General features: G+C 66.3%; 216 protein-coding genes, 1 tRNA gene, 6 pseudogenes and 2 riboswitches (2 of these 225 only partly in view). Of the genes and pseudogenes, 96 read left to right on the top strand and 127 right to left on the bottom strand.

Annotated features, from left to right (window positions below):
* The 5 genes from A7X12_RS03475 to A7X12_RS03455 form a co-directional block, all read right to left on the bottom strand.
* Positions 1–186, bottom strand: the 5' portion of a protein-coding gene (locus tag A7X12_RS03475) for an acyl-CoA dehydrogenase family protein (RefSeq protein WP_064310228.1). 990 nt of this gene lie to the left of the window's left edge; 186 of the gene's 1,176 nt are visible here — the first part of the coding sequence; it begins with the start codon at positions 184–186; the stop codon falls past the left edge of the window.
* Between the two features lie 2 nt (positions 187–188).
* On the bottom strand, positions 189–1,178 hold the full coding sequence (locus A7X12_RS03470) for an ABC transporter substrate-binding protein (RefSeq protein WP_064310227.1): 990 nt from the start codon (positions 1,176–1,178) through the stop codon (positions 189–191).
* A gap of 111 nt (positions 1,179–1,289) precedes the next feature.
* Positions 1,290–1,796 (bottom strand): RidA family protein, encoded by a 507-nt coding sequence (locus A7X12_RS03465; RefSeq protein WP_064310226.1) that lies wholly within the window; start codon positions 1,794–1,796, stop codon positions 1,290–1,292.
* Positions 1,797–1,823: 27 nt separating this feature from the next.
* Positions 1,824–3,329 (bottom strand): flavin monoamine oxidase family protein, encoded by a 1,506-nt coding sequence (locus A7X12_RS03460; protein WP_064310225.1) that lies wholly within the window; start codon positions 3,327–3,329, stop codon positions 1,824–1,826.
* Between the two features lie 4 nt (positions 3,330–3,333).
* Entirely contained in the window at positions 3,334–5,853 is a 2,520-nt protein-coding gene (locus A7X12_RS03455; RefSeq protein ID WP_198161855.1) for a TonB-dependent receptor plug domain-containing protein, read from the bottom strand.
* A gap of 498 nt (positions 5,854–6,351) precedes the next feature.
* Here A7X12_RS03455 and A7X12_RS03450 point away from each other — a divergent pair.
* Positions 6,352–6,953 (top strand): annotated as a pseudogene (locus tag A7X12_RS03450) (chromate transporter); the annotation flags it as partial.
* Positions 6,954–6,971: 18 nt separating this feature from the next.
* On the opposite strand, the gene A7X12_RS03445 reads toward A7X12_RS03450, so the two are convergent.
* The 3 genes and pseudogenes from A7X12_RS03445 to A7X12_RS26125 form a co-directional block, all read right to left on the bottom strand.
* Entirely contained in the window at positions 6,972–7,925 is a 954-nt protein-coding gene (locus tag A7X12_RS03445) for an ABC transporter substrate-binding protein (protein ID WP_064310284.1), read from the bottom strand.
* Complete coding sequence (locus tag A7X12_RS03440; RefSeq protein WP_064310223.1) at positions 7,915–10,500, bottom strand: TonB-dependent receptor plug domain-containing protein; 2,586 nt, start codon at positions 10,498–10,500, stop codon at positions 7,915–7,917. Before A7X12_RS03440 ends, A7X12_RS03445 begins: the two co-directional genes overlap by 11 nt.
* Before the next feature lie 86 nt (positions 10,501–10,586).
* Positions 10,587–11,273, bottom strand: a pseudogene (locus tag A7X12_RS26125) (IS5 family transposase); the annotation flags it as partial.
* Positions 11,274–11,583: 310 nt separating this feature from the next.
* A riboswitch (cobalamin riboswitch) is annotated at positions 11,584–11,800 on the top strand.
* Positions 11,801–11,971: 171 nt separating this feature from the next.
* Between A7X12_RS26125 and A7X12_RS03430 the strand changes: the two are divergent.
* Positions 11,972–13,996, top strand: a complete 2,025-nt coding sequence (locus tag A7X12_RS03430; RefSeq protein WP_084445019.1) for a TonB-dependent receptor domain-containing protein — start codon at positions 11,972–11,974, stop codon at positions 13,994–13,996.
* Between the two features lie 235 nt (positions 13,997–14,231).
* On the opposite strand, the gene A7X12_RS03425 is transcribed toward A7X12_RS03430, so the two are convergent.
* From A7X12_RS03425 to A7X12_RS03395, 7 genes are all read right to left on the bottom strand, one after another.
* Complete coding sequence (locus A7X12_RS03425) at positions 14,232–15,332, bottom strand: PepSY-associated TM helix domain-containing protein (protein ID WP_064310222.1); 1,101 nt, start codon at positions 15,330–15,332, stop codon at positions 14,232–14,234.
* Entirely contained in the window at positions 15,332–17,464 is a 2,133-nt protein-coding gene (locus tag A7X12_RS03420) for a TonB-dependent receptor (protein ID WP_064310221.1), read from the bottom strand. The genes A7X12_RS03425 and A7X12_RS03420 overlap by 1 nt, the downstream gene beginning before the upstream one ends.
* Positions 17,465–17,807: 343 nt before the next feature.
* Entirely contained in the window at positions 17,808–18,068 is a 261-nt protein-coding gene (locus A7X12_RS25845; protein ID WP_064310220.1) for an FAD-dependent oxidoreductase, read from the bottom strand.
* Positions 18,069–18,087: 19 nt separating this feature from the next.
* On the bottom strand, positions 18,088–18,699 hold the full coding sequence (locus A7X12_RS25840) for a hypothetical protein (RefSeq protein ID WP_064310219.1): 612 nt from the start codon (positions 18,697–18,699) through the stop codon (positions 18,088–18,090).
* A gap of 52 nt (positions 18,700–18,751) precedes the next feature.
* Complete coding sequence (locus tag A7X12_RS03405) at positions 18,752–19,936, bottom strand: thiolase family protein (protein WP_064310218.1); 1,185 nt, start codon at positions 19,934–19,936, stop codon at positions 18,752–18,754.
* 84 nt (positions 19,937–20,020) lie between these two features.
* Positions 20,021–20,827 carry an SDR family NAD(P)-dependent oxidoreductase gene (locus tag A7X12_RS03400; RefSeq protein ID WP_084445017.1) on the bottom strand — a complete coding sequence of 269 codons (807 nt, stop codon included), beginning with the start codon at positions 20,825–20,827 and terminating at the stop codon, positions 20,021–20,023.
* Positions 20,828–20,851: 24 nt separating this feature from the next.
* Positions 20,852–22,018: an HlyD family secretion protein gene (locus A7X12_RS03395; protein ID WP_232318329.1), complete on the bottom strand. Its 1,167-nt coding sequence runs from the start codon at positions 22,016–22,018 to the stop codon at positions 20,852–20,854.
* A 103-nt stretch (positions 22,019–22,121) separates the two neighbouring features.
* On the opposite strand from A7X12_RS03395, the gene A7X12_RS03390 reads away from it, so the two are divergent.
* Genes A7X12_RS03390 through A7X12_RS03380 form a run of 3 tightly spaced genes read left to right on the top strand, consistent with a single transcriptional unit; the run spans position 22,122 to position 25,732 of the window.
* Positions 22,122–23,723: a DHA2 family efflux MFS transporter permease subunit gene (locus A7X12_RS03390; protein WP_232318327.1), complete on the top strand. Its 1,602-nt coding sequence runs from the start codon at positions 22,122–22,124 to the stop codon at positions 23,721–23,723.
* Positions 23,724–23,735: 12 nt separating this feature from the next.
* Positions 23,736–25,139, top strand: a complete 1,404-nt coding sequence (locus tag A7X12_RS03385) for an efflux transporter outer membrane subunit (RefSeq protein WP_064310215.1) — start codon at positions 23,736–23,738, stop codon at positions 25,137–25,139.
* Entirely contained in the window at positions 25,139–25,732 is a 594-nt protein-coding gene (locus A7X12_RS03380) for a TetR/AcrR family transcriptional regulator (protein WP_064310281.1), read from the top strand. The genes A7X12_RS03385 and A7X12_RS03380 overlap by 1 nt, the downstream gene beginning before the upstream one ends.
* 66 nt (positions 25,733–25,798) lie before the next feature.
* Here the strand turns inward: A7X12_RS03380 and A7X12_RS25375 are convergent, their stop codons facing one another.
* From A7X12_RS25375 to A7X12_RS26740, 9 genes and pseudogenes are all read right to left on the bottom strand, one after another.
* Entirely contained in the window at positions 25,799–26,092 is a 294-nt protein-coding gene (locus A7X12_RS25375; RefSeq protein WP_232318325.1) for a hypothetical protein, read from the bottom strand.
* A 235-nt stretch (positions 26,093–26,327) separates the two neighbouring features.
* Positions 26,328–27,563, bottom strand: coding sequence for an FAD-dependent oxidoreductase (locus A7X12_RS03375; protein WP_064310214.1), 1,236 nt, complete (start codon positions 27,561–27,563; stop codon positions 26,328–26,330).
* 458 nt (positions 27,564–28,021) lie between these two features.
* Positions 28,022–28,453 carry a HipA domain-containing protein gene (locus tag A7X12_RS03370; RefSeq protein ID WP_232318333.1) on the bottom strand — a complete coding sequence of 144 codons (432 nt, stop codon included), beginning with the start codon at positions 28,451–28,453 and terminating at the stop codon, positions 28,022–28,024.
* A gap of 297 nt (positions 28,454–28,750) precedes the next feature.
* Positions 28,751–29,506: an arsenical resistance protein ArsH gene (gene arsH / locus A7X12_RS03365; RefSeq protein WP_064310213.1), complete on the bottom strand. Its 756-nt coding sequence runs from the start codon at positions 29,504–29,506 to the stop codon at positions 28,751–28,753.
* Positions 29,506–30,585, bottom strand: a complete 1,080-nt coding sequence (gene arsB, locus A7X12_RS03360; RefSeq protein WP_064310280.1) for an ACR3 family arsenite efflux transporter — start codon at positions 30,583–30,585, stop codon at positions 29,506–29,508. The genes arsH and arsB overlap by 1 nt, the downstream gene beginning before the upstream one ends.
* A 4-nt stretch (positions 30,586–30,589) precedes the next feature.
* On the bottom strand, positions 30,590–31,018 hold the full coding sequence (gene arsC / locus A7X12_RS03355; RefSeq protein WP_064310212.1) for an arsenate reductase (glutaredoxin): 429 nt from the start codon (positions 31,016–31,018) through the stop codon (positions 30,590–30,592).
* Between the two features lie 11 nt (positions 31,019–31,029).
* Positions 31,030–31,362, bottom strand: a complete 333-nt coding sequence (locus tag A7X12_RS03350; RefSeq protein ID WP_064310211.1) for an ArsR/SmtB family transcription factor — start codon at positions 31,360–31,362, stop codon at positions 31,030–31,032.
* 221 nt (positions 31,363–31,583) lie between these two features.
* A pseudogene (locus tag A7X12_RS26745) lies at positions 31,584–31,700 on the bottom strand (TrbI/VirB10 family protein); the annotation flags it as partial.
* A gap of 18 nt (positions 31,701–31,718) precedes the next feature.
* Positions 31,719–31,850, bottom strand: a pseudogene (locus A7X12_RS26740) (insulinase family protein); the annotation flags it as partial.
* Here A7X12_RS26740 and A7X12_RS26735 point away from each other — a divergent pair.
* From A7X12_RS26735 to A7X12_RS03335, 3 genes are all read left to right on the top strand, one after another.
* Entirely contained in the window at positions 31,825–32,049 is a 225-nt protein-coding gene (locus tag A7X12_RS26735; protein WP_198161848.1) for a helix-turn-helix domain-containing protein, read from the top strand. The pseudogene A7X12_RS26740 and the gene A7X12_RS26735 overlap by 26 nt on opposite strands.
* A complete protein-coding gene (locus tag A7X12_RS25825) occupies positions 32,007–32,258 on the top strand; it encodes a LysR substrate-binding domain-containing protein (protein ID WP_198161857.1) in 252 nt (83 codons plus the stop codon). Before A7X12_RS26735 ends, A7X12_RS25825 begins: the two co-directional genes overlap by 43 nt.
* 614 nt (positions 32,259–32,872) lie before the next feature.
* Positions 32,873–33,619: an SDR family oxidoreductase gene (locus A7X12_RS03335; RefSeq protein ID WP_064310208.1), complete on the top strand. Its 747-nt coding sequence runs from the start codon at positions 32,873–32,875 to the stop codon at positions 33,617–33,619.
* Between the two features lie 12 nt (positions 33,620–33,631).
* On the opposite strand, the gene A7X12_RS03330 is transcribed toward A7X12_RS03335, so the two are convergent.
* The 15 genes from A7X12_RS03330 to A7X12_RS03260 are packed head-to-tail and all read right to left on the bottom strand — an operon-like array spanning position 33,632 to position 48,125.
* Positions 33,632–34,819, bottom strand: coding sequence for a helix-turn-helix transcriptional regulator (locus tag A7X12_RS03330; protein WP_232318317.1), 1,188 nt, complete (start codon positions 34,817–34,819; stop codon positions 33,632–33,634).
* 29 nt (positions 34,820–34,848) lie between these two features.
* Positions 34,849–36,057, bottom strand: coding sequence for an acetyl-CoA C-acyltransferase (locus tag A7X12_RS03325; RefSeq protein WP_064310206.1), 1,209 nt, complete (start codon positions 36,055–36,057; stop codon positions 34,849–34,851).
* Positions 36,054–36,524, bottom strand: coding sequence for a MaoC family dehydratase (locus A7X12_RS03320; RefSeq protein ID WP_064310205.1), 471 nt, complete (start codon positions 36,522–36,524; stop codon positions 36,054–36,056). The genes A7X12_RS03325 and A7X12_RS03320 overlap by 4 nt, the downstream gene beginning before the upstream one ends.
* Entirely contained in the window at positions 36,521–37,303 is a 783-nt protein-coding gene (locus A7X12_RS03315) for an SDR family oxidoreductase (RefSeq protein ID WP_064310204.1), read from the bottom strand. Before A7X12_RS03315 ends, A7X12_RS03320 begins: the two co-directional genes overlap by 4 nt.
* Before the next feature lie 11 nt (positions 37,304–37,314).
* Positions 37,315–38,484, bottom strand: coding sequence for an acyl-CoA dehydrogenase family protein (locus tag A7X12_RS03310; RefSeq protein ID WP_064310203.1), 1,170 nt, complete (start codon positions 38,482–38,484; stop codon positions 37,315–37,317).
* Positions 38,481–39,503 carry an acyl-CoA dehydrogenase family protein gene (locus A7X12_RS03305; RefSeq protein ID WP_064310202.1) on the bottom strand — a complete coding sequence of 341 codons (1,023 nt, stop codon included), beginning with the start codon at positions 39,501–39,503 and terminating at the stop codon, positions 38,481–38,483. The genes A7X12_RS03310 and A7X12_RS03305 overlap by 4 nt, the downstream gene beginning before the upstream one ends.
* A gap of 4 nt (positions 39,504–39,507) precedes the next feature.
* Positions 39,508–40,410, bottom strand: coding sequence for an SDR family oxidoreductase (locus A7X12_RS03300; RefSeq protein ID WP_232318315.1), 903 nt, complete (start codon positions 40,408–40,410; stop codon positions 39,508–39,510).
* A gap of 2 nt (positions 40,411–40,412) precedes the next feature.
* The gene (locus tag A7X12_RS03295) at positions 40,413–41,564 is read right to left on the bottom strand and encodes an acetyl-CoA C-acetyltransferase (RefSeq protein WP_064310201.1); all 1,152 of its coding nucleotides are present in this window, start codon (positions 41,562–41,564) and stop codon (positions 40,413–40,415) included.
* An 11-nt stretch (positions 41,565–41,575) separates the two neighbouring features.
* Complete coding sequence (locus A7X12_RS03290) at positions 41,576–42,565, bottom strand: acyl-CoA dehydrogenase family protein (protein ID WP_064310200.1); 990 nt, start codon at positions 42,563–42,565, stop codon at positions 41,576–41,578.
* A 6-nt stretch (positions 42,566–42,571) separates the two neighbouring features.
* Complete coding sequence (locus tag A7X12_RS03285; RefSeq protein ID WP_064310199.1) at positions 42,572–43,723, bottom strand: acyl-CoA dehydrogenase family protein; 1,152 nt, start codon at positions 43,721–43,723, stop codon at positions 42,572–42,574.
* The gene (locus tag A7X12_RS03280; protein WP_064310198.1) at positions 43,723–44,478 is read right to left on the bottom strand and encodes an enoyl-CoA hydratase family protein; all 756 of its coding nucleotides are present in this window, start codon (positions 44,476–44,478) and stop codon (positions 43,723–43,725) included. The genes A7X12_RS03285 and A7X12_RS03280 overlap by 1 nt, the downstream gene beginning before the upstream one ends.
* Positions 44,478–45,560 (bottom strand): NAD(P)H-dependent flavin oxidoreductase, encoded by a 1,083-nt coding sequence (locus A7X12_RS03275; protein WP_064310197.1) that lies wholly within the window; start codon positions 45,558–45,560, stop codon positions 44,478–44,480. Before A7X12_RS03275 ends, A7X12_RS03280 begins: the two co-directional genes overlap by 1 nt.
* The gene (locus tag A7X12_RS03270) at positions 45,557–46,453 is read right to left on the bottom strand and encodes an enoyl-CoA hydratase (protein ID WP_064310196.1); all 897 of its coding nucleotides are present in this window, start codon (positions 46,451–46,453) and stop codon (positions 45,557–45,559) included. Before A7X12_RS03270 ends, A7X12_RS03275 begins: the two co-directional genes overlap by 4 nt.
* On the bottom strand, positions 46,453–47,253 hold the full coding sequence (locus A7X12_RS03265) for a CoA-transferase subunit beta (RefSeq protein ID WP_064310278.1): 801 nt from the start codon (positions 47,251–47,253) through the stop codon (positions 46,453–46,455). The genes A7X12_RS03270 and A7X12_RS03265 overlap by 1 nt, the downstream gene beginning before the upstream one ends.
* An 11-nt stretch (positions 47,254–47,264) precedes the next feature.
* Entirely contained in the window at positions 47,265–48,125 is an 861-nt protein-coding gene (locus A7X12_RS03260) for a CoA transferase subunit A (protein WP_064310195.1), read from the bottom strand.
* Positions 48,126–48,281: 156 nt separating this feature from the next.
* On the opposite strand from A7X12_RS03260, the gene A7X12_RS03255 reads away from it, so the two are divergent.
* Together A7X12_RS03255 and A7X12_RS03250 are read left to right on the top strand one after the other, a co-directional pair.
* Complete coding sequence (locus A7X12_RS03255) at positions 48,282–49,823, top strand: AMP-binding protein (RefSeq protein ID WP_198161846.1); 1,542 nt, start codon at positions 48,282–48,284, stop codon at positions 49,821–49,823.
* Positions 49,820–51,511 (top strand): FAD-dependent oxidoreductase, encoded by a 1,692-nt coding sequence (locus A7X12_RS03250; RefSeq protein WP_064310194.1) that lies wholly within the window; start codon positions 49,820–49,822, stop codon positions 51,509–51,511. Before A7X12_RS03255 ends, A7X12_RS03250 begins: the two co-directional genes overlap by 4 nt.
* On the opposite strand, the gene A7X12_RS03245 is transcribed toward A7X12_RS03250, so the two are convergent.
* Positions 51,463–52,317, bottom strand: a complete 855-nt coding sequence (locus tag A7X12_RS03245) for a LysR family transcriptional regulator (RefSeq protein ID WP_232318313.1) — start codon at positions 52,315–52,317, stop codon at positions 51,463–51,465. The genes A7X12_RS03250 and A7X12_RS03245 overlap by 49 nt on opposite strands.
* A gap of 70 nt (positions 52,318–52,387) precedes the next feature.
* Between A7X12_RS03245 and A7X12_RS03240 the strand changes: the two genes are divergently transcribed.
* On the top strand, positions 52,388–53,458 hold the full coding sequence (locus A7X12_RS03240) for a Rieske 2Fe-2S domain-containing protein (protein WP_064310192.1): 1,071 nt from the start codon (positions 52,388–52,390) through the stop codon (positions 53,456–53,458).
* A 22-nt stretch (positions 53,459–53,480) separates the two neighbouring features.
* Here the strand turns inward: A7X12_RS03240 and A7X12_RS03235 are convergent, their stop codons facing one another.
* Genes A7X12_RS03235 through A7X12_RS03200 form a run of 8 tightly spaced genes read right to left on the bottom strand, consistent with a single transcriptional unit; the run spans position 53,481 to position 61,136 of the window.
* Positions 53,481–54,392 (bottom strand): alpha/beta hydrolase, encoded by a 912-nt coding sequence (locus A7X12_RS03235; RefSeq protein WP_064310191.1) that lies wholly within the window; start codon positions 54,390–54,392, stop codon positions 53,481–53,483.
* The gene (locus tag A7X12_RS03230) at positions 54,385–54,894 is read right to left on the bottom strand and encodes a flavin reductase family protein (protein ID WP_064310190.1); all 510 of its coding nucleotides are present in this window, start codon (positions 54,892–54,894) and stop codon (positions 54,385–54,387) included. Before A7X12_RS03230 ends, A7X12_RS03235 begins: the two co-directional genes overlap by 8 nt.
* Entirely contained in the window at positions 54,891–56,363 is a 1,473-nt protein-coding gene (locus A7X12_RS03225) for an FAD-dependent oxidoreductase (protein WP_232318311.1), read from the bottom strand. The genes A7X12_RS03230 and A7X12_RS03225 overlap by 4 nt, the downstream gene beginning before the upstream one ends.
* Entirely contained in the window at positions 56,360–57,394 is a 1,035-nt protein-coding gene (gene dmpG, locus A7X12_RS03220) for a 4-hydroxy-2-oxovalerate aldolase (protein ID WP_064310189.1), read from the bottom strand. Before dmpG ends, A7X12_RS03225 begins: the two co-directional genes overlap by 4 nt.
* On the bottom strand, positions 57,391–58,335 hold the full coding sequence (locus A7X12_RS03215; protein WP_064310188.1) for an acetaldehyde dehydrogenase (acetylating): 945 nt from the start codon (positions 58,333–58,335) through the stop codon (positions 57,391–57,393). The genes dmpG and A7X12_RS03215 overlap by 4 nt, the downstream gene beginning before the upstream one ends.
* 12 nt (positions 58,336–58,347) lie before the next feature.
* On the bottom strand, positions 58,348–59,124 hold the full coding sequence (locus A7X12_RS03210) for a fumarylacetoacetate hydrolase family protein (RefSeq protein WP_064310187.1): 777 nt from the start codon (positions 59,122–59,124) through the stop codon (positions 58,348–58,350).
* Positions 59,117–59,926, bottom strand: coding sequence for an alpha/beta fold hydrolase (locus A7X12_RS03205; RefSeq protein ID WP_064310186.1), 810 nt, complete (start codon positions 59,924–59,926; stop codon positions 59,117–59,119). Before A7X12_RS03205 ends, A7X12_RS03210 begins: the two co-directional genes overlap by 8 nt.
* Before the next feature lie 7 nt (positions 59,927–59,933).
* Positions 59,934–61,136, bottom strand: coding sequence for an acyl-CoA dehydrogenase family protein (locus tag A7X12_RS03200; protein WP_064310185.1), 1,203 nt, complete (start codon positions 61,134–61,136; stop codon positions 59,934–59,936).
* Positions 61,137–61,329: 193 nt separating this feature from the next.
* On the opposite strand from A7X12_RS03200, the gene A7X12_RS03195 reads away from it, so the two are divergent.
* From A7X12_RS03195 to A7X12_RS03170, 6 genes are read left to right on the top strand one after another with little or no spacing between them, the layout of a single operon-like run.
* A complete protein-coding gene (locus tag A7X12_RS03195) occupies positions 61,330–62,223 on the top strand; it encodes an SDR family NAD(P)-dependent oxidoreductase (protein WP_064310184.1) in 894 nt (297 codons plus the stop codon).
* A 25-nt stretch (positions 62,224–62,248) separates the two neighbouring features.
* Positions 62,249–63,148 carry a VOC family protein gene (locus A7X12_RS03190; RefSeq protein WP_064310183.1) on the top strand — a complete coding sequence of 300 codons (900 nt, stop codon included), beginning with the start codon at positions 62,249–62,251 and terminating at the stop codon, positions 63,146–63,148.
* On the top strand, positions 63,145–63,531 hold the full coding sequence (locus A7X12_RS03185) for a nuclear transport factor 2 family protein (RefSeq protein ID WP_064310182.1): 387 nt from the start codon (positions 63,145–63,147) through the stop codon (positions 63,529–63,531). Before A7X12_RS03190 ends, A7X12_RS03185 begins: the two co-directional genes overlap by 4 nt.
* Positions 63,528–64,265: an SDR family oxidoreductase gene (locus tag A7X12_RS03180; protein WP_064310181.1), complete on the top strand. Its 738-nt coding sequence runs from the start codon at positions 63,528–63,530 to the stop codon at positions 64,263–64,265. The genes A7X12_RS03185 and A7X12_RS03180 overlap by 4 nt, the downstream gene beginning before the upstream one ends.
* Positions 64,266–64,311: 46 nt before the next feature.
* Positions 64,312–64,830, top strand: a complete 519-nt coding sequence (locus tag A7X12_RS03175; RefSeq protein WP_084445053.1) for an Lrp/AsnC family transcriptional regulator — start codon at positions 64,312–64,314, stop codon at positions 64,828–64,830.
* Positions 64,827–65,294 (top strand): Lrp/AsnC family transcriptional regulator, encoded by a 468-nt coding sequence (locus A7X12_RS03170; protein WP_064310274.1) that lies wholly within the window; start codon positions 64,827–64,829, stop codon positions 65,292–65,294. Before A7X12_RS03175 ends, A7X12_RS03170 begins: the two co-directional genes overlap by 4 nt.
* A 142-nt stretch (positions 65,295–65,436) precedes the next feature.
* Here A7X12_RS03170 and A7X12_RS03165 read toward each other — a convergent pair whose 3' ends face one another.
* Positions 65,437–66,243, bottom strand: a complete 807-nt coding sequence (locus A7X12_RS03165) for an SDR family oxidoreductase (RefSeq protein ID WP_064310180.1) — start codon at positions 66,241–66,243, stop codon at positions 65,437–65,439.
* 91 nt (positions 66,244–66,334) lie between these two features.
* Complete coding sequence (locus A7X12_RS03160) at positions 66,335–67,807, bottom strand: flavin-containing monooxygenase (protein ID WP_064310179.1); 1,473 nt, start codon at positions 67,805–67,807, stop codon at positions 66,335–66,337.
* A 326-nt stretch (positions 67,808–68,133) separates the two neighbouring features.
* Here A7X12_RS03160 and A7X12_RS03155 point away from each other — a divergent pair, with 326 nt between their 5' ends.
* The 3 genes from A7X12_RS03155 to A7X12_RS03145 are packed head-to-tail and all read left to right on the top strand — an operon-like array spanning position 68,134 to position 71,673.
* Complete coding sequence (locus tag A7X12_RS03155; RefSeq protein ID WP_157105487.1) at positions 68,134–70,524, top strand: TonB-dependent receptor; 2,391 nt, start codon at positions 68,134–68,136, stop codon at positions 70,522–70,524.
* A 40-nt stretch (positions 70,525–70,564) separates the two neighbouring features.
* Positions 70,565–70,912, top strand: coding sequence for a hypothetical protein (locus tag A7X12_RS03150; protein WP_064310178.1), 348 nt, complete (start codon positions 70,565–70,567; stop codon positions 70,910–70,912).
* Entirely contained in the window at positions 70,909–71,673 is a 765-nt protein-coding gene (locus tag A7X12_RS03145; protein ID WP_064310177.1) for an SDR family NAD(P)-dependent oxidoreductase, read from the top strand. The genes A7X12_RS03150 and A7X12_RS03145 overlap by 4 nt, the downstream gene beginning before the upstream one ends.
* Positions 71,674–71,799: 126 nt before the next feature.
* On the opposite strand, the gene A7X12_RS03140 is transcribed toward A7X12_RS03145, so the two are convergent.
* The 6 genes and pseudogenes from A7X12_RS03140 to A7X12_RS03115 all read right to left on the bottom strand — a co-directional run bounded on the left by A7X12_RS03140 (position 71,800) and on the right by A7X12_RS03115 (position 76,428).
* Positions 71,800–72,564, bottom strand: a complete 765-nt coding sequence (locus tag A7X12_RS03140; protein WP_157105493.1) for a LysR substrate-binding domain-containing protein — start codon at positions 72,562–72,564, stop codon at positions 71,800–71,802.
* Positions 72,446–72,745, bottom strand: a pseudogene (locus A7X12_RS03135) (transposase); the annotation flags it as partial. The gene A7X12_RS03140 and the pseudogene A7X12_RS03135, both read right to left, overlap by 119 nt.
* A gap of 403 nt (positions 72,746–73,148) precedes the next feature.
* Positions 73,149–73,233: transfer RNA gene (locus A7X12_RS03130), tRNA-Leu, on the bottom strand.
* Positions 73,234–73,283: 50 nt separating this feature from the next.
* Positions 73,284–74,123, bottom strand: a complete 840-nt coding sequence (locus A7X12_RS03125) for a formate/nitrite transporter family protein (RefSeq protein WP_084445013.1) — start codon at positions 74,121–74,123, stop codon at positions 73,284–73,286.
* Between the two features lie 660 nt (positions 74,124–74,783).
* Positions 74,784–74,912 carry a hypothetical protein gene (locus A7X12_RS26550; RefSeq protein ID WP_269747794.1) on the bottom strand — a complete coding sequence of 43 codons (129 nt, stop codon included), beginning with the start codon at positions 74,910–74,912 and terminating at the stop codon, positions 74,784–74,786.
* A 7-nt stretch (positions 74,913–74,919) separates the two neighbouring features.
* Entirely contained in the window at positions 74,920–76,428 is a 1,509-nt protein-coding gene (locus tag A7X12_RS03115; protein WP_064310175.1) for a YifB family Mg chelatase-like AAA ATPase, read from the bottom strand.
* 239 nt (positions 76,429–76,667) lie between these two features.
* Between A7X12_RS03115 and rpmH the strand changes: the two genes are divergently transcribed.
* From rpmH to A7X12_RS03085, 6 genes are all read left to right on the top strand, one after another.
* The gene (gene rpmH, locus A7X12_RS03110) at positions 76,668–76,802 is read left to right on the top strand and encodes a 50S ribosomal protein L34 (protein ID WP_010545931.1); all 135 of its coding nucleotides are present in this window, start codon (positions 76,668–76,670) and stop codon (positions 76,800–76,802) included.
* Positions 76,803–76,816: 14 nt separating this feature from the next.
* Positions 76,817–77,176: a ribonuclease P protein component gene (gene rnpA / locus A7X12_RS03105; RefSeq protein ID WP_084445011.1), complete on the top strand. Its 360-nt coding sequence runs from the start codon at positions 76,817–76,819 to the stop codon at positions 77,174–77,176.
* Positions 77,173–77,385, top strand: coding sequence for a membrane protein insertion efficiency factor YidD (gene yidD, locus A7X12_RS03100; protein WP_064310174.1), 213 nt, complete (start codon positions 77,173–77,175; stop codon positions 77,383–77,385). The genes rnpA and yidD overlap by 4 nt, the downstream gene beginning before the upstream one ends.
* Before the next feature lie 22 nt (positions 77,386–77,407).
* On the top strand, positions 77,408–79,126 hold the full coding sequence (gene yidC / locus A7X12_RS03095) for a membrane protein insertase YidC (RefSeq protein ID WP_064310173.1): 1,719 nt from the start codon (positions 77,408–77,410) through the stop codon (positions 79,124–79,126).
* Positions 79,127–79,341: 215 nt separating this feature from the next.
* A complete protein-coding gene (yihA, locus tag A7X12_RS03090) occupies positions 79,342–79,977 on the top strand; it encodes a ribosome biogenesis GTP-binding protein YihA/YsxC (protein WP_064310172.1) in 636 nt (211 codons plus the stop codon).
* A gap of 7 nt (positions 79,978–79,984) precedes the next feature.
* On the top strand, positions 79,985–80,311 hold the full coding sequence (locus tag A7X12_RS03085) for a gamma-glutamylcyclotransferase family protein (RefSeq protein WP_064310171.1): 327 nt from the start codon (positions 79,985–79,987) through the stop codon (positions 80,309–80,311).
* 41 nt (positions 80,312–80,352) lie between these two features.
* On the opposite strand, the gene A7X12_RS03080 is transcribed toward A7X12_RS03085, so the two are convergent.
* The 3 genes from A7X12_RS03080 to A7X12_RS03070 form a co-directional block, all read right to left on the bottom strand.
* Positions 80,353–81,510, bottom strand: coding sequence for a tetratricopeptide repeat protein (locus A7X12_RS03080; protein ID WP_198161844.1), 1,158 nt, complete (start codon positions 81,508–81,510; stop codon positions 80,353–80,355).
* 233 nt (positions 81,511–81,743) lie between these two features.
* The gene (locus A7X12_RS03075; RefSeq protein ID WP_232318301.1) at positions 81,744–82,205 is read right to left on the bottom strand and encodes a hypothetical protein; all 462 of its coding nucleotides are present in this window, start codon (positions 82,203–82,205) and stop codon (positions 81,744–81,746) included.
* Between the two features lie 149 nt (positions 82,206–82,354).
* Entirely contained in the window at positions 82,355–84,316 is a 1,962-nt protein-coding gene (locus A7X12_RS03070; protein WP_064310168.1) for an alpha/beta hydrolase family protein, read from the bottom strand.
* A 132-nt stretch (positions 84,317–84,448) separates the two neighbouring features.
* Between A7X12_RS03070 and A7X12_RS03065 the strand changes: the two genes are divergently transcribed.
* Complete coding sequence (locus tag A7X12_RS03065) at positions 84,449–85,111, top strand: glutathione S-transferase family protein (protein WP_064310167.1); 663 nt, start codon at positions 84,449–84,451, stop codon at positions 85,109–85,111.
* A 50-nt stretch (positions 85,112–85,161) separates the two neighbouring features.
* Here A7X12_RS03065 and A7X12_RS03060 read toward each other — a convergent pair whose 3' ends face one another.
* The gene (locus A7X12_RS03060) at positions 85,162–85,623 is read right to left on the bottom strand and encodes a cupin domain-containing protein (protein ID WP_064310166.1); all 462 of its coding nucleotides are present in this window, start codon (positions 85,621–85,623) and stop codon (positions 85,162–85,164) included.
* Between A7X12_RS03060 and dapE the strand changes: the two genes are divergently transcribed.
* On the top strand, positions 85,623–86,765 hold the full coding sequence (dapE, locus tag A7X12_RS03055; RefSeq protein ID WP_064310165.1) for a succinyl-diaminopimelate desuccinylase: 1,143 nt from the start codon (positions 85,623–85,625) through the stop codon (positions 86,763–86,765). The two genes, A7X12_RS03060 and dapE, sit on opposite strands and share 1 nt — an antisense overlap.
* 4 nt (positions 86,766–86,769) lie before the next feature.
* Here the strand turns inward: dapE and A7X12_RS03050 are convergent, their stop codons facing one another.
* The 4 genes from A7X12_RS03050 to A7X12_RS03035 form a co-directional block, all read right to left on the bottom strand.
* Entirely contained in the window at positions 86,770–88,419 is a 1,650-nt protein-coding gene (locus tag A7X12_RS03050) for a putative bifunctional diguanylate cyclase/phosphodiesterase (RefSeq protein ID WP_064310271.1), read from the bottom strand.
* 114 nt (positions 88,420–88,533) lie between these two features.
* Positions 88,534–89,139, bottom strand: coding sequence for a Smr/MutS family protein (locus A7X12_RS03045; RefSeq protein ID WP_064310164.1), 606 nt, complete (start codon positions 89,137–89,139; stop codon positions 88,534–88,536).
* A complete protein-coding gene (locus A7X12_RS03040; protein WP_084445009.1) occupies positions 89,136–90,488 on the bottom strand; it encodes a murein transglycosylase A in 1,353 nt (450 codons plus the stop codon). Before A7X12_RS03040 ends, A7X12_RS03045 begins: the two co-directional genes overlap by 4 nt.
* A gap of 8 nt (positions 90,489–90,496) precedes the next feature.
* Positions 90,497–91,141 (bottom strand): Tim44/TimA family putative adaptor protein, encoded by a 645-nt coding sequence (locus tag A7X12_RS03035; RefSeq protein WP_157105486.1) that lies wholly within the window; start codon positions 91,139–91,141, stop codon positions 90,497–90,499.
* A gap of 162 nt (positions 91,142–91,303) precedes the next feature.
* On the opposite strand from A7X12_RS03035, the gene secB reads away from it, so the two are divergent.
* The 3 genes from secB to trpS all read left to right on the top strand — a co-directional run bounded on the left by secB (position 91,304) and on the right by trpS (position 94,587).
* Complete coding sequence (gene secB / locus A7X12_RS03030) at positions 91,304–91,813, top strand: protein-export chaperone SecB (RefSeq protein ID WP_064310162.1); 510 nt, start codon at positions 91,304–91,306, stop codon at positions 91,811–91,813.
* A 79-nt stretch (positions 91,814–91,892) separates the two neighbouring features.
* Positions 91,893–93,461, top strand: a complete 1,569-nt coding sequence (gene murJ, locus A7X12_RS03025) for a murein biosynthesis integral membrane protein MurJ (protein WP_064310161.1) — start codon at positions 91,893–91,895, stop codon at positions 93,459–93,461.
* Positions 93,462–93,597: 136 nt separating this feature from the next.
* Positions 93,598–94,587: a tryptophan--tRNA ligase gene (gene trpS, locus A7X12_RS03020; protein WP_064310160.1), complete on the top strand. Its 990-nt coding sequence runs from the start codon at positions 93,598–93,600 to the stop codon at positions 94,585–94,587.
* Positions 94,588–94,626: 39 nt separating this feature from the next.
* Here the strand turns inward: trpS and fliP are convergent, their stop codons facing one another.
* From fliP to A7X12_RS03005, 3 genes are read right to left on the bottom strand one after another with little or no spacing between them, the layout of a single operon-like run.
* Positions 94,627–95,382, bottom strand: a complete 756-nt coding sequence (gene fliP, locus A7X12_RS03015) for a flagellar type III secretion system pore protein FliP (RefSeq protein WP_064310159.1) — start codon at positions 95,380–95,382, stop codon at positions 94,627–94,629.
* The gene (locus tag A7X12_RS03010; protein ID WP_064310158.1) at positions 95,375–96,040 is read right to left on the bottom strand and encodes a flagellar biosynthetic protein FliO; all 666 of its coding nucleotides are present in this window, start codon (positions 96,038–96,040) and stop codon (positions 95,375–95,377) included. The genes fliP and A7X12_RS03010 overlap by 8 nt, the downstream gene beginning before the upstream one ends.
* On the bottom strand, positions 96,040–96,276 hold the full coding sequence (locus A7X12_RS03005; protein ID WP_010545357.1) for a FliM/FliN family flagellar motor switch protein: 237 nt from the start codon (positions 96,274–96,276) through the stop codon (positions 96,040–96,042). Before A7X12_RS03005 ends, A7X12_RS03010 begins: the two co-directional genes overlap by 1 nt.
* Before the next feature lie 115 nt (positions 96,277–96,391).
* Here A7X12_RS03005 and flgC point away from each other — a divergent pair, with 115 nt between their 5' ends.
* The 9 genes from flgC (at position 96,392) to A7X12_RS02960 (ending at position 103,552) form a co-directional block, all read left to right on the top strand.
* On the top strand, positions 96,392–96,799 hold the full coding sequence (gene flgC / locus A7X12_RS03000; RefSeq protein ID WP_064310157.1) for a flagellar basal body rod protein FlgC: 408 nt from the start codon (positions 96,392–96,394) through the stop codon (positions 96,797–96,799).
* Positions 96,800–96,811: 12 nt separating this feature from the next.
* On the top strand, positions 96,812–97,135 hold the full coding sequence (locus A7X12_RS02995) for a flagellar hook-basal body complex protein FliE (RefSeq protein ID WP_064310156.1): 324 nt from the start codon (positions 96,812–96,814) through the stop codon (positions 97,133–97,135).
* An 18-nt stretch (positions 97,136–97,153) separates the two neighbouring features.
* Positions 97,154–97,417, top strand: a complete 264-nt coding sequence (locus A7X12_RS02990; RefSeq protein ID WP_064310155.1) for a flagellar biosynthetic protein FliQ — start codon at positions 97,154–97,156, stop codon at positions 97,415–97,417.
* Entirely contained in the window at positions 97,414–98,172 is a 759-nt protein-coding gene (gene fliR / locus A7X12_RS02985) for a flagellar biosynthetic protein FliR (RefSeq protein WP_064310154.1), read from the top strand. Before A7X12_RS02990 ends, fliR begins: the two co-directional genes overlap by 4 nt.
* A complete protein-coding gene (flhB, locus tag A7X12_RS02980; protein WP_064310153.1) occupies positions 98,172–99,251 on the top strand; it encodes a flagellar biosynthesis protein FlhB in 1,080 nt (359 codons plus the stop codon). Before fliR ends, flhB begins: the two co-directional genes overlap by 1 nt.
* 101 nt (positions 99,252–99,352) lie before the next feature.
* The gene (locus tag A7X12_RS02975) at positions 99,353–101,443 is read left to right on the top strand and encodes a TonB-dependent siderophore receptor (RefSeq protein ID WP_064310152.1); all 2,091 of its coding nucleotides are present in this window, start codon (positions 99,353–99,355) and stop codon (positions 101,441–101,443) included.
* Positions 101,444–101,451: 8 nt separating this feature from the next.
* Positions 101,452–101,751, top strand: coding sequence for a hypothetical protein (locus A7X12_RS02970; protein ID WP_064310151.1), 300 nt, complete (start codon positions 101,452–101,454; stop codon positions 101,749–101,751).
* Entirely contained in the window at positions 101,748–103,238 is a 1,491-nt protein-coding gene (locus tag A7X12_RS02965; RefSeq protein WP_084445007.1) for a PepSY-associated TM helix domain-containing protein, read from the top strand. Before A7X12_RS02970 ends, A7X12_RS02965 begins: the two co-directional genes overlap by 4 nt.
* Positions 103,235–103,552, top strand: a complete 318-nt coding sequence (locus A7X12_RS02960; RefSeq protein ID WP_064310269.1) for a DUF3325 family protein — start codon at positions 103,235–103,237, stop codon at positions 103,550–103,552. Before A7X12_RS02965 ends, A7X12_RS02960 begins: the two co-directional genes overlap by 4 nt.
* Positions 103,553–103,559: 7 nt before the next feature.
* Here the strand turns inward: A7X12_RS02960 and A7X12_RS02955 are convergent, their stop codons facing one another.
* The 7 genes from A7X12_RS02955 to mutM form a co-directional block, all read right to left on the bottom strand.
* Positions 103,560–104,054, bottom strand: a complete 495-nt coding sequence (locus A7X12_RS02955) for a nucleoside deaminase (RefSeq protein ID WP_064310150.1) — start codon at positions 104,052–104,054, stop codon at positions 103,560–103,562.
* Positions 104,055–104,170: 116 nt separating this feature from the next.
* On the bottom strand, positions 104,171–105,052 hold the full coding sequence (locus tag A7X12_RS02950) for an N-acyl homoserine lactonase family protein (RefSeq protein ID WP_064310149.1): 882 nt from the start codon (positions 105,050–105,052) through the stop codon (positions 104,171–104,173).
* A gap of 286 nt (positions 105,053–105,338) precedes the next feature.
* Positions 105,339–105,530, bottom strand: a complete 192-nt coding sequence (locus A7X12_RS02945; protein ID WP_064310148.1) for a hypothetical protein — start codon at positions 105,528–105,530, stop codon at positions 105,339–105,341.
* Positions 105,531–105,670: 140 nt separating this feature from the next.
* The gene (locus tag A7X12_RS02940) at positions 105,671–106,159 is read right to left on the bottom strand and encodes a GNAT family N-acetyltransferase (protein ID WP_064310147.1); all 489 of its coding nucleotides are present in this window, start codon (positions 106,157–106,159) and stop codon (positions 105,671–105,673) included.
* The gene (gene dnaA, locus A7X12_RS02935) at positions 106,156–107,541 is read right to left on the bottom strand and encodes a chromosomal replication initiator protein DnaA (protein ID WP_084445005.1); all 1,386 of its coding nucleotides are present in this window, start codon (positions 107,539–107,541) and stop codon (positions 106,156–106,158) included. Before dnaA ends, A7X12_RS02940 begins: the two co-directional genes overlap by 4 nt.
* A 435-nt stretch (positions 107,542–107,976) precedes the next feature.
* Positions 107,977–108,240 (bottom strand): 30S ribosomal protein S20, encoded by a 264-nt coding sequence (gene rpsT, locus A7X12_RS02930; RefSeq protein WP_010545371.1) that lies wholly within the window; start codon positions 108,238–108,240, stop codon positions 107,977–107,979.
* Positions 108,241–108,337: 97 nt separating this feature from the next.
* The gene (gene mutM / locus A7X12_RS02925; RefSeq protein WP_064310146.1) at positions 108,338–109,147 is read right to left on the bottom strand and encodes a bifunctional DNA-formamidopyrimidine glycosylase/DNA-(apurinic or apyrimidinic site) lyase; all 810 of its coding nucleotides are present in this window, start codon (positions 109,145–109,147) and stop codon (positions 108,338–108,340) included.
* Between the two features lie 89 nt (positions 109,148–109,236).
* Between mutM and A7X12_RS02920 the strand changes: the two genes are divergently transcribed.
* From A7X12_RS02920 to A7X12_RS02875, 10 genes are all read left to right on the top strand, one after another.
* Positions 109,237–109,968: a class I SAM-dependent methyltransferase gene (locus tag A7X12_RS02920; RefSeq protein WP_064310145.1), complete on the top strand. Its 732-nt coding sequence runs from the start codon at positions 109,237–109,239 to the stop codon at positions 109,966–109,968.
* A gap of 130 nt (positions 109,969–110,098) precedes the next feature.
* Positions 110,099–111,631, top strand: coding sequence for a 2-polyprenylphenol 6-hydroxylase (ubiB, locus tag A7X12_RS02915; protein ID WP_064310144.1), 1,533 nt, complete (start codon positions 110,099–110,101; stop codon positions 111,629–111,631).
* Positions 111,628–112,746 (top strand): hypothetical protein, encoded by a 1,119-nt coding sequence (locus A7X12_RS02910; RefSeq protein ID WP_064310143.1) that lies wholly within the window; start codon positions 111,628–111,630, stop codon positions 112,744–112,746. The genes ubiB and A7X12_RS02910 overlap by 4 nt, the downstream gene beginning before the upstream one ends.
* On the top strand, positions 112,743–113,915 hold the full coding sequence (coaBC, locus tag A7X12_RS02905; RefSeq protein ID WP_064310142.1) for a bifunctional phosphopantothenoylcysteine decarboxylase/phosphopantothenate--cysteine ligase CoaBC: 1,173 nt from the start codon (positions 112,743–112,745) through the stop codon (positions 113,913–113,915). Before A7X12_RS02910 ends, coaBC begins: the two co-directional genes overlap by 4 nt.
* On the top strand, positions 113,905–114,726 hold the full coding sequence (locus tag A7X12_RS02900) for an alpha/beta hydrolase (protein WP_232318299.1): 822 nt from the start codon (positions 113,905–113,907) through the stop codon (positions 114,724–114,726). The genes coaBC and A7X12_RS02900 overlap by 11 nt, the downstream gene beginning before the upstream one ends.
* Positions 114,727–114,728: 2 nt before the next feature.
* The gene (gene dut, locus A7X12_RS02895) at positions 114,729–115,175 is read left to right on the top strand and encodes a dUTP diphosphatase (protein WP_064310140.1); all 447 of its coding nucleotides are present in this window, start codon (positions 114,729–114,731) and stop codon (positions 115,173–115,175) included.
* A complete protein-coding gene (locus A7X12_RS02890) occupies positions 115,172–115,549 on the top strand; it encodes a hypothetical protein (protein ID WP_064310139.1) in 378 nt (125 codons plus the stop codon). The genes dut and A7X12_RS02890 overlap by 4 nt, the downstream gene beginning before the upstream one ends.
* Positions 115,546–116,310 (top strand): HesA/MoeB/ThiF family protein, encoded by a 765-nt coding sequence (locus A7X12_RS02885; RefSeq protein WP_064310266.1) that lies wholly within the window; start codon positions 115,546–115,548, stop codon positions 116,308–116,310. The genes A7X12_RS02890 and A7X12_RS02885 overlap by 4 nt, the downstream gene beginning before the upstream one ends.
* 47 nt (positions 116,311–116,357) lie before the next feature.
* Positions 116,358–117,377 (top strand): SDR family NAD(P)-dependent oxidoreductase, encoded by a 1,020-nt coding sequence (locus tag A7X12_RS02880; protein ID WP_064310138.1) that lies wholly within the window; start codon positions 116,358–116,360, stop codon positions 117,375–117,377.
* A 46-nt stretch (positions 117,378–117,423) separates the two neighbouring features.
* A complete protein-coding gene (locus A7X12_RS02875; RefSeq protein ID WP_064310137.1) occupies positions 117,424–118,770 on the top strand; it encodes a nucleotide sugar dehydrogenase in 1,347 nt (448 codons plus the stop codon).
* A gap of 4 nt (positions 118,771–118,774) precedes the next feature.
* Here A7X12_RS02875 and A7X12_RS02870 read toward each other — a convergent pair whose 3' ends face one another.
* Genes A7X12_RS02870 through galU form a run of 3 tightly spaced genes read right to left on the bottom strand, consistent with a single transcriptional unit; the run spans position 118,775 to position 120,231 of the window.
* The gene (locus A7X12_RS02870) at positions 118,775–119,095 is read right to left on the bottom strand and encodes a type II toxin-antitoxin system RelE/ParE family toxin (protein ID WP_084445003.1); all 321 of its coding nucleotides are present in this window, start codon (positions 119,093–119,095) and stop codon (positions 118,775–118,777) included.
* Positions 119,052–119,306 (bottom strand): type II toxin-antitoxin system ParD family antitoxin, encoded by a 255-nt coding sequence (locus tag A7X12_RS02865; protein WP_064310136.1) that lies wholly within the window; start codon positions 119,304–119,306, stop codon positions 119,052–119,054. Before A7X12_RS02865 ends, A7X12_RS02870 begins: the two co-directional genes overlap by 44 nt.
* Positions 119,307–119,361: 55 nt before the next feature.
* Entirely contained in the window at positions 119,362–120,231 is an 870-nt protein-coding gene (gene galU, locus A7X12_RS02860; protein ID WP_064310135.1) for a UTP--glucose-1-phosphate uridylyltransferase GalU, read from the bottom strand.
* Between the two features lie 113 nt (positions 120,232–120,344).
* Here galU and wecB point away from each other — a divergent pair, with 113 nt between their 5' ends.
* The 3 genes from wecB (at position 120,345) to A7X12_RS02845 (ending at position 123,606) form a co-directional block, all read left to right on the top strand.
* Positions 120,345–121,484: a non-hydrolyzing UDP-N-acetylglucosamine 2-epimerase gene (wecB, locus tag A7X12_RS02855; protein WP_084445001.1), complete on the top strand. Its 1,140-nt coding sequence runs from the start codon at positions 120,345–120,347 to the stop codon at positions 121,482–121,484.
* 67 nt (positions 121,485–121,551) lie between these two features.
* The gene (gene wecC, locus A7X12_RS02850; protein WP_064310134.1) at positions 121,552–122,850 is read left to right on the top strand and encodes a UDP-N-acetyl-D-mannosamine dehydrogenase; all 1,299 of its coding nucleotides are present in this window, start codon (positions 121,552–121,554) and stop codon (positions 122,848–122,850) included.
* A 3-nt stretch (positions 122,851–122,853) separates the two neighbouring features.
* Positions 122,854–123,606, top strand: coding sequence for a metallophosphoesterase family protein (locus A7X12_RS02845; RefSeq protein WP_064310133.1), 753 nt, complete (start codon positions 122,854–122,856; stop codon positions 123,604–123,606).
* Between the two features lie 222 nt (positions 123,607–123,828).
* Here A7X12_RS02845 and A7X12_RS02840 read toward each other — a convergent pair whose 3' ends face one another.
* Positions 123,829–124,413, bottom strand: a complete 585-nt coding sequence (locus A7X12_RS02840; protein ID WP_064310132.1) for an FKBP-type peptidyl-prolyl cis-trans isomerase — start codon at positions 124,411–124,413, stop codon at positions 123,829–123,831.
* An 86-nt stretch (positions 124,414–124,499) separates the two neighbouring features.
* Positions 124,500–124,706, bottom strand: coding sequence for a 30S ribosomal protein S21 (rpsU, locus tag A7X12_RS02835; protein ID WP_010545388.1), 207 nt, complete (start codon positions 124,704–124,706; stop codon positions 124,500–124,502).
* A 222-nt stretch (positions 124,707–124,928) separates the two neighbouring features.
* On the opposite strand from rpsU, the gene A7X12_RS02830 reads away from it, so the two are divergent.
* From A7X12_RS02830 to A7X12_RS02820, 3 genes and pseudogenes are all read left to right on the top strand, one after another.
* A complete protein-coding gene (locus A7X12_RS02830) occupies positions 124,929–125,666 on the top strand; it encodes a response regulator (RefSeq protein WP_064310131.1) in 738 nt (245 codons plus the stop codon).
* Positions 125,663–126,943, top strand: coding sequence for an ATP-binding protein (locus tag A7X12_RS02825; protein WP_232318296.1), 1,281 nt, complete (start codon positions 125,663–125,665; stop codon positions 126,941–126,943). The genes A7X12_RS02830 and A7X12_RS02825 overlap by 4 nt, the downstream gene beginning before the upstream one ends.
* A gap of 191 nt (positions 126,944–127,134) precedes the next feature.
* A pseudogene (locus tag A7X12_RS02820) lies at positions 127,135–128,419 on the top strand (MFS transporter).
* Positions 128,420–128,422: 3 nt separating this feature from the next.
* Here the strand turns inward: A7X12_RS02820 and A7X12_RS02815 are convergent.
* From A7X12_RS02815 to A7X12_RS02805, 3 genes are all read right to left on the bottom strand, one after another.
* Complete coding sequence (locus A7X12_RS02815) at positions 128,423–128,809, bottom strand: response regulator (protein ID WP_064310130.1); 387 nt, start codon at positions 128,807–128,809, stop codon at positions 128,423–128,425.
* Positions 128,810–128,878: 69 nt separating this feature from the next.
* The gene (locus tag A7X12_RS02810) at positions 128,879–131,344 is read right to left on the bottom strand and encodes a tetratricopeptide repeat-containing sensor histidine kinase (RefSeq protein ID WP_157105485.1); all 2,466 of its coding nucleotides are present in this window, start codon (positions 131,342–131,344) and stop codon (positions 128,879–128,881) included.
* Positions 131,341–132,585: a putative bifunctional diguanylate cyclase/phosphodiesterase gene (locus A7X12_RS02805; protein WP_232318295.1), complete on the bottom strand. Its 1,245-nt coding sequence runs from the start codon at positions 132,583–132,585 to the stop codon at positions 131,341–131,343. Before A7X12_RS02805 ends, A7X12_RS02810 begins: the two co-directional genes overlap by 4 nt.
* A 581-nt stretch (positions 132,586–133,166) precedes the next feature.
* Here A7X12_RS02805 and A7X12_RS02800 point away from each other — a divergent pair.
* The 4 genes from A7X12_RS02800 to A7X12_RS02785 all read left to right on the top strand — a co-directional run bounded on the left by A7X12_RS02800 (position 133,167) and on the right by A7X12_RS02785 (position 138,170).
* Positions 133,167–134,483 carry a UDP-glucose dehydrogenase family protein gene (locus A7X12_RS02800; protein ID WP_064310128.1) on the top strand — a complete coding sequence of 439 codons (1,317 nt, stop codon included), beginning with the start codon at positions 133,167–133,169 and terminating at the stop codon, positions 134,481–134,483.
* 119 nt (positions 134,484–134,602) lie between these two features.
* Positions 134,603–135,523, top strand: a complete 921-nt coding sequence (cysD, locus tag A7X12_RS02795) for a sulfate adenylyltransferase subunit CysD (RefSeq protein ID WP_064310261.1) — start codon at positions 134,603–134,605, stop codon at positions 135,521–135,523.
* A complete protein-coding gene (gene cysN, locus A7X12_RS02790; RefSeq protein ID WP_064310127.1) occupies positions 135,523–137,436 on the top strand; it encodes a sulfate adenylyltransferase subunit CysN in 1,914 nt (637 codons plus the stop codon). Before cysD ends, cysN begins: the two co-directional genes overlap by 1 nt.
* Positions 137,418–138,170, top strand: coding sequence for a 3'(2'),5'-bisphosphate nucleotidase CysQ (locus tag A7X12_RS02785; RefSeq protein WP_064310126.1), 753 nt, complete (start codon positions 137,418–137,420; stop codon positions 138,168–138,170). The genes cysN and A7X12_RS02785 overlap by 19 nt, the downstream gene beginning before the upstream one ends.
* Positions 138,171–138,438: 268 nt before the next feature.
* Here A7X12_RS02785 and A7X12_RS02780 read toward each other — a convergent pair whose 3' ends face one another.
* Positions 138,439–141,216: a TonB-dependent receptor gene (locus A7X12_RS02780; RefSeq protein WP_064310125.1), complete on the bottom strand. Its 2,778-nt coding sequence runs from the start codon at positions 141,214–141,216 to the stop codon at positions 138,439–138,441.
* A gap of 231 nt (positions 141,217–141,447) precedes the next feature.
* Here A7X12_RS02780 and A7X12_RS02775 point away from each other — a divergent pair, with 231 nt between their 5' ends.
* On the top strand, positions 141,448–142,662 hold the full coding sequence (locus tag A7X12_RS02775) for a histidine-type phosphatase (protein ID WP_232318293.1): 1,215 nt from the start codon (positions 141,448–141,450) through the stop codon (positions 142,660–142,662).
* Between the two features lie 105 nt (positions 142,663–142,767).
* Here the strand turns inward: A7X12_RS02775 and A7X12_RS02770 are convergent, their stop codons facing one another.
* The 3 genes from A7X12_RS02770 to A7X12_RS02760 are packed head-to-tail and all read right to left on the bottom strand — an operon-like array spanning position 142,768 to position 145,292.
* Entirely contained in the window at positions 142,768–143,307 is a 540-nt protein-coding gene (locus A7X12_RS02770) for a GNAT family N-acetyltransferase (protein WP_064310124.1), read from the bottom strand.
* A 39-nt stretch (positions 143,308–143,346) separates the two neighbouring features.
* The gene (locus tag A7X12_RS02765; protein ID WP_064310123.1) at positions 143,347–144,516 is read right to left on the bottom strand and encodes a glycosyltransferase; all 1,170 of its coding nucleotides are present in this window, start codon (positions 144,514–144,516) and stop codon (positions 143,347–143,349) included.
* Positions 144,516–145,292 carry a polysaccharide deacetylase family protein gene (locus A7X12_RS02760; protein ID WP_064310259.1) on the bottom strand — a complete coding sequence of 259 codons (777 nt, stop codon included), beginning with the start codon at positions 145,290–145,292 and terminating at the stop codon, positions 144,516–144,518. The genes A7X12_RS02765 and A7X12_RS02760 overlap by 1 nt, the downstream gene beginning before the upstream one ends.
* A gap of 318 nt (positions 145,293–145,610) precedes the next feature.
* On the opposite strand from A7X12_RS02760, the gene A7X12_RS25820 reads away from it, so the two are divergent.
* From A7X12_RS25820 to A7X12_RS02750, 3 genes are read left to right on the top strand one after another with little or no spacing between them, the layout of a single operon-like run.
* Positions 145,611–145,895, top strand: coding sequence for an alpha/beta fold hydrolase (locus A7X12_RS25820; protein WP_198161841.1), 285 nt, complete (start codon positions 145,611–145,613; stop codon positions 145,893–145,895).
* Positions 145,862–146,410 (top strand): alpha/beta fold hydrolase, encoded by a 549-nt coding sequence (locus A7X12_RS02755; RefSeq protein ID WP_198161839.1) that lies wholly within the window; start codon positions 145,862–145,864, stop codon positions 146,408–146,410. Before A7X12_RS25820 ends, A7X12_RS02755 begins: the two co-directional genes overlap by 34 nt.
* 10 nt (positions 146,411–146,420) lie before the next feature.
* The gene (locus tag A7X12_RS02750; protein WP_064310122.1) at positions 146,421–147,257 is read left to right on the top strand and encodes an alpha/beta fold hydrolase; all 837 of its coding nucleotides are present in this window, start codon (positions 146,421–146,423) and stop codon (positions 147,255–147,257) included.
* A gap of 45 nt (positions 147,258–147,302) precedes the next feature.
* Here A7X12_RS02750 and hemA read toward each other — a convergent pair whose 3' ends face one another.
* The 13 genes from hemA to A7X12_RS02690 form a co-directional block, all read right to left on the bottom strand.
* Positions 147,303–148,532 (bottom strand): 5-aminolevulinate synthase, encoded by a 1,230-nt coding sequence (gene hemA / locus A7X12_RS02745; protein WP_064310121.1) that lies wholly within the window; start codon positions 148,530–148,532, stop codon positions 147,303–147,305.
* Positions 148,533–148,545: 13 nt separating this feature from the next.
* Positions 148,546–148,668 (bottom strand): DUF2474 domain-containing protein, encoded by a 123-nt coding sequence (locus A7X12_RS24915; protein WP_084444999.1) that lies wholly within the window; start codon positions 148,666–148,668, stop codon positions 148,546–148,548.
* A complete protein-coding gene (gene cydB / locus A7X12_RS02740) occupies positions 148,668–149,675 on the bottom strand; it encodes a cytochrome d ubiquinol oxidase subunit II (protein ID WP_064310120.1) in 1,008 nt (335 codons plus the stop codon). Before cydB ends, A7X12_RS24915 begins: the two co-directional genes overlap by 1 nt.
* Entirely contained in the window at positions 149,665–151,071 is a 1,407-nt protein-coding gene (locus A7X12_RS02735) for a cytochrome ubiquinol oxidase subunit I (RefSeq protein ID WP_064310119.1), read from the bottom strand. Before A7X12_RS02735 ends, cydB begins: the two co-directional genes overlap by 11 nt.
* A gap of 62 nt (positions 151,072–151,133) precedes the next feature.
* Entirely contained in the window at positions 151,134–152,516 is a 1,383-nt protein-coding gene (locus A7X12_RS02730) for an aminotransferase-like domain-containing protein (protein WP_064310118.1), read from the bottom strand.
* Between the two features lie 57 nt (positions 152,517–152,573).
* Positions 152,574–152,891 (bottom strand): hypothetical protein, encoded by a 318-nt coding sequence (locus tag A7X12_RS02725; protein WP_084444997.1) that lies wholly within the window; start codon positions 152,889–152,891, stop codon positions 152,574–152,576.
* A 3-nt stretch (positions 152,892–152,894) separates the two neighbouring features.
* Complete coding sequence (locus tag A7X12_RS02720) at positions 152,895–153,326, bottom strand: DUF983 domain-containing protein (RefSeq protein ID WP_064310117.1); 432 nt, start codon at positions 153,324–153,326, stop codon at positions 152,895–152,897.
* A 76-nt stretch (positions 153,327–153,402) separates the two neighbouring features.
* Positions 153,403–154,455 (bottom strand): HoxN/HupN/NixA family nickel/cobalt transporter, encoded by a 1,053-nt coding sequence (locus A7X12_RS02715; protein WP_064310116.1) that lies wholly within the window; start codon positions 154,453–154,455, stop codon positions 153,403–153,405.
* Positions 154,452–155,153 carry an aquaporin gene (locus tag A7X12_RS02710; protein ID WP_084444995.1) on the bottom strand — a complete coding sequence of 234 codons (702 nt, stop codon included), beginning with the start codon at positions 155,151–155,153 and terminating at the stop codon, positions 154,452–154,454. The genes A7X12_RS02715 and A7X12_RS02710 overlap by 4 nt, the downstream gene beginning before the upstream one ends.
* A gap of 1 nt (position 155,154) precedes the next feature.
* Complete coding sequence (locus A7X12_RS02705) at positions 155,155–155,490, bottom strand: SH3-like domain-containing protein (protein ID WP_064310114.1); 336 nt, start codon at positions 155,488–155,490, stop codon at positions 155,155–155,157.
* Positions 155,490–156,173: a nitrile hydratase subunit alpha gene (gene nthA, locus A7X12_RS02700; protein WP_064310113.1), complete on the bottom strand. Its 684-nt coding sequence runs from the start codon at positions 156,171–156,173 to the stop codon at positions 155,490–155,492. The genes A7X12_RS02705 and nthA overlap by 1 nt, the downstream gene beginning before the upstream one ends.
* On the bottom strand, positions 156,173–156,502 hold the full coding sequence (locus A7X12_RS02695) for an SH3-like domain-containing protein (RefSeq protein ID WP_084444993.1): 330 nt from the start codon (positions 156,500–156,502) through the stop codon (positions 156,173–156,175). The genes nthA and A7X12_RS02695 overlap by 1 nt, the downstream gene beginning before the upstream one ends.
* Positions 156,503–156,607: 105 nt before the next feature.
* The gene (locus tag A7X12_RS02690) at positions 156,608–158,071 is read right to left on the bottom strand and encodes a catalase (RefSeq protein WP_064310112.1); all 1,464 of its coding nucleotides are present in this window, start codon (positions 158,069–158,071) and stop codon (positions 156,608–156,610) included.
* A gap of 319 nt (positions 158,072–158,390) precedes the next feature.
* On the opposite strand from A7X12_RS02690, the gene A7X12_RS02685 reads away from it, so the two are divergent.
* Positions 158,391–159,326: an MBL fold metallo-hydrolase gene (locus A7X12_RS02685; RefSeq protein WP_198161837.1), complete on the top strand. Its 936-nt coding sequence runs from the start codon at positions 158,391–158,393 to the stop codon at positions 159,324–159,326.
* Positions 159,327–159,364: 38 nt separating this feature from the next.
* Here A7X12_RS02685 and A7X12_RS02680 read toward each other — a convergent pair whose 3' ends face one another.
* From A7X12_RS02680 to A7X12_RS02645, 8 genes are all read right to left on the bottom strand, one after another.
* Entirely contained in the window at positions 159,365–161,032 is a 1,668-nt protein-coding gene (locus A7X12_RS02680; protein WP_064310110.1) for an ATP-binding protein, read from the bottom strand.
* A 19-nt stretch (positions 161,033–161,051) separates the two neighbouring features.
* Positions 161,052–161,588: a DUF302 domain-containing protein gene (locus tag A7X12_RS02675; RefSeq protein WP_064310109.1), complete on the bottom strand. Its 537-nt coding sequence runs from the start codon at positions 161,586–161,588 to the stop codon at positions 161,052–161,054.
* A gap of 81 nt (positions 161,589–161,669) precedes the next feature.
* Entirely contained in the window at positions 161,670–162,014 is a 345-nt protein-coding gene (locus A7X12_RS02670) for a response regulator (RefSeq protein ID WP_232318291.1), read from the bottom strand.
* Between the two features lie 231 nt (positions 162,015–162,245).
* Positions 162,246–163,115: an SDR family oxidoreductase gene (locus A7X12_RS02665; RefSeq protein ID WP_064310107.1), complete on the bottom strand. Its 870-nt coding sequence runs from the start codon at positions 163,113–163,115 to the stop codon at positions 162,246–162,248.
* Positions 163,116–163,144: 29 nt separating this feature from the next.
* The gene (rclC, locus tag A7X12_RS02660) at positions 163,145–163,771 is read right to left on the bottom strand and encodes a reactive chlorine resistance membrane protein RclC (protein ID WP_064310106.1); all 627 of its coding nucleotides are present in this window, start codon (positions 163,769–163,771) and stop codon (positions 163,145–163,147) included.
* Between the two features lie 37 nt (positions 163,772–163,808).
* A complete protein-coding gene (locus tag A7X12_RS02655; protein ID WP_064310105.1) occupies positions 163,809–164,978 on the bottom strand; it encodes a M48 family metalloprotease in 1,170 nt (389 codons plus the stop codon).
* 75 nt (positions 164,979–165,053) lie between these two features.
* The gene (locus A7X12_RS02650) at positions 165,054–165,818 is read right to left on the bottom strand and encodes an SDR family oxidoreductase (RefSeq protein ID WP_064310104.1); all 765 of its coding nucleotides are present in this window, start codon (positions 165,816–165,818) and stop codon (positions 165,054–165,056) included.
* A gap of 42 nt (positions 165,819–165,860) precedes the next feature.
* On the bottom strand, positions 165,861–166,664 hold the full coding sequence (locus tag A7X12_RS02645; RefSeq protein WP_064310103.1) for an SDR family NAD(P)-dependent oxidoreductase: 804 nt from the start codon (positions 166,662–166,664) through the stop codon (positions 165,861–165,863).
* 107 nt (positions 166,665–166,771) lie between these two features.
* On the opposite strand from A7X12_RS02645, the gene A7X12_RS02640 reads away from it, so the two are divergent.
* Complete coding sequence (locus A7X12_RS02640) at positions 166,772–167,716, top strand: GlxA family transcriptional regulator (RefSeq protein ID WP_064310102.1); 945 nt, start codon at positions 166,772–166,774, stop codon at positions 167,714–167,716.
* Between the two features lie 220 nt (positions 167,717–167,936).
* Positions 167,937–168,188 (top strand): hypothetical protein, encoded by a 252-nt coding sequence (locus tag A7X12_RS02635; protein ID WP_064310101.1) that lies wholly within the window; start codon positions 167,937–167,939, stop codon positions 168,186–168,188.
* Here A7X12_RS02635 and gstA read toward each other — a convergent pair.
* On the bottom strand, positions 168,172–168,795 hold the full coding sequence (gstA, locus tag A7X12_RS02630) for a glutathione transferase GstA (protein ID WP_064310100.1): 624 nt from the start codon (positions 168,793–168,795) through the stop codon (positions 168,172–168,174). The genes A7X12_RS02635 and gstA overlap by 17 nt on opposite strands.
* On the bottom strand, positions 168,792–169,202 hold the full coding sequence (locus A7X12_RS02625; protein ID WP_157105482.1) for a hypothetical protein: 411 nt from the start codon (positions 169,200–169,202) through the stop codon (positions 168,792–168,794). Before A7X12_RS02625 ends, gstA begins: the two co-directional genes overlap by 4 nt.
* Before the next feature lie 189 nt (positions 169,203–169,391).
* On the opposite strand from A7X12_RS02625, the gene A7X12_RS02620 reads away from it, so the two are divergent.
* The 4 genes from A7X12_RS02620 to A7X12_RS02605 all read left to right on the top strand — a co-directional run bounded on the left by A7X12_RS02620 (position 169,392) and on the right by A7X12_RS02605 (position 174,097).
* Complete coding sequence (locus tag A7X12_RS02620; RefSeq protein ID WP_064310098.1) at positions 169,392–169,853, top strand: (2Fe-2S)-binding protein; 462 nt, start codon at positions 169,392–169,394, stop codon at positions 169,851–169,853.
* On the top strand, positions 169,850–171,994 hold the full coding sequence (locus A7X12_RS02615) for a xanthine dehydrogenase family protein molybdopterin-binding subunit (protein ID WP_064310097.1): 2,145 nt from the start codon (positions 169,850–169,852) through the stop codon (positions 171,992–171,994). The genes A7X12_RS02620 and A7X12_RS02615 overlap by 4 nt, the downstream gene beginning before the upstream one ends.
* Before the next feature lies 1 nt (position 171,995).
* Positions 171,996–173,330: a c-type cytochrome gene (locus tag A7X12_RS02610; protein WP_064310096.1), complete on the top strand. Its 1,335-nt coding sequence runs from the start codon at positions 171,996–171,998 to the stop codon at positions 173,328–173,330.
* 122 nt (positions 173,331–173,452) lie between these two features.
* A complete protein-coding gene (locus A7X12_RS02605; protein WP_064310095.1) occupies positions 173,453–174,097 on the top strand; it encodes a response regulator transcription factor in 645 nt (214 codons plus the stop codon).
* Here A7X12_RS02605 and A7X12_RS02600 read toward each other — a convergent pair.
* Complete coding sequence (locus A7X12_RS02600) at positions 174,084–176,054, bottom strand: PAS domain-containing sensor histidine kinase (protein ID WP_064310094.1); 1,971 nt, start codon at positions 176,052–176,054, stop codon at positions 174,084–174,086. The two genes, A7X12_RS02605 and A7X12_RS02600, sit on opposite strands and share 14 nt — an antisense overlap.
* 213 nt (positions 176,055–176,267) lie before the next feature.
* Between A7X12_RS02600 and A7X12_RS02595 the strand changes: the two genes are divergently transcribed.
* Both A7X12_RS02595 and A7X12_RS02590 read left to right on the top strand, forming a co-directional pair.
* A complete protein-coding gene (locus A7X12_RS02595; RefSeq protein WP_064310093.1) occupies positions 176,268–177,281 on the top strand; it encodes a zinc-binding alcohol dehydrogenase family protein in 1,014 nt (337 codons plus the stop codon).
* Between the two features lie 105 nt (positions 177,282–177,386).
* Complete coding sequence (locus A7X12_RS02590) at positions 177,387–177,728, top strand: carboxymuconolactone decarboxylase family protein (RefSeq protein ID WP_232318289.1); 342 nt, start codon at positions 177,387–177,389, stop codon at positions 177,726–177,728.
* A 42-nt stretch (positions 177,729–177,770) separates the two neighbouring features.
* Here the strand turns inward: A7X12_RS02590 and A7X12_RS02585 are convergent, their stop codons facing one another.
* Positions 177,771–178,643 carry an aldo/keto reductase gene (locus A7X12_RS02585; protein ID WP_064310092.1) on the bottom strand — a complete coding sequence of 291 codons (873 nt, stop codon included), beginning with the start codon at positions 178,641–178,643 and terminating at the stop codon, positions 177,771–177,773.
* A gap of 3 nt (positions 178,644–178,646) precedes the next feature.
* A complete protein-coding gene (locus A7X12_RS02580) occupies positions 178,647–180,089 on the bottom strand; it encodes an aldehyde dehydrogenase family protein (protein ID WP_064310091.1) in 1,443 nt (480 codons plus the stop codon).
* A 216-nt stretch (positions 180,090–180,305) separates the two neighbouring features.
* On the opposite strand from A7X12_RS02580, the gene A7X12_RS02575 reads away from it, so the two are divergent.
* The 3 genes from A7X12_RS02575 (at position 180,306) to A7X12_RS02565 (ending at position 183,038) form a co-directional block, all read left to right on the top strand.
* Positions 180,306–180,677: a response regulator transcription factor gene (locus tag A7X12_RS02575; protein WP_064310090.1), complete on the top strand. Its 372-nt coding sequence runs from the start codon at positions 180,306–180,308 to the stop codon at positions 180,675–180,677.
* A gap of 212 nt (positions 180,678–180,889) precedes the next feature.
* Positions 180,890–182,527, top strand: a complete 1,638-nt coding sequence (locus tag A7X12_RS02570; protein WP_064310089.1) for a PAS domain-containing sensor histidine kinase — start codon at positions 180,890–180,892, stop codon at positions 182,525–182,527.
* 172 nt (positions 182,528–182,699) lie between these two features.
* Positions 182,700–183,038: a hypothetical protein gene (locus A7X12_RS02565; RefSeq protein WP_064310088.1), complete on the top strand. Its 339-nt coding sequence runs from the start codon at positions 182,700–182,702 to the stop codon at positions 183,036–183,038.
* A 157-nt stretch (positions 183,039–183,195) separates the two neighbouring features.
* On the opposite strand, the gene A7X12_RS02560 is transcribed toward A7X12_RS02565, so the two are convergent.
* A complete protein-coding gene (locus A7X12_RS02560; protein WP_064310087.1) occupies positions 183,196–184,290 on the bottom strand; it encodes a Zn-dependent alcohol dehydrogenase in 1,095 nt (364 codons plus the stop codon).
* 229 nt (positions 184,291–184,519) lie between these two features.
* Between A7X12_RS02560 and A7X12_RS25365 the strand changes: the two genes are divergently transcribed.
* The 5 genes from A7X12_RS25365 to A7X12_RS02540 all read left to right on the top strand — a co-directional run bounded on the left by A7X12_RS25365 (position 184,520) and on the right by A7X12_RS02540 (position 190,093).
* Complete coding sequence (locus A7X12_RS25365) at positions 184,520–184,669, top strand: hypothetical protein (protein ID WP_157105481.1); 150 nt, start codon at positions 184,520–184,522, stop codon at positions 184,667–184,669.
* A 55-nt stretch (positions 184,670–184,724) separates the two neighbouring features.
* A complete protein-coding gene (locus A7X12_RS02555) occupies positions 184,725–185,444 on the top strand; it encodes a hypothetical protein (RefSeq protein ID WP_064310086.1) in 720 nt (239 codons plus the stop codon).
* A 3-nt stretch (positions 185,445–185,447) separates the two neighbouring features.
* Positions 185,448–187,076 (top strand): FAD-dependent oxidoreductase, encoded by a 1,629-nt coding sequence (locus tag A7X12_RS02550; RefSeq protein ID WP_064310085.1) that lies wholly within the window; start codon positions 185,448–185,450, stop codon positions 187,074–187,076.
* 87 nt (positions 187,077–187,163) lie between these two features.
* A complete protein-coding gene (locus A7X12_RS02545; RefSeq protein ID WP_064310084.1) occupies positions 187,164–189,185 on the top strand; it encodes a PAS domain-containing sensor histidine kinase in 2,022 nt (673 codons plus the stop codon).
* 74 nt (positions 189,186–189,259) lie between these two features.
* The gene (locus A7X12_RS02540) at positions 189,260–190,093 is read left to right on the top strand and encodes an alpha/beta fold hydrolase (protein WP_064310083.1); all 834 of its coding nucleotides are present in this window, start codon (positions 189,260–189,262) and stop codon (positions 190,091–190,093) included.
* A 63-nt stretch (positions 190,094–190,156) separates the two neighbouring features.
* Here A7X12_RS02540 and glmS read toward each other — a convergent pair whose 3' ends face one another.
* Complete coding sequence (gene glmS / locus A7X12_RS02535; protein ID WP_064310082.1) at positions 190,157–191,980, bottom strand: glutamine--fructose-6-phosphate transaminase (isomerizing); 1,824 nt, start codon at positions 191,978–191,980, stop codon at positions 190,157–190,159.
* A gap of 164 nt (positions 191,981–192,144) precedes the next feature.
* Here glmS and A7X12_RS02530 point away from each other — a divergent pair, with 164 nt between their 5' ends.
* On the top strand, positions 192,145–192,897 hold the full coding sequence (locus A7X12_RS02530) for a hypothetical protein (RefSeq protein WP_064310081.1): 753 nt from the start codon (positions 192,145–192,147) through the stop codon (positions 192,895–192,897).
* Between the two features lie 17 nt (positions 192,898–192,914).
* On the opposite strand, the gene A7X12_RS02525 is transcribed toward A7X12_RS02530, so the two are convergent.
* Complete coding sequence (locus A7X12_RS02525) at positions 192,915–193,226, bottom strand: hypothetical protein (RefSeq protein WP_064310080.1); 312 nt, start codon at positions 193,224–193,226, stop codon at positions 192,915–192,917.
* On the bottom strand, positions 193,223–194,575 hold the full coding sequence (gene glmU / locus A7X12_RS02520) for a bifunctional UDP-N-acetylglucosamine diphosphorylase/glucosamine-1-phosphate N-acetyltransferase GlmU (RefSeq protein ID WP_084444987.1): 1,353 nt from the start codon (positions 194,573–194,575) through the stop codon (positions 193,223–193,225). The genes A7X12_RS02525 and glmU overlap by 4 nt, the downstream gene beginning before the upstream one ends.
* 84 nt (positions 194,576–194,659) lie before the next feature.
* Between glmU and A7X12_RS02515 the strand changes: the two genes are divergently transcribed.
* Positions 194,660–195,340, top strand: a complete 681-nt coding sequence (locus tag A7X12_RS02515; RefSeq protein WP_064310254.1) for an HAD hydrolase-like protein — start codon at positions 194,660–194,662, stop codon at positions 195,338–195,340.
* Positions 195,341–195,368: 28 nt separating this feature from the next.
* A riboswitch (glycine riboswitch) is annotated at positions 195,369–195,458 on the top strand.
* Positions 195,459–195,560: 102 nt separating this feature from the next.
* On the top strand, positions 195,561–196,946 hold the full coding sequence (locus tag A7X12_RS02510; RefSeq protein WP_064310253.1) for an L-serine ammonia-lyase: 1,386 nt from the start codon (positions 195,561–195,563) through the stop codon (positions 196,944–196,946).
* 6 nt (positions 196,947–196,952) lie between these two features.
* Here the strand turns inward: A7X12_RS02510 and A7X12_RS02505 are convergent, their stop codons facing one another.
* From A7X12_RS02505 to A7X12_RS02475, 7 genes are all read right to left on the bottom strand, one after another.
* Positions 196,953–198,263, bottom strand: coding sequence for an alpha/beta hydrolase family protein (locus A7X12_RS02505; RefSeq protein ID WP_064310079.1), 1,311 nt, complete (start codon positions 198,261–198,263; stop codon positions 196,953–196,955).
* A gap of 57 nt (positions 198,264–198,320) precedes the next feature.
* On the bottom strand, positions 198,321–200,603 hold the full coding sequence (locus tag A7X12_RS02500; protein WP_232318288.1) for a TonB-dependent receptor: 2,283 nt from the start codon (positions 200,601–200,603) through the stop codon (positions 198,321–198,323).
* A gap of 289 nt (positions 200,604–200,892) precedes the next feature.
* Positions 200,893–203,208 (bottom strand): TonB-dependent receptor, encoded by a 2,316-nt coding sequence (locus A7X12_RS02495; RefSeq protein WP_232318286.1) that lies wholly within the window; start codon positions 203,206–203,208, stop codon positions 200,893–200,895.
* 116 nt (positions 203,209–203,324) lie between these two features.
* Positions 203,325–205,709 (bottom strand): glycoside hydrolase family 31 protein, encoded by a 2,385-nt coding sequence (locus tag A7X12_RS02490; protein WP_064310077.1) that lies wholly within the window; start codon positions 205,707–205,709, stop codon positions 203,325–203,327.
* On the bottom strand, positions 205,706–206,962 hold the full coding sequence (locus A7X12_RS02485; RefSeq protein ID WP_064310076.1) for an MFS transporter: 1,257 nt from the start codon (positions 206,960–206,962) through the stop codon (positions 205,706–205,708). Before A7X12_RS02485 ends, A7X12_RS02490 begins: the two co-directional genes overlap by 4 nt.
* Before the next feature lie 87 nt (positions 206,963–207,049).
* A complete protein-coding gene (locus A7X12_RS02480; protein ID WP_064310075.1) occupies positions 207,050–207,832 on the bottom strand; it encodes a DeoR/GlpR family DNA-binding transcription regulator in 783 nt (260 codons plus the stop codon).
* On the bottom strand, positions 207,832–209,358 hold the full coding sequence (locus A7X12_RS02475; protein WP_064310074.1) for a glycerol-3-phosphate dehydrogenase: 1,527 nt from the start codon (positions 209,356–209,358) through the stop codon (positions 207,832–207,834). Before A7X12_RS02475 ends, A7X12_RS02480 begins: the two co-directional genes overlap by 1 nt.
* Before the next feature lie 113 nt (positions 209,359–209,471).
* Here A7X12_RS02475 and glpK point away from each other — a divergent pair, with 113 nt between their 5' ends.
* The 3 genes from glpK (at position 209,472) to A7X12_RS02460 (ending at position 211,994) form a co-directional block, all read left to right on the top strand.
* Complete coding sequence (gene glpK / locus A7X12_RS02470) at positions 209,472–210,956, top strand: glycerol kinase GlpK (RefSeq protein WP_064310073.1); 1,485 nt, start codon at positions 209,472–209,474, stop codon at positions 210,954–210,956.
* 209 nt (positions 210,957–211,165) lie between these two features.
* Positions 211,166–211,528, top strand: coding sequence for an ArsR/SmtB family transcription factor (locus tag A7X12_RS02465; protein ID WP_064310072.1), 363 nt, complete (start codon positions 211,166–211,168; stop codon positions 211,526–211,528).
* Positions 211,509–211,994 (top strand): SRPBCC domain-containing protein, encoded by a 486-nt coding sequence (locus A7X12_RS02460; RefSeq protein WP_064310071.1) that lies wholly within the window; start codon positions 211,509–211,511, stop codon positions 211,992–211,994. The genes A7X12_RS02465 and A7X12_RS02460 overlap by 20 nt, the downstream gene beginning before the upstream one ends.
* A gap of 49 nt (positions 211,995–212,043) precedes the next feature.
* On the opposite strand, the gene A7X12_RS02455 is transcribed toward A7X12_RS02460, so the two are convergent.
* From A7X12_RS02455 to A7X12_RS02440, 4 genes are all read right to left on the bottom strand, one after another.
* Positions 212,044–213,501 carry a carbohydrate porin gene (locus A7X12_RS02455; RefSeq protein WP_064310070.1) on the bottom strand — a complete coding sequence of 486 codons (1,458 nt, stop codon included), beginning with the start codon at positions 213,499–213,501 and terminating at the stop codon, positions 212,044–212,046.
* A gap of 537 nt (positions 213,502–214,038) precedes the next feature.
* Positions 214,039–215,124: a helix-turn-helix domain-containing protein gene (locus tag A7X12_RS02450; RefSeq protein WP_064310069.1), complete on the bottom strand. Its 1,086-nt coding sequence runs from the start codon at positions 215,122–215,124 to the stop codon at positions 214,039–214,041.
* An 81-nt stretch (positions 215,125–215,205) separates the two neighbouring features.
* Positions 215,206–216,147 carry a VOC family protein gene (locus A7X12_RS02445; protein WP_064310068.1) on the bottom strand — a complete coding sequence of 314 codons (942 nt, stop codon included), beginning with the start codon at positions 216,145–216,147 and terminating at the stop codon, positions 215,206–215,208.
* Positions 216,148–216,212: 65 nt separating this feature from the next.
* Positions 216,213–217,220, bottom strand: a complete 1,008-nt coding sequence (locus A7X12_RS02440) for a LacI family DNA-binding transcriptional regulator (RefSeq protein WP_064310067.1) — start codon at positions 217,218–217,220, stop codon at positions 216,213–216,215.
* Positions 217,221–217,346: 126 nt separating this feature from the next.
* Here A7X12_RS02440 and A7X12_RS02435 point away from each other — a divergent pair, with 126 nt between their 5' ends.
* The 9 genes in view from A7X12_RS02435 to A7X12_RS02395 are tightly spaced (at most 32 nt apart) and all read left to right on the top strand, a layout consistent with a single transcriptional unit that may run on beyond the window.
* Complete coding sequence (locus A7X12_RS02435; RefSeq protein WP_084444982.1) at positions 217,347–218,594, top strand: MFS transporter; 1,248 nt, start codon at positions 217,347–217,349, stop codon at positions 218,592–218,594.
* On the top strand, positions 218,591–219,655 hold the full coding sequence (locus tag A7X12_RS02430) for a sugar phosphate isomerase/epimerase family protein (RefSeq protein ID WP_064310065.1): 1,065 nt from the start codon (positions 218,591–218,593) through the stop codon (positions 219,653–219,655). Before A7X12_RS02435 ends, A7X12_RS02430 begins: the two co-directional genes overlap by 4 nt.
* Positions 219,652–220,797 carry a Gfo/Idh/MocA family protein gene (locus A7X12_RS02425; RefSeq protein WP_064310064.1) on the top strand — a complete coding sequence of 382 codons (1,146 nt, stop codon included), beginning with the start codon at positions 219,652–219,654 and terminating at the stop codon, positions 220,795–220,797. Before A7X12_RS02430 ends, A7X12_RS02425 begins: the two co-directional genes overlap by 4 nt.
* A complete protein-coding gene (locus A7X12_RS02420) occupies positions 220,794–221,159 on the top strand; it encodes a c-type cytochrome (protein ID WP_064310063.1) in 366 nt (121 codons plus the stop codon). Before A7X12_RS02425 ends, A7X12_RS02420 begins: the two co-directional genes overlap by 4 nt.
* Positions 221,156–222,058 (top strand): hydroxypyruvate isomerase family protein, encoded by a 903-nt coding sequence (locus A7X12_RS02415; RefSeq protein WP_064310062.1) that lies wholly within the window; start codon positions 221,156–221,158, stop codon positions 222,056–222,058. The genes A7X12_RS02420 and A7X12_RS02415 overlap by 4 nt, the downstream gene beginning before the upstream one ends.
* Before the next feature lie 14 nt (positions 222,059–222,072).
* On the top strand, positions 222,073–222,903 hold the full coding sequence (locus tag A7X12_RS02410; RefSeq protein WP_064310061.1) for a 3-keto-disaccharide hydrolase: 831 nt from the start codon (positions 222,073–222,075) through the stop codon (positions 222,901–222,903).
* Positions 222,900–223,463 (top strand): gluconate 2-dehydrogenase subunit 3 family protein, encoded by a 564-nt coding sequence (locus A7X12_RS02405; protein ID WP_064310060.1) that lies wholly within the window; start codon positions 222,900–222,902, stop codon positions 223,461–223,463. The genes A7X12_RS02410 and A7X12_RS02405 overlap by 4 nt, the downstream gene beginning before the upstream one ends.
* Positions 223,460–224,305, top strand: a complete 846-nt coding sequence (locus tag A7X12_RS02400) for a sugar phosphate isomerase/epimerase family protein (RefSeq protein ID WP_064310059.1) — start codon at positions 223,460–223,462, stop codon at positions 224,303–224,305. The genes A7X12_RS02405 and A7X12_RS02400 overlap by 4 nt, the downstream gene beginning before the upstream one ends.
* Positions 224,306–224,337: 32 nt before the next feature.
* Positions 224,338–225,886: the 5' portion of a GMC family oxidoreductase gene (locus A7X12_RS02395; protein ID WP_064310058.1), read on the top strand. It continues 125 nt past the right edge of the window; only the first 1,549 of its 1,674 coding nucleotides appear in the window; it begins with the start codon at positions 224,338–224,340; its stop codon lies off the right edge, out of view.

Genomic DNA, 225,886 nt, shown 5'->3' with positions numbered 1-225,886 from the left:
GAGATACGGCGCGACGGTGAGGCCGATCAGTCCTTCGCGCGCCAACAGGTCGAAACTGCCGCGCGGGAATTCGCCACTGCGATCATAGGCTTCGGCCCGTTCTGCAAGGCCGCGCGTGACGCGATCGAGCACCTCCTGCGGCACCGGGCCCGGGGCACTTTCGGGGGCGATGGCAAGTGTGGCCATGGTCAGGCTCCTTGGGCGAGAAGGTCGTGGAAACGGGTATCCCAGAGCGGCCGGACATCGACCTTGGGGACCAGTCCCGCAGCGGCGAAGGTGTCCGCCACCTGCTGCTGGGATCGGATCGCGGCATCGGTTACCGGCACCAGCTTCATCGGTTCGCTCTGATGGTTGAGCGCATCCTCCACGAACGGCAACGGTACGCCGACCGCCCCGGCGACGATCTTCGCCCATTCGGCGCGATGTGCCTCGGTCCAGTCGCGGGCGCGGCGCAGTAGCTTCAGATAGCTGCCGATCTGGGCGACGCGCTCGGGATCCTCGAGCGCCTTTTCATGCGCGGTGACGATGTAGTTGCCCGACAGGAAGCCCAGCGCGGTCTTCAGCACCCGCGCGCCATCCTTGGCGACCGCCCGCTGGATCGGATACCCAAAGATCGCCCAGGCATCGAGCGCACCTTGCGAAAACGCCGCCGCGCCATCGCTGACGTTCATCGCGATCGGTTCGATATCCCGCCACCCCAGCCCGACCGATTGCAGCATCCGAATCAGGAAATAATGGGTGGTTGTGGCGCGCACATAGCCGACACGCTTCCCCTTGAGGTCGGCGAGCGAGCGAATCGACGATCCGCGCGGCACCAGCACTGCCTGGCTGTTCACGTCGCCACGCAGCACGGCGATCTGGCGAAAGCTGTGGATTGGCGAGGCCGCGGCGAAGATCGGCGGAATTTCGCTCATCGACCCGAGGTCCAGCGAGCCGCCGTTGAGCGCTTCGACGACCAGGTTGCCCGCCTGGAACTCGCTGTAGCGGATCGCAAAGTCGGGCTTGATGCCCGCAGAGATGAAAGCCAGCCGGGCATCGGCATCCCCCTTGCCGGTGATCGACACCCGCAGCGGCCCGCCACCGCTTCGGCGATGGCAGCCGGCAAGGGTCATCGCCCCCAGCCCGATCAGAGCAGCACGACGCGACAGAGACGGAAACAGCGGGCGGGAAGACGACATGCAAACCTCGATTAAATGCCTACTGTATCGATAGGCATTAGGTCGTTCCAAGGAGGATTGCTTGGGCGCATATTAGCCAGGCTCAATCGCCCGCACCCGCGCCCACCGGAGCTAGGGCGCCTTGGCGGCGATCGCTTCGATCTCCACCAGAAAGCCAGGACTGGCGAGCCCCGCCACCTGCACGGTCGAGCGAGCGACCTTGTTCGGCTGGTCGGCGGTTGCGAAGAACTGCGCATAGGCTTCCGAAAAGCCCCTGAAGTCCTGCTTTCCGCCCAGCCTCGGATCGCCGACCAGGAACACGGTCAGCTTGACGACGTCCTTCAGGCCATAGCCCTGCGCGGCTAGCAGTGCCTCGATCTTGCGGAACACGCCGATCGCCTGGGTTCTGGTGTCGCCATAGGCGGCAGGGGTCAGGGGGTCGGCCTTGGCGTCGATCACCGGTGGCACCTGTCCGCTCAGATAGAGGGTCTCGGCCGAGGCAGGCAAACGAACGCCGGTCAGGATCGGCGCGCTGCCCTCGGCACCGAGGCGCGTGATCGCCGACTGTGCATGCGCTGCGGTGGTGCAGGCCAACGACAATGCGAGGGCTGCGAATTTTTGGGGAAGGGAAATTGCCATGGCGTTGCTCCTGTTGCGAGATTTGGTTCAGGCAGCCTGTGCTTGTGCGGCAGGCGCGGTGGCGAGGAGATCGGCGGCACGACGGCCGGAGAGGACTGCGCCTTCCTGCCAGTGCCCCGAATATTGCGAGAGATGGCTCCCTGCGAAGAGGAACGGCCCGTCCGGCTGGTTGAGCAGCCGGAATCGTTCCAACGTGTTGCCGTCTTGCTCCCATTCCAGCCAGGGCCCGAGCGTGTGGGGAATGCGGCCCCAATTGACCACCACCGGGCGGGTGAGCTCGGCACCGTGACCGGGATGGACCTTTTCCACCGCCGCCCGCGCTAGCCTGATCTGCTCGGCGACCGGCCGATCCTTGAAGCCGCCGCTCCAGGGTCCCGCGCTATAGGCGGCGAGCAGGATCGCCTGGGGCTGCTGAAAGCCATCGGAGGGATACCAGAGAACACCGGTCTCGCCGCCGACGAACGACGTGCCACCATAGATCTGGTCCTCCTCCCAGAAAGGCCGGGTCTGGAAGGCGACCTTGACGGCATCCTGGTAGCGGGTTGCCGCGATCGCCTGGGCCACGGGCTTGCTGAAGTCGCTGGGGATCCCCGCCAGTACGGACAGCGGCAGGGTGATGATCGCCCGGTCGGCGGTGAGCGCCTCGGGCACCCCGGCAGCGTTCCGATAGACGATACGCACGCCCTCGGCGGTCCGCTGGATCGCGCGCACCTCGGCGCCGGTGATCACCGGCTTGCGGAGCGCGGCCGCGATGGCCTTGGGAATCCGGTCCATGCCGCCGCTGGGCGCCAGCATGGTAGCCTGCATCAGGATGTCTTCCTCGAACAGGATCGCGGCGAGATAGGGATTGGCGAGCAGCTGCTCCAGGCTGCGGGGTGCTACCGCCTGCTGCACCTGGTCGAAGGCGCCGGGCGCGCGAGCGAGCCCGGACCGGGTGGTGCCGGCAAAGCGGCCATCGGCCTGCAGGTCGCCATAGCGGGTCAGGAAATCGGCGAGCGCCCTGCGGGCGGCGGGATCGAGCGTCTGGTCGAAGCTGCCGGAGCGCAGCGCCGTCTCCAGCAGCGCGGAGAGATGCCCGCGCAGATCGTTCGCCGCCTGCCGCAGCCGCAGCCGGCCGTGGTCGTCCGCCAGAAACGCGCTGTGGCTGGCGTTGACCAGCACCTCCAGCGGCACCTTGAGCTCGCGGCACAGGCCCAGCACGCCGTCATGATGGCTCGGCAGCCGCGCCGCCCCGGCGTTGAGATAGAGGCCCGGATCGAAGGTGACGGGCTGGACCACGCCATCGCTATGGACGACCTGGTCGCCGCCCCGCAGCGTCCAGACCCGGCCGCCCACCCGCTGACGAGCTTCGAGCACGGTGACGTCGACGCCCCGCGCCTGTAGGGCATAGGCGGCGGTGAGCCCCGCAATGCCCGCGCCGAGGATGACGACGCTTCGGGCGCGATCCGCGGCGCGGACCGGGGTGGAGAGGAACGGCGCCGACAGGGCGACACCTCCCAGTGCGCGCAGGAGCGCGCGACGATCGAACGCCATGGGATCAGAAGCTCGCACTGGCACGGAGATACCAGAAGCCGCCCAGCACACCGAGCGGCGAGGCATCGGGATAGACAAACCCGCTCGCCGGCGCGCCCGTCGAGGGAAAGGTCAGCCGGGTCTCGCGATCTGGGTAATTGTCGAACAGGTTCTCGCCGCCCACCGCGATCCGGTAGCGCTGCGCGACCTTGACGCCGACTTCGAGGTCGAAAGACACCTCCGATCCGAAGCGCTTGTCGCCGCCGTTCGACGCCAGCTGGTTGTTGGTGAAGTTCCCATAATAATTGGCCCGCGCGGTCACATCGACCGGTCCGGACTGGAGCGTCTGGGTCAGCACCCCGCGCCATTGCGGCAGCAGCGTCTCGATGTCGCGCTTCCGCACATCGTCGATCAGCACATTGGTGCGTCCGTCGCCCAGGCTGATGGTGCGCCGATCGATCAGCCGCGTCTTGTTGTAGTTGACCGCCAGCGCGGTGGTGAGCCGACCGATGGCGGTGACGGCGCGATAGCTCGCCACGATGTCCACGCCCTGGGTCCGGGTCGCGAAGCCGTTGGTGAAATAACGCACCACGCCCAGCGAATTGGGGTCCACCACACCGAGCGCGGCAAGCTGGATGCGATCGGCGTCGGTAACGATGAAATTGCTGGTGAGCCCGATCCGGTCGGTGACCTTGATATTGTAATAGTCGACGGTGAAGGTGAAGTTGGACGCGGGCGTAAGCACGATGCCCGCACTCAGATTCACCGATTTCTCCGGCTTAAGCGACACCGCGCCATAATAGCGTGCAGCCGGATCGTTGGCCGCGAGTGTCGCGACCTGCACCGGCACCGGATTGGTGCCGATGAACGCGGTCTGCAGGTTGCGCAGATAGAGCTGGCCCGGCGTCGGCGCGCGAAAGCCCGTGCTGGCCGCGCCGCGGATGGCGATTGCCTCGCTGACGGCATAGCGCGCGGTGCCCTTCACGTTGGTGGTGCCGCCGAAATCAGCAAAATGCTCGTAGCGGACCGCGCCACCCAAGGTGAACGCCTTGGTGACGTCGACTTCGAGATCGAGATAGCCGGCATAGCTGCTGCGCGAGCGATCGACGATCGATGTCGGACCATAGCCGGGAAAGCCGTTCGATCCGACCGGATGGGTGACGAGGAACGTCGTCCCGTCCGCCCGCCGGACCGTCTGCGACGCATAGATGCCCTGGGCATAGGAGGCGGCATCCCCGGCCCCGATCAGGAAGCTCTCGGTACGGAACTCGCCTCCACCCGCGATGTTGAGCGGGCTCGCCAGGCCGATGTCTAACGGGTAGCGGAGATCGAGATTGGCATTCAGCTCGCGCTGTTCGAGCGAGCCATCGTAGAAGCTCGTCGGCGAGGTCGGCCCAAGCGACGGGTTGAACGTGTCGGACAGGTAATATTTGATGCGGTTCTGACCATAGCCGAGGCTCAGGTCATAGCTCACCCCCGCGCGTTCGCCCTTGTAGCCTGCCAGTGCCGACACATCCACATTGGTGCTGCGGAAGCGCGGCGTGAACCCGTTGGGGAAGAGCGTCGCGTCGCTCCATGTCCGGCCATTCGCATCCCAGCTGCCGTCGGCGTTGCGATCGAGATAGAAGAGGTTGATCGACTTGCCGAACGTGAACGGTGCCCCGGACGGACCCGCCGCGACAGTGACCGAGACTGGACGGCGATAGTTGAAGTCGATGACTTGGTCCGAATTGCCGTAATTGCCGAAGAAATAGAGCGTGTCGTCGCCCAGCGGCAGCTCGCCATTGACGAAGAAGCGATAGGATTTCGCATCCGGGCTGCCGAACTTGGTGACCGGCTGTTTCACCGCATAGCCCTGCGACTGGAGCACCACCGCATCCGGGCGCTGCACCGCGCGGTTGGTGTCCTTCGACCGCGCATATTCGCCGGTCACGTTCAGGAAACCGCCATTGCTGCCGAGTTTCAGGCCGAGATTGGCGGACAGCTGCAGATCCGCACCGTCGCCCGCATAATATTGGCCATAACGCGCGGTGACGTCGAGGCCCTTGTCCTTCCGCTTCAGCCCGAAATTGAGCACGCCGGCGATCGCATCCGAGCCATATTGCGCGGCGGCACCGTCGCGCAGCACTTCGATCCGTTCGACGGCCGCCGACGGGATCTGCGAAAGATCCGCGCCCTGCGCCCCCGCCGCCAGCGACCCGCCACTCACCTGCACCAGCGCCGAGCGATGGACGCGCTTGCCGTTGATCAGCACCAGAGTCTCGTCGGGCGGCAGGCCACGCAGCGTCGGCGGCCGCACGAACGCAGAGCCGTCGAACAGGGCGTTGCGCTGCAGATTGTAGGACGGGACGAGATTCTTCAGAATCGCGTTCACGTCGGTCTGCGCCTGCGAGGCGAGGTCCGAGGCCGAGAATACGTCGATCGGCACGGCGGATTCGGACACGGTCCGATCGGCGCGGCGAGTGCCGGTGACAATCAGCAGGTCGTTGCCGCTAACCTGGGTATCTGCTGCGGATGCAGACTGATCCTGTGCATACGACGGCATCGTTACTGCAAGGGCAGCAACCACCGCACCGGACCGTACGAAAACTACCAATGGAGCGCTGGAATCGTGCATTTCACCCCCAAGAGCTGATCCGCCGAAGCGCCCCATCAGGGCAGGACTTCTTCAACGGCACTCTTGGGATAGGTCAGCCTCCCGCACACACAATCAACATTCCCTTATATGCGGATCCAATCCAAACAAAACTTGACTATGTGCAATGAAATTCATCTTGAACCCTAGAAAATAGGAATTTTGCATTACTTGCGTAAATATATTTACGACGATAATTGATAGCTATAAATCGGATTAACGTTCTGAAAAATATCAAATTAATAATTTCAACACAAACTTCGTCAATCTTTCAGATATTTCAAATCACAAATAATTGAGACTATTTAATGCGAGTTTTCCAATTCTCATATCCGCATATCGGTGGCACCGCTGCCCCGGCCCTGCCCTGCCGGCTGCGCGTTAAGGCCCGGCAATTGAGCGTCGCCTGCGAACATGGCCACCGTCACGTTCGGCGGTGCCTATGCGGTGCTCGCCTATGTCGCGCAGCAGGCGGGACAGGGCTATGGCTGGCCGACCCCCAAGGAGCTGCAGGACGGCCTCGGTACGGGGGAGACGACGCCGGGCCGCTGATCATGGTCCTGCAATTCGTCGGGTTCCTCGGTGCCTATCACGACGCCGGAGGCCTGCCGCCGCTGCTCGCGCGAACGCTCTGCGCGCTGCCCGCCACCTGGGTGACGTTCGTGCCCTGCTTCCGGTGGATCTTTCTCGGCGCGCCGTTCATCGAGCGACTGCGCGGCAACGTCGCGGTCAATGGGGCGCTGCCCGTGATCACGGCCGCCGTGGTCGGGGTGGTGCTCAACCTCGCGGTCTGGTTCGCGCTCCACACGCTGTTTCGCACGACGACGCCCGTATCCGCCGGGCCGAGCCGGTTCGACGCACAGATCGTGCACCGTCTCGATCCCGCGGTGCTAGTACTCGCCCTGGGTGCAGCTTATGCGATCTTCAGGGCTCGTGCGGGCGTCATCACGGCCTTGCTGGGGGCGTCGATCGCCGGCCTCGCGCTCCACGCCCTGGGTCTGATCGGATGATCGACCGCACGACGCCGCTCAGGCCGGGAAGATACCGGCATCGACGATCGAGGCGACATCGACATGCGCCGGCAGTTCGCCATCGGCATGGAAGCGGTCGACCACGCGCTGGAGCGGGCCGACGACCATGGCACCCGGCGCCACCAGCAGCGGATTCTGGCGATCGACCACCAGTTGCGCCAGCTTGGGATCCATGCCGGTCGCCTTGGCGAGGACGCGGACATAGTCCGCCGGATGCGCCCGCGCCCACAGGCTTGCGGTGCGGAAGCGCGCGAGCACGTCCTTGAGCGCCGCACGCTTTCCGGCATCCGCCAGCGCCGATTCCGATGCCGCGATCACCGAGAGGCCGGTATTGATCCCCTGCCCGTCGCGCAGCAGCCGGGCGCCGCGCTGCTCGGCGGCGACCTGATAGGTACCGAAGGTCGCCCACGCGTCGATCCGCCCGGCCGCGAATGCCGCCGCGGCATCATTGGGCAGCATGAAGCCGATATCGACCTTGCGCCGATCGAGCTTCGCTTCCTTGAGCGCCTCCAACAGCAGATAATGCGCGATGCTGCCGCGCGCGCTGGAGACGATGACGCGGTGGCCGGCAAGGCCTGCGACCGAACGGATCGGCGAGCCGGGCGGCACGAGGATGCCGATGTCGCTGGCGGGTGAGACCGACGCGGCGATGATCTTGAGCGGCACCTTGGCCGCCGCCGCCAGCACGACCGGCAGATCGCCCGCCGGCGCGGTATCCACCGCCCCGGCATTGAGTGCTTCGAGCAGCGGCGCCGCGCCGACGAAATTGGCCCATTCCACGTCATAGGGGAGGTTGCCGAGCGCCCCGGCCGCCTCTGCCTTCGACTGAAGCAGATGGACCTGATCGCCGAGTACCAGTCGCGCACGACCGCCCTTCGCACCACCGGAGCCGCAGGCGGAGAGTGCGAGCGCCCCGGCGCCGACGAGGAAGGCCCGGCGATCAGAATGCAAGCGCGATCCGTCCATAATAATAGCCACCTGCGGGGTTGAAGGGGGACGGGCCATAATAGCCCTGCCCCGTCTGAGGATTACCGGGCCCGTTGGTTTCGGGGCGCACGTCGAACAGGTTGGTCGCGCCTATCGACAGCGTAGCGAACCGCGTCACCTTGGCGCTGATACTGGCATCGGTGATAAACTTGGCGCCGAAGGAACGATCGTCCCCCGCTGCGGTGCGCTGCGTATAGGCGCCGTAGCGGGTGCCGGTGACGTTGACGGCGAAAATGCCCTTCTGCCAGCCCAGCGTGCTGACCAGCTTGGTATGCGGCTGCAGCACTTCCAGCTCACCGATCTTGTCCCCGCCGAAAAAGGCCGATCCTGCGCCCAGCAGCGACGCGCCGTTGGCACCGAAGAGCTGCGACGGCGTGGCGACGACATCGGTGACCTTGGTCCTGGAATAGTTGAACGCCAGCGTCGCGCCGAGCTTGCCGAACCGCCCGAGCGTGCGGCTATAGTCGGCGACGAGATCGAAGCCCTTGGTTTCGGTGTTGGCGGCGTTGATGAAATATTCCGCCTGCTCGATGTCCGAAAGTCCGTTGGCCGCGAGGATCGCCGAAATGCCCGGGCCGAACAGGCGGCCGGTGCGCTCGATCCGGTCCCGGATGCGGATGTAATAGCCATCGAGCGTGACCGACAGCGCAGGTGCGGGGGTGAACACCAGGCCCAGCCCGGCATTCAGGCTCTTCTCGGCCTTAAGCGGTTTCGCACCGAGCAGCCGGCCGACCGCCGAGGTGGCGGTGACCAGCTTGGCCACGGTCGGCCGCAGTTCGGTCTGCCCGGTCGCGGCGTTGAAGAAGGAGGAGGTACGCCCGTCGGTCTGCGCATAGCCGATCTGGGTCAGCGAGGGCGCGCGGAAGCCGGTGCCGACGGTGCCGCGGAACGCCAGCGTTGGCGTCACCTCGTAGCGGCTGTTGAGCTTGAAACCGGTCGGGCTGCCAGATCCGTCGCCATAATGTTCGGTACGGACCGCGACGCCGATATACCAGGCATCCACGGGATAGATGCCGAGATCGACATAGCCGGCATAGACCTTGCGGCTGATATCGGCCTGGTCCGCAGGCGACAGGACGATCGCGCCCTGCACGACGGGCGAGGCGACACGCCCGACATTCCAGTCATATTGCTGGTCGCCGGGCCGGAAAGTGTAGGTCGCAGGCTGGTAGGCGAGCGGATCGCCGGCAAAGGTGCGGAAGCGATCGAGCCGATATTCGCCGCCGATCGATATCTCCAATGGCTTGGCCAGGCCGATGTCGATGCTGCGGTGCAGATCCACATTGTGGGTCCATTGGCGAAACTCGAAATTCGCCAGGTTCGGCCATTTCGTTGGGCTGGCGGCCCCGAGCGACGGACGGACCGACAGGTTGGAAAACTGGTGGCTGAAATTCCGGCCGAACGAGGTGGAGGCGTCGAAATCCCAGCCCGCCAGCGTGCCGCGCACGCCGGTGACGAACTGGAAGTCGTCCTCGGCGATGTTGTTGAGCGGATAATAGCCGTCGGGGAACAGCGCGGTGAAGTTCGCGGTGCTGTTCGGCCGGCGGAAATTGTTGCCGATCTGGGCATCGCGCTCGCCGTACGTGCCGAAGCTGTACAGGCTGACGGTGGCGGACAGAGGCAGCTTGGCGTTGTAAGCCAGATTGAACGCCTTGATCTGCGGGTCACCATTATGGGCGCCGTCGCGATTCCATTGCGCGTTGCGGGCATTGGCGGCGGCGACATTCGCCTCAACCTGCGCACGGGTGAGGCCGCTCGTCGCGACTACCTGGTCGATGGTGCGCCCGGCGGGCAGGCCATAAAGGTTGATGTCGGTGGCCGCGAGATTCCACCAGGCGCCACCCCGCTTGCGGAGGTCGCCGCTCACCGTCAGGAATCCGCCCGCGTCGCCAAGCTTGGTGCCATAGCGCAGCGTGCCCTTCCAGCTGTCGGGGTCGCCTTGGGCATCGTAGAGCGTGCCATAGGTGAAATCCGCGGCGAGCCCCGGCTTTTCCGCCAACTGGATGTTGATGACGCCGGCAATGGCGTCGCTGCCATATTGGGCGGCGGCCGAATCCTTCAGCACCTCGATCCGGTCGATCGCGCTGGTCGGGATCAGATCCAGATCGACCGGATTGGCGCCCGAGGTGTCGGTCGGGCTGTTGTTGAGGAAGGCGCCGTTATGCCGCCGCTTTCCGTTGACCAGCACCAGCGTATAGGCCGGGGAAAGTCCACGATTGGTGACCGGGCGGCCGATCGAGAAGACCCCGGCATTGGTGGCGCCGAAATTGAGCGAGGGCAGCAGCTTGGTCAGCGCCTCGCCGAATTCGGCCGCACCGGTGGCCTGGAGCTTGTCCGCGCCCACCACATCGATCGGCGCGGGGCTTTTGGCGATCGTCCGCGGCGCGCCGCGCACCCCGGTCACGATGATGGTGCCGGTATCGGCCCCGCCGGAGTCCGACGACCCGCCCGCCAGGACCTGCTGCGCATTGGCAGGTGCGGTCGCGAGCAGGACGGCGGCCATTGCCGTCGTTGCGAGAATGAAGTTCTTTCTTGGCATGCTTGCGACCCCCGACTTTCCGGGACCCGCTTATTTCCTACCTAATCAGTAGAGAAATAAGTTCGACCAACGAACGATGATAATCGCTAAACTGAAGCCAGGCTTCCCAGGCCTGGGACTCGCAAAAACCACATGACGCTGGCGGCCAAGTGTATGCTGCCGAGGAAGATGGCGGCGGTGCGGTCATAGCGCGTGGCGAGGCGCCGGCAGTCTTTGAGGCGGCAGAACATGCGTTCGATGGCGTCACGTCCCTTGTAGAGACTGCGGCTGAAGCAGCTTTTCCAGCGTCGATTGGCCTTGGGCGGGATGTTGGGGACAGCGCCCTGCCGCTCGATGAGATGTGGTTGGTGTCACGGGCGCGGTCGGCATGGGCGATGCAGCGGGCCGGCAGACCGTCGAGCAACGCTTCCGCTGCCCGACAGTCGGCCGCCTGGCCGGGCGTCAGGAGGAAGGCGAGCGGCTTGCCTCGCGCGTCGGCAACGGCGTGGATCTCGGCGTTGCGCCCGCCTCGGCTGATGCCGCTTGCCTGAGCGTACGCCCCCCGCTTCCACCGGCAGCCGAACGCTGCGCCTTCCTATGCGTGCTGTCGACCAGGACCTCAGCCCGTGGCCCGCCGGCAGCGGCCAACGCTTCAGAAACGTCTGCCCGCCGCCCTTTTACGACCAACGTTTATGCCGGTTGTACAGCGTCTTATACGGACCATGGGCGCTCTGCGCGTCCTTCCAACGGCAGCCTGGCTGCAGCACATGGACGATGCCGCTGATCACCCGACGACCGCGATCTGGCGGTGCCCAATTGGCTGGGAAGAAATCCTGACCATGCCTTCCCACCGACTTGAACGTGAGTTGCCCGAACGGTACCTTTTGTCAGGACCGGACATTGACCGCGAATGATCTGAATAACGAGGTGCGGTCGGCAGCCGTTGGTGCGTAATTTCGCATGCTGGTGGAAAGCGGACCGGCAGCTCCCCGGCCAGCATCGTGCCATTCCAGCCAAACCGCCCGCCGTTCCGCTAATCGAGACTTGTTGCGATTGCGATCTCTTATCGCTAACGCCGCTGCATCCGGGAGAATACCTCTTCTGCCGGACCATGATCGCGCTGGTGCTCCGAGAGGAGCTTAATAGGGAACGCGGTGTGGGCGCTTGCGCCCGAAGCCGAGGCTGTCCCTGCAACTGTAAGCGGCGAGCGAGATGCGCGGGCTTCCTCCGATGGAAGCAGCCACTGGGCCTTTGGCCTGGGAAGGTGTGCATCGAGTGACGACCCGTGAGCCAGGAGACCTGCCAGCGAGAGGTCGCTCTTGCCCTGGCCCAGGGGATGGCCGTGGCACGGTTCTCCGTCTGAGCGACGAACGAGCGGTGGAGGCCGCATCGGTTCGTCTCGTGGCGCTCTCGGCGTCCGCGCTCGGTACGCGCTGACCGTTCGCGAACGGCACGCCTCCACCGGCAGTCGCATGACGCCAGGAGAAGACGTTTGAGACCTATCTTTTTGTCCGGCCTCGCCGCGTTGTCCGTTTGCGGTTCGCCTGCGGCCTTCGCCCAATCGGGAACCTTGCCGCCTGCGCCCGCCAAGGAGGGGGACGAAATCCTCGTGTTCGGGCGCGGAGAAAGCAAGATCGGCGTCGCGCAGGCCGCGAGCGAAGGCTCGATCACCGGCGCCGACCTGCTGGTGCGCCCGCTGCTGCGGGTTGCCGAGCTGCTGGAGGCAGTGCCCGGCATGATCGCCGCCCAGCATTCCGGCAGCGGCAAGGCCAACCAGTATTTCCTGCGCGGCTTCAATCTCGACCACGGCACCGATTTCACCACCTATGTCGACGGCGTGCAGATGAACCTGCGCAGCCATGGTCATGGGCAGGGGTATCTCGATCTCAATGGATTGATTCCGGAGATCGTCGGTCGCGAGGACTTTCGCAAAGGCCCCTACCGTGCCGATGGCGGCGACTTCGCGCTCGCAGGTGCCGCATACATGACGACGATCGATGGGTTCGAAAGTCCCTGGCTGTCGATCGAAGGCGGGTCCTATGGCTATCGCCGGATCGCGGCGGGTGGGACGACGGATGGCGTCGGCCCAGGCACGCTGACGCTGGTGGGTCAGCTTCGCGCCTATGACGGCCCGTGGCAGGAGCCGGAGCATTTGCGGCATGCTTCCGGCTTCGCCAAATACGCGGCGCCGCTCGGGACCGGCGCGATCGCCGTGACGCTAAACGCCTATCACGCGACCTGGCGCCCCACCGAGCAGATCCCCGAACGGATCATCGGCACCGCCGTCTGCCCGGACGTGTTCTGCTCGCCCGATCCCAGCGCACGCGGCCGCACCACCCGGCTGATCGGCAGCGTCGCCGTGCATCAGCAGGGGTGGGACGCGAACCTGTATGGCCAGTTTTACGATTGGTCGATGTACTCGAACCCGACCTATGCCGATCCGGATGGCACCAGCGCGCAGATCCGCCAGTTCGACAAGCGGTGGATCGTCGGCGGACGCGCCGAGAAACGCTGGCAGGTGGCGCCAGCGCTCGCCCTTTCGGTCGGCAGCGAAGGCCGTTACGACCACATCGGCAATGTCGGCGTCGCCCGTACCGCCGATCGCGCGCCGCTCTTCTCGCTCGGGCGCTATCACGTCGAGGAAGCGTCGGCCGCACTGTACGGCGAGGCGACCTGGAAACCGCTGGCGGGGCTCCGCATCATGGCTGGGCTGCGCGGTGATGGCTACCGTTACGCCGTACGCGCTCGCGATGCCGCCGCGGCTTCATTGGGTGAGGGCGCCGGCAGCGACAGCATCGTCTCGCCCAAGGCTTCGGTAGCCTACGCCCTGACCCCGCAGATCGAGCTCTATGCGAACTGGGGTCGCGGCTTCCACTCGAACGACGTGCGGGGGGCCGTCAACGTCGAGACGCGAGTGCCGGTTCTGGTCCGCGGTACGGGCAAGGAGCTGGGCGCGCGCTGGCAGCACGGCGGGGTGACCCTCACCGGCACCTATTGGTGGCTGGACGTCGGCAGCGAACTCCGGTTCGTGGGTGACTCTAACGCGGTAGAGCCCACCGGCGCGAGCCGGCGACATGGCTACGAACTGGTTGCCTTCTGGCGGCCTGCACCCTGGCTGGCGCTCGACGGCAACTATACGGCGAGCCGATCGCGTTATGACAATGGCGACCGCATCCCGAATGCCTTCGAGAACGCCGCATCCGCGGGCGTGGCGGTGGTGCTGGCGCCTTGGGAAGCCAGCCTCCGCGTCCGGCACCTCGGGCGGTACCCGCTGATCGAGGACAACAGCGCGCGCGATCACGGCAGCACGGTGGTCAACCTTCGGGCAGCACGGAAAATCGGGCGCCTCGAAGTCTATGGCGAGGTGCTGAACCTGCTCGACAGCCGGGACAAGGACATTGCCTATTTCTACGAATCCTACATCCCGTCGGTCGATCGTGACGGTCCCACCGAGGGGCGGCTAAGTCGCGTCGTCGAGCCGCGTACGCTTCGGATCGGCGCGCGCGTGTCGTTCTAGCAATTCGGGCCGCTTGCGCAGCGCTAGCTGTGCCGGCGGCCGCAAGATCTGCTTCTGGATGCGGCAGGCGGGGATGTTCCGCGTCCGCCGGTGGAGCAGGAGCCGCCAGTCCGGGAACAAGAATTCTGGGCGCACCTGCGGATCAGGTGATTGGTACCGCCGATCGCTGCTTTCGGCCCGACCCGTCGTTCTCACCCGGTGATGAGAACGGCTTACGCTAGTCGCTAGCCGTCGCTCACCGCCTGATGGGAGCCATGTTCTGCCCCGCCGCTTGAGACCTATCCTTCGACTTCCTGCGTTTGGCACTAAGAATATTCCACTGCGTCCGCCAGAATGCATACACTGCCAAGCTGCCGAGCAGAGCCAGTGCGACGCCGGACACGCTCATGGCTAGCTTCCAGAGCACACCTCCGGTCTTGGCGGCGTGGATCGGATAGAGCTTCTCGCGGATCGAAGCCCCAGTGCCTCCCTCAGCGGGATTGGCGCGGCCCAGGATCGCCAGCGTGACGGGATCCGCATAGACGAAGGTACGCCCGTTCGGGGTCCATTCGAAGGACTGCCGCAGCCGGAGAACGATGGGCGACCCGATCTTTTGCGGCCATTGCAGGCGGCGGAACTCGGCACCCGGAAACATCACCGATGCAGCCCGGAAAAGCGGCGCCAGATCGCGGTGAGCCGGGGCCGCGCGGTGCCCCTCCACCTTCGGCGGGCGCAAGCGCGCTTCGACGATCAGGCCGCCGCCCAGGGCGGGAAACACCATCAGCACCCCCGTTACCAACGAGACGAGCAGCAAGGGCGCAGCCACCACGCCCATATCGCGGTGATGGTGGACGATCGCACCGGACTTCATCGTCACGGGCCAAGCCCGCAGGCGAAAGCGACGCCGGGTTCGCCACCACAGCACCAACCCCGTGACGACGAAGAACAGCCCGACCAGGCCGGCGATGCCGGTGATCGTCTCCCCCGCGTCGCCGATCAGCAGGCGATGGTGGAGATCGAACAGCCATAGCTCAGGCCGCTGCCACGCCGCCGACCAGCGGGCGACCGTCTCCCCAGCCTGGCTGAGATAGGCCCCGCCGCCGTCCCGGAACAGCACCTGATGGACGCCGAGCCCGTCACCCGCGAACGTGATGCGGTCGATCGGCCTTCCTCCCTCCGATACCAAGCCGACAACTCTCCCCAGCGCCACCGGATCTGCCCGGACGGGATCCCCGGCATGCGCGACGAAGGTGAGTTCGTCGCGCCACACGAGCAGCGTCCCCGTCAGCCCTAGCACCGCGAGCAACAGGCCGCCGATCGCGCCGATCCAGCGATGCAGCAGGGCCAGAACGTGCATCAGAACCCGGCCTGCCAGCTCAGCGTGAAGTTGCGGCCGCGCCCCGTATAGAAGCGGGCGTTGTCGGTCGGCCCCTGCGTGTCGCTGTAATAGGTGACATAGTCGGTGTTGCCGAGGTTCTGGACGCTCAGCATCATGCGGCCGATCGGCAGGTCATAGGCAACATAGGCGTCGAACAGCCGGTAGCCGACGAAATCATTGGCGATCGGCTGCCCCTGGAACCGGCGTGACAGATAATAGCGGCCCTGGAGGCGTGCGCTGAAGCGTCCGCGGGCATAGTCGATGTTCAGGTTGAGCCGGTCTGGCGAGATGTTGGCGCCGTCGAGATCGGCGTCCATCCTGCCGTCGCCATTGGTATCCGTGCGCCCACTCACATGCGCGAAGCCGGTCCCGAGCTTCAGCCCCGGCAGCGGGGTGCGGACGTTGAGGTTCACTTCCAGCCCCTCGATGTCGATCGGCTGGCGCATCACGTTGAATATGCCGTCGCTGGCGCGCACCAGCACCTGGCCCAGATCGCTCGACGACCAGTAATAGGTGGCGCTCGCCTCCAGCGGCCCCTGGTTCACCTCGACGCCGAGCTCGCGGTTGTTCGAGACGACCGGCGTCAGGTCGAGAAAGTCGGCGATGCGGATATTGGGCTGGGTGATGCCGCGCAGGACGCGCCCGATATCGGCAATCGTATAGCCTTCCGCATAGCTGCCATAGGCGCGGATGCCTTTGACCGGCTCCACCACCACGCCGCCGTTCCACAAGGCCCGCGCGAACGACGGCTTGCCGCCGGTAACCGCCCGCGCCCCCGCGCTGGCGAGCGTCGTATAGTCGGGAATGTCGAGCTGGACGTTCTCGTAGCGCACGCCCCCAGCCAGCCGCACGACGCCGCCGAACAGCTTCAGATTAGCCTGCCCGACCGGCGCGAGGCTACGGAAGTCGGTCTGCGGCACCCAGGCGCGGCCGGTCTGGACGAGATCCTGCTTGGTGCGATCGATCAGCGCGTCGAACCCTGCGGTCAGCGTCAGCGCCTCGAACCCGGGCACGGCACGCTCGTAGCTGACCTTGCCGCCGATCTTGCGCGATACGTTGCGCGACTGGTCGAACAGCGTGCCCACCGGCGCTATCCGCGCGTCCTGGAACGTCGCCAGGATACCGCCGGCAAAGGTATCGCTGGTGCGGTTGTAGAAGCCCTGCAGCGTGAACGCCCCGCCCGCCAGATCGCCGTCGGTGAGCGAGGCCGACACCATCTCGGCCAGGCCGGTCGAGGGCTGCCCCGGCGTCTGTCCGCGCCGGCTGGTGGCGGGAATGCCCAGCGCCCGGTTGCCGTCGACGGGCAGGTAATGGTTGTTGCCCTCCAGCCGGAAGCGATTGGCGATCACCTCGATACGGGCGGTATCGGAGAGGTCGAAGCCTGCCCGGCCGAAGAAGGAAAGGCTGTCGGTATCCTGGATCTCACTCTGGTTGCCGTCGAGCCCGATGCGGCGCCCGCGCCCGTCGAGAAATACCCCGCGCCGCTCAAACGCCGCGCCCGCGGTGGCATCGAACCGGCCGCTGCGGACGCTGACCAGACCGGCGACCTTGCCGCCCAGCGAATCGCCGGAGAAATTGTCGCCGCTATTCCCCTGAAGCAGGGTCCGCCCGCTCCAGCCATTTTCCTTGGGCGCACCGACGGTGACCTGATTGACCACCCCGCCCGTCGCCCCGATGCCCTGCAGGGCGTTGGAGCCGTAGATCACTTCGACCCGGTCGATGAAGAAGGGATCGATGGTATAGCCGTCACGCGCGCCGTCGCGGATCGGCGTCGTCTGCGGGATGCCGTTGATCGCGTAGAGCGGCGATCGGCCCCGCAGCGTCTCGCCGAAGCCGGTGATCTTCTCGCGCGTCGGCGAGAAGGACGGGAGCAGCGCCGACACTGCATCGACGGTGGAACCGGACACCGCGACTTGGCGCGACAGCGTCTCGCGATCAATCACGTCGACCGTCAGCGGTAGCGCGCTGGCCGGCAATTTGGTCCGCGCGGCCGTCACCACGATATCCTCGCGCGCGGTCTCGAGCGCATCCTCGTCGGCGCGGCTGTCCTGCGCCTTCGCACTTCCCGTCCAGATGGTAGCTGCGGCGATCACGCCGATGGCGAATTTCATCAACTTCCCCTTTCGGCGCCCGATAGAAAACAATCGCGTAATTTGCAACAGCTTCGCATTAGCACGGGTTGTGTGTGTCCTGCTTTCTGCTGCCGAGCGCCGATAGGGTGCCATCCTTTGCGATCGCCGCTGGGCAGCCGATCAACCTACTGAAGGGCTGAAATCGGGCGCAAAAGCCGGCTGCTTGGGTTTCGCGACCATTAGCGGGTCTCAGCGAAAGCCGACGTTCCCATCAACGGCATTCAACCGCTTTGAGCTGGTCGCCGACTTTCGTGACCGAGCGGGATCCGGTTAGTCGACACCGCCGATCACGGCCCCGGCATGGATCCAGCCTTGGAACCAATCAGGTGCCGACCTCCCGGGAAAGAAATCGACGAGTGCACGTGGTGCGCGCGCGAAGCAGTAGCGCCAGCATCTCGTGCCCCTCCTTAGCCGCCTGTGTGCCGCGCGGAGACATCGCGGCTTCGTAGGTCGCCAGTTCCGTTTCGATGTCGCCAGGATGTGCGGCGATCGCTTGGCCGAGTTCGGCGCCATCGAGTAGCGCCAGGTTCGCGCTTTCGCCGGCCGGCGGCGCAAGGTGCGCGGCGTCGCCGAGCAGGGTCACGCCTGGGATCCGGTCCCATCTATGTCCAATCGGAAGCGCGTGGAGCGGACGCGGCCGGTGCCGTGTCGCTGTCGGCCATCAGTGCTGTCAGAGCAGGCGCCCGGCCGTCGAACTCGGGCGCCAGCCGCTCCGTCGCGGCGGCAGCGTCGCCGGAATCCATGCCTGCGCTCCAACCGAGCGGACAGTTCAATGCGGCATATGTGTGAAGGATACCTCCCGCTTCGCGATGTGCGAAGATGCCCAGGCCGGGTGCGAGCGCAAACAGCGCGCCCGCCCCTGCCGCGATGGCTGTCGCGGGATGCAGGACATCGACGTCGTGAAGATAGGTCTCGACAAAGGTGGTGCCGATATATTCGGCCGTCGCGCTCGATAGCAGCGGCCGAATCTTCGACCAGGCGCCGTCGGCACCGACGAGGAGATGGGTGGCCGTGGTCGATCCATCGGTGACGCGCAGTTCGTGCCACCCGCCGCCCAGTGCGATGACACCGTCGAGCTTTTTGCTCCACTGGACGGCCTCTTCAGGCTGCGATTCCAGCAACATGCGCCGCAGATCGCTGCGCAGCGCTTCCGGGCGGCCGCCCGTGCCATTGCTGGGAAGGTCGAGCAGCACGGCACCGTGGCGACCGAGCACGCGCGTAGCTTCCCCGCCCGGACGCAGCCCATGCGGAGCGCAGTGGCGATTGTCACTCGACGGATTCCAAGGCCAGAGCGATGCCCTGACCGCCGCCGATGCACAGCGTCACGATGCCGCGCCGCACGCCGTCGCGCCGCATCGCATGCAGCAGGCGCGTGACCAGCACCGCGCCGGTGGCGCCGATCGGGTGGCCGTGCGCGATTGCCCCGCCCTCGACATTGACGATGTCGAGCGGCAGCCCGAGCCCCTGCGCGACCGCCAGCGGCACCACGGCAAAGGCCTCGTTGATCTCGACGCGCTCGACATCGCCCAGCGCCCAGCCCGCCCGCTCCAGCGCCTGCTCGACCGCCGGCACCGGCGCCATGCCGAAGCGCGCCGGCTCGATCGCGCACAGGCCATGCGCGACCAGGCGGCCGATCGGCGCCAGCCCGGAAGCCTCGGCCGCCGCCCGATCGGCAACCAGCATCGCCGCCGCGCCGCTGTTCAGGCCGGGCGCGTTGCCCGCGGTGATCGTGCCGTCGGGCCGGAAGGCGGGCTTCAGCCGCGCGAGCGCCTCGATCGTCGTCGCAGGTCGCGGCGCCTCGTCGCGATCGAAATGCGTGACGCCCTTCCGGCCGGCGACCTCCACGGCAACGAGCTCGGCGTCAAAATACCCCGCTTCCTGTGCGGCAGCGAATCGCGCCTGCGAACGGGCCGCCCAGGCGTCCTGCGCCTCGCGGTCGATCTTCGCCTCGCGCGCCAGGTCCTCGGTATGCCAGCCCGAATGCTCGCCCGAAAAGGCGTCAACCAGACCGTCGCGCAGCATCGCGTCGTGGATCTCCGCCGGGCCCATCCGGTAGCCCCAGCGACCGCCGTCCATCAGATAGGGCGCGCGGTCCATATTCTCCATCCCGCCGGCGATCGCGAAGGCGTGACGACCGAGCAGGATGTCGTCCGCCGCGGAAACAATGGCCTGCGCCCCCGATCCGCACACCCGGTTGACGGTCAGCGCCGGGACGGCGACCGGCAGGCCGCCGCCGATCGCCGCCTGACGGGCCGGGTTCATGCGGTTGCCGGCCTGGATGACGTTCCCAAGCACGACCGCCCCGACGCGCGCCGGATCGATCCCCGTGCGGCGCAGCGTCTCGCGGACGACCGCAGCGCCGAGGTCGGTCGCCGGCACGTCCTTCAACGAACCTCCATAGGTGCCGATCGCCGTGCGGACCGGCTCGCAGATCACGATATTCCGCGCCATTGCCTTCACTCCATCATCCATTTCTGAAAGACTGGCAGCGGCCGGCCAGTAAGGTTCGCAAACCGGCCGCTGCGATCCCTGGTCTCAGGCCGCTACGGTCTCCGCAGCGACGCGATAGCGCGGTGCCACCTCGCGGCGGGAGAGCTCGGACGCCATCGCAAGCCGCGCCTCCTGCATCGCCTGCCACCTGCCCTCGTCCGCCAGCGGCGGGATGGTGACCGTCTCACCCCGGTCGAAACCGACCAGCGCGGCGTCGACCAGGTCGCCCGCGTCCATCACCCATTCAGCCGGAAAGGCATCGACGTCCTTGCCCGAGCGCGCCCAGATCTCGGTGCGGGTCGCACCCGGCAGCACCGCCTGGACGCGTATGCCCTTGTCGCCGACTTCCTTGGCGAGGCCCTGCGTAAGGTTGAGCAGGAAAGCCTTGGTGGCGCTATAGGTGCTGTCGAACATCTCGGGCGCGAGCGCCAGCACCGACGACAGGTTGATGATCCCGCCCTTTCCGCGCGGCGCGAACGCGCGCACCGCGGCCCCGGCCAGCAGCGTCGGCGCGGTGACGTTGATCGCGATCAGCTGCTCGATCGTCGCCACCGGCGTGTCGATCAGCGTGCCCTCCAGCGAAATGCCGGCATTGTTGACGAGCAGGGTCAGCGTCTCGTCATCGGCGATGCGTGCCTCCACCTGGGCCAGCTGGGCGCGGTCGCTCAGGTCGGCAGGCAGCACGTCGACGCGGACGCCAGCATCCGCGCGCAGCCGGGTGGCGAGAGCGTCGAGCCGCGCGACGTCGCGCGCGACGAGGATGAGGTCATAGCCGCGATGGGCAAGGCGATCGGCATAGATCGCGCCGATGCCGGTCGAGGCGCCGGTGATGAGCGCAGTTCCTTGGGACATTGCCATTCTCCTTGATGGGGGGGGTCAGTGGGACAGCCGCACCTTGGCGGTGACGGAGAGGCCGGGGCGCAGCGCCTGGTCGATGGCCTGGCCGGGATCGAAGCGGATGCGCACCGGCACGCGCTGGACGATCTTGGTGAAATTGCCGGTGCCGGGTTCGAACGGCAGCAGCGAGAAGCTGGCGCCGGTGCCCGGCGCGAAGCTCTCGACGCGGCCGGTCAGCGGATGGTCGAGCGCATCGACGCGGATGGTCGCGCGCTGGCCCACGCGCATGTCGCGGGTCTGCGTCTCCTTGAAGTTCGCGGTGACGTAGAGCGCGTGCATCGGCACCAGCGTCAGCAGCCGCGAGCCGGGCTGGACATAGTCCCCGACCCGTACCTGCCGGTTGCCCACCACGCCGTCCACCGCCGCGCGGATCAGCGCATGCCCCTGATCCTGCCGGGCGAGATCGAGCGCGGCGACGGCGCGCAGTCGCGCGGCCTGGGCCTGTTCGAGCGCGGCCATCAGGCCGGGGCGCCGTGCCGCCGTGACCGCCGCCTGCTGCTGCGACACGGCGAGCAACGCCTGCGCCTTCGCAGCTTCCTGGGCACCCCCGATAGCTTTGGTGCGGTAGGTCTCGGCATCGCGGGTGGCGACCGCCCCGGTCGCGACCAGCGCATCATAGCGGCGGCCATCGGCTTCGGCGCGCGCCGCCTCGGCGGCGGTCGAACGAATGGTCGTACGCGCGGCGGCCACCTGCGCGGCAGCGAGCCGCTCCTCCGCATCGAGGCTGGCGAGCGCGGCGCGTGCCGAAGCGATGTTGGCATCGGCATCGGCCAGGTCAGCGCGGGCGCTCGCCGCCTTGGCATCGAACTCCTCGGGGTCGATCCGTACCAGCGGGTCGCCGGCATGCACGACCTGATTGTCGCGCACATACACCGCGCCGACCAGCCCGCGGACCTTGGGCGCAACGGTGGTCGAATCGGCCGCGACATAGGCGTCGTCGGTCGCCTCGACGGAGGGCCGCGCCGTGATCCACAGCGCGCCGCCGCCCGCAACCGCCAGTGCCAGCGTCGATACGAAGATCGCGCGCCGAGCGGGCCGGCGGCGTCGCGGCGGTGCGGTCGGCACCGACGACGTTTCCGCCGGCCCGCTCGCGTCGACCGGTCGTCGCAGTTCCACCACCTGTTCCCCGATCGGTTCCGCGCTCACTGGGCGCCTCCTTGCAGAAATGCCTTGTCTATATGACGTGCATCATATTATATGACAGTCATCATATGTCGAGTCCGAAATTGCTGGTTCGAAAGGAAGCGGGTTGGCCGGGTGGTTGCAGGCATTGGGTCAGGACTGGTCGGCCAACCCGTCGGCCATGCCGACCGTGCGCAAGTTCCTGATCTTCGGCGTAATGGCGTTCGGCCAATTCATGGCGCTGTTCGACATCCAGATCGTTTCCGCGTCCCTCAGCGATGTGCAGGCGGGGCTCGCCGCCGGTCCGGATGAAGTCAGCTGGGTGCAGACCGCCTATCTGATGGCCGAACTCGTGATGATTCCGCTGTCCGGCTATCTTGCGGGCGCGATGTCGACACGGTGGCTGTTCGTGCTCTCGGCCGGCATGTTCACCTTCTCGAGCCTGATGTGCGGGCTGTCGTGGAACATGGAATCGATGATCGCCTTCCGCGCGCTGCAGGGATTCACCGGCGGCGCGATGGTGCCGTTGGTCTTCGCCGTCGGCTTCACCATTTTCTCGGGCAAGCAGCGCGCGCTGATCCCGGCGATCCTCGGCACAGTCAGCGTACTGGCCCCGACGCTCGGGCCGAGCGCAGGCGGCGCGATTACCCAGGCGCTCGACTGGCGCTGGCTGTTCTTCATCAACATCCTGCCCGGCGTGATCGTGACGCTGCTCGCTTCGCAGATCCTGCGCATCGACCGCGCGACGCCGTCGATGTTCGCGCGGATCGACTGGAGCCATTTCATCGCGATGGCAGTGTTCCTGGCCGGGCTCGAATATGTGCTGGAGGAAGGCCCACGAAACGACTGGTTCGGCGATCCGGGGATCGCCGTGGCGGCGTGGTGCTCGGCGGTGGCGTTCGCGCTGTTCCTCGAACGCTCGTTCCGCTCGACCAACCCGCTGGTGCGCCTACAACCCTTCCGCCGCCCGACCTTCGCCTTTGCCTGCACTTTCAACTTCGTGATCGGCATCGGCATGTATTCGGCCATCTATCTGGTACCGGTCTATCTCGCCCGGATCCGCGGCTATGAGGCGCTCCAGATCGGCACCACGGTGTTCGTGGTGGGGGTTACCCAGCTGCTCAGCGTCGTCATCAGCGCCTATCTGAGCCAGCGGGTCGACATGCGCTGGATGATCACCGTCGGGCTGTCGCTGTTCGCCTGGAGCCTGTGGCTCACCTCCGGCATGACGAGCGCCTGGGGCTTCTGGGAGTTCTTCGTCCCCCAGGCGATACGCGGGCTGGCGCTGATGCTGTGCATCGTCCCCAGCGTGAACATGGCGCTGGCCGGTTTCCCGCCGACGGAGCTGCGCTATGCCTCGGGCCTGTTCAACCTGATGCGCAACCTGGGCGGGGCGATCGGCATCGCCGTCGTCAACACGCTGCTGCGCGACCATGCCCGCATCGCCTCGACGCGCCTGGGCGAGGCGCTCGGCACGCACCCCGGCGCCGCGACCGACGCCGTGGCGACGATCGCGCGCCGTCTCGGCCAGATCGCCCCCGATCCGCGCGAAGCCGCCGCAATGGCGCAGGGCCTGTTCGCCCAGTTGGTGGGCCGCGAGGCACTGACGATCGCGTTCGACGACGTATTCCGGCTGCTTGCCTGGATGTTCATCGCCGCGCTGGTGATGGTGCCCTTCTGCCGCCCGCCCGCCAACGCCGCCACGCCGCCGCCCGACGCGGCGCACTGAGGAGTCCGCGCCATGCGCCTTGCCCCCGCCCTGCTCGCCCTCGCCACGCTGTGCGGCTGCGCCGCCGGCCGGGACTATGCCCGCCCCGAGATTGCGCTGTCCGCCACCTATCACGCACCACTGCCCATCGCCGAGTCCGACGCGCAGTGGTGGCGTCGCTTCGGCGATCCGGTCCTCGATACGCTGGTGGAAACGGCGCTGGCGCAGAATCTCGACGTCGCCGCCGCCGCCGCACGGGTCGATCAGGCCCGCGCGGTCGCGGGTGCGAGCGGCGCGGCCCTCCTGCCCCAGATCGATCTCGCCGCATCGGGCGAGCGCACCCGCCAGTCGTTGCGCACCCCTGTCGGCGCGGTGGCGAACCGCCTGGATCTGCCGCGCGACTATTCGCTCTACACGGTCGGACCGCAGGCATCCTGGGAGCTTGACCTGTTCGGGGGTCTGCGACGCGGGCGCGAGGCGGCCCGCGCCGATTTTGCCGCCGCCGCTGCAAGCGCCAACGGGGTGCGGCTGAGCATCGCGTCGGAAACGGCCGACGCCTATCTCCAGCTCCGCGGGCTGCAAGCGCGGTACGCCGTCGTCGCACAGCAGCTGGAGACCGAGCGGAAGCTCGCCGCGCTGGTCCGCCAGCAGGCCGACCAGGGGCTGGTCGCTGAGCGCGAACAGCACCGCGTGCTGGGCGAAAGCGCCGGCATCGAGGCCAGCCTCGCGCCGCTCCGCGCCGCAATCGCCGGCCAGATCCACCGCCTCGACGTGCTGACCGGACGCCAAGCGGGATCGGACCCGCTGCATCTGGCGACCGCGCAGCCGGTACCCGATGCACCAAATCCCAGCGGCAGCGCCATCCCAAGCGAGCTCATGCGCCGCCGACCCGATCTCGTCGCCGCCGAACGCCGCCTCGCCGCCAGCAATGCGCGGATCGGGGTGGCGCTCGCCGATTATTACCCGCACCTCGCGCTGAACGGCCTTCTCGGCTTCGCCAGCATCGGCACCGGCGGCCTGTTCACCGGCACCGGGCTGCAGGCGAGCGGCGGGGCGGGGCTGCGGTGGCGCTTGTTCGACTTCGGCCGCGTCGATGCCGAGGTGGCGCAGGCCCGCGGCCAGGAGGCGGAGGCACTGGCGCAGTTTCGCGGCGCGGTGCTAAGGGCCAGCGAAGAGGTGGAAACCGCCATCGTCCGCCTTGCCGAAACACGAACCGAAATCACCTTGCGCGAAGAACAGGTCACATCGCTTACCCGCTCCCGCGACCAGGCGCGGCAGGGCTATGCGGGCGGTGCGCTGTCGCTGGTCGACGTGCTCGATGCGGACCGCGCACTGCTGGAGGCGACCGACCGCCTCGCCGCTGCGCGCGCGGAGGCCGCCCGCGCATCCGTCGCGGCCGCTCGTGCATTGGGCGGAGGATGGCAAACGAGGAGCTGATGAGCGAAGCAATGACCCCCAAGGCGCGCACCCGCGCGCGCATCCTCGATGAGGCGGCGAAGGCCATGCGCGAAAAGGGCGCGGACGGAATCGGCGTTGCCGCGCTGATGAAGCGCGCGGGCCTGACGCATGGCGGCTTCTACGCCCATTTCGAGAATCGCGACGATCTGGTGGCACATGCCGTCGACAGGATGTTTCAAGACAGCGATTTCGTGCTGAAGCGCCATCTCGCCGGGAACGAGGCGGCCAAGGGCCTGTCCGAGCTCATCGACTATTATCTTTCGGAAAAGACGCGGGCGCGCACCGATCGGGGCTGCCCGCTCCCGAGCCTCGGGGGCGAAGCAAGCCGGATGCCCGCCGCGGCGCGGCAACGCTTCTCGGACGGCATCCATGCGTTTCGCGCCGCGTTGGCAAAGAGCCTGGCGGCGTTCGGGTCGCCTGAGCCCGAGTCCCTGGCAGCCTCCGTCCTGGCCGAAATGGTGGGCGCGATGACATTGGCACGCACGCTCGATGACGATGCGGCGGGGGTCGCCTTGCGAGCATCGAGGGACCAGCTGAAGCGTCGGATCGGCCTGCCCGCCAACTATTGTTGATATGCGCCAATGAGCGGGTCGGAGCGGATCGCGCGCCTCTGTCGAAACCGGACGTCCGGCGGTTGTCTAGGCGGAATGGTGCGCCGCCGGCTTGTATCCGGTCATCACGGAGAAGCGCGTATTCTCGACGGGAGAGGAAAAGCGCGCCCGGAACTGGGTTCGCGTCGCGCCGGTAATGATCGTATAGAGCTTGGACGCCGGATACTTCTCCGTTATAAAAATTGCGAACATATAGGTCCGGTAAACAATGTCGTCTTGCGCAACGATTCGCTGGCGACGACACCCAGCAACAGAGCCGCGCATGCCATGGGATGTTGGACCTTTGTTCATGGCTTGGTCATGCTGGCCCTCGACAATCAACTAAGGGTACGCCTTCCAAGCGAAGACGACGAGAGCGTATTGGAAGTTCTTCAGCCCCTCCCGGAGGCGCCCATCGGGACAGCAACCACTTGATCCAGATCCTGCGTCTCAAGCGCTACGCGTCCCAATGGTCGGTTCCGGCGGGAGCCGACATCTTTGCCACCGAACCCGAACGGCGCGAGTTGATCGAAAGCGCCGGCCTCCACCGGCAGTCGCCACCGATAGATCGGGGGGATTAAGGCGCACCTGCCAAGGGTACGATGGCATTAAGGTCATCATCACACAGCCCCAGCGACTTCAACGGATTGCCAACCAATCCACTAACCATGGATGCTTGGATCGCCGTGACTGGCCATAATTTCGCCAGCGGACCTACCACACGGTCCCGGACCAGGGGGAGCAATCGGCTGTCGGACTGATAGACGGGCGTGAACAACGCGGTGAGCCATTGATACGTCAGGACGTGGCGACGACGCAGGCGGATACCCTGCCGCACACCTTCATCAATGTCGCCCGCTTGGCTGAGCCCCTGCGCGAGTGCCCACGCGTCCAGTAATGCCATGTTCGCGCCTTGCCCGAGCTGGGGGCTGGCGGAGTGCCAGGCGTCGCCGATATGCGCCAACGCCGGCTCCGCTGGCGAGGCCAGGGTTCGATGCGCATAGCGGGCGAACGTCAGCTGGTGCGGGTCGGTGATTTGGTCGAGCAGCGTGGCACATTCGGGCCAGAGTGCGGTTACCTCGGCCTTCCATGTCGCCAATCCAGCCGCCCGCCATGCCTCCAGTCGGTCCACCCTGAGCGACCAGAAAAAAGCCGCCTTTGGCGTCGTCGCGCCCGGTGGCACGCCGATCGGAAGAACGCCTGCCATTTTGCTCGCCCGCGCATAGCGCTGCGCCAGGCTATGCGGATCAAAGGTCGCCCCCGAAGGCCAGTCGAGGCTGGCCCATAGCGCTCCATACCGCAGTGCTCGGCCAGTGGGCGGCGCCAACGGCGTCCGCGTCCCCAGCGCGTCGACGACAAGATCAAACGGGACACTCGTCTGACCATCGGCAAAGCACAGCGCGCGCTTTTCCCCCACCAGCACACTGCCAGCCAGAGCGCGGCCGGAATGGATCGGTATTCCCGATCGTAAAACGGCCTCGTGCAGGATCGCGAACAGGCTGGCGCGGTGGATGCCGATACCAAAAGTGCCGGGACGACCCAGCGCCGCATATTGCACGTCAAGGACCACCCGCTTGCCCGCTTTGCCGAACAACCGATCTACCCGCGCGCCGCGTGCCAAAGCGGCATCCAGCAAGCCGAGTTTGCCGAGAACTGCCATTCCCGTCGGCTGCAACATCAGCCCGGAGCCAAGGGGCTTTGGCGTCTCGAATCGCTCGAACAGGGTGACCTGATGGCCACTGCGGTCAAGCAACAGCGCGACCGCCAATCCGCATGGCCCACAGCCGGCAACAGCAATGTTCAGTCCCCGCATACCTGCTGTTTATTCGGCGCCATGGCGATATCCAATAGCCGGGCCGGACAGATGCGATCGGAGATGGAATAGCGAAGTTCAGCCGCACACCGACAATCTGGTCGCCAACCGAATGATGACGCCAGGCATCGCCCCACCTGCTCGCGTTCATGCTTCGAATCCGATGTACGAAGAAGGGTATAAGGCCCGACCGCTGAAGCTCAATTTTTGCTGCAATGCGGTAAGTATTTATTCCGGATGGCGTATTCTAATCCGTTGGATTCCCTTCGCCCCGATCAGGCTGACTTGATCCGCGCTCTTCGAACTTCGCCATAACCCAATTGGTACTTCTGGGCGCGAGTCGCAGTACGCTTTTGGGCAGGTCCGGTCAGTCATTCAGCGTCGCTCCTGCATGTTCCCGCAGAGTGATTTCTAAGCGGAGCTGGCCGCGAGATCGCGTCGCATGCCGGCGAAGTGGATCAGCGCTTGCCGCATCCCTCGAGGATCGGGGTCATCGCCCTGACATGCGCATCGATGCGCTCAAGGACGTTCAACGGAACAACCTCACGCTCCGGCAACTTCCACCAGTGCGCATGGACGCGAGCCACCGTCTCCACCACGGCGTCGAGAACTCCCGGTTCGGGGAGGCGCGCGCGATTGGCAAAGACCTTCCAGCGATCTGCCGTCAGCGCCATGAACGAACGTTCGCCACCGAGCGACAGCGCCAGAGTGTCCGCGGGAAGATAGGGGACGGTCGACAGCACGTCGTAGACTGGTGCCAGCGCGGCAAGGTTGCCGTCTCCGGGATAGAGTAGCGACCAGTTCTTGAGGTGCATATCGCCATTGCCGGTGATCACGGCCAACACCAGCCGGCGTACGAATTCGAGCGCGGCCGCCGGAGAGATCGCCACACCCAAGGCAGCGGCGATACCCGGCGCATTTCAAGCAGATTGAAACGTTTTCGTATCATAAATCGCAGAATGAAATGAAAACGTATCTTTTTAGCAAGGGCATAGTCGGCTACGAGCTCGTTACGATCTGCGTCCGCACACCCGCACGCCGTGGACATAGCTTCGACACGGGCAGCCATCTCGTCGATCGACGACGGCACCTCTTCGAATAAAATCACCTTATGCTCGACGACGGGCCATAGATGGCGTGTTCGTCGGCGGCATCAGCTACCGTGGCAGGTCGCACGGACACAGCGCTCACGCCCGCTCCCCCAGTGGCGCGATGGCAATGCTCGACAGATCAGCGGCCGGATCGATGGCGACGCCCGCCTGCTTTCGTTCCGAATAGCGATCGACGAGCTGCGGCGCGTGCGGGCGGAGCAGGACGGTGAAGCGGACCAGCTCCTCCATCACGTCCACGATCCGGTCGTAATAGCTCGACGGCTTCATTCGCCCCGCCTCGTCGAATTCCTTGTAGGCCATCGCGATCGAAGACTGGTTGGGGATGGTGAACATCCGCATCCAACGGCCGAGCAGGCGCAGTGTGTTGACCGCGTTGAACGACTGCGAGCCGCCCGACACCTGCATGACGGCCAGCGCCCGCCCCTGCGTCGGGCGCATGCCTCTCATTTCCAGCGGCAGATGGTCGATCTGCGCCTTCATGATGCCGGTGATCTGGCCGTGCCGCTCGGGACTGCACCAGACCTGCCCCTCCGACCACAGCGCCAGTTCACGCAGCTCGTGAACCGCCGGGTGGTCGTCGCCGGGCACCTGATCGGGGAGCGGCAAGGTGGAGGGGTCGAAGATGCGCGTCTCCGCGCCGAATAGGCGAAGCAGGCGGGCCGCTTCTTCGACAGCAAGGCGCGAGAAGGAGCGCTCGCGCAGCGAACCGTAGAGCAACAGGATACGGGGCGCGGGATCGAGCGGCCCCAGGCCCAATGCCGGCCGCGAACGGACATAGGCGGCATCAAGTGCCGGCAGCGTGTCCGGATCTTCCAGCATGCGTAGCGGCATCAGGCAGCAGTTCCCCGTTCATACCAGCCCCGCGAGGCCTTCACGATCGAGACGACCGAGAGCATCACCGGGACCTCCACCAGCACGCCAACGACCGTCGCCAGCGCCGCGCCGGACTTGAGCCCGAACAGCGAGATGGCGGCGGCTACCGCCAGTTCGAAGAAGTTGGACGCCCCGATCAGCGCCGCGGGCGCCGCAACGCACCAGGCCACGCCAAACCTGCGGGACAGCCAGTAGGCGAGGCCGGCGTTCAGATAGACCTGGATGAGGATCGGCACCGCCAGGAGCGCGATCACCAGCGGCTGCGCGACGATCGCCTCGCCCTGGAAGCCGAACAGCAGGACCAGCGTCGCCAGCAGCGCGACCAGCGACACGGGACCAAGGCGCGCGAGCAGCCGATCGAGCGCTGCCTGCCCGCCGCGCGCCAACACGGCGCGGCGGACGAGCTGGGCGGCGATCACCGGCACGACGATGTAGAGCAGCACCGAGATCAGCAGCGTGTCCCATGGCACCGTCACCGACGCCACGCCGAGCAGCAGCCCGACCAGCGGCGCGAAAAGAAACACCATCAGCACGTCGTTGAGCGCGACCTGCGACAGCGTATAGGTCGGCTCCCCCTCGCAAAGGTTAGACCACACGAACACCATCGCCGTGCAGGGCGCCGCCGCGAGCAGGATCAGGCCCGCGATATAGGAAGGCCCTTCTCCGGCAGGCAGCAGCGGCGCGAACAGCCAGCCGATGAATAATGTGCCCAGCGCCGCCATCGAGAAGGGCTTCACCGCCCAGTTGATGAACAGCGTGACGCCGACGCCTTTCCAGTGCTGCCGCACCGAGCCAAGCGCGCCGAAGTCGATCTTGAGCAGCATGGGGATGATCATCAGCCAGATCAGCATGGCGACGATCAGATTGACGCGCGCGACCTCGGCCGCCACGATCGATGCGAAGACGCCCGGCAGCAACTGCCCGAGGCCGATGCCGGCGGCGATGCAGAGCAGCACCAACAGCGTCAGATAGCGCTCGAAGGTGCCGATACCGGGACGCGCAGGGGCTGCGTCCAGCGTAGGGGAGACCGTCGACATCGCGTCAGCGCACCCGTTCGCCGGCGGCATCGACCACCTGCTCGCCATCCTCCTTGGCGAACGCACCACGCTGCCCGGCAGGCAACAGGTCGAGCACCACTTCGGAGGGCCGGCACAGCTTCACCCCCAGCGGCGAGACGACCAGGGGGCGGTTGATGAGGATGGAGTGCGCCATCATGGCGTCGAGCAGCGCATCGTCGGACAGCGACGGTTCGCCTAGGCCCAGCTCGGCATAGGGGGTGCCCTTCTCGCGCAGCAGGTCGCGTGGGCGCATCCCGGCGCGGGCGATCAGGTCGACGAGCATCGCCCGCGAAGGCGGGGTCTTCAGATACTCGACGACATGCGGCTCGATGCCGGCATTGCGGATCATGGCGAGTGCGTTGCGCGACGTGCCGCATTCGGGGTTGTGGTAGATGATGATGTCGACGGCCATGGCGCGTCCTTTCAGCAGCAGGGAGCGAGTTCGGCGACGAGGGGCGCGCACAACTCGGCGCTACCCGCACAGCAATCCTTGACGAGGAACAGCGTCAGCGCGCGCAGGCCCGCCAGGTCGGCACGGTAGATGATCGAACGGCTTTGCCGCTCGGAGCGGACAAGGCCAGCGCGCGCGAGGATGCCGAGATGCGCCGACATGGTGTTCTGCGGCACGTCCAGCTGGCGCGCGATCTCCCCCGCCGCCATGCCGTTTGGCTCGTGCCGCACCAGCAGGCGAAACACATCGAGGCGTGTTCCTTGGGCAAGGGCACCCAGCGCAGCGATGGCTGATTCGTTTTCCATATATCCGGCATAACGGATATATTGACCTGACCGCCAGTGTAGAGTTCAGCCTGCGACGGTATCCCAGCTCAGCGCGCACGACGGGCATTAGGATTGGCACGTGTGCGGAAAAGCCGAGGGGACTGCTTGGAGACCGCCCAAGCCCCTCTCCAATTGCCCCGCGACTAAACCGTCTTGGCGCCTGAGTATCTGTTCAAGCGAGGAAGCGGTTCCGCTACCCCCTGCGCGACATTCTGCTGCGTCGACTGCCGGATCGCCCGGACCAGATCGCTATCGCCGGAAACGGTCAGCTCCGAGCCCACCCCGAGCAGGGTCGAAAGCGCGATCCCCTTGAGCAGTACCGCCTGCTTCCAGTCGCCGAATCGCTTCTCTATTAACGTCGTGACCGCGCCTGCATCAATATTGCCAACGACGACGATCATCATGTTCTGGGGCTGATATAAACGATGATAGAGGGCACGAATGTCGTCGATGCTTGCACTTGGCACATCAGTCGAGTTTTGGGAGTTCGGTGCCTTGCGCGCCTTTGCGGCCGTGGCCGAACAGCGGAGTTTCAGCCGGGCGGCCGAGCAGCTGGGGGTATCCTCCGGCGCTGAGCCAGCTGATCCGCGGGCTGGAGGAACGGCTGGGAATCCGGCTGCTCCATCGCATCACCCGCCCCGCAGATCACCAGCAGCCGCGCGGTAATGGTCGACGCGGCGCTGGCCGGCGTCGGCATCGCCTTTCTCAAGGAAGAGTCCGTGGTCGACGCCTTCGCCCGGGGCGATCTCGTCCCGCTCCTGACGGACTGGTCGGTCCCCTTTCCGGGCTATTATCTGTGTTACCCCCAGCAGCGGCAGATGGCGCCGGCCCAGCGCGCGGTGATCGACACGATCCGCGCGGCTGCGCCCGATTAGCAGCAGCGTGCTTGATCGCGGGCTTCTTCGACCGCTTGATGTGGCTGCCGAGGCCTGCCCGCCCGAGCCCTCCAAATGCCCGCCCCTCCTTCGCAGAAATCTTCGTGGCGCAGACATGTTGCGTCGATCTCGCTAGGTGTTTGGCCCCAGCATGTGATGGCGCGACATGGTCCTCGTCCCAGCGGAGGGAGCCATGGGCAAGACTCTTCATGGCAGGGAGAAATCACCGGGTTTCGGCCGTCTGGCGCAGAGACCGTTTGGGAATTCGGCGGCGGAGGGCTGACGCCAGAGTTTTTGTCGTCCGCGAGGAGGCGACCGCCGCCGACGCCGGAAGCATCGGCGACGCTGCGGCGATGGAAACGACCCGGCCGACCGACCCGATCGAATTCTCAAACTGCCTCTCAGCAACTTGCCGATGGATGGCATATCACAGAGCGGGCGTCCGCTCTGGCGCAGCTCGGCTTCCCCGCCCAAGGCGAGCGATTCCCATTGCCACTCTCTACGCATTGCGACAGCATTTTCCGATATTGCTCATGGTTTGCTTATCTGATCAGTATTTCATCACCGACAGCCGAAGCTGACGAAGCAGCACACCAATCGAATAGGGAAGCGAAATGCAGCAGAAGATCGCGATCGTGACGGGGGGCCATAGCGGCATCGGGCTTGCCATCGCCGCGACACTTCGATCCGATGGATACAGGGTGATCACCTGCGGTCGATCCGCCGTGCCGGAGGACGAGGATCACATGGTGTGCGACATCCGTGATCCCTCCGCCGTCACCGCGCTGGTCGAGACGGTACATCGTCGTCATGGCGGGCTCGACCTTCTGGTCAACAATGCCGGAGGATCTCCCGAGGCCGACGCCGCGTCCGCGTCGCCGCGGTTCAGCGAGCGCATCATCGCGCTGAACCTATTGGCGCCGATCAATCTCGCACAGGCCGCGCTGCCGCTGCTGCGCGAACGCCGGGGATCGATCGTCAACATCGCCAGCATATCGGCGCTCCGCCCTTCCCCCGGCACCGCGGCCTATGCCGCAGCGAAGGCGGGGCTGATCGCCTATGGCCGCAGCGTCGCCCATGAATGGGGGCCAGAGGTCCGCGTGAACGCCATCGCGGTCGGCTATGTCGAAACCGACAATGCCAGCGACACCTATGGGGACGAGGCGACCCGCGCCCGCATCGCTGCCACGCTCGCCGCGCGCAGGCTGGCCGATCCCGAGGACATCGCGCATGCGGTGCTGTTCCTCGCCTCGCACGCGGCATCCTACATCACCGGGACGACCCTCAGCGTCGACGGCGGCGGCGAGCGACCGTCGTTCCTCGACATCGTGCAGGCCGGTTCCGCCCGACCGCCGTCCTGACGCCCCGCCACGTCATCCCAGCACGGCAACGCTCCGCAGGATCAGCGCGACAAGATCGGCCTGGCGACCCACGCCGACCTTGTTGAGGATCGTCTTGCAATAGGTGCGCACGGTATTCTCGGTCAGCCCAAGCTTCGCGGCCGCATCCGCCAGGCTGAAGCCGGTGGCGAGCAGCGTCGCGAGATGCGCTTCGGACGGCGTGAGATCGAACAGCTGCATGACCAGCCGCTCGAGCGGTTGGGTAGCCCGCCCGGTGGACACGTACACGACCGCGGTCGGCACCGTCCCGCCCCCCTGCAGCGACGAAGGCTCGATCGACCGGACCAGCAGGCCGCAATGGCGGGCGCCCGATGTCTCGACCCGCATCGCCTGCACGAAGGGGGGCTGGGGGCGCCCCGCCCCGCGCTGCGCCGGAACCGCGGCCAGGATTTCCTGCAGTTCAGCGTTCGCCGCGCGATCCGTGAGGAACAGGCGCTCCTCCCGCTCGCCGACGATATCCCGCACATCGGTGAGCCGCCGCGCGGCGTCATTGCGGCGCAAGATCCTGCCATCGGCGCCGAGGATGAAGGTGGCGATGGTGAGGCGGTCCAGCGTCTCGATCAGCGCCTTTACCTCCGTCTCCTCCCGTCGGAGCCGTGCGAAGATCGCGAGCGATTGCTCGATATGCGGCGCCAGGCCGCGCAGCAGGTCACGCGCGTCCTCGCCGAAGTCCGGCCGGTGCATGCCATCGACGACGCCGACATTGCATTCCCAGCCGCCCGGCTCGCAGACATACATGCCCAGCATGCGCTCGAAACCATAGGGCGCCAGGATTTCCCGATAGAACCGGTTTTCGGCAAGTTGCTCGCGGGTCAGTATCTCGTCCAGCGACCGGATCGCGCCCGGCCGATCGAGCATGTTGCGCAGAGGATCGAGATGGCCGATCTCGGCATGGACCGCCTGCAGCCGCCGTGCCTCGCCGTCGCTGACCCCGACGGGGCGGCCCCAGATCGCGATTGGCGGCATGCCCTCGCGGCTGAGCCGCAGCACCAGGCCCGCATTGCGACAATCGAGATGCGCGGCAAGCGCCCCCAGGAATCCCTGCCACGGCATCGGCTCCAGCGGCCCGGCGTAGATCAGCCGGAGGAGCGCATCGCGGTTCACCGGCGCCGCTGCACCGGTGGGGAGGAGTGCGGGCCCGGCCATGTCCGCATCATGCACGACGTCAGCTCCTTGCCAAGGCGATATGATCAGCCCGGAAGCTCGAACAAGCCCGCCGCCCCCATGCCACCGGCAATGCACATCGAGGCCACGACCCAACGCGCGCCGCGGCGCCGCCCTTCGAGCAGCGCATGGCCGGCGATCCGGCTGCCGGTCATGCCGAACGGATGGCCCAGCGCGATGCCGCCGCCGTTGACGTTCAGCTTCGCCGGATCGATGCCGAGATGGTCCCGGCAATAGAGCGCCTGGCTCGCAAAGGCCTCGTTGATCTCCCACAGATCGATGTCGTCGACGCGGAGCCCCGCCCGCGCCAGCAGCTTCGGCATCGCGAAGACCGGTCCGATGCCCATCTCCTCCGGACGGCACCCCGCCACCTGAAAGCCGCGATAGATGCCCAGGATGGGAAGGCCTTCGCGCTCGGCGATCGCACGTTCGACAAGAAGCTGCGCCGACGCGCCATCGGACAGCTGGCTGGCATTGCCGGCCGTGATGCAGCGCCCTTCGGCGACAAGCTCGCCGCCCTTGAAAACCGGCTTCAGCGCCGCGAGACCGTCCACGCTGGTATCCGGCCGCACGCCTTCGTCCCGGTCCAGCGTCACGCGCTCGGTCCCGATCCGTTCGCCGGCCTTGTCGAGCACCGCCTTGTCTACCGCGATCGGGACGATTTCGTCCGCGAACCGCCCCTCGCGCTGCGCCGCCGCAGCGCGGCGGTGGCTTTCCGCCGCAAAGCAATCCTGCGCCGCACGGTCGATGCCATAGCGCTCGGCCACGATCTCCGCCGTCTCGATCATGGCCATATAGGCATGGGGTTCGGCCGCGAGCACCGCTTCGGAACGATTGCGGAATGTCATGGCATGTGCGTTGAGCGTCAGGCTGATCGATTCGACGCCGCCCGCCACGGCGACGTCGATGTCGTCCGCGATGATGGATCGGGCAGCCAGCGCGATCGCGGTCAGCCCGGATCCGCATTTCCGATCGAGCGCGAACCCCGGGGCATCGGCAAGCCCCGCCGTTGCGGCGGTCAGCCGGCCGATATTGTAGCTTTGGGTTCCAGACTGCGTACCCGCCCCCAGGAAGATGTCCTCCACCCTGGCAGGGTCGATCCCGGCGCGCGCGACGGCGGCGCGGACGACATGACCGGAAAGGACGGGCGCTTCGGTGTCGTTGAACGCGCCCCGATAGGCGCGACCGATCCCGGTGCGCGCGGTGGAGACGATGACGGCTTCTCGACGGCTCATGACATTTGTCCCGGATAATAGCGGCTGATGGTGTCGACGACGCAGGCAGGCTTGTCGGCGCCTTCGATCTCGACGGTGACCCGCAGCGTCGACTGGATGCCGCCCTTGGTCTCTTCAACCGCGATCAGTTCGCCGCGGCCGCGGATGCGCGCGCCGACCCTGACCGGGTTCAGGAAGCGCAGCCGGTCCGCACCGACATTGACCCCCATCGCGACGCCGCGCACGTCGATCAGTTCGGGCAGGAAGCGATTGACGAGGCTGAGCGTCAGGTAGCCATGCGCGATCGTGCCCCCGAACGGGCCGCTGCGCGCACGATCGGGATCGACGTGGATCCACTGATGATCGTCGGTCGCGGTGGCGAACCGGTCGATCCGATCCTGCGCGATCTCCATCCAGTCGGTGGGCCCGAACTGCATGCCGATGACGTCGAGCAGGGCCGATGGCGCGGGGAAGACGCGCGCGCTCATGCGTGCTGGCTCGACACGGCCACCACCTCTCCCGTCATGTAGGAGGAAAGGTCGCTGGCGAGGAAGATCATCACGTTCGCGACTTCCCAGGGCTCGGCATATCGCCCGAACGCTTCGCGCCGGGTCAGCTCCTCCAGCAGGCCGGGCGGCGTTACTTTGTCCAACGCGGCGTGCATCGCCAGGCTGGGACTGACGGCATTGATCCGAACGCCATGCTCCGCCGCCTCCATCGCCGCGCAGCGGGTAAACGCCATCACCCCCGCCTTCGCCGCGGCATAATGGGCCTGCAGCTTCTGTGCCCGCCAGGCGAGAACCGAGGCATTGTTGACGATCACCCCGCCGCGCTGGGCATATAGGTGGGGTAGCACGGCACGGGTCATGCGGAAAACGCTGGTCAGCGTGACGTCGATCACCTTGTCCCACTGGTCGTCGGTCATGTCGACAACGGCAGCCGTGCCGCCCAGGCCGGCATTGTTCACCAGCACATCGATTCGCCCGAGCTGTTCCACGGTCGCGGCGACCAGCGCCCGGACCTGAGCTTCGTCGGTCACGTCGCAAAGATGGGTCGCCGGCCGGGCAAAACCGGCGGCGGCGATGCGATCCGCCGTCTCGCCCAGGCGTCGCTCGTGCGTGTCTGACAGCATCAGGACGGCGCCTTCCTCCGCGGCGCGCAGCGCAAGCGCACCACCGATCCCGCTGCCTGCCGCAGCGGTGATGAGCATCGCCTTGCCGATCAGCAAGTCGCGGGCAGGCGGATACGCAGGCGTCGACGTCGCCATGGCGGTTCTCCTCAGGATAAATCGCCGCGGGGCTCGCGCGGCAGTCCCAGCGCCCGCTCCGCGATCAGGTTGCGCTGGATCTGGTTGGTGCCGCCATAGATCGTATCGGCACGCGAATAGAGGAACAGATGGGCCAGCTGGGCGCTGGTGGCCTGCTCGGCGTCGGCCACCTCGCCTGCGACGCCGAGAACCGTCATGGCAAGCGCCCCAAGATCGCGACGCCAGGTCGCCCATTGGATCTTGTAGGTCATCGCCGCAGGGCCTGGATCCCCGCTCAGCATGCGAAGCGCACCGTAGCGCATCAGCCGCAGGCCGATCTCCGCCTGCGCGATCCGCTGTCGGATCAGGGGATCGCGCGCCGCACCATTGGCGCGCGCCGCCGCGATGACCGCGTCCAGTTCGTTGCGGAAGCCCATCTGCTGCGCCAGCGTCGAGACGCCCCGCTCGAACCCGAGCAACGCCATCGCGACCTCCCACCCTGCCCCTGGCGCGCCCAGGATATGGTCCGCCGGGGTCCGCGCGCCGTCGAAGAAGGTCTCGTTGAATTCGGCCTCGCCGGTGATCTGGTGGATGGGCCGAACGGTCACGCCCGGCTGATCGACGGGAACCAGGAGGAAGGACAGGCCCTTCGGCCCCCGCGAACCTTCCTGCGTTCGTGCGACCACGAAAATCCAGTCAGAAAACTGCGCAAGGCTCGTCCAGACCTTCTGGCCCTCGATCACCCATGCGTCGCCGTCCCGCCACGCACGCGTCCGCACATTGGCGAGATCGGAACCGGCGTTCGGCTCCGAATAGCCCTGGCACCAGATCGCTTCGCCCGCCGCGATCGGGGGCAGGAAATGCTGCTTCTGCGCGTCCGTACCGAAGGCGAGGATCGTCGGCCCGGCAAGTTCGACCCCGATGTGGTTGAGCCGCGGCGGCGCGCCGGCACGCGCATATTCCTCGGCAAACAGCACCTGCTGGCCCAGCGTCGCGCCGCGCCCGCCGAACGCGGTCGGCCAGCCCACGCAGCTCCAGCCCGCCTCGCCCAACCTCCGCTCCCAATCGCGACGCCGGTCGGGCATGGCGGTCAGGCTCGTGATGCCGCGCAGGTCGGCGAAAGGCCCGGTCAGCTCCGCCTCCAGCCAGGCGGCGGCCTCGGCGCGGAACGCCTCTTCGTCCGGATCGAACCCCAGCTTCATGCCGCCAGATCCAGTCCGATCAGGCGCGCGACCTGTTCGCGGTGCCAGTCGGGCGTGCCGAGCAGCGTCCGATCGGCCTGTGCGCGCCGGAAGAACAGGTGGGCGTCATGTTCCCAGGTGAATCCGATGCCCCCGTGCAACTGGATCATGTCCCCCGCACACCGGGCATAGGTGTCGGTTGCGAACGCCTTGGCGGCGTGCGCCGCCAGATCGGCGTCGCTCGCGGCCTCGTCCTGCGCGCAGGCGGCCCAGTACACCGCGGAACGGGCCTGTTCGATCGCTACCATCATATCCGCCAGCCGATGTTTCACCGCTTGAAAGCTGCCGATCGTCCGCCCGAACTGGACCCGCTCGCCGGCATAGCGGACCGTGCGGTCCAGGCAGGACTGCGCCCCGCCCAGTGCATCGGCCGCGATCGCGATGGCGCCGATCCGGCGGATGGCCGCCCGCGCCGCCTCGGGATCGGCCAACGGCTCCGCCGCCGTGGGATCGAACCTGAGGCGGCCATAAGGCCGTGTCGCATCCATGGTCGCGAGCGTCGTCACCTGCGTCGCGGGATGATCGCGGCGCACGATCAGCATGGCGCTGCCGGTATCGACGACGAACAGATCCGCCACGCCGCCATGGGGCGCGAGCAGATCCAGCCCCGCAAATGTCGCGATGACCTCCCCGGATGCTATCCGGGGAAGCCATGCGCGCCGCTGTTCGTCCGTTCCACCGGCCAGGATCCCCGGCGCCGCCAGGGCGCATCCGGCAAGGAGCGGCAAGGCGGCGATATGGGCGCCGGCCGCCTCCGCGACGATGGCCATCTCGACCATCCCCAACCCCGCCCCGCCATGGGCCTCGGGCAGGTTCACGCCACCGAGCCCAAGCTCCTGCGTGAACGCCTGCCACAGCGACGCATCGACCCCATTGTCCGCCATCGCGGCCCGGGTCCGCGCGCTCGTCGCGTGCTCGGCGAAAAAGCCGGCAGCGGTTTCTGCGATCATCGCCTGTTCGTCGGTGAAAGCGAACTGCATCGCCTCAGCTTCCCCAAACCCGCCGTGGCGCCGGACGTTCCGCCAGCAAGAGGTTCACCGCATCGCCCACCTCCCTGGGGCGCCAGCGGCAGTCACGCTCGACGGTGGGGCCAAGGTTCCAGCCGGTCTCGATCGTGATGCGTCCGCCTTCGAGTTCGAAGACACAGCCGGTCACATGCGCCGACTGCGCCGACCCGAGCCAGACGACGGTCGGCGCGATATTGTCCGGGTCCTGCTTGTCGAAGCCCGTATCGACCTTGGCCATCTTGTCGGCGAAGGCACCTTCGGTCATCCGGGTCCGCGCCGCCGGCGCCAGCGCGTTGGCCGTGATGCCGTAGCGGCCAAGTTCCGCCGCCTGGACCAGCGTCAGCGCCGCGATGCCGCCCTTCGCCGTCGAATAGGCCGCCTGGGCGATCGAGCCCTGCAGTCCGGCGCCGCTGCTGGTGTTGATGATCCGCGCGTCGACCGCCTTGCCCGCCTTCTGCTGGGCGCGCCAGTAATCGACGGCATGGCGGCTCAGGCAGAAATGGCCGCGCAGATGGACGTGCATGGTGGCATCCCATTCCTCGGGCGCTGCCGAGACGAACATCCGGTCGCGCACGATGCCGGCATTGTTGACGACGACGTCGAGGCCACCGAACGCGGCAATGGTCGCGTCGACGATGCGTTTGGCGGCATCCCAATCGGCGATGTCCTCATGATTGGCGATCGCCCTGCCCCCGGCCGCCTGGATCGCCGCGACGACGGCGTCCGCAGCGCTCGTGTCGCGCCCCTCGCCGGTCAGGCTGGTGCCGATGTCGTTCACGACGACATTCGCCCCCTCCGCGGCAAAGGCGAGCGCATAGGATCTTCCCAGGCCGCGGGCAGCGCCCGTGATGATGACGGTTCGTCCGGTGCAGATGCCCACGATCACAGCCTTTCGATGATGGTCACGTTGGCCAGGCCGCCGCCTTCGCACATGGTCTGAAGACCATATCGGCCGCCGGTACGTTCCAGTTCGTGGAGCAACGTCGTCATCAGCTTAGCGCCGGTTGCGCCGAGCGGGTGACCGAGCGCGATCGCGCCGCCGTTGACGTTGACGCGCGCCATATCGGCGTCGAGTTCCTTGGCCCAGGCCAGCACGACGCTCGCAAACGCCTCGTTGATCTCGATCAGATCCATGTCGGCAAGCGTCAGCCCGGCTTTCGCCAACGCATGGCGCGTCGCCGGGATGGGGGCCGTCAGCATGAAAATCGGGCAGTCGCCGCGCACCGTCAGATGGTGGATGCGGGCGCGGGGCCTAAGGCCATGCACCTTCAGCGCCGCCTCGCTCGCGATCAGCACCGCGGCGGCACCATCCGATATCTGGCTCGACACGCCCGCCGTGACGATGCCGCCGTCGCGCACTGGTTTCAGCCCCGCCAGGCCTTCCGGCGTGGTGCCGCGACGCACGGTTTCGTCCATCGTGAAATCGCCGACCGGCAGGATTTCCCGATCGAAGCGGCCCTCGTCTATCGCCCGCTCGGCCCGCGCGTTGGACTGGACGGCGAAGGCTTCCATGTCCTCGCGCTCGATACCCCAGCGCCGCGCGATCTTTTCGGCCGCATAGATCTGGTTCACTTCCTCGTCGCCGTAGCGGGCGGCCCATGCCCTAGACGTCGAGAAGGGGGTGTCGAAGCCATAGGCCTGGCCGGCATACATGGCGGCGCTGATCGGGATCGCGTTCATGTTCTGCACACCGCCGGCGATGACCAGGTCCTGCGTGCCGCTCATCACGCCTTGTGCGGCGAAATGGATCGCCTGCTGCGACGAGCCGCACTGCCGATCGATCGTCACCCCCGGCACCGCCTCCGGCAGACCGGCCGCAAGCCAGCAGCTGCGGCCGATATTGCCCGCCTGCGGACCCACCGCATCGACGCATCCCCAAATGACGTCGTCGACGGCGAGCGGATCGAAGCCGTTGCGCTCGACAATGGCTGCAATCGGCAGCGCGCCCAGGTCGGCGGAGTGCCAGCCCGCAAGGCTGCCCTTCTTACGCCCGGTGGGCGTCCGGATCGCATCGACGATATAGGCTTCAGGCATATCCCTGTCCTTCAGACGAATGTGTGGGAGGGGCCGGTCGACAGCGTACCGCGCAATATGGCGGCATTGATGCGGCCAAGGTGCAACGCACGATCGCCCCAAGCGCCGGCCAGCGCCCAGGCACGCTTCATCCAGAAGTGAAGATCGACTTCATAGGTGTAGCCCATCGCGCCATGGATCTGGATGGCCGTCTCCGCCGCCTGGATCGCAGCGTCGCCAGCAGCAAGCTTGGCATGGCTCACATGGATCGACGCGCTCCGGCTCCCATGCTGCACGGCGTCGGCCGCGCGGAGCAGCACGGGCCGCGCAAACTCGATCGCCACCGCAACGCTTGCAAGGTGATGCTTGACGGCCTGGAAGGCCCCGATGGGCTGGCCGAACTGTTGGCGCTGACCGGCATAGGCGACGGCCTGCGCCAGCATCGCATCCGCGAGACCCCTCAACTGCGCGGCGGCCATCAACGCGCCCAGGTCGAGCAGCAGGTCGTCCCCTTCCCCGATGTCGCCCGACGCGAACAGGCGCCGCAACGGATCCACGCTTTCCCATGCCGCCCCGGCGTCACCATGCCGCGCCAGCAACGATCCCCGCGCGATCACGTGGGTGGCGTCGTCGAGATCGGCGATCCAAGGGTTGACGGGATGGGCCACGGCGATCCTCGCCTCGCCGGCGACGATGGCAGCATATGGTGCCGGCACCGCGCGCGCGACCAGCCACGGCACGGCGACCAGCGCGGTGTCGACGATCGGCTCCGCCACCGCCGCACGCCCCAATTCCTGGGCGATCAGGACAGCCTCGACGAGTCCGAGCCCCAATCCCCCCTCCGCGACCGGCACGAGCAGGCAAGGCAATCCCATGGACGTCAGTTCGGCCCATAGCTCGGGCGATCGTGGCGGATCGCGCATATCCAGCCTGCGCAGCCGCTCGGCACCGTGCACCCCGGCGAGGAAGTCTCGAACACCCTCGACGAGAATTGCCTGGTCTTCGGTAAGGCGAAAGTCCATCTGCAGCTACCGGGGCAGGCCGAGCAGGCGCTCGGCGATAATGTTGCGCTGGATCTCATTCGATCCAGCGTAGATCGGTCCTGACAGCGAGAAGATATAGCCCTCGAGCCAGGCGTTGACGCTCCCGTCGTCGAAGTGCTTCAGCTCCGCCCAGGCGCCGAGCATCTGCATCGCGGTGCGATGCATGGCGCGATCGAGCTCGGACCAGAAGATCTTGTTGAGGCTGGCCTCCGCACCGATATGCCCTCCGGCGATGATCTTCGATGCCACCGCATAGGTATTGTAGGCATAGGCCTGCGCGCCCATCCAGGCCGCCAGCACCTGTTCGCGAACCACCGGCGACAGGCGCTGCTCGTGCTTGCGGAACAGGGTGACCAACCGCGCGGCAGTCGCCTGAAAGCGCGCCGGGCTCCGCAGCATCAGTCCACGCTCGAACCCTGCGGTCGCCATCGCGACGTTCCACCCTGCGCCTTCGTCGGCGATCCGGTTCGCCACGGGAACGCGGACCTCGTCAAAGAACAGCTCGGCAAACCCCGGATCGCCGTGCAGCTGGCGGATGGGTCGCCGCGTGATGCCCGGCGTGTTGAGGTCGAAAAGGAGAAAGCTCAGCCCGTGATGGCGCTTCGACCCCTCCTCCGTGCGGAACAGACCGAAGCCCCAGTCGGCGAAGGACGCGCGGCTGGACCATGTCTTCTGCCCGCTGATGCGATAATGGTCGCCGTCGCGGACCGCGCGAGTCGTGATCGCCGCCATGTCCGATCCGGCATTGGGCTCGGACCAGGCTTGCGCCCACATGACCTCGCCGCGCGCCATCGGCATCAGGAAACGGGCCTTTTGCGCTTCGGTCCCATATTCCATGATCGTGGGCCCCAGAAGGAAGATGCCGTTCTGGTTGGCGCGGAGCGGTGCGCCCGCCGCCCAATATTCCTCCTCGAAGATCAGCCACTGGATCAGGTCCAGGCCCCGGCCGCCATAGGCCTCCGGCCAGGTCACCATGCCCCAATTGCCCGACGCGAGCGTGCGCTCCCACGCCACGTGCTGATGATAGCCGTCTTCCCGCTCCAACGTCACCAACGGCTCTGGCGGCACATGGGCACGCATCCAGGCCCGAACCTCCTGCCGGAACGCCTGCTGCTCTGGGGTGAAGGTCAGGTCCATCAGAAGGCCGCCGCCGTGCCCGTCGCGACAAAGGCATCGCGTGCCTTCTGCGAATCCGCATGCATGTACATTTCGAGCGTGAAGCCCTGCTCCCATCGATAGCCGCGATCGACGTCGCGCGGCTCCAGGCCGTTGAGCGCCTCCTTTGCGATCACGAGCGCCTTACGGCTCTTGCCCGAAATCGTGGCGCAGAAGGCACGCGCTTCCGCGAGCAGCCGAGCCCGAGGTACCAGCTTTTCGACGGCGCCCAACCGGAAGGCGTCTTCCACCGGAATGATCCCGCCGGTGAAGAACGCCGCGCGCACCTTGTGCAGCGGCAGCATCCGCGAAAGATGGCTTGCACCGCCCATCGCGCCGCGATCGACCTCGGGCAGCGAGAAATAGGCGTCGTCGGCGGCGATGATCGTGTCGCTTGCGCCGCAAATGCCAATGCCGCCACCGATCACGAAGCGGTGCACCGCGGTGACGACCGGCACCTCGCATTCGCGGACCGCCTTGAAGGTCTGGTAGTTGCCCCGGTTGAGCAGCGTGATGCGTTCCGGATGCGCCTGCATTTCCTTGATGTCGACGCCGCCGCAAAAGCCGCGCGCATCCTCTGCCGCCCGGATCAGGACGACGTTGACGTCCGGGTTGCGGCCGGCCGCCGCGATGATCGCGGGCAGCGCATTCCAGGTCGCGCTGTCGAAAGCGTTGACCGGCGGGACGTCAAAGACGATTTCGGCGATCCGGTCGGCGATATGGGTGGTGATCGGCATCACGCGGCCTGCCTTGCAACGGGGTTGGAGAGCGCAGCGATGCGCGCGCGCGCCTCGGCTTCGATCGACGCCACCAGCGCCTCGCACGAGGGCAGGTCGACGAGCCGACCGGCGACGAGGCCGGTCGCCATGATCCCGCCCGCCGCGTCCCCGGCAACGACCGCGCGCTGGATCAGCATCGGCGCCGCCGCCGCCATCATCGCCTGCGGCAGCGACAGCCCGCCATGGCCGGCCATCCCCTTTGCCGATCGATACAGCTCGACAAACGACGCGCCGGTTGCACGCTTCATCGCCAGCCCTGCTTCGATCGCGCGCACCCAGCGCCCCACCCGGCCCGCGCGCTCGATGCGGGCAAGCGCCTCGTTCCGGATCATGCGCTGCGGCATGCCGTCGACCTTGGCCGATACCAGGATGTCGTCGGTCCCCGCGCGGAGATAGCGATCCTTCGTCACCGCCGGCACCGGGCTTTCCACGGTCATCAGGAAGCGGCTGCCCATCGCGATACCGGCGGCGCCAAAGGCAAGCGCCGCGGCCAGCCCCCGACCGTCGGCAAACCCGCCCGCTGCAACCACCGGCACGTCCACCGCATCCAGCACCTGCGGCAGCAGCACGGTGGACGCGACCGAGCCGGTATGGCCGCCGCCCTCTCCCCCCTGCACCGTGACGAAGTCGCAGCCCATCGCCACCATCTTGCGAGCGTGCTTCACCGCCCCCACCGTCGGGATGCACAGGATGCCGGCATCGCGGAACCGTCCGATCATCTTGGCGTCCGGCCCGCGGCCGAAACTGACCGCCCGCACCCGGTCCCGATTTGCCAGGATGATCTCGACGATCTCTGCGGCGCCGGGCTGAAACATGTGAAAGTTGACGCCGAACGGTCGGTCGGTTCCGGCGCGCACCGCCTGGATCGCCCCTTGCAACTCGGCAGGCGTCATCACCGCCCCGGCCAGAAAGCCGAAGGCGCCGGCCTCGCTCGACGCGATCACCAGGGCCGGCGTCGCGACCCAGCCCATTGCGGTCTGGAGCACGGGCACGCGGCATCCCAGGCGTGCGGTCAGAACGGTCGCAAGCGGATCGCTCATTCCCCCGTCGCCTGCTTCTTGTTGGCCGCCGCCATGCCCTTGCCGTCGAGACCGCCAAGCGAATCGCCGGTCGTCAGGTCGTTCTGCGCATGAGCAAAATGGTGCATGTGGAAAACGGCATCCATCGCGGCACGTTTCCCGCGCAGATCCTCCACGTGATTCAGCGCCTGCTTGACCAGCCAGTTGCCCAGCCGGGGTCGGGTGGCGATCTCGTCGGCGATGCGCTTGATGTCCGCCGCGAGCCCTTCCCGCGTCGACAGCCGGTTGACCATGCCGAACTGATAGGCCCGCTCCGCAGACATCCGCTCGCCGAGATACAGGAATTCCTTCGCGACGCGCGGCGGCAGCTCGAAACCGTGCGCGAAATATTCCACGCCCGGAATGCCCATGCGCGCGACCGGATCCTGAAAGAAGGCGTCATCGGTCGCCACGATCAGATCGCATACCCAGGCCAGCATCAGGCCCCCCGCGATGCAGGCGCCCTGTACGGCAGCGATCATCGGCTTGGGAATGTCGCGCCAGCGCCGGCACATGCCAAGATAGACCTCGTGCTCCCGCGTATAGAGCAGCTCGGCGGCCGGCTTGTTCACATGATCGGGCAGCAGATGCGCGCGATCGAACGACTTGTGCAGGTCGCGCCCCGGCGTGCCGATGTCGTGCCCCGCCGAAAAATGCTTGCCTGCGCCGCGCAGCACGATCACCTTGACGGCATCGTCTTCCGTCGCGCGGCGAAAAGCGGCGTCCAGCGCATAGGTCATCTGGCTGTTCTGCGCGTTGTTGAACGCAGGACGGTGCATCGTGACATAGGCCACCGCCCCGTCGCGTTCCCAAAGGACCGGCTGGTCGGTTTCATAGACGATGTCGATCGTCTTCGGCGCGACAAGCTGGTCCATTATCGGCTCCGGTCGGCGGGCGGATTGCCCTTGATGACGGCGGCCCGCAGGTCGTGCGGATCGAGGCGCCGGATGATCGCCCGCTGCGCCTCGGACGGCAGCGGCGTGACGGCGGAATCTGCCGTCATCGCGACGGCAAAGCCCGTAGCCTCGCGAACCTGCTCGGCCGAAACGCCGGGGTGCAGCGACACCAGGCGGATGGCATGCTCCGGGCCGCCGAAATCCAGGATGCAGAGGTCGGTGACGATGCGGCGAAGGTCGACATCGGCGAAATTGGCACCGGCGATACGCCGGTCGGGATTGTAACCGACGCTGGAGACCATATCGACTTCGCCGTCGACGAACACCCGGCGCGAATGCGACGGGACGAACATCGAATTGACGTGGTGGATCGAATTGCCGGGGAAGCCGCGCACGCCCAGCATCTGCGTCCTTGGGCGATCATAGGTGCCGCCCAGATAGGATAGGTTGGTTTGGCCGAACCGATCGATCTGCGTCGGCGACACCATCGCGTGGCGCCTCCCCGTCCAGACGGCGCTGTCGAAGAAGCGGGAGAAGGGCAGATAGCCGGCCGGGCGTCGCGCGTCATAGGCCCGCGGGCCGATCGGCACGGGCTCCTCGACGAGGAACGCCTCGCCATCGGTCATCATCAGTTCCGGTGAATGGGTCAGCTTGGCAAGGCTGGCGCCCAGGCGCGGGATCGGCCCGATGCCCGTCGCGATGACTTCGCCATTGTTCCGATACGCTTCGGAACAGGCGACGATCAGAAGCTCGGCAAGCGTCACGTTGGTGTCCGGCATCGTCGTCACCCTCAGAAGATCGGGAGCGGGAGGGCGCGGACGGCATCGGCACCACCCATGCGGGCGAGATACGCCGTCTCGTCGGGGCCGATGACATCGGCCATGTAGCGATCCCAGCCGCCGTCTTCCTGCGCGGTCGCGGCATAGGCCTGGAGCGCCTGCATCGACCAGCCATAGTCGGGTGGCAGCGACGTCGGGTGCGCGCCCATCGGCGCGTGGATCACCTTGTGGACGAAGCACCGCTCGACGATATTGGCACGTGCATCCTCGGGGTGGGACAGGTCCATCCGCTCCACCACGTCCTCGGCGGAGACATAGGTGCGGGCCGCCGCCTTGGCGAACCATTCGTCATAGTAGACGTCGGGACCGAGCGCCTGGATGTTCCCCCGCCAGTCGGCGCGCTGGACGTGCAGCAGCGCGGCGTCGAGCGGGATCGCCGGCATCGCGAGCAGCACTTCGCCGTCGTCGTATGGCGACGTGACGGTGCGGAAGTCGCCATGGGTCACCACATCGGTGCCGAACCCCACGCGGGTCGGCAGGAACGGCAGGCGGAGCGCAGCCGCCTTCAGCCCCCATTGCAACATGCCCTCATCGAGTTCGACGACATCCCCCAGGGCACCGGCTTCGCGAACCTTGCGGAACCAGGGCTCGAGCGGGATGGCGTCGAGCGACACGAAGCCGAAGGTCAGCTTGCGGACCTTGCCGGCCGCGCAGAGCATGCCCACGTCCGGGCCGCCATAGGCAACGATATGCAGATCCGTCAGCTTGGAGCGGAGGATCGCGCGCACCAGCGCCATCGGCTTGCGGCGCGGCCCCCAGCCACCGATGCCGATGGTCATGCCGTCGTGGAGGCTCTCAACGAAACCCTCCATGTCGACTCGCTTGTCAAATCCTGGCTGCACGCCGCCGCCTCTCCTGCCCGTCTCTCGGTGCTCGGAGGGAGTATCGGCGGCGCTTCCTCGCGATAATTACCAGATGGTGATGGTAAGTTCGGCCGTCCCGCGGCACGCACGCAGCAGGAGAGGCCGGTGATCAGACAAACCATTCCCCACGCTGTGTTCGCCGCTGCAGCGCGCCACCAGGGCGCGATCGCGATGCGCGGAGAAGACGGAACCGAGATCGCATATCAGGATCTGGAACCGCGTGTGCTCGCCGCGGCTGCAGGTCTCATCGATCAGGGGATCGTGCCGGGCGACACGGTGGCGCTATGGGCACCCAACTGCCCCGGATGGATCATCGCCGCTCTGGCGATCCAGAGCGCAGGCGCGGTGATGGTGCCGCTGAACACACGGCTGAAGGGTCGCGAGGCCGCGCACATCCTTTCAACCGCCGGTGTCCGTCTGTTGCTGACCGTGCCGGAATTTCTCGGAGCCCGCTTCGCGGATATGATCGCGCCCTTCCCGATCGAGACGCTGTCCCAGATCGTGATGATCGATCCCGTCGACGGGCCGCCTCCCCTTGCCGCAGATAGCGCGGTGAGCCGACTGGACCTGCTGCTGCCAGACCATCCGAGCGACATTCTCTTCAGCTCCGGGACCACCGGGGCGCCCAAGGGCGCGACGACGACCCATGGCCAAAATGTCCGTTTGTTCTCGATCTACGGCGAACGCCTGGGATTGGGTTCCGGGGATGTCGGTTTGGGGGCCAATCCCTTCTTCCACAGCTTTGGGTACAAGGCCGGCTGGCTGGTGGCGCTGCTGCGTGGGGCGACCATCCTGCCGCATGCGGTCTTCGACGCGGCAAAGGTGCTGGACCGGATCGAGCGCGAGAAGATCACCTGGCTCCCCGGCCCGCCGACAATATACCAGTCCCTGCTGGCCGAACCCTTGGAGGACCGGAACACGACGTCGTTGCGCCTCGCGATCACCGGGGCTGCCAAGGTGCCGGCCACCCTGATCCGCGACATGCGCGACATGCTCGGATTTCAAACCGTTCTCACCGCCTATGGTCTTACCGAGAATTGCGGGCTCGTCACCATGTGCTCGCCGGACGACCCGGTGGAGGTTGTCGCGAACACCGCGGGTAGACCGGTCGAAGGGGTCGAGATACGCCTGGTCGACGAAGCCGGCAGCCCCGTCGGCCCCGGCACGCGGGGACATCTGCAGGTCCGGGGCATCGGCGTGATGCGCTGCTATATCGGCGACCCGGCCGCAACCGCGCGCGCGATCGATGCCGAGGGCTGGCTGCGCACGGGCGACGTCGCGGTTGCGGACGAGGCGGGCAACATCGCGATCACCGATCGATCGGACGACATGTTCACCGTCGGCGGCTTCAACGTCTACCCGGCCGAAGTCGAGGCCATCCTGGCCGCGCATCCCGCGATCGCCCAGGCCGCAATCGTCGAACAGCCGGACGAAAGGCTGGGACATGTCCCCGTCGCCTATTGCCGGCTGCGCCCGGCAACGCGCATCGGCGCGGAGGAACTGATCGCCTGGGCGCGGGCCGAGATGGCCAACTACAAGGTACCGCGACGGATTGTCTTCGTCGAGCAGCTGCCTCTCAATGCGGCAGGCAAGGTGCAGAAGTTCGTCCTGCGTGCCTGGGCGTCGCAAGAAGGGGAAGCGGCATGAGACACGAAGCATTCGATCTGCTGATCGTCGGCAGCGGCGCCGCCGGCCTCGTCGCCGCGGTTCGCGGCGCAACCCAGGGCGCGCGCGTCCTCGTGGTCGAAAAGGGCGCGCTCTGGGGCGGCACATCGGCCACGTCGGGGGGCGGTATCTGGATCCCCGGCAGCAACCTCGCCGCGGCGGCCGGCCACCCCGACGATCCCGAGTCCGCGTTCGCCTATATCCGCGCGCTGACCGCCGACAATGTCACCGATGATCAGATCCGCGGCTTTGTCGATGGCGCGCCGCGCATGCTCGACTGGATCGGGCGCGCGATCGGCATCGGCTACGTTCCCCTTCCCTATCCCGACTATTACCCGGAAGTCGCCGGCGCGCGCACGGGCTATCGGACCCATTTGCCGACCGACTATCACGCCTCCAGGATGCGGCGCGCTGCCTTTGATACGATGCAACGCGCCTCCCCTGCCGCGAGCCTGTGGGGACGCATCAACTGGAACTTCGCCGAAACCAATGTCGTCCTGTTCCGGCCCAAGGGCTGGGCCAAGATCCTGATGAAGGTGATGGCCAGCTATTGGCTGGACTTTCCCCAGCGGCTGCGCAGCCCGCGCGACCGGCGATTGACCCTCGGCACCGCCCTGCTCGGCCAATTGCGCACCGCGCTGGACGACGCCGGGGGGCAGCTCTGGCTCGATACGCGACTGTCGTCGCTGACGATGGCCGGGGGCCGTGTGACCGGTGCGGTGGTCGAGCAGTCGGGCGAACCCGTGCAGATCTCGGCACGCCGAGGCGTGATCCTGGCGGCGGGCGGCTTCGAGCGCAATCGCGCGCGCCGCGCCGCGCACCTGCGCAGCGACGCCGATCCCGCGGCCAGCGGTTCGCAGGTCAACAATACGGGCGACATGCTCGACATCGCGGGCGCGGTGGGCGCCGCCACCCGCAATCTCGATGCAGCCTGGTGGGCGCCGGTGCTGCGCATTCCGGGAGAAGAGCGCGCCCGTTTGTCGACCATCGAGCGTGCGCTGCCGCACTCGCTGGTCGTGAACCAGGCGGGCCTGCGCTATGTCAACGAAGCGCTTGCCTATCACCGTTTCGGCGAGGCGATGGCGACAAGCAGCGTCGCTGGTGCCGGAACGGAGCCGAGCTGGATCGTCTTCGATTCGACCTATCGCGCGCGCTACCCGATGGGGCCCATTCTACCCGGCGTTCCCGACGCGCTGCTGCCCCGGGCGGCGCGGGAAACGCTCCGCAAGGGGGCAACCATCGCGGCGCTTGCCGGCAGGATCGGCGTGCCGGCCGGCGCCCTGTCGGCCACCGTCGCCCGGTTCAACGACTTCGCGCGCCGAGGCAAGGACGAAGACTTCCATCGGGGCGACGCCGACTACGACCGGCTTTATGGCGATCCGCGCCACGCACCGAATCCCACGCTGGGTACGATCGAGAAAGGGCCATTCTATGCCATGCCGCTGTATCTCGGCGACATCGGCACGAGCGGCGGCCTGGTCACGGACGAGCGCGCCCATGTGCTTCGCGCCGACGACACGCCCATCGCCGGCCTCTATGCCGTCGGCAACTGCGCGGGTTCGGTAATGGGCTATTCCTATCCTGGCGCGGGCGCGACGCTGGGGCCGGGTATGACCTTCGGCTATCTGGCAGCCATGGACGCGCTCGGGATCAACGACGACAACGCCTGAAGGCTGTCGACCAGCGCATCGCGCAGCGCCAGCAACGCCGGCGATGGCGGCGGCTCCGCGCGATGCAGAACCCAAAGGTCCGCAGTCGCGGCACCCCCTGCACGCGCCTCGATCCGCTTCAGGCGCGGGTCCGCGTCGCCCATTACCTGCCAAAGCCACCCTGAACCAAGGTCGGCGGCAACGGCTTCCTTCAGGACCGCGTAGGACGACACTTCCAGCGGTGCATCGTCCACCGCATTCAACCGCGCCCACCCCTGCGGATTCGCCAGCATCAGTGCGTGCGACCAGCCCAGCGCGGTCCGGTTGTCCGCCGGGCCGACATATCGCCCCTGCTCGAACGGCCCGACCCGTCGTCCGTCGAGCCCGGCCGGCAGGTCGCGGACGATCACGATCGCCAGATCAGCGAGCCGCGACTGCAGCGCCGCCACGCCGTCAAGCGCCGGCACCGATTCCAGCCTTGGCGGGACAGTCGCCTTCAACCGGGTCAACGCCCAGTCCGCCAGGCCGGCGGTGCCCGCCACACGGATCACGTTCGGCGGCGGCAACATGCCGTCCAGCTGCCCCAGCGCCTGCTCCGTGCGCGTGGCGATCCTCAGCAGCGCGCGCCCCAGCGCGGTCGGTCGATAGCCCGCCTCGGTCAATTGCCAGATCTCGTTTCCGACCGCCCGCTCCAGCCTGGCCATGCGCCGCCCGATCGTCGTGCGATTCATGCCCAGCTTGCGCGCCGCGGACGAATAGTCGCCGGAACGCACCGCCTCCTGAAATATCCGAAGATCGTCCCACTCCAGCATTGTGCGTTTCTGCACCGTTACTGTGCACTCTTCAACCGCGCACGGGATCGTTATCGTTTGCGGACAAAGAATCAGGAGAGACGCCTTGGCACAAACTGCCGATTATCGTTTGGGGCCGCACACCTTCGCCCGGGGCTGGCACATGATCGCCGACGCCTCGACCGTGCAGGCAGAGCCCGTCGCCATCCGCTTCTTCGCGCGCGACATGGTGCTGTACCGTGGCCAGTCAGGCACCCCCCATCTGGTCGACGCCTATTGCCCGCACATGGGTGCGCATCTCGCCCGCAACGAGACGTCCTATATCGTTCGCGACGCGCAGCGCATTGACGGGGAATCGATACGATGCCCGTTCCATGGCTGGCGGTTCGGCCCCGACGGCGTCTGCAACCACATCCCCTATTCCGACCAGCGAATCCCGCAGGCCGCCCGGATCGCGTCATGGCCGGTCATCGAGCGGGCAGGCGTGATCTGGATGTGGCACGATGAAGAGGGCAATGCCCCCGATCACGAACTGCCCGAATTCGCCGCTTGGGACGACCCGTCCTGGGTTCGCTGGGTCATCGACGATCTGGGTGAGTTGCCGCAGCACCCACAGGAGGTGTTCGACAACATGACCGACTTCGCCCATTTCGTGCCGATCCACGGTTCATGCGACGTCGAATATTTCGTCAACGAATTCGACGGCCACATCGCGTGGCAATATTTCGGCGCGGGGCATCGCACGCTGGTGTCGGCGCCCGGTCAGTTGCTCAAGACCGACACCTGGTACACCGGCCCGGCCATCCTCCAGTCGAAGATGCTCGGCGATTATCCGACGCATATGCTGATCGCGCACACGCCGGTGGAGGATGGGCGGATCCGGGTCTGGCATGCCCTGATGGTCAAGACGGACAAGGCCCAGGCCACCGATGCCGATGTGCCGGCGGCGCGCGCCTATCAGCAAGCGAGCCTCGACGCCTTCGCCCAGGACTTCGAAATCTGGAAGTACAAGCGGCCCGCCCTTTCGCCGCTGAAGGTGCGCGGCGACGGCCCGGTCGAAAAGGGCCGCACCTGGTATCGCCAATTCTATAATCCCATCGCCGAAGCGCCGCGGATCCAGACGAACGTCAACGGCATCTATGCGACGGTCGACAAGCGCACGCAGGCAGCGGCCTGACCCAGGCGGCGCTGCCTGCGCGTCAGCGGTGCAGCGCCGCCCGCAAAGACCCGGTGGCGGTGGCCAGCGCGTCGTCGGCGAGCGGAATCATGCCGAACAGGCTGACATAGCCATGCACCGCCCCGTTATCGTCGCGCAGGGTGACGGCCGTGCCCGACGCCCGTAGCGCATCGGCATAGGCCAGCCCCTCGTCGTGAAGCGGGTCGTTGCCGGCGAGGATGATGGTCGCGGACGGTTGCACCCCGGACATCGCGGCCAGCGCCGGCGACGCCCGCGGATCGGTGCGGTCCGCGCCCGTCGCATATTGATCCCAGTACCAGCGCATCTGGTCCGGGGACAGGAACCCGGGCGCTTCTGTCTGATAGGATGCCGTGTCGCACCGGCCGTCGAGCACCGGATAGAACAGAAGCTGGTGGGCCAGGACCGTGCCTTCGCCGGCGAGGGTGGCAGCAACCGCCGCTGCGAGGTTGCCGCCCGCGCTGTCGCCCGCGACTGCAACGCGCGCGCCGTCGCAACCCAGCGTCTGCCCCGCGGCCATCGCCCACCGCACCGCCGCCAGCGCATCCTCATAGGCAGCAGGGAAAACATGTTCCGGGGCCAGCCTATACGCCAGGGACAGAACCGAACATTCTGCGTCTCTGGCGATCGCCCGCGACAGCCGGTCATGCGTGTCGAGCGTGCCATGCACGAAGCCGCCACCGTGCAAGAACACGACCAGGGGCAAGGCCGCCCCGCCGTCGCGGTACAAGCGCGCGCGAAGGTCCGCGTGCGCGGTGGGCACGATGACGTCCCGAACCTCGGCGATCTCCACCGGCGGTGCCGGCATCGGCTGATCGAACATCCCCCGCAACGCGGCAGCGGTGAGCGGTCTCGGCAAAGCGAAGCCCTGCGCCGCCATCGCCTGCATCAGGCCCGCGATATGTGGATCAAGCATATAGGGCTCCTTCGCCTCCTCCGGCTACAATACCCGCGTACTGGCCATCGACATAGAGCAGCGGGTCGATCGCCTCTGCCGCCAGCGCGGCCTGAACGAGGCCGATGAAGATGGTGTGCGAGCCATAGTCGATCGTGCGGTCGAGCGTGCAGAGGAACGCTGCCTGCGCATCCGCCAGCACTGGCAAGCCATCGACATCCTTCCAGACATTGTCAGCGAACCGCGCCTCGCCGCGCGCGCCGCCCCCGCATAGCTTGGACAGCGGTTCATGCCGCCGTTGCAGAACGTTGATCGCATAGCGCGGTGCAGCGCGCAACGCCGCGTGCATCGAGGCGTTACGGTGGACACAGGCCAGCAGCGAGGGCGGATCGAGACTGAGCGCGTTGATCGCCGTCGCGGCCATCGCCGCCCGTTCGCCGCCATGTTGGCAGGTGATGACGGTGACCGACTGGGCCAGACACCGCAACGCCCGCCGCGTCTCGTCTGCCAGGGTGGCGGTCATCGCCCCGCCCGTGCGGCCGCCAGCCCGGCGCGCCGGCCGAAGAACGTACAGTCGGCCAGGCTGAGCCCGGAGCTATAGCCATGGCCCCAGGCCGGAAGGCCGCTGGTGCAGCGCCCCGCAGCGAACAATCCTGCGATCGGCTCGCCCTCGCGATCCAGCACTTCGCCCTCGGTCGACGTGCGCAGCCCGCCCAGCGTGAAGAAGCTGAAATAGCTGTTGCGAAAGTGAAGCTCGAGCGCGACGAACGGCCCCTGGTCGAGGGGCGTCAGGATCGGTGCCCGTTTGTCGAACAGCGGGTCACGCCCCTCCCGCGCATGCAGATTGTAGAAGGCCATCGTCGCCGAAAGCGTTCCCGCGGTCATGTCGAGCTCCGCCTCGACCTCTTCCCAGCTGTCACCGGTGCCGGCGATGCTGATCCCCGCAAGCTTCAACGGCTGCACGAAATGTGCGTTGTCGAGAAGCAGGAACACGCGATCCCCCGGCTGATCGATCGCCGCCCGGCTGACCCGTCCGTGATAGGCATCCTCGTTGATGAAGCGTTGCCCGGCCTGGTTGACGAACACGCCATATGCGTGGCTTTCCGGCATGGTCCATGGGCAGGTGGTGAAGAATTGCTCCATATGGATCGCCTCCCCGCCGGCGCCCAGCCCCAGCATGATGCCCACGCCGTCATCCTTGTCGCCGATCGGCGCTGCGATGCGCTGGGTATCCGCACAATATTTCGACAGCATCTCCGGGTTCATCGCGAATCCACCGGTGGCCAGCACGACGCCGCGCGCCGCCCGCACGAACCGCAGCCTGTTGTCGATCCGGACGACAAGACCCTCGATCCTCCCCACCTCTCCGATCAGGGCGACGACCCGCGCATCGACCTCCACGCCCACGCCGGCTTCGCGGGCTCTTGCCTCCAGGATGTCGAGCAAGGGTCGACCGCCGCCCCACCCCTGATGCTGGATGACGTGTCCGCGCGGCGCGGGCCTGGCGAGATCGCAAAACGGCGCCGCGGCCTCGCTGCCCGACCAGATCAGCGTCGAATCGTCGACGGGCTCGACATGCTTGCCCGGCAGGAAGTTACCCCGATAGGGTACGCCCTGCGCCTTGAGCCAGGCATAGTGACCAAGCGCCTCGGCCGCATAGAGATCGCATTTCGCGACATCCGCACATGGGCCGCCGGCCGCCTTCAGATAGGCGGCAAAGTCCTCCGTACGATCTTCGAAGCCGGCGCCCCGCTGGGCATCGGTGCCGCCGCCCCCGCCGATATAGATTTCGCCGCCCGAAAGCGCAGACGCCCCGCCGCTGCCCGAATTGCGCTCTAAGATGGTGACCGAGGCTCCCGCCCGGGCCGCCTCGATCGCAGCACAGGCGCCGGCCGCGCCGAAGCCGATCACCGCGACGTCGGTTTCCATGTCCCAGCCCGGCACCTGTGCGACCGGCAGGGGACAGTGAAGCGAAACGGCGATCGCGTTCACGCCTCTTCCCGCTGCCGCAGCATGTCGAGCGCGACGTCGACGATCATGTCTTCCTGTCCGCCCACCATCTTTCGGCGCCCCAGTTCGACGAGGATCGCGCGCGTGTCGAGGCCATAGGTTTCGGCGGCCCGCTCCGCATGGCGCAGGAAGCTCGAATAGACCCCCGCATAGCCCAGCGACAGCGTCTCGCGGTCGACGCGGACGGGCCGATCCTGCAACGGACGGACGAGATCCTCCGCCGCATCCATCAGCGCCATCACATCGCAGCCATGCTGCCACCCCTTGCGATCGATCGCTGCGACAAACACTTCCAGCGGCGCATTGCCGGCCCCTGCCCCCATGCCGGCCAGACTCGCGTCGATCCGAAGCGCACCGCATTGCGCCGCGACGATCGAGTTGGCGACGCCGAGCGACAGATTGTGGTGCGCGTGCATCCCCCGCTGTGTCTCGGGCCGCAGCACCCGATCATATGCCTCGAACCGCGCGCGAACGCCGTCCATGTCGAGTGCACCGCCGGAATCGGTCACATAGACGCATTGCGCGCCATAGCTTTCCATCAGCAGCGCCTGCTGCGCCAGGGCGTCCGGCTCGATCATGTGGCTCATCATCAGAAAGCCGGCCACGTCCATCCCCAGGTCGCGCGCGATTCCGATATGCTGCTTGGACACGTTCGCTTCGGTGCAATGGGTCGCAACCCGTACCGAGCGAACGCCGAGAGCATAGGCCCGCCGCAGTTCGTCGACCGTACCCACGCCGGGGAGGATGAGCGTGGTAAGGACGGCCTGTTGCAGCACCTCCGCCACGGCTTCCAGCCATTCCCAGTCGGTGTGTGCGCCGAACCCGTAGTTGAAGCTCGCACCGCTCAGTCCGTCGCCATGCGCTACCTCGATCGCATCGACGCCGGCCGCGTCCAATGCCGCGGCAATGGCGCGAACGTGATCGATGCCGTACATGTGCCGGATCGCGTGCATGCCGTCGCGCAGCGTGACGTCCTGGATGTAGAGCCGGTTGCGGGTCATGTCGAAGGTCATGCAGCCTCTCCCCGCGCCGACAGGATCCGGGCGGCCAGCAGCTCGCCGGTTGCTTTCGCCGCAGCCGTCATGATGTCCAGATTTCCCGAATAGCTTGGCAGATAATCCCCAGCCCCTTCCACTTCGAGAAAGATCGAGGTCTTTACGCCGGTGAAGACGCCCCGACCTGGAATCGTCAGGGGATTGTTGTCACCGAACCGCTCGAACTGGACGTCCTGCTTCAGGCGGTAGCCCGGCACATAGCACTGCACTTTTCCTACCATCGCCAGCACGGATCGGCGGATCGCTTCCTCGTCGGCGCCCTCCGAAAGGGTGAACACCGTGTCGCGCATCACCATCGGCGGCTCCGCGGGATTGAGGATGATGATCGCCTTCCCCTTGGCCGCACCGCCGACCTCCTCGATCGCGCGTGCCGTCGTGCGCGTGAATTCATCGATATTGGCACGTGTGCCGGGGCCGGCCGAGCGGGACGAGACCGACGCCACGATTTCGGCATAATGGACCATGGCGACCTGCGAGACCGCCGCGACCATGGGGATCGTCGCCTGCCCACCGCAGGTCACCATGTTGACGTTGCCCTGGTCGGCATTGGCATCGAGATTGACCGGCGGCACCGTGAACGGGCCGATCGCCGCCGGGGTGAGGTCGATCACCCGCTTGCCGTCGGCACGCAGCGCGGCGTCATGCTGCGCATGTGCGTACGCGCTGGTCGCATCGAATACGATGGCGATATCGGCATAGTCCGGCAGTCGCCGAAGGCCTTCGATGCCGTCATGCGTGGTGGCGACGCCCCGTTCCCGTGCCAGGGCAAGCCCCTCCGAGTTCGCATCGATGCCCACCACCGCGGCCAGATCCATATGCTGGGGATTCTTGACCATCTTCATCATCAGATCGGTTCCGATGTTCCCGGACCCGATGATTGCCGCCTTCACTTTGCCCACCCGCTTCTCCCCTCAGACGAACCGGGCGGTGCACCCGCCCACGCCATGCAATTCCATCGTGAACAGGTCGCCGGCGCGCGCCGGCTCCAGCGGGACCAGCGAGCCGGACAGGATGATGTCGCCCGCGTTGAGGGTGACGCCGTACGCGCCCAGCGTATTCGCGAGCCAGGCGACTGCCTGCAGCGGCGACCCCTGCACGGCCGATCCGAGGCCTTCCGACAGCGGCAGGCCGTTCTTCGTGACGGTGACGCGTAGCGCCGCCAGATCCAGGTCCCGTGGCGCGACACGCGCGTCCCCCAGCACGAACACGCCGCAGGACGCGTTGTCGGCAACCGTGTCGACGATCCCGATCTTCCAGTCGTCGATACGGCTGTCGACGATCTCGAAGCAGGGCGCGATGCTCTCCGTCGCGTCAAGCACCTGTTCGGGCGTGACGCCGGGGCCGTTCAGGTCCGCGCGCAGGAGGAAGGCGATCTCCGCCTCCGCCCGCGGCTGGATGAGCCCATGCCCGGCGATGTCGATCTCTTCGCCCACCAGCATGCGGTCGGTCAGAAACCCGAAATCGGGCTGATGGACGCCGAGCATGTCCTGGACAGCTTTCGACGTGACGCCGATCTTCTTGCCGACGACGCGCTCGCCATCGGCCAGCCGGCGCGCGAGCACACCGAGCGAAATCGCATAGGCGTCGTCGATGGTGAGCGTCGGGTACCGGGCGATCAGGGGCGCGACGGTGCGCCGATCGCGAAGCGCCGCGTATAATTCTGCGATATGGGAAATCTGTTCAGCCATGGAGGAAGCCGATCGTATAAGCGTTGAATTCGGACGTCCGCTCGACCTGCACCCAGTGGCCGGTGCGATTGAAGGTCATGAACCGAACGTCGCGGCACGCGTCGAGGAAATGATGGGCGCCGCTTGCCGGGCAGAACGCGTCGTCCGCGCCCCAGAAGCCGAGGATCGGACAAGCGATCTCTCCCAGACGCGGCGCCAGATTGGGCGTGCGCATGCGCGCGAGCACATCCTTTGGCTGCGTCCGCGCCACCGCATAGCGCTCGGCGACGAGGCCGTCGGTGATGACCGAGGGATCGTACACCAGATTGGCAACCAGGCGCCGCTGATCCTCCAGCGAAAAGTCCGGGCTGGTGAAATCGCCGACCATGCGCGCGATCCCCGGCATGGCGAAATAGGTTTCGCGTTCCTCGACACAGCCGGGTGCCATCAGCACCAGACGGTCGACCCAGGCCGGATCCTCCAACGCGATCTGCAAGGCGATGCCGCCCCCCAGCGAGTTGCCGACGAGCGAGGCACGCTCGATTCCCGCCCTGTGCAGCGCATCGCGCACGGTGCCGGCGAAGAGGTCGAGCGTATAATCGATGCCGACCGGCTTTGCCGACGCGCCATAGCCGATGAGGTCGGGCAGCACGACGCGAAATCCCGCCGCCACGAAGGCCGCGATGTTACCGGCGAAATTGGAGCGCGCCGAAGCGCCCGGCCCGCTTCCATGGAGAAAGACCACTGCCGGCCCCTCCCCGACCATGCCGACCGAGATGTCGTATCCGGCGGCGGTTCGGTAGACGTGTGTCGCGATCTCCACAGCAGCCTCAGAGGAAGAGGAACGAGGGCGCTTCGCCCCGCATCGTCGCCACCACGTCACCCGCCATGTTCCCGGGATCGTTGGCGACATGTGCGCGTGCGGCATTCAGATCGAGCCAGGGCTGAACGATCGCACTCGACATGTAGATCGCCCGGCCACCCAGCAGCGGCAGCAACGCGTCGACCAGGCCCGCACAACGCCGCACGACGGTGGACGACTGGAACCGGTTCATCGCCCGATCCTCCATCGGGATCGGCCGCCCTTCGCGCGCCTGCGTCATCATCGCCTGGAAACTCGCGCCGAGCGCCAGGTCCATCTCGCGAACCTCCGCGCTCGCCCGCGCAATGGCGGCCAGAAGGACGGGATCGGACTTCGACGCCTTGCCCGTATTGGTCGAAACACGATCGCCGGCGATGGTCAGCGCCGCCTGGATGGCCGCACGCGCCCCCCCGATCGCGGCGGTCGAAACCGACCGGACGAAGATCTGTGCCCAGGGCAGGCGATACAGCGCACCGTCGTTCGCGGCCTGGCCCGGATTCGTACAGGCGAACCCGTCGGCAGCGCGGTGCGTGCGATAGGCGGGAACGAAGGCACGCTCCACCACAATGTCCTGGCTGCCGGTACCCTGGAGGCCGAACACGTGCCACGCATCCTCGATGCGGTAGTCTCGGCGCGGCAGCAGAAAGGTGCGCATGTCGGGGAAACCACCCGCCTCGGCCGGCGGCACGAGCGCGCCGAGCAACACCCAGTCGCAATGTTCGCTGCCGCTGGAAAAGCCCCAGCGCCCGGACAGGTAGAAGCCGCCCTCGGCATGCTCGACCTTGCCGACCGGCTGGTAAGACGAGGAGATCAGCACCCCATCATCCTCGCCCCAAACCTCGGCTTGCGCGCGCGCATCGAACAGCGCGATCTCATAGGGGTGGCAACCAACCACGCCATAGACCCATCCCGTCGACATGCACCCTTCGGCCAGTGCCTTCTGCACCGAAAAGAACACCTCTGGATCCATCTCGTAGCCGCCCCAGCGCCGCGGCTGGAGAACGCGGAAGAAGCCCGCCTCCCGCATCTCGGCAATGGTCTCATCGGGAATACGCCGCGCCGCCGTCGCCTGCCGGGCTCGGTCGCGCAGAGCCGGAATCATGGCGCGTGCGCGCGCCACGAGTTCGTCCGGATCGGGGGTCGGAACGTCCAAGCGAATCTGCGTTGCCATCGCACCTCTCCGTGTTAGGCCCGGCACATTGTCCGTTTGGCCATTTGCTTATGATTCGATATTCTGATCTACGCATTTCGTCAATGCAAATGCTAATTGCAACATTTATGCTTGACGTAACCCGCATCAAACCGCGACATTCGCTGTCAGCAAGTCGCCGGCAGTGCGGCACGCGGCGGAGAAGGATCGACGGATGGCGGAGGCAGACACGGAGAGCGGTCGACACGGCACGGAGCCGTTTCGCAACGTTGCCGTCGTGACCGGCGCCAGCCGCGGCGCCGGTGCCGGAATCGCCCGCGCGCTCGGCAAGCAGGGCTGGCACGTCTATGTGACCGGTCGAACGGTCGTCGAAGGAAGCGCGGCGTTGCCTGGCACGATCGGTGCCACCGCGCAGCAGGTGGATGCCCTGGGCGGGCGCGGCACGGCGGTATCGGTGGACCATCGGGACGACGGTGCGGTGCAGGCACTGTTAGCACGGATCGAGGCGGAGCGCGGCCGCCTGGACCTTCTGGTCAACAACGCCACGACCATCCATGATTCCCTGATCGAACCCGGTGGCTTTTGGCAGCGCCCTCTGGAGCTCGTCGACATTCTCGAGGTCGGCCTTCGGTCCGGCTACGTCGCCAGTTTCCATGCCGCCCCGTTGATGATCCGTACCGGCGGCGCCCTGATCGCCTTCACGTCGTCGTTCGGCAGCGCCTGCTACATGCATGGGCCGGCCTATGGCGCGCAGAAGGCCGGCGTGGACAAGTTTGCCGCCGATATGGCGGTGGACCTGCGCGGCCATGACGTTGCGGCGCTCTCGATCTGGATGGGGCCGCTCGCGACCGAACGGACCGCGCGCGCAGCCCGACAGCGGCCGGAGCAATATGCCGCGTTGATGGCAAATGCCGAGCGGCCGGAGTTCACGGGACAAATCCTCGCCGCGCTGCATGCCTCGTCCCGCCGCATGGCGTTCAGCGGGCAGACCCTGATCGGCGCCGAGATCGCGCAGGAACTCGGCATCACCGATGGTGCGCGCCAGCCCCCCTCCTACCGCGACCTGCTCGGCGCTCCGCGCTTGCCGCACCCCGCCATCGTGCGGTGACTTTTCGAACAAGGGGATAGTTCTAATGTCCGTCCGATCACTCGCCTATCTCATCGTCGAGGCAACCGACCTCGCGCGCTGGCGCAGCTTTGGCAGCGATGTGCTTGGCATGCAGGACGTCGCTGCCGAAGGCGATGTCCTTCGCTTCCGAATCGACGATCGTCCCTTCCGCCTGCAGGTCGAGCACGGCCCCCGCGATCGGGTCACCGCGATCGGGCTGGAAATCCCGACGATGGTCGCGTTCGAGGAAACGCTGAATCGGCTTGAAGCCGGCGGTCACGCCGTTACGCGCGCCGATCCTGCGGATGCCGCGGCGCGCCATGTCCGCGGCCTTGCGCGCTGCGCCGATCCCGCGGGCAACCATCTGGAGCTGATATGGGGCCACATGGTTGCCGGCACGCCGTTCGTGTCGCCGACCGGCGTCTCGCGCTTCGTGACCGGCGAAGGCGGCATGGGACATGTCGTGCTTCCCACGAACCGCTATGCCGAAACCTGCGCCTTCTATTGCGACCTGCTCGGCTTCGGCACCAGCGACGAGATGCGCGTGCAGTTTCCGGGCGGGCCGGAGGCCGGCCTGGGCCTGATGTTCCTGCATGCCGAGGGGCCGCGCCACCACACGGTAGCGGTGGGGGAATTCCCCGCCCCGACCGGCCTCATCCATGCGATGGTCGAGGTTGCGACCATCGACGAGGTTGGGCTCGCGCTCGATCGAGCAACCGCGGCGGGATATCACATCTCTGCTACGATCGGACGGCATACCAACGATCGGATGATCAGCTTCTACGTTCGAAGCCCCAGCGGTTTCGACATCGAATATGGCTGCGATGGCTGGCGGTGCGACGATTGGTCGCGCTTTACCCCCACCTTCACGATCAAGGAGGATCTGTGGGGCCATCACTGGGATTTCGGAGGAGCGTTGGCATGAGCGCCCGGCAGCACAAGGAAGCCGTGGTCCTCGCCTATGTCGCAGCGTTCAACCGTGGCGATGCGGCCGCCATCGCGGAACTGTACGCAAACGATGCGCAGGTGGAAGACCCCTATGACAGCCCCGCCCACTGCGGCCGCGATGCGATAGAAGCCTTCTATGCCTACGCGATGCGCACCGGCGCCAAGCTCGAGCTGGATGGTCCCATCCGGCTCGCCGGCAATGTGGCCGTTTTTCCCTTCCACGTCTTGCTGACCCATGGCGGTCAGCCGACGCGGATCGACGTCATCGATCTTTTCCAGTTCGATGAGAACGGCAAGATCGCGCTGATGCAGGCATATTGGAGCCAGGACAACGTTTCCATGGAGGAGAGTACGCGATGACGGGATTGTTGGAAGGAAAAGTGGCGTTCCTTACCGGCGGCGCGGCGGGGATCGGCCGGGCCACCGCCATCGCCTTCGCACGCGAGGGCGCCAAGGTGATCGTCAGCGATCTCGACACGCCAGCCGAAACGGCGTCGCTCGCGCCGGGCGCGAAGGCGATCGCGCTCGATGTAACCGATCGGGAGGCGGTGGATGCGGCGGTCGACGCCATCGTCCAGGAGTTCGGCCACCTCGATATTGCCTTCAACAACGCCGGCATCTCGCTGGAGGACGGACGCAGCCATTGGAACGATGTCGACGTCTACGACCGGGTCGTGGCGGTGAACCAGCGCGGGGTGATGCTGTGCATGTCGGCCGAACTGCGCCATATGGACGCACGCGGCCAGGGCGTGATCGTCAACACTGCCTCGGTTGCCGGGCTCGTCGGCCTCTCCGGTGCGGGCTATTGCGCCAGCAAGCATGCGGTGGTCGGTCTGACCCGATCGGCGGCGCTGGCCTATGCCCCGCAAGGCATCCGTATCAACGCCGTCTGCCCGGGGGCTATCGAAACACCCATGACGGCGGCGATTCTCGCCGACGCACAAGGTGCCGAATTCCTGCGGCAGATGTCCCCGATGGGGCGCGTTGCCCAGCCCGGAGAGGTCGCCGAAGCCGTGGTGTTCCTGGCCTCCGACCGGGCGAGTTTCATCACCGGCCACGCCCTCCCCGTCGATGGCGGATTTGTCGCACGGTGACAGGGCGATTGCACCTGCTCCTGCGACGGTTCATCATGGGAAGATGATGGGAAAACCACTTACCGGCAATGGTCGCCGGGCGCGGCAGGATGATGATGTGCGATCGGGGCCGAAGATCACGATCGACGAGATCGACGAGAAGATCATCGCGGCCCTTCGCGCTTCCGGCCGGATCGGCAACCGTGAACTCGCCGCTGCGGCGGGGGTGAATGAAGCGACGGTCCGGACACGCCTGCGCCGGCTGGAGCAGGAGAATGTCGTTCGCGTCGTTGCGGTCCAGGACCTCTCCGCGATGTCGTTCGACGCGATCGCGGCGGTCGGCGTTCAGGTGAAGGGGCGCAGCGCGAGCGCGGTCGGTGCGGATCTTGCGCAGCTCGACAACGTCATCACCGTGAACGTCACGATCGGCATGTACGACCTGGAGATTCAGGTAGTCGCCCGGGACACCACCGAACTGGATACGCTGCTGTCGGAGGTCATCGCGCGGGTCGAGGGCGTCGAGCGTCTCTTCCCCGGACTGTCGCTCAAAATTCTCAAGTACAACAACGAATGGGCGCCCTTGTGAGCCGCATCCCCCTGGACGATCTCGACATGCGGATCATCGAGCGGCTGAGCCGCGAGGCCCGCGTCAGCAACCGCGAACTGGCACGCGAGATGGAACTGACCGAGGGCACCATCCGCCTTCGGCTGAAACGCCTGCTCGACAACAAGGTGATTCGTGTCACCGCCGTCACCAATGCCAACCGGTTGACGAACTCGTTCCTCGCCTATCTTTGGATCGAAGCGGACAAGGCGTCCGACATCCATGCCCTTGCCCAGCGCCTGGCGGAATTGCCGGACATCGCGTTCGTCTCGACCATGCTCGGGCGCGCCGATGTGCTGGCGATGACCGTCGTCGAGGACGGTGCACAGCTGACCGACTATCTGCACGGGACGATCGACAGCATCCCTGGCGTACGACGCGTCCGCTACAGCCTCGGCCAGAACTTCATCAAGCACGACTATCGCTACTGCGCGCTCGTCGACTGAGGCAAGATCGACCGCAGCGGAATCGACGAGAATGCCGTCGATCACGGCGCGCGGTTCATGTCGGGAAGCCGCGATGTACCAGCGCCCGTCGATCCGCCCCCGCGGAAGCCCATAGCGCGTAAACGAGCTTCTCCACGCCGCGTCAGCCTAGCATTGAAAGATCAGGCGCACGCCGATCCCGGATCATGGCGTGCCGGGCATCCAGCGCGGGATCGAGCGCTTCCGGCTGAGGGATGATCCAATAGTCGCCGCGTTCGATCGCATCGAACACACGGGCGGCAAAGGTATCGGCATCGATCCCGTTTACCCGCAGCAGATCGCGCATCGCGGCGACGAATTGCTCGGTCGCGGGTTGCACCGCGCCCGCAAAGGGATCCGCGAAAATCTCGGAATGGACCGGCCCCGGCGCCAGCAGGCTAACGGCAACGGGGGCGCCCAGCATGGCGAGTTCCAGCTTCAGCGACTCGGTCAGCGCGACGACGCCGAACTTGGTCACGCTATACGGCGCCATCAGCGGACTCGGCAGGAAGCCCCCCACCGAGGCGGTGTTGATGATCCGGCACGCGGTACCGCGCGCGATCATCTGCGGCACGAAGCTCCGCAGCCCGTTCAGCACGCCGCCGATATTGATCGCCATCGCCCGGTCCCAGGCATCGGCGGGAATCTCCCAGCTCAGGCCCGTCGTCATCACGCCGGCGTTGTTGAACAGCAGATCGGCGCCACCCATCGCCGCGGCGCGCGCGGCAAGCGCATCCACCGCGGCGGGATCGGTGACATCCACCGCCAGCGACTCGGCATCGGGAAGTTCACCGGCTACCGCGCGCAGGCGATCTTGGTCTCGGTCGGCCAGCAGCAGCCGAACCCCCCTTCGCGCCGCCTCGCGGGCAAGCCCTGCCCCGATCCCGCTTGCAGCACCCGTGATGACCGCCAACGGCGATTGTTCCTGCATCCTCTTATCCTTTTCGCTGATCTAGAAGCCGCACCAACAAGGCGCTGGCGGCGGCATCAAGCAGGCCTCCCCGCCCGCGCCCCTCGCCGAGTCAGGTCGGAGCCCGCACATGGGTACGAACATCGTACGCAGACAGTTCGGGTGCCCGCATCTCCTCGAAGAAGCGGTCATAGCTCCACGGCCAGCTTTGGGGGACGCCCTCCGCGTCTAGATACCAGCTCGAGCACCCGCTCGCGAAGATCGTGGTCTTGGCGGCCGCGATCCGACGTTCTTCATAACTGGCCATCGCGGCATGGGTCGGGCTGATCTCGTCCGCCTCCCCGCTCTCGATGCGCTGGATCAGTTGGGCGATATAGCCCCATTGCGCTTCCGCGATCTCGATCAGCGAGAAATTGCCCACCGGGCCGGTCGGGCCGTTCAGCATGAACAGGTTCGGCATGTCAGGGACGGAGATCGCCAGGAAAGCGGAGGGCCGACGCGCCCATACGTCATTCAGCGCGATGCCGTCGCGTCCAACGATGTTGATCGGTCGGACGAATCGGTCGGCATGAAATCCGGTTGCGTACACAATCACGTCGCAGCCGTGCAGCGCGCCGTCCCGCGTCCTGACGCCCTCCGGCTCGATGGCCTCGATTCCCGCTCGCACCACGTCGACATCGTCGCGCTGCACCTGCGCGTAATAGGATGGCGAGTAGATCAATCGCTTGCACGCGGCGCGATAGTCCGGTGTCAGCTTTTCGCGCAGGACCGGATCGGCGATGCTCGCCTCGAGATTCTGCCGCACAATGCTCTCGATGAACGCCATCGCCTCCGACGCCGGATCGATAATCGCGTTGTTGAAGCGCCGCACGTTGCCGACATATTCCGGATCGAACCGGATAGCGTCGATGGCCGCCGGGTCGGCACGAAAGCGCGCCCGTTCTTCCTCGCTATAGGCGAAGTCCTGGACCGGCATGATCCATTGCGGCGACCGCTGGAAATGATCGACGTGCGCCGCAACGCCGGCGAGTGCGCTGACGATCTGCACGCCCGTCGAACCATTGCCGATCACGCCGACCCGCTTGCCGGCAAGATCGATCTGGTCCGGCCAGCGCGCCGAGTGAAACGCCTGCCCCGAGAAGGTGTCCATCCCCTTGATGTCGGGATAGCGGGGATGATGCAGCACGCCCGTCGCGGCGATCAGCACGTCCGCCTCGTAGCGGCTGCCGTCCTTTGCCTCGACGTGCCACTTTCCGTTTTGCCACGCCGCTTCGGCCACCTCTACGCCGAATCGAATCGCCTCGCGAACGCCGCACCGATCGACAACGCCTTCGAAATATTCCTGAATCTCGCTGCCGGTGGCGAAATACCGGCTCCACGCCGGGTTCGGCGCGAACGAGTAGGTATAGGCATGGGCCGGCACGTCGCAGGTCAGGCCGGCATATCGATTTTCGCGCCAGGTTCCGCCGACGGTTGCGCCCTTCTCAAGGACGATGACGTCGTCGCCGCGTTCGCGCAGACGGATGGCCGCCAAGATGCCGGACATTCCAGCGCCGATGACGATACATGTGAGTCGACGTCGCATCTCTCTCCCTATCCGTTCGCGTGCGATCCGATGCACTATTTTCAAAAAATCTGCCTCGATATCCCGGAATCGTCAACAGATGCGGACGATGGCGGCGATATTTTTGTGTTTTGCGTTTTTTTCGCCACGCATCCCTACGCGTTTAGACGATCATCGCCGCCCCAATTCCACGAACGCAAGCAAACCGGCTTCAAAATGCGCAATATGACATCATTAGGCATTCTGAGCAGCATTTTACGTAGCCATTGTTGACACATGGTGCGCGATAGCAATATCCTGGAGGAATAATCGGCACCAAAGCGGCCGAAACATGGGAGGGGATATCGATGCGCAACGTTGCCCATCTGCTTGGCGGCATTGCCGCTATGGGGCTTGCTGCCCCCGTCGCAGCCCAGTCGACGGCGCCGAACCAGCCGAGCGCGCCGCCACAATCCGCATCCGCTACGCGGGCATCGGCGAATCCGCAGACGGTACCGCCGGACGCTGCGCGGGACGGCGGCATTGCCGATATTGTCGTCACCGCACAGAAGCGCAGCGAAAATCTGCAATCGACGCCGCTGGCCATCACGGCGCTGAATGCGGACACAATCAAGGACAAGGGCATCGCGTCGGCCGCGGACCTCACGGCCATCGCACCCAGCGTTTCGGTCACGATCTCGCCGGCCTCTGCCACGAACATGCAGCTGTTCATCCGCGGGATCGGCGATGTCGATCCCATTCTGACGTCGGACAGCCCCGTCGGCCTGTACGTCGACGGCGTCATCCTCGGGCGTGCCTCGGGCAGTGCGTTCGACATACTGGATCTCGAACGGATCGAGGTTCTCCGAGGGCCGCAGGGAACGCTGTACGGCCGCAACACGATCGGCGGTGCGGTGAACCTCATCACCGTCAAACCCTCGCAGGATTTCCATGCCGAACTCGATGCGGGCGGCGGCAACCTGGGCTTCTATCAGGTCCGAACCTCGGTCGACACGGGCGATATCGCGAAGTCGGGCCTGACCGCGCGCTTCACCTATCTGCACAAGCAGCGCAACGGATTCGTCGACGACCCGGACAGCCGCGACAACCGGGATCCGGGCGCCTATGTGCTCGATGCCGTGCGCGCCGCCCTCCGCTTTCGTCGCGGTCCGCTCACGCTCGACTATGGCTTCGACTATTCGGATCGCAGCGGGTACGCCGCCGCCTTCCAGCTCACCGCCGTACGGCCTGACGTCCTCGCCTATCTCCAGGCGTCTCCGAAGCTCGGCGGCGGCACGCCCAATGTATCCCCGAACAGACTAGACCGCGTCTTCCTCAACCAGGGGGTGATGACGGATCGGGTCATGGGCCATACCGTCACCGCGGATCTTGATCTCGGCGGGGTCACCTTGCGCTCGCTTACCGGTTTCCGTCAGTGGCGCAACCGCAACGCAGGCGACGATCTCGGCGGGAACGCGAACCTTGTCGGGTTCACGGTAAGCCCGGCCATTCTCGCGCCGCCCAATCCGTTTCTCCCGCTCGGCGTGACGCCGCTGACCCTCTTCGCTACCCAAAATGTGCGCCGGCAACATCAGTTCTCGCAGGAATTCAACATTCTGGGACGGGTCGGCGATCATTTCGATTATGTGATCGGCGGCTATTATTTCTCCGAGCATTCTTACGAGCGGAACCCGCAGAACTTCCTGCTGGCGTTGCCATCACCGGTCGCAATTCCTTTGACTCCCACCCTGCAGATAAACAGCTTCGGCGTACAGCTGGGCTCGCTGTACGATTATGACCATTTCAACGAGTCCAAGGCGGGCTTTGTGCAGGGTACGTACAAAGTGACGTCGACGCTTAGCGTGACGGGCGGCGTCCGCTATACCGACGACAGCAAGCGCCTCGAACAGCGCGCGCCGCTCACGCGGACCCTCAACGCCAGCTTCAATCGGGTGAACTATTCCGCGAGCATCGACTGGCAGGCGACGCCGACGACGCTGCTCTATGCCCGCACGGCGACCGGGTACAAGGCAGGCGGCTTCAACGCCCGTTCGGTCAATTCGGGCTATAAGCCCGAAGCGCTGACCTCATATGAAGCGGGGCTCAAGACCGACCTTTTCGACCGGCGCCTCCGGCTGAATCTGGCGAGCTTCTACGCAACGCACACCGACCTCCAGCTCCAGCAGCTTCAGGCAGGAACCGGCGGCGCGTCGAGCATCACCGTCAACGCCGGCAAGGCGCGCTACTGGGGGCTGGAAGCGGAGATCACTGCGCGCCCGGTCGACGGGGTCACGGTCGGCAGCAACATCGGCTACACCAACCGCAAGTATCTTCAATTCCTGATCCTCGATCCCACGACCAACCGCATCGTCGACGTCAAGGACACGGCGCGCTTCCAGGTCGGAGCGACCACGACGATCAGCGCATTCGCACAGTGGGACATCGCCCAGCTGGCGATCGGAAAGCTCAGCGCACGCCTGGATTACGACTATCGCGGGCGGATCTACTTCAACCCGACAACGGTAGGAACCCCGTACAACGAAGTGATATCGGGCGCCCCCCGCAGCCTCTTCAACGCCCGCGTCGCGCTGGCGGACATCGATCTGCACGGTGCGAAGGCAGAACTGGCCGTCTGGGGCAAGAACGTCTTCGATCAGAAGTACCGCCTGTATGGAATCGACTTCGGGGGGCTCGGCTTCGCTGGGAATACCTATGCGGAGCCCGCCACCTACGGAATCGATTTTCGGATCAAGCTTTGATCGCGCCTGGTTCAGCCGGCGGGTTCTGGAGAACAATATCGTGAATCTCTCCTATCAAGAGCAAAGGCAGCTCCACATAGACATTACCAATGTGGGCCTGCGGGCCCAGGGTACGGCGATTGGCCTGATCCAGCTTTGTATCGAACTGCGCCGCTGCAACGTGCTGGATGAATCGGCGCTGGATAACATCAAGGACGCCATTTCCGACGAACTGTACATGGGCGGCGGGCGCCGGGTCGCCGCCCGCCAACGGCGAAGCGATATCAGGATGCGCCTGGATCGGCTGTTCGCCGGCTTGCAGCCGCTGGGCCCTGCTGAGAGTCTTGCGCCACACTGTCCGGCCGACGGTGATCACGCGACACACAAGTTGTCGAAGGAGCGACCATGAACAGGTTCCATCAACGCACCGCCCTTGTGACCGGCGCCGGGTCCGGCATCGGACAAGCCGTTGTCGCCCGTCTGCTGGAGGAAGGCGCGAACATCATTGCGGTCGACGTTTCCGAGCAGGGGCTGGTGGAGACGGCCGATCGGGCAGGCCATGCGGGTCACGCGGCCCGCTTGCAGACGATCACGGCGGATGTCTCCGAGGAAGCGGCAGTCGCGGCAATGGTTGCCGAGGCGGGGCTCGTGGATGCGGGCCTGGACGTGCTCGTCAATGCCGCGGGCATTTTGCGGTCCGCACATACCCACCAGACCTCGCTCGATCTGTGGAATCAGATCCTCAAGGTGAACCTGACCAGCACCTTCTTGATGACCCGCGCGACGTTACCGGCACTGTTGCGGACCGGGCGCGGCGTGGTGATCAACTTCAGCTCGACCTCGGCGAGCTTCGCACATCCCTATATGGCCGCTTATGCCGCGTCCAAGGGCGGCATCCAGGCGTTCACCCACGCCATCGCCGCAGAATATGCCAGCCAAGGCCTGCGCGCGATCGCGGTGGCGCCGGGCAGCATCGAATCCGGTATGACGCGAGCGCCGGGCATCCCGGAAGATGGTGACCTGTCGCTGTTCGCCAAGCTGACACCTGCCTTGGGACGCGGCTTTGCCCCGCCCACCACCGTTGCCGGACTCGTCGCCGCGCTGGCGTCCGATGACGGTCTTTTCGTCACCGGGACCGAACTGCGGATCGACGGTGGCACCCATATGTAGACGTACACTTGAGCAGCCCCTAGGTGTTTGGTCCCAACCTCGGGTCGGCCCTCCTCGTGCAAGCGGGGCGTGGCGGAAAAACCGTGGCAGCATCCGGACTTTAACGTACTGAATCAAAATCTTAACCTAGGCGGTACCACCGGTCAGATCCAACCCACCAAAATGCACGCGCGCTGCCTCGATGAACGCGCGCACATTGACCGAAGCGCGTCGATTGGCCTGATAGACGAGGTGGACCGGTGCTGGTGGCAGCGCGATTTCGTCAGCAGTGTGACCAAGCGGCACGCGCGCGATCCCCAAACCATCGACCGCAGCCGCAATTGCCGCATCGGCGGTGTTGACGGTCAACCTTGGTTCGATGCGAATGGCGGTCTTGCCGGTCGCTCCGAAGCGCCATTCGTGCGCGCGATCGATCTCGGTGAAAGAGATCAAGGCGTGATCACGTAGCGCTGGCACAGTCTCGGGCGTTCCGCGTGCCGCCAGATAGCCCGGGCTGGCGACGGGAACCCGCCGCACTTCTGCGACCTTCAGGGCATGGAGCGCACTGTCCGACAGATCGCCGATCCGCGCCGCGACGTCGATCCCCTCTTCAACCAGGCGCACGACGCGATCGATCAAAGTGAGTTCAACATCCAGCCGCGGATACCTGCGCAGCAGGCTGGTGCCGATCGGCAGGATGTGGATCCGCCCAAAGGTGACCGGCGCGGTGACGACAAGATTGCCTCCCGGAAGCGCACCGGTGCCGCGCAGCGCCAGGGTCAGGACTCGTTGATCACAGCCAGAAGATGACGGTGGCAGCGAGGGTGATGGCGGAAAAGAAGGCGGTAGGGCAGCGATCGTATCGGGTTGCGACGCGGCGCCAGTCCTTGAGGCGACCGAACATGATCTCAATGCGGCTTCGTCGCCGATAGCGCCGCTTGTCGTATCTGACCGGCTCGTTGCGTGATCGCCGGCCTGGGGTGCAGGGCTGGATGCCTTTGGCTTGCAGAGCATCCCTGAACCAGTCGGCGTCGTAGCCGCGATCGCCGAGCAGCCATTGCGCGTTGGGCATGTCGTCGAGCAGCGCTGCCGCTCGAGGCGCTTCAACCGTTTAGCCTCGACGGGGTCAAAGCCATCCGTGCGCTCAGAACGGGCCTCGTCGCGCTTCCGCCGAGCCTGTTGAAGCGTCACTTGGGGAAAGCTCGCGAGCGACAGCTTCCGCTCGATCCCGAAAACCTGTAGCGAAATCGCCAGAGCAATGCCCCGGATGGCTGCACGAGAAGGTCCGAGACCTTGAACGGGCGATCGCGAGGCTTCAGCGTACGGATTTCGACGACGGTTAGCATGGTGGACCACGCCTCCTGCGAGGCCCGTGGCTCACCGATTCGTGTCCCGCTTTTCGCGGGCCTTAGCGGAACAGAATGAGAAACCACGGGACTGTCAACGGCGATTTTATCGCAGTTTTCCGCGGATTTCTACAATGTCTCAATATGTATTGGTGCCCCTGGCCGGACTCGAACCAGCATGCCTTGCGGCGTTCGATTTTGAGTCGAATGCGTCTACCAATTTCGCCACAGGGGCAGCGAAGGATGCGCACGGCTAGACGAAGCTTCGCCGTGCTGCAACCCGCTTCATGTCTCTTCGCGCACCTGGGCATGCGCCAGCAACGCGAACAGCACCGAACCGCCGAGAATGTTGCCGAGCAGCGCCGGCGCCAGGAAACCGCCCAGCACCCAGCCGAGGCTCGCCTCGCCCGCCAGCCACAGCATCCACGCCTCCACCGCGCCTGCCACGACGTGCGCGAACTCGCCGAGCGATATGAAATAGGTGCAAAACACCAGCACGAAGAATTCTTGCCGCCGCGCGCCCGGCAGCGACCAGGCGATTCCCGCCATCAGGAAGCCCGCCGGCACCGCCGCGCGCACTGCGTCCCAGCCGGACAGCTCGAGCAGGCTGCGCGAGGTGTCGAGCATCGCCTTTGTGCTCGCTTGCGTGCCCACCCAGCCCTCGGTCGCGAGCCAGGCGATCAGCAGCGTGCCGACGAGATTGGCCGCCAGCACCAGGCCCCAGAGCCGCCCCAGCCGGGAGAAATTGCGAAAGGTCGGGTTCGCCGCGACGGGGATCACCGCGGAAAGCGTGCTCTCGGTGAACAATTGCAGCCGCCCGAGCACGACGATCACGAAGCCCAGGCAATAGCCGATGCTGGAGACCGGCAGCCGCCATGCGGTATCGGGCAGATGGCTTTCGATCAGCCCGCGCCCGAGCACGGACGCCGCCATCGCCACGCCGGCGACCACGCCGGAGAAGAACAGCGAACTCGCCGGCCGGTCGAGCTCTTCGTCGCCCTGGCGGCGAATGACCTCGTGGATGACGCGCGAGGACGCGGCCTCGCGTTCCTGGACTTCCTCCTCCTCGTCGGGAGGCAGATCGGGCTCTTCGCCTTCGGGCGCTTCGTTTCGGGGCTGTTGCACCTGCGCTCAACGTCGATGTCGGCGGGAGGTTGCTGCCGATCAACGCGAGGTGCGCGCTGGCGACACGCAGGGATAGCGGTGCCGCGCCGGATCGCGGTCATCGGCCGAAGTTCAGGAAGTTTAGGCGCACGCGCGCTTTCGCGGCTGTCTCGACATGCGCCGTGGGCCGCGAAGTTTAGGAAGTTTAGGCTCGCGAAAACTTTGCGCGTGCGGCCCGCAGCAACAAAGGACGAGGACGCGCGATATCTCGCGTCGCGCGCAGCGGGGAGGTATTCAACGGAATCAAAAAGCGGCCATTTCACAGGTTTTCGATTTAGAACATATTATGAACAATGCGGTCAGCGCAAGATGGACCAAGATTGCCTTGAACGCCCGGAAGTGGTGGAAAACGGTCATACGCCCCAGTGGCGAACTGCGATGGCGATCCCTGCGATAGCAAAGAGCGTCCACGAGCCTGCGAATGCCCAGAATGTAGCTGGAGCCGTATATCGTCCGGTGTCCAGGGACCTGTAATTGAACGGCATCTTGCCCGTTGCAAACCCGACCGCGAGTACGACAGCGGAGATCAGCGTCAGTAGTATCCCGCTCACGGCCGCTTCGTTCATCGTTGGATGCTACCCATCTCCGGTTACGTCTGCAAATGGGGCGAAAGCCGCCACGCTACGCGCAGTATGAAAGCAGCACGCAGGCGACAGCGCCCGCTGCGACAATACCGAGCCACAGCTTCCACGTCCCGCGATCCGGCCCGCCGATCGCGCCGAGATATTCCAGGATCGCCTCGATCAGCATGGCCCGCTCAACTCCGCGGCGCCTGGCGGCGGTAGCTGAGCGCCTCCGCGACATGGATGCGCCCTACCCCCTCGGCACCCGCCAGATCGGCGATCGTCCGCGCGACGCGCAGCACCCTTGTATAGCCCCGTGCCGAAAGCCGCATCGCCTCGGCCGCCTGGGCCAGCAGCTTGCGCCCCGCATCGTCGGGCGTGGCGACCGCCATCAGCGGCTCGCCGTCCGCCTCGGCATTGGTCCGCATCGGGGTGCCCGCATAACGCGCCGTCTGGAGCGACCGCGCCGCCGCCACCCGCGCCGCGACCTCGGCCGATCCTTCCGCAGGCGGCGGCAGGACGAGGTCGGCGGCGGTGACCGGCTGGACCTCGACATGCAGGTCGATGCGGTCGAGCAGCGGGCCGGATACCTTGGCCTGATAGTCGGCCGCGCAGCGCGGCGCGCGGGCGCAGGCGAGCGCGGGGTCGCCGAGATGCCCGCAGCGGCACGGGTTCATCGCCGCGATCAGCTGCACCCGCGCCGGGAAGGTCACATGCGCATTGGCCCGGGCGACGCTCACCACGCCTGCCTCCAGCGGCTGGCGGAGCGAATCAAGCACCGCGCGCTGGAACTCGGGCAGCTCGTCGAGGAACAGCACGCCGAGATGCGCGAGGCTCACCTCGCCCGGCTTCACCTTCAGCCCGCCGCCGGTCAGCGCCGCCATCGAGGCCGAATGATGCGGCGCGCGGAACGGCCGGGTGCGGGTCAGCCGCCCGCCCTGCAGCGTCCCCGCCACCGAAGCGACCATCGACACTTCCAGCGCCTCGGCGGCCTCGAGCGGCGGCAGGATGCCCGGCAGGCACGCCGCCATCAGCGACTTGCCGGCGCCCGGCGGCCCGACGAACAGCAGGTTGTGCCCGCCCGCCGCCGCAATCTCCAGCGCGCGCTTGGCGGTTTCCTGCCCCTTCACCTGGGCGAGGTCCGGCCCCTGCCCCGGCGGATCGACCTCGCCCGACACCGGGCCGGGGAGCAACTGGTTGCCCTTGAAGTGATTGAGCAGGGCGATCAGGTCAGGCGCCGCCAGCACCTCCACCTGCCCCGCCCAGCTCGCCTCGGGCCCCTGCGCGGCGGGGCAGACCAGCCCCTTGCCCGCCTCCGCCGCATGCATCGCCGCGAGCAGCACGCCCGGCGACGGCGCGATACGCCCGTCAAGCGCCAGTTCGCCGACCACCACATAGCCCGCAATCGTCTCGGCATCGACCACGCCCATCGCCGCCAGCAGCGCCAGCGCGATCGGCAGGTCGAAATGCGACCCCTCTTTGGGCAGGTCGGCGGGCGAGAGGTTGAGGACGATATGCTTGGGCGGCAATGCCAGCCCGATCGCGGCCATCGCGGCGCGAACGCGCTCACGGCTTTCGGCCACCGCCTTGTCGGGCAGGCCGACGACGACGAACTTCGGCAGCCCGGCGACGAGGTTGCACTGCACCTCCACCGCGCGCGCTTCCAATCCCAGATAGGCAACCGTCGAAACGCTGGCGACCAAGAGAGCCCCCCTCCCCGAAATGAGAGCATAGCGGCTTTTCCTCGATACGGAAGCGGCACGATCGTCAACGGGCGTCTTGCACCTGCAACACACCAGCCCCATCTTCGCAGCCATGCGCGCAGAACTCGCCCGATTTCCGCTTCCTGCGTTGACTCCTGCGGCGGTTCTGCTTAAGGGCGCTCGACACGCGGCCGCCCCTGTGGCGGCCCTTTTACGTTCTAGATACTCGAGGATGAGCGATGAAGCGGACCTTTCAGCCGAGCAACCTGGTGCGTGCGCGCCGGCACGGCTTCCGTGCACGGATGGCGACCCCGGGCGGTCGCAATGTGATCCGCGCCCGCCGCGCCCGCGGCCGCAAGAAGCTGTCGGCGTAAGCACCGACACGCCCTTGCCGAGCCTCGACCGGCTCACGCAGCGCAAGGACTATCTCGCCGCCAACGGGGGAAAGCGGGCACCGATGCCCGGTTTCGTCCTGCTGGTGCGCGAACGGAACGATGCCGATCCGTCGATGCGGATCGGCATTACCGTATCCAAGAAAGTTGGCAACGCCGTTATCCGCAATCGGATGAAGCGGCGCTTTCGTATGCTTGCGCGCGAAATCCTGCCGGAGGCGGGAATCGCCGGCGCAGACCATGTGCTGATCGGCAGGAACGGCGGAATCGAGCGCCCCTATGCCGATCTGAAGGCGGAACTCGCCAAGGCGCTTCGGCGCGTTCGCCCCAAGGCTGATCCCAAGGTGGAATCGTGATCGCGCGGGCCCTGATGCTGCTCGCGCGCGCCTGGCAGCTGGGCCCGTCGCTGATCCTGCCGCCCACCTGCCGCTACCAGCCCTCCTGTTCGGCCTATGCAATCGAGGCGCTTCGCCGCTATGGGGCGATGAAAGGCGGCTGGCTTGCGCTACGGCGCATCGCGCGCTGCCATCCATGGGGCGGGCACGGCCCAGATCCCGTTCCTTGAGTTTTCCTTCCGGGGATTATCGGTGAAAGAAGAACAGAAGAATTTCGTCCTTTTTGCGGTGTTCGCCGCGCTGGTCCTGTTCGGCTGGCCGGTGATCAGCCACTGGCTGTTCCCGCAGCAGCCCGCCGCGCCCGCGAAGATGGTCGACGGCAAGCTGCAGCCGGTACCGAATTCCGGTGTCGACGCCGCGGCGAACGCCCCGAAGACGATTCGCAATCGCGAAGCCGTGCTGGCCGACAGCCCCCGCGTGCAGATCGACACGCCCGCGCTGAAGGGCTCGATCAACCTCAAGGGCCTGCGCATCGACGATCTCGTCCTGCGCGAGTATGACCAGACCGTCGCCAAGAATTCGCCGCCGATCCGCCTGCTTTCGCCGAGCGGTGCCGAGGGCAGCTATTTCGCGCAGTTCGGCTGGCAGGGTGCAGGCGTGCCCGACGGCAACACCGTGTGGAAGGCCGATGGCGAGACGCTGACGCCCGCCTCGCCGGTGAAGCTCACCACCACCAACAGCGCCGGCCAGACCTTCACGGTCGAGCTCGGCGTCGATTCGAACTACATGTTCACCGTCCGCCAGACCGTCGCGAACCGCGGCGGCGCGCCGGTGGCCGTGACGCCCTATACGCTGATCTCGCGCGGCCAGCGCTCGACCGATACCAGCCAGTGGGCCGCGCATGTCGGCCCGGTCGCCGCGACCAACGAGGCGGCGCACTATATCGACTGGAAGGACATCGAGAGCACGCCCCAGCAGTTCGCCACCACCGGCGGCTGGGTCGGCTTCAGCGACCATTATTGGCTGACCGCGGCGATCCCGGACCAGCGCGGCGGCGTGAACATCCAGCAGCGCGGGACCGCCGGCCAGCAGTATCAGGCCGATGTGTCGCTCTCGCAGCCGATCGCGATCCGTCCGGGCAAGGAAGCGACCTATACCAGCCACTTCTTTGCCGGTGCAAAGGAAGTGAAGCTGCTCGACGCCTATCAGAAGCAGTATGACATCGCGAAGTTCGAGCGCGCGATCGATTGGGGCTGGTTCGAGATCATCGAGCGCCCGATCTTCACCTACCTCAGCTGGCTGTTCAAGCTGGTCGGCAATTTCGGCGTGGCGATCATCCTGCTGACGATCACCATCCGCGGCCTGCTGTTCCCGATCGCGCAGAAGCAGTTCGCCTCGATGGCGAAGATGCGCCAGGTACAGCCGAAGATGAAGGCGATCCAGGAGCGCTACAAGGACGACAAGCAGCGCCAGCAGCAGGAGATCGTGCAGCTGTACAAGGCGGAAAAGGTCAATCCGCTCGCCGGCTGCGCACCGATGCTCCTGCAGATTCCGATCATGTTCGCGCTGTACAAGGTGCTGCTGCTGACCATCGAAATGCGCCACCAGCCCTTCGTGTTGTGGATCAAGGACTTGTCCGCGCCCGATCCGGCGACGATCCTCAACCTGTTCGGCTATCTCCATTTCACCCCGCCCAGCTTCCTGGCGATCGGCGTGGTGCCGGTGCTGCTCGGCGTGTCGATGTTCTTCCAGATGCGGATGAACCCGGCACCGATGGACGAGATGCAGAAGCAGATGTTCGCGATCATGCCGTGGATGCTGATGTTCCTGATGGCGCCGTTCGCCGTCGGCCTGCAGATCTACTGGATCACCTCGAACGTGCTGACCGTGCTCCAGCAGCAGTGGCTCTATTCCCGTCACCCGGAGATGAAGGTCCCGGTGGAAAAGCCGAAAGCGGCCAAGGCCAAGTGATGGCGGTACGCCCCTCTTACGCCTCCCCGGTACGGGGAGGGGGACCGCTCGCCGAAGGCGAGGGGCGGAGGGGCCGCGCCGCAGGGCGCGGAATGGCGCAGTACGTGGGGAGCACCGCCGCTGACGCGGCGGCCCCTTCACCATTCGCTGGCGCGAATGGTCGCCCTCCCCGTTCCGGGGAGGAATTTGACATCGCAGCAAGGCCCCTGATCTAAATGTCCTTCGACCCCGACCAGATCGAAGCCGCGCGCAAACTGTTCGCCGGCCCCATCGCCTTCCTCAAGTCGGCACCCGCGCTGGAGCACTTGCCTGCGCCGACGGTGCCGGAAGTCGCCTTTGCCGGCCGCTCGAACGTCGGCAAGTCGTCGCTGATCAACGCGCTGACCAACCGCAACAGCCTTGCGCGCACCTCGGTCACCCCGGGCCGTACGCAGGAGCTCAACTTCTTCGACGTGGGCGAGCCGCTGCGCTTCCGCCTCGTCGACATGCCCGGCTACGGCTTCGCCAAGGCGCCCAAGGACATGGTGCGCAAGTGGCGCTATCTGGTGAACGACTATCTGCGCGGCCGGCAGGAGCTGAAGCGCGCGCTGGTGCTGATCGATTCGCGCCACGGCATCAAGGATGTCGATCGCGAGATCCTCGAGATGCTCGACGATGCGGCCGTCAGCTACCGTCTGGTCCTGACGAAGACGGACAAGATCAAGGCGAGCGAGCTGGCCGACGTGACCGCCCGCACCGTCGAGGAGGCCCGCAAGCGCGCCGCCGCCCACCCCGAGATCCTGGCAACGTCCAGCGACAAGGGCATGGGGCTGCCGGAGCTCCGCGCCGCGGTGCTCGAAGCGATCGGCTGAACCGCGCGTGGAGCCGCTCTTCTCCTACGGCACGCTCCAGCTTGCGCAGGTACAGCTGAGCCAGTTCGGTCGGCTGCTCGACGGCACCGACGACATCCTCCACGGCTATGTCGTCACCGAGATCCAGATTCGCGATCCCGCCGTACTGGATGCCAGCGGCATCGAGACGCACCTCGCCCTCGTCCCCGGTGAAGGCCCGCCGATCCCGGGCAAGGTCTTCCAGCTCACTCCGGAGGAGCTGGCGGCGGCGGACGTCTATGAAAGCGAGAATTATCGGCGGGTCTGGGCGCCGCTCGCCTCCGGCAGCCATGCCTGGGTCTATGTGAAGGCCTGATCGAGCGTTTCCGGGTACACCCCTTAGGGAATGCGGCGCGGTCAGTTGCTTCCCAGCAGCTTCTCAAGCGGCGCCCTTGCCGTCTTCCGAAGGTCGGGCCAGGCCGACGCGGGCTTGAGCTTCAACGCCCCCGCCTGGCCGTTCATCGCGGCAGACATCTCGGCCATGCCGGATCTGCAAACCCACCAGGGCTGGGTGTCGGCCGGCAACGTTGCTTCCTGCGACAATGCCTGCTCGATTGCGACCCGGGGCGGTGCGCCTGCGGCGAACAGGAACCGAAGATCCGGTGCGACGACCATGTCCCAGGCGCGCAGCGCTTCGGCGGCAGCCGGATCGGCACAGCGAGCCGCATCATAGGCCATGCGGGTCCGGGCAAGGAGGTAGGTGGAAAGGCTCCTGCCCGGATCAAGGGATGCCAGTCGCCGGGCAAGTTCATAGAGGTATGGCGTCGGCATCGCGGCGGCTCCCTTCTCCAAGGTCGCCAGCGTCTCGCGATCGTCATACGGCGCATCATGGATCTTCTGGAACTCGGGATCGAAGCCGAAGCTCGGCGGAATGTCCGGATTGTCGAAGGTGCCATATCGCACCAGCTTGACCTTCGCCGGATCCGCAGACGGGATCAATTGATAGTTCGAGACCTTCGTGTCGCCTTTTGCCAGGGCGGCGAGCTGCGCGGCCGTAGGGGCATTGGCGGCGGCCGCCGCATCCAGCCATGCCTGCCCCCGCGCTTCGTCTTTCGGTACGCGCTTGCCTGCGAGATACAGTTTGCCCAGCGCGATCGCCGCCGACGGAAATCCGTTCGCGGCAGCCCGCTCATACAGGCTGATCGCGCGCGGAACGTCGCGCGGCGCCCCCTTCCCTGCCAGCAATAGGCTGGCAAGGAGATCGGCCGCTGCCGGATTGCCGCGCTCGGCAGCGATGCCGAGATGGCGTACGGCCAGCGCATAGTCCGGCTGCACCTGCTGCGCGGTTCCCAACACGGACCCGAGAAGATAATGCACGGCCGGACTGCCGGTAACCTCGGCCGAGCGTTTCAGAAGCTGCACGGCATCCGCCCGGCGTGCCGGTACCGATTGCAACGTCATTGCGGCGATAGCCAGCGACGGTGCCGCTTCGCCCTTGGCCACCCGCGCCGCGCAATCGGGATTGGTCTGGACCGTGTCGAGCGTATAGTCCCGGCAACTCGGATCGATTTTCACGACCGTTCCATCGCCCCTGAAAAAAGCGGCCGGGTCGGCGGGTGCAACACGAACAGGTGTTTGCGCGATGGCGGCAGCGAGGATGATGGAAAGGATCATGGCGTTGACCTATGCGCCCTTTCTCGACTGTCTGTGAAGCCACCCCCGCTTCTCGCGCGCAATAATGGATAGCCGGCAACCAAAAGCAGTGGTGGGGTCAGCGACGCTGATCGCGGCCGTCCAAACTGTGCCGTCTAGCCCCCGACCGTGCGCGGATAGTGTTTGTCGCCGAAACGGGAGTTGCGACAGCGCAGATCGCTTGCAGCCTCTTGCGCTATCCAAAGACCTCTAGCCGATGTGCTGATCACCAGATTCGACGTGATGTCCGCTCGAATGGGCGAGGCACTGCCCGCCGCCCTGACAAACTGATCCCTAAAGCAAATGGTGAGGCGGCTCTTTCGGTCTGACGTGATCACGAAACTCTTCTTATGCCCATCGGCAGTCCGAATCAGCTCGGCGCTTTTTTGCGAGCGGGTCCGTAGAACGAAGCCATAGTCCGCGAACGTGCGTCTTCCGGGCACCAAGCGGCCGACCATGTTGGCAAAGGACGTGATATCGAGCTTCTTAACGATATCGTCCACAGTCGCTGGCGGCTCGATCGGCGCCGAGGGGACTCCGGTGGAAAACAGGATCGCCGCGACTGCCATCATCCTCATGCGCATCACCTTGCCGACGGTTTATGCCAGATTGGCATTGGCAATCTGAATGCCCCTGTAACGCCGATCGGCGCCGGTCGCCTTCCCGATGGGCAAGCGCCGCCGGATAGCGAGGGCCGGGGGGCGCCTTGCGCCTCCCGGCCTGCCGGTCACGCCGGGTTATATTTGGCCAGAAACGCCTCCAGCGCCTTGAGGAAGCTCAGCCGGTCCTCCTGCCGCGTGAAGAAATGGTCGCCTTCGGGCTGCTCGATGAACTCGAACGTCTTGCCCGCCGTCGCCAGCCGATCCGCCATCAGCTTGCTCTGCTTGAACGGCACGCGCCGGTCCTTCTTGCCGTGGACCAGTAGGACCGGGATCGAGAAGTCCTCGGCGTGGAACAGCGGCGAGATCGCCTTGAAGTCGGGCGCCTGCGCCTTCAGCCAGTCGCCCGTCGCCTCGGCGCCGAGCGCGTTCGAATTGAAGGCGAGCAGCCGCTGCAGATCGGACACGCCTGCGAACGAAACCGCGCAGCGGTACAGACTGCCGTCGCGCTGCGCCGCCCGCAGCGCCGCATAGCCGCCATAGGAGCCGCCCACCACACACACGCGCTTGGGGTCGGCGATGCCCTGCTCCACCAGCGCCTTCACCGCATCGTTCAGGTCATCCTGCATCGCCAGGCCCCATTGGCCTTCGCCCTTGCGTTCGAACGGTGTGCCATAGCCGGTCGAGCCGCGATAATTGGGTTTGATCACCGCATAGCCACGCTCGGCCAGGAACTGCGACCACCAGTCCCACTCCTCCTCGTCCCGGGCGGAGGGGCCGCCATGCGGCATCAGGATCAGCGGCAGGTTCTTGCCCGTGCTGCCGCGCGGTAGCGTCAGCACGGCGGCGATCTCCAGCCCGTCTCGCGCCTTGTAGCGGATAGTTTTCACCGGGTGGAGACGTCGCAGCTTGAGCGTCTGGTTGTTCATCGCCAGCGGCTGAAGCGATTCGTCGGCAGCGCGGTAGACAAAATAGGCACCGGGGGCGGTGGCATCGCCTACCTTGACGATCACCACCGATCGATCGGCGGTGAAACTGGTGATCTCCACCTGGGCGGACTGGACCATGCTGCTCAGCTTCTTTTGCAGCGCCGCCATCGCGGGATCGATCCAGTGCGTGGTTGAGCGGTTCTCGGTCACCTCGACACCGAGCAGCGTGGACGTAACCGGATCGACCACGGGACCGCTGATGTCGTATCCCGGCGAGGCGAAGATCTGCTTGCCGGTCTGCATCGCCGCGAGGTCATATTCCCACAGCGCGGACAAGCCCTTGTCGTCGTCCTGCACCACCAGTGCCTTGCCGGGATCGGGCAGGAAAAGCGACGGCACCAGCAGCCCGTCGTGCAGGCCCTTGGCGCGGTCGATCACGCGGAAGTCGCTGCGGGCATTCGGGCGATACAGCAGGCGCCGCTGGCGGCCGTCCATGCTCCTGCCGATGCCCATCCGCACCACGCCGGCGCCATCGGCATACCAGTGCATCACACCTTCGCGGCCCACCAGCACCGTCTTGTGCTTGCCGGTGGAGACATCGACCTCATCGACCTTCGGCCAGAAGCCCGCCTCGTTCGTGTAGATCGAGGTCTGGGCGGCGAGCAGCGCCCGCGGCGTGCCGTCATGCGCGGTCCACAGCAGCGTGCCGCCGTCCTGGCCCGTCTCACGACTGTTCAGCAGCACCATCTTGCCGGTACCCGCCTGCACGCCGAAAGCGCGGGTGATGTACCATTCGTCGCCTTCGACCGGCGTGGTTTTGCCGACGCCGAGCACCAGCCACTCGTTGTTGACCCAGCGCCAGTCGTTGATGTCGGTGTCCCCGGTGGCGATCAGTTGCGGCTGCGTCTCGCCGTCCAGCGGGACGATCGCAAAATATTGCCTCCCCTTCACCGCCAGCTGCGCGGCGAAGCGGGTACCGTCGGGCGAGAGCACCGGGCCCGCCAGCATCGGCAATTCGGCGAAGACGGCGGTATCCAGCTTCGCCGGCGTCGGCTTGGTGGCGCTCGCCGCCTGCTGCTGTTGCGTCTCCTGCGCGCATACCCCGCCGCTCATCGGCACCAGCACCGCCGCTGCCGCCAGCACCGCCCACGTCTTCCGCATGTCGTCTCATTCCCCCGAGTCGCGGCCCCCTGCCGCCCGGGCACCGTGGAAATATTTTGAAACCTTCGCAATGGGTGCGCGCGGACGCCTAGCCCGGTTGCCGCCGCCCCCGCCCAAGGCTATCCCGGGGGCATGAAGCTCATCATCGGCAACAAAGCCTACTCCTCCTGGTCCCTCCGCGGCTGGCTCGCCTGCAGGCTCTCCGGGCTGCCGTTCGAGGAAACGGTCGTGCCGATGTACGATCAGGATTGGGACAAGCGCCGTCAGGGCGCTGAATTCGCCCCCTCATCCGGCAAGGTGCCGATCCTGTGGGACGATGATGCGGTGGTTTGGGACAGCCTGGCGATCGTCGAATATCTGAACGACAAGACCGGCAATACGCTGTTCTGGCCGGTGGACCCGGCCGCCCGGGCGATGGCACGCTCGATGGCGGCCGAGATGCATTCCAGCTTCACCGCGCTCCGCAGCAAGCACAGCATGAACGTGCGCCAGGTGTATCCGGCAGCGCAGGTGGATGCGGACGTCCAGGCGGATCTTACCCGGATCATGGAGCTCTGGGCCCAGGCTCGCGCCCGCTACGGCACCGAAGAGCCCTTTCTGTTTGGCGCGTTCGGGGCGGCGGACATCATGTTTGCGCCGGTGGTGACGCGAATCGTTACCTATTCGCTTCCCGTCCCCCGCTTCGCTCAAAGCTATATGCTGGCCGTACTCCAGCACCCGTTCATGCAGGACTGGATCGCCGGGGCACAGGAAGAAGAATGGGTGATCGAGAAGTACGAGCTCCCGGTGGTATGATCGGTATTCTTTAGCCTCCCCTCCCCGGAGGGGAGAGGGTTGGAAGAGGGCTACTTCAACCGCTCGGTTTCGTAGCGCGTCCCGTTCTTCCGGAAATAGCCTTCCGGTGTGAACACCATGTCGATATCCGGATATTCCCCGCTTCCGCGTGGGCCCGCGCCGATCGCCAGGAACACGCAATCCGTGCCGGAGCGGTTCTGCAGATGATGCCCGTCCGCCACGCCGGCCCGAAACGCCGCGCAGTCGCCCGCGCGAAGCACCGTCTCACCGCCGTCTTCCACCAGCACCGCCTCGCCGGAAAGCACCACGACGAACTCATCCTCGCTATCGTGCCAGTGCCGCTGGGACGACCAGGCCCCCGGCTTCAGCACGACATGGCTAACGCCCATTGCCGTCAGCCCCGAGGGCGGCGCCAGCCGGCGGTACCAGCGCCCCGCCACTGCCGCATCAAAGGGTGCCGGATAACCAGTGGCATTGGTCTGCGGGATTGTATCCAGGTCCAGCTTGGGCAATGTCGCCTCCCTTGATTGTGGGAGGTAGTGTGCCGGACGTCGTCGAACTCACCAAGGCCTTGATCGGCGCGGAAAGCATCACGCCAGCACGGGGCAACGTGTTCGACGTGCTCGAACATGCCCTCACCCCCCTGGGCTTCCGCGTCGAGCGCTTTGTGGAAGGCGAGGCGCCCGATGGACCCGTCGAGAACCTTCTTGCCGTGCGCGGCGCCGGCGGCCCGCATTTTGCCTTTGCCGGCCATCTCGACGTGGTGCCGCCCGGCGAAGGCTGGACCAGCGGTGCCTTCGCGCCGGAAATCCGCGGCGAGCTGCTCTATGGCCGCGGCGCAGTCGACATGAAGGGCGCCATCGCCGCCTTTGTCGCGGCGGCTGCGCACGTGCCCGCGCGCGGCACGACGAGCCTCATTATCACCGGCGACGAGGAAGGGCCCGCAACCTATGGCACGCCGAAACTGATCGAGCGTATGGCGGATCGCGGCCTGATCCCCGATTGCTGCGTCGTCGGCGAGCCTACCTCGGCACATCGGCTGGGTGACACGATCAAGATCGGCCGACGCGGTTCGACGGTGATCGACATCGCGGTAATCGGCCGCCAGGGGCATGTTGCCTATCCGCATCTCGCCGATAACCCTGTGCCCCGCCTCATCCGCGCATTGGCGGAGATCGACTCGATCGAACTCGATCCGGGCAATGCCTGGTTCCAGCCATCGAACATCGAGGTGATCGATCTCGCAGTGGGCAACAAGGCGACCAACGTCATCCCCGGCCGCGCGGCCGCGCGTATCAGCATTCGGTTCAACGACCAGCAGCGCGGGCCGGCCCTGATCGAACGCATCCGCGCGGTGGTCGCGCGCCACGCACCGCAGGCGGAGGTACATGGCCGCGTCTATGGAGAGGCATTCCTCACCGAGCCCGGGCCCTTGTCGGAGTTGGTCAGCGGCGGGATCCGCGATGTGCTGGGGGTGGATGCCGAGTTGTCGACCACGGGCGGCACGTCCGACGCCCGCTTCCTGTCGCGCATCTGCCCGGTCGTGGAATTCGGCCTGCTCAACGCCACGATGCACAAGCTCGACGAAGCCGTGGCCCTGGCCGACCTGCGCGCGCTTACCGAGGTCTATGCGGAAATATTACGGCGGGTATGACGGCTCAGGCAGTCGCCCGCTGCGGCGTCATGCCTTGTACCCAGGCGAGGAAGTCCGCCTCGCCCATCGGGGCGCCGATCGCATAGCCCTGGAGAATGTCGCAGCCGATCACTCGCAGCACCGTAGCCTGCGCCTCGGTTTCGATGCCTTCCGCCACCGCTTGGCAGCCCAGTCCGTGGACGAGGCCGATCACTGCCTGGGCAATTGCCCGCGCCTCCGGATTGGTGGCGACATGCTCGATCACACTGCGATCCAGCTTCACGCGGTCGATAGGCAAGCGCCGCAGCCGGGCAAGGTTGGAATAGCCGGTGCCGAAATCGTCCACCGCCACCGTTGCCCCTGCCGAGCGGAGCATCGCGATCGCGCGGAGCACATCTTCCGAGCAATGCATCGCCAGCGTCTCGCTGATTTCGAGTTCGAGCAGTCGCGCCGGCGCCTGCGCTGCAAGCATCGCGGCGCGAAGATGACGGAAAAAGCTGGCATGGTCGATCTGGCGCTGGCTGACGTTCACTGCCAGCCGCTGCTCGATACCCAGCCGGCCCCAGCGCGCGATGGTGTTCGCCACCGTCGCCACCACCCAGTCACCGATCTCGACGATCAGCCCCGTCTCCTCGGCACGCTGGAGGAAGGCGGCAGGAAGCTTGGTGCCGTCCGGGTGCTGCCAGCGCAGCAGCGCCTCCGCCCCCACGATCACGCCGCTCTTGGCAGAGATCTGCGGCTGGAACACCAACGCGAATTCGTCATGTTCGATCGCGGCGCGTAGTTCCGTTTCCAGCCTGGCACGCGCGATCATCTGCGCGGCGAGCCCGTCGCTGAACGTCTCCACCCGCCCCCGGCCCTGCGTCTTCGCCTGGTACATCGCCGCATCGGCCGCGCCCATCAGGTCGTGCAAGGTCAGCCCGTGATCGGGGTGCAGCGCGAGGCCGACCGACGCGCCGATCGAAACCTGCTGCCCCGCCAGATCGAAAGGCTCAGATAGTGCCTGCAGCACCTTCTCGCCCACCCGCTCGCGCGCGGCCGGGTCAGGCAGGTCGGCGAAGAACAGGGTAAATTCGTCGCCTGCCAACCGACCGATCAGCGGCGTCTCGCCGTGATTGAATGCGGCACACTGATCGCCCACCGCGCGCAGCCGGTTCGCGACCATGCCCAGCAGCACGTCGCCCACCGCATGGCCCAGCGTGTCGTTCACGGCCTTGAACCGATCGAGATCGATGAAAAACAGCACCGCCCGCGCTTCTTCCGGTGCATCTTCCAGCATCCGCTCGGCGCTGCGACGGAAATGCGGGCGATTCGCCAAGCCGGTCACCGTGTCGAACATGGCGAGCCGGTGGACGCTTTCCAGATTACCGCGCAGCTTGAGGAACAGCTCGTCGATCGACTGGGCGAGTCGCGGCATATTCCGCATCAGTTTTGGCGGCAGCGGGCTCTCCAGATCACCGAGCGCTGCAGCATGCAGCCGGTCCACCGCCGCCGACAGCGCGGCGTTCCGGCGCGGTTGCAGCAGAAACAGCGTCGCAAGAACGGCAAGAATGGTGAGCGGCACGCTCAACGCCAGCGCTACCCATAGCACCGCGCGGGCGGTGCCCGCCCCAAGCGCCGCGCCCAGCAGAACGCAGGCGCCCAGCGCAGCCACGCCGGCCACCCGCTTCGCCATGCTTCGCTCCCCCACGCGCATTGCTGATCGACGCTCCAAGAAACCCCCATGCGGCGCCGACAGTAAGTGGCGCAGCATCAACGTCGCATGCATTAGTTAAGAAATTCCGGTCTTCTACGAAGATCGGAACCGCCGCAGCACAATGTAAAGCGCGCCGGTACCGCCATGACGAGGATGGGCCTGCCGTACCGCTGCAATACGGTCGGCGTGACGCGACGCAGCCAACCAGTCGCCTACTGCTGCGCGAATCGCGCCGCGCGCGTGCGGCCGTTCCGATTCCGGTCGTGGCGGCTTGCCGGTTATCAGCAACAACACGCGGTCGCCGCGTGCGATCGCCTGGGCCAGCCCCGCGTCGAGTCGATCATAGGCCGCGTGGAGATTGTGCCCATGGAGATCGATGGCACTTTCCGGGGCCACCAGACCGCGAGACAGGCGCCGGTCCCAACTGGCATCCAACGTCCTCCGCTCGTGCGTGTCGGGCATGGGCGTGGAAAGCGTTATCACCGGACGGGCCGACCTCGTGGGCGTCAGCTTGCCGATCGGTATTTCGATCCGCGGCGGTGCTGGCTTCGGAGCCGGCGGGGATGCGGTCACCAATGCGGGTTCCGGCGGCAGCGCCTTGGGTGCGGCGCGGACGTGCAATGGTGTGACGCTTTGGATCACCTTCTGCCAAAGCGCCGCTTCCTCGGGCGCCAGATTGCGGCGCCCCCGCGCGCTCATGGCTGGGGAATCAGCGACTGGGGCGGCTGGGGCTGCATCGGCGCGGGCTGGGCAGCATTCAGCCTTGCAAGCGTACCCCGGGGAAGCAGCAGCCATGCCGTGCCCCGCGCAGACATCCCGCCGGCAATCGCGCGCGCCTCATCGCCCGCCCCCCAGAAGGTATCGACGCGGTTGGCGCCTTTGATCGCGCCGCCGGTATCCTGCGCCACCCACAGTCCGGTCGCGTCGGTCCGGTCCATCGATAGGAACAGCGGTGCGCCCAGCGGAATGAATCTTGGATCCGCAGCCACGCTGGTCCAACCGGCGACGGGATATCCCATCGCCCCCAGCGGACCGGCGCCGTTCAGTTCCTTGAAGAACACAAAGCTCTTATTCTCGCGCATGATCGCGCGCCCCTGCTCGGGGTTCGCCCGCAGCCAGGCGACGATTCCCTGCATCGATGTCTGGCCGGGTCCGAGCAGGCCGCGATCCTTCATGAGCTTGCCAATACCGGTGTAATCACGACCGTTCTGCCCGGCATAGCCGATACGCAGCACCTGCCCGTCCGGCCCCTTCAGCCGGCCAGAGCCCTGCACTTGCAGGAAGAACATCTCGATCGGATCCGCCGCCCAGGCGACTACGGGTGCATGGCCCTCCAGCGCGCCCTGTTCGATCTGGGTACGATCGTAATAGGGTATGAACTGGCGGCCATCGACACGACCGCGGATCTTCTTGCCCTTCAGCGCATCGGAGAAGAGCCCGAGATCGACCTCGATGAGATTGTCCGGCACGCCATAGACCGGCACGTCATAGCCCTGGCGACGCTCCCGCACCCCGGCGATCTCAGGTTCATAATAGCCCGTCGCAAACGCCGCGCCGTCACCGACCTGCGCCGTTTCGAACCACTGGACAAAAAAAGCCGCAGGATCGCCCGACCAGCTTGCCGCCGCCGTGCAGGCGCCGTTCCAGTCGGCACCGCGGGTGAGCCCGGAGGCATCGTTCCGTCGCGTCAATCCGGGACAGCTCAGCCTGAACGCACCGAGCGCGTGCTGCGCGTTGTCCGCCGTGATCGGCAAGCTCTGCACGGCGGGCCCAGCTACCAGTCCTGTCATCGCGGCCGTGGTTGCTCCGGCAACTACGGGAGCGGCAGGCATTGCCGGTAACGGGGTCGCCGCAGTCGGCTGGCGCGCGGGGAGATTGGAAGGGGTTTCCGGCAGCGCCACGCCGGGGCGCGGTTGTTCCGACGCGGGCACGGGCCGCGAAGGTGCCGGTCGCGTCGGCGCCGGACGAGTGCCCGCCTCCGGGGGAACGATGCCACTCGAACAAGCACCGAGCAGCCCCGCGAGCGCCAATCCCCCGAATATCCGCATGTTGCCCCTCAGGCTTCGTCGGTCTCGACCAGCTTCCAGTTCGGATCGTCGCTGCGCAGCTTGCGCGCGAAGGTCCAGATATCATGGGTCGTCACCGCGTCGCTCAGCGAGCCCGCGATCACATTGCCGTCGGCATCACGGGTCAACGCTACGATGTCGGCGTCGAAGCGCACGGTCACACGGGCAACCTTGTTCTCGACGCCGGCCTCGGCGATCGTGGCCCGTTCGATGGTAATCAGCCGGTTGTCCAGTACTTCGCCCGTCACCTTGCGCTGCGCGATTGCCTGCTCAAAAGCCGCGCGCACCTCATCGTCGACCAGGAAGCGCAGCGTCTCTTCATCGCCCTTCCAGAAGGCTTCAAGTACCATACGATAGGCCGACTTGGCGCCTTCCAGGAACTTCGCGACATCGAAGCTGGGATCGGCAGAAACCACCGACCGCAAGCCGGTCTCAGCTCCCGAGTCGATCGTACGATTCCCCGAGTCGCGGACTTCGGGCAGCGCCTCGATCGTCCGCGTAACGGACGGCGCGGCCACGCGCTCCTCGGCGGGTTTAGGCAATGGCTGCTCATGACCGGTACGCTTGCCGAGCACCGCATACAGCCGAAGCGCCAGGAAACCGGCCACCATCGCGAACAGAATGACGTAGAACACTGGCCCTCCAAAGCCTCCGTCTCTAGTACATAGGCCTTCGTGCCTCGGGATTCAAACCGTACGATGGGCCGTGCGATTGCACCACCGGCACACGCCTGCTAGTCGCTTGCCCCGTAACGCGCCGGGGGCGCGAAATTCTCCTGATCTAAAGAGGAAAGTTGGATGGCCGAGAACGACACCTTCGCCGGAATCGGTGATGCCGACGCCATGGGCGCCGAAGATGCGCCTCAGGCAGGCGTGCTGTCGCAATATGTGAAGGACCTGTCGTTCGAGAACCCGAACGCGCCGGCCATCTACCAGCAGCAGACCGCCCCGGCGATCGACGTGCAGTTCAATATCGGTTCGAACCGCGTTGGCGACGACGTGTACGAAGTTGCACTGAAGATCGAAGTTCGCGCTCAGGCCGGCGAGCAGGTCGCGTTCATCGTCGACCTCACCTATGCGGGCCTGTTCGCCCTCCGCAACATCCCGCAGGAAGCGCTCGATCCGTTCCTGCTCGGCGAAGCGCCGCGCATCCTGTTCCCCTTCGCGCGCCGCGTGCTGGCCGATCAGGTCCGCGACGGCGGCTTCCCGCCGCTGATGCTGGAGCCGATCGATTTCGCCGGCATCTACATGCAGCAGCGCGCTCAGCAGGAAGGCGCGATCGGCTTCGAAGAAGCCGGCCACGCCTGAACCCGGGCTTCTGCCTGAAGTGGGGGGCGCGCCGCAGGTCGGTGGCGCCCCTTTTTCTGTCTAGGACGGCGATCTCTCGATGAAGCTTGTGCGTAGCCTGGGTTCGGTGGGCGGTCTGACGCTCGCCAGTCGCATCCTCGCGCTGGTTCGCGATTCGCTCCAGGCGCGCTATGTCGGCGCCAATTTTGCGTCGGACGCCTTCCTCGTCGCTTTTCGTTTGCCCAACATGTTCCGCGCCTTCTTCGCCGAAGGGGCCTTTGCGTCGGCATTCATCCCGATGTTCAACCGCAAGCTCGGCGTGGACGGCGAGCGGGGGGCGGCCTTTGACTTCGCGGAACGCACCCTCTCCGTGCTTTTCGCCTTCCTGCTGGCGATGACGCTGGTGGCGCTCGCCGCCGCGTGGCCGCTCACCGCCCTCCTCTCGGGCGGATTCGAGAAGCAGCATCCCACGCCGGAGCAGTTCGCCTTCGCGGTGCAGCTATCGCGCATCACCATTCCCTATCTGATGCTGATCTGCCTTGCCTCGCTGTTGGGCGGCATCCTCAATTCGCTCGACAAATTCTGGGTGAACGCGGCCGCGCCCATTCTCCTGAACATCGCGATGGTGTCAGGCCTGTTCTTCTTCCACGGCACGCCTGAGGAAACCGCGCGGGTGCAGGCGATCAGCATCCCGCTGGGCGGGCTGTTGCAGCTCGGCTGGCTGGCGCTCGCCTGCCGCGCTTCCGGCGTCTCGCTCCGCCCACGCCTGCCGCGCATCGACGGTGAGGTGCGGCAATTGATGAAGCTGATCCTGCCCGCCGCAGTGGGCGCCGGCGCGGTGCAGTTGAACCTTGTGATCTCCACCGCCCTGTCCGGCTATCTGCTCGACGAGGGGTCGATCTCGTACATCTATTATGCGGATCGGCTGAACCAGCTGCCGCTCGGCATGATCGGCATCGGGCTCGGCACGATCCTGCTCCCCACCATTTCGCGCCTGCTTGCAGCCGGCAAGGACGGGGAGGCGATGGAGACGCAGAACCGTGGCATGGAGCTGGCGCTGTTCCTCACCCTGCCGGCGATGGTCGCGCTGATCGTCGCCGCAGAGCCGATCGTGCGCGGGCTGTTCCAGTATGGCCACTTCACCCCGGAAAACACGGTGAAATGCGCCTGGGCGCTGGCGGGCTTCTCGATCGGGCTGCCCTCCTACATCCTCGTCAAGGTACTGACCCCGGGGTTCTACGCCCGACAAGACACCAAAACGCCGGTGCGGCTGGCGATGCTCTCGGTCGCGGTGAATATCGCCGCCAATCTCGCCCTCATCCCACTGATAGCGCATCTCGGCCCGCCGCTCGCCACCGCCCTCTCCTCCACGGTCAACGTGACGATGCTGTACCTGACCCTGCGCAAGCGCGGCCATTTCACCGTGGACGCGCAGCTCGCGCGCCGGGTGCCGCGGCTTGCGCTCGCTGCGATCCTGATGGGCGTGGCGCTTTGGGCCGGCGGCAGCCTGCTCGATCCCTGGCTCAACGGCCGCCTGTGGGAGCGGTATACCGGGCTGGTGATCCTGGTCGGCGCGGGCTGCGCGATCTACGTCGCCGCATGCTTCGCAACCCGTGCCTTCCTGCTCTCCGATCTGAAAGCGCTGGTCCGCCGCCGCGCCGCACGCTGAACCCGGTTTCCCTCCGCCGCGCGCTGCTCTACAGCCGCCGCGTCCTGGCAGATCGCGCGGCCCTTGCACCCCCGCCGCCACGGACCCGCGGCCCGTCCAACGGCCGAACGGTCAACCGGGTGCGGAGTGAACACCAATGCGCGTCGTTTCCGGCATTCAGACCACCGGCAATCTCCACCTCGGCAATTATCTGGGCGCCATCAAGCAGTGGGTTGCGATGCAGGATCAGGGAGAGTGCCTTTTCTTCCTCGCCGATCTCCACGCCCTTACCGGCACGGTAACCCCGCAGGAGCTCGCCAACTCGACGATCGAGATGGCCGCTACGCTGTTCGCCGCCGGCATCGACGATCGTTCGATCCTGTTCAACCAGGCGCGTGTCCCCGCCCATGCCGAATTATGCTGGATCCTCCAAGGCACCGCCCGGATGGGCTGGTTGAACCGGATGACCCAGTGGAAAGACAAGGCGGGCAAGAACCGCGATGGCGCAAGCGTTGGACTTTTCACCTATCCGGTTCTCCAAGCCGCTGATATTCTCGTCTATCAGGCTACCCATGTCCCGGTCGGCGAGGACCAGAAACAGCATCTCGAGCTGACGCGCGACATCGCCACCAAGTTCAACCAGGATTTTGGCGTCGAGCTGTTCCCGCTGCCCGAACCGCTGATCAGCAAGGCCGCGCCGCGGATCATGTCCTTGCGCGACGGCAATGCGAAAATGTCCAAGTCCGATCCCTCGGACCTGAGCCGCATCAACCTGATCGACGACAACGACACCATCGCCGCCAAGTGCCGCAAGGCGAAGACCGATCCCGAGCCACTGCCGGACTCGTTCGGCGCCCTTGCCGAGCGTCCGGAAGCGCGCAACCTGGTGACGATCTTCGCAGCCCTTGCGGATCGCGATCCGCAATCGGTGGTGGAGGAATATGCCGGCCAAGGCTTCGGTGCGTTCAAGCCGGCGCTGGCGGACCTGACCATCTCGGTACTCGGCCCGATCCGCGAGCGGCTGACCGCCCTGCTGAACGACCGTGCCGAAGTCGGCACCAAGCTCGCCAAGGGCGCAAGCCGCGCGAGTGCGCTGGCCGCGCCGACCCTGATGGCCGCACAGCAGGCAGTGGGGCTGCAGGTCTAACGCGCGAGAGCCTCCACCCGCGCGCGGGTGGAGGCTCTCTCAGTGCGTAAAGCTCTTCACCAGCGAGCCCGCCACCAGCGCCCAACCGTCCACCAGCACAAAGAAGATGATCTTCATCGGCAACGAAATCGTCGGCGGCGGTAGCATCATCATGCCCATCGCCATCAGCACCGCGGACACCGCGAGGTCGATCACGAGGAACGGCAGCAGCAGCAGAAAGCCGATCTCGAAGGCGCGGCGCAGCTCCGAAATCATGAAGGCCGGTGCCAGCGTCGTCAGGGGCGTGTCGGCGCGGGTCGCGATCTTCTTGTTGGCCAGGTCGGCGAACAGCTTGAGATCGCTGTCCCGCACCTGTCCCAGCATGAACTGACGGAAGGGCTCGGTCGTCTTCTCGAAGGCGGCCACCTCGGTCAGCTTGCCCTTGGTGTAAGGATCGACGCCGTCATTCCACGCCTTCTCGAACGTCGGCGCCATCACGAAAAAGCTCAGGAACAGCGCAAGGCTGATGATCACCGGGTTCGGCGGCACGCCGGGGGTGCCGATGCCGGTGCGCAGCAGCGACAGCGCCACCACGATGCGGGTGAAGCTCGTCACCGTCATCAGCAGGCCCGGGGCCAGGCTGAGCACGGTGAGCATCAGCACCAGCTGAATGGCCTTGGCCGAGAGCGGTCCTTCGCCGCCAATGCTAATGGTAGCGCCTTGGGCAGCCGCCTGCGCGGCGGGCGCAACTGCCTGGGCGTGCGCCGCGACCGGCAGCACGATCAGCAGCGCGGCCACGGCAATAAGTTTACGCATTCAGTGCCTCGCGCACCGCACGCTTGTTCCAGCGCGTGGTGTCGCGCGGGATGCGGGTACGCGTTTGGGCGCGCGAACGCGAACGGGGCGTGCGCTCGGCAACGACCGGTGCGGTCGTGGTCTCTTCGTGCGGCTCAGCATCGTTTGCCGCGGTCGGCAGGCTGGGCAGAGCCACCGGCGCTGCAACCACCACTTCTTCCACCGTCTCGGCAGATTCGACGTCGGCAGGCGCACCCTGGGTGGGCGCCGCAGCGTCCGGCCGCACGCGATCGACCATCGCCTTGAAGTCGAGCTTACCGGCCAGCTTGGCCACGCCCGCCTTCAGAACCGCGAGATCGTCCTCGATCTTGGCGGGCACATCGTCCGTCGCCACGTCCGCAGCCGGCTGCACCGGCGGGATGATCCCGGTCTCGATCGTCGCATGGCCTTCCGGGCCGATAAAGATCAGATGCTCACACCCGTCGCGCCGGATCAGCGCGACCGAGCGCTTGGCGTCCACCGCCAGCCGCTCGACAAGCTCGACCCGCTTGCGCCCGCCGCCGGTCACCCGGCCCGGCAGCTTCAGATCGTAGCGGCGCACGACCCAAAGGGCCGTTGCCAGCATCCCCAGCACCAGGCCCAGCGCGCCCAGCGTACGCAGCATCGACAGGAGGTCCATCAGTTACGCGACTTCTTCACGAGTTCGGAGATTTCGAGCGACATCACCTCGCCGTCGACAAGGATGCGGCCCAGGGCGACGAGCTCGCCATTCACATAGACCATGCTCGGATCGTCCTGCCCGCAGTCCAGCGGGATCATCGCCCCGCGGCTCATCTGCAGGATCTGCCGGACGGGCACTTCGGTCGAGCCGAGCACCACCGACATTTCGATCATGATTCCATCGAGTACGGACATGCGTCTCCCTTTCCACCAGACTTATAGGAACCTTTTTTCCGCCCCCGACGCCCTGCCCGGCAAAATTTGCCTACAATGATGGCGTGGCCGCTTTTCGGGCCGTGGAGGATCAACAATGGATTTGGATGCTTCGCTCGGCGTTTCCGCCTCTGGCCTGCGCGCGCAGTCGCTGCGCATGCGGGTGATCGCGGAGAACCTCGCGAACCAGGACTCCGTCGCCGACACCCCCGGCGGCAATCCCTATCGCCGCAAGGTCGTCAGCTTCCAGGCGGCGGTAGACCGCGCCAATGGCGGCACCGGCGTGAAGGTGAAGTCGATCCAAGCCGACCAATCGGATTTCGTGAAGGTCTACCAGCCGGGCCATCCGGCGGCGGACGCACAAGGCTATGTGCTGCGCCCGAACGTCAACGGCCTGATCGAAAGCGCCGACATGAAGGCGGCACAGCGCAGCTACGAAGCCAATCTCAACGCCATCGAAGCGGCCAAGAGCCTCACGATGCGCACCATCGATCTGCTCAAGTAAGGATCTAGCATCATGTCCATCGGAGCATTGGACGCCACCAAGGCGTATGGCCGGGTCGCGTCTATCGGAAACACCCTCAGCAAGGCCGGCGGCAGCGATGCGATCGGCGACGGCGAGAATTCGGGCTTCGGCGCGATGGTGGAGAATCTTGTCGGGGGCACCGCAGACAAGCTGCGCAGCGCGGAAACCGCGTCGGCCAAGCAGGTTGCCGGCAAGGGCGATCTGATCGACGTCGTCACCGCGATCGGCGCCGCCGAAACCGCGCTCGACACCATGGTGGCGGTGCGCGACCGCGTGGTCGGTGCCTATACCGACATCATGCGCATGCAGATCTGACCGAGGCACGCTGACTCCATGTCGCCCGCGCAGCTGATCAGCCTCACCGAATCCGCGCTGATGCTGATCCTGACCGTCGCCGGACCGCTGCTGCTGACCTCGCTGATCGTGGGCGTCTTCATCGGCCTGCTCCAGGCCCTCACCCAGATCCAGGAAACCACCCTCACCTTCGTGCCCAAGCTGGTTGCGATGGGGCTGGTGTTCCTGCTGATGCTGCCCACGATCGGCGAGTCTCTCGGTCAGTTCATGGGCAAGATCAGCGACATGATCATTCACGGATGATCGTCCCCCCCGATCTCGCGCTGCAGGTTTCGGCCTTCTTCATCGTCTTCGCGCGGGTCGGGGCGGTGCTGATGCTGCTGCCGGTGTTCGGCGAAGAGGCGATCCCCGGCCGCATTCGGCTGATGATCGCCTTCGCAATGTCCTTCGCGATCTACGGCCTGATCGGCGACCCCGCCCGCGTTGCAGTGCAGGCCGGGGCCGTGCTCCCCGCGGTGCTGGTGACCGAGCTGATGACCGGCCTCGCCATGGGGATGATCGTCAAGATCCTGTTCTTCTCGATCTCGATGGCAGGCTCGATCATGAGCACGCAGATCGGCCTCTCCTCCGCGGTGATCTTCGATCCGTCGCAGTCGGGTCAGGCACCGATGCTCTCCAAGCTGGTCGGCATCGTGGCCGCGCTGGCGTGCATGGGCATGCAGGTCCACCATCTCTGGCTGGGGGCGATCGTCCACAGTTATCAGACCTTCCCGATCGGCGGCATGCCGCCGATGCACGATTTCGCCGAGCTCGCCGTGCAGGCGATCGGCCGTTCGATGACGCTCGGGATCAGCCTTGCGGCGCCCTTCCTCGTCTACGGCATCGTCTTCAACGTGGCGCTCGGCCTCGCCGCTCGCGTGGCGCCGGCGATCCAGGTGTTCTTCATCGCCCAGCCGCTGAACCTGCTGCTCGGGATCGCCTTGATGATCACGACGATCGGAACGATGCTCACCTTCTTCACCCAGGCCATGGGTGACGCGCTGCAAAGGGGCTGGTGATGGCCGGCGGCGGCGGCGGCGGGGATTCGGACGACAAGACCCAGGACCCTACAGACAAGAAACTCGAAGACGCGCGAAAGCGCGGCGACGTGCCGATGGCGCCGGAAATGCGCCACGCAGCGATGTTCGTCGCTGCGTTGGTGGTGATGGGCGGCCTCGGGACCTATACGATCCAGCAATTCACGATGCTGTTCGTACGGCTATGGGGCGGCGCCGACGATTTTCGGCTCGAGCCGACCGGTGCCCAGAATTTTGCCACCGGATTGCTGGGCGCGATCGGCACCGCGCTGGCTCCGATCCTGGCCGCCCTGTTCGGCTTCGCGGTGCTCGGCGGCATCCTGCAGGGCCGGCCAATGATCAGCTGGTCGCGCATCAAGCCCAAATGGAGCAAGCTCAATCCGTTCAGCGGCGCCAAGCGGATGTTCGGCAAGCAGGCGCTGATGGAGTTCTTCAAGACCTTCGCCAAGCTGTGCCTGGTCGCCGGCATCGCCGCCGCCATTGCCTGGCCGCACGCCGCAACGATCGACCGGCTGGTCGGCGCCGACCTGATCGACGCCGGCACCGCCACCGGTGACATCGTCCTCGCCATGCTCCGCCCGATCGCGATGCTGGTCGGCGCGCTCGCCCTGTTCGACTTCGTCTGGCAGCGCCTCTCCTTCATGAAGCGCATGCGGATGAGCCTGCAGGAAGTGAAGGACGAGTATAAGGAGAGCGAGGGCGACCCGAAGATCAAGGGCAAGATCCGCGCCCTCCAGATGCAGCGCTCGCGCAGCCGGATGATGGCCAATGTGCCCAAGGCAAGCGTCGTCATCACCAACCCAACCCACTATGCCGTGGCACTCCAGTACGACCATGGCAGCATGGGCGCGCCGGTGGTGGTGGCGAAGGGCGTGGATGCGATCGCGCTGAAGATCCGCGAAGTGGCGACGGAACACAAGATTCCGTTGGTGGAGAACCGCCCCCTCGCCCGTGCGCTCTATGCCAGCGCCGAGCTCGATCAGCCGATTCCGGTCGAGCATTATGCCGCGGTGGCGGAGATCATCAGCTACGTCATGCGGATCGCGCGCGGCCTGCGCTAATGCCAAAGGCACCATAATTTTTGATAATGCGATTGACTCGCATTATTCAGTGTCCCTAAAGGCTCGCCCACAGAACGAGACCCAAAGGGATAAGCTGGATCATGCACCTGTCGCTTCGCACCGCCCTGCTCACCACTGCGCTGTTTGCCCTGCCGGGCACAGCCCTGGCCGGTCCGGACGGCACCGCGGACGGGGACGATCAGCAGAACCAGATCGTCGTCAACGGCACGGTGACGCAGCCGTCGCAAAGCGCGACCGGCCTCAGCCTCACTCCGCGCGAGACGCCCCAGTCGATCACGATCATCGACCAGGCGCGGATCCAGGATTTCCAGCTCACCAACATCAACGACGTGCTCGACCAGACCGTCGGCATCAATGTCGAGCGGGTCGAGAGCGACCGGACCTATTACAACTCCCGCGGCTTCGACATCACCAACTTCCAGGTCGACGGGATCGGCCTGCCGATGCCCTATGGCATTCAATATGGTGACCTCGACACCGCGCTGTTCGACCGGGTGGAGGCGATCCGAGGCGCCAATGCGCTGATGACCGGCGTCGGCAACCCCTCCGCGACGATCAATTATGTCCGCAAGCGCCCGACCGATACGCTGCAGGCCACCGCCACCGCGCAGGCCGGCTCGTGGAATCGCTGGCGCGGCGAGGCCGATGTATCGGTGCCGGTCACCGACACGCTCGCGGTGCGCGGCATCTATGCGCATGAGCAGCGCGACAGTCATCTTGACTATAACCATGTCAACCGCAACGTGTACGGCCTGATCGCCGCCTGGAAGGTCACGCCGCAACTCACCGCCACGGTGGGCTACAGCCGCCAGGAGAACGATGCCGACGGCGTGCTGTGGGGGGCGCTGCCGCTTGTCTATACCGATGGCAGCCGCATTCCCTATGCGCGGTCGGACACCACCTCTGCGCCCTGGACTTTTTGGAACACGACCGACCAGCGCGCTTTCGGCGAACTCGCCTATGATCTCGGCAGGGGCTGGCAGGCCAAGGGCGTGTTCACCTATATCAACAACAAGCAGCAGGCCCGACTGCTCTATGCGTTCGGCACGCCGGACAAGGCAACCGGCCTTGGGATCACAGGGCAGGTCGGCGCCTATCCCGCCGAGACCGACCAATATATCGGCGATTTCACCGCCTCGGGCCCGCTCCATCTGTTCGGCCGCGAGCACCAGCTGGCCTTCGGCGTCTCGAGCGGCCGGGCGGACAACCGCCAATGGCAGGGCAAGGGCAACAAGTTCGTCGCCTATCCCGCGGTGCCGAACCTCGCCGCCAGCGTGATCGCCGATCCGGGAACCGCACCGATCACGCTCGAGGCCAACAGCCGAACCGACGTGACCCGCGTGTATGGCGCCGCGCATCTGAGCGTCACGGACCAGTTGAAGGCAGTGGTCGGCGCCAGCGCGACCTGGCTCAAGGCGAGCGGGGTCTCCTATGGCGCCAACCTGTACCGCAAGAATAGCGACGTAAGCCCCTATGCCGGCCTCACCTATGATCTGACGCCGAACATTTCCTTCTATGCAAGCTATACCAGCATCTTCAATCCGCAGGACGAATCGGACGTGCGCGGCCGGCGTCTCGATCCGATCACCGGCACCAGCATCGAGGGTGGATTGAAGAGCGAATGGTTCGGCGGCCGTCTCTATGCCACCGCGTCGCTGTTCCGGGCCAAGCAAAAGAATCTGGCCACCGTTGCGGGCCAGTTCGGCCCCGGCGACCCCGGCCAGTTGGGCGCCAACTATTATCGCGGGCTCAACACCACTGCCCGCGGCTTCGAGATCGAGCTGGGCGGTCGCGTGACCGATCGCTGGACGATCAGCGGCGGCTATACCGGCCTCGAAATCGAGGACGATGCCGGCAAGGCCGCCCGTGTCTTCGTTCCCACCAAGAGCCTCAAGCTCGCCACCACCTATGCCGCGCCCGAGCTGCGCGACTTGAAGCTCGGCGCGCAGCTCCGCTGGCAGAACACGATCCGCAGCCCGGACTTCACCGTCACCCAGAAGGACTATGCCGTGCTCGACCTGATGGCCAGCATACGCCTGGTCGATCATGTCCGCGCCGCGATCAACGTCCGCAACGTGACCGACAGCAGCTATCTGGGCAGCCTCATGTGGGGCCAGGCCTATTATGCCGCGCCGCGCAGCGTGCTCGGCAGCCTCACCTTCACCTATTGAGGCCGAGTATGGGCGCGCCATCCCGTCGCGACTGGGGCTACCGGGCGAACATCGCGACGCGCGCGGTGGCCGGTAGCCTCGGCGCCTACCTCGTTGCGGCATGCTTCGCTTCGGCCGCAGCGCGAATTCTGCCGATGCCGCGGCTGGACGCGACCGTGCCGGCGACGATGCTCGCCCTGCTCATCGCCCCCCTGGCCACGATCTGGGCTTTCCTCGCCCCCGGCCCGTTGCGCGCGGTGGGCGGCATTCTCGCTGCCGCCGCGCTGCTGGCGGGCATCGCCTGGGCTGCCGGGATGCCGCCGCGATGAGCGCGGTGCGCACGGGCGCCCGTCAGGTAATGGCATGGCTGCACGGCTGGACCGGGCTCTTGCTCGGCTGGGTACTGTTCGTGATGTGCCTCGCCGGCACGCTGAGCGTTTTCAAGCCCGAGATCGGCCGCTGGATGCGTCCCGAAACCACCGCCACCGCCGATCGTGCCGACGCGCTCACCGCTGCGTCCGCCTTCCTGTCTAAGGCGGCGCCCCAATCCTTCGGCTGGTACCTTACCTTGCCGAACGATCGCATGAACACGGTGGAGGCGACCTATGATCCGGGCAGCGGTTTCGTCTACAAGGCGCTGGATCCCCGCACCGGCGCCCCCGCTCCGCGCGAAACGCTGGGCGGCGAATTCTTCTACCGCCTGCATTTCGAGCTGCAGATGCCGTTCCCCTGGGGCCGCCTGCTCGCCTCGCTCGCCGCGATGGTGCTGCTGCTCGGGCTGATCACCGGGATCATCGCGCATCGCCGAATCTTCGCCGATTTCTTCACTTTTCGTCCAGCCAAGGGCCAGCGCTCCTGGCTGGACGGGCATAATGCGCTCGGCGTGCTCGCCCTGCCCTTCCACGTCATGATCAGCTTCACCGGGCTGCTCACGCTGGCGACGCTCAACATGCCTTGGGCGATCAGTGCCAATTACGGGAAGGACGTGGCGACGATGTTCCAGGCCTTCCAGCCCGGCGTGATAGACCGCCCCGCCGCGGGCAAACCGGCCCCGCTCGCCCCGCTCGCCCCGATGCTGCGCGAAGCCGAGCGCCGCCTGGGCCGCCCCGTCGGCCGTGTAACGATCGCGCATCCGAACGATGCCGCCGCCGTGGTGACGATGTTCCGCGACGATACGCGCCAGATCGCCTACGCCGCCGGCGCGGTCAGCTTTGACGGTGCCACAGGCCGCGTGCTCGCCGATTTTACCGAGAATCGCCCTGCCCTGCAGACCTATGGCGTGGCCTATGGCCTCCACCTCGCCCGCTTCGCGCCGCTCGCGACGCGCTGGCTCTATTTCCTGTGCGGCGCGATGCTGACGATGGCGGTGGCGAGCGGCATGGTGCTTTGGGTCGTGAAGCGCCGCGATCGTGCGCCGCTCAGCCTGAGCAACCGGATGGTCGAGCGGCTCAATGCCGGCGTTCTGGCGGGCGTGCCGATCGGCTGCATCGCGTTCCTGCTCGCCAATCGTCTGTTGCCCTTGGCGCTGCCAGACCGCGCCGGCGCGGAGGTCTCCGCCGCGCTGTGGAGCGCCGCTGCTGCCCTGCTGCTCGGCGTCGCGCTAGCGCCCAAGCGAAGCTGGCCGACGCTCCTCTCGATCCTCGCGTTGGGCTGCGCGGTAGCTGCCTTGCCCGGCGGCGCCTATGCCGACCCGGTGCAGACAGGGGTCAGCATCACGCTGCTCGCCACTGCCATGGGCATGGCTTTGCTGGCCTGGAAGCAGTGGCGTCGACCAGCCCCCGCACCCCGTCGCCGCGCCCGGACGCAGCTCGCATGATCGCCGCCGGCTTCACCCTGATCGGCTTCTTCGCCCTCGCCGCCGCAATGCCGCGCCATGCGACGGCCTTGCTTGGCTCGTGGCAGAAGCACATCCGATCGTCGCAGCTCCGCGCTGCCGGATGGGCGCTCCTTGCTACGGCCTTCGCCGTAACGCTCGCCACGCCGGACTGGGGACGCGCCATGGTCGGCTGGTGCGGCACGCTCACGCTCGCGGCCGCGCTCGTCCTGCTGGGCCTGACCTATGACGCGCGCCTTGCGCGGATCGCAGCCGCCCTGGGCGGAGTGGCGGTCCTTGCGGGGCTGATCCAATAGGCACCGTTCAAAGGTTTGCCTGTTCCTCTACGGGAAGCTCGGCCTCGGGCGGATAATAGAGCGTCGCACATTCCGCCGCGAGGCAACCACCCTCGATCACGATGTCATCGCGATAGGCGTCGCCGATGAAGCTCAGCGTATCGACATGCCTCGCCTCGAAATACATCGCGTGCACGTCCCCGCGCCCGGCGCCGAACACCACCCGGCCGACCTTGGACCAGATCGATGCCATGGTGCACATCCCGCAGGGCTGCAGCGTCGAATAAAGAGTGGCGCCGCGCAGTTCCAGTTCGCCGGTACGCTCGCAGGCACGGCGGATCGCCATCATCTCGGCATGGGCGGTGGCGTCGGGCAGTTCATGCGTCTGGTTGCGCTCGGCAGCGATCACCTTGCCGTCGAGCACAATCACGCAGCCCAGCGGCGAGGTGGATGGATCCGACCCCTTCGACCGCGCGACCTCGATCGCCATCCGCATCCACTGTTCGTCGTCCGTCGTTGCCATGCGCATTCTCCCAACGAACGGAACAACGCCGCGGCGAGCCTTTCGCCGCGACGTACAAAGGGGAAGTGGCCAAGCGGAAGTGGCGGGCCTTTCCGCCCGCCATTCTCCCTTGACGCTCACACCAGCGTTTCGACGTCGATCTTGCGCAGCAGCGGCGTGTAGTTGACCGCCTTGGTGACGTCGAACGCCGGGTTCGAGATGGCGGTCGGCGCCAGACCGACGATCTTTCCGCGCTCGACCAGCGCCGGTACATCGTGCCCCGGCAGCAGGAAGCGGCTCTTCGACAGTGCACGCTTGATCGCCCGCTTTTCCTCCAGCGTGGTCATCGCGCGATTGCCGGTGATGTGCGGTTCATGGGCAGCCTGCTCGAAGGCCGGGCTGATGATCTGGTCGTTCAGGTCATAGGCGATGTCGCCGCAGATATTGGCGATGCCCTCGTCCGTCTCGACCAGCACCGAGATCGAACCCGGCGTGTGTCCACCGGAAAGCTGCACCACGACCCCGGGGATCACCTCCTCCTCGAACGTGCCGTCCACGTCGAACAGACGCAGCGCACCGCGGGTGTGCAGGCGGTCGATGAAGTGTTTCGTGTCGGCCGCGGTGTACATGCCGGGGCCCATGATGCCGGATGCCATGAACTGCATTTCCTGGCGGGTGATGCTCACCTGGGTGCTCATCGGGAACTGGAAGCTGCCGCCGGCGTGGTCCAGATGGCCATGGGTATGCACGACATGGCGAATATCCGAACGCTTCAGACCGTGCTGCGCCAGATGATAGTCGAGCGCATCCTCCTCGCGCACGCGATACGGGTAGCCCAGCGCGTTCACCTCTTCGGCGCTGCGCGGGCCCGTATCCACCAGCACAGGCTCCTCGCCGCCCAGAATCAGGAAGCCCATGATCGGGATCGTCACGGTCCTGCCGGGATCGCGGAACAGAACCAGGCCACTGGCATCCATGTCCAGCTCGCCATATTTAATCGGGTAAATCTTGAGCGACATCGCGCATCTCCGAAACCGTTCGAGCGCCGATCTGGCCTCGATGGAGCGGAGATACGGCTCCTCGTACAATGAGAGTATACGGGGCTTTCGGGAAGCATCCTCTCATTCTTCGAGATAATGCCCGCGGTGCTTAGCGCTTGCGCTGATGGCGGCAACGTATCCATCGTCCGCCAGTCTTCGTGGTCGCGCCATCTCCCGGAGCGGCGAAGAATGCGACCGCAGCGTTGATCAAAGGGACCCACGATGGCGCCGCTCCCTCCCGGCGCCAGCGCAGACTATGCCCCGATCACTTGCAGGGGGTGAACTGCCCCTTCTTCGGCCCGCTGGCGATGCGGCACTTGCCCTTGGCATCCTTGGTGACGGCAGGAGCGGTCGGGCATTTGACGAACTTGCCCTTGGCATCCTTGCAAGGCGCCGCCGCCAGCGCAGGCGAAGCGAGCAGGGCAAGCGAGGCGACAACAGACGCTACACGAATCATGGCGATCCTCTCCTTTTCATGAGACGCGGCGGCAGCATGCCATGACGGCACGTTCTGGCAACCGTTTGTACCGCTACCAATTTTCGATTCGGCGCATCGCCCGTCCGCTTCTCGCCGCCCTACGAACAGCGATCGCCGCGTCAGAGCCGACGGTACAGCACCAACGCGTCGACCAGCCCCAGACTTGGGTGGTCGAACGCGTCCGGCACCCGCCCGACCTCCTCGAAGCCGAGCGCATGCCACAGCCGCACGGCGGGCGCGTTGCTGCTTACCACAAAGTTGAACTGCATCGCGCGGAAGCCGCGTGCCCGCGCTTCGGCGAAGCTGTGTTCGGCCATGGCGCGGGCGATCCCACGTCCGCGCATCGCGGGATGGGTGGCATACCCGCAATTGGCGACATGCGAACCGCCGCCCGCGTGATTCGCGCGCAGATAATAGGTGCCGAGCAACGTTCCCTCCGCTTCCGCGACGAAACTTGCGCGATCGGGCGCCAGCCAATAGCCCAGCGCCGCATCACGCAGGAGATCGCGGTCCAGCGCATAGGTTTCGCCGGCGCGGATCACCGGCTCCAGGATCGCCCAGATCGCCGCACCGTCCTCCGGCGCGGCAGGGCGAATCACTGGGCTCACCCTTCCAGGGTGCGCATCAGCGCGCGGACGGCGCCGTCGATCTCGACATCCTTGCTGCGCAGATCCTCGATCCGCTTCACCGCATGGATCACGGTCGAGTGATCGCGGTTGCCGAACTTGCGGCCGATCTCGGGCAGCGAGCGCGTGGTCAGGCGCTTGGCCAGATACATCGCGATCTGGCGCGGGCGCGCGATCGCAACTGCCCGGCGGGCCGAGATCAGGTCCAGCTGCTTCACTTCGAAATGCGCCGAAACCGCGCGCTGGATCTCGTCGATGGTGATGCGGCGCTGGCTGGTGCGCAGCACTTCGCCCAGCACGCTGGTCGCGAAGTCGATCGTGATCTCTTCGTTCGAAAGGCTCGCATAGGCGACCAGCCGATTCAGCGCGCCTTCCAGCTCGCGCACGTTCGTGGTGATTCGCGCGGCCAGCAGATCGGCCACTTCCACGGGCATGTCGACGGCGGGCATATCCTTCAGCTTGCGCTCGACGATGGCGCGGCGAAGATCGAGTTCGGCGGGCTTGATGTCCGCCACCAGTCCGGCGCCTAGGCGACCGACGAGGCGGGGCTCAAAGCCTTCCAGCGCCTGGGGCGCACGGTCCGCAGCGATCACCAGCCGCTTGCCGGCACTCATGAACTCGTTGACCGTGTGGAAGAATTCTTCCTGGGTCGCGTCCTTGCCGCCGATGAACTGAAGATCGTCGATCATCAGCAGGTCGACCGAGCGCAGGCGCTTCTTGAACGCCAGCGTATCCTTGTTGCGCAGCGCCTGCACGAATTCGAACATGAAGCGCTCGCCGGTCGAATAAATCGCCGTCGCGCCGGGATTCGCGTCCAGGAACGCATGGCCGATCGCGTGCATCAGGTGCGTCTTGCCCTGACCGGTGCCTGCGTGGAGATAGAGCGGGCTGAACATCGGCACACCCGGCAGCGCGACCGAACCGGCGGCGTTGAACGCGACCCGATTCGTCGTGCTCACCACAAATCGATCAAAGGTGAAGCGCGGATCGAACGCGGGCCGCTCTGCCGGCTCGGCCAGCGATTCGGTGCGCGGCGCGGGCACAGGGGCCGGCTCGGCGCTGAGCACGCGCTGCTCGGAATCCTGCATCGTCTCCAGCGTGACGCTGCGCACACCCGGCAGCACCGCGCGGAATTCGAGCAGCAGGCGCTCGGCATAGTGATTCTTCACCCACTGGGTGAGAAACGGCGACGGCAGGCCCAGGCGAACCGCGAGCGAATCGCTGCCGTCGATGAGCACCACCGGCTTCAGCCACTGGTCGAACAGCCGCTGGCCGGCCGAGCGGCGCAGGTTGGTGCGCACATGCGCCCAAGCTTTGGCGACGTCGCGGCCTTCCTCACGTTCCAGCGGTTGAACCTGAGTCACTGTGACGCACCCTTCCTTCGCGGGAATCACGACTCCCGCGTGCTAAAAACAATATCGATCATGAGGCCCATCGCAGCCGGTCATGCCCCCGGACGACGCGCGATGAACTCGTTGCCCCGGCCAGCAATGTGGCCGGGAGGTTCGTTGTAGGAAGCTCGAACTGAGTCGAGCAAGGGCCTGCCATGTAAACTTTCTGAAATAGTTTTGTTGACAGGCTGAACCCCTAGGAAATCCGTGGGGGACCAGAAAACACCAAACTATTACAGTAACTTAACACGGTAAAACGAGAGCTTGGCCCAGTCGAATCGGCACGACTCGTGGATTCGCGCGATTCGACCCTGTTGCTGAATTTTTAACCATTTTTTTCTGCAGACAACGCAAAAAACCCCGCCGGACACAGTCCGGCAGGGCTTTTGATTACCGAATGGTTACGGTTTAGGCGAGCGCCTGAAGACGCTTGTTGAGGCGCGAGAACTTGCGCGCGGCCGTGTTCTTGTGGAGCACACCCTTCGCGACGCCACGGGCGATTTCCGGCTGCGCAGCGGCGAGCGCTTCGGTGGCAGCGGCCTTGTCGCCGGCGGTCAGCGCAGCTTCGACCTTCTTGACGAAGGTACGGATGCGGCCGACGCGTGCACCGTTGATCTCGGCGCGGCGGTCGTTGCGACGGATGCGCTTCTTCGCTTGCGGCGTATTCGCCATTCGGTCTTGTTCCTGCTCGAAATGGGTGAGGCGCGGAAGCGAGCCCACGCCGGAAAGACGGGCCCCTTACCGGCTCCAGCGATTCGGGTCAACCTTTTCAGCGCTGGCATTTGGCACAATAGAAGGTGGAACGCCCCGAATCCACGCGACGCTGCACGAGCCGCCCACAACTGCACGGCGCCCCTTCCCGACCATAGACGCGCCACTCCTTGGCGAAATAGCCGAGCTCGCCGTCGGGGCGCGCATAATCGCGCAGTGTGGAGCCCCCGGCGCGAATCGCGGCCTCCAGCACCTCGCGCACCGCCTCAACGAGCTTCTCCAGCTTGGCTCGACTGATCGAGCCCGCCGGCTTGCTCGGCGCGATGCCGGATAGGAACAGCGCCTCGCACACATAGATATTGCCGAGCCCCGCGACGATTCGCTGATCCAGCAGCAGCGCCTTCACCGGCGCGATTCGATTCCGGAACGCCTCGACCAGATGCGCGGTCGTGAAGTCGGGGCCCAGTGGCTCGGGACCCAGCGCCTTGAAAGCAGACCAATCCGCAAGCGCCGCAGTCGGCACCAGATCCATCGAGCCGAATCGTCGGGGATCGTTGAGGGAAAGCCGGTGCCGCGCGGTCTCGATCACCACATGATCGTGCTTGCCCAGCTCCGAAGGATCGATCCGCCAGCGGCCGGACATGCCGAGATGGAACACCAGCGTGTCCTCGCGATTCGTATCGATAAGGCCGTATTTTGCGCGGCGGGACAGGCCGGTGACGGTGGCCCCTGTCAGCCGCTGCCCCAGATCGACCGGGAACGGTCGTCGGAGATCGGCGCGATTCAGCAGCACGCGTTCGATCCGCTGACCCTGCAGCACGGGGGCAAGGCCCCGGACCGTGGTTTCTACTTCGGGAAGCTCAGGCATGTGCCCATACAGCTAGGAAGTGGTGGATGGATTGTCACCTGCCCCTCAGCCCCCTTGGTTTGCCCGCCACCTCCCGCTAAGGCACGCCCATGCCCGATACCGTTTCCTTCGGTTACGAAGACGTCGCCCCTGAGGACAAGACCCGCCGCGTCGGCGAGGTGTTCTCGAATGTCGCCAGCAAATATGACCTGATGAACGACGCCATGTCGGGCGGCATGCACCGGTTGTGGAAGGACCGCTTCGTTCGCCGGGTGAAGCCGCGCGCTGGCGAGCACATCCTCGACATGGCCGGCGGCACCGGCGACATCGCCTTCCGCATGGCCGAGTCCGGCGCGGCGATCACCGTCGCCGACATCAATCCGGAAATGCTGAGCGTCGGCGTCGAGCGCGCCGCCCAGCGCGGCATTGATGGTCTGGTGTGGACCGAGGCCAATGCCGAGACGCTGCAATTCCCCGATCGCTTCTTTGATGCCTACACCATCGCGTTCGGCATCCGGAACGTTACCGACATTCCCAAGGCGCTCCGCGAGGCGCACCGCGTGCTGAAGCGCGGCGGCAGATTCTTCGTGCTGGAATTCTCGACCACCCAGTGGCCGGGCTTCGCCGAGATCTACGACGCCTATTCGCACAAGCTTGTCCCCAAGCTCGGCAAGCTGCTCGCGCAGGACGAGGACAGCTATCGCTACCTGATCGAATCGATCCGCCGCTTTCCCGACATGCCGAGTTTCGAACGCATGATCGCCGAGGCCGGCTTCCGGCAGACCAAGGTGGAGCCGCTGCTCGGCGGACTTGTCGCGATCCACAGCGGCTGGAAGATTTGATGGTGCGCGCACGGAAGCCCCTCCCCTTCAGGGGAGGGGTTTGGGGTGGGGCCGTGTCTCACCGAGACCAACAGGCGTTCTGGAATCCCTCCACCCCCACCCTGTCCTCCGAGGAGGAGGGGCTAAAGGCATGACCGCGCCCGCCATCCATCTCTGGCGCCTGCTGAAATGGGGCCGCACCCTCGCGCGGCACGGCGCGCTGCGCGGCATCGAGCGCGATGCGAACACGCCCCGCCCGGTGCGCCGCCTAGCGCGTATCGCGCGGCTGGGCGCGCGCGTTCCCGCCATCCCTGCCTATGCCGATGCCTTCCAGGCGATCGGCCCGGCCGCGATCAAGCTCGGCCAGACGCTTGCAACCCGTCCCGATCTCGTCGGCGAGGAAGCCGCGCACGACCTGCTGCGCCTGCAGGACGCGCTGCCGCCCGTCCCCTTCGACATCATTCGCGAGCGGATCGAGACCAGCTATGGTCGCCCGATCTCCGCGATGTTCGCGGAGATCGAGGAAGTGCCGATCGGCGCCGCCTCGATCGCGCAGGTCCACCGTGCGGTGACCACCGACGGCCGCCGCGTCGCGGTGAAGGTGCTGCGGCCGGGCATCGAGAGCGATTTCTCCCGCGCGATCGATACCTATGAATGGGCCGCCGCCCAGCTCGAAGCCTATGGCGGCGAGGCGCGCCGCCTGCGCCCGCGCCTCGTGATCGAAAGCTTCAAGCGCTGGACCGCGCGCGAGCTCGACTTCCGACGCGAAGCCGCCTCGGCCTCCGAACTCGCCGAGGGCATGACCGCCGAGCCGGACTTCATGGTCCCCCAGATCGACTGGCAACGCACCACCGGCAAGGTGCTGACGCTGGAGTGGATCGACGGCATCAAGCTGAGCGACCGCGACGCGCTGGTCCGCGCCGGCCACGACATGCCCGGGCTTGCGGGCAAGCTGATCAAGGCGTTCCTCCGCCAGGCGATCGCCGAAGGCTTTTTCCATGCGGACATGCACCAGGGCAATCTGTTCGCCCTGCCCGACGGCCGCATCGCCGCGATCGACTTCGGCATCATGGGCCGGATCGACCGGCGCGCGCGGGTGTGGCTGGCCGAGATCCTCTACGGCCTGATCACCGGCGATTATAAGCGCGTCGCCGAAATCCATTTCGAGGCGGGCTACGTTCCCTCCCATCATAACGTAGCCGAGTTCGCCACCGCCCTGCGCGCGGTAGGCGAGCCGATGCGCGGCCTGCCGGTGAAGGAAATGTCCATCGGCGGCATGCTCGACGGCCTGTTCTCGATCACCCGCGACTTCGACATGATGACGCAGCCGCATCTGCTGCTGCTCCAGAAGACGATGGTGATGGTGGAAGGCGTTGCGCGTTCGCTCGATCCCGACATCAACCTGTGGGACGTCTCGGCACCGTTCGTCCGCGAATGGATCCGCACCGAGCTGGGGCCGGAGGCCAAGGTCGCCGATCGCCTGATCGAGGATCTGCGCACCCTCGCCCGCCTGCCGGAACTCGTGCGCAATATCGAACGCCGCTTCCCCGCACCCGGCGGCGCCCCGCCGGAGCCGCCGCTGCGTGAAATTCAGGTCGTCCGCGTCGGCGGTGGCTGGCGTTATGCCGTGGTTGCGCTGCTTGCGGCGGCAGCGGGCGTGCTTGGAACGCTGCTGCTGAAATGAGCGGGCGCACGCGCCGCCTCTGGACCCTTCAGCCGAGCCGCTTCGCTGCCCTTTCGCGGGGGCGCGCACGGCTCGCCTGGCTGGCGCTGCTGCTGCTGCTGCTCGCCTCGCTCACCGCGTTGGCAGTGCCGTCGCTGACCGGGACCGGCGATGCGGCTGCGCATATCGCCGATCGGATGACCGATATCGGCCTGTATGAGCGCGTCGTCGCCGCGATGAAGGGTGGTGACGGCTATTATGTCGCCGCAAGCGATGCGATGCGCTCGGGCGGCTATCCGCTGCATCCGTTCCTCACCATGCGGCTGCCTGCGCTGGCGGCGCTGGAGGCGGCGATTCCGGGCTGGGCAAGCATCGTCCTGCTCCTAGCGCTCGCAACGCTCACCGCGTTCGCCTGGGCGTCGCGGGTCGGCATCGCGCTGGCCGGCCTGTTTCCGCGCGCGGTAATGATGCTGCTGCTCGCGGTATCGATGCTCGCCTTCTTCCAGCCCGGGCTGGTGCTATTCCATGAAGTCTGGGCCGGGCTGCTCGTCGCGGTGTCGCTGGCCGTGCGGCGCCCAGGCCGCGCGATCGAGGCGATCGCGCTCGGCCTCGCCGCGATGCTGATCCGGGAAACGGCGGCGCTGTACGTGGTCGTGATGCTCGTCTTTGCCTGGGGCGAAAGCCGCCGGCGCGAGGCGCTGGGCTGGGCCATCGCCCTCCTGCTCTTCGGCGCGGTGCTGGCGCTGCACGCCCATGCCGTGGCAAGCGTCACCGGTCCGCTGGATGCGGCGTCGGCGGGCTGGGCGGGGCTCAACGGCCCGGGCTTCTTCCTCCGGGCGCTGGTCACCGCCACCGCGCTCCAGGTATTGCCGGCGGTAGTGGGCGTGCTGCTCGTAACACTGGCCCTGTTCGGCTGGGCGAGCTGGGACGATGCGCTGGGCCTACGCATGTTCGCGCTCCTGGTCGCGTACGGCGTGATGATCTCGATCTTCGCCCGGCTCGATAATTTCTACTGGGCGCTGATGATCGCCCCCGCTGCGCTGCTGGGGCTCGTCTTCGTGCCCGATGCGTTGGCGGACCTGTGGCACCGCGCGCTCGACAGGCGCCGGATCACCGTTACAACGGTGACACCATGAAGCGCATCCTGCTCATCGTCGGCGGGGGCATTGCCGCCTACAAGGCGTGCGAACTCGTTCGCCTGTGCCGCAAGGCGGGGATCGGCGTCACCTGCGTGCTCACCGAAGGTGGGCAGCATTTCGTCACGCCGATGACGCTCGCCGCGCTGTCGGAAAACCAGGTCTACACCACCCTGTGGGATCTGAAGGACGAGGCGGAGATGGGGCATATCCAGCTCAGCCGCCAGTCCGATCTGGTCGTCGTCGCGCCGGCGACGGCCGATCTGCTCGCCCGCATGGCCGGCGGCATTGCCAACGACCTCGCCACCACCTTGCTGCTCGCGACCGACAAGCCGGTTCTCGCCGCGCCCGCCATGAACGTGCGGATGTGGAGCCACGCCGCCACCCGCCGCAATGTCGCCCAGCTCCGCGTCGATGGCGTGACCGTGCTCGAGCCCGATGAGGGGCCCATGGCCTGCGGCGAATACGGCCCCGGCCGCCTGCCCGAGCCGGACGCGATTCTCGCCGCCATCCAGCAGGCGCTTTCGCCAGTCGAGCAGCGCCTGACCGGCAGGCATGTCCTCGTCACGGCGGGGCCGACGCACGAGCCGATCGATCCGGTGCGCTACATCGCCAATCGCTCCTCCGGGAAGCAGGGCTTCGCGATTGCCGGCGCGCTGGCCGCATTGGGCGCCCGCGTGACGCTGGTCGCGGGCCCGGTGACGCTCCCCACCCCGGCGGGAGTGGCTCGCATCGACGTGGAAACGGCGCGCGAAATGGCGGCGGCCGTGGATGCCGCGCTGCCCGCCGACGCCGCCGTGATGGTCGCCGCCGTCGCCGACTGGCATGTCGAGGCCGCGTCCCAGAAACTGAAGAAGGGCGATGCCGCACCGCTGCTGCACCTGGCACAAAATCCTGATATCCTCGCCGGCGTGGCGCAGGGGTCGCGCCGGCCGCGGCTCGTGGTGGGCTTCGCGGCGGAAACCGAACGAGTGGTCGAACATGCCGTCGCGAAACGAACGCGCAAGAACGCGGACTGGATTGTCGCCAACGATGTTTCAGGCGATGTGATGGGGGGTGAAGCCAATGCCGTCCATCTCGTCACCGCCGCAGGCGTCGAAAGCTGGGAGCGCACGTCCAAGGCCGATGTCGCCCGCCGCCTCGCCGAGCGGATCGCCGATGCGCTCTAAGCTGCTGCCCGCGCTCGCTGGCGTCGCGCTGCTGGCCGGTTGTGCCGAGCCCGTCGCCACCACGCATGGCGCCAGCAAGGCGGAGCCTGCGCTCAACCTGCACGCGCGCAACTTCGGCCTCGCCACGCCCTCCGATGTTCGCACCCTCGTCGTCGTCCTCCACGGCGACGGGAGCCCCGAGACCCGCAGCGACCATTATCGCTTCGCCGAAAGTGTCACCGAGAACATCCCCGGCAGCGCCGCCGTCGCGCTGCTCCGCCCCGGCTATGGCGATGCCGCCGGCAACCGCTCGCCGGGTCAGGCGGGGCTCGGCTTCGGCGACGATTACACGCAGCAGCATATCGATGCGGTTGCGCAGTCGCTGGGAATCCTCCGCCGCCGCTTCCCGGCCGCCCGCCTTATCCTGGTCGGCGACTCGGGCGGCGCAGCGATCGCGGCCGACATCGCCGGAATTCGCCCCGACCTGCTCGACGCGATGGTACTGGTCGGGTGCCCCTGCGCGTTGCCCGAATGGCGCAAGGGCATGGAGAAGCAGCGACACGGTGCCGCCTGGGCCACGCCGGTCGCGAGCCTCGATCCGCTCAAGACCGCCGGCGGGGTGATGCCGAGCATGCGCGCCGCGGTGCTGGTCGGCCTCGACGACAAGATCACACCCCCGTCGCTGTCCCGTGCCTATGCCGAGGCCCTTGCGCTTCGCGGTATCGCTACCGATCTTCGGATCGTCCCCGGACGGGGACATGATCTGCTCAACGATCCCGAAGTGCTGGCGGCAACCACCCGGCTGGCGACCGCGCTTCCCACGAAAGGCTGACCTTGCTGCCGCCGATCCGTATCGCGATCCAGCGCCTGCCCCATGGCGAGAACCTGCCGCTCCCCCGCTACGCCACAGAAGGGGCCGCCGGCATGGACGTGGTCGCAGCCGAGGAACTGACGCTTGCGCCGGGCGCGCGCCACGCCGTTGCCACCGGCTTCGCCATGGCGATTCCTGCTGGCTATGAGGTGCAGGTCCGGCCGCGTTCGGGCCTGGCGCTGAAGCACGGCATCACCTGCCTCAACACACCGGGCACGATCGACAGCGACTATCGCGGTGAGATCAAGGTGATCCTCGCCAATCTCGGGAGCGAGGACTTCCCGATCGCGCGCGGCGATCGCATTGCCCAGCTGGTACCCGCACCGGTCCAGCGCGGCGATCTGGACGAGGTCGCGAGCCTTGATGAGACCGCACGAGGGGCCGGCGGCTTCGGCTCGACCGGGCGATGATCGCCACCCTCGCGCTCGCGCTCGCCTTGCAGTCGACGCCACCAAGGATCGACTGGCCTTCGCTTGCCCCGCTTCCCTATCGGACCGAGCCCCAGATAACGCCGGATATGCTCGCCTTCGTCGCGAATGAAGTCACCACGCGCAAATGCCCGCTGGCAATCGGCCCGGGCCTGACGATGACGGTCGACGTTGCCGTGCTGGTCGATCCGCAGGACAATATTCGCACGACCGTGCCCCGCGCGATCCAGTGCCCGACGGTGGAGCAATATGCTGCTGCGATGGTTGCCGGCGCAGCCCGCGGCAATCTGCTGCCGCGCATGGCCAGCGGCGACCAATGGTATCGCGCGGCCGTCACCTTCGCATGGCCGAAATGACGCTCACCGACGAAGAGCTGGAACGCTATGCCCGCCATATCATCCTGCGCGAGGTGGGCGGCACCGGTCAGGCCAAGCTGAAGGCTGCGCGCGTGCTGGTCGTCGGTGCCGGCGGCATCGGCGCCCCGGCGATCCAGTATCTTGCCGCGGCGGGCGTGGGCGCGCTGACGATCGTCGATGACGACCGCGTCGACCGGTCCAACCTCCAGCGCCAGGTGATCTTCACCACCGACGATATCGGCGCCGGCAAGGCAGAGGCCGCCGCAGGCCGTGTGGCGGCGATCAATCCCAATGTCGTCGTAGAGGTGGAAGCGCGCCGCCTGACCGCCGCCGATGCTCCCGCGCGGATCGCCGGCCACGACGTCGTGCTCGACGGCACCGACAATTTCGCAACGCGCCTTGCAGTGGCGGATGCGGCGCTCGCCGCGCGCGTCCCGCTCGTCTCGTCGGCCGTGGCCGAGTTCGAGGGCCAGCTGGGCACCTTTCGCGGCTGGGAAGCGGACCGCCCCTGCTATCGCTGCTTCGTCGGCCACGATCCCGAGCGCGAGGGCATCAGTTGCTCCGAACAGGGCGTACTGGGGGCGCTCACCGGCATCCTCGGCAGTCTCGCCGCGCTGGAAGTGATCCGTGCCATCGCGCCCTTTGGCGAGGACACGGCGGGCAAGCTGCTGCTGGTGGATGCGCTGGCCCTGCGCTTCCGCACGCTCCAACTGCCCAAGGACCCTGGCTGCCCGGCTTGCGGCGCGGGAACGGTCCGGTAAGGACAACACGCTACTGCGTGGCGACCCACCAACCGACAGGAACTTCGATGCCAGAACCGATCGCCCAAGCCCCGCGCGTGCTCGTCACCGGATCGGCCGGGTTCATCGGTTTTCACACCGCCAGCCGCCTGCTTCAGGCGGGCGCCACCGTGCTCGGCATCGACAATTTCTCGGATTACTATGACGTCGCGCTGAAGGAAGCGCGCAACGACATGCTGTCGAACCATCCGAATTTCCGGGTCGCGCGCCTCTCGATCGAGGACCAGACGGCGCTTGCGACTGCCTGGGCAGAATTTAAGCCCGACGTGGTGATCCACCTCGCTGCGCAGGCAGGTGTGCGCTTCAGCATAGAGCAGCCTGCCAGCTATATCGGCGCGAACATCGTCGGTACGTTCAACCTGTTGGAATTGGCGCGGCATCATCCGGTACGCCACTTCCTCGCCGCCTCGACCAGCTCGGTCTATGGCGCCAACACCGAGATGCCGTTCGGCGAGACCCAACGTACGGCAACACCCATGAGCCTCTATGCCGCCACCAAGGGCGCGACGGAGCTGATGGGCCACAGCTACGCGCACCTCTTCCGCACGCCGATGACCTTCTTCCGCTTCTTCACGGTCTATGGGCCCTGGGGCCGACCGGACATGGCGCTGTTCAAGTTCACCCGCGCGATCCTCGCCGGCGAACCGATCGACGTGTACAACAATGGCGAGATGGTGCGGGACTTCACCTTCATCGACGATCTCGCCGAATCGATCGTTCGGCTCGTCGATGCCGTGCCGGGCGATGCGCCCGTGGAAGGCGACAGCCTGTCGCCCGCCGCGCCGTTCCGCATCGTCAATATCGGCGCGGGCCGCCCAACCCCGCTGATGGACTATATCGGCGCGGCGGAGAAGGCGCTGGGCCGCACTGCCATCAAGAACTTCCTGCCGATGCAGGCAGGCGACGTGCCCGCGACCGAAGCCTCGGCCGATCTGCTCCGCCGCCTCACCGGCTACGCGCCCTCCACCACCCCCGAAGAAGGCGTGGCGAAGTTCGTGCGCTGGTATCTGGAGCATTATCAAAGCTGAAACTGGCGCTGGTGCATGACGGCCGCTCTCGAACGGAGCGGAACACATGACCTTCGAATGGCCGGCGCACGGATTGAAGCTGCGTACCAGGATCGAAACGCGCGCGGCGACGATCGGCGTCATCGGCATGGGCTATGTAGGCCTGCCGCTGGCAGTCGCCTTTGGCGAGGCGGGTTGCTCCGTGCTCGGCTTCGACCTCGATCCTGAGAAGGTCGTCGCGCTCAACCAGGGCGCCAGTTACATCAAGCACATCCCGAGCGATCGCATCGCGCCGCTGGTCACCGAGCAGCGCCTTGCCGCCACCGCCGATCTTGATCGATTGGGCGAAGTCGACGTGCTGCTGATCTGCGTTCCGACGCCGCTGACGCGCCACCTGGAACCGGACCTCAAATATGTCGAGCACACCACCGCTGCCATCGCGCGGACGCTGCGCAAGGGGCAGTTGGTGATCCTCGAATCGACCACCTATCCCGGCACCACCCGCGAGGTGATGCAGCCGATCCTCGAGGCCGACGGACTGGTGGCCGGCAAGGACTTCTTCCTCGCCTATTCGCCGGAGCGCGAAGACCCAGGCAACCCCACCTTCTCGACCACCAAGATTCCCAAAGTCGTCGGCGCGGACGATCCCGCCTCGGCGGGACTTGCGATGGCGCTGTATCGCCACGTCGTTCCGCAGGCGATCGAGGTTTCCTCCGCCGCCACTGCGGAGGCGGTGAAGATCACCGAGAATGTGTTCCGCGCCGTCAACATCGCGCTCGTCAACGAGCTGAAGCTGATCTTCACCGCGATGGATATCGACGTGTGGGAGGTGATCGACGCCGCCAAATCCAAACCGTTCGGCTTCATGCCCTTCTATCCCGGCCCGGGCCTGGGCGGGCACTGCATCCCGATCGACCCCTTCTACCTGACCTGGAAAGCGCGCGAGTACAACCAGCACACCCGCTTCATCGAACTGGCCGGCCAGATCAATGCCGACATGCCGCAGCATGTGATTCGCGTGCTGGCGGATACGCTGGACGCGCGGTTCGGGCGCGGTCTCCGCGGCGCACGAATCCTGGTGCTGGGGGTGGCCTACAAGAAGAATGTCGACGACATCCGCGAGAGCCCTTCGCTACGCCTGATGGAATTGATCGAGGCACGCGGGGCCGCGGCCGACTTTTACGATCCGCATGTCGCGCAGATCAACGGCACGCGCGAACATCCGACCCTCAACTATCGGCACGGAGTCGCCTGGGACGAAACCGCGATCGCCAATTATGATGCAGTATTGATCGCGACCGACCATGACGCGGTCGATTATGCCGCGCTGGTGACGTCGGCGAAGCTGGTGGTCGATACCCGCAATGCCTGCGGCAAGGCGGGCGTCACAGGCGAGAACATCGCGCGGGCGTGAATGCTCAATCGTCGGTCAACCAGTCTTCCCGGCCGTGCCGGATGCGAAGGACGGGAATGCCGTCGGCTTCCGCCTGGCAGAAAATCAGGTGCGCCTTGTACCGAAAGGCGCGCGGACGCTGCCGGAGCTGCTCGCGTTCGCGCGCCAAGTTCGGATTGTCCGCCAGCATCGCGAAGCATGCTTCCAGCCCTGCGGCATAGCGATCGGCCTGCACGGTGCCGAACTGCTCGACGCCGAATAGATAGAGGTCGACGAGATCGGCGCCGGCCGCCCGGCTGAGCCTATAGCGCGCCATCGCCGCTGCCGGCGCGCGCACGGGCAGCATCGAGCAGTTCCGCCACGCTACGCGTTTCGATGCCGCTTGCTTCGGCTTCGTCGATCAGCTGCTGCATCGCCTTGATCTTGTGCTCGCGGCGCTGATCGCGGCGGATCAAGTCCCGCACATAGTCGATGGCATTGCTGTAGCGGCCGCTTTCGGCCTGCGCCTCGACCCAGGCCTTCATCATGTCGGGCAGAGAAACGTTCATCGTCGCCATAGAGCACCTCGCGGACGCACTATGGCGACGATGACAAACTTTGCCAACCAGGGGCTCAGCCCAGCGCCTTCTCCGCGAAGGCACGCACCGCCGGCTCGAGATCCGGACGCGACAGGGCGACCGCAAGGTTCGCCTGGATGAAGCCGGCCTTGTCGCCGCAATCGTAGCGAGTGCCCTGGAAGGTCACGCCGTGGAACGGCTGGTCGCCGATCATCCGCTGCATCGCGTCGGTCAGCTGGATCTCGCCGCCGGCGCCCTTGCCCTGGTTTTCCAGGATGCGCATCACTTCCGGCTGCAGGATATAGCGGCCGATCACCGAGAGGTTCGACGGCGCGGTGCCCGGCGCCGGCTTTTCCACCAGGCCCTTCACCTCGGTCAGCGTGCCGTCCTGGCTGCCCGGCGTGATGATGCCGTAGCGGTGGGTCTGGTCGTCCGGCACTTCCTCGGCGCAGATCAGGTTGCCGCCGACCTTGTTATAGGCGTCCACCATCTGCTTGAGGCAGCCGGGCTGGCCGAACATGAAGTCGTCGGGCAGCAGCACCGCGAAGGGCTCGTCGCCGACGATGTCGCGGGCGCACCAAACGGCATGGCCCAGGCCCATCGGCTCCTGCTGGCGGACATAGGCGATGTTGCCGGGCTTGAGGCGGGTACCGTCGAGCACGTCCAGAGACTTGCCGCGCGCGGCCATGGTCGCTTCCAGCTCATAGGCGATGTCAAAATGGTCCTCGAGCGCGGACTTGCCGCGGCCGGTGACGAAGATCATCTGCTCGATGCCGGCTTCCACAGCCTCGTCGACGGCATATTGGATCAGCGGACGGTCCACGACCGGCAGCATCTCCTTCGGCATCGCCTTGGTGGCGGGCAGAAACCGGGTACCGAGGCCCGCAACCGGGAACACGGCCTTACGCAGCGGCTTGATCGTCATAACCCCCCTCATGGTAAATTTTGGGTGCACCGCGGCATAAACCTAGACCGGGCGCATGGCAAACGCGCAGCGTCCGTAATGGTTCGGTGACGTAATTAGGCTATCGCATCGATATGGCACAGATGCGCAAAAAGCTGTTCGTCGTCTTCGGCACACGCCCCGAAGCTATCAAGCTTTTCCCGGTAATCCGAGCATTGCAGTCGGTTCCGGAGATCGATGTCACGACCTGTGTTACGGCGCAGCATCGCGGACTTCTCGATCAGGTGCTGGCCATCGCCGGGATAACGCCCGACATCGACCTGGACCTGATGACCCCGGGCCAGTCCCTGGATGCGCTGACGGCGCGCCTGCTCACCGGGATCGGAGGCGCGCTGGACCAGGTTCAGCCCGATCGTGTCATCGTCCAGGGCGACACGGCGACCGCGATGGTGGGAGCGCTCGCGGCCTATTACCGCAAGGTGCCGGTAAGCCATGTCGAAGCGGGCCTTCGCTCCGGCGACATCTACCAGCCCTGGCCGGAGGAAGTGAATCGCCGCATCGTCGCGCCGATCGCCGACCAGCATTTCGCCCCGACCGAAACCGCCGCGAACGCGCTGCGGGACGAGAATGTGCCCCCGGCCAGCATCCATGTCACCGGCAATACGGTGATCGACGCGCTGCTCGCCACCCGTGCCCGCATCGAGGCCGAGCCGGCGCTGGCGTCCGGCCTGGGCCCGATCGCCGATCGGTTTGCCGGAAAGCGCATCGTGCTGGTCACCACCCATCGCCGCGAGAATTTCGGCGGCGGCATGAGCGCCATCGCCGAGGCACTCCGCCAGATCGCCGCGCTTCCCGACATCGCCATCCTGTTCCCGGTGCATCCGAATCCCAATGTCGTCGCGGTGATGGATGCGACGCTGGGGGATCAGCCCAACATCGCTCGCATCGATCCGCTCGATTACCCCCATTTCATCCGGGCGCTCGACATGGCCCATCTCGTGCTCAGCGATTCGGGGGGCGTTCAGGAGGAGGCCCCTGCCCTCGGCAAGCCGGTGCTGGTCATGCGCGAGACGACCGAACGACCGGAAGGCGTGGCCGCCGGCACCGCCCGGCTGGTCGGCACCGACACCGATCGGATCGTGCGCGAGGTACGCCGACTGCTCGACGAACCCGAAGCCTATGCCGCCATGGCCCGCGCGCACAATCCGTTCGGCGACGGTCACGCCGCCGAACGGATCGCGGCCATCATCCGGGCCGGCTTCGACCTCGCCTGAGCAGTCTTCCGATATTTTAACGCCTGTCTGCCATGGTCGCCGCTCCTGATTTCGCGCGGAGTTTGCGATGCTTGTGACGACGGAGCCCAAGGTTGCCGTACTTGGACTGGGCTATATCGGACTCCCCACCGCGGCGGTGATCGCGCGTACCGGCGCGCAGGTGCTGGGCATCGACGTCGACCCGCATGTCGTCGAAACGGTGAACTCCGGCCGCGTGCATATCGAGGAGATCGATCTCGACGGCCTCGTGTCCGGCGTGGTCGCGCGCGGCAACCTCCGCGCCGCGCTCGCCATCGAAGCTGCCGACGTCTTCGTCATCGCCGTGCCGACGCCCTTCGGCGAAAATCATGCGCCGGATATCGGCTATGTCCTCCAGGCCGCGACCACCATCGCGGCGGTGCTGAAGGCGGGCGACGTGGTGATCCTTGAGTCCACCTCGCCGGTCGGCACCACTGAAAAGGTCGCCGCCCTGCTCGCCCGGCTGCGTCCCGACCTGAAGGTGCCCGGCCATAGCGGCGGCAGCGCCGACATCGCCATCGCCTATTGCCCGGAGCGCGTGCTGCCCGGCCGCATCCTCGTCGAACTGATCGAGAACGACCGGGTGATCGGCGGCATCACGTCGCGCTGCGCGCGCAAGGCCCTGCACTTCTACCGCCGCTTCGTGCGTGGCGCCTGCGTCACCACCACCGCGCGTGCGGCGGAGATGACCAAGCTCACCGAAAACGCCTTCCGCGACGTGAATATCGCCTTCGCCAACGAACTGTCGATCCTGGCCGAGGGCATGGGCGTCGACGTGTGGGAAGTGATCCGCCTCGCCAACCGCCATCCGCGCGTCAATATCCTCGCGCCGGGCCCAGGCGTCGGCGGTCACTGCATCGCGGTCGATCCCTGGTTCCTCGTCCATTCGGACCCGGAGCACAGTCCGCTGATCCGAACCGCGCGCGAAGTGAACGACGGCAAGGTGGCCTATACGATCGAGCGTGCCGAGGCGCTGATCGCCAGCCTGCCCGCCGCACCGATTGCCTGCCTCGGCCTCGCCTTCAAGGCGAACATCGACGATTTCCGCGAGAGCCCGGCACTGAAGGTGGCGCTGGCCATCGCCAAGCGGCATAGTTCTCGCGTGCGAATCGTCGAACCCTATGCGCAGGCACTGCCGCCTGCCCTGGCCGCCACCGGCGCGACGCTCACCGATATCGACAGCGCGATCGAGAGCTGCCCGATCTTCATCGTGCTGGTCGACCACGACCTGTTCAAGTCGGTCCCGCTCGACGAACGCGCGACCAAGCTGGTCTATGACACGCGCGGCATCTGGCCCGACCAGCCGGCACCGGAGACGATCGCAGCCGGCCTGCGTCTCGCCGGCTGAGCGATGCTGCGATCGCTGTTTCGGCGCGCGGATCCGCAAGCCCATGCCTTGCCCAGCGGGACGCGCGCCTATGCGATCGGCGACGTGCATGGGCGGCGGGACCTGCTGGCGGAATTGCTTGCCCGGATCGATGCCGAGCGCCTGGCCGATCCCCGCCCGAACGAGCACCTCGTCCTGCTCGGCGACCTGATTGATCGCGGACCGGATTCGCGCGGCGTGCTGGATCTCCTGCTCGAACGGCAGGCGGCAGACCCGACCCTGACGATCCTCGGCGGCAATCATGAATCGATGCTCGTCGCCATGCTCGATGGCAATTTGCGTGATCTCGAATCCTGGCTGCATTTCGGCGGCGAGGAATGCGCCGCCAGCTACGGTCTCGATCCGATTACGCTGCTCGCGGATCCTGCAGCAGCATCGGCGCTGCTCCGCGCCGCCATTCCCCACGCGCATGCGGCCCTGCTGCGCGCACTTCCCGACTCACTCCGGCTAGGTGACGTACTGTTCGTCCATGCCGGGATCCGTCCTGGCGTAGCGCTGGAGCAGCAGGACCCGCAGGACCTGCGCTGGATCCGCACACCGTTCCTGCGCAGTACCGCCGATCACGGCGTGCTGGTCGTCCATGGTCATACGGTTGTCAGCGAACCCGAAGTCCACCCGAACCGCATCGCGATCGACACCGGCGCCAGCGCCACCGGCTGCCTCACCGCACTCTGCCTGGATGGCGCCGAGCGCCGCTTCCTCGCTACCGGCGCCTGATCTGGAGCCCGATACCCCTTCCACCATCCTCCCGGCGGAAGCCGGGATCCAGGGGTCTCGGACGCGGCTCGTACCTAGACGTAGAGGCGAATGGATTCGCCTTTCGCCGGATGGCGGGAGGGGTCAAATCCGCTTTCTCCTGCGGCACCGCGCGCGAGGCGCACGAAAAAGCCCGCGAGGGTCGCTCGCGGGCTTCTCGAAAATCTGCCAATCGAATGCCGCTTACTGGCCGGCGGGTTCGCCCGCGCCCTGCGGCATGCCGCCCTGCTGCTGCTGCATCATCATCTGGCGGATGACGGCCGCGGGCACCAGTTCCTGCATGTTGACGTCGAAGATCAGGACTTGGTCGGACAGCTCGTTCTGCTGACCGCCATCGGCGCCATAGCCCAGCTTCGGGGGAAGCCAGAAGCGGTAGCGGGCACCCTTCTTCATCAGCTTCACGCCCTCGGTAAAGCCCGGGATCATCGGCTGGCCGATCTGGAAGCGCATCGGCGTCTTCGGCTGGAATTCCTTGCCGCCGCGCAGCTTGCCGACGATTTCGACGACGACGCCGTCCTGCTCGACGGGATTGGCCCCACTACCGGCCTCGATCACCTGATACTGAAGACCGGACGGCGTAGTCAGCACACCCGGCTGGTTCTTGTGCCAGGCCAGGAAGCCCTCGGCATCGAGGTGCGACGACACGGGCGTACGCGTGCCACCCCAGGCGAGTGCGAAGGCGATAGCGACCGCCGCCAGCACCCCCAACCAGATCCAGAGCTTATAGCTGCCCTTGACGGGCTGGAGCGGAACGGCGGTAACCGACATGATCGGACTCCGGCGGGGAATTGCGTCCCCGTTATGTAAGGAAGAGAAACGGCGGCGCGCGCGATATCACGCGCGCCGGGCAGGCCTCAACGGGCGCTGTCGCGCTCCATGCGCTTGCGCTCCAGCTTGCGGGCGCGACGCACAGCGGCGGCGCGCTCGCGAGCGCGCTTCTCGCTCGGCTTCTCGTAGTGACGGCGCAGCTTCATCTCGCGATACACGCCTTCACGCTGCAGCTTCTTCTTGAGCGCCCGCAGCGCCTGGTCGACGTTGTTGTCGCGAACGATGATTTGCATAAAGTCGTACAGCTCCGATCAAACTCAATAGCAAGGGGCCGCCGAAACCATAGGTGCGGCGTCGAACGGGCCTCCTATCAGCGCCTCGGCGATTCTTCAAGCAAAAGCGTGCGCGGACGACGGCATTCGTTCGAATAGATTGGCTACAGCGCCGCCCCGCGGATTACAGCAGATTGCAGCGCTGCAACCCGGTCGATAGATTCGGGTCGCAATACCCACTTCATGATGCAGTCAGCCCCCGCCGTGGATCTAGAAACCCGTCTCCTCATTGTCGACGACGACCCTGGAATCCGCGAGCTCACCGCCGCGTTCCTCACCCAGCATGGCTATGTGGTCGATACCGCCGAAGACGCTCCCACGATGCGCGCCGCGGTTGCCGCGAACACCTACGCGCTGGTGGTGCTCGATCTCATGATGCCGGGCGAGGATGGGCTCTCCATCCTGCGGACGATGGATCGCCAGTCCGGCCCCGCGGTTATCCTGCATTCGGTGTTGAGCGAGGATATCGATCGCATCGTCGGCCTGGAAATGGGCGCTGACGATTACATCGCCAAGCCGGCCAATCCGCGCGAGCTGCTGGCAAGGATCCGGTCCGTGCTGCGCCGCGCCGTGGCCGCGCCGCCGACGACCAGCGCATTGGAGCGCAGCTATCTGCGCTTTGCCGGCTGGCGGCTCGATCCGGTCGGGCGGCAACTCTACGACCCCGAAGGCGTGCTCATCAACTTGTCGGACGGGGAATTCCGCCTGCTGCTCGCGCTGGTGGAGCGCCCGCGCCGAGTGCTGACGCGCGACGCGCTGCTCGATTATTCGCGCGGCGCCCATGCCGAACATTTCGATCGCGCGATCGACGTGCAGATGAGTCGGCTGCGCAAGAAGCTCGCCCGCTCCGACGCCGACGAATTGATCCGCACCATCCGCAACGAAGGCTATATGTTCGTCGCGGAGGTCACCACCAAGTGATCGCGCGCCCGGCATCGATCGTGGTGCCGATGATGCTGTTCGCCATCACCTCGGCCGCGGTGGTGATGCTGGTGCAATTCGCGGTTGTGTTCCACGGGCCCCCGCCGGGTTCGGGGCCGATGCCGCTGGCGCGGATCGCCGACGCCCTGCGCACCGGCCGCGTGCCGCCCACCGCCCATGGGCAGACGATCAGCCTCTATTATGCCGGCAACGATCGCTTCGGGCGGAGCGACGAGCGCGCCTCGATCGACCGGGACCGTGCGATCGCCATCCTGATCCCGGTGCCGGCCGATCGCATTCGCGGTTATTATGAATGGCCTGCAAGCGATCCCGATCAGGACATCCATGGCAGCTTCACCATCGGTCGCCGCCTGAACAAGGGTTGGCTCGTCGCCTCGGTGAGCCGTACGCCGACCTTGGGTCGATGGCGAATCGCGATCCTGCAATGGATGCTGCTGACGCTCGTCATCCTGTCGCTACTGGCCTGGGCCGCGGCGCGTCGCATCTCGCGTCCGATCCGGCGGCTTGCCGAGGCGGCCAAGCGGGCCCGACTGGGTGCGCCCGAGGCGATTCCGCTCGACGGGCCTCGGGAGATTCGCGAGCTGGGACGGGCGATGGAGGCGATGCAGGCTCGCATCCTGCAACAGGCGGAAAACCGCACCGTGATGCTGGCGGCAATGGCGCACGATCTCGGCACCCCGCTGTCCCGCCTCGCTTTCTGGGTGGAGCAATTGCCGGAATCGGCGCGCGAGCGTGCCGTTGCCGATATCGGCGAGATGCGCGCGATGCTGGCGGCGACGCTGCGCTTCACCCGCGATGACCGCGCGCATGGCGAGACCGAGCTTCTCGAACTCGGTAGCCTGATCGAAAGCCTTGCCGATGACCTCTCCGCCGCCGGCAAGCCTGTCACCGTGCAGCCTGGGCCCCGGATGGTGTTGATCGGCAACACCCAGGCGTTGCGGCGGCTGTTCGGCAACCTGGTCGAGAATGCGATCCGCTACGGCCAGAGCGCGGACATCTGGTGGACGGTCCAGGACGGACAGGCGGCGATCTGCGTGGACGACACGGGCCCCGGCTTCGACCCTGCCCGCGCGGAAAATCTGTTCGCGCCGTTCGTGCGGGGCGAGACGTCGCGAAATCGCGCGACGGGCGGAACGGGCCTGGGGCTCGCCATCGTCCGGTCGATCGTGGAAGCGCATGGGGGCGAGGTCACGCTCGGCAACCGTTCCGGCGGCGGCGGCGGGCATGTGCGGGTGGAGCTGCCGCTCGCGACCTGAGTGCAACACGCCGCGACACGATGACATTCGGGTGCGATGTTGCTGCTGCAAAGGGTTGCACAGGCCGCAGCCCAACCGCGGCCCAACGCCATCGCGCGCCGGCTTTCCGCGCGATAGTCTCCGCCTGCCGAGGGGAACGCCGCCCCCTGTGCGTGCCTTTCCGGCGGGCGGAGCTTTGCTATACACGGGCCATGGCCCATGCTTCCGATACGCCGCTCGACCGTGGCACCCGATTGCGCTCGATCCTCGGCGGGTCCGCCGGCAATCTCGTCGAATGGTATGACTGGTATGCCTATGCGGCGCTGGCCAGCTATCTCGCTCCGCATTTCTTCGCACCCGGCACCGCGCAGGACCTGAACGCCTGGATCGTCTTCGCGATCGGCTTCTTCATGCGGCCGATCGGCGGATGGCTGATGGGCGTCTATGGGGACCGCCACGGCCGCAAGGCTGGGTTGAGCCTCTCGGTGACATTGATGTGCGCGGGCTCGCTGCTGATCGCGGCGACACCCAGCTACAGCGCGATCGGCTGGCCGGCGACCGCGGCACTGGTGCTCGCCCGGCTGCTGCAGGGCCTCTCCCTCGGCGGCGAATATGGCGCCAGCGCCACCTATCTTTCAGAGATGGCCGGGCGGCGTCATCGCGGCTTCTTCTCGAGCTTCCAATATGTAACTCTGATCTCCGGTCAGCTCACCGCGCTGGTAGCACTGCTCGCGCTGCAGGCAGTGCTGCCCGAGGACAGCCTGCGCGCATGGGGCTGGCGCCTGCCCTTCGCGCTCGGCGGCGCGCTGGCGCTGCTGGTCTACTGGCTCCGCCGTCGCCTTGCCGAGACGGAGAGCTTCGCCAAGCGCGATCGCAACGCCGCCTCGGGCGCCTTCGCACTGTTCCGCCTGCATCCGCGCGAAGCAATGCTGGTGCTCCTGCTCACTGCCGGCGGCACCCTCGCCTTCTACGCCTATACCATCTACCCGATAACCTTTCTCAAGAAGACCGCGGGCTTTTCCGATTCGGCTGCCACCCAAGTGAACGCGGCCGCTGTTCGTGTTCATGCTGGTCCAGCCGCTCGCGGGCGCCCTGTCCGATCGTATCGGTCGCAAGCCGCTGATGATAGGCTTCGGGGTGCTGGGAGTGTGCTTCACCTACCCCATCTTCGTCGCCATGGAGGGCGTGCGCGACGGCCTGTCGGCCTTCTGGCTGATGACCGCAGCATTGCTGATCGTCACCGGCTACACCGCGATCAACGCGGTGGTGAAGGCAGAGCTGTTTCCCGCCCATATCCGCACCCTGGGCGTCGCACTGCCCTATGCGCTGGCCAACGCGATCTTCGGCGGCACCGCGCCCTCGTTGGCCCTGTGGTTCAAGCAGGAGGGCTGGGAGCGCGGCTTCTACTGGTACGTAACCGCGATGATCGGCATCTCGCTCGTCACCTATGCGACGATGCGCGACACCGCGCGCAACAGCCGGATCGCCGAGGACTGAAGATCAGGCGAGGATCGCCCCACCGCGTTTCGCCAGCACGCGCCCGATCGCATCGAACAGTGCGTCCATCGCCACCGGCTTGAACAGCACGTCGTCCGCGCCGGTCGCCAGGCAGCGCTCGCGCAGATCGATCGCGGTGTCCGCGGTGACGACGATGATCGGCAATGCCGCCTTCGCGTCCGGACGCGCGCGGATCTGGCGTATCGTCTCGAAACCGTCGGTGCCAGGCATGCGCAAGTCGACCAGGATGATGTCGAACGTCTCCGCGTCGATCCGCGCGAGCCCCTCTTCCGCCCAGGCTGCCTCCGCCATGGTCGCCCCGGCCACGTCCAGCATATCTTTCACGACACGCCGGTTCATCGGATCGTCTTCGATGAACAGGATGTTCATCGAAGCGCACCCTTCCGGGCAGACACCAGCGTTCCGGCCAAAGTTTCCATGTCGAGGTGTATTATCGCCCTAAGCCGCCTGCGGAACAAGCGGGTCATTCCCTATCGTAGCAGATTTCCGTGCGGACGTCGGTACAGCACGCTGCACCAATTCCGCTCCCGCAATCGGCTTTTCTATCATCTGTGTTAGGCCGGCGTCCAGAAATTGCGCATTTTCGATCACCTCGCCGCCGCTATACAACAGCGTCGAATGGAGATGGGGCTGCGCCCTGCAGAGAGTTGCAATGCTTTCCAACTTATTGGTCGTTGCAGTTGAGAGCGCGGCCTCGTCAATGACCAGCGCCGCGAACTCTTCCAATTCGAGTAACTGCAAGGCTTCATCAACCGTCTGGGCAAAGCGAACCCGCTCTGCAACCGCTTCGAACAGGCTACGCAGCATTGCCCGGGTGATCGGGTTCCGCTCGAGGATAAGGACGCCTGCGCCGTCGCCAGCGAGAGCAGCGCTCTCGGCCGGGGGCTGCGCGCGAACCAGCGGAATATCCAGCGTGAAGGAAGAGCCCTTGCCGAGCGTACTTGCCACATAAATCTCGCCACCCAGCGCCCGCGCCAAGTTCCGGCATATGGTGAGGCCAAGGCCCGTGCCGCCATATTGCCGCGTGGTGCTGGAATCCGCTTGGCGGAAACTCTCGAAGACTTCCTCCAGCTTTTCGGGGGCGATGCCGATGCCGGTGTCGGAGATCGTCAGGCGCAGCCGCTCGGCTTCACCATCCGGCAAGGTCGCCACCTCGGCACGCATTCCGATCGCGCCCTGCGCGGTGAACTTGAGCGCGTTGGAAAGAAGATTGAACAGCAGCTGGCGTAAACGACCTGGATCGCTGACGATCCAGTCTGGCGCGTTCTCAAGTTCGGTGGTGAAGGCCAGATCCTTCGCACGCGCCGGATCGGTCCAGAGACGCGCAACCTCTTCGGCAAGCGCGCGGAAGTCCATCGGCACGGGATCGACGCTGAGATTGCCGCTCTCAATCTTCGCGACGTCCAGGATGTCGTCGACCAGGGCCCGCATCGTCAGCCCCGCGCCCTGCACGACCTCCAGCCGCTCGCGCAGATCCGGCGCCAGCCCGCGGTCAGTCAGCATCACCTGGGTCATGCCGAGGATGCCGTTCAGCGGGGTGCGGATCTCATGGCTGGTCGTCGCCAGGAATTCCGTCTTGGCAAGCAAGGCCTTCTCCAACGCGGCATTGGTACCGGCAAGAACCGTATTTGCCGCACGAACCTGGTTGCGGCTGCGCCGGATGGTGAACAATCCAACGCTGAGCAGAACGATGACGATGAGCGTTGCAAGCCCGAGCGAGAGGAACAGGACGCGCTGGAAATGCGCGGCCTTGCGCAACTGCTCCGTTTTAAGCCGCTGGATGGTGAGTTCCTGGTTCGCGAAATCGAACCGTGCCGCCATCAGGGCCGCGCTGTTGGTAGTCGCCACCTTGGCGGATTCGTCGCTGAGGCGTTTCAGCGCCTCGAGATGCCGCAGAGCAAGCCGGTCTTCGCCCAGTTCGCGGTAAATCAGATAGGCGAAAAGATGGGGCGTTCGAAAATCTTGCGTGGTGGTATCGAGATCCAGTCCCTTGAAGGTCTGGCCGATCTTGGCAACCGCCTGTGCTTTTTTGCCCTCTTCGTTCGCCAGCTGCGCCGCGGTCGCATTGAGTAGGCGGCGAAGACCGGCAGCCTCGCGGCCCCTCGCGATGGAAAATGCGCGGTCCAGCGTGATCTTGGCAGCAGCGACGTTGCCGGCCTCGACCTGGCTGCGCGCCAGATTGTCCAGCACGCGCGCTTCCAGCATCGGCTTGCCCAACTTGCGTGCCAAAGCGATCGCGGCTTCATACTCGGCATCGGCCTCCCGATAGCGTTCGAGCACGAGAAGGACGTTGCCGCGGCTGTTGTGCAACGTCAGCGAGAGAACGTCATCGGCACTATAGAGCAACGAAGCCTGACGAAAATACCGTTCGGCCCGGCTGTCGTCGTTCGCGATAGCATAGAGGGAACCGATGGATTGCAGCGCTAGCGCCTGACTTCGGACTTCATGCAGTTGTTCATACACGCGGTAGGCGCGCTGGAAGGCAGAAAGCGCATCTGCGGCTTTGTCCTGCGTCATGTAAAGGTTGCCAAGCGAGACCAGAAGATCGCCTTTCAACCGGACAGGACCATCGATGGCCTCAACAACGTGCTGCGCCTGCTGGAGCGACGTATGCGCCGCCGCTAGCTGATCGCTGCGCAATTGCAGTTCAGCGCGAAGCCAGAGTGCCGTTCCGTGCACGAGCGCACGCTGCGCCGGATCGGCTACACCGGAGGCCATCCCGTCGATGCGGTCGATGAGTGGAACCGCGTCGGCAGATTGGTCGACAACCCGATCCCTTGCGGTTGCCACGGCCACTGCAACATCCTTCGGCAATTGCTGGGCTTTGCCCTCTGCTATCCCACAAACAAGCAGGGACAGCGCGGAAACCGCACGGATAAGGCAGTTGGCGGAGCGGCCGCTCACGCCCGGGTCCAGGAACTTCCCGCCCGGAGAAACACCGGCCGGCTCGTCATCGTCTCGACGAGCTGATCCTGCTCACCCAAATAGGTGCAAAGCGCGGCAAAGGGCACTGGACGGGAAATCAGATACCCTTGGATCAGATCGCAGCCCATGACGCTGAGCAGTGCAAGCGCGGCGGGCGTTTCCACGCCCTCTGCGGTGACTTCCATTTCCAGGGCATGCGCAAGATCGATGGTCGATCGCACAATCAACGGGTCCCGATGACTGGAGGTCAGCTGGGTGATGAACATCTTGTCGATCTTCAGCTCCTTGGCCGGGAGCTGCTTGAGATAGGCGAGCGAGGACAAGCCTGCGCCATAATCGTCGATGGCGAGAACAACACCGTGATCGGCAAACTGCTGCAGATGGCGGATCGCGCTTTCGGGATCCCGGATGACTGCCGTCTCGGTGATCTCAAAGCCAAGCTTCGCAGCCGGGTTGGCCGTGATGATCTCGCAGACCTCGTCGATGAACGTCGCATTTGCGAGCAACATGCCCGAAATGTTGAGGAACAGCGGAATATCGTGGCCCAGCGCGGCAAGCCGGCGCTGATCTGCGATCACCTGGCGCAAGGTCCACAGGGTCAGCGGCCCGATCTGCCCTGATTCCTCCGCCGCAGCGATGAAATCGCCGGGCATCACCAGTCCACGCTCCGGATGCTGCCAACGGATCAATGCTTCGACGCTTGCCACCCGCTGTTGGCGAACATTGACCTTCGGTTGATAGTGCAGGAACATCTCGCCGGCGGCGATGGCTCTCGGAAGGTCCGCGATCAGCGTAAGCCGATCGACCGCGCGGTCGATCGAGGAAAGGTCGATAAGTTCAAGACCATTGTCGTCGTCGCTGCGTTCCAGCGCGATTTCCGCGACCTCAAGCAGCCTGAGGGGATCCGCGTCCCCGGCCGAAGCGCAGGCGGCGCCGATTGCGAATTCCAGTTGAACGCCCGCGGCCGGGTCCTGCTGCTGTGCGAGCGCACGGCCAAGCGCCTCTACCCGAGACATCGCGTCCTCGCCGTACGGAACACTCAAGTGAAACTCGATCAGATCGCGCCCCACGCCGATGAGTTCGACACCATCGTTACGATCTGCGATTCGTTGGCCCAGGGCCTCGGCTGCAGCATGCACGCCAACTTTTCCGAGAAGTCGGCGCACTGTCTCGAAATTGGTCACACGGCACAATGCCGAAACGTTCACCCGTTGGCTCACCGAATGCCCTCCCGCCGCCTGCCCGGCTCCCAACCGAATAAAGGACAGATTCGCTAAAAACTACTGCCCCCTTCGGGAATCCGCCCAAAAACCGGCATTTGCGACGAGTTTTCGCCGCCAGCAGGCTCGAGCATCAACCCCGAAATGTCCCCAGAATCCTTGCACGGTACCGATTACGACAAACAATTGAAGGAAAGGTAAATGCCTTCTCCGCCGCGCCCGCGTACGACGGCCTCCGCAGAATCCCCAATTGCGAAATTCTAAATTTTTCATTAACGAAATGACTTGCGCGGAACAGCGCAGAAATGGGAGCCAAAAAAATGACCTTCTTCACCCTCTTCTTCCGTAACGGCGTCGGCGGCACCGAGATTCGTCCGCTCTGACGCACGTGACTGGAGGTCGGCGGTGTCATGCCGCCGACCGAAAGCAGGTTGACGAAAAGGCCCGCCCCCGCGGGCCTTTTTATTTTCCGGCGCAGATCCCGCCTGCCTGGCTGCGCTGCCGTGGGTTGCGGTCACGCTAGGTTCGGCTAAGAGCCTCCAACACCGCTGGAAACAGCTCTCTCGGCACAGGGGAAAATCGTGCGTATTGCGATGATCGGCACGGGCTATGTAGGCCTGGTATCCGGAGCCTGCTTCTCGGACTTCGGCCATGAAGTCATTTGCGTGGACAAGGACGCGCGGAAGATCGAGCTGCTCCACCAGAACGTCATGCCTATCTACGAGCCAGGTCTGGACGCGCTGGTCGCCAGCAACGTGAAGGCGGGCCGCCTGTCGTTCACCACCGATCTTGCCGAAGGCGTTAAGGATGCCGACGCGGTATTCATCGCGGTCGGCACGCCCAGCCGCCGCGGCGACGGCCATGCCGACCTGTCCTACGTTTTCGCGGCTGCACGCGAAATCGCCGAAAACCTCACCAAGCCGAGCGTGATCGTCACCAAGTCCACCGTGCCGGTCGGCACCGGTGATGAGGTCGAGCGTATCATCGCCGAGGTTGCCCCGAACAGTGGTGCCAAGGTCGTCTCAAACCCCGAATTCCTGCGCGAAGGCGCGGCGATCGAAGACTTCAAGCGCCCGGATCGCGTCGTCGTCGGCACTGAGGACGAGTTCGCCCGCCAGGTGATGCGCGAGATCTACCGCCCGTTGTCGCTCAACCAGTCAGCCCCGGTGCTGTTCACCGGTCGCCGCACCAGCGAGCTGATCAAGTACGCGGCCAATGCCTTCCTCGCGGTGAAGATCACCTTCATCAACGAGATCGCGGACCTTTGCGAGCAAGTCGGCGCGGATGTGCAGGAAGTGTCGCGCGGCATCGGCATGGACAACCGCATCGGCGGCAAATTCCTGCACGCCGGCCCCGGCTATGGCGGCTCGTGCTTCCCCAAGGACACGCTCGCGCTGATGAAGACCGCGGCCGACAACGAGACGCCGCTGCGCATCGTGGAAGCCACCGTGCAGGTGAACGATGCCCGCAAGCGCGCCATGGGCCGCAAGGTCATCAAGGCGATGGGCGGCGACGTGCGCGGCAAGACCGTCGGCATCCTCGGCCTGACCTTCAAGCCCAACACCGACGACATGCGCGACGCGCCGAGCCTCTCGATCATCGCCGCACTGCAGGACGCCGGCGCGACGGTGAAGGCTTATGATCCGGAAGGTGTCGAGCAGGCGAGCAAGATGCTCACCGACGTCGAGTTCGTCGCCAATCCCTATGCGGCGGCCGAAGGCTCGGACGCGCTGGTGATCGTGACCGAATGGGATGCGTTCCGCGCCCTTGATCTCAACCGCATCAAGAACAGTCTCAAGGCGCCGGTCCTCGTCGACCTGCGCAATATCTACCCGCCGGCCGAACTCGAGCGCGCGGGCTTGCAATACACCGGCGTCGGCAAGCCGAGCCGCGACTGACCTCCTATCCGCCCCCGCCGCAGGATCGGCCGGGGGCGGGTATGCCGCGATAAACAATAACTAGATCGCGCTGCCCCCAAGGGCTTTTTACATGCCTTTCCATGCTGCAAATGAGCAATATGGATTCCGTGACCGCGTCGCCCGCCCCGCTGACCCATCTTCAGCGGCTTGAGGCCGAGAGCATCCACATCCTGCGCGAAGTCGTCGCCGAGGCCGAGCGCCCGGTGATGCTTTATTCGATCGGCAAGGACAGCGCGGTGATGCTCCACCTGGCGCGCAAGGCCTTCTATCCCGCGCCCCCGCCCTTCCCGCTGCTCCATGTCGACACGACCTGGAAGTTCAAGGCGATGTACGAATTGCGCGAGCGCTCGGCAAAAGCCGCCGGCATGGAGCTGCTGGTCCACCAGAATCCCGACGCCAAGGCGCGCGGGATCAATCCGTTCGACCATGGCGGCCTCCACACCGATTTATGGAAGACGGAAGGGTTGAAGCAGGCGCTCGACAAATATGGCTTCGACGCGGCCTTCGGCGGCGCCCGGCGCGACGAGGAGAAGAGCCGCGCCAAGGAGCGTATCTTCAGCTTCCGCACCGCCAGCCATCGCTGGGACCCGAAGAACCAGCGGCCCGAGCTGTGGCGCATGTACAATGCCCGCAAGGCCAAAGGCGAAAGCATCCGCGTGTTCCCGCTCTCCAACTGGACCGAGCTCGACATCTGGCAGTATATCCTCGCCGAGGGCATCGAGATCGTGCCGCTCTATTTTGCCGCCCCCCGCCCGACGGTGGAGCGCGACGGCATGCTGCTGATGGTCGATGACGAGCGCTTCCGGCTGCACCCCGGCGAAGTACCGGTCGAGCGGTCGATCCGCTTCCGCACGCTTGGCTGCTATCCGCTCACCGGCGCGGTGGAGAGTACGGCGGACACGCTGGAGAGCGTGATCCAGGAGATGCTGCTCACTACCACCAGCGAGCGCCAGGGCCGCGCGATCGACCACGACCAGGCCGCCAGCATGGAGAAGAAGAAGCAGGACGGGTATTTCTGATGACCGCCTACCGCCCCGACGCGCTGATCGCTTCCGACATCTCGGCCTATCTCGAACTGCACCAGCACAAATCGCTGCTGCGCTTCCTCACCTGCGGATCGGTGGACGACGGCAAGTCGACGCTGATTGGCCGGCTGCTGTATGATTCGAAACAGATCTTCGAGGACCAGCTCTCCGCGCTGGAGAGTGATTCCAAGCGCGTCGGCACCCAGGGCCAAGCGATCGATTTCGCGCTGCTGGTCGACGGCCTCGCCGCCGAGCGCGAGCAGGGAATCACCATCGATGTTGCTTATCGCTTCTTCGCAACCGAGAAGCGCAAGTTCATTGTCGCCGATACGCCCGGCCATGAGCAGTATACGCGCAACATGGTGACCGGCGCCTCGACCGCCGATCTCGCCGTGATTCTGATCGACGCGCGCAAGGGCGTGCTCACCCAGACCAAGCGACACAGCTTCCTCGCGCATCTGCTGGGCATTCGGCATCTGGTGGTCGCCGTGAACAAGATGGATCTGGTGGACTACGACCAGTCTGCGTTCGAGCGCATCGTCGCCGCCTACGCAGAATTCGCCCACTCGATCGGCATCCAGCATTTCACGCCCATCCCGATCTCCGGCTTTCAGGGCGACAACGTCACGACGCGCAGCGACGCGATGCCGTGGTTCTCCGGCCCGGTGCTGCTCGACCATCTCGAAGCCGTGAATGTCGATGCTGAGTTAGATCGCATCAAGCCGTTTCGCATGCCGGTGCAGTGGGTGAACCGGCCCAATCTGGACTTTCGCGGATTCGCGGGTCTGATCGCGAGCGGCACCATCCGGCCCGGTGACCCTGTCCGCATCCTGCCCTCCGGTCGCACCAGCACCCTCGCCCGCATTGTTACGATGAACGGAGACAGGGACGTTGCCGTAGCAGGCGAGTCGGTCACCCTAACCTTGGCGGACGAAGTCGATTGCTCGCGCGGCGACGTGATCGCTACCGCCGACGCTCCGCCCCAGACTGCCGACCAGTTCAAGGCCACGCTTGTCTGGATGGACGCTGCCGAACTGCTGCCAGGCCGTGCCTATTGGCTCAAGCTTGGTACCCAGATGGTCAGCGCCGTCGTCCGCGCACCTGAATATGCGATCGACGTCAATACGATGGCGCGCGCGCCGGCCAAGACGCTGGCGCTCAATGACATCGGCGTGGCCGAAATCGCAACCGACCGCCCGATCGTATTCGAGCCCTATGCGGAGAGCCATGATCTCGGCGGCTTCATCCTGATCGACAAGCTGACCAACGCGACGGTCGGCGCCGGCATGCTCGATTTCGCGCTGCGCCGCGCGCAGAATGTCCATTGGCAAGCGGTTGAGATCACGCGCGAGGCGCATGCCCAGCAAAAGGGCCAGCAATCACGTCTGCTCTGGTTCACCGGGCTGTCCGGATCGGGCAAGTCTACCATCGCCAACCTGGTCGAGAAGAAGCTGCACGCGCTGGGCAAGCACAGCTTCCTGCTGGACGGCGACAACATCCGCCACGGGCTGAACCGCGATCTCGGCTTCAGCGATCAGGACCGGGTGGAAAACATCCGCCGCATCGGCGAAGTTGCCAAGCTGATGACAGATGCCGGCCTGATCGTGCTGACCGCCTTCATCTCCCCGTTCCGCGCGGAGCGGGCTATGGTGCGCGCGCTGCTGCCTGAAGGCGAGTTCTTCGAAATCTTCGTCGACACACCCATCGAAGAGGCCGAGCGCCGCGACGTGAAGGGCCTGTACAAAAAGGCCCGCGCCGGAGAAATTGCCAACTTCACCGGCATCTCCAGCCCCTATGAGCCGCCGCTGGCACCGGAGCTCCGTATCGACACGACCCGGACGACGCCCGAGGAAGCCGCCGAACAGATCGTCGAGGCGATCATGGGCGTATGGAGCCCGGTGCTGTGAACGACGCCCAACTGGCCCACGCCATCGCTGAGGAAGCCGGCGCGCTGCTGCTCCGCATCCAGGCGGATTGCGCCGGCGGGGCGCGGGGCGACCGGGAAGCCAATATGCTGATCCTCGATCGCCTGCGCGCTGCGCGACCCGAGGACGCCATCCTATCCGAAGAGTCAGCGGATGATCCGGTCCGGCTCACGCGCAGTCGGGTCTGGATCATCGATCCCCTCGACGGCACGCGGGAATTCGCCGAGCGCCGCGAGGATTGGGCAGTGCATATCGCGCTGGCGATCGACGGCGCTCCTTCGGTCGGTGCGGTCGCGCTGCCCCGACTTGGCGTCACACTGGCGAGCGATACGCCGCCCCCCCTGGCTCCCGCGCAGCAGCCGCCGCGCATGCTCGTCAGCCGTACGCGTGCCAGCCAGCTTTGTGCCGAGGTAGGTAGCTCGATCGGCGCGGTGCATGTCGGCATGGGCTCGGCAGGCGCCAAGGCCATGGCGGTGGTGCGCGGAGAAGCGGAGATCTACCTGCATTCCGGTGGCCAGCACCAATGGGACAATTGCGCCCCGGTAGCGGTAGCGCTGGCAGCGGGATTACACGCATCACGTATCGATGGCACGCCGATCGTCTATAATCAGGCGAGCACCAGCGTGCCCGATCTACTGATCTGCCGGCGCGAATGGGCCGCGCCGGTATTGGCGGCCGTGGCCGGGTGCAATCGTTGGGAAAGCGTTACGGGCTAACCCGGATCGGGCTCGCCCCGAATGTTCGCGGCTGCAGCGATACTCTAGACGCAGGCCATGCGAACGATAGCGCTTCCCCCCGCTCTCTTCGCCGGTAACCGCGTATAGGCCAGCCCTGAACTGACGCAGGGCAAAGCCATTTTGGAGCAAGTCGGCGCTCTGCAAACCGATCCCCCTGCGGAGCGCCGACTTGTTTTCCGATTTGAGAGAACTGCTTGCGCATGATGGGCCGGCCCGCTTCCCTCCCTTGGCGGACCGGCCTTTTTGTTCAGAACGCGTAGGACAGGTTGAGCATATAGGTGCGGCCCACCTCGACATAGCCGCCCTTGCGATCCACCGAGAGCAGTGCCTTGCCGACCCCCGCAGTCGCCCAATAGCTGTGCGAATCGAGCAGGTTCTGCACCGACACACCGGCGGTGAGATGCTGGTTCAGCGTGTAGCTGAGGATCGCGTTCATCGTGGAGACCGGCTGGACATAGGTGTCCGGCTGCGACGAGCGCAGGTCGTACAGCTTGTTGCCGGTGTAGTTGTAGTTCAGCGCGGCGTTGAAGCCGCCATGCACCCAGAACAGTTCGGTGTTGAACATCACCTGCGGCGCCTGCGGCATTCGCTGGCGACGATAGCCGTTCGACACATAGACCGTCGCATCCGCCCGCTGCAGCGTGACGTTGCCCTGGAACCCCAGGCCGTCGAGCACGCCCGTCAGGCCCTTCAGGCTGTACCGCGCGAACAGTTCGACGCCGTACACGCTGCCCTTCGCACTGGTATCCAGCGTGTCGATCTCCACACCGTCAGGCGAGAGCTGGCTGTTCGGCGAAGTCCAAACGTTCAGGTCGCCCGTCTGGTTGGTCGAGCCGGTCGAGAACATCACGTGATTGAGACGCTTGTAGTAGAGCGCCGCGGAGAACATGTCGGTCCCCGCACCCTTGTGCTCGACCGAGGTGTCGACATTCCATGCTTCGACCGCGTCGAGGTTCGGATTGGGAACGAAGATCGACGTTATCTTGTTGCTGTCGTCGCGTGTGATCTGCGTCGGCCCGAGCAGCAGATCGAACGCCGGGCGCGAATAGCTCTTGCGCACGGAGAAGCGATATACGGTGTTGTCGCCCGGGCGGTAGGAAGCGATCAGGCTCGGCAGCCACTCGTCGTAGCTGCGGGCGCTGGTGGTGAAACCCGCGGTCTTGCCATTGTCCTGCCAGTAGCGGCCGTGGAACCAATTGTGCTCGTAGCGCACGCCCGGCGTGATGGTCAGGCCGCCGAAGCTGAAATTGGCAAGGATATAGCCGCTGGCACGATGCTCCTTGCCGTCCAGTCGGTTCTGTTCGAGCAGCACGGGATCGATACCCGGAAGCTTCGAAAGCGACAGCTTGGCGTTCTGTGCTTCGATCCAAGCATGATCGGGGATGTAGAACGGCACCTGCACATTGTTCATGAAGCCGTTCAGCCGCTTGCCCAGGACGGAGGTCAGCGTGGTGATGTTGGGATCGTTGGCGGTGAAGTCATATTCCAGCGCGCCGTCATCCCCCAGGCTGTTCGAATAGCGCTTGGACGCTTCGTACTTGCCGCCGGCCTGGATCGAGGACAAGCCGTGATCGCCAAAGCGCCAAGTGCCGTCCAACCGGCCCTCCAGCTTCGATTCCCACGAATCCTCGAACTGCGCGGTGGTGTAGCTCTGGGTGAAGGTATCGAGATTGGTGATCGTCGCGCGCGCCTGGTCGCTCAGCAGCACCTGCGGGTTGGTGCGATCGGCGAGGCTGGTGATCAGCTTGTAGGTCGCCGGCCCCGTAGCGTTCGGCCCGATATAAGTGGGGCTGCCCCACTTGGCCTGAATGCGCAGCGGGTAGCTGGTCGCGCCGCGCGAATAGGCACCGTTATAGTCGAGCGTCAGGTCGCCCAGCCGGCTCTCGCCACCCAGCTTGGTGGTAAACAGGCGCTGGTTGCTGTGCTCGGTGCGGAAATAGTTGGTCCCACCGAGGCCGTAGAGCGCCAGATACCCGGCAGCGTCGTAGTTGGACCCAAGCGGATTGCCGGCGTTCGGGTTGGTCTGGCCGGCCGTCAGCCCCACGCTTCGCGCGGCGGTCTGGTCCATCCAGTTCTTCAGGCGGTACTCGCCATAGGTGGTACGGGCGTAGAGATCGGTGCTGTCGCCCTTCCATTCCAGGTTCACCGTGCCGCCGAAGCGCTCGATCTTGTTCTGGAAGATGTTCCACTCGACGCCGACCGGCACCGCATTGGCGAGGTTGTCGCGGATGGCGCCCGGCAGGTTGCCGTTCTGCTTAGTGTAATCCTTGTGGATCGCGACCGACTCGCTGAAGATGTTCTTCTTGCCGTAATAGCCCGAGGCATAGATGCCGAAATTGCCGAACTGCTGCGCGGTTTCGAGCGCGATCGTGCCGCCCCAGGGGTCCTGGTCGCGCGCGGCGGCGCGGCCGGCGATCTGGCCCTGCGCACGGATCTGGAAATGGTGCGCACCGAAATCGAAGGGCGAAGCGGTGCGCAGGTCGATCACGCCGGCGATGGCGTCGCCGTCCTGCGCCGCGGTCGGCGCCTTGTCGACGCGGACTTCGGACAGCGCGAAGGGCGACAACAGGTTCATCGAGATGGCGCGGGTGCGCGCATCCGTCTGTGCCAGGCGAACGCCGTCGAGCTCATAGGCGTTGTAGGCAGTGTCGAGGCCGCGGATCGAGAGATATTGTGCTTCGCCCGTGGACGCGGCATTGCGCGACTGGTCGACCGAGGAATTGAGGCCCGGCAGACGGGTAAGCAGGTCGGCCAGGTTCTGCTGCGGCTGCGCGCGCAGTTCCTCGCCCGAGACGATGGTGACGAGCGAGGCGCTCTTCACCTGTTCCTCCTGCACCGTCTTGATCGCAGCGCGCTGGCCGGTGACGACGATCGTCTCGGGCTCGCGCGACTGGTCATCGGTGTCCGGCGTCAAAGTGGTGATGTTGTCTTCCCGCGGCGTGGCGGCGAGTGCGTTTGCCTGTACGAGAAGCGCGACCGTGCCCCCGCCCAGAAGCAGCGCGATGCGCTTGTTCCAGTGTCCCATTGGTATGTCCTTCGCTGGATATTGGTGCCAGCATGTCCCTGCCGGTCGCCGCAGCCGCTAGCGAAGCCACGCGGCAACTCGGTGTAGTAACGATTTCGTTTTCAGTGTTTTAAATTTACATATTTGCTGCACCGCAGCGTAAGTGACGGAAATTGCTCTCATAATACCAATCGTAAAATTGGTATTCTTTTTCGTCACACAGCTTTCATCACCGCCAGGTACCGGACGGACATGAACGGCTTCCCCCTGCTGCGCTTCGGCGCCCTCAGCGCCATCCTCCTTTCGCCAGCGATGTCCTATGCGGCGCCGGAGCCGGCGCCTCCGGTAGAACGGCTGGTGATGCTGATGCGGCATGGGGTGCGCTCGCCGCTGGACGGCGAGGTCCCGCACGCAACGCGCACCGGCCAGCCCTGGCCGCGCTGGGCAGCGCCCGCAGAGCAGGTGACGCCCCACGGCGCTGCCGCACTGCGCGCCTTGGCCAAGGCCGATCGCCGCTGGTTCGCGGCGGCGGGGTTGGTGCGGGGAACCGGATGCCTCGGTGCAACCGTCAGATTGTGGACCAACAGCTCTCCGCGAACGATCGCCAGCGGGGAAGCCTATGCAGCAGGCTTCTCCCCAAGTTGCGCGCTAGAGGTCGGACACAGGCCCGAAGGCACGAACGACCCTCTCTTCGAACCGCTGGGTGCCCATCCCAAGACGTTCGACGCCGACCGAGCCATCGAGTCGATCAACCGCTACACCCACGGCGCCGAAGCACTGGCACGCCGGCATGCGGTCGGCCTGAAGCTGTTGGAGCAAGTGCTCGCCTGCCCTGCCGGCCCGTGCAGCCCCGTTGAACCATCCACGGTACAAGCCAGCGCCGACGGCCATGGCATCGACCTCAAGGGTCCGATCCGCGCGGCGTCCGGCACGGCGCAGGTGCTGATGCTCCAGTATCTGGAAGGTATGCCGCTGGCGCGGGTCGGCTGGGGCCGGGCTACGCCAGCAAGACTGGAGGTGCTTGGGGCGGTACACGGCGCGCTGTTCGACGTGTTCAGCCGGCCACCCTATATGGCCGCATTTCAGATGGCACCGACGGTCGACTGCATCACCCAAGACCTCACGGCCACAACCGCGCCGAAGGTCGACGTGCTGATCGGCCACGACACCAACGTCGCGGCGCTCGCGGCGGTGCTCGGCGTGGATGTTAAGGCGCCGGGCTTCGCAACCAACGATCCGGCTCCGGGCGGCGGTATCGCCATCGCACTGGTGCGGGCACCCGACGGCAGCTCGGCGGTTCGCCTCTGGTATCGCAGCCAGAGCGCCGCGGACATGCGCACCGCGCGGGATCGCACCGTCTGGACGCCGTTACGACTACGGGGCTGCGACGAGGGCGCAGAGCATCGCTGCGCCCTTCCGAGATTCCTTCAGCGGCTGGCGGATGCCACGGCGCCAGCGCGCGGCTAACGCCCTGCCCGCCTGCGCCAGACGAGGGCCGGCCGTCCTTGGCCGCCCCAGCTACCCGCGCATTGCTCCGGCCCAATGTGGCAACGCGATGGTCAGGCTGTGCCACTAGAGCAAGATCGATCGCGCCTGCCATTCCCGATGGAGGATCGCATATTGCATCGTATTCTCGAACAAGGGCCTACCGGCCGCATCGTTGGTGAACGACACGAATTCCAGGAACCGTCCCTCGCACCGCATGCCCAGGCGTTCGCACAACCGCTGCGAGCGAATATTATGGTCTTCGACATAAGCGTAAATTCGACGCGCTTTTCCTGACGAAAAGAGCTCTTCGAAAAGCGCGGAGGCCGCTTCGAACGCGTAGCCAGCACCGGAATGGTCAACATTGAGATGCCAGCCGATGGACACCGTGTCTCCTTCAAACACCGCAAATAGATCGCCAATCAGCCGGCCGGTGTCCGAACGGCAGATCGCGATATGATCGTCGTCGACCGCCCGCTTCAAAGCCTCGGCCTCGGCTGCTGCGATGTCCGCAACCGCCATGGACAGGAAACAGCTGGCGCGCGGCTGGTGCAGATAGGCGAAAAGGTCAGGACCGTCGCCAGCCCGGAATTTTCGGAGCGTCAAACGCGCCGTCTTAAGAATCATGTGCGTTTCCTGCGGGAAGCCGGATCCGGAGGTAGGCCATCAGGCCGCTCGAGAATATGCCATCGCTTGGTAGCTGGCGAACAGTTCCTCGAAGTGCTGGTCCATCGTCCGGGTCATCGGCGCATCGGCGGTAGCGCGCATCCGGTGGAACATCGGCGTCGTCTCGACAAAATGGGTCAGCGCGTCGCGCAGGCTCACCGGATCGGCGGCGCGATAGAGCATGCCCTGCCCTTCAACGAACTGGTCGGCGGCGCCGCCCTGATCGGGCACGATCAACGGCAGACCGCTCGCGCGCGCCTCGGCCGCGACCATGCAGAAAGTCTCCGCCTCGCAGCCATGGACGAGGGCATCGGAGCTCGCCAGCACGCGGGCAAGCTGCTCGCGATTGCTGGTAGGTTCGAACAGCTGCGCGTGCGGATTGCGGCCGATCGCGGTGATCACCTTGGAACGGGCGGTGCCGGTGCCGATCAGGATCAGCCCCATGGGGTGCCGCCCCGCCGCCGCCTCAGCCGCCTCGATCACCATCGGCCAGCGCTTCTCCGCCGCCAGCCGTCCGACACCGATTAGCAGCGTCGCATCCGGTGCGAGGCCGCAGCTGGCGAGCAGCTCGGCACGAAGGGATTCGTCGCGCAACGCAGGGCCGAAATAGCCGGGTTCGACACCCATCGGGATCGTCACCACCTTGGTGAGCCCGCCCTCGGTCAACCGGCGCGCAAGATCATGCCCCGCCGTCACGACCTGATCGAACCCGTCATCCAGTCGGCGGAGATGCTGCCAGAAGGAAGAGAAGCCCTTGTCGATCGTCTCGCGGTTGGCGATCGTGCCGAACCATCGATAGGCATAGGCCGCCAGCGGATCGGCATGCATCACCAGCGAGCGCGCCGCCGATCCCTGCCAGCGCGCGACCATCGAGGCGCTGCGCCACGGCGACGAAGCTTCGACGAAATCGGGCCGCCAGCGATCGAGTGCCGCGTGCAATGCAGGCTCGTCATCGAAATAGCGGTAGCGTCGGTCCAGAGGCAGCAGGGGTGCCGGGATCGTCGCCAGGATCGCGCCGTCGCGCTCCTCGATAATCTCCTCGCGCTCGCCTGGCGCGAGAATGATGATTTCGTGGCCTAGCTGCGCGCCCAGCTCCATTTTACGACGGACATAGGTTTTTACGCCGCCGCCATAGGGGCTGTAGAAAGCGCAGACGTCGAGGATGCGCATCAATGCGTCTCCAGCAGTTCACGATATTGGCCGAAGCGACCGCCCTTGGTCAGCGCGCCGAGCGTCTTGTCGATGCTCGTCAGCAGTGCCGGCACGGTAACGTCCCCCGGATGCACGCCGAGCCGCATGGCGGGGCGCCGCGGGAGCAGCGCGCGCGCGAGCGCAGCGACGGCCAGCGACGAGGCTATACGGCTCTTGCTGCGACTGGCCCAGGTAATCACCGGCCCTTTGGCGAGCACGCGATCCGCCTGTTGCGGCGCCCACACGCGGAAATGATCCTCGGCCAACGCGAAGCCCAGGTCACGCAGCGCCTCGCGGGCGCCTTCGCCATAGAGCCACGCCGGAGCGATGAAACCGGTAACGGGGCGGCCGATGATGTCCTCCACCAATGCGCGTCCGCGCTCCATGCGATCGCGCGCTGTCGCATAGCCGAGCCCGAGGAACTCGCCCTCACCCGCGGTCATGTGCTTGGCCTTGAACCGCGCGCTGACGGATGCGTGTTCCGACACGTCTCGGTGGAACCAGCCGTGCAGGAACATCTCGATTCCCGAATCCGCCCAGCCGCGTAGCCGGGTGGCGAAGGGGCTGCCGGGCGTCAGCGGCGCCGAGCCCCAATGATCCGGCACCACCAGCATCGCATAGCGGGGGGCGCCGATATGCCGCAGGAACAACTCGGAAAGCTGATCGACCGCGCCCTCGGATCGAGGCCCGACATCATGGATGGATGCGAGCAGGCTGGGGCCTTGGGGCCCGGTGGGGCGGTTCAGTGCGGTCATCGTATCGTTCTTTGCTGCAGGTGCGAGCGATATAGACCGCCGGAACAGGGCGGCAAGCAGGCCGAATTCCGGCTTTTTGTAACGCAGTGATGTCAAAGCATCAAACGTCGCCGCGGCGGCCAATCCGCACCGCGCCTTCCGCATATGCGGCAGAACGACATGACGTGACGACAACGCGCCGGACTTGGGAATGCCTTATCCGGTATCGATGCCGCAGTCCCTCATACCTAGGCATCGGCCACCCCCTTCCGCGGACCAATGGCGCGGGTTGCTCAAAAGGCGAATTCTGGCCGTCATCACAGGCTGTTGGAGTTCGCCATGTCTGACACCGACACCAGCCCCAACGCCCCCACGCGCTTTGTCGAGGCGGCAGACGGCATCCGCTCTGCCTATCGCCGCTACGGGCACCCCGGGGGCACGCCGCTCATACTCCTGCCACGTTTCAGCGGCGACCTCGACACCTGGGATCCCGCATTGCTCGACGCGCTTGCTGCGGAGCGTGAACTAATCCTCGTCAATAATCGCGGTGCCAGCCGCACCAGCGGTACCAGCCCGCAACTATCTCCGAAATGGCGCGCTACCTGCTGGCCTTCATCGACGTGATTGGGCTGCCCCATATCGACCTGCTCGGCTTCTCGCTCGGCGGGTTCGTCGTCGCGACCGGCCCGCGAGGCGGACCGAACGTGCATGGCTGGCGCAAAGACATCGCAGATGCCGTCCGCAAGGACGTGCCCGGCGCCGCCGAACTGCCCCACGCTTTCTTCGAACCCACCGCGACCAGTCGGGCTGCCGGCCGGGATTATCTCGGTCGATTCCTCGCCCGCACAGAGCATCGCGACGTTGCGGGCAGCATGCAGACCCGCAACGTCCATTATGACGCGGTAGGCGCCTGGGGCGTGGCCGATCATACCAAGCTCCAGCGCCTGCAGAGCATCCGCCAGCCGACCTTCGTTGCCAACGGCGATGCCGATGCGATGATCCCGCCCAGCCCCTCGCATTTGATGGCCGACCTGCCCCCACAGGCCGAGGTGAAGATCTACCCCGATGTCGGCAACTGCTTTCTGTTCCAGCACCACGCCGAATTCGCCCGCGGCGTGAACGCATTTCTCTCCGCCTGAAGGAAAGTCCATGACCACCGCCACGACCACTACACCGACGCTGGAAACCATCACGGTAGACGGCATTCGCATTCGTATCCGCAAGGGCGGCCGGAGCGAAGGGACGCCGCTCTTTCTCACGGCGCCCTATCCCGAAAGCATCCGCGCCTTCGACAGAGTCTGGGCTGAGCTCGAGCAGCTGGGGCCGGTGGTCGCCGTCGACCTGCCCGGCTTCGGCCAGTCGGACGTTAGCGCAAGCCTGATGTCGCCGCAGGCAATGGGCGCTTTCCTGCCGGTACTGCTCGACATGCTGGAACTGGAGCGCGTGCATGCGATCGTACCCGATATCGGCACGCTTGCGGCACTGTTTGCCGCCCTCCAGCACCCGAACCGCTTCGAAAGCATCGTCGCCGGCAGTGGCGGAATTGCCTTGCCCCTGCTCGGTGAGCCACTGCGGCAGATCGTCGCCAGCAGCCGCGCAGATTTTGCCGGTGTCGATGGTGGCGAGCAGGTAGTGGGCCTGATCCGTTCGACCGCACGCGTGCCGATCGCGGAAGAGGTGCTGGAGGATTACCGCCAATCCTCGGCAGGCAGCCGGTGGAACGAAGCCGCGGATTTCGTCCGCGCCTATACCCGCGATCTTCCGCGCCTCGGCGAGATTCTGGACAGCATTGCCACGCCGGTTCTCGTCATCTCGGGCAAGGATGATCCGTTCGTGCCGACGTCGAACGGCGAGTTCCTGCAAGAGCGGCTGCCGCATTGCGTCCACGAGGTGGTCGACAGCGGGCACTTCGTCTGGGAAGACGCCGCGCCCCGCTATGCCGAACTGATCGTCAACTGGGTGCAGTCCGGTTATCGCCAAGCCTGAACGTGACTGCCGGGCGCTGCCTCTGGGCCGCGCCCAGCCTATCCGTCAGGCAGCAACCCTCGCGGCCAAACCCCAGCCGAGACGCGCGCGGATCGATACGAGCGCGGCCACCAGCGTGCGGATATGCTCATCGTCGTGGAATGGTGTGGGCGTGATGCGCAGCCGCTCCTGTCCTACCGGTACGGTGGGATAATTGATCGGCTGGACGTAGATTCCGTATTCCTCCAGCAGCGCCGTGCTGATCGCCCGACAGAGATGCGCGTCGCCTACCATCAGCGGCACAATATGGCTGGCGCTGTCCCGTGCGACGGGCAGGCCCTCCGCGGCGAGCGCAGCCTTCAACCTGGAAACGGCGGCCTGTTGCAGCGACCGCTCGCCATCGCTTTGCCGCAGGTGCCGCACTGCCGCCAGGGCACCGGCCGCGAGATGCGGGCAGAGCGAAGTGGTAAAGATGAAGCTCTCGGCAAAGCTGCGGATCACGTCGATCAGCAACGCGGGCCCCGCGACATAGCCGCCGATGACGCCAAAGGCCTTGGCAAGCGTGCCTTCGATGATGCTGATCCGGTCCGCCAGCCCCTCGCGCTCGGCGATGCCGCCGCCATGCGGGCCGTACATGCCGACGGCGTGGACCTCGTCGAGATAGGTGATGGCGCCGTATCGGTCGGCGAGGTCGCAGATCGCGGCGATCGGCGCGATGTCGCCGTCCATCGAATAGACGCTCTCGAACGCGATGATCTTCGGCCGCTCCGGATCGACCGATCCGAGCAGTTCCTCCAGATGCGCGACGTCGTTGTGGCGGAAGATGAAGCGCTCGGCACCCGAGCGGCGAATGCCCTCGATCATCGAATTATGGTTGAGCGCGTCCGAGAAGATCGCGCAGTTCGGCAGCAGCCGACCCAGCGTGCCGAGCGCGGCCAGGTTCGAGATCCAGCCCGAGGTGAACAGCAGCGCCGCCTCCTTGCCGTGCAGCCCCGCCAGTTCCTGCTCGAGTGCGACATGCTCGCGCACCGTGCCCGAGATGTTGCGCGTGCCGCCGGTTCCCGCGCCGGATCGGGCGATCGTCTCATGCATCGCTGCCAGCACCTCCGGGTGCTGACCCATGCCGAGATAGTCGTTGCTGCACCAAACGGTGACTTCTCGGGTGTCGCCCTGGGGCCGATGCCAGAGCGCATGCGGAAAGGCGCCGGCGATGCGCTCCAACTGCGTGAAGGTGCGGTAGCGGCCGTCCAGCCGCGTAAGGGTCAACAGGTCTTCGAAGAACGCATTCGTGTCCATGCGTCGGCTCCTTTCAGGGATGCAGCCACCAGCGGATCACGCTGGCGACGATGCCGAGGGCGGATACGCTGAGGGCCCAGATCAGCACCATCCAGCCCAACCGCTGCCACAGCGGCGCGAGCGGCCGGGCGGGCATCAATGATAGCCCTCGGTCACGGTCTTTCCCCGGAACACGTAATAGGCCCAGCCGGTATAGGTGAGGATCAACGGCAGGATGAACACCGCGCCGACCAGCATGAAGATCTGGCTGCTCTGCGGCGCGGCGGTGTCCCAGATGGTAAGCGCGCGCGGCACGACATAGGGAAACATGCTGATCCCCAGGCCGATGAAGCCGAGGCCGAACATCACCAACGCCAGCAGAAAGGGCAGACGTTCGCGGCCCCGCTTAAGGCTCCAGAAGAACAGGAAGGTGGCGATGCCGGTGGCGAGCGGCACCTGGGCGGTGAACAGCACGCCCGGCATACGGAACCAGCGGTGCCAATAGTCGATCGCCAGGAACGGCGTGGCCAGGCTGACCGCAGCCATGGCAAGGATAGTCAGGATGCCGAGCGTGAACGCGGTGCGCCGGGCATGGTCCTGTGCATCCCCATGCGTCTTGCCGATCAGCCAACTCGCGCCCAGCATCGCATAGCCGATCAACAGCGAGACGCCGGTAAGCAGGCTGAACGGAGTGAGCCAGTCGAAGCTGCCGCCCGCATAGGCGCGGTCGACGACATGAATGCCCTGCAGCACCGCACCCAGCATCACACCCTGCGCGAAGGTAGCGACGACGGAGCCGATGCAGAAGGCGAGATCCCAAGCCGGGCGGTGGCGCGGGTCGCGCCAACGATATTCGAACGCCACGCCGCGGAAAACGAGGCCGAGCAGCATCGCGATCACCAGCGGATAGGTGGCGGGCAGGATCACCGCATAGGCGAGCGGGAATGCGGCCATGAGCCCGCCCCCGCCCATCACCAGCCAGGTTTCGTTGCCGTCCCATACCGGCGCGATCGAGTTCATTGCCTGATCGCGCTCTGCGCCAACCTTCAGCGTGGGAAAAAGGATGCCGATGCCCAGGTCAAACCCGTCCATCACCACATAGGCGAAGATGGCGAAGGCGATGATGAACGCCCAGACGGTAGCGAGATCGGGATTAGTGAGCATCGCCGCTGACTCCTTCGAACGCGGGTGCGGGGGTGATGCCGGCGGCGCGCTGCGGAATGGCGGCCGGCTCGGTTTCGTGCGGCGCGGGCGGCTTGGACATCAGGCGCAGCAGGTAATAGGTGCCCGAACCGAACACGATGAAATAAACGATCACAAAGCTGGCGAGCGAGGCCGCGACGGCGGAAACCTGGAGCGGCGAGTGCGACTGCGCCGTCCGCAGGAAGCCATAGACGGTGAAGGGTTGCCGCCCGACCTCGGTCGTTACCCAGCCGGCGATCACCGCGACGAAGCCGGTCGGCCCCATCAGCACCGCCAGCCGGTGAAGCCAGGGAGCATCGTACAGCTTGTGGCGGACGCGCATCGCCAAGCCGAACAACGCCAGCCCCAGCATGGCGAAGCCCAAGCCCACCATGATACGGAAGGTGAAGAAGACGATGGGGACCGGCGGAATGCGATCGTCCCGCACGCTGTCCAGGCCGCCCAGTGCTGCATTGGGATCGTGCTTGAGGATCAGCGACGACATCTTCGGGATCTGAATCGCATAGTCGATGCGCTTGGCCGCCGGATTGGGGATGCCGAACAGGATCAGCGGCGCGCCGTGCGGGTGACTTTCATAATGCCCCTCCATCGCCATGATCTTCACCGGCTGGTGTTCGAGCGTATTGAGCCCGTGCGCGTCGCCGGCCAGGATCTGGGCCGGGGCGGCGATCGCAACCATCCACATCGCCATGGAGAACATCTTGCGCGCGCCCAGATTGGTGCGGTCGCGCAGCAGGTGCCAGCCGCCCACCCCCGCCACCACCAGCGAGGTGGTGAGATAGGCCGCGATCACGACATGAACCACGCGATAGGGAAAGCTGGGGTTGAAGATGATCGGCAGCCAAGACGCTGCGGGCACGAACTGACCCTTGTCGCTGATCACGAAGCCCGCCGGAGTCTGCATCCAGCTGTTGGTGCTGACGATCCAGGTGGCCGAGATCAGCGTTCCCAAGGCGACCATGGCAGTGGCGAAGAAGTGCAGCTTCGGCCCTACCTTGTTGATGCCGAACAGCATCACGCCCAGAAAACCCGCTTCCAGGAAGAAGGCCGTCATCACCTCATAGGCCATCAACGGCCCGACGATCGGGCCCGCCTTGTCCGAGAATACCGACCAGTTGGTGCCGAACTGATAGGCCATCACCAACCCGGAGACGACGCCCATGCCGAACGCCACCGCAAAGATCTTGAGCCAGTATCGGTAGAGATTGGCATACACGCCACGCCCGGTCTTCAGCCAGAGCGCCTCCAGCACCATCAGGAAACTGGCCGTGCCGATCGAGAAGGCCGGGAAGATGAAATGGAACGACACTGTGAACGCGAACTGGGCGCGCGCGAGTAGAAGGGCTTCGTCTCCCATGGCAGGAAACCTCCCGAAAAGAGTTGCAGCCTGCCGAAGCAGGCGGGGGTCAGTCGAGCCGCCTAGACGAGCGCGATTTTTCGCGTCACGTCGGGCGTGGTAAGTGCACCCAGCAGTCGCAGCGCACGCTCCAGCCGGTCGCGTGGCGTTGATCCGCCGATGGAAATTCTGAGTGCGGGCGGGGCGCTGACGGGCTCCACCGCGAAGGCGTCGCCTGCCACCACGGCCAAGCCCTGCGGGCGGAGCGCGTTGACGATCTCCGCCGCGTTGGCGCCGCCCGGGAGCGGCATCCACAGATGATAGCCTTCCTCCTGGGAGTGGAAGCTGCCGGGGCGCAGCACGGAGCGGGCAATTGCCTGCCGCGCCCGCGCCTCTGCTCGCATCGCGGTGCAGAGCGTATCGAAGGTGCTTCCGTGCAACCAGTCCGCTACCACCGCCACATTGAGCGGCGGGGCCATTACTGCGGTCTCATGCAGATCCGCGGCCAGACGCCAGGCAGCCGCCACATCGGGCGCAGCCACCCAAGCCACGCGCAGGCCGGGCGAGAGGATCTTGGAGACGCTTGCAATGTGCCAGCTACGCTCCGGTACCAAGGAAGCGATCGGCGTCAGCGGCCGTTCGGGCAGCAGGCCATAGGCATCGTCCTCGATAAGCTTGATGCCGTGGTCGCGGATCACTTCGGCCAGCGCGGCACGCCGGGCCGGGCCCATGGTGGCGGTAGTCGGGTTGTCGTTGGTCGGCACCAGATACACCGCCGCCACCGCCCCCTCGGCGCAGGCGATGGCGAGGGCATCGGGCAACATGCCCTCGCCATCGCTCGCAACCGTCCGCAGCCCCAGGCCATAGCGCCTGGCGACCGAGAGCAGACCGGGATAGACGAATGCCCCCACCGCAAGCACGTCGCCAGGCTGGAGCTCGGTGCTGATCACCGCATGCAGCGCATGCTGACCGCCAGCGCTGACAAGCACCGTATCTTCCTGCGCGGGAACACCCCGGCCGCGGAGCAGCGCCGCACCGGCTTCGCGCGCGAGCGCCATGCCGCCGCGCGGCTGGTAATGGAAAGGTGCGGGACCATCGCTGCGGCCGAGCAGCTGCGCCACCGAGGTGACGAATGCCTTTTCGAGCAGCCGGTCCGGCGCCTCGGGCGGGGCGTTCATACCGGCATCCGCGGGTTCCTTGTACAGGATCCCCGCCGGCTCGCTCTTGCCGCGGACGAAGCTGCCCCGCCGGCCGTCGCCTTCGATCAGACCCAGACGCTGTGCTTCGCCATAAGCGCGGGTGATGGTGGTGAGGTCCACGCCCAGCGCCTCCGCCAGCATGCGCTGCGGCGGCAGGCGGTCGCCCGCATTGAGCGTGCCTGCCTCGACATCGCGGGCAATTGCCTCGGCGATGGCGAGATATTTCGGACCCAGGGTTCCGGTGATGTCGGGTTTCCAGCCTTGCATGGCCTTCTGCCTAACCGATCCCATACGTAATACCATACAATGCGCGCATGACCGGCCTCAATCTCGGTGCTGCGCGAAACCGTCGCGACCGCGCAGCGCCGCGCGGGCCACGTCGCCGCGATCGTGATAGGCCAGCATCGCCTCGCACGGCTCCGCGTCCCAGAAATCGGGATCAGCATAGCAATGCAGGGCACGTTCCAGCAGCGCAACGCGACTGCCTGCCCGCTGCACCGCGAGCAGCGCAGTACGGACCTCCAGAAAATCATCCCCCTGTCCGCGCACGACCATGTCGGCCTCGGCCGCGCGGCCGGTTTCGGCAAGCACCGCCGCGGCGGCCTGCCGTGCAAACTCAAGCTGGGAGAACAGCGTATTCACGATTCAGCCCTCGAACAGGTCGCTGCCAGCGGCACGACCGTCGAGCCTGTTCCACAATTTCTCGGTACCAGCCTCGCGCGCACGGTTCACATATTGAGAGGCAACGAGCCAGCCCTTTATCGGCCGCAGCGGCAGCAGGCTGCCGAGCACCATCAGCGGCAGCGACGTGAACAAGTGGATCCACCAGGGCGGCTCGAACGCCACCTGCACCCACACCACCACAAAGGTGAGCGGGAACACGACGATGCAGAGCGAAAAGAAGGCGGGGCCGTCATCTGGCGACGCGAAGCGATAGTCGAGGCGGCATGCCTCGCACTTGTCGACGACCTTCAGCCAGGAGCGGAACATCCGCCCCTTGCCACAGCGCGGGCAAATCCCCTTCCACCCGGACTTCAAGATCCAGGGAAAGGCACCCGTTTCCGTTGCAATCGCCATGACTCATACTCCCGAGTCGATCCCTACAAGCCAAACATAATGAGGTTTGCATCCATACACAACTTGTTTTGTTTGGTTATTGCATGGCAACCACCGGCTTCTGGTGCCGGGCGGCGCAGAAGATCAGGAAGGACAGCGCCCAGGCTGCTGCGAACACGCCGATGATGGCGAAGCCGAGGCCGTAGAAATTCTCGTTGAGCGCAAGCGCCCATGCGGCAAGCGGACCCTCAACCCCGAGCCTGCGGACGGCCAATGCGCTGATCTCCACGCCGCCGATGAACAGCGCGACGGCGATCGACATCATCGTGATCGTGAGGTTGTAGTAGAGCTTGCGCAGCGGCTGGACAAAGGCCCAGCGATAGGCGCCGACCATCATCACCCCATCGGTGGTGTCGAGCAGGGACATGCCCGCTGCGAACAGCACCGGAAACACCAGGGCCGCGCCGGCCGAGACGCCGTGCCCGGCCTGGGTGGCGGAAAGACCGAACAGCGTCACCTCGGTTGCGGTGTCGAAGCTCAGCCCGAACAGGAATCCGAGCGGCGCCATGTGCCACGACCGGCCGATGCAGCGGAAGAGCGGGCGAAACAGCCGCGACAGGGGGCCGCGCCCGGCGAACATCAGGTCCAACGCGCCGTCGTCGATCGCCTCCCCTGCCCGCACGCGCTGGAGCGTCCGCAGGATGCCGAGGAGGATCAGGAAGTTCATCGCCGCGACGACCAGCAGGAACAGCCCGGAGACACAGGTGCTGAGCGCGCCTCCCGCCTCGCGAAAGGCATCGAAGCCCTGAAGATTGCTCGCCGCGACGACGACGGCCGCGGTGACCAGGATGACGACCATGGAATGGCCGATCGCGAACCAGAAACCTACCGCCACCGGCGGTCGCCTTTCCTGCAACAGCTTGCGCGTGACGTTGTCGATCGCCGCGATATGGTCCGCATCCACCGCGTGCCGCAGCCCAAGGCCGTAGACTACCACCGCGACGCCGAGCAGCGCCGGCTGGCCATGGAAGGCGAGCAGCGCCCAGGCCCAGCCGCCGAGGTTGAGAACGGCCAGCACGCCATAGACCAGCGCAAGGCTGCGCCGATAGCCGCGGTCCTGCGGCAGGTGGCGGAGCAGCCGGGCGATCATGCCGCGCTCCCCGCGGGAAACAATATATGGATAAACCCGAAGGCGATCAGCGCACCAAGGGCCTCGCCAAGCAGATAGGGCGCGGCCGAGCCCGTAGCGAGATGCAATGGCCCGTTGGTGGCGAGCGCGCCGAACACCACGGCGGGATTGGCATAGGCGGCGGTGGGGGTCGCGAGGATGTCCGCCACCAGCCACGCGCCGACCGCAAAGGGGCCGGCATCGGCGCGGCCGCTTCGCATGCAGCCGAACACCACCAGCATCAGCCCCGCGCTGGCGACCAGTTCGCCGCCCATCCCGTGCCAGCCGAGCCCGCCCGTCGATCCGTTCGGGCCACCCCAAAGCGCGGCCGCAGCTGCGCCGCCCAGCACCCCGCCCAGCGATTGGGCGGCGACATAGGCGATCGTGCACACGCCCGAGCGCTCGCGGCCCAGCCATTGCAACAGGGTAATCAGCGGATTGTAGTGCCCACCGGACACGCTGCCCAGCGCCACGATCAGCCCAACCAACGCCGCCGCGATCGCCACCGCCGTCACCGGCAGGATCATCCCCGGCAGCGTGGCGAACACCCGTGCCGCCGCGATACCGCTGCCGGTGGCCGCCAGCACCAGCGCGAAGGTGCCGAGCCCCTCCACGCCGGCGCGGCGCCACAGGGCCAGCCGGGGATCGGCTTCCTGGAAGCAGGTGGGCTGCGCTGCCATGTCAGCCCGCCTGCTGCTCCGCGAAGCGGGCATCCACCTCGGCCATCTTCTCGGCGAGTTCGGTGGGGGTGAAGAAGCCCTTGGTGAAGCTGATGTTGGCGAAGGCCACGATCCAGCGCTCATAATAGGGCAGCCTGCCGATCAGCGTCTCGCCCAGGGCTTCCACGCCCTTGCGCTTTTCCTCGGTGTTAATCAGCTTCTTGAAGTCGAGCACGTCGGCCAGCGCGTGGCAGCGCTTCTCCCACGGCTCCAGGACATGCTCGACCCGCATCACCGAGCCCGCTTCGAACCCGCCGATATCGTTGGGCAGGCGGCTGACGAAATCCTGGGTGGGCATCACGCGGCTTCCTTCTCGAGCGTTACGGGGATCACGCCGATCATCGCGTCGCGGGTAACGATCGAGGCCAGCTGCGCCTCCGACCAGCCCTCGGTCCCGTCGGGACGGCGGGGCAGGACGAGGTAGCGGATGATCGCGGTGGAATCGCTGACCCGGATCTCGACATCGTCGGGGATGATGGTGCCGAATTCGGCGAGCACCTTGCGCGGCTCGCTCACCGCCCGGGCGCGATAGGGCTTCAGCTTGTACCAGTCGGGCGGCAGGCCCAGCACCGGGCGCGGGTAGCAGGAGCAGAGCGTGCACACGATCAGATTGTGCACCTCGGCGGTGTTCTCCAGCACGATCAGCTGGGTATCGTCGTAGAAGCTGATGCCCAGTTCCTCGCAGGCGGTGCGGCCGTTTTCAAGCAGCCGCGCCTTGAAGGCGGGATCGGTCCAGGCACGCGCCACCACCGCGGCGCCCAGCGCGGGCGTGCGGCTGTCCAGCACCTCGATCTGGTGGCGAATGTCGTTGGCGGTGAGATAGCCCTTCTCGATCAGGATCTCGCGCACCGCGGTCTCCATCACTTCGTAATAGCCGGGCACGGCCTCGGCGGTGATCGGCGCATGGTCATCGTGATCGTGATCGTGATCGTGATCGTGATCGTGGCCGTGGCCATGATCCTGCGCGTGCTCTTGTGCCATCAGGCTTGCTCCAGCCAGGTTTCGAAGATTTCGATGTGCAGTTCGTCGCGCGGGGAACCGTCATAGTCGGTCCAGACCTCGGTCATGCGGAACGACACACGGTAATAATGCAGCTTGTTGCCGGCGTTGCGGCCATAGCCTTCTTCTTCATTGTCGATCATCGCGGGTTCGATCACCCGCTCGACGGTGCCGACATGCCCGCGCAGATAGATCGGCACGCGATAATGGCCGATAGGCGCGCGCTCCAGCACGCGGACCCGCTTTCCTTCGGTAAAAGCGGGCAGTTCCTTCAGCGCCGGGACGACCGACGCCAGGGGTGATGCATCCATGCGATCGGCTCCCAATCTCCTGGCGAAAGGCTCGCAAATCAGGCGCATGGCAGCCATTCTACAGGGTAAGGGCGCACCCCATACGGCGGTACGCCCTCGCCCGTTTCACTCGGCGGCGAGCGACAGCTCCAGGCCGAGCGCGGCAGCCACGCCGGCGCCATAGGCCGGATCGGCCTTGGTGCAGTTCGCGATGTGGCGCAGCTTCACCTCGTCGCGCGCATCGCCCAGCGCGGCCGCGGTGTTCGCGAACAGGTGCTGGCGCTGGCCCGCATCCATCATCCGGAACAGGTTGCCCGGCTGCTCATAATAATCCTCGTCGACGCGGTGATCCCAGTGATCGGCCGCACCTTCGATGGCGAGCGGCGGCGCTGCATGGTCGGGATCGTTGCCCATCCAAGTGCCCTTGCTGTTCGGCCAATAGCTGGGCGTGCCGCCCAGATTGCCGTCCGTCCGCATCGCGCCGTCGCGGTGGTAGCTGTGGAACGGGCATTTCGGTGCGTTGACCGGAATGTGGTTGAAGTTCACGCCCAGGCGATAGCGCTGCGCATCGCCATAGGAGAACAGCCGCGCCTGCAGCATCTTGTCCGGCGAATAGCCGATGCCCGGCACGATGTTCGCGGGCGAAAAGGCCGCCTGCTCCACTTCCGCGTGATAATTTTCCGGATAGCGGTTGAGCTCGATTTCGCCGACCTCGATCAGCGGATACTCGCCCTTCGGCCAGACCTTGGTCAAGTCGAACGGGTTGTGGCGATGCGCCTTGGCCTGCGCTTCCGTCATCACCTGGAGGAACAGGGTCCATTTGGGGAAATCCCCGCCGTCGATCGCCTCCAGCAGGTCGCGACCATGGCTCTCGCGATCGCCGGCGACCACCGCCGCCGCCTCGGCGTCGGTGAGGTTGGCGATGCCCTGCTGGGTGCGCCAGTGGAACTTCACCCATACGCGCTCGCGATCCGCGTTTATCATGGAATAGGTGTGGCTGCCGAAGCCGTGCATGTGGCGGAAGCTGCTCGGGATGCCGCGCTCGGACATCACGATCGTCACCTGGTGCAGCGCCTCGGGCAGCAGCGTCCAGAAATCCCAGTTGTTATCCGCCGAGCGCAGGCCGGTGCGCGGATCGCGCTTGATGGCGTGGTTCAGGTCCGGAAACCGCAGCGGATCGCGAAAGAAGAACACCGGCGTGTTGTTGCCCACCAGGTCCCAATTGCCTTCCTCGGTGTAGAATTTCAGCGCGAAGCCGCGGATGTCCCGCTCCGCATCGGCCGCGCCGCGCTCGCCGGCGACGCTGGAGAAACGCACGAACATCGGCGTCTGCTTGCCCACTTCCGAGAAGATCTTGGCCGAGGTGTAGCGGCTGATGTCGTGCGTCACGGTGAAGGTGCCATGGGCGCCCCAGCCCTTGGCGTGCATCCGCCGCTCGGGGATCACCTCGCGGTCGAAATGGGCCAGCTTTTCCAGCAGCCACACGTCCTGCAACAGCGCGGGGCCGCGCGGGCCGGCCGTCATGATATTGAGATTGTCGCCCACGGGCATGCCGGTGGCGTGCGTCATCCGCCGATCGTCGTCGCGCATCTGGAGTATCCTCATCGAAAAGGCGGTGCTGATCGAGCCCGCTTGAACCCTAGCGTAGCGGTCCGCGGAACGGCTTGAGGATCATACGCCCGTACAGTCCGGCACCTCCGTCCGTGTACGGCGCGGCAAGGGCAGCACATCGAACGTACCGTGCGATACACCGGTATAGCGGCGCCTGCCCATGCCCGGGCCTATTCTGCCGCCGCACGCCGCCACCACCATCCCGATAGGCGTCGCCCCACCGCCATGTGCGCGCGGCGGGGCGCGGATCGGTGCGCATTCGGCGGCTTTGCGATCGCCTTCCAACAGGGGAATGACAATGAAAAACGCAGGATTGTTCGGGGTCGCGGTATCGGCCGCAGCCCTTCTCGCCGGCCTCGGCGCGCCGAGCCTCGCCGCCGCGCAGCAGACGCCGTACGAGATGATCAACGCCGCCGCCGCGTCGTCCGACATCACCACCACCCCGCTGCGCGGCGGCGTGGTGCTGCTCCAGGGCTCGGGCGGTAACATGGTGGCGATGCCAGGGCCGGACGGCCTGCTGATGGTCGACGACGGCATCTCGCTGTCCAAGGCGAAGGTCGAGGCCAAGCTGCACGACATCCAGCCGACCGGCATCAAATATGCGGTGAACACGCACTGGCACTGGGATCATACCGACGGCAATGTCTGGGTCCATGATGACGGCGCGACGATCATCGCCCAGGCGAACACCGCCAAGCATCTCGGCGAGACGATCCGCGTCGTCGAATGGGGCCACACCTTCACGCCGCTGCCCGCGGGCGGCCGGGCGGCCCTGCTGGTCGCCAAGGAAAAGACCCTGCCCTACGGCACCGACGTCCTCCGCCTGCGCGCCTATATGCCGTCGCACACCGATGGCGATCTCTCGGCCTATTTCACCAAGGCGGACGTGCTGCTCACCGGCGACACCTACTGGAACGGCCTCTACCCGTTCATCGACTATGTCGCGGGCGGCAGCATCGACGGAATGATCGCGGCAGCCAACGCCAACATCGCGATGGCGGGCGAGAAGACGATCGTCGTTCCCGGCCACGGCCCGCTCGGCGACCGCGCCAGCCTGATCGAATATCGCGACATGCTGGTAACGATCCGCGCCAACGTCGCCGCGCTGAAGAAGCAGGGCAAGACGCTGGAAGAGACGATCGCCGCCCAGCCCACCGCTGCGTTCGATGCAAAATGGGGGCAGATGATCATCAGCCCCGCCCTGTTCACCACGCTGGTCTATCGCGGCGTGTGAATAGACGAAGCCGCCGCGCCCCCCGGCGCGGCGGCCGCTTACGCCGCCATGGGCAGCGGCACGCAGAATTCGAAGACCGTCCCGCCCCCCTCGCGCCGGCATACCTGCAAGTCACCGCCCAGCGTCTCCACGATGGTACGGCAGATCCGCAGCCCCATGCCGAGGCCGTCGGGCTTGGTGGTGAAAAACGGCTCGAAGATCATCGGCCAGATCGCCGGATCGATCCCCGGCCCGCTGTCCGACACGCGGACCCGGACCCAAGTGTCCAGGCGGACCAGGTCGAGCCAGATCGCGCGCCGCTGGGGCGGCACCTCCACCATGGCCTCCATCGCGTTCATCGCGAGGTTCACGAACAATTGCTGCAGGTCGTGCGCGTCGCCTCGAACCACCAGCCCGTCGGGAACGTTCAGATGCATCGCCACCTGGTGGGTCGCAAGTTCGTGCTGCAGCAGCTCGGGCATCTGTCGCACGACGTCGGACAGCGACACCATGCCCAGTTCCGGCTGATTGGCCAGCACGCGATCGCGCGTGCGCTCGATGATTCCCGCCAGGCGTTCGCACTGCCGCGTCACCCGGGCGAGCGCGGGTTGCAGCGACTCCGCCGACTTGCCCGGCATTGCCGCCAGCCGCTCGAGCGCGCGCAGCTCGATCCGCATCGAGGTCAGCGGTTGATTCAGTTCATGCGCGATCGAAATCGAGATCGCGCCCACGGTCGACGCCTTGCTCGCCCGCGCCAGCTGTTCCTGCGCCGCAAACCGCAACTCGGCAGCATCATGTTGCGGCGTGATGTCGACCAGCGTCGAATAGGCGGTGTTGTCTTCGGACAGGTTGATCGCATAGGCGACGACCAGCCTCTCCCCGTCCAGCCGGATCAGTTCGGCGACGCCGGTCACCCGACGCTCCCCCGCGAACATCGCCTCGACCATGCGTCGACGCGGCACGAGGCAATTATGCCGATTGCCGCTGGGAGCGCCGCGCAGCGGATCCTCCTGGGGGAGGCCCAGCATCGCGATCATCGTCGGATTCAGATCCACGGGGCGCGCTGCCTCGATGAGCCGAAGGGCCTCTTCCGGATGGGCGTCGAGAAAGCGGGGAAGCGATACGACGCCGGCAGCGCGCAAAGCGGCGATCCGCGCCGACACCCCGGCCAGGTCGAATTCGATCACCCCGATCGTCGGATCGTGAAACAGCGAACGATACCGCCACCGGACACGCGCCGAATACTCCTGGTCCGGCGAAGAGGCGCCCCCCGCTGCTTCCGGCGCGATGTCCTGCGCGGTGGGCCGGGCGCGCAATTCGGCATCGACGTCCGACAGGCCGCCGACCCAGCGCTGGGTGGTGCCGTCCTTCGGGGACAGCACCGGCCGCCCGATTGCCTGCATCCACCGGTAGCTTCCATCGCGCTGCTGCAGTCGAAAATAGCTTCGTGATTCACTCGCCGTCGTTCGCGCGGATACCCATTGCGCTTCCAGCGACGGCAGGTCGGCCGGGCACACCAACTGCTTCCAGCGATCGTCCCGCACCGCCTCCATCGCGTCCATCCCGGTCGCCCGGGTGAACTGCTCGCTCAGATAATCGATCTTGCCGTCCGGGCCGGCCGTCCAGAAGATGGTCGGCGTGGACACGAGCATCGTCGAAACGGGATTGGGCCCCGCGGCGGCGTCGCGCGCAGGACCACGCAACAATCTGCGCGCCATCGTCAGCATCGGATGCTCCCCGGCCCTATCAGCCGGCGCTGGCGATCAACGCCAGCACCTTCGCATCGAGCATGGCGATGATCCGGTCCAGCGTGGCGGACCGGCCGCCGCCGATCAGCGTGGAGGGACGCACGATCGTGATGCGCGTCGCCTCGGGGCCGACCTCGTCGAGGAGCAGCTCCACCGGGGCAAACAGGCCCGCGACCCGATCTTCCGCGATCATGGTTTCGGCAATCAGCGGGTTGCCGACGAACCAGCGCTCCAGCCGGCCCGGATGGCCGAACAGCGCCAGCCAGGCGCCATGGTCGATAACGCCCAGGATGATGAACCCGCTCGACCCCAGCCGGGCCTGCACCGTCGCACGAAACGCCTCATGGCCATCGGCATCCGCGGCGATCACATTCACTTCGTCCGCGCTCAGGCGACCGAGACTGTCGGAGAGTCGCGCCACCACGGTATCGAAGCCCGCGGGCACGAGCCGGTGCAGCTTCTCGCCGTCGAAGGGTTCGACGACGAAGCCGGGTGCATCCGCTACGGTTGCGGTCTGTTGCGGTTCGTCCAGCATCGGTCGGCCTCCTGCTTGATGGGGATGGCCGGCATTGTCCGCCAACAGGCGGTTCGGAGGTATCTCTACTTGGGTAGGGGCTCAGCCGATCAGTGCGACCAGCCGATCGATAAGTTCCATCGGATCGAAAGGTTTGCGCAGCACCGCTGAGATGCCCGCGGCACGGGCCTGCTCCTCCAGACCCTTGGCCGGGAAGGCGGTAATCAGGAGAATCGGTACGGCATATCGCCGCCGGATCTCCCGCGCGAGACTAAGCCCGTTGATGCCCGGCATCTGAAGGTCGCTGATGATCGCGGCGAAGCGCTCGATCTCCGGTTCGGCGAGCAACGCCTCCGCGGAATCGAATGCCTCCGGCGCGAGATTCTCACACGCAAGCAACGACTGCAGTGCCATGCGGATGTCCGGATCGTCATCGACGATCGCCACTGGGGCTCCCGCGCGCCCGTGCATTGCCGGCTCGGTCATATGCCCCCGCGATCCGACCAGTCACGGCCTGTCCAAGTCAACCTGCACATTGTTATCTGCGAATCTCAGAAGGTATTACGATCAACATGTGCGCGTGCACTGTACTTAGCGAGGGCGTGGAGAGGCTTACATACCGACGTATAGGATATGGCAACCGAGCGCCGGACTCCCGCCCGGCGCCGAGGGCCGGCATCACTCGAATTGCGAGCCGGAGAGATGGGCGGCATCCACGGCATCGAAATCCGTGGAGCGGCTGACGTCCCGCCACGCCGCTGCGGCCTGCTGCCTGGCGGCGTCGGCACGCTCGAACACGTGCAGCGCGTCGCTGCCGAGCAGGAGGTGCGCAGGGAGCGCCGGCGTGCGGCTAAGGTCGAAGACGACCTGGGCGATCTTCGCGGGATCACCGACCTCATTGCCCACAAAACGCTCCATCATGTCCAGCATCGCGCCGACGGTGGACTGGTACTCCGGAAGCAGGTCGAGCGGCTGGCTGTGCGCGGTTCGGCCCCATTCGGTGCGCATGCCGCCCGGCTCCACCGCGATCATCCGCACGCCGAACGGTGCGAGTTCCTGCGCCACAGCCTCGGTGAAGCCGCTGACCGCCCATTTGGCCGACTGGTACGCCCCGAGCCCGGGTGCGCCGACCCGGCCGCCTACCGACGAGATGTTGATGATCGTGCCTTCCCGCTGCGCGCGCATGATCGGCAGCACGGCACGGGTGAGATTGACCACGCCGAACAGATTGGTCTCGATCTGGTCCCGGAAGCTTGCCGGATCGGTTTGTTCGAACGGCGCAATCCGGGCGTACCCGGCATTGTTCACCAGCACATCGAGCCGGCCGAACGCTGCGATCGCCGCGTCCACCGCCGCTGCCGCCTGTGCGGCGTCCGTGACGTCCAGGCGGAAGGTCCGCAGCGTCCGCGGATAGCGCGCCTCCAGCAATTCGAGCGCCTTCGGGTCCCGCCCGGTGGCGAGGACCTTGTCCCCCTGCGCCAGCGCATGCTCCACGATCGCGCGGCCCAGCCCCTTGGTGCTGCCGGTAACCAGCCAATGCTTCGGCATATGAACGTCCTAAACTTTCCCGCTGTTCTTCAACGCGCGCGCGGAGCACCCCAATAGCCTTCCGGTGCGACGCTGGCGCGCGTCGTCGCCTTGCGGGCGAGCAGCACGCGCGCGGTGTCGGCGATCACCAGCCAGGCGCCAGCGAGCAGCGCGACATCCTTCAGCACCAGGCGGCCCGCGCCGGAGAGATAGGGGAAGCCATGCTGCGCATCGCCAAGCGCGGGTACCCAGGCCTCGGGTGTCGTCACCAGGAACGACAGGGTGACGAACGGCGTACAGAAGGCGAGGACCGCCCCCACCAGCCCCACCCGCGCCGAAACCAGCCCGGCCAGCGTGAGGAAGCCGATAATCAGTTCCACCGTGCCGAGCACGCGCGAAAAGCTGTAGGTGTGGTTCTGCACCTGCCATTCGCGCTTGGCGACGTTCAGCTCGCCCTCATGGGTGAAGTGCGGCTTATAGGCCGCCGGATCCTTGTAGAAAAAGGACATCACCGGGCTGTTCGCCACGAACGGCGTGATGCTGTCGGCTTCATAGGGCACGAACTTCAGCGCGCCGATCCACAGGAAGATGATCGCGATGGCGATCTTCATGCTGGCGATACCGATGCGGGTGGAGTTGCCGCTCGCGGCAAGACGCAGGATCTGATCGAAATTCATGACGTAGCTCCTCAGTACGGAGAAAAATGCAGCGAAATCAGCGGCGGACGGCCGGATGCGCGGCCTTCCAGGCCATCGCGTTCTCCAGCCGGTGACGAATGCTCGGATGTTCGTAGAACAGGATTTCCTCGAGCCGCCCCGGCGAGGGCGCGCGATAGTCAATGGTCTTGAGCAGCGCGCGGGCCGCCCCGTCCGGCGCCTGCGCATGATCGAGGCCGTAGCGATCCGCATCCAGCTCGACGGTGCGGAGCGCGGTGTTGAGCAGCGGTGTCGACAGGAAGACGAAGGTCGAGAAGATCACCACCAGCACCGGAAGCCCGGCAGGATCCGCCAGGGTGCGGTCTCCTGCCCCCAGCAGCCGCGCGACGGGGGCGAACAGCCGGTCGATCACCAGCAAGGCGACGGTCACCAGAAGCGCCGTGAACAGCGTCAGCCACAGCAGGTGCTGATGCTTGTAGTGGCCGATCTCATGCCCGACGACGGCGCGCAGCGCGGCAGTGTCGACCGGGTTCGCGACCAGGCCCTCGCCCAGCACGATCCGCGCGAAGCCGCCCAGACCATCCACGCGCGCGGTGTATCCGGGGCCGTCGCCGCCATGCGCGACCACGATCTGCGCGGCCGGGGTGCCGGTCTCCTTCGCAATCGCCACCACCGTCTCGCGCACCGGCCCTTCCGGAAGCGGCGTGAATTTCTGGAACACCGGCCCCAGCACCACCGGCTGCACCACGATCGCGGCGAACAGCGCGACGGCCGAAATGCCGGCGCCCCAGAGCCACCAGCGCCGCCCGGTCCGCCGGATCAGCAGGTAGAGCAGCACCAGGAACAGCCCGCCCGAAATGGCGGAGAAGATCGCGCCGATCAGCGACTGGGCGAACCATGCCCCGCCGGCGATGCTGGTGATGCCGTAGCTGCGCTCCCGCCACCAATCGGCATAGGCGCTCCACGGCAACAGCAGCGCCCAGTGGAGCAGGAAGAAGGTGGCCGCCACCGCGAAGACGGCGCGGTTCTTGCGGTCCTTCGGTCCCGCGGCCGTAACGGCGATGCGCCGCATCAGGCCCGTCCGCAGGATCACGATCGGCACGAGAATCGAAAACAGCCACCCCCAGAGCACCAGCCAATGACCGCCTTGCGTATAGGCGGTGGCCAGCGCCGCGCGGGCGGCCGGGATCGTGGCAAGATACTGATCGGTTGCGGTTGCGGGATTCATGAAAGCGATCGCCTGCCGGGGGAGAGACGGAAAAGCGGCGGGGCAGCCGTGCACTGCCGCCCCGCCGCGAAAGGATCAGACGCCGACCGGGATCGGATTTTCGACCAGCGACTGGTTGAAGGCATCGAAAAAGGCGTGCTCGCCCGAACCGGGGTTGTCGCGCAGCATCTGGATCGCGTCGACGAACACTTCCGGCGCGTCCCCGCCCAGCTTCGACATCGTCTCCGCGATGAAGACGTCGAGCGGCATGGCGCGCGGGTCGCCGCTCTTGTGGATCAGGTCGGTATCGACCCAGGGCGGCGCGATTTCCTGCACCTGCACCTTGGTGTCCCGCAGCTGGAAGCGCTGCGACAGGGTGTAGGCATGCAGCGCCGCCTTCAGTGCCGAATAGACGCCGTTGGTCGCGATCGGCACATAGGCGAGCACCGAGGTGTTGTTGAGGATCGCGGCATACGGCTTGGTCTTCAGATGCTCGATCAGCGCCGAGGTCATGCGGATCGGGCCGAGGAAGTTGGTGGTGTAGATCCGGTCGACCAGTTCGTCCGCGATCGGCGCGCCGGGATCGTCGAACGGCATGATGCCGGCATTGTTGATCAGCACGTTGACGTCCGGATGCTCGGCCAACAGCTGCTTTGCGGCGGCCTGGATGCTGGCCGGATCGGTGATGTCAAGCGCGATGCCCGCCATGCCCGGATTGGCGGCGACGATCTCGTCGATCAGTGCCTGGCGGCGGCCCGAGACGATCACCTTGTTGCCCAGCTTGTGGAACGCCTCGGCCAGCGCACGGCCGATGCCGGAGGTGGAACCGGTGATGAAGATGGTATTGCCCTGCATCTGCATGGGATTGGTCCTTCTATCTGGATTTGAAGCTGAAAATTCGGGTCAGGCGAGCGCGGCGGCGCGGTAGCGCGGGGCCGGCTGGGCATGGGCGAGATCGGCAGCGATGGCGCGACGCTCGGCGTCATGCGCTTCCCAGCGGCCGTCCTGCTGGAGCGGCGGAATGGTGACGAGTTCGCCCAGGTCGAAGCCGGCAAGGGCTGCATCGACCATGTCGGTCGCGGCCATCACCTTGGGGCTCTCGGCGTAGGCGCCATAGCCGGCGATGTCCCAGAACTCGGTCGCCGTGCCGCCGGGCAGCACCGCCTGGACGCGCACGCCCTTGTCGGCCAGCTCGTGGTGCAGGCTCTGCGAGAAGGCGAGGACATAGGCCTTGCTGCCGCCATAGACGCCGTTGAGGATTTCCGGGCCGATCGCGACGATCGAGGAGATGTTGATCACCGCCCCCGCGCCGCGTGCCACGAAGCCGGGCACCGCGGCATAGGTGAGCCGGGTCAGCGCGGTGACGTTGAGGTCGATCATCGCTTCCATCTTGTCGATGTCGCTGCCGAGCAGGGGCGTGACCGAGCCGAAACCGGCATTGTTCACCAGCAGGGTGATGCTGGCATTGTCGCGCAGGATTGCCTCGACGCGGCGCAGGTCCTGCGGGGCGCCCAGATCGGCGGCGACGACGTTGACCGAGCGGCCGGTTTCGTCGGTGATCGTGCGGGCGACCTCCTGCAGCCGCTCCTGATTGCGGGCGACCAGGATCAGGTCATAGCCGCGCCGCGCCAGCCGGTCGGCATAGATCGCGCCGATGCCGCTCGATGCGCCGGTGATGACGGCGGTGCCCTTGGAATTCGCGTTCATGTTCAATCTCCCTTGAAAGGCCGCGTTGGCCATGGCGCTGTTCTAGGCTTGTCGTTCTTCGTCCGAAATGTCATAAACACGGCAAATTCGGACATGGGATGACGGTTATGCGCAAGGTCGGTTTTCTGATTCACCCGGGCTTCTCGCCGATGGGCTTCGCGGTCGCGACGGCGTTCGAGATTGCCAATCTCCAGGCGGGCGCGCCCGTCTACGCGGTGCACATGCTGTCCGAGCGCGGCGGTCCGGTGCGGACCTCGCTGGGCTTTCCGGTGATGACCAAGGCGCTCGAAGCCGAGGATTACGACCTGCTGCTGATCGGCGGCGGCATGGAGGAATCGAGCGCCGAGACGATCGCGTTCGTCCGCCGCGTCGCGGAACGGGCGCGCCGGGTGGCGGCGACCTGCACCGGCGCGTTCCTGCTGGCGGAGGCCGGCCTGCTCGACGGTCGCCGCGCGACGACCCACTGGGCGCGTGCCCGCGAACTGCAGGAGCGGTTTCCGGCCATCAAGGTGGAGGAAGACCGCATCTTCATCGCCGACGGCCATGTCTGGACCTCGGCGGGGATGACGGCGGGCATCGATCTCGCGATCGCGCTGATCGAGGAGGATATCGGCATCGAGGCGGCCCGCGGCGTCGCCCGCAAGCTGGTGATGTACCACCGCCGCACGGGGGGCCAGTCGCAATTCTCCGCGCTGCTGGAACTGGAACCCAAGTCCGATCGCATCCAGACCGCGCTCGCCTACGCCAAGCGCAACCTCGCCCAGCGGCTGAGCGTCGAGGATCTGGCGGACGTCGCGCATCTCAGCCCGCGCCAGTTCAGCCGGGCGTTCCAGGCCGAAACCGGCCAGTCGCCCGCCAAGGCGGTGGAGCATCTGCGGCTGGAGGCGGCGCGCGCGATGATGGAGGATTCCAACCACTCGATCGACGTGGTCGCGCAACAGACCGGGTTCGGCGATCGCGACCGGATGCGCCGCGCCTTCCTGCGCGCCTTCGGCCAGCCGCCGCAGGTGATACGGCGCGCGGCGCGGCCGACCATGTCGATCGCCGCCTGAACGCCGGCGGCCGGGCATGCGGGTGCCGTCCATGGCCCGGATCTACCGGCCGCGCCTGCCGCTTGCCGATTCATACGCCGGTATCGACGCCCCCCACCCCGGCACCACCATCCCGCGCGCAGGGTCCGGCATACCGGCGGATAGTTGTTCGGACCCGCCCCGCGGCGGCACACCCATGGCTCCCCCATCTTCGGGCATGCGCCCGGCACGGAGACCTTGGATGCGACGAACCGTCATCGCCGCGCGGCAGCGTGCCGCCCGCACCCTGCGCCAGCAGCGCGAGCGGCGGCAGCGCTGGGCGCTGGTGGCACGGATCGCGGTGCTGGGCTGCGTGGCCGCGTTGCTCGCCTGGCTCCTCTATCCGCTGTTCAAGGATGCGGTGGTGAGCGCGATCGTCAGCGGATTGGTGCTCGCCATCTTCCTCGCGCTCCTCGCCCGCAGCGGCGACGGGCACGTCAGGGAGACGGAATGACCACCAGGCCCTTGCCTTCGGCTGCCATCGCCGCCTGCACGGCGGGGCGCTGGTTGACCTCGGCGAGGAAGCGTTCGATCCGGGGCAGTCCGGCCACCTCGAACTCGAAATAATAGGCCCAGCCGGCGATCACGAACAGATAGGCGTCGGCGGCGGTGAAGGTCTCGCCGGTCAGATAGCGCCGCCCATCCAGCGCGGCATCGGCAATGGCCAGCCGCTTGAACAGGCGATCCCGCGCGAAGGCCATCGCTTCCGGCGAAAGCGCCCAGCGCAGCGGGATATAGCCCTTGTGCAGCTCGGCGGCGACGAAGCTCTGCCACTCCATCACCCGGTAGCGCGCCATGCTGCCGGCCTCGGGCATCAGGTCGTGCCGGCCGGCGCGGTCGCAGATATACTGCGCGATCACCATATTCTCGGTGAGGCTGGTGCCGTCGTCCAGTTCGAGCAGCGGCACCATGCCGCGCGGCGCGACGCCGCGATAGTCGCTGCCGTCGGCGCGGGTCTTGGCGCTGACGTTCACCACCTCCAGCTCGAACGGCAGGCCGGTCTCGCGCAGCAGGATATGGACCGACAGCGAACTCGCGCCGGGATGGGTGTAGAGCTTCACGGTATCTCCTCTTGATGGCGCAGCCGCGCCTGATTGAGACTGGCCAGCAGCAGCAACAGCTGGCTTTCGGAATAGCCCGCGCGACGAAACAGGATGACGTCCTCGTCCGACGGCTGACCGCCGCCGATCTGGGCGCGCGCGGCAATACGGCTCAGGACTTCCAGACGGTCGACGGCCATGCGCCGCACGCGGGGGCCACCGAACAGTCCGCGCAGCAAGGCGCCGAGGCGGAACAGGCCGCCGCGCGCCTCCATCCCCTCCTGCTGGCCGATGGCAATGGCGAGCCATTCCAGCGGGGTGAATCCGCTGCGCGATCCGCCCTGCGGCGCCGTCCATTCCGGCACCAGTCCGACGACCTGGACTGCCGGACCGACGTCGCCGTCGAAGCGAAGCTGCTGGCTGTGCATGATCGGCGCCTCCTCCGGCTGCGGCTGCGGGTGTGGGTGTGGGTGTGGACGCCGCACCATCGGCGGCTTCCCTCGCCGGGGAAATCGTACGGTCGGCGAACCGGGGGCATACGCCCGTATGGCTGCGCATTGCAGCCCGCGCCGGTAGGTTCGGCCCCGTATCAAACCAGCATTTTTTTCGAGGGGCGCATGCTCGAGCTATCGATCAACGGCGAGGCGCATCGCGCCGACGTGACGGCGGATGTGCCGCTCCTTTGGGTCCTGCGCGACGTGCTGGGCATGACCGGCACGAAGTTCGGCTGCGGCATCGCCCAGTGCGGCGCCTGCACCGTCCATCTGGACGGCCAGCCGGTGCGTTCGTGCCAGTTGCCGGTCGGCCTGGTCGGCGCGCGCAAGATCACCACGGTGGAAGGCGTCGGCGCCACGCCGGCCGGGGCTGCCGTGCAGAAGGCATGGCTGGACCTGGACGTGATCCAGTGCGGCTATTGCCAGTCGGGCCAGATCATGTCCGCGGCGGCGCTGATCGCCAGCACCCCTGCCCCCAGCGATGCCGATATCGACGCGGCGATGGCGGGCAATATCTGCCGTTGCGGCACCTATGTCCGCATCCGCGAGGGCATCAAGAAGGCCGCGGCGGAGCATCACGCATGAACGCCGCGGCACCTACCCGCCGCCAGCTGCTGCGCGGCATGGCCGCGGGCGGCTTCGTCCTCGCGGTGGGCATCGCGGGCAACCGGATTGCCGTTGCCGGGGATTCGGCGCACGGCGCAGCGTTCGCGCCCGATGCCTTCATCCGCATCGGCGCCGATGGCGCGACGACGATGATCATGCCGCAGGTCGAGATGGGCCAGGGCATCTACACCACGCTCGCCATGCTGATCGCGGAGGAGCTGGACGTCGATCTCGCGACGGTGACGCTGGCCGAGGCGCCGCCCAGCGACGCGCTGTACGGCAACCCCATCTTCAAGATCCAGGTAACCGGCGGTTCCACGTCGGTACGCGGCTATTTCCTGCCGATGCGCAAGGCCGGCGCCGCCGCCCGCGCGATGCTGGTGCAGGCAGCCGCTGCCCGCTGGAGCGTCGACCCGGCCAGCTGCACCACCGAGAATGGCCAGGTCCACCACGCCGCCAGCGGCCGCGCGATCGGCTATGGCGCAGTCGCCGCTGCCGCCGCCCGGCTCAAGCCGCCGGCCGAGCCGGTGCTGAAGGACCCCAAGAATTTCCGCCTGATCGGCAAGCCGCACCACCGGCTGGATACCGCGCACAAGGTGGACGGCAGCCTGAAATACGGCATCGACGTGATGCCCGAAGGCGTGACGTTCGCCACGCTCTGCGCCAGCCCGGTGCTGGGCGGCAAGGTCGCGCATGTCGACGATAGCCAGGCGAAGGCGCTCCCGGGCGTACGCCAGATCGTCGTGCTGGACGACATCGTCGCGGTGGTCGGCGACCATATGTGGGCGGCAAAGCAGGGCCTCGATGCCCTCGCCATCACCTGGCAGGACGGCGCCAACGCCGCGGTTTCCACCGAGACGCTATGGCAGGGCCTGCAGGCCGCCGCCGCCCAGCAGGGCGTGCCGGTGACCAAGGGCAATGCGGTCGACGCGAACGCCGCGGACGTGATTTCCGCGCATTACGAGATCCCGCTGCTCGCCCATGCGCCGATGGAGCCGATGAACTGCACGGTGCACGTGAAGCCCGGCGCGTGCGAGCTGTGGGTCGGCACCCAGGTCAGCACCAAGGCGCAAGGCATCGCCGCGCAGGTGCTGGGCATCCCGCCCGAGGCGGTGACGCTCAACAACCATCTGATCGGGGGCGGCTTCGGTCGCCGGCTCGAAGTCGACATGGTCGAGAAGGCCGTGCGCGTCGCCCAGAAGGTCGACGGCCCGGTCAAGGTCGTCTGGACCCGCGAGGAGGACATCCAGAAGGCGCCGTATCGCTCGGTCTATGGCAGCTGGCTCAGCGCCAAGCTCGACCAGGGCAAGCCGGTCGCCTGGTCGCACAAGGTGGTCGGCCCGGCGGAGATCGCGCGGTTCCTGCCCCCCGCCTTTGTCGGCGGCATCGACATCGACGCCATCGACGGCGCGGCGGAAACGCCCTATGTGCTGCCCAACCCGGCGGTCCATTATGTCCGCCACGAGCCGGTGGGCGTCCAGACCTGCTTCTGGCGCGGCGTGGGGCCGAACAACAACGTCTTCTCCACCGAGAGCTTCGTCGATCTGCTCGCGAACAAGGCGGGCAAGGATCCGCTCGATTATCGCCGCAGCCTCACCGATCCCAAGGGCCGGGCACGCCATGTGCTCGATCTTGCTGCCGAGAAGGCCGGCTGGGGCACGCCGCTGCCGGCGCGCTCGGGGCGCGGCCTCTGCCTGCAATATGCGTTCGGCAGCTATCTCGCGACGGTGGCCGAGGTTGCGGTGGCCGATGACGGCACCGTGCGGGTGCAGCGCGTAGTGACCGTGGTGGACTGCGGCATCACCGTCAATCCGGACGGGGTGATCTCGCAGATCCAGGGCGGCCATGTGTTCGGCCTGTCCGCCGTGCTCCACCAGCAGATCACGCTGGAAAAGGGGCGCGTGCAGCAGAGCAACTTCCACGACTACCGCGTGCTGCGCATCGACGAAATGCCGCAGATCGAGGTGCATCTGGTCCCCAGCGCCGAGGCGCCGGGCGGCATCGGCGAGCCGGGCACGGTGAGCGTGCAGCCGGCGGTGGCCAACGCGGTCTATGCCGCGACGGGCGTGCAGCTGACCCGCATGCCGATCGACCCCACTCTCATCGCACGAAAGGCCTGACATGGCGATCCGCACCCGCACCATCGCCCTGCTCGTGGGCGCTGCCGTGGTGATCGGCGGCGGCGGCATCGCCGGCCGCATGCTGTTCCTTCCCGGCCCGCTCGATTTCGCGGGCGGCACCAAGGTCGCGCTGGCAGACTATAAGGGCCCCTCGCCCGTCGGCGTGCCGGCCGAGCTGGCCAATGCCAGCCTGATCGAGAAGGGCCGCTACCTGACCGACGCGGCCGATTGCCGCGCCTGCCACACCACCAAGGGCGGCACGCCGTTCGCGGGCGGCCGGCCGTTCAAGCTGCCCTTCGGCACGCTCTACACGCCCAACATCACGCCCGACAAGGAAACCGGCATCGGCAACTGGACCGACGCGCAGTTCCTCCGCGCCGTGCACCGGGGCATTTCGGCGGACGGCACGCGGCTCTACCCGGCCTTCCCTTATGCCTCCTACTCGCTGATGCCGGATGCGGACGTGCTGGCGATCAAGGCCTATCTCTTCTCGCTCCGGCCGGTGCGACAGGCCAACCTGCCCAACACGTTCCACTTTCCCTACAATCAGCGCTGGCTGATGGGCTTCTGGGGCTATTTCTTCAACAAGGACAAGCGCTTCGAGGCGATCGCCGAGCGCAGCCCGGAATGGAATCGCGGCGCGTATCTGGTGGAAGGCCCGGCCCATTGCGGCGAGTGCCACACCCCGCGCACCCTGGCGCAGGCGATGAACACGCGCCAGAAGTTTGCCGGCGGCGTCGCCGAGGGCTGGAATGCCTACAACATCACCAGCGATCGCACGACCGGCATCGGCGCGTGGAGCAAGCCGGAGATCGAATCCTATCTCGCCACCGGCCACGCGAATGGCCGCAGCGTCGCCTCGGGCCCGATGCGCGAGGCGGTCGACCTCAGCTTCTCGAAGCTGACCAAGGGCGACATCGCCGCCATCGCCACCTATCTGCAGACCATCCCGCCGATCCACAGCGCACGCCTGGGGGCGCCCGCGGCCTTTGCCGCCGCCTCGCACGCACAGGGCCCGACCGACAATCCGATCGGCAAGCGGGTGTTCGAGCAGGCTTGCGTCAGCTGCCATGCGTGGAGCGGCAAGGGCTCGCTCACCGCCGATGCCCAGCTCACCGCCAAGAAGGCGGTCAGCGATCCCACCGCGGCGAACGTGGCGCTGATGGTGCTGCAGGGCACCGGCCCGCAGACCGCCGGCCGGCCCTATATGCCCGGCTTCGCGCACAGCTATAGCGACACCGAGATCGCCGCCGTCGCCAATTACGTGACCGCACGCTTTGGCACGATGCCGTCCAAGATCGCACCGAAGGAAGTGGGCAAGCTGCGGGCGGAGTGATCCCGTACCGACCCCATACTGCCGTATGGGAATCGGGGATTTTACGGATGGCGGGCGACGGGGTATGTTACGCACCGTTGCTGCACAGCGCCGCTCCGGTTCGCTCCAGCAGGAGAATGGGAATGCTGGCATTGCGAGAAGAACGCGCCGAACCCGTACTGGCCGAAAGCCAGATCTTCGTCGTGGATGACGACGCGATGGTACGGGACTCGCTCGTCGATCTGTTCGGATCGGTCGGGCTTCACGCCGAGGCGTTCGCCTCCACCCGCGCCTTTCTGGATGCGCCGCGTCGCGACGTGCCGAGCTGCCTCGTGCTCGACGTGCGCATGCCGGAGGAAAGCGGGCTGGATCTTCAGCGGCGCATGAACGACCAGGGCCTGCGCATCCCGATCATCTTCATCACCGGCCACGCCGATGTGCCGATGTCGGTCCGGGCGATGAAGCTGGGCGCCACCAACTTCCTGCCCAAGCCTTTCCGCGACCAGGAACTGCTGGACGCCGTTGGCGAGGCGCTGCGCCAGGATGCCGAGCAGCGGGCGGCGGACGCCGGCACGGCCGAGCTGCGCAAGCTCGCCGAACGCCTGACGCCGCGCGAGCTGGACGTGCTGAAAGCCGTCGACCGTGGCCTGCTGAACAAGCAGATCGCCTATGAACTCGGCATCGCCGAGATCACGGTGAAGATGCACCGCAGCAGCGCCTTCCGGAAGCTGAAGGCGACCACCGTGGCGGACATGATCCAGAAGGTTCGCGCGCTCAACCTGCGCTGAGTTCAACCGCTTCCTCTGCCGCCGGCAGCAGGAAGCGGAACCAGGCGCCGCCTTCCGGGCGGTTGCCTGCGTCCAGTCGTCCGCCCATCCCGTCGATGATCGAGCGGCAGATCTGCAGCCCCATGCCGATACCGCCCGCCTTGGTGGTGAAGAAGGGCTGGAACAGCTTGTCGAGGTGGGCCTCGGCGATGCCGGGGCCGGAATCCTCCACCCGCACCTCGACGCTCTCTTCCACGGCGCGAACGGTCACCACGATCCGGCGCGCGCCGCTGGTTTCCCGCAGGGCATCGGCTGCGTTGCTCACCAGATTGACCAGCACCTGCTGCAGATTGACCCGATCGCCGAGCACCTGCGGGGTGGCGGGGGCGCAATCGATCTCCAGCGTCGCCCCGGTGGCGCGCAATTGCCGCTCCAGCAGCTCGTGCAGTTCCCAGGCCAGCGCGCACAGGTCGACGGGTTCGTGCGGGCGATCGCCCGCCACGATCGTCTCGCGCGCGCGCCCGATGATGCCGGCGATCCGCTGCGCCGCCTGGTTGATCCGTTCGAGCACGCGCGTGGCGAGGTCTGGATTGGGCGTATCGCCCTGTAGCGTGCGCAGTCCGGTGCGCGCGTCCATCAGCAGCGAGGCGACCGGCTGATTCAATTCATGCGCGATCGAGGCAGAATAGGCGCCAAGCGTCGCGACGCGATTGGCGCGGGCCAGTTCCGCTTGCGCACCGCGGCGGAGCTCCTCGATACGATCGCGCTCGCTGAGATCGACCAGGCTCGACAGATGCAACCCGTCACCGAGGGTCGTCACCGAGAAATAGACCGGGATGCGGCGTCCATCCTTGCCGATCAGCGTGGTGTGGCCGTTCAGCGTCGCCTCGCCGGCGTAAATCATCTCAAGCTGCTGCAGCTGGATCTCGGGCCCGTCCTCGGCATTCTCGCCGGGCGGCTTGGCGGTCAGTTCGGCGAGATCGGCATAGCCCATCATCCGGGCGAGCGCGGTGTTCACGCGCGTGGTGCGGATCAGCGCAAGGCACTCCGCGAGGCGCGCGGGATGCAGTGCGAAATAGGCGCGCAGATTCTCCACGCCCGCGGCGCGCAGCGCGTCCAGGATCGGATAGGTCGCGCTGAAATCCATTTCGGCGAAGCTGATGCTGCTCAGCTCGAACAGGCCGGAATTGCGAACCTGCTCCTTGGTCAGTGCGGCGGTGCGGTCGGCCACGAGCTTCTCGAGCGTCGCGTTGAGTTCGCGCACCCGCTCCTGCATCAGAACCTGGTCGTGAATATCGGTATTGCTGCCGTAATAGGCCAGGATGTTCCCGTCCGCGTCCCGCTTGGGCCGCGCGGAGATCAGCAGCCAGCGATAGTCGCCGTTGGCGTGGCGCAGCCGATAGGTGAACCGGATGTCTTCCCCGGCGTCGAAGGTGGCACGGGCATGGGCAAGAAAGCCTTCGGCGTCGTCCGGGTGCAGATCCGGCAGCCAATCCTGCGAGGCAATGGCTTCGGGAATCGACCGGCCGGTGATCTCGCCATAGGCGCGGTTGAAGAAGTCGATCCGCATTTCCGGCGTGGCCCGCCACAGGATCTGCGGCACCGCATCGGTAAAATGCTCCAGCTCGCGCCGCGCCGCTTCCAGATCGGCGCGGGCCACCCCTAGCCGCTTCTGGTTGATCAGCAGGGCACCCGTGACGCCGATCGCGATGCCGGCGAAGGCGAGCCGCAACAGATTGGCCGGGTCGGGCGCGCCACCATGGACGAGCACCCAGGAAAATGCCGCCAGACAGATGCATCCCGCCGCGGCAACGCCGATCTCCGCTTCGGAGCCGACGCGTGCGACGAGGAGCGGAACCAGGAGATACAGCACCGCCACCGCGGCATCGATTTCCGCGATCGAATCGATCCAGAAGACCAGGGCGGCCAGAACGAAGGCGGCGATCAGCGCGGCCGGTCTGGCCCCTCTTACAGTCATACAGCTCCTGCTCGCCGGCTATGCCCTCGTCATAGGGGAACTTCCCGCCCTTGCCAGCAAGACCAACCCTATACTCCGGTAGGGTGCGCCGGCCATGCGGCACGCGCTAGCCCTGGTGCATCGGCTTGTCCGCGCCCTTGAGCAGCGCCGGTGCGACCGGCACGGCTGAAGAGCGTTGGCATCCCGCAAGAGACAGACCCCAGGAGACTGCGCATGAAAGCCATCGGTTATCACCAGCCCGGCAGCATCGATCGCGAGGACGCGCTGCTCGATCTCGACGTGGCCGACCCCACGCCTGGCGCGCATGACCTGCTGGTGCGGGTGAAGGCCGTGTCGGTCAACCCGGTCGACATGAAGATCCGCAGCGCCAGCCCGGCGCCCGACGGCGCGCCGAAGATCCTCGGCTGGGATGCCGCCGGCATCGTGGAAGCGGTTGGCGAGGCCGTGACCCTGTTCAAGGTCGGCGACGCGGTGTTCTACGCCGGCGACATCACCCGGCCCGGCACCAACGCGGAGCTGCACGCCGTCGACGCGCGCATCGTCGGCCACAAGCCGACCAGCCTGGACTGGGCCGAAGCCGCGGCGCTGCCGCTGACGGCGATCACCGCCTGGGAGCTGCTGTTCGACCGTCTCGGCGTCGCGCACGGCCGCAAGCAGGCGCAGGGAAGCCTGCTGGTGATCAACGGCGCTGGCGGTGTCGGCTCGATCCTGATCCAGATGGCGCGGCGGCTCACCGGGCTGACCGTGATCGCCACCGCCTCCCGGCGCGAGACGATCGCCTGGGTGGAGCAGATGGGCGCGCATCATGTGATCGACCATCGCAAGCCGCTCGACGAGGAACTGGCGCGGATCGGCCATGCGGAGGTGGGCTATGTCGCCAGCCTTACGGGATCGGACCAGTATCTGCCGCTCTTCCCCAAGATCGTCGCGCCGATGGGCCGGATCGCGCTGATCGACGATCCGAAGAGCTTCGACATCATGCCGCTGAAGCGCAAGTCGATCACCGTATCGCAGGAATTCATGTTCACCCGCTCGATGTTCCGCACGCCGGACATGATCGAGCAGCATCGGCTGCTGAACGAAGTGGCCCAGCTCGTCGATGCCGGCGTTCTACGGACAACGTTGCAAGAGCGAATGGCGGGCATCAACGCGGCCAATCTTGTCCAGGCACACAGGCTGCTGGAAAGCGGACGCGCCATCGGCAAGACGGTGCTCGAGGGCTTTTGAGGCAGGCACGCCGCGCCCCTGCAATACCCCTGTCTAGGCTTCTCCGTCCTATCCAGCTGCTACACCGTTACCTGCCCGCAACGGGCAGGAATTCGGAGAGAAATCATGCATATGTTGGATTGGAACGGTTATCGCGAGCAAGTGCTGGCCGGCGTTGGCGGCCTGGGCAAGCTTACGCCCGACACGGTGCGCGGCTATGCCACGCTGGGCGGCGCGGGCGCGAAGACGGGCCATCTCGACCAGAAGACCCGCGAGCTGATCGCGGTGGCCTGTGCGGTGAGCCTGCGCTGCGACGGCTGCATCACCGTCCACACCGACGCTGCGCGCAAGGCCGGCGCGACGCCCGAGGAACTGGCGGAAGCGCTTGGCGTGGCGATCAGCCTGAATGCCGGCGCGGCGCTGGTCTATTCCACCCGCGCGATGGATGCCTATTCGGACCACGAGTGATGGCCCCTGAGCCCCCTCCCGGCAGGAAGGGGGCTCAGCCACTCATGCCCGGCCGGCGGCATCCAGCTCGGCAAAGGCTTCGTCGCTCAGCCGGATCCCGGCAGCGGCGACATTCTCCTCCAGGTGATGGACCCGACCGGTCCCCGGAATCGGCAGGATCACCGGACTGCGCTGCAGCAGCCAGGCCAGTGCGATCTGCCCCGGCGTCGCCTGATGCGCGTGCGCGATGCGATCGAGCACCGAGCCCTTCTCGGTCAGACGCCCCGCCGACAGCGGATACCACGGGATGAAACCGATTCCTTCCCGCGCGCAATAGTCGAGCACGTCCTCGCTGCTGCGGTCGCCCAGATTGTAGCGGTTCTGCACCGTCGCCACCGGGAAAACCGCGCGCGCTGCCTGGATCTCCGCCACCGTGACCTGACTAAGGCCCGCATGACGGATGACCCCCTCCGCCAGCAGCCGCGCGATCGCATCGAACTGTTCGCGCGCCGGCACCTTGGGGTCAATGCGATGCAGCTGCCAGAGGTCGATCGTCTCGACCCCCAGCAACTCGCGGCTGCGATGCGCCTGCGACACCAGATATTCGGGATCCCCATGCGGCGCCCACTGGTCCGGGCCCGGCCGCCTGAGCCCAGCCTTGGTCGCGACGAACAACCCGTCATAGGGATGCAGCGCCTCGCGGATCAGCGGCTCGGATATGTCCGGACCGTAGGAATCGGCCGTATCGATGAACGTCACGCCGAGTTCGGGCAGACGACGCAACGTGGCCAGCACCGCCTCGCGGTCGCGCGGCGGACCCCACACGCCCGGCCCGGCGATGCGCATCGCGCCATAGCCGAGGCGGACGACCTCCATGTCGCCGCCGATCGCGAAGGTGCCGGACGTGCGTGCATCCGGCGTACGGGTCTCGGTCATTGCTCAAAAGCTCCTTGCGACGTTGACGATGCGCAGCTGGGTGAAGTCTTCCATGCCCTCCAGCCCGTTCTGCAGGCCCAGGCCGGATTCCTTCGCGCCGCCGAAGGGCACGTCATAGGGCAGCGACATGTGCCGGTTGACCCATACCGTGCCGCTCTGGATCCGCGACGCAACCGCGATGCCGCGCGCGACGTCGCCGGTCCAGATCGATCCGCCCAGGCCGAACTCGCTGTTGTTCGCCTCGGCGATCACGTCTTCCACGCTTTCATAGCCGAGCACCGGCAGCGCCGGGCCGAACTGTTCCTCGCGCACCAGCCTGGCGGTCAGCGGCAGGTCGCGCACGATCGTGGGCGCGATGAAATAGCCGCGGCCCAGCGCCTCGCCGCCGGTGAGGATCGTGCCCCCCTCGTCACGGGCGCTCTGGATGAAGCCGAGCACCTTCTCGAACTGCATCTTGTTCTGGACCGGGCCGATGGTGGTGGCAGGATCGAGCCCGTCGCCCAGCACCGCCGCCCGGGCGAGCGCCGCGAGCCCATCGCTCACCGCATCGAGCATCGCGGTCGGCGCATAGATGCGCTTGGCGGCATAGCAAACCTGGCCGGCGTTGATCATCGCGGCCGCGAAGATGCGCGGCAGCACCACGTCGAGATCGGCGTCGTCGAGGATGATCGCGGCGTCGTTCCCGCCCAGTTCCAGGGTGAATCGCTTCATCGTGCCGGAGGCGCTCGTCAGCACCTTCTTGCCCGTGGGGGTCGAACCGGTGAAGCTGACATGCGCGATGTCGGGATGGCTGGTGAGCAGCGGGCCGAGATCATTGGCATCGGTCAGCGTCTGGAACACGCCCGCAGGAAGGATGGTGCTGGCGATCTCGCCGAGCAGCAGCGTGGCGAGCGGGGTGGTCGGCGCCGGCTTGGAGATGACCGTGTTGCCGGTGATCAGCGCCGGACCGAGCTTGAAGGACAGGAGCGTCATCGGCCGGTTCCACGGCGTGATCGCCACCACCACGCCCTGGGCATAGCGCTGGCCGACGATCAGCTCGAGCTCGGTATCGCGGCGCACCTCGTCCTCGAGCCGCTGGTCCGCAAAGTGACGGATCGCGCCGGCGGCGATACCCACCTCGCGGCGGCATTCGGCGATAGGCCCGCCGCGCTCGCGCGTGAGCACCGTGGCAAGGTCGTCCACCCGCGCATCAATTGCGTCGGCAAGCGCGTGCAGATAGGGCTTGCGACCTTCATAGCCGAGCGCTTCCCACGCCGGCTGGGCGGCCTTGGCAGCAGCGATCGCCTGTTCGGCCTGCGCCACGCTGGCGCGCGGGGCCTGCGCGAACACCGCGCCGGTGGTGGGATCGAAAACGTCGAGCTGCGCGTCGCCGGGGACGAGCTTGCCGTCGATCAGCAGATGGCGGACGGCGGCGGGGTCGAAGGTGGTGGCGTCAGGGGCAGGCATGGGACTCTCCCATAAAATTCGAAACGGGAGCCCCGATCTGGTACGGGAGCCCGCCCCCCCGGTAGACATACGCCAGTATGCGCGCCGGACGGCGCTTCACACGATTGCAAATCCCTTTGACGTCGCGTTTCCCGCCGCATACCTCCGTATGGCTTGTGCACGGATCGGATCGGCCGAGAGGTGGTTAGGTGAGTAATCGGCAAGAAGGTCTTGCGCGTGAATGAGATCCCGCTCGTCTCGATCATCGATGATGATGCGGGTGTGCGCGAGGCGCTGGCCGACCTGTTCGAGAGCAGCGGCTTGCGGACGCGCACCTTCGCCTGTGCGCGGGAATTCCTGAAGGCGGCGCTGGCGGAACAGTGCCAGTGCATCGTCAGCGACATACAGATGCCCGGCATGAGCGGCATCGAACTGTCGCGCCATCTGCGCGCAGAAGCGGTCGATACGCCGATCATCCTTATCTCCGCCTATGCCACGGACCCGATCCGCCGCAGCGCCGAAACCATGGGCGTCTCCTGCGTATTGGCCAAGCCGTTCGATCCGATGGAACTGCTCTCCTGCGTGGAATCGGTGCTGCCGTCCCTTTGACGGATAGGGTGCCCCCACCCCTGGATGGGCGCGCGAATACCTACGTATACTGCCATCGGCACGATGCGCACGGTAAACAGAAGGGGTCGGGCGGCATTGCCCCCTGCCCCCCAGCCGCCCGACACCCCTTGATCGAAAGTGAACGTTTCCGCGCTGCCGCATTACGCGTATAAGCGGCGGCGATGCAGGAAGGGGGATCAACATCCGCAACTATGGGCGCGCCGACGGCCGACCCCTCCTTGCCCTGGCAATTCGCCGATGTGGTCCCGCATCTCCTGTTTCGCGCCGATCTGGACGGTCGTGTCGACTTTCTGAACCGCTGGTACACCGAGCTTACCGGGCATGATCGCGCCGCAGCCTTGCGGGACCGGAACTGGACCGACAGGCTCCACCCCGACGACCTTCCACGCTTCGAAGCCGCCTTCGCAGAAGCGCGTGCCACCAACCGCCGCCTCCAGGTCCGCGCCCGCCTGCGCTATGCCGATGGGCTTCATCGCTGGATGCTGATCGTCGCCGAGCGCAAGCAGGACGCCGGGGGCGGCATGCCGGATGCCTGGTATGGCTGCTGCTCGGAAATCGACAGCGAGATGCGCGCTCAGGAAGAGGTGCGCGACCTTGCCGCAACGCTGGAGGCGCGCGTGGAGCAGCAGACTGCGGCGCTGGCGCGCGAGGAGGCGCGCTATGCCAGCCTGTTCGCGGTGAGCCGTATTGCGTTTGCAGAGCAGGATTTTGCCGCCCCTGCCCGCGTGCTGAACCAGCTGAAGCGCGACGGCGTGACCGACTTGGCGGCGCATATGGCCCAGCACCCGGACCTGCTCGCCCACTGCGTCGCCTCGGTCGAGAACGTATCCGTCAACGAGGCCTGCGCGCGGATGCTCGGCTTCATGGGCGTGGACTCCGTTGTGGATCGCCCCGTGGAAGATACCGCGGAAGATATCGAGGCCGTGCTGCTGCGCCAGTTCGAGATGATCTTCTATGGCTGGGACAATGTCGAGGGCCGGGTGGTGCTGATCGGCGAAGGCGGCCGCCGCGTGCCGACATTCTACACCGTCACCCGCCTTGCGGACGAGCGGCAGCTCTCCAGCCTGATCGATGTCAGCAGCCAGGAGAAAATTGAGGAAATGCGCGCCGCCGCCCAGGCCGAGCTCGCGCGCGCCAATCGAGTCGCGACCGTCGGCGCGATGTCGGCGTCGATAGCGCACGAACTGAACCAGCCGATCGCGGCGATGCGGATGGACGCGACAACGGGACTACGCTGGCTGCAGCGCGAGCCGCCCAACATCGCGGCAGGCATCAAGTCGCTCGAACGGTTGAACGACGCAATCGAGCGGGTTGCGGGAATCATCGCGCACACGCGCGACCAAATTTCCGGCGGCGCGCGCGAATGGGCGCCGGTGGACCTTACCGCGATCGCCCGCCAGAGCCGCGATCTGCTCGCCCGCGAACTGCGCGCAGCCGGCGTCTCGCTCGCGCTCGACTGCTATCCGGTCCCGCCGGTGCTGGGCGATGCGATCGATTTGCAGCAGGTGTGCATCAACCTGATGAACAATGCGATCGACGCAATGCGGGCCACCCACCCCGCCAAACGCCTGCTCGCGATGGAGGTCCGCGCCGTGGAGGGCAGCGTCCGGGTATCGATCGCGGATCGCGGCAGCGGCATCGCCGACCCCGACAAGCTGTTCCAGCCTTTCTTCACCACCAAGGCGAACGGCGTGGGGCTGGGGCTGCAGATCTGCCTGTCCACCATCCAACGCTTCGGCGGCACCCTCACCGCCGCCAACCGGCCCGAAGGGGGCGCGGTATTCGTCTTCACGATGCCGATGGCCGGCGTGGAAGAAGCAGCACAATAGCGGTGCGCGCGGGACCGCGCATCGCGGGGCCCGCAGCATCGGGCCTTTGCAAGCGCCGACCGTCAACGCCAAGCCGATCCACCGATCCGCACCGCCCGGCGGACCACCCGCAAGCGCCGTTGCATCCCCATGCGCGGGCGCTAGGCTGACGTGGAAAATCGGGGAAGGACAAATGGAAGAAGAGGAAACGGTATCGCAGCACGACGGCGCGTCCATGCTTTACGACTATTTCAAGCACCTCACGTCGCTCTGCCTCTTCTCCCTCGCAGGCGTGGCGGCGCTTTCGGAGAAGGTGCATGGCCGCTCCACCATGCTCGTGCTGATGGCGCTGCTGGTGATCGGCGCGACGGCGTTTGGCTCCTTCCTCGCCACAGGATTGATCGTGGCCTCGAAAACGGGCGGCAAGCCACTCGATCGCAGCATCCATTTCTATCGCACCGGCGCGCCGGCGTTGCTGTCCTTCGGGATCGGGGTGTTCCTCTACGTCTTCGTGACGTCGATGAAATCCTGACGGTCCCGGAGGCCGGACTCCTTCGCATCCGCCGCCGCCCCGGCCGGTCGCCGAAGCCCCGCTGCTTTCTTCCTGCTTGGAACATGGAAAACGAGATGCGGGGCACAGGATCGGGCCGGGACGGCGGCGGGTCGGACGCCCGAAGGCGTCGCGAGCCCTAGAAGAAGGTGATGACGGTGCGCGCCACGGCGCCGTGCTTCAGATCCTCATATGCCTCGTTGATCTCGATGATGTTGACTTCGCGCGAGACCAGATCGTCCAGGTTGAACCGCCCCTGCAGGTACAGGTCCGCATACATCGGGATATCGTGCTTGATGTTGCTCGATCCCATGTAGACGCCGCGAAGGTCCACCTGGCGCACGATCAGGTCCAAGCCCGAAACCGCCATGCTCACGCCCGGCCGATGCAGGCCGACGAGATAGGCGCCGCCGCCCTTGCGGACCATCGCGACCGCCTGTTCGGACGTCGGCACCAGGCCGATGATCTCGAACGCATGGTCGACGCCCGCCGGGAACAGCGCACGCACGGCCTCCAGCGGATCGGTGTCGCGCGCGTTGACGAAGTCCGTCGCGCCGAACTTGCGGGCAAGCGCTTCCTTCTGCGGCTGGGCGTCGATGGCGATGATGTGCGCCGCACCGGCCAGCTTCGCCCCGGCGATCGCGTTCAATCCTACCCCGCCCGCGCCGATCACCACCACGCTATCGCCCGGGCGGACATGCGCGGTGTTGATCGCGGCCCCCGCGCCGGTGATGACGCTGCAGCCGAGCAGAGAGGCTTGCGGAAAGGGCACTTCCTTGGGCACCTTAACCAGCTGGTTCTGGTGGACCAGCGCCATCTCGGCAAAGGCCGCGGTGCCCCAGCCGGTATAGACCGGCTTGCCATCCGCATCCCGGGTAAGCCGCTGACCATCCTCGACGGGGCGCATCGTCTCTTCGGGATGGTCGCACTGGTAGGTGCGGCCGTCGAGACATGGAAAACAGTGTCCGCAAAACTGGACGAGCGAACCGACGACATGGTCGCCGACGGCGAACTCGGTCACGTCCGGGCCCAACGCCTTCACGATGCCCGCCAGTTCGTGCCCCAGCACGGCGGGCAGCGGCGTGCCGTAATTCGCCTCCGCCAGATGCAGATCCGAGTGACAGAGGCCGGCGGCCTTTACGTCCACCAGCACCTCATGGCCCTTGGGCGTGTCGATCGTGACCTGCTCGATGTCGAAGCGGCCGTTGTTCGCGTTGAGGATGGCAGCCTTCATGGTCGGAATCCTTTGGATGCGGCGCGAAACCGATGCCGCGGTTGTGCGCGGCGCCGGCCGCACCCGCCATCACGCCCGCGTATCCCGCCTCCTCCACCTCGGTATGGCTTGCTGCGCCACGCACCCGCTCGGAAACCCTAAACGCCCGTATGCCACCGCCAACCCATGCGTAGGATGGAGCATTCTCGCCGCTCGGTGCTTATGATCGCGAAACTTCAGGAGACCGAAGATGCGCGTGAACTATGCCCGCAATGCCGGCCGCCCCTGGGCGGTTCGGATCCTGCTCGACAGCCCCCAACCCCGCAGCCCGCGCCGCGCGCAGGCGATGCCGTTCGAGGAAGTCACCGCGAAGCGGACGACCGCTCCTACCGCCGTATGATGGCGCGTCAGTCCCCTGCCCCTAAGCTTTGGGGAAACCGCAAGGGACTGACATCATGCAAAAGCTCGCCGCAGAAATCATCGACGCCCATGGTGGTCTGGACAGCTGGAAGCGCCACGACAGCCTCACCGCGCATCTGCGCCAGGGCGGCGTGCTTTGGCCGCTCAAGGGGCAGGCCGGCGTGCTGGACGAGACCAGCGTTACCGTCAGCCTGCGCGAGATCCATGCGAGCCACAGCCCTTTCGGCACCATCGCGGCGCGTTCGGACTATCGCCCTGCCCGGGTGGCCCTGCTCGAAGCCGACGGCGCGGAAGTCGTCGCGCTGGACCAGCCGCGCGCGTCCTTCGACGGTCACACGCTCGAAACGCCGTGGACCCCAATCCAGCTCGCCTATTTCGCGGGCTGCGCGATGTGGACCTATTTCAACATGCCGTTCCTGCTCGCCTGGGACGGCGTGGAAACCGAGGAGCTGGCGCCGTGGGACGAGGACGGCCAGCGCTTGCGCCGCCTGCGGGTGACGCTGCCCCCTGCCATCGTCAGCCACAGCAGCGTGCAGACGCTGTACGTCACCGATGAGGGACTTCTCGCCCGGCACGACTATGACGTGGAGATCGCCGGCGGCACCCCGGGCGCCCATTACATCAGCGGCTATACCGGGGTGGATGGCATCCGCCTGCCCACCCGTCGTCGCATCTATCCGCGCCAGCCCGACGGCCAGCGCGTGCCGGAACCGCTGGTCGTGTCGATCGACATCGACAATTACGTGTTCGGCTGAACCATGCCGGACGCCGATATCACCCTCCGCCCCGAGCCGCCGGTCCATGCCCGGGAGGACCAGATCTTCCCGCGCCTCGGACAGCCGCTGATCGCGCGGATCGCCGCCTATGGCGCGGAGGAATCCCCGGCGTCCGACACCCTGTTGTTTGGCCGCGGCGACCGCGGGCCCGACTTTTTCGTGGTCCTGGCCGGCGCGATCGACCTGTTCGATGCCGATGGCGGCTATGTCCGCAGCTATCTGCCCGGCCAGTTCAGCGGCGAGTTGCACCTGTTCAGCGGCCGCGCCTCGTTGCTGGACGGGCGCGCGGCCAAGGGGACGCGACTGCTTCGCCTCGCCCCCGATGCCTTTCGCCGCATGGCTTCGGCCGAACCCGATATCGGCGAAATGGTCATGCGCGCCTTCATCCTGCGGCGCGTGGACCTGCTCGCCACCGGGTCGGGCGGCATCACGCTGGTCGGCTCCGCCGAAGACCCGGAAACGCACCGGATCCGCGAGTTCCTGACCCGCAACGCCCATCCCCACCGCTTCGTGGATCTGCGTGACCCCGCCGCGCCCGAGGCGCTTACGGCCGAAGAACTGCCGGCGGTGCTGATGCCGGAAGGCCGGGTGCTCTCTCGCCCCAGCTCGGCGCAGCTGGCCGACCTGCTCGGCCTGAACGCGATGCCCGAAGGCGGCGCGACCTATGATCTGGTCGTCGTCGGCGCGGGGCCGGCGGGCCTCGCCGCTGCCGTCTATGGCGCGTCCGAAGGCCTTTCCACTTTCGTCGTCGAGGCCGAAGCGCCCGGCGGCCAGGCCGGCACCAGCAGCCGCATCGAAAATTATCTGGGCTTTCCCACCGGCATTTCCGGCCAGGCGCTGGCAGGCCGCGCGATCACCCAGGCGCACAAGTTCGGCGCGGTCCTTCGCGTCTCCGCCCGTGCGGAGCATCTCGATTGCAGCAGCCGTCCGTTCCGCATCGCGCTTGCGGGCGGCGAGACGGTGCAGGCCCGCGCGGTGGTGATCGCCACCGGCGCGCGCTACCGTCGGCTCGATCTGCCGGGTTATGCGGCGCTCGAAGGATGCGGCGTCTATTATGCCGCCACGCCGATGGAAGCGCAGCTCTGCGCCGGCGCCGAAGTGGTGGTGGTCGGCGGCGGCAATTCCGCAGGCCAGGCGGCGATGTTCCTGTCGCGCAGCTGCGCCAAGGTCCATATCCTCGTGCGGGGGCCAGGGCTCGCCGCCACCATGTCGGACTATCTCGTCCAGCGCATCGCCAATAGCGCCAATGTCCAGCTCCACCCCTTTTGCGAGGTGACCAGCGTGGAGGGCAGCGAGTTCCTCACCCGCCTGCGCTGGCGCGACCGCGCCAACGACACGACCGAAACCCGCGACGTGCGCGGCCTGTTCGTGATGATCGGCGCCGCCCCCAATACCGAATGGGTTTCGGACTGCCTGACCCTGGACCCGGCCGGCTTCGTGCCGACGGGGCTGGACGCCGAGGGCCGCCCCCTCGCCTCGCCCTATGCCACCACCATCGACGGCGTGTTCGCGGTGGGCGACGTGCGCGCCGGTTCGGTCAAGCGGGTGGCCTCGGGCGTGGGCGAAGGGGCCGCCGTCGTGTCGGCGGTGCATCGCCATCTCGCAGGCTGAGCGCCCCCATGTACCTCGGTTCGTCCTGGTGATAGCAGGGCCGACATCGCGCTGCGCCCGGTAGCGCGCGGGGTTCGGGGAACGCACGTGCAGCGAGTACCAGCGCAACTGCTGGACCTATCGAGCGAAAGCATCGTCTCCACGGCCGGTGGCGCGACGATCACCAGCTGGAATCTCGCGGCGACCGCGCTGTACGGCTGGCAGCCGGGCGAGGCGCTGGGGCGTTCGCTCGCGCAGCTCGTCGGCGAATATCCCCCGGAGGCGTTGGAAAGCGTGATCGCGCGCGGCCTGTGGGAAGGCCATATCGAACGCCGGCGTCGCGATCGTTCGACCTGCACGGTGCGGGTCCGGCTGGCGCGTGCCGAGGACGACGAATGGATGGAGGTTTCCTCCGTCGTCGAGGCCGCCCACCCCGCCGAGGTGGCGCTCGCGGCCAGCGAGTATCGCTACCGCAACCTGTTCGGCGCGGTCGCCGCATCCTTCTGGGAATTGGATTTCAGCGGCGTGGGCGCGATGTTGCGCCAATTGCGCGAACAGGGCGTGACGGACCTGCCGGGCCATCTCCGCGCCAACCCCGCCCTTGTCCGCGCGATGATGCGCGCCAGCCGGATCGTCGACACCAACGACCGCTCGATCGAGATGTTCGGCCCCGGCACCAAGCGCGACCTGATCGCGACACCGCTGGACCAATATTGGCCCGAATCCAGTACCCGGGAATTCACCGAGAGCATCCTTTCGGCGATCGGCGGCAGATCCCGGCACGTTGCCGAAACGCGGATGCGCGCCCGCGACGGTCGCGAATTCGATGCGCTGTTCACCGTGTCCTTCCTGCCCGGCACGGTGGGCAACGGCACGCTGCTGGTGGGCTTCACCGACATTTCGGATCGGGTGCAGGCCACCCGCCAGCTGGGCGAAGCGAGCACGCGGCGGAAAATGCTGATGGACGTGCCCACCATCGCGCTTTCCGAACTGGCGGCGCCGGATGTGCGGGGGGTTTTCCAGCGGCTGCGCGAGGCGGGTGTCACCGATCTCCACGCCTATATCGACGCGCATCCGGATTTCGTCGACAAGGTGGTGGCCAGCCTGCGATTCACCGCCGTCAACGACGCGACCGTCCGACTGTTCGGCGCGCGCTCCGCGGAGGATTTGATCGGGCGGCCGCTCACCGGCATCGTGCAGCCGGGCTGCGAGGTGATGCGCCGGTCGATCGAGGGCTCGTTCGCCCGCGAGCTGGTGTTCCAGAGCGAGATCCGCATGTTCCGGCTGGACGGCACGCCGGTCGACACGCTGTTCTGCCGCGTCTCCAACCCCGATCCGAACAGCGCCGAGGTGCTGGTCGCCCAGATCGACATCAGCGAGCAGGTGCGCGCGCGCGAAGAGATCGACCGGATGCGGCAGGAAGCGGCCCATGCCTCGCGCATCGCCCTGCTCGGCCAGCTGGCCGCCTCGATCGTCCACGAGATCAGCCAGCCGGTGACCGCCATCGCGATGCACGCCGCTGCGGCCGAGCGGCTGGCCAAGGCACCGGTGCCGCCGGTGGAGAAGCTGTCCAAGATCACCGGCCAGATCGGCCAGAATGCGTTGCGCGTGGGCGAGATCATCCAGCGCATCCGCTCGCTCGCGGCCAATCGCGAAATCCCGATGGTCCAGCTGTCGATCGCGGACATCGTCGCGGAAACCCGGATGCTGCTGCGCCAGGAACTGACGGAAAAGGGCGTGCAGGTCACCGTGATCCGCGATGCGGTCCTGCCGGATATCTGCGGCGACAGGATTCAGCTCCAGCAGGTGTTGGCCAATCTGATGGTCAACGCAATCCAGGCGATGGATAGCGCGCCGCGCCGCGATCGCCGGATCACCATGGCGCTACGGGCAAGCGACGACCTCGTATCGGTGGAGGTTGCCGATACCGGCCCGGGCCTTTCCGCCGCCTTCCATGCGGAGCCGTTCCAGACGTTCCGCACCACCAAGCCGGACGGTCTCGGCATCGGCCTCACCATCTGCCGCTCGATCGCGGAAGCGCATGGCGGGCGGCTGGAAGTCCGCGACCGCGTTCCCGGCCCCGGTGCCGCCTTTACCCTGGTGCTGCCGGCGGCTGGCTCCGAGCGCTGAGTGCAAGCCCATACCGGGGTTCATATCGTCGGTGACAGCCCGGATCCCCAAGCTGTGCGGCAAGGAGATTTGCCATGCACACCCATGCCACCGCCCCCACCCAGTTCATCGAAGCCAATGGCGTCCGCTATGCCTATCGCCGCTTCGGAACGCCCTCGGGCACGCCGATCGTGCTGCTCCAGCACTTCACCGGCGGACTCGACCATTGGGACCCCGCCTTCACCGACGGGCTGGCCGCCGATCGCGAAGTGATCCTGGTCAACAACGCCGGTGTCGGCGCCTCGACCGGTGAGACGCCGCAGACCATCGAAGGCATGGCCGACTGCATCCGGGACTTTGTCGACGCGCTGGCGCTGAAGCAGTTCGACCTGCTCGGCTTCTCGATGGGCGGCATGGTCGCGCAGGCCTATGCCAAGAACCATTCCGATCGCATCCGCCGGTTGATCCTGGTCGGCACCAGCCCGCGCGGCGGCGATCCGACGCCGTTCGGCGCGGAAGTGTCGCAGCGCGCCCGCGGCAATGCCGGCGAAGAGGAAATGGCGTGGCTGTTCTTCGGCCATTCGGACGCAGGCCGCGCCGCCGCCGCGCGCTACTGGGCGCGGCGCCACGCCCGCACCGAGGATCGCGATCCGCCGAGCGAGATGCCGACGATCCTGGCGCAGGTCGCCGCCGGCCGCGACTGGCTGGTGCCGCATGGCGAGCGCTTCGCCGATCTCGCCCGGATTACCGTCCCCACGCTGGTCGCCAATGGCCATACCGACGTGATGCTGCCGACGATCAACTCCTTCTACCTGCAGCAGCACCTGCCGAACGCGCAGCTGATCCTGTACCCGGATTCGGGCCATGCCCCGCACTTCCAGTATCCGGAGCAGTTCCTGGCGCATGCCAAGCTGTTCCTGGAAGGCTGAGCACGCTTCCGGCTGGAGCCACGCGCGGCGGGGGACCATTGTCCCCCGCCGTTCCTGTATACGTCACTCGACGGTGACGGATTTCGCCAGGTTGCGCGGCTGATCGACATCGGTGCCCTTGGCGACGGCGACGTGATAGGCGAGCAGCTGCACCGGCACCGCATAGACGAGCGGCGCGATCAGCGGGTGGACCTTGGGCATGGTGATGGTGGCGATGCAGCCGTCGCCCGCCGCCTGGATCCCGTCATAGTCCGAGATCAGCACCACCTTGCCGCCGCGCGCCTGCACCTCCTGCATGTTGCTGACGGTCTTGTCGAACAGCGGACCCGAGGGGGCGATGACGATCACCGGCACGGCATCGTCGATCAGCGCGATCGGCCCGTGCTTCATCTCGCCCGCGGCATAGCCCTCGGCGTGGATATAGCTGATTTCCTTCAGCTTCAGCGCGCCTTCCAGCGCCAGCGGGTAATCGGTGCCGCGCCCCAGATAGAGCACGTCGCGCGCCGCCGCGATTACGCCGGCCATCGCCTGGATCGATTCGTCATAGGCGAGCGCGGCGTTGAGCGAGGCCGGCGCCTCGGCCAGATGGCGGACGATGCGGCGTTCCTCGGCCTCGTCGAGCTTGCCCTTGGCGCGGGCGAGATTGGCGGCCAGCGCCGCGAGTACCGCCAGCTGGCAGGTGAAGGCCTTGGTCGAGGCGACGCCGATTTCCGGGCCGGCATGGGTCGGCAGCAGCAGATCCGCCTCGCGTGCCATCGAGCTGGTCGGCACGTTGACCACGGCGGCGATCGTCTGCCCTTCGCTGCGCGCGTGGCGGAGCGCGGCGAGCGTGTCCGCCGTCTCGCCCGACTGGCTGATCACGATCATCAGCCCGCCCTCTTCCATCACCGGCGCGCGGTAGCGGAATTCGGAGGCGACATCGATGTCCACCGGCACGCGGGCGAACTGCTCGAACCAGTATTTCGCGACCATGCCGGCATAATAGCTGGTGCCGCAGGCGACGATGGTGACGCGCTTGATCGCCGAGAGATCGAACTCCGGGATCGGCAGCGTGATCTTCTCTTCCATGCGCTGGAGGTAGGAACGCAGCGTCTGCGCCACGACGATCGGCTGCTCGTAGATCTCCTTCAGCATGTAATGCCGATGGTTGCCCTTGGAGATCAGCTCGCCGGTGACGCCGGAGATGGTGATCGGCCGCTCGACAGGATTGTTGTCCTTGTCGAAGATATCCGCGCCGTCCTTGGTGATGACGACCCAGTCACCCTCTTCCAGATAGGCGATGCGCTGGGTGAGCGGCGCCAGCGCCAGCGCGTCCGAGCCGAGATAGGTCTCGCCCTCGCCATAGCCGACGACCAGCGGCGAACCAAGCCGCGCGCCGATCAGCAGATCGGGATGCTGGCGGAACAGGATGGCAAGCGCGAAGGCGCCGTGCAGGCGCGGCAGCACGTCGCGCACCGCATCGGCAGGCGCCATGCCCGCCTCGACCTTCTCGCTCACCAGGTGGGCGACGACCTCGGTGTCGGTCTCGCTGGTGAAGGTGCGGCCACGGGCGGTCAGTTCCTCGCGCAGTGCCTTGAAATTCTCGATGATGCCGTTGTGGACGAGCGCGACTTCGCCGGTGGCGTGCGGGTGCGCGTTGTTGGTCGTCGGGCCGCCATGCGTCGCCCAGCGGGTGTGCGCGATGCCGGTGGTACCGGGCAGCGGGTTGGCGGCAAGCTCCTTGCCGAGGTTCACCAGCTTGCCCGAGGCGCGGCGGCGCTCAATCTTCCCGTCCACGTCCGTTGCGATGCCCGCCGAATCGTAACCGCGATATTCCAGGCGCTTGAGCCCTTCGAACAGACGCTCTGCGACGTCTTCCTTACCCACGATTCCAACGATTCCGCACATGGCATCCGTCCTCCTGCCCCTGCCCTAGCGCGGGTGGGCTGCCGCGCCTAGCCACGCTTTGGTTGCGATACGCTGAACGGGCGTCTGCCCCCCAAAGGTCTGGCGCGGCGTTCCGCCTTGTTCGAAAACACGGCAACCGCCGCTGGAAGAAAGAGGACGATTCCATGTTCCGTCGAAACGCTGCCCTGCTCGCATGCCTGCTGCCCCTGGGCGCGTGCGGTGCCTCCGATCCGAGCGCCGCCCCGACCAACGGCGCGACGCAGCCCAGCCCGGCGGAGGCGGCCAAGGCCCCGGCAGTCTCGGTCGCCCCCCGGCCCAGCCCCTCGGCAACACTCGCGGCGCTGGAGCCGCGCCGTTGCGACGCGGAGATCGGCAAGGCGGCAGCGGCGCAGCGGGTCAATATCTGCCGCACCGTATCCCCTGCGACGCATCCGCCCTGCAATGCCGCCAACAGCTGCGCGATGATCGAGGACGAGATCGCCCGCAGCTGCGCGCTGTTCGACGGCGACGGCGAGCCGATGCCGGGCTGCGTGGTCGATCCCAAGAGCAGCCAGGCGGCGGCGGACGTCGTACGCCGCTACTACGCCGCCATCGACGCGCGCGACTATGGCACCGCCTGGACCCAATGGGGCGACGATGGCCGACCCGGCCAGACCTTGGCGGCGTTCGAAAAGGGCTTCGCCCACACCCGCGCGACCAGGGTGACGATCGGCGCGCTCGGCCCCAGCGAAGGCGCGGCAGGGTCGATCTATCAGACAGTGCCGGTCACGGTTGCCGCGACGCTGGACGACGGTACGGCGCAACGCTTCACCGGCAGCTATGTCGTTCGGCGGGTCAATGGCGTGGCAGGTGCCTCGGCCTCCCAGCTACGCTGGCACATCGATTCCGCGCAGTTGCGCCCCGCCCCCTCGAAGTAGCGGGCGGGCGCGATGCGTCAGTGCGGGAAATTGGTATCGTTGAAGATCCGGGCGAACTCGGCCGGATCGGGCTCGTGCCCCTGTTCCTCGCGGAAGCGCACCGCGCCCTTCTCCCACACCTCGCGGATGGCGCCGGCGATGCCCTCCGGAAACTGCATCCGCTCGACCACGATGCCGCGCCAGTCGCTCTCGCCGCCGAACGCCTCGCGCAGCGCCGGCTCGGCGGCGGTGAGCTGCGCATCGCTCTTCTCGTCGAGATGCCCAATCGCATCGAGCACATAGGCGTCGAGCAGCTTGAGAAACGGCTTGTCGGTGTAGCGATCGGTCATTTTGCGGCCTTTCGTGCCTTCATTTTCGCACGGAAGGTCGTGGCCCAGCCCTGCTTCGTCAATGTTTCCGGGCGGGTGACGGCCAGTGCATCGGACTCGACATCGCGGGTGATGACCGATCCGGCGCCGATGATCGCCCCGTCGCCGATCGCCACCGGTGCCACCAGCGCGCTGTTCGATCCGATGAACGCGCCTTCGCCGATCACTGTCTTCTGCTTGAGGAAGCCGTTGTAATTGCAGGTGATCGTGCCCGCGCCGATGTTCGTGCCGGCGCCGATGCTGGCATCGCCCAGATAGGTCAGGTGGTTGGCCTTGGCGCCCTTGCCGAGGACCGCGTTCTTCAGCTCGACGAAATTGCCGACATGGGAGTCCGCTTCCAGCACCGCGCCGGGCCGCAGCCGGGCATAGGGGCCGACGCTCGCGCCGCCGGCGATCGTCGCGCCCTCGATATGGCTGAACGCGCGCAGCACCACCCCGTCCGCCACGGTAACGCCCGGACCGAAGACCACGTTCGGCTCGATCGTCACGTCGCGGCCGATCTGCGTGTCATGGGCGAACCACACCGTTTCCGGCGCGATCAGCGTCGCGCCCTCGACCATCGCGCGGGTGCGGCGCGCCTGCTGCCATTCGGCCTCCAGCGCCGCCAGCTCACCCCGGCTGTTGACGCCGGCGACTTCGGTCGCGCCGGTCTCGATCACGGCGGCCACCCGGCCGTCGCCGTTCGCCAGCTCGACAATGTCGGTGAGGTAATATTCGCCCGCTGCGTTGTCGCTGGTCACCCGCTCGAGCAGCGCGAACAGATCGGCCCCGCGCACCGCCATCAGCCCCGAATTGCACAGGGTCACCGCGCGCTCCTCGGCACTGGCATCCTTGTACTCGACGATCTTCGACAGCCGATCGCCGTCCTCGACGATCAGCCGGCCATAGGCGCCGGGGTCGGGCGGACGGAAGCCGAGCACCACCACGGCGGGCGCATCCGCGCCATGCAGCCGCTCGACCATGCGCCGCATCGTCGCGGTGGTGACCAGCGGCACATCGCCATAGAGGATCAGCACATCGCCCTCGAAGCCCGTCAGCGCGTCTTTCGCCTGGAGCACGGCATGGCCGGTGCCGAGCTGCTCGGCCTGGTGCGCGGTCTCGGCACCCAGCGGGGTGACGGCGGCCTCGACCTGTTCGCGCCCGGCGCCCACCACCACCACCTCGCGCGCGGCGCCGAGCGCCTTCACGCTGTCGATCAGGTGGAGCAGCATCGGCCGCCCGGCGATTGGATGGAGCACCTTGTGGGTATCGGATTTCATCCGCGTGCCCTTGCCGGCGGCGAGGATGATCGCGGCGATGGGTGCAGTCACGTGGCCAGTCTCCGGTCAAATGGGGTGCAACCCCTGCCACGGTGCAGATGGCTTTTCCATAGCGATGGTGCCATGCGCGCGGCCATGTCCGCTTTCCCCTTCGCCACGATCGGCTTCGATCTCGACGGCACGCTGCTCGACAGCAGCGGCGACCTGGCCGCCACGCTGAACCATGTACTGCTGGCCGATGGGCGACCGTCGCTGCCGATGGAGCAGGTGTTGCGGATGGTGGGGCGCGGCGTCCGCACCCTCATCCGCGAGGCGGTCGAGGCCACCGGCGGCGGTGGCGAGGACGCGGTGGAACGCATGTATGCGCCGTTCGTCGCGCATTATGCCGAGCATATCGCCGAAGACACCCACCCCTATCCCGGCCTTGTCGAGGCGCTGGACGCGCTTGCGGAACGCGGCGTCACCCTCGCGGTGGTCACCAACAAGCTGGAAAGCCTCGCCCGACCGCTGCTGGAGGCGACCAGCCTGCTCCCGCGCTTCGCCTGCGTGATCGGCGGCGACACCATGGGCCCGAACACGACCAAGCCTTCCCCCGTGCCGGTGCTGGAGATGCTCCGGCGCTGCGGCGGGCCGGCGGCGTTCGTGGGCGACACGATGTTTGACGTGCAGGCCGCGCACGGCGCCGGCATCCCGGTGATCGCGTGCAGCTTCGGCTTCTCGCCGGTACCCGTGGAGACGTTGGGAGCAGAGGCCGTGATCGATTCCTTCGCCGAACTGCTGCCCGCGCTGGCGGCGCTCCGGCCAATCAGCGTTTGACAGCGCGAGGTCCCACGGCGAAACACACGCTGTCGGAAAGGGAGAGAATCCGGGAAACCGGATCGCCGAAGGAGCAACCGCCCCGGAAACTCTCAGGCAAAAGGACCTTCCGGCCACCACATTCTGGAGAGTGGCGCCCCGCGCGCCCGCCGACGGGATAGCGATCTCAGGCAAACGGACAGAAGGGGCCCGCAACCGAGTGTTTCAGGAGACGGGTTCCGTGGCGACCAAAGGCGTCGGGCCGAATGCAGGGCCGATCAGCATCACCGACGTGTTCACCATCGGCATCGGGCCATCCAGTTCGCATACCGTAGGGCCGATGCGCGCCGCGCGCGACTTCGCCGCCTGGGTGGTCGCGGACGGCCGCGCGGTGACCAAGCTGTGCTGCGAGCTGTTCGGCTCGCTGGCCCTCACCGGCAGGGGCCATGCCACCGATCGCGCCGTGGTGCTGGGGCTGGCCGGCGAGCGGCCCGACGGCGTCGACCCCGATGCGGTGGAACCGATGCTCGCGCAGATCGCCGCCGAGCGCCGCATCCTGCTGAACGGCACCGCCCCGGTGGGGTTCGATCCCGAGGCCGACCTCAAGTTCCGCAAGCGCCAGTTCCTCCCCGGCCATCCCAACGGCATGAAGCTGCGCGCCACGCTGGTCGACGGCGCGGTGCTGGAGCGGACCTATTATTCGGTCGGCGGCGGCGCGATCCGGCGTGAGGGCGAGGAAGCGGCGGCAGGCCTGTCCGCCGGCACCAACCACCCCTTCGCCAGCGCCCGTGAAATGCTGGAACGCTGCGACGAACTCGGGCTCGACATTGCCGGGCTGATGCTCGCCAACGAGCGCGGCTGGCGCGACGATGCGGCGACGCTGGCGTTCGTCGACGGCATCCATGCGGCGATGAACGCGTGCATGGACCGCGGCATGGCGCAGGACGGCATCCTGCCGGGCGGGCTGGAAGTGCCCCGCCGCGCACGCAAGCTGCACCAGAAGCTGATGGCCCGAGGCCCCCGCGTCGAGCCGGCCTCCGTGCTCGAATGGGTTAGCCTCTGGGCGCTGGCGGTGAACGAGGAAAATGCCGCGGGCGGCCGCGTCGTCACCGCCCCCACCAACGGCGCGGCGGGCGTGATCCCGGCGGTGCTGCGCTATTACGAGTGCTTCGTCGGCAACGCGACCCAGGCGGGAAGCCGCCGCCTGCTGCTCACCGCCGCCGCGATCGGCATCCTCTACAAGCGCCAGGCGTCGATTTCCGCTGCGGAAATGGGGTGCCAGGGCGAGGTCGGTGTCGCCTGTTCGATGGCGGCGGCGGGACTCGCCGCGGCGCTCGGCGGCAGCAACGCGCAGATCGAGAATGCCGCCGAGATCGGCATGGAACACAATCTGGGCCTCACCTGCGATCCGATCGGCGGGCTGGTGCAGATCCCCTGCATCGAGCGCAACACCATGGGCGCGGTGAAGGCGATCAACGCCGCGATGCTCGCGCTCCACGGCGACGGCACGCACAAGGTCTCGCTCGACGCCGTGATCGAGACGATGCGCCAGACCGGCCTCGACATGCGCTCCAAATACAAGGAGACGAGCCTCGGCGGCCTGGCGGTCAACGTCGTCGAGTGCTGAACCCGCTCAGGGCTGGGCCGGCTTGAACTCGAAGTTCATCCCCGAGACGCGGCTGGGCTGGAAGCCCTTCCAGATCGTAGAGGCGGGCGCGCCGGGGCTGAATCCCGCATAGCGGCCGCCGGGAGCGCCCGGCCATTTGCCGTCGTTCGAATTGGGCACGAGGCCGTCGATATAAGCGGCCTTGGCGTCCTCGCCCTTCACATAGCGATCGAGGAAGGCGGTGATGAAATGCGCCTGCACCGCCATCAGCCGGTCCTTGCGCCACACCGCGTCCTCGAACCAGTCGAGATCCCAGAAGCTCTCGCGCATCGCCGGCGGCGCACCGATCAGCGCGATGCTGTGTGCCGCCTCGCGGAACGTTAGCAGGTAGCGCGGCGCATGCACCGCCTGGTCGAACAGCGTGCGCACCCCCGGATCATAGCCGACGACATGGTCCTGGCTGCCGACGACGAAAAGCGTCGGCGCGCGGATCGCCGCCACGCCGGGCGCCGCCCAAAGCGGCGTGCCGTAGAGATTGCTCGCGGGCGAAATCGCCACGACCGCCTTGAGGTCCGCAACTTTCAGCGCATCGGCCTTCTCGGAACCGGCCACATAGGGTGCGAGCGCGCCACGGGTCGCCGCTGCGACCGCCGGATCCAGCGGTGCGCCGGCGGCGGTGAGCACGCCATAGCCGCCCATCGAATAGCCGATCAGCGCCGCGCGCCCTGCATCGGCCGCCGCGAAGGCACCCTGCCCGCTTCGCGCGCGCCGCTGCGCCTCGGCCGCGACGAAGGCGATGTCGAGCGGCCGGCTGGTCAGCGGGCCCGCGCGCGCGGCAGGCGTGCGGATGGTGATCGGCGGATCGCGAAAGGCGGGTGCGACCACCACATAGCCCTTGCTCGCGAGATTCTCGCCGAGCCACGACAGCACCTCGGGCGTGTTGCTATAGCCGTGGGCGAGGATGACGAGCGGGAAGCGCCCCTTGGCTGCCGCAGCGCCGGGTGTCGCCAGTCCCGGCACCTCGAACGCGACGTCCGTGCCTTTCTCGCCCGGCAACGCGGTGGAGTAGCGCGTGCCCGGTCCCTTGGCTGCGGCGGGATACCAGAGCTTGATGGGGATGTGCCGGTCGACGATGGCCGGCTTGTCTGCGCCTTGGAGCGGGTCTGCCCGCCCGGGCTGCACGAATTCCAGATCCGCGACACCGATCCCGTAGCTGCCAAGCGCCGCCAGTTCCGGCGCGTCGACGCTGGGCCGCGCCGGCGCCTGCTGGGCCCGTCCCTCCCATGAAAAGATCGCGGCTGCACACGCTGCAACCGCGACCCACCCTTTGCCGATCATTCCTGTCTCCCGATTGTGGGGCGGCGGTCTTGCCCCCGCCCCAGCGCATCGGGTGTATCAGTAATTCATGCCAAAGCGGATACCCGCATAGCGGCGGAAGTCACGCGGCAGCACCGCCTGGGTGGCGATGGTGTTCGGCGCGTTCGCAACGCTGCTGGTGTTGAAGTTCGAAGCGGTGTTCACCAGCGACTGGTAATATTGCTTGTCGAACAGGTTGTTCACGAACAGCGTCGCTTCCCAGCGGCGCTTGTGATCGCGGACGCCCACGCTCACGTTGAAGATGCTGTAGGCCGGCTGGAAGGTCTCGGGATCGCGGGCGACATAGTTCAGGCTCGACTGATACTGCCAGCTGCCCTGGAACACGCCGTTCAGCTTTTCCGTCAGCGCGGGCGTGTATTCGATGCTCGCGCTGGCCTTCCATTCCGGCGCCTGGATGGCGCGGGTGCCGGTGAGGTTCTGGTACGCCGGCTTCGACTGGACGCAGCCCTGCGCCGCGGTTTGCAGCGGGTAGCACTGCGCGACCGGGAACGAGGTGTAGGTCGCATCGAGATAGGTCGCCGCGCCGCTGATCGTCAGATCATGCAGGATGCGCGCCGCGCTCTCGAATTCCAGGCCCTTGGTGTTGAGCCCGCCGACATTGGTAAGGCGATAGTTGCTGGTGCCGTTGATCGTCTCGATCGTCTGCGCCTGCAGGTCCTTGTAGTTGGTGTCGAAATAGGTGACGTTGAAGGTCATCCGGCGACCGAAGAACTGGGTGCGAACGCCGATTTCCTTATCCTTCGACGTTTCCGGACGGATCGGGCCGGCATCGGCACGGTTCTGGTTGAAACCGGTGGTCAGATCGTAGGTCTGGCCCTTGTAGCCGGTGGCGTAGCTGCCGAAGAGCATCACGTCGCGCATCGCCTGATATTGCAGGCCCAGGCGATAGGTCGTCGCGTTGTCGCTGGCGTGACCGGACCAGCTGGCCGGAACCGCCAGGTTCTTGTCGAGGAAGCTGTACTTCACCCGCTCGTTCTGTGCGCGACCGCCGACGGTGGCGGTCAGGTTCTTGACGAACTCCCAGTCGATCTGGCCGAATGCGGCGATCTGACGCGAGCCCGAGGTCGCGAACCAGTCGGCCAGCGAGAAGACCGGACCGCGCTTGAACGGACGCTGGAAGCCGACATTCGCATAGTAGACGCCGAGGGCGTAGCGGAAGGCGTCGGTACCAGGCGACAGCAGGCGGACTTCCTGGGTGAACAGGTGCGACTTGAACGCGCCCACCTGGGTGTTGCGGCCGTACGGCCCCGGCGCGACGGTATCGTCATGGTCGACATAATCGTCCATGCGGAACTTGTCGTACGAGGTCAGGCCCAGCACCTGCATCTTGCCGATGTTGATGTCGGTGCGGAGCATGGTGCCCCAGCCCCAATATTTGGTCCCGGCGCGATCGTTGTTCGCGACCTTCTGGTTCAGCGGATCGATCTTGATGCCCGGCAGGATCACGTCGGCGGTCAGGCCCGGCTGGCCGCGCAGCAAGGCGCCCGGCGCCATGCGGATGAACGGACGGCCAACGGTGGTGTTACCGTTCAGATAGTTCGCCGATGCGGTGAAGACGACGTCCGGCGACGCCTTCCACTTCAGCTTGCCGCGCGTGCTCAGCGTCTCGCGGCCATTGACGTCCTTTCCGTCGAACACGTTGCGGACGTTGCCGCCCCAGTTGGAATAGCTGGCCGAGAAGACATAACCCAGCGTTTCGTTGATCGGGCCGGTGACGCTGAAATTGCCGCCATATTCCTTGTCGTCGGTGGCGAGCAGGTTCGCCTTGACGTGGAAATCATTGGTCGGCTGGGTGGTCATGATCTTGATGAGGCCGGCCGAGGCCGCCTTGCCGTAGAGCGTGCTCTGCGGGCCGCGCAGCACTTCGATCATCGCCACGTCGGGCAGATCGGTGAAGGCGCGTGCCTGGAAGGCAAGCGGAACGCCGTCGACAGTGACCGCGACCGAGGACTCCACGCCGATACCGAAGGCATAGGTGCCGACGCCGCGCAGCGAGACATTCGAGTTCACCGGGTTCTCGGCGGTGCGGATGGTCAGCGACGGGGCGACCTTGCCGAGGTCCTGGAAGTGGCGGACCCCCTGCGCCTCGAGCTGGGCGGGCGTGACGACCTGCACTGCGAGCGGCACGTTCTGGATGTTCTCGAAACGCTTCTGCGCCGTGGTGGTGACGATGATCTCATTGTCATCCTTCACCGGCTTCGCGGCCTGGGCCGGCGCCGTCGCTGCTTCGCGGTGCTCCTCCGCGGCGGTTGCGTGTGCGACACCGCTCAGGAACGATGCGGCGAGCGCAAGCGTACGCAACGGAAACTGGTAACCCCTCATTAATCATGCCCCTTTGGAAGGTGAACTCATCCCTCCTCTCCTATCGAGCGCCTGCGTGCTCCGTTGGCGCGCAGGTCGTTCTGTCCTCACAATTGTAGGACAAAGGGCTGATTTCCCAAATTTGCTTGATGATTATTGAGAAGGTTTGCGATATCGGATCGACACCTGTTGCGCATAGGCAACATTACTGCAAACGTTTGGTCGCCCCGCGAAAAAATTAGGGCGGGAGACTTGCTCCCGCCCTGATCGCGTCGTTTGACGAAAGGTATCAGTAGTTCACGCCGATGCGGATGCCGCCATAGCGGCGGAAGTCGCGGGGGAGGATCGCCTGGGTCGCCAGCTGGTTGCCCCAGTTCCCCGCCGAGTTGATCAGCGACGGATAATATTGCTTGTCGAACAGGTTGTTGACGAAGACCGTCGCTTCCCAGCGGCGGTGATGGTCGCGAGCGCCCAAGGCCAGATTGAAGATGCTGAACCCGGGCTGGAACTGCTGCGGATCCCGCGCGGCGTAATAGACGCTCGACTGGTACTGCCAGCTGAACTGGGCAACCCCGTTCAACGTCTCGGTCAGCGCGGGCGCATAGTCCAGTCCGGCCGAGGTCTTCCACTCCGGTGCCTGCACGGCGCGGGTGCCGGTCAGGTTCTGGAACTTCGGCGAGGTCGGCGTGAGCTGCTGGCAGCCCTGCGCGGCGCTCTGGGTCGGGAAGCACTGCGCAACCGGATAGGACGTGTAGGTCGCATCCAGATAGGTCGCCGCGCCGGTGAGCGTGAGATCGCGGATCGGACGCACCGCCAGCTCGAACTCCAGGCCCTTGGTATTCATCCCGCCGACGTTCGTCAGGCGGAAGTTGGTGGTACCGTCCGACAGGGTCTCGATCGTCTGCGCCTGCAGGTTGGTGTAGTTGGTATCGAAATAGGTGACGTTGAAGGTCATCCGGCGATCGAAGAACTGGGTGCGGATGCCGAACTCCTTGTCCTTCGACGTCTCCGGCTTGATCGGGCCGGCATTGGCGCGGGCGGTGTTGAAGCCCGTGGTCAGATCATAGGTCTGGCCCTTGTAGCCGGTGGCGTAGCTGCCGAAGAGCATCACATCGCGCGTCGCCTGGTAGTTCAGGCCCAGGCGATAGGTGGTGGCGTTGTCGCTGGCATGGCCCGCCCAGCTGCCGCGGGTGGCGGGGACATTGTCGCGGAAGGTATACTGGACGCGTTCGTTCTGCGCGCGACCGCCGACCGTCGCGGTCAGCTTGGGCACGAACTCCCAGTCGATCTGGCCGAACGCTGCGATCTGGCGCGAGCGCGACGTCGCGAACCAGTCCGCGATCGAGTAGGCCGGGCCGCGGGCGAACGGGCGCTGGAAGCGGGTATCGGCGTAATAGATGCCCAGCGCGTAGCGGAACGCATCGGTACCCGGTGAGAGCAGGCGGATTTCCTGCGTGAACAGCTTCGACTTGAAGGCACCGATCTGCAGATTCTTGATCGTCGTCGACGCGGTGTCGTCATGATCGAGATAATCGTCCAGACGGAAGCGGTCATAGCTGGTCAGGCCGAGCAACTGCAGCTTGCCGACATTGATGTCGGTCCGCAGCAGGCCGCCATAGCCCCAATATTTGGTCCGAGAATTATAGTCGTTGCTGACGGTCTGATTCAGCATGCCGATGGTCACGCCCGGCAGCACCACGTTGCTGGTCTGCCCGGGGGTACCGCGCAGCTGCGCCGTCGGCGACATGCGCACGAAGGGACGCCCGACCGTGGTGTTGCCGTTCAGATAGTTGGCCGAAAGCGTGAAGGTGACGTCCGGCGCCGCCTTCCACTTCAGCTTGCCGCGCGTATTCAGCGTCTCGCGACCGTTGACGTTCTGGCCGTTGAACAGGTTTTTGACGTTGCCGTCCCAGGTGGAATAGCTGGCCGAGAACACATAGCCGAGCTTCTCGTTCAGCGGGCCGCTGACGCTGAAGTTGCCGCCATATTCGTTGTCGTCGGTGACGGTCGCATTGGCCTTGATATGAAAGTCGTTGGTCGGCTGCGTGGTCATGATCTTGATCAGACCGGCCGAAGCCGCCTTGCCGTACAGCGTGCTCTGCGGGCCGCGCAGCACTTCGATCATCGCCACGTCGGGCAGATCGGTGAAGGCACGGGCCTGGAAGGCAAGTGCGGCACCGTCCACCGTCACGGCGACGCTGGGCTCGACGCCGATACCGAACGCGAAGGTACCGACGCCGCGCAGCGACACGTTGGCGTTGACGGGATGTTCGGCCGGGCGGATGGTCAGCGACGGCGCGACCTTGCCAAGATCCTGGAAGTGACGGACGCCCTGCGCTTCGAGCTGGGCAGGCGTGACCACCTGCACCGCGAGCGGGACGTTCTGGATGTTTTCGAAGCGCTTCTGCGCCGTGGTGGTGACGATGATCTCGACGTCGTCCTGCGCTGCCTTGCCTGCAGATTGGGCTGCGGCGGCACCTGCCACGGCGGTGGTAGTGGCGGCCGACGTATCAACGGTTTGGGTCTGCGTCTGCGCCTGCGCACTGCCCGCCATGCATGCCGCAACAAGCGCGGCATGCGCGACAGATACTTGGTAACCTCTCATTAATACTCCCCTTGTCCAGCAGGGTTCAACCCGCAATTTATTTTTAGAGCGCTGGACAATAGGTTCCGCATCACTCCGAGAAATATCGGGGAACCACGATATACAATCGTTTTTTACTACTCGGAAACGTGAAATCGTTGCTGCAAGGCAACACTAATAGCATCGTAACCTTCCACGATCACTTGCCTATGGTCACCAATTGGCATCAACAAGGACAGCATTTCGCCATCCAATGTAGTACCAATCATCCCCACTCGGATATGGATGGTTGCGGCCGTAGCGTCACCTTCGATCTGCCAGCGCGTGGTCATGGCCTGCCCGTCGCCGGAATCTTCGATGGCATCGCAGCGGAACGCGCCTTCCCGCGGCGGGAAGAGCCACAGGCCGCGCTGCGGCTCCGCCGAACGCCAGCCGCCCTCGGCGAGGTCGACCAGCATTGCCGAACCGTGCCGCGCGAACAGGGGCGGCGGCCCGTCCAGCGGCGCGGGGACCGTCACCCAGGCGCCACCAGTAAAGGTTTCACCGGTCCACACATGAGTCCATTCCGCCCCGGCCGGGAGATACAGGCTGCGCTCGACGGCCCCCGCCTCAACCACGGGCGCGGCGAGCAGATCGGGGCCGAGCAGATGTTCGTCGCTTTCCACCCAGCATTGGGGATCCTGCGGGAAGACCGCCCAGGTCGGCAGCACCATCGGCGCATAGTCCGCATGGTAGCGATGCAGCAGATCGTAGAAGAACGGCACCAGCCGCTGCCGCAAGCGCATCATCGCCCGGATCGCCGGCAGCGCCGCCGGGTACATCCACGGCTCGTTGACGGTGCGATCGTCGTTCCAGCTATGGATACTGAAGCGCGGCATCAGCACACCCGCCTGCACCCAGCGCACCAGCAATTCCGCGTCGGGCGCCGGCCCGGCAAAGCCGCCGACATCATGCCCGCTGTTCGACACGCCGGACAATGCCAGGCCGATCGCCATGCGGGCATTGTAGCGGAGCGTCTTCCATTCGGTGCGGTTGTCGCCGGTCCAGGTCTGGGCATAGCGCTGCAAACCGGCCATGCCGGCGCGGGTCACCACATAGGGACGCTCGTCCGGCCGCGCCTCAAGCTGCGCGCGACGCGACGCGCGCATCATCAGCAGCGGCTGCACCGGCCGCATCGCCGCTGCCGGAATCGCGGTGCCGAAACCAGCGAAGCGCGCGCGGGCGTCCCACACCTCATATTCGTTGTTGTCGTTCCAGGTCGACCGGATGCCATTGTCGAGCAGCGCGGACTTCACCTGTGCGCGCCACCAGGCGGCGGCATCCGGGTTGGTGAAGTCGATATAGCTGCCGACCTCGTCCCAGAACTGCGCCTCGACCGGCTGGCCATGCTCATCCGCGACGAAATAGCCCGCGGCGGCGACTTCGTCATACCGCGGATGGCTGCGCAGCAGTGCCGGCTTGATGTTCGGCACCAGCTCGACGCCAGCGTCTGCGTAGCTGGAGACAAACGCCTTGGGATCGGGAAACTTGTCGCGGTTCCATTGGAACACGTAGCGCTTGTCGCCGATCGACGTGTAGCCCGACGACAGATGGAAAGAGGTGCAGCCGATGTCATGCTCGGCCAGCTTGTCGAGGAACCCGCCCATCTGCGCTGCCGCGTCGGGCGCGTCGGTATAGGTCATGGTCGAGCCCGAATAGCCAAGCGACCAGCGCGGCATCAGCGCCGGGCGACCGGTCAGCCAGGTGAAGCGCCGGGTGACGGCCAGCGGATCGGGGCCGGCGATCATCCACAGGTCGACGTCGCCATGGTCCGCCACCATGTGGCGATAGGGCCCATGGTAATTGTCCAGTTCGCGGCCAAAATCGAAAGCGACGTCTGCGACTGTATCGTAGAAGGCGCCGTGGCAGCACCCCTCCGCATCCGCGACGAGCACATAGGGGATGGACTTGTACTGCGGGTCGCTCGTCTCCGCATCATAGCCCATCGGATCCAGGTTGGTCAGGCGAAAGCGGCGGCCGGCGCGATTGGCGTCACCGGTGCGATCGCCCAGGCCATAGAAGCGCTCGCCAGGGCGGCGGGCCACATAATGATGCGCCTTGCCGTCCCACCAGCCGAAGTCATAGGCGTGGGTCGGGCGATCCTCGGCCATCAGCCGCCAATTGTCGTCGTCGCGCTGCTCCCAGCGACAGTGCAGCCCGTGCAGCCGCGCGGTGAGGCGGATGCGGTTCGTCTCCAGCACCAGCTGCTCGGCGTCGTGGGTGAGGCGATAGGCCGGGCAACTGAAGCCCGACACGTCCATCCGGTCGCGACCAGGCTCGGCGATATCCGCCTGCCCCGGCGCGATCGCCCAGCTCGGCGGGCTGGTGACAGCCCCGTTCGCGAGCAGCAGCAGGCGCACCATGTCCTGTTCCAGCACGAACAGATGGGCGACGGCGCCGGTATCGGATTCCAGCGTGATCCGCCCCTGCCCCTCCGCGGCGACGACGAAGCGCGGGGGATTGGAAAGCGTGGCGCGTCTCATTTCACGGACTCCGGAAGGCGAAGATGGCGCAGGCCGGCGATCAGCACGATCGCGCCGAGGATGTCGAAAACGGAAAGCATGCCGAACAGGGGCGCATAGCCGACCGTGTCGGCCAGCTGCCCGATCAGCAGCGAGAACAACAGGCCGCCAGTCCAGCCGGCCTGGCCGACGAAGCCGTTGGCCACCCCAACCTCTTCGGCGGTGAACACGTCGGCCGACAGCGTGTTGATCAGCACGGAGATCACCTGGTGTGCGAACCCGCCGATGCAGAACAGGGCGATCGCCACATAGGGGCTCGTCACCAGACCGATGCAGCCGGGCGCGATCATCAGCACGGCGGCGAGCGCGACGCCGGTGACGCGCGAAGTGATCAGCGGCAAATGGAAGCGCTTGACCAGGAAGGGGGAGAAATAGCCGCTGAGCACACCGCCCAGATCAGCGGCAAGGAATGGCAGCCAGGCGAACAGCGCGATCTGCTTGATGTCCATCCCACGCTCGGTCGCGAGGTAGATCGGGATCCAGAAGCTGAAGGTCTGCCAGGCCGGTTCGGCAAGGAAGCGCGGCACCGCGATGACCCAGAAGCGCCTTGTCGTGAGGATCTCCCGCGCGGTGGCGCGCCGGGCGACCGGCTTCGGCCGCCCCTCCGCGATGAGCGCGCGTTCCTTCTCGGTGATCGCGGGATGCGCGCCCGGGCTGCGATAGAAGGCCCACCAGGCGAGGGACCAGAGCAGCCCGACCGCGCCGGTCACCACAAAGGCCATCCGCCAGTCCGTATAGATCATGACGATCGCCACGACCGGGGGCGCGAGCAGCGCACCGAGGGAGGTGCCGGCGTTGAACCAGCCGACCGCAACCGATCGCTCTCGAGCCGGAAACCATTCGGCGATGGCCTTGATGCCCGAGGGTATGGCAGCGGATTCGAACGCGCCGAGCAGCGTGCGGAAGAACACCAGCCCAAGCCAACCCGCGGCCAGCGCATGCAGCATGTTGGCGACGGACCAAGCAGCGCCGAACAAGGCGAACCCGGCGCGCAACCCGATGCGATCGACGATCATGCCGGCGATCGGCTGCATCACGGTATAGGCAAGTTGAAATCCACCAACGACGTAGCTGTACTGCTGGGTCGTCATGTGCAGCACAGTCTTCAGCTCGGGTGCCAGCACCCCTAGCGAATTGCGTGCAAGATAATTGGCAATAGTGCCGGCGCAGATCAGCCCGACAATCCACCAACGAAGATGGGGAATGCCCCGCATATACCTTCCACCGCCCTCTCTGGCAGCCCCTCCCGGCCACCTTGACCAAACTTCGTCTGGCCTTATTGCGCCTTTTGGCCTGACCAATCAAGCATCCGTTTCGGTGACCTTCACCTGATCCCGTGCGCAGACAGCGGCGATGTCGGCGTGTAGAAGCCGATCCGTGACCAAATGATCAACAACCGCGATTTCGGCGATCCGCACCGGGGCGGGTCGACCGAACTTGGTCTGGTCGGTCGCCAGGATCACGGTCCGCGCCTGCTCGATAATCGTCTGGGAAACCCGCACTTCGTCCATGTCGAAATCGAGCAGCGTCCCCTCGCCGTCGATGGCGGAGGCGCCGATCAGCGCATAGTCGAGCTTGAAGCCGCGCAGGAAGTCCATCGCCAGCGCGCCCACCACCGCCCGGTCGTTCGCGCGCACCCGTCCGCCCGCCACGACCACTTCGATGGTCGGCACATTGCCCAATATGTCCGCTACGTTGAGGTTGTTGGTCACCACCAGGAGATGCCGGTGCCCGACCAATGCGCGGGCGATGGCCTCAGTGGTCGTACCAATATTGATGAACAGGCTGGCGCCGTCCGGCACCAGCGCGGCCGCGGCCGCACCGATCGCCGCCTTTGCGTCGGCGGCCACCTGGCGCCGCGCCTCCCGATCAAGGTTATCGACGCCCGAGGTAACCACCGCCCCGCCATGCACCCGCGACAACATCGCCTGTTTGGCGAGCTGGTTGAGATCCCGACGGATCGTCTGGGGCGTGACGTCCAGCGCCGCCGCCAGCGCGTCCACGCTGACGCTTCCCGTGCGACGGGCGAGTTCGAGGATACGCTGGTGACGCCCCGCGACCAGATCGGGGAGATCCTCGGCCATCAGGCCGTGCGTGCCGTCCGCCGGGTGTCGCCCGCCAGATAGGCATCCAGCCGCGCCTCGGTACATTTGGGCACATGAAGCCCAAGCTTGCTGCGCCGGTAGAGGATGTCTTCCGCCGTGACCGCCCATTCGCGGTTGCGCAGATACTCTACCTCGCACACCGTGAGCCCGCCGCCGAGATCAGAACCCAGATCGAACGGCGTCATCGCATCGCCGAGCATGGCGTGGACCCGCGTACCGTAGGCGCGGGCCAGTCGCCGCAGCAGATCGGCCGGCATGCCGGGGCGCGCATATTGCAGCGAGGCTACGAAGCGGTCGAAATCGCCATCCGGCAGATCTCCGCCGGGCAGCACGGCGCCCGCCGTCCACGCATCACGCGCGCCGGGGAAGAACGGCGCCAGTTCGGCCATGGCGTGCTCGGCGAGCTTTCGATAGGTGGTGATCTTGCCGCCGAAGATGCTCAGCATCGGCGCCCGGTCCGCGTCGCCGTCGAGATCGAGCACATAGTCCCGCGTCACGGCAGAGGCATTGCCCGCCTTGTCGTCGTACAGCGGACGAATGCCGGCATAGCTCCACACCACGTCCTTCTCGGACGGCGCATGGGCGAAATAGCGCGCGGCGGTATCCAGCAGGTAGCGGGTTTCCTCGGGGCTGATCTGCGCCTTGCCCGGCGCGCCTTCCCACACTTCGTCGGTGGTGCCGATCAGCGTGTACTTGCCCTCATAGGGCACGGTGAACACGATCCGCCGATCCGGGTTCTGCAGCATGAAGGCGTGATCGCCGGGATAGAGCTTGGGCACGACGAGGTGGCTGCCCTTCACCAGTCGCAGCCCGCGATCGGCGACCACGTCCGGCACGCGGCCCAGCACGTCCGCCACCCAGGGACCGGCGGCGTTGACCAGCGCCTTCGCGCGAACCGTCCGCTCGCCCGCGTCGTCGGCGATGGTCGCGACCCATTCACGGCCTTCGCGCTTCGCGCCGAGCAGGGCGGTGCGGGTGCGGATGGATGCCCCCTTCTCCGCCGCATCCATCGCGTTCAGCACGACCAGCCGGCTGTCCTCCACCCAGCAATCCGAATAGACGAAGGCCTTGCCGCCCGGCGCCTTCAGCCCGCGCCCGAACGGCGTACGCGCCAGATCGATCGTGTCGGTGCCGGGCAGCTTCTTGCGGCCGCCGAGATGGTCATAGAGGAACAGCCCGAGCCGAACCATCCAGGCCGGGCGCGGCGACTGGGTCTGGGGCAGCACGAAGCGGAGCGGCCAGATGATGTGCGGGGCCATGCCCCATAGCCGCTCGCGCTCGATCAGCGCCTCGCGCACCAGGCGGAACTCGCCATATTCGAGATAGCGCAGGCCGCCATGGATCAGCTTGGTCGAGGCCGAGGACGTGTGGCTGGCCAGATCCTCCTTCTCGACCAGCAGCACCGACAGGCCGCGACCGGCCGCATCCCGCGCGATGCCGGCGCCGTTGATGCCGCCGCCCACCACCAGCAGATCGAAACGCTCGTCGGAATCCGTGGCCGCCATGCTTCGCCCCATGTTCGTTATTTTTCGTTTATAGCAAATCGAACACCAAAACGAAAGCGTTGACGCGCGAACGAAAATCTAGGAGCGTCGGACAAACCAAGGAGGGGGACGGCGTGCACCGGAATCACATTCTCGCGATCGATCAGGGCACCACCTCGACGCGCAGCGTGATCTTCGATTCGGCGGGCCGCCGTGTCGCCACCGCCCAGACCGAATTCGAGCAGCATTATCCCGATCAGGGTTGGGTCGAGCACGATCCCGAGACGATCTGGCGCGACGCGCTCACCACGGCCCGGGAGGCGCTGTTGAAAAGCGGCGTGGGCGTGGCGAGCATCGCTGCGATCGGCATCACCAACCAGCGCGAGACGACCCTGGTCTGGGACCGGGCGACCGGCGAACCGATCCACCGCGCGATCGTCTGGCAGGACCGCCGCACCGCCGACCGCTGCGCGGAGCTGAAGGCCGAGGGCGTCGAGACGGAGGTTCGGGCGCGCACCGGCTTGCTGGTCGATCCCTATTTTTCGGCGACGAAGCTCGGCTGGATCCTGGACCATGTGCCAGGCGCCCGGGCGCGGGCGGAACGCGGCGAACTCGCCTTCGGCACGATCGACAGCTTCCTGCTGTGGCGACTGACCAAGGGCGCGGTGCATGCGACCGACGTGACCAATGCCTCCCGCACGTCGCTGTTCAACATCCACACGGGCACCTGGGATGCGGAAATGTGCCGCCTGTTCGGCATTCCAATGGCGCTGCTGCCCGAGGTGCATGACAACGCGCATGTCTATGGCGCCACCGATCCGGAATATTTCGGACTGTCGATCCCGATCGCCGGGATTGCGGGCGACCAACAGGCGGCACTGTTCGGCCAATGCTGCTTCGCGCCGGGTACCGCCAAGTCGACCTATGGCACCGGCTGCTTCCTGCTGCTCAACACCGGGGACAAGGCCGTCGCGTCCGAGCATCGGATGCTCACGACCCCCGCCTACCGGATCAACGGCCGCACCGCCTATGCGCTGGAAGGCTCGATCTTCGTCGCGGGTGCCGCGATCAAATGGCTGCGCGACGGCATCGGCGTAATCACCCATGCCCGCCAGACCAACGACATGGCGACACGCGTCTCGGACAGCCACGGCGTCTACATGGTCCCCGCGTTCGTCGGCCTCGGCGCGCCGCACTGGGATCCGGAAGCGCGCGGCGCCATTTTCGGGCTTACGCTCAGCGCCACCCAGGCCCATCTCGCGCGCGCCGCGCTGGAGGCGGTGGCCTATCAGACCTACGACCTCGTCGCGGCGATGGTGCAGGACGGCGGCGTGCGGCCGGCGATGCTCCGCGTCGATGGCGGCATGGCGGCCAACGACTGGCTGTGCCGGTTCCTCGCCGACATTCTCGACGTCGCCGTCGAGCGGCCGGACGATCTGGAGACAACGGCACGCGGGGCGGCCTTCCATGCCGGGCTGGCGGTGGGGCTGTGGTCGGGGCTGGACGAGCTGTCGGCGATCTGGTCGCGCCAGGCGTGTTTCGAGCCGGCGATGGAAGCCGGGCATCGGACCACGCTGCTGGCGGGGTGGCACGACGCCTTGCGGCGGACGCTGGGGTGATATCCCCTGTCAAACCCCTCCTCCCTGGAGGAGGGGTTGGGGTGGTGGGATTCCAGAACATCTGCCGGGCTCGGTGAGGCACTGGCCCACCCCAACCCCGCATCAGGTAAACAGCGCCCCGCGCTGTTTACCTGATGCGCCTGAAGGGGAGGGGCTATTATCGTCACCCCACTTGCCTTTCCCCGCGATTCCTCTTAACACTGAACCAGATGGTTCAGTATAGCAGTGCCGCGCTGGATGCTTCGTTCGCCGCGCTCGCCGATGCCACGCGCCGGGGCATCTTGGAGCGGCTCGGACGGTGCGAAAGCTCGGTCTCGGCACTCGCCGATGCCTTCGGCATGACCCTTACCGGCATGAAGAAACATATCGGCGTGCTGGAACAGGCGGGGCTCGTCACCACCGAGAAGGTCGGGCGGGTGCGGACCTGTCGGCTGGCCGGCCAGGGCCTGCGCGCCGAGGCCGGCTGGATCGATGGAATACAGCAACTTTGGGACGCGCGGTTCGACGCGCTGGACGGAATCGTAGAGGAACGCAAACGCAAGGAGCAGTCGGATGGGCCTGAGCATGCATGACGCGGCGACGTCGCGGACCAAGGTGGAGCGTACCTCGGACGTGGACCTGGTCGTCCAGCGAACCTTCGATGCCCCCGCTAGGCTCGTCTTCCAGGCGTGGAGCGACGCCCAGCTGTTCCGCCGCTGGTGGGTGCCCGCCTCGGCGCCCGTCCGCCTGCGGACCTGTGAAATGGATGTGCGCACCGGCGGCAGCTACCGGCTCGAATTCGGCGCGGACGAGGGGCCGGTGCACGCCTTTTTCGGCCGCTATGTCGAGGTAGTGCCGAACGAGAAGATCGTCTGGACCAACGAGGAGAGCACCGACGGCGCGCTGACCACCGTCACCTTCGAGGAAAGCGACGGCAAGACGCTGGTGACCTATCATGACCGGCATGGCTCGAAGGAGGCGCTCGACGAAGCCTTCGAGGGGATGGAGGGCGGAATCGCCGAGCAGTTCGAGCAGTTGGCTGCGGTGCTGGCGGGCTGATTGTTTAATTCCAAGCCCCTCCCCTGAAGGGGAGGGGCTTAGTTGCCGCTCACAACGTCAGCGCGAACTTAAGGCCGAGCACGCCGACATCCTTGGCGTTCTTCACCCCGCCGGGCTGGTGGATCCACTGCACGTTCGGCTGCACCACCAGCCACTCGGTCGGCGAGACACTGTAGTAGAGCTCGGCCGCATATTCCGCGTCGCGCGCGGGCTTGCCGGCGAGGCGATCCGCGGTGTCGATCCGACCGTTCACGTTGGTCCGCGCAACCGCCAGCCCGATCACGTCGCCCGGCAGGCTCGGCGCGAGGCCCTTGTAGAACAGGCCGACCGAGACCTGGTTGTCGGTCAGCGAGGTCGCGCGATCGGCAAAGGTGACGTTGGCGAACATGCTGAACCCGGTCAGCGACCGCCCGTCCTTCGAGGTACCGGTCAGCTGTTGCTGGACACTGGCGAACACGCCGTATCGGCTCGAATGCTGGAGCGGGGCCAGCCCCGTCACTGCGCGCGGCTGGCGGTTGACGTCGAGCACCAGATCGTCGCCATCGGCGGTCGAGACCCAGCCGCCGAGCTTGTACGAGCCGACCTTCCCCTTGTCGCCGCCACGCGTCCAGCCGATCTCGGCGGGGAGCAGCACGCCCGTCGCGCCCTTGAAATGACCGATGAAGAAGGTGCTCTCCAGGTTGCGCGGATTCACCTCATAGGCACCGCCCTGGACATAGACGCCGGGTGCCACGTCGACATGGACGTTGGCGCCCCATTGGCTGACCGGCCAGTTGTACCAATAGTCGCCGACGAGATTGCCCGGCTGCGCGCCGCAAAAGCTCAGATTCTGGAAATGGCAGGAGAAGACCGCGAAATCCTCGCCCGGATTGGTGCGGCCCAGCTTCACTTCCACCTTTTCGCCCAGCTTCTGCTGGAGCCACAGCTGCGTTACGCGCACGGTCTGGCCGCGGCCATAGACTTCCTGCACCTGCTGCAGCGCGCCAAGGCCTGCCGTGGTGGTCAGGTCGATGCCGCGACGCCAGGTGACCGTGCCCTGCAGCGCCGCCCCGCCCCAGCTGACCAGCTTGTCGAGATCGAGCAGCGCACCGACATCGAACTGGCCGGTTTCCGCCACCAGGCTGCGATCGCCGCCGGTGACGTTATAGGCGGTTTCGGAGGCGTAGCGCGCCGACAGGCCGATGCCGCGCTCGCCCATGCGGGTGCGGATCTTCTGCCAGTCGCCGATCAACCCAGGCGGGGGCGCGCTTTGCGTGTCGCCGGCCAGCGAAGAAGGCGAGGGATCGCGCGGGTGGAGCATATGGCTGCGAACGCGGCGCTGGGTATCGGCACGGGGCCCGGAGCCCGCGTCTTCCTGCGTGGCGTCCGGCTTCGGCTTGTTGAGTTCGTCCGCTGGGGGCGGTGGCGCCCCGACATCGACCTGCTGCGCCAAGGCCGGCACGGCGATTCCCAACCCCATGATCGCGATCAGGGCCCCCTTCCCCGCCCGCCAACTCCCACGCTTCATTGTACTTCCCTTTGTATTGCGGCGCATCAAAGTGCGGAGGGGCCAATTGGTTGCGAGGCATCGCGGCCCCTGCAAACCGCCCCGGCGACGGCGCCGCATAGGAGGGCAGGACGGTAGCGCATAGTCTGGCGCGGCGGCCCCTATACCTTGGGGTTAGGCGCGGCGCACCGCCATCGCCTCCATCATCGGTGCGCAGCGTATTGACGGGCCGCCCCCCGCCGGCCCGTCACACGCCAATGCCGGCACGAAACCGTACGGCCCCCGCCGCCCGATCCGTTGCCGCGCGTCTCTCCTGCCGAGGCGTCGACAAGATCGCCGACCCCCTGCAATGCCGGCGTAGCGCAGCCCCCGATCAGCGCGCAGACCGCCTTGCAAGCTTCCCGGCAGACGGGGCGTCATCCCTCCCCTTGGGAACAGGGCGGCGACTAGGAGCGAGACCGCATGCCTGCCATCGGAAATCGACGCCTGAGAAAATATGCGGCGCATTTGAGACGGTTCGCCACACGCGATCCGCGCGCTTCCCCGCCGGGGCATGCCTCATCCCGGCAGATGGACGGCTTCCATGGCCCGGATCCACTGTGGCAGCAGCACGTCGCCCGCGCCCGCGCCCGCTGTCGCCTCGGGCGGGAGCGACCCTGCGCCCGCTCGCGCTTCGCTGGGGGTGATACCGAACGCCGCCTTGAACGCGCGCGAGAAGGTGGACCAATCGGCAAACCCCCAGCCATAGGCGATCTCGGCGATCGACTTGCCGCGCGCCGCCGGGTCACCCAGCTCGATCAACACCCGTTTCAGCCGCTGCCGCCGGATGAAATCGCCGACGGTGCCCAGCGGTGCGAACGCGCGATACAGCGAGGCGCGCGACATACCCATCGCCTTCGCAACCATGTCCGGCCCCAGATTGGGATGGGCAAGGTTGGCGCGGATGAAGCGCTTGATCCGGAACAGCGCCGCCACCGCCACCGAGGCGCGCTGCCCGCCTTCCTGGGCGGCCGGCGCGATCAGCCCGCCCATCATCAGCCCGGTCGCCCGTGCGACCGCGAGCGCATCGTCCGGACGGGCATGGGGCAGCCGATCGACCAGCATCCGGGCATGCTCGCCCAGCAATTGTGCCGCGAGCGTTTCGCGCCGGAGGACCAGCCCGTGCAGGCCATCGAGGCGCGGCTCATCCAGGCCCAGTGCGCCGTGATGCACGACCATGCTGATATTCTCGCAACCATCGGTGCGGGTGGCAAAGGGGCGCGTCATGTCGGCGATGCAGATGTCGCCGGGACGTGTCACCGTCGCCTCCCCCTCGTGCAGCCGCACGTCACCACCGCCGGTGACGATCTGCACCAGCACCGCCTCGACGCCCGTCCGCGCGACTTTGCGGACGTTCCGGTCATAGTGGAACGTTGCCCCCCACATGCGCGATCGGCCGATCAGCACCGGACCTGCGTTGAACCCGTCCAGTCCTACGCTGAAATCCGACTCCACCCCTTCCCGCCGGGTGTCGAAGATCGGGTCGACGGATTCGGCATACGCGTCGAACCGCAACGCGGGCGGCGCGTTCGAAACGTTGAAATAAGGGACGCCGGCCGCATCCGCCCGGCGCTGTCGATCACGCTGTTCCTGCACTGCCGCCATGTACCTTGGATTTGTAACGCAGGCGTTGTGTTTTGAATATGGGTGGCGGGTGCATCTGTCTCGATCCCGCACAGGGCCGTCTTACGGATCCGGACTCTCCGCCGTGAAGGCCGAGCAGCAGGGTTTGGAAGACGGCTTGAACTCCATCAGTTCCACGCGCGTGCCGTCGGGATCGTAGAAATTGGCCTGCCATTTGCCGTCCAGGCCCATCTGCGGACCATCGTGGCGCGGGCTCAGCCGGTTCTCACGATACAGTGTCGTCACCGCCGCCTGCATGTTCACGACGCCGAGCGAGAGGTGGTTGAGAACCCCGAGCTGCCGTGCATCGACCTTGTCGAGCGTGACGTCCGAGCCCGGCCCTACCATCATATATTCCAGCCAGTCGCGCCCATCGGGCACCTGCTGCGACACCCAGTCGACCTTGTCTTCATGGAACGCGCCGAACCAATAGGCGCGGAACCCGAGCAGCGTGCGATAGAAGCCATCCTGCTTGACGCGATCGTGCACGGCATGGCCCACATGGATGATGCGCCCGCTGATCGCGCCCTTCTCCGCCGTAGTGACGCGGCTGCCCGGCTGGACGAACTGCACCGCATTGCCTTCGGGATCCTGCCCGCCGAACCATCGATCCCCTCCCGGCCCATGCTGAATCTGGGTGAGCCTGGAGACCCCATGCGCGCCAAGCCACGTCCGAAGTCCGGCAGCGTCGGTGGTGATATAGCCGACATGGGCGAGCATGCTGGGCCCATGATCCTTCGGCGCCGGCAGCACCTCCACGAATTGCCGGGGGCTGAAATAGTAGCGCACGCCCGCCGAATCCTCGGGGTCCAGACCCTTTCGTGCGCCGAGCACGACGCGGTAGAAATGGTCGGACGCGGCCATGTCGGTCGCGTAGACCGCGAGGTGGGAGATGCCGGTGATCGGCGGACGGTCCGCCTGCGATGAAGCGGCCCCGATCGTCGTCGCCGCAATCAGGGCAAGGGCGGCGAAACGCCGCGGCAGCGGCTTGCGGTGTATCGGCATCGTGTCTCTCCTGGTGACGACGCTTCACACGTCTTTCCAGCAGCATAGCACGCGCCTGCGGTCTGTCACCGCTTGTTCGGCGCCGGCCCCGTGCTGGCGCGTCGGATCAGTTCGTGCGCCAGGGTGAGTTGACGGTCGACGGGCGCATCGCCGCCAAGGATGCCGACCAGCAGCTCCACCGCGCGCCGGCCGATCATGCCCTTGGGCTGGGCTATGGTGGTCAGCGCCGGATGGAAGAAGCGCGCCAATGGGAGATCGTCGAAGCCGATGACCGACACATCCCCAGGGCAGGACAGACCCGCCGCCCCCACCGCACTGATCGCCCCCAGCGCCATCTCGTCGCTGAAGCAGAATAACGCGGTAACGCCCTCTGCGATCAGCGCCCGCGCGGCGCGGTGGGCGGAATCGGCGCCGTAATCGCCCTCGCGGAGATGCAGACGATCCTTGAGCCCGTGCCGCTCCGCCGCCCGCAAAGCGCCGGCCAGACGGTCGCGGCTGATCGGGCTGATCGGCGGCCCGGTGATTACGCCGATCGCGTGGTGGCCGAGCTCGACGAGATGCTCGATCGCATCCGCGCTGCCCGCGGCATTGTCGATATGGACGCTCGGTACGCCGATCTCCGGGCTGTATTCGCAGCCATTGACGATCGGCGCTGATGCCCCCTGCTGCGCGACCAGCGCCTCGAGACTGGCGGGAAGCCGGTGCCCCAGAAAGACGAGGCCGTCCACCTCCCGGCGTGACAGCATTTCAGCATATTGATCCTCGACCTCGGGGTCGTGCCGCGTGTCGCCGAGCACCACCGCATAGCCTGCATCGCGCGCCGCTTCCTCGGCCCCGCGAATGACGCTGGCGAAGAACGGGTTGGAGATGTCGGGCACCGTCAGCAGGATCTTGGCGGCGCGCAGCGTGCGGAGCGTGCGCGCGGCGACGTTCGGCCGATAATCCAGCGCCGCGACCACTTCGAGCACCCGCCGCCGTGTCGGTTCGGCCACGCGCCCGGGCTGGCTTAGCACGCGCGAGACCGTGGCGGTGGAAACACCCGCTGCCGCGGCGACCTCGATAATCGTAGCCATGCAAGTATCTTTGTCCCTTGCGGCGAGCCGTGTCGAGCCCCGCGAATGTAATCCTTTACATCATTACTCCGTGTGCATAGGCTGCGAGTCGAACAGCGGCAAAGCCGCACGGGGGAGAGGAAGCGCATGGTCGCTGCGGAAGGGTTGGTCGCGAACGGCGCGCAGCCGGTATCGGGATTGCTCACGGGTCGCCTTAGCGCCCTGATGTTCATGCAGTTCTTCGTCTGGGGGGCGTGGAACGTCACGCTGGGCCTGGTGATGCAGACCGTCGGCGTCGGCAGCCTGATCGCCAATGCCTTTTCGGTGGGCCCGATCGCCTCGATCGTCGGCTCCTTCCTGCTCGGCATGGCAGCGGCGCGGTTCCTCAGCCCCAAGATGCTGATGGTGGTGCTCCACCTGGTCGGCGGCGTGCTGCTCTTCATTCTCCCGACGCTGCTCACCCCCGAGCACGGCGCCAGCTTCGTCTGGCTGCTGCTCGGCTACATGATCCTCTACATGCCGACCGTGGGCCTCGCGAACACGATCGCGCTCAAGAGCTTCGGCGAGCGGGTCGATCGCTTCCCCTTCGTCCGCGCGTTCGGCACGCTGGGCTGGATCGTCGCGGGGCTGATCATCGGCTGGGCGGGCCTTTCGGCCAGCCCGCATATCTTCGAAGTGGCGGGCGTGGTCTCGATCGCGCTCGGTCTCTACAGCATCACCCTGCCGAACGTTCAGCCCGATGCCCCGCAGGGCAAGAGCCTGGCCGCCGAGGTGTTCTGCACCGAAGCCTTCGGCCTGATGCGCAACCGCTCGTTCCTGATCTTCATCCTGTGCGCCACGCTGATCTCGATCCCGCTGGCGATGTACTATGCCTATGCCTCGCCCTATGTCGGCGCGGCGGGCATCGAGAATGTCGGCGGCACGCTGGCGATCGGCCAGATGTCCGAGCTGGTCTTCATGTTCTCGATGCCGTTCCTCTATCGCCGCTTCGGGGTGAAACCGCTGCTGCTGGTCGGCATGATCGCCTGGGCGCTGCGCTATGCCCTGTTCGCGATCGGCGATGGCGGCGCGGGGATCTGGGCGATCTATCTCGGCGTCGCGCTGCACGGCGTGTGCTACGACTTCTTCTTCGTCGCCGGCGCGATCTACACCGGCACCATCGCCACGCCCAAGGGGGTCAACGCCCAGGCGCAGGGCATGCTGACGCTGTTCACCTATGGCGTCGGCATGCTGCTCGGCTCGCAGATCGGCGGGCTGCTCTATGCCCAGCTGCCGGCCAACGCGACCGTCGCCGACTGGCACCATCTCTGGTGGTACCCGGCGATCGCCGCCGCGGTGATCGCGCTGCTCTTCCAGTTCACCTTCAAAAATAACCGTACGGAGACGCACGCATGACCGCGATGCAGGGCCCCGGCATCTTCCTTGCCCAGTTCCTCGGCGACGCCGCGCCGTTCGACACGCTCGACCACATGGCCGAATGGGCCGCCGGTCTCGGCTATGTCGGGGTGCAGATTCCATGCGACCCGCGCCTGATCGACTTGCACCAGGCCGCCGAAAGCCAGGCCTATTGCGACGATCTCCGCGCCCGGCTCGACAAGTTCGGCATCCAGCCGACCGAGCTTTCGACGCACCTCCAGGGCCAGCTCGTCGCCGTGCATCCGGCCTATGACACGCTGTTCGACGGCTTCGCGCCGGCCGAGCTGCACGGCAAGCCGGCCGAGCGCCAGGCCTGGGCGGTCGAGCAGGTCAAGCTCGCCGCCCGCGCCAGCGGCCGGCTGGGGCTGAAGGCGCACGCGACCTTCTCGGGCGCGCTCGCCTGGCCCTATGTCTATCCCTGGCCGCAGCGCCCGGCCGGGCTGGTCGAGGAGGCGTTCGCCGAACTCGCCCGCCGCTGGCTGCCGATCCTCGACGTGTTCGAGGAAGCGGGCGTCGACTGCGCCTATGAGATCCACCCCGGCGAGGACATCCACGACGGCGCGACATGGGAGCGCTTTCTCGAGGCGGTGAACCATCACCCCCGCGCGCGTATCCTGTTCGATCCGTCGCACTATGTGCTGCAGCAACTCGATTACCTCGACTTCATCGACCGCTATCACGATCGGATTGCGTGCTTCCACGTGAAGGACGCCGAGTTCAACCCGACGGGCCGCAGCGGCGTCTATGGCGGGTACGAGAGCTGGGTGAATCGCGCCGGTCGCTTCCGCTCGACCGGCGACGGCCAGGTCGATTTCGTCGGCATCTTCAGCAAGCTCGCCCAGTATGGCTATCGCGGCTGGGCCGTGATCGAGTGGGAATGCGCGCTGAAGAACAGCGAGGACGGTGCCCGCGAAGGCGCACCGTTCATCCGCGACCATATCATCCGCGTCACCGAGCGCGCGTTCGACGATTTCGCTTCGAGCGGTGTCGACAAGGATGCGATCCGCACCCTGCTGGGGTTGGGAAACCGCGACGCATGATCCGGCATCCGCTGAAACTGGGCATGGTCGGCGGCGGCGAAGGGGCGTTCATCGGCGCGGTGCATCGCATGGCGGCGGCGCTCGACGGCGACTGGCGGCTGGCCGCCGGCGCGTTCAGCACGGACGCCGGCAAGAATGCGCGGACCGGCGACCTGCTCGGTCTGAATCCGGCGCGGGTCTATGCGACCTATGACGCGCTGCTCGCTGGCGAGGCCGCGCTGCCGGAAGGCGAGCGCATCGACGCGGTGGCGATCGTCACGCCGAACCATCTCCACGCCCCCGTCGCCATCGCCGCGCTGAACGCGGGCTTCCACGTCTTCTGCGAAAAGCCGATGGCGATGAACGGCGACGAGGCCCGCGCCATCGCCGCCGCGGCGCAGGCGAGCGGGAAGCAGTTCGGCCTCGCCTTCACCTATAGCGGCTATCCGCTGGTCGAGGAGGCGCGCGCGCGCGTCGCCCGCGGCGATTTCGGCGCGATCCGGCTCGTGCAGGTGGAATATATCCAGGGCTGGCTGAGCGGTTCGCTCGACACCGAGGGCAACAAGCAGGCCGAATGGCGCACCGATCCGGCCCGCGCCGGCCTCGGCGGCTGCCTTGGCGACATCGGCACCCACGCCTTCCATCTGGCCGAGCTGGTCTCCGGCCTGCGCGTCGAGACGCTGTCCGCCGAACTCGCGACGCATGTCCCGGGCCGGCGCCTGGACGACGACGTCAGCGCGCTGCTTCGCTTCGAAGGCGGCGCACGCGGCACGCTCAAGGCAACCCAGGTCGCCGCAGGCGAGGAAAACGGCCTGCGCCTGCGCATCCATGGCGAGCGCGGCGGGCTGGACTGGGCGCAGATGGAGCCGAACACGCTCACCCTGCGCTGGCTCGATCGCCCCGCCGAAACGATCCGCGCGGGCGGCCCCGGCCTGGGTGCGAGCACTACGCCCCTGCTCCGTACACCTGCCGGACATCCCGAAGGCTATATCGAAGCGTTTGCAAATCTTTATCGTGGGTTCGCAGCCATTGTTCGCGGCGATTCGGCGCAGGTGCCGGGCGTCGCGGACGGGTTGCGGACGATGGCCTTCGTCGAAGCGATGATCGCCAATGCGAAGGCCGACACCAAATGGACCGAGATCGTAACCGGAGAGCGTAGATGAAGTTCTGGATGGCACTTGCCGCAACCGCGGCGCTGACGGCGAGCGCGCCCGCCTGGGCGCAGACTGCCGCCCCGCCCGCCTTTGCCGCCTGCAAGGCGTGCCACACCGTCGAGAAGGGCGGGAAGAACGGCGTGGGCCCCAATCTCAACGGCGTGGTGGGGCGCCCGGCGGCCTCCGCGCCCGGCTTCAACTATTCGACGGCGCTCAAGAATTCCAAGCTGACCTGGGATCCGGCGACGCTCGACCAGTTCATTGCCGCGCCGATGAAGAAGGTGCCGGGCACCCGCATGCCGATCGGCATGGCGGATCCCGCCAAGCGCCAGCAGATCATCGCCTATCTGAAGGCGATGAGCGGCAAATGAGCGTGACGCGCCGCACCGTCTTGGCCGGCGCGACGGCGATGCCCCTGGTGGCATCCTCGGCGCGCGGCCAGTCGAATGCGGCGCGTTTCTCGCTCCATTTCGCGCCGCACGAGGGCAGCTTCGCCAGCCGCGGCGGTCGTCTGGAGCAGATCGCCTTCGCCGCCGACCAGGGCTTCACCGCCTGGGAGGACAATGAGGCGGCCGGTCGGACGGTCGACGAGCAGGTGGCGATGGCCAAGGCGCTGTCGAGCCGGGGCATGACGATGGGCGTGTTCGTCGCCTCGATGCCCAGATGGGGGCAGTCGCGGCCGATTCTGGGCGCGAACGACGGCGCCGAGCGCGAGGCGTTCCTGGCCGATATCCGCGCCTCGATCGATGTCGCCAAGCGGCTGAACGCCACGCGCATGACGGTGGTGACCGGCTTCCTCGATCCCAGGGTGCCGCTCGACATCCAGACCGCGCGGGTGATCGACCTGATGCGCCGCGCGGGCGACCTGGTCGCGCCGCACGGGATGGCGCTGGTGATGGAGCCGCTCAACACCCGCACCAACCATCCGGGTGTCTACATGCAGAGCATCGCGCAGGGCTATGCGGTGGCGCGCGGGGCGAACAGCCCGGGGGTCAAGATCCTCGCCGACCTGTATCACGAGCAGATTCAGTCCGGGAACCTGATCCCGGTGCTCGACACCTGCTGGAGCGAGATCGGCTATATCCAGTTCGGCGACAATCCCGGCCGCAACGAGCCGGGCACCGGCGAAATCAACTTTACGAACATCGTTCGCTGGTTGCGCGGGCGAAGCTATGCCGGGGTGATCGGCATGGAACATGGCAATTCGGTCAAGGGGCGCGCGGGCGAGGAGCGGCTGATCGCCGCCTATCGCACGATCGACGCCGTCTGAGGGGAGAGAGAAGCATGTCGAGACGCACACAGGTGCTGCTCGCGGGTCTGGCGGTGCTTGCCGCGACGCCCGCTGCGGCACAGGAAAAACCGGGGTTCAAGGACACCCCGATCCTGCCGGGGGGCGGGAACTGGCACGTCCATGATTCGGACCGTCCTTACCCGACCGTCGTCACCCCCGCAGCGCAGCCCGGTGGCGCCCCCTCGGATGCAATCGTGCTCTTCGACGGCCGCTCGCTCGACGCATGGACGGCGCAGCGCAAGCTGTGGCCGGTGGCGAACGGCGTGCTCACCGTGCCGACCCGCGCGAGCAGCGGCGGCGAGAATGCGTTGATCTCCAAGCAGAGCTTCGGCGACGTCCAGCTGCACCTCGAATTCCGCTCGCCCAACCCGCCGACCAAGAGTTCGCAGGATCGTGGCAACAGCGGCATCTGGTTCATGCAGCGCTACGAGATCCAGATTCTCGACGGCTATCAGAACCCCACCTATGCCGATGGCACGGTGGGCGGCGTCTATGGCTGGAAGCCGCCGCTGGTGAACCCGTCGCGCAAGCCCGGCGAATGGCAGAGCTACGACATCGTCTTCGAGCGTCCCCGCTTCGCCGCCGACGGCAAGCTGCTGCGCCCGGCCTATATCACGGCGTTCCTCAACGGCGTGCTCGTGCAGAACCACCAGGCGATGCTGGGCACCACCAACTGGCGCCACATCGCCGAATATACCGCGCATGCCGATGCCCTGCCGATCCAGCTGCAGGACCATGACTCGCCGGTGTCGTTCCGCAACATCTGGGTGCGCCCGCTGCCCGAGGCCGCGATCGCCCAGGACCTTCCGGGAGACCGCAAATGAACATCGACCGCCGCGCCGCGCTGACCGGTGTGCTCGCCCTGTTCGGGGCGGGCGTGTTCGCCCCCATCGCCCGCGCCGCGCAGATGACCGCGACGCAGATGATCCCGGACGGGCCGCCCAGCGTCGCCGTGTTCAATCCCGCCCAGCGCGCGCTGATGACCGCGCTGAGCGAGCGGGTGATCCCCACCACCGACACGCCGGGCGCGATCGCCGCCGGGGTACCCGCCTTCATCGAGAAGCTGCTCGCCGACTGGGCGATGCCGGCAGACCGCGTGCCGATCCTTGCCGGGCTCGATGCGATCGAGGCGCGGTCGCAGCAGGACTACAAGGTCGCCGCTGCCAAGGCGACGCCCACGCAACAGGACGCGCTGCTCACCCTGGCGATGAACGGCCAGATCGCGGGCGGCAAGACCTTCTTCGAAGCGTTCCGCCAGCTGGTGATCACGGGGTATTATACCTCGGAGATCGGCATCACCCAGGAACGTGAATATCTGCCGGTGCCGGGCGAATATAACGGCGCCTTCCCCTATTCCCAGGTCAACAAGGTGTACAGCGCATGATGATCACCCGTCGTACCCTGCTCGCCGGTGCGGGCGGCGTCACCGCCCTCGCGCTGATGGATCGCCTGATCCCCCACGCCTATGCCGCGCAGATCCCCGCCGTGGGCATCCAGCTCTATACCGTGCGCGACATCTTCCAGAAGGATCCCGTCGGCACGCTCAATGCGATCGCGAAGATCGGCTATCGCGAGATCGAGTTCGGCGGTGGCGGCTATGACAGCATGGACCCGGCGATGCTGCGCCGGACAATGGACAAGGCCGGCCTGCGCTGTCCCTCGCTCCACATCGGCTATGACGCGCTGCTCGGCCAGTTCGACAAGTCCGTGGCGATGGCGCGCGCGCTCGGCGCGCAGACCGTGGTGCTGCCGTACATGACGGACGAACATCGCACGGAAGCGGGCTGGAACGCCGCGCTGCCCAACTTCAACAAGTTCGCGCGCGAGCTGAAGAAGGCGGGCTTCGGCTTCGCCTATCACAACCATGATTTCGAGTTCACCATCAAGCCCGGCGGCGTCAGCCTCTACGACCGGTTCCTGAAGGAAACCGATCCCGCGCTGGTGAAGGTCGAGCTTGATCTCTACTGGGCCAAGCACGCCGGCCAGGACCTGGGGCAGCTGGTCGACCGCCTGAACAAGCGAGTCTACGCCTATCATGTCAAGGACATGCGCGCCGACGGCAGCATGTCGGCGGTGGGCACCGGCACGATCGACTTCGCGGCGCTGTTCAAGCGTCCGTCGAGCGCGGGCGTGCGCCACTTCTATGTCGAGAATGATCAGGCGCCCGCGCCGTATCTTCCGGACATCACCACCAGCTTCAAGACGCTGCAAGCACTGCGCTTCTGACCAGACAACACTCCCTGGGAGAGGGAAACGAAATGGCTGCTACCAACAGGTTCGATGCGATCGTCATCGGCTCCGGCGTGAGCGGCGGCTTTGCCGCCAAGGAACTGACCGAGAAGGGGCTGCGCGTGCTGATGCTCGATCGCGGCCGCATGGTCGAGCATGGCGAGGGCTATCCGTATGACGGCAAGCCCGCATTCGACGTGCCCGCCCGCAACATCATGCCCAAGCCGCTGCAGGAGAGCGATTATTTCATCGCCAAGCGCGGTTACGTGCAGCCCAGCAACATGGGCTTCTACAATAACGACCGGCTGAACCCCTATGCCTATGACGAGGGAAGCAAATTCTACTGGATCCGCCCCGGTGCCGTCGGCGGCAAGTCGCTGATCTGGGGACGGTGGAGCTTCCGCTGGAGCCCCGAGGATTTCGAGGCGAACAAGCGCGAGGGCATCGATGGCGCCTGGCCGATCGGCTATGACGACCTCGCACCCTGGTACGCCAAGGTCGAGGACTATATCGGCGTCTCGGGCTCGCGCGAGAACCTCCCCTATCTGCCGGACAGCAACTTCCAGCCGCCGATGCCGATGAACATCGCCGAGAAGTGGCTGAAGGAACGGCTGGAATCCAAGTTCCCCGGCCGCAAGCTGATCAACACGCGCCTGTCCAACATGACCGAGGACAAGCCGGACCAGGGCCGCACCAAATGCCAGTTCCGCAACCAGTGCGGCAATGGTTGCTCGTTCGGAGCTTATTTCTCGACCCAGGCCGTCACGCTCCCCGCCGCGCGTGCCACGGGCAAGCTCACGCTCCAGTCGGACGCGGTCGTGACCAACCTCGAATATGACGCGACCAAGAAGCGCGTCACCGGCGTCCGTTACGTCGATGCCAAGAGCGGGCAGGCGCAGGTGGTGAATGCCGACCTCGTCTTCCTCTGCGCCTCGGCGATGGGATCGAACCAGATCCTGCTCAACTCGCGTCCGGCGGGCAGCGAGCGCAGCCATTTCGACAGCAGCGGAACATTAGGCCGCTATGTCATGGACCATATCTTCCGCGTCGGCATCGACGGGGAGATTCCGGGCATGACCGACTTCATCGAATATGGCCGGCGGCCGGGCGGCGTCTACATTCCCCGCTTCCGCAACATCGGCGGCGAGGAAGGCGTGGGCTTCAAGCGCGGCTATGGCTATCAGGGCAGTGCCTGGCGCGTGCCGGCGGCGCCGGTGGGCTTCGGTGCCGAGATGAAGCACGGGATGCGCCGCTATGGCCCCTGGCGCTTCAGCATGGGCGCGTTCGGCGAGTGCCTGCCGTACAAGGACAATCGCGTTTCGCTGCACCCCAGCAAGGTCGATCGCTTCGGGGTGCCGCTGATGCGCTTCGACGTCACCTTCCGCGAAAACGAGCTGAAGCTCATCGCCGACGCCAAGGTCCAGGGCGAAGCGATGCTCCGCGCCGCGGGCCTGCAGAATGTTACGAGCAACGAGGGCGAGCACGTCCCCGGCGATGCCATCCACGAAATGGGTGGCGCGCGCATGGGTGCCGATCCGCGCAATTCGGTGCTGAACGGCTTCAGTCAGGCGCATGACG

The organism is Sphingomonas sp. TDK1, assembly GCF_001650735.1.
GTDB lineage: Bacteria > Pseudomonadota > Alphaproteobacteria > Sphingomonadales > Sphingomonadaceae > Sphingomonas.
The sequence above is the reverse complement of the archived record's forward strand: the minus strand, read 5'-3'. Positions and strand labels throughout refer to the sequence as shown.

What these genes read in the sequence shown, in the direction of transcription:
- A7X12_RS03470 (WP_064310227.1), bottom strand. Translation starts at nt 1,178, where the DNA reads ATGTCGTCTTCCCGCCCGCTGTTTCCGTCTCTGTCGCGTCGTGCTGCT.
- A7X12_RS03465 (WP_064310226.1), bottom strand. Translation starts at nt 1,796, where the DNA reads ATGGCAATTTCCCTTCCCCAAAAATTCGCAGCCCTCGCATTGTCGTTG.
- A7X12_RS03460 (WP_064310225.1), bottom strand. Translation starts at nt 3,329, where the DNA reads ATGGCGTTCGATCGTCGCGCGCTCCTGCGCGCACTGGGAGGTGTCGCC.
- A7X12_RS03455 (WP_198161855.1), bottom strand. Translation starts at nt 5,853, where the DNA reads ATGCCGTCGTATGCACAGGATCAGTCTGCATCCGCAGCAGATACCCAG.
- A7X12_RS03440 (WP_064310223.1), bottom strand. Translation starts at nt 10,500, where the DNA reads ATGCCAAGAAAGAACTTCATTCTCGCAACGACGGCAATGGCCGCCGTC.
- A7X12_RS03425 (WP_064310222.1), bottom strand. Translation starts at nt 15,332, where the DNA reads ATGCACGTTCTGGCCCTGCTGCATCGCTGGATCGGCGCGATCGGCGGC.
- A7X12_RS03420 (WP_064310221.1), bottom strand. Translation starts at nt 17,464, where the DNA reads ATGAAATTCGCCATCGGCGTGATCGCCGCAGCTACCATCTGGACGGGA.
- A7X12_RS03405 (WP_064310218.1), bottom strand. Translation starts at nt 19,936, where the DNA reads ATGGCGCGGAATATCGTGATCTGCGAGCCGGTCCGCACGGCGATCGGC.
- A7X12_RS03400 (WP_084445017.1), bottom strand. Translation starts at nt 20,827, where the DNA reads ATGTCCCAAGGAACTGCGCTCATCACCGGCGCCTCGACCGGCATCGGC.
- A7X12_RS03385 (WP_064310215.1), top strand. Translation starts at nt 23,736, where the DNA reads ATGCGCCTTGCCCCCGCCCTGCTCGCCCTCGCCACGCTGTGCGGCTGC.
- A7X12_RS03380 (WP_064310281.1), top strand. Translation starts at nt 25,139, where the DNA reads ATGAGCGAAGCAATGACCCCCAAGGCGCGCACCCGCGCGCGCATCCTC.
- A7X12_RS03375 (WP_064310214.1), bottom strand. Translation starts at nt 27,563, where the DNA reads ATGCGGGGACTGAACATTGCTGTTGCCGGCTGTGGGCCATGCGGATTG.
- arsH (WP_064310213.1), bottom strand. Translation starts at nt 29,506, where the DNA reads ATGCCGCTACGCATGCTGGAAGATCCGGACACGCTGCCGGCACTTGAT.
- arsB (WP_064310280.1), bottom strand. Translation starts at nt 30,585, where the DNA reads ATGTCGACGGTCTCCCCTACGCTGGACGCAGCCCCTGCGCGTCCCGGT.
- arsC (WP_064310212.1), bottom strand. Translation starts at nt 31,018, where the DNA reads ATGGCCGTCGACATCATCATCTACCACAACCCCGAATGCGGCACGTCG.
- A7X12_RS03350 (WP_064310211.1), bottom strand. Translation starts at nt 31,362, where the DNA reads ATGGAAAACGAATCAGCCATCGCTGCGCTGGGTGCCCTTGCCCAAGGA.
- A7X12_RS26735 (WP_198161848.1), top strand. Translation starts at nt 31,825, where the DNA reads ATGTCGTCGATGCTTGCACTTGGCACATCAGTCGAGTTTTGGGAGTTC.
- A7X12_RS03335 (WP_064310208.1), top strand. Translation starts at nt 32,873, where the DNA reads ATGCAGCAGAAGATCGCGATCGTGACGGGGGGCCATAGCGGCATCGGG.
- A7X12_RS03325 (WP_064310206.1), bottom strand. Translation starts at nt 36,057, where the DNA reads ATGAGCCGTCGAGAAGCCGTCATCGTCTCCACCGCGCGCACCGGGATC.
- A7X12_RS03320 (WP_064310205.1), bottom strand. Translation starts at nt 36,524, where the DNA reads ATGAGCGCGCGCGTCTTCCCCGCGCCATCGGCCCTGCTCGACGTCATC.
- A7X12_RS03315 (WP_064310204.1), bottom strand. Translation starts at nt 37,303, where the DNA reads ATGGCGACGTCGACGCCTGCGTATCCGCCTGCCCGCGACTTGCTGATC.
- A7X12_RS03310 (WP_064310203.1), bottom strand. Translation starts at nt 38,484, where the DNA reads ATGAAGCTGGGGTTCGATCCGGACGAAGAGGCGTTCCGCGCCGAGGCC.
- A7X12_RS03305 (WP_064310202.1), bottom strand. Translation starts at nt 39,503, where the DNA reads ATGCAGTTCGCTTTCACCGACGAACAGGCGATGATCGCAGAAACCGCT.
- A7X12_RS03295 (WP_064310201.1), bottom strand. Translation starts at nt 41,564, where the DNA reads ATGCCTGAAGCCTATATCGTCGATGCGATCCGGACGCCCACCGGGCGT.
- A7X12_RS03290 (WP_064310200.1), bottom strand. Translation starts at nt 42,565, where the DNA reads ATGGACTTTCGCCTTACCGAAGACCAGGCAATTCTCGTCGAGGGTGTT.
- A7X12_RS03285 (WP_064310199.1), bottom strand. Translation starts at nt 43,723, where the DNA reads ATGGACCTGACCTTCACCCCAGAGCAGCAGGCGTTCCGGCAGGAGGTT.
- A7X12_RS03280 (WP_064310198.1), bottom strand. Translation starts at nt 44,478, where the DNA reads ATGCCGATCACCACCCATATCGCCGACCGGATCGCCGAAATCGTCTTT.
- A7X12_RS03275 (WP_064310197.1), bottom strand. Translation starts at nt 45,560, where the DNA reads ATGAGCGATCCGCTTGCGACCGTTCTGACCGCACGCCTGGGATGCCGC.
- A7X12_RS03270 (WP_064310196.1), bottom strand. Translation starts at nt 46,453, where the DNA reads ATGGACCAGCTTGTCGCGCCGAAGACGATCGACATCGTCTATGAAACC.
- A7X12_RS03265 (WP_064310278.1), bottom strand. Translation starts at nt 47,253, where the DNA reads ATGCCGGACACCAACGTGACGCTTGCCGAGCTTCTGATCGTCGCCTGT.
- A7X12_RS03260 (WP_064310195.1), bottom strand. Translation starts at nt 48,125, where the DNA reads ATGGAGGGTTTCGTTGAGAGCCTCCACGACGGCATGACCATCGGCATC.
- A7X12_RS03250 (WP_064310194.1), top strand. Translation starts at nt 49,820, where the DNA reads ATGAGACACGAAGCATTCGATCTGCTGATCGTCGGCAGCGGCGCCGCC.
- A7X12_RS03235 (WP_064310191.1), bottom strand. Translation starts at nt 54,392, where the DNA reads ATGCTTGATCCACATATCGCGGGCCTGATGCAGGCGATGGCGGCGCAG.
- A7X12_RS03230 (WP_064310190.1), bottom strand. Translation starts at nt 54,894, where the DNA reads ATGACCGCCACCCTGGCAGACGAGACGCGGCGGGCGTTGCGGTGTCTG.
- dmpG (WP_064310189.1), bottom strand. Translation starts at nt 57,394, where the DNA reads ATGACCTTCGACATGACCCGCAACCGGCTCTACATCCAGGACGTCACG.
- A7X12_RS03210 (WP_064310187.1), bottom strand. Translation starts at nt 59,124, where the DNA reads ATGGCTGAACAGATTTCCCATATCGCAGAATTATACGCGGCGCTTCGC.
- A7X12_RS03200 (WP_064310185.1), bottom strand. Translation starts at nt 61,136, where the DNA reads ATGGCAACGCAGATTCGCTTGGACGTTCCGACCCCCGATCCGGACGAA.
- A7X12_RS03195 (WP_064310184.1), top strand. Translation starts at nt 61,330, where the DNA reads ATGGCGGAGGCAGACACGGAGAGCGGTCGACACGGCACGGAGCCGTTT.
- A7X12_RS03190 (WP_064310183.1), top strand. Translation starts at nt 62,249, where the DNA reads ATGTCCGTCCGATCACTCGCCTATCTCATCGTCGAGGCAACCGACCTC.
- A7X12_RS03185 (WP_064310182.1), top strand. Translation starts at nt 63,145, where the DNA reads ATGAGCGCCCGGCAGCACAAGGAAGCCGTGGTCCTCGCCTATGTCGCA.
- A7X12_RS03180 (WP_064310181.1), top strand. Translation starts at nt 63,528, where the DNA reads ATGACGGGATTGTTGGAAGGAAAAGTGGCGTTCCTTACCGGCGGCGCG.
- A7X12_RS03175 (WP_084445053.1), top strand. Translation starts at nt 64,312, where the DNA reads ATGGGAAAACCACTTACCGGCAATGGTCGCCGGGCGCGGCAGGATGAT.
- A7X12_RS03165 (WP_064310180.1), bottom strand. Translation starts at nt 66,243, where the DNA reads ATGCAGGAACAATCGCCGTTGGCGGTCATCACGGGTGCTGCAAGCGGG.
- A7X12_RS03160 (WP_064310179.1), bottom strand. Translation starts at nt 67,807, where the DNA reads ATGCGACGTCGACTCACATGTATCGTCATCGGCGCTGGAATGTCCGGC.
- A7X12_RS03155 (WP_157105487.1), top strand. Translation starts at nt 68,134, where the DNA reads ATGCGCAACGTTGCCCATCTGCTTGGCGGCATTGCCGCTATGGGGCTT.
- A7X12_RS03145 (WP_064310177.1), top strand. Translation starts at nt 70,909, where the DNA reads ATGAACAGGTTCCATCAACGCACCGCCCTTGTGACCGGCGCCGGGTCC.
- A7X12_RS26550 (WP_269747794.1), bottom strand. Translation starts at nt 74,912, where the DNA reads ATGCTGATCGAGGCGATCCTGGAATATCTCGGCGCGATCGGCGGGCCG.
- rpmH (WP_010545931.1), top strand. Translation starts at nt 76,668, where the DNA reads ATGAAGCGGACCTTTCAGCCGAGCAACCTGGTGCGTGCGCGCCGGCAC.
- yihA (WP_064310172.1), top strand. Translation starts at nt 79,342, where the DNA reads ATGTCCTTCGACCCCGACCAGATCGAAGCCGCGCGCAAACTGTTCGCC.
- A7X12_RS03075 (WP_232318301.1), bottom strand. Translation starts at nt 82,205, where the DNA reads ATGAGGATGATGGCAGTCGCGGCGATCCTGTTTTCCACCGGAGTCCCC.
- A7X12_RS03070 (WP_064310168.1), bottom strand. Translation starts at nt 84,316, where the DNA reads ATGCGGAAGACGTGGGCGGTGCTGGCGGCAGCGGCGGTGCTGGTGCCG.
- A7X12_RS03065 (WP_064310167.1), top strand. Translation starts at nt 84,449, where the DNA reads ATGAAGCTCATCATCGGCAACAAAGCCTACTCCTCCTGGTCCCTCCGC.
- dapE (WP_064310165.1), top strand. Translation starts at nt 85,623, where the DNA reads ATGTCGCCTCCCTTGATTGTGGGAGGTAGTGTGCCGGACGTCGTCGAA.
- A7X12_RS03050 (WP_064310271.1), bottom strand. Translation starts at nt 88,419, where the DNA reads ATGGCGAAGCGGGTGGCCGGCGTGGCTGCGCTGGGCGCCTGCGTTCTG.
- A7X12_RS03045 (WP_064310164.1), bottom strand. Translation starts at nt 89,139, where the DNA reads ATGAGCGCGCGGGGGCGCCGCAATCTGGCGCCCGAGGAAGCGGCGCTT.
- A7X12_RS03040 (WP_084445009.1), bottom strand. Translation starts at nt 90,488, where the DNA reads ATGCGGATATTCGGGGGATTGGCGCTCGCGGGGCTGCTCGGTGCTTGT.
- secB (WP_064310162.1), top strand. Translation starts at nt 91,304, where the DNA reads ATGGCCGAGAACGACACCTTCGCCGGAATCGGTGATGCCGACGCCATG.
- murJ (WP_064310161.1), top strand. Translation starts at nt 91,893, where the DNA reads ATGAAGCTTGTGCGTAGCCTGGGTTCGGTGGGCGGTCTGACGCTCGCC.
- trpS (WP_064310160.1), top strand. Translation starts at nt 93,598, where the DNA reads ATGCGCGTCGTTTCCGGCATTCAGACCACCGGCAATCTCCACCTCGGC.
- fliP (WP_064310159.1), bottom strand. Translation starts at nt 95,382, where the DNA reads ATGCGTAAACTTATTGCCGTGGCCGCGCTGCTGATCGTGCTGCCGGTC.
- A7X12_RS03010 (WP_064310158.1), bottom strand. Translation starts at nt 96,040, where the DNA reads ATGGACCTCCTGTCGATGCTGCGTACGCTGGGCGCGCTGGGCCTGGTG.
- A7X12_RS03005 (WP_010545357.1), bottom strand. Translation starts at nt 96,276, where the DNA reads ATGTCCGTACTCGATGGAATCATGATCGAAATGTCGGTGGTGCTCGGC.
- flgC (WP_064310157.1), top strand. Translation starts at nt 96,392, where the DNA reads ATGGATTTGGATGCTTCGCTCGGCGTTTCCGCCTCTGGCCTGCGCGCG.
- A7X12_RS02995 (WP_064310156.1), top strand. Translation starts at nt 96,812, where the DNA reads ATGTCCATCGGAGCATTGGACGCCACCAAGGCGTATGGCCGGGTCGCG.
- A7X12_RS02990 (WP_064310155.1), top strand. Translation starts at nt 97,154, where the DNA reads ATGTCGCCCGCGCAGCTGATCAGCCTCACCGAATCCGCGCTGATGCTG.
- fliR (WP_064310154.1), top strand. Translation starts at nt 97,414, where the DNA reads ATGATCGTCCCCCCCGATCTCGCGCTGCAGGTTTCGGCCTTCTTCATC.
- flhB (WP_064310153.1), top strand. Translation starts at nt 98,172, where the DNA reads ATGGCCGGCGGCGGCGGCGGCGGGGATTCGGACGACAAGACCCAGGAC.
- A7X12_RS02975 (WP_064310152.1), top strand. Translation starts at nt 99,353, where the DNA reads ATGCACCTGTCGCTTCGCACCGCCCTGCTCACCACTGCGCTGTTTGCC.
- A7X12_RS02970 (WP_064310151.1), top strand. Translation starts at nt 101,452, where the DNA reads ATGGGCGCGCCATCCCGTCGCGACTGGGGCTACCGGGCGAACATCGCG.
- A7X12_RS02965 (WP_084445007.1), top strand. Translation starts at nt 101,748, where the DNA reads ATGAGCGCGGTGCGCACGGGCGCCCGTCAGGTAATGGCATGGCTGCAC.
- A7X12_RS02960 (WP_064310269.1), top strand. Translation starts at nt 103,235, where the DNA reads ATGATCGCCGCCGGCTTCACCCTGATCGGCTTCTTCGCCCTCGCCGCC.
- A7X12_RS02955 (WP_064310150.1), bottom strand. Translation starts at nt 104,054, where the DNA reads ATGGCAACGACGGACGACGAACAGTGGATGCGGATGGCGATCGAGGTC.
- A7X12_RS02950 (WP_064310149.1), bottom strand. Translation starts at nt 105,052, where the DNA reads ATGTCGCTCAAGATTTACCCGATTAAATATGGCGAGCTGGACATGGAT.
- A7X12_RS02945 (WP_064310148.1), bottom strand. Translation starts at nt 105,530, where the DNA reads ATGATTCGTGTAGCGTCTGTTGTCGCCTCGCTTGCCCTGCTCGCTTCG.
- rpsT (WP_010545371.1), bottom strand. Translation starts at nt 108,240, where the DNA reads ATGGCGAATACGCCGCAAGCGAAGAAGCGCATCCGTCGCAACGACCGC.
- mutM (WP_064310146.1), bottom strand. Translation starts at nt 109,147, where the DNA reads ATGCCTGAGCTTCCCGAAGTAGAAACCACGGTCCGGGGCCTTGCCCCC.
- A7X12_RS02920 (WP_064310145.1), top strand. Translation starts at nt 109,237, where the DNA reads ATGCCCGATACCGTTTCCTTCGGTTACGAAGACGTCGCCCCTGAGGAC.
- ubiB (WP_064310144.1), top strand. Translation starts at nt 110,099, where the DNA reads ATGACCGCGCCCGCCATCCATCTCTGGCGCCTGCTGAAATGGGGCCGC.
- A7X12_RS02910 (WP_064310143.1), top strand. Translation starts at nt 111,628, where the DNA reads ATGAGCGGGCGCACGCGCCGCCTCTGGACCCTTCAGCCGAGCCGCTTC.
- coaBC (WP_064310142.1), top strand. Translation starts at nt 112,743, where the DNA reads ATGAAGCGCATCCTGCTCATCGTCGGCGGGGGCATTGCCGCCTACAAG.
- A7X12_RS02900 (WP_232318299.1), top strand. Translation starts at nt 113,905, where the DNA reads ATGCGCTCTAAGCTGCTGCCCGCGCTCGCTGGCGTCGCGCTGCTGGCC.
- A7X12_RS02890 (WP_064310139.1), top strand. Translation starts at nt 115,172, where the DNA reads ATGATCGCCACCCTCGCGCTCGCGCTCGCCTTGCAGTCGACGCCACCA.
- A7X12_RS02885 (WP_064310266.1), top strand. Translation starts at nt 115,546, where the DNA reads ATGACGCTCACCGACGAAGAGCTGGAACGCTATGCCCGCCATATCATC.
- A7X12_RS02880 (WP_064310138.1), top strand. Translation starts at nt 116,358, where the DNA reads ATGCCAGAACCGATCGCCCAAGCCCCGCGCGTGCTCGTCACCGGATCG.
- A7X12_RS02875 (WP_064310137.1), top strand. Translation starts at nt 117,424, where the DNA reads ATGACCTTCGAATGGCCGGCGCACGGATTGAAGCTGCGTACCAGGATC.
- A7X12_RS02870 (WP_084445003.1), bottom strand. Translation starts at nt 119,095, where the DNA reads ATGCTGCCCGTGCGCGCGCCGGCAGCGGCGATGGCGCGCTATAGGCTC.
- A7X12_RS02865 (WP_064310136.1), bottom strand. Translation starts at nt 119,306, where the DNA reads ATGGCGACGATGAACGTTTCTCTGCCCGACATGATGAAGGCCTGGGTC.
- galU (WP_064310135.1), bottom strand. Translation starts at nt 120,231, where the DNA reads ATGACGATCAAGCCGCTGCGTAAGGCCGTGTTCCCGGTTGCGGGCCTC.
- wecB (WP_084445001.1), top strand. Translation starts at nt 120,345, where the DNA reads ATGGCACAGATGCGCAAAAAGCTGTTCGTCGTCTTCGGCACACGCCCC.
- wecC (WP_064310134.1), top strand. Translation starts at nt 121,552, where the DNA reads ATGCTTGTGACGACGGAGCCCAAGGTTGCCGTACTTGGACTGGGCTAT.
- A7X12_RS02845 (WP_064310133.1), top strand. Translation starts at nt 122,854, where the DNA reads ATGCTGCGATCGCTGTTTCGGCGCGCGGATCCGCAAGCCCATGCCTTG.
- A7X12_RS02840 (WP_064310132.1), bottom strand. Translation starts at nt 124,413, where the DNA reads ATGTCGGTTACCGCCGTTCCGCTCCAGCCCGTCAAGGGCAGCTATAAG.
- rpsU (WP_010545388.1), bottom strand. Translation starts at nt 124,706, where the DNA reads ATGCAAATCATCGTTCGCGACAACAACGTCGACCAGGCGCTGCGGGCG.
- A7X12_RS02830 (WP_064310131.1), top strand. Translation starts at nt 124,929, where the DNA reads ATGATGCAGTCAGCCCCCGCCGTGGATCTAGAAACCCGTCTCCTCATT.
- A7X12_RS02815 (WP_064310130.1), bottom strand. Translation starts at nt 128,809, where the DNA reads ATGAACATCCTGTTCATCGAAGACGATCCGATGAACCGGCGTGTCGTG.
- cysD (WP_064310261.1), top strand. Translation starts at nt 134,603, where the DNA reads ATGGATTCCGTGACCGCGTCGCCCGCCCCGCTGACCCATCTTCAGCGG.
- cysN (WP_064310127.1), top strand. Translation starts at nt 135,523, where the DNA reads ATGACCGCCTACCGCCCCGACGCGCTGATCGCTTCCGACATCTCGGCC.
- A7X12_RS02785 (WP_064310126.1), top strand. Translation starts at nt 137,418, where the DNA reads ATGGAGCCCGGTGCTGTGAACGACGCCCAACTGGCCCACGCCATCGCT.
- A7X12_RS02780 (WP_064310125.1), bottom strand. Translation starts at nt 141,216, where the DNA reads ATGGGACACTGGAACAAGCGCATCGCGCTGCTTCTGGGCGGGGGCACG.
- A7X12_RS02775 (WP_232318293.1), top strand. Translation starts at nt 141,448, where the DNA reads ATGAACGGCTTCCCCCTGCTGCGCTTCGGCGCCCTCAGCGCCATCCTC.
- A7X12_RS02770 (WP_064310124.1), bottom strand. Translation starts at nt 143,307, where the DNA reads ATGATTCTTAAGACGGCGCGTTTGACGCTCCGAAAATTCCGGGCTGGC.
- A7X12_RS02765 (WP_064310123.1), bottom strand. Translation starts at nt 144,516, where the DNA reads ATGCGCATCCTCGACGTCTGCGCTTTCTACAGCCCCTATGGCGGCGGC.
- A7X12_RS02760 (WP_064310259.1), bottom strand. Translation starts at nt 145,292, where the DNA reads ATGACCGCACTGAACCGCCCCACCGGGCCCCAAGGCCCCAGCCTGCTC.
- A7X12_RS25820 (WP_198161841.1), top strand. Translation starts at nt 145,611, where the DNA reads ATGTCTGACACCGACACCAGCCCCAACGCCCCCACGCGCTTTGTCGAG.
- A7X12_RS02755 (WP_198161839.1), top strand. Translation starts at nt 145,862, where the DNA reads ATGGCGCGCTACCTGCTGGCCTTCATCGACGTGATTGGGCTGCCCCAT.
- A7X12_RS02750 (WP_064310122.1), top strand. Translation starts at nt 146,421, where the DNA reads ATGACCACCGCCACGACCACTACACCGACGCTGGAAACCATCACGGTA.
- hemA (WP_064310121.1), bottom strand. Translation starts at nt 148,532, where the DNA reads ATGGACACGAATGCGTTCTTCGAAGACCTGTTGACCCTTACGCGGCTG.
- A7X12_RS24915 (WP_084444999.1), bottom strand. Translation starts at nt 148,668, where the DNA reads ATGCCCGCCCGGCCGCTCGCGCCGCTGTGGCAGCGGTTGGGCTGGATG.
- cydB (WP_064310120.1), bottom strand. Translation starts at nt 149,675, where the DNA reads ATGCTCACTAATCCCGATCTCGCTACCGTCTGGGCGTTCATCATCGCC.
- A7X12_RS02735 (WP_064310119.1), bottom strand. Translation starts at nt 151,071, where the DNA reads ATGGGAGACGAAGCCCTTCTACTCGCGCGCGCCCAGTTCGCGTTCACA.
- A7X12_RS02730 (WP_064310118.1), bottom strand. Translation starts at nt 152,516, where the DNA reads ATGCAAGGCTGGAAACCCGACATCACCGGAACCCTGGGTCCGAAATAT.
- A7X12_RS02720 (WP_064310117.1), bottom strand. Translation starts at nt 153,326, where the DNA reads ATGGCGATTGCAACGGAAACGGGTGCCTTTCCCTGGATCTTGAAGTCC.
- A7X12_RS02715 (WP_064310116.1), bottom strand. Translation starts at nt 154,455, where the DNA reads ATGATCGCCCGGCTGCTCCGCCACCTGCCGCAGGACCGCGGCTATCGG.
- A7X12_RS02710 (WP_084444995.1), bottom strand. Translation starts at nt 155,153, where the DNA reads ATGGCAGCGCAGCCCACCTGCTTCCAGGAAGCCGATCCCCGGCTGGCC.
- A7X12_RS02705 (WP_064310114.1), bottom strand. Translation starts at nt 155,490, where the DNA reads ATGCCCACCCAGGATTTCGTCAGCCGCCTGCCCAACGATATCGGCGGG.
- nthA (WP_064310113.1), bottom strand. Translation starts at nt 156,173, where the DNA reads ATGGCACAAGAGCACGCGCAGGATCATGGCCACGGCCACGATCACGAT.
- A7X12_RS02695 (WP_084444993.1), bottom strand. Translation starts at nt 156,502, where the DNA reads ATGGATGCATCACCCCTGGCGTCGGTCGTCCCGGCGCTGAAGGAACTG.
- A7X12_RS02690 (WP_064310112.1), bottom strand. Translation starts at nt 158,071, where the DNA reads ATGCGCGACGACGATCGGCGGATGACGCACGCCACCGGCATGCCCGTG.
- A7X12_RS02685 (WP_198161837.1), top strand. Translation starts at nt 158,391, where the DNA reads ATGAAAAACGCAGGATTGTTCGGGGTCGCGGTATCGGCCGCAGCCCTT.
- A7X12_RS02680 (WP_064310110.1), bottom strand. Translation starts at nt 161,032, where the DNA reads ATGCTGACGATGGCGCGCAGATTGTTGCGTGGTCCTGCGCGCGACGCC.
- A7X12_RS02675 (WP_064310109.1), bottom strand. Translation starts at nt 161,588, where the DNA reads ATGCTGGACGAACCGCAACAGACCGCAACCGTAGCGGATGCACCCGGC.
- A7X12_RS02665 (WP_064310107.1), bottom strand. Translation starts at nt 163,115, where the DNA reads ATGCCGAAGCATTGGCTGGTTACCGGCAGCACCAAGGGGCTGGGCCGC.
- rclC (WP_064310106.1), bottom strand. Translation starts at nt 163,771, where the DNA reads ATGAATTTCGATCAGATCCTGCGTCTTGCCGCGAGCGGCAACTCCACC.
- A7X12_RS02655 (WP_064310105.1), bottom strand. Translation starts at nt 164,978, where the DNA reads ATGAATCCCGCAACCGCAACCGATCAGTATCTTGCCACGATCCCGGCC.
- A7X12_RS02650 (WP_064310104.1), bottom strand. Translation starts at nt 165,818, where the DNA reads ATGCAGATGCAGGGCAATACCATCTTCATCACCGGTTCCACCTCCGGC.
- A7X12_RS02645 (WP_064310103.1), bottom strand. Translation starts at nt 166,664, where the DNA reads ATGAACGCGAATTCCAAGGGCACCGCCGTCATCACCGGCGCATCGAGC.
- A7X12_RS02640 (WP_064310102.1), top strand. Translation starts at nt 166,772, where the DNA reads ATGCGCAAGGTCGGTTTTCTGATTCACCCGGGCTTCTCGCCGATGGGC.
- A7X12_RS02635 (WP_064310101.1), top strand. Translation starts at nt 167,937, where the DNA reads ATGCGACGAACCGTCATCGCCGCGCGGCAGCGTGCCGCCCGCACCCTG.
- A7X12_RS02625 (WP_157105482.1), bottom strand. Translation starts at nt 169,202, where the DNA reads ATGCACAGCCAGCAGCTTCGCTTCGACGGCGACGTCGGTCCGGCAGTC.
- A7X12_RS02620 (WP_064310098.1), top strand. Translation starts at nt 169,392, where the DNA reads ATGCTCGAGCTATCGATCAACGGCGAGGCGCATCGCGCCGACGTGACG.
- A7X12_RS02615 (WP_064310097.1), top strand. Translation starts at nt 169,850, where the DNA reads ATGAACGCCGCGGCACCTACCCGCCGCCAGCTGCTGCGCGGCATGGCC.
- A7X12_RS02610 (WP_064310096.1), top strand. Translation starts at nt 171,996, where the DNA reads ATGGCGATCCGCACCCGCACCATCGCCCTGCTCGTGGGCGCTGCCGTG.
- A7X12_RS02605 (WP_064310095.1), top strand. Translation starts at nt 173,453, where the DNA reads ATGCTGGCATTGCGAGAAGAACGCGCCGAACCCGTACTGGCCGAAAGC.
- A7X12_RS02600 (WP_064310094.1), bottom strand. Translation starts at nt 176,054, where the DNA reads ATGACTGTAAGAGGGGCCAGACCGGCCGCGCTGATCGCCGCCTTCGTT.
- A7X12_RS02595 (WP_064310093.1), top strand. Translation starts at nt 176,268, where the DNA reads ATGAAAGCCATCGGTTATCACCAGCCCGGCAGCATCGATCGCGAGGAC.
- A7X12_RS02590 (WP_232318289.1), top strand. Translation starts at nt 177,387, where the DNA reads ATGCATATGTTGGATTGGAACGGTTATCGCGAGCAAGTGCTGGCCGGC.
- A7X12_RS02585 (WP_064310092.1), bottom strand. Translation starts at nt 178,643, where the DNA reads ATGACCGAGACCCGTACGCCGGATGCACGCACGTCCGGCACCTTCGCG.
- A7X12_RS02580 (WP_064310091.1), bottom strand. Translation starts at nt 180,089, where the DNA reads ATGCCTGCCCCTGACGCCACCACCTTCGACCCCGCCGCCGTCCGCCAT.
- A7X12_RS02570 (WP_064310089.1), top strand. Translation starts at nt 180,890, where the DNA reads ATGGGCGCGCCGACGGCCGACCCCTCCTTGCCCTGGCAATTCGCCGAT.
- A7X12_RS02565 (WP_064310088.1), top strand. Translation starts at nt 182,700, where the DNA reads ATGGAAGAAGAGGAAACGGTATCGCAGCACGACGGCGCGTCCATGCTT.
- A7X12_RS02560 (WP_064310087.1), bottom strand. Translation starts at nt 184,290, where the DNA reads ATGAAGGCTGCCATCCTCAACGCGAACAACGGCCGCTTCGACATCGAG.
- A7X12_RS25365 (WP_157105481.1), top strand. Translation starts at nt 184,520, where the DNA reads ATGCGCGTGAACTATGCCCGCAATGCCGGCCGCCCCTGGGCGGTTCGG.
- A7X12_RS02555 (WP_064310086.1), top strand. Translation starts at nt 184,725, where the DNA reads ATGCAAAAGCTCGCCGCAGAAATCATCGACGCCCATGGTGGTCTGGAC.
- A7X12_RS02550 (WP_064310085.1), top strand. Translation starts at nt 185,448, where the DNA reads ATGCCGGACGCCGATATCACCCTCCGCCCCGAGCCGCCGGTCCATGCC.
- A7X12_RS02540 (WP_064310083.1), top strand. Translation starts at nt 189,260, where the DNA reads ATGCACACCCATGCCACCGCCCCCACCCAGTTCATCGAAGCCAATGGC.
- glmS (WP_064310082.1), bottom strand. Translation starts at nt 191,980, where the DNA reads ATGTGCGGAATCGTTGGAATCGTGGGTAAGGAAGACGTCGCAGAGCGT.
- A7X12_RS02530 (WP_064310081.1), top strand. Translation starts at nt 192,145, where the DNA reads ATGTTCCGTCGAAACGCTGCCCTGCTCGCATGCCTGCTGCCCCTGGGC.
- A7X12_RS02525 (WP_064310080.1), bottom strand. Translation starts at nt 193,226, where the DNA reads ATGACCGATCGCTACACCGACAAGCCGTTTCTCAAGCTGCTCGACGCC.
- A7X12_RS02515 (WP_064310254.1), top strand. Translation starts at nt 194,660, where the DNA reads ATGTCCGCTTTCCCCTTCGCCACGATCGGCTTCGATCTCGACGGCACG.
- A7X12_RS02505 (WP_064310079.1), bottom strand. Translation starts at nt 198,263, where the DNA reads ATGATCGGCAAAGGGTGGGTCGCGGTTGCAGCGTGTGCAGCCGCGATC.
- A7X12_RS02495 (WP_232318286.1), bottom strand. Translation starts at nt 203,208, where the DNA reads ATGAGAGGTTACCAAGTATCTGTCGCGCATGCCGCGCTTGTTGCGGCA.
- A7X12_RS02490 (WP_064310077.1), bottom strand. Translation starts at nt 205,709, where the DNA reads ATGAGACGCGCCACGCTTTCCAATCCCCCGCGCTTCGTCGTCGCCGCG.
- A7X12_RS02485 (WP_064310076.1), bottom strand. Translation starts at nt 206,962, where the DNA reads ATGCGGGGCATTCCCCATCTTCGTTGGTGGATTGTCGGGCTGATCTGC.
- A7X12_RS02480 (WP_064310075.1), bottom strand. Translation starts at nt 207,832, where the DNA reads ATGGCCGAGGATCTCCCCGATCTGGTCGCGGGGCGTCACCAGCGTATC.
- A7X12_RS02475 (WP_064310074.1), bottom strand. Translation starts at nt 209,358, where the DNA reads ATGGCGGCCACGGATTCCGACGAGCGTTTCGATCTGCTGGTGGTGGGC.
- A7X12_RS02465 (WP_064310072.1), top strand. Translation starts at nt 211,166, where the DNA reads ATGGTTCAGTATAGCAGTGCCGCGCTGGATGCTTCGTTCGCCGCGCTC.
- A7X12_RS02460 (WP_064310071.1), top strand. Translation starts at nt 211,509, where the DNA reads ATGGGCCTGAGCATGCATGACGCGGCGACGTCGCGGACCAAGGTGGAG.
- A7X12_RS02455 (WP_064310070.1), bottom strand. Translation starts at nt 213,501, where the DNA reads ATGAAGCGTGGGAGTTGGCGGGCGGGGAAGGGGGCCCTGATCGCGATC.
- A7X12_RS02450 (WP_064310069.1), bottom strand. Translation starts at nt 215,124, where the DNA reads ATGGCGGCAGTGCAGGAACAGCGTGATCGACAGCGCCGGGCGGATGCG.
- A7X12_RS02445 (WP_064310068.1), bottom strand. Translation starts at nt 216,147, where the DNA reads ATGCCGATACACCGCAAGCCGCTGCCGCGGCGTTTCGCCGCCCTTGCC.
- A7X12_RS02440 (WP_064310067.1), bottom strand. Translation starts at nt 217,220, where the DNA reads ATGGCTACGATTATCGAGGTCGCCGCGGCAGCGGGTGTTTCCACCGCC.
- A7X12_RS02435 (WP_084444982.1), top strand. Translation starts at nt 217,347, where the DNA reads ATGGTCGCTGCGGAAGGGTTGGTCGCGAACGGCGCGCAGCCGGTATCG.
- A7X12_RS02430 (WP_064310065.1), top strand. Translation starts at nt 218,591, where the DNA reads ATGACCGCGATGCAGGGCCCCGGCATCTTCCTTGCCCAGTTCCTCGGC.
- A7X12_RS02425 (WP_064310064.1), top strand. Translation starts at nt 219,652, where the DNA reads ATGATCCGGCATCCGCTGAAACTGGGCATGGTCGGCGGCGGCGAAGGG.
- A7X12_RS02420 (WP_064310063.1), top strand. Translation starts at nt 220,794, where the DNA reads ATGAAGTTCTGGATGGCACTTGCCGCAACCGCGGCGCTGACGGCGAGC.
- A7X12_RS02415 (WP_064310062.1), top strand. Translation starts at nt 221,156, where the DNA reads ATGAGCGTGACGCGCCGCACCGTCTTGGCCGGCGCGACGGCGATGCCC.
- A7X12_RS02410 (WP_064310061.1), top strand. Translation starts at nt 222,073, where the DNA reads ATGTCGAGACGCACACAGGTGCTGCTCGCGGGTCTGGCGGTGCTTGCC.
- A7X12_RS02405 (WP_064310060.1), top strand. Translation starts at nt 222,900, where the DNA reads ATGAACATCGACCGCCGCGCCGCGCTGACCGGTGTGCTCGCCCTGTTC.
- A7X12_RS02400 (WP_064310059.1), top strand. Translation starts at nt 223,460, where the DNA reads ATGATGATCACCCGTCGTACCCTGCTCGCCGGTGCGGGCGGCGTCACC.